General features: G+C 40.1%; 199 protein-coding genes and 4 pseudogenes (2 of these 203 running past the window's edge). 20 read left to right on the top strand and 183 right to left on the bottom strand.

Features of this window, described 5'->3' with window-relative positions; translation table 11 throughout:
* The 25 genes and pseudogenes from H8S17_RS02860 to H8S17_RS02735 form a co-directional block, all read right to left on the bottom strand.
* Positions 1 to 316 carry the beginning of an acyl-CoA thioester hydrolase/BAAT C-terminal domain-containing protein gene (locus H8S17_RS02860; RefSeq protein ID WP_186866136.1) on the bottom strand. Its footprint begins 620 nt before the window's first position, so the window shows 316 of its 936 coding nt (coding positions 1-316); its start codon is at positions 314 to 316; its stop codon lies off the left edge, out of view.
* A 13-nt stretch (positions 317 to 329) separates the two neighbouring features.
* Positions 330 to 1,136, bottom strand: a complete 807-nt coding sequence (locus H8S17_RS02855) for a class I SAM-dependent methyltransferase (protein ID WP_186866135.1) — start codon at positions 1,134 to 1,136, stop codon at positions 330 to 332.
* Positions 1,136 to 1,915 carry an alpha/beta fold hydrolase gene (locus H8S17_RS02850; protein WP_186866134.1) on the bottom strand — a complete coding sequence of 260 codons (780 nt, stop codon included), beginning with the start codon at positions 1,913 to 1,915 and terminating at the stop codon, positions 1,136 to 1,138. Before H8S17_RS02850 ends, H8S17_RS02855 begins: the two co-directional genes overlap by 1 nt.
* A gap of 484 nt (positions 1,916 to 2,399) precedes the next feature.
* Positions 2,400 to 2,597: a DUF6040 family protein gene (locus H8S17_RS02845; RefSeq protein WP_279287796.1), complete on the bottom strand. Its 198-nt coding sequence runs from the start codon at positions 2,595 to 2,597 to the stop codon at positions 2,400 to 2,402.
* A 71-nt stretch (positions 2,598 to 2,668) separates the two neighbouring features.
* Positions 2,669 to 2,807, bottom strand: a pseudogene (locus H8S17_RS02840) (helix-turn-helix domain-containing protein); the annotation flags it as partial.
* Between the two features lie 80 nt (positions 2,808 to 2,887).
* Entirely contained in the window at positions 2,888 to 3,844 is a 957-nt protein-coding gene (locus tag H8S17_RS02835) for an ORF6N domain-containing protein (protein WP_118338537.1), read from the bottom strand.
* A 176-nt stretch (positions 3,845 to 4,020) separates the two neighbouring features.
* Positions 4,021 to 4,368, bottom strand: coding sequence for a TnpV protein (locus tag H8S17_RS02830; RefSeq protein WP_026649314.1), 348 nt, complete (start codon positions 4,366 to 4,368; stop codon positions 4,021 to 4,023).
* Between the two features lie 52 nt (positions 4,369 to 4,420).
* Positions 4,421 to 4,693, bottom strand: a complete 273-nt coding sequence (locus tag H8S17_RS02825) for a hypothetical protein (protein WP_186866133.1) — start codon at positions 4,691 to 4,693, stop codon at positions 4,421 to 4,423.
* Positions 4,653 to 4,856 (bottom strand): annotated as a pseudogene (locus H8S17_RS17060) (cytidylate kinase-like family protein); the annotation flags it as partial. The gene H8S17_RS02825 and the pseudogene H8S17_RS17060, both read right to left, overlap by 41 nt.
* Positions 4,857 to 4,937: 81 nt before the next feature.
* Entirely contained in the window at positions 4,938 to 6,284 is a 1,347-nt protein-coding gene (locus tag H8S17_RS02815) for an MATE family efflux transporter (protein WP_186866132.1), read from the bottom strand.
* A complete protein-coding gene (locus H8S17_RS02810; RefSeq protein WP_022046904.1) occupies positions 6,274 to 6,729 on the bottom strand; it encodes a MarR family winged helix-turn-helix transcriptional regulator in 456 nt (151 codons plus the stop codon). The genes H8S17_RS02815 and H8S17_RS02810 overlap by 11 nt, the downstream gene beginning before the upstream one ends.
* Before the next feature lie 176 nt (positions 6,730 to 6,905).
* Positions 6,906 to 7,256 (bottom strand): annotated as a pseudogene (locus H8S17_RS02805) (MGMT family protein); the annotation flags it as partial.
* A pseudogene (locus tag H8S17_RS02800) lies at positions 7,255 to 7,536 on the bottom strand (TnpV protein); the annotation flags it as partial. The pseudogenes H8S17_RS02805 and H8S17_RS02800, both read right to left, overlap by 2 nt.
* 770 nt (positions 7,537 to 8,306) lie before the next feature.
* Complete coding sequence (locus H8S17_RS02795; RefSeq protein ID WP_186866131.1) at positions 8,307 to 10,397, bottom strand: heavy metal translocating P-type ATPase; 2,091 nt, start codon at positions 10,395 to 10,397, stop codon at positions 8,307 to 8,309.
* Positions 10,398 to 10,470: 73 nt separating this feature from the next.
* Positions 10,471 to 10,770, bottom strand: coding sequence for a DUF6110 family protein (locus H8S17_RS02790; RefSeq protein WP_186866130.1), 300 nt, complete (start codon positions 10,768 to 10,770; stop codon positions 10,471 to 10,473).
* Between the two features lie 90 nt (positions 10,771 to 10,860).
* Entirely contained in the window at positions 10,861 to 11,337 is a 477-nt protein-coding gene (locus tag H8S17_RS02785) for a transcriptional repressor (RefSeq protein ID WP_243237937.1), read from the bottom strand.
* Positions 11,338 to 11,784: 447 nt separating this feature from the next.
* Positions 11,785 to 12,171 (bottom strand): TraX family protein, encoded by a 387-nt coding sequence (locus tag H8S17_RS16445; protein ID WP_186866129.1) that lies wholly within the window; start codon positions 12,169 to 12,171, stop codon positions 11,785 to 11,787.
* The gene (locus H8S17_RS16710) at positions 12,162 to 12,437 is read right to left on the bottom strand and encodes a TraX family protein (protein WP_186866128.1); all 276 of its coding nucleotides are present in this window, start codon (positions 12,435 to 12,437) and stop codon (positions 12,162 to 12,164) included. The genes H8S17_RS16445 and H8S17_RS16710 overlap by 10 nt, the downstream gene beginning before the upstream one ends.
* An 86-nt stretch (positions 12,438 to 12,523) precedes the next feature.
* Positions 12,524 to 13,819: a leucine-rich repeat domain-containing protein gene (locus H8S17_RS02770; protein ID WP_186866127.1), complete on the bottom strand. Its 1,296-nt coding sequence runs from the start codon at positions 13,817 to 13,819 to the stop codon at positions 12,524 to 12,526.
* A 24-nt stretch (positions 13,820 to 13,843) separates the two neighbouring features.
* Positions 13,844 to 14,176 (bottom strand): hypothetical protein, encoded by a 333-nt coding sequence (locus tag H8S17_RS02765; protein ID WP_186866126.1) that lies wholly within the window; start codon positions 14,174 to 14,176, stop codon positions 13,844 to 13,846.
* A 312-nt stretch (positions 14,177 to 14,488) separates the two neighbouring features.
* Positions 14,489 to 15,133 (bottom strand): ATP-binding cassette domain-containing protein, encoded by a 645-nt coding sequence (locus H8S17_RS02755; RefSeq protein WP_186866124.1) that lies wholly within the window; start codon positions 15,131 to 15,133, stop codon positions 14,489 to 14,491.
* A gap of 14 nt (positions 15,134 to 15,147) precedes the next feature.
* On the bottom strand, positions 15,148 to 15,969 hold the full coding sequence (locus tag H8S17_RS02750; protein WP_186866123.1) for a hypothetical protein: 822 nt from the start codon (positions 15,967 to 15,969) through the stop codon (positions 15,148 to 15,150).
* Between the two features lie 2 nt (positions 15,970 to 15,971).
* Positions 15,972 to 16,760: a hypothetical protein gene (locus H8S17_RS02745; RefSeq protein ID WP_186866122.1), complete on the bottom strand. Its 789-nt coding sequence runs from the start codon at positions 16,758 to 16,760 to the stop codon at positions 15,972 to 15,974.
* Positions 16,757 to 17,893, bottom strand: a complete 1,137-nt coding sequence (locus H8S17_RS02740; RefSeq protein ID WP_186866121.1) for a hypothetical protein — start codon at positions 17,891 to 17,893, stop codon at positions 16,757 to 16,759. Before H8S17_RS02740 ends, H8S17_RS02745 begins: the two co-directional genes overlap by 4 nt.
* A 113-nt stretch (positions 17,894 to 18,006) precedes the next feature.
* Positions 18,007 to 18,342 carry a hypothetical protein gene (locus H8S17_RS02735; protein ID WP_186866120.1) on the bottom strand — a complete coding sequence of 112 codons (336 nt, stop codon included), beginning with the start codon at positions 18,340 to 18,342 and terminating at the stop codon, positions 18,007 to 18,009.
* Positions 18,343 to 18,721: 379 nt separating this feature from the next.
* Here H8S17_RS02735 and H8S17_RS02730 point away from each other — a divergent pair, with 379 nt between their 5' ends.
* Positions 18,722 to 19,186, top strand: a complete 465-nt coding sequence (locus H8S17_RS02730) for a hypothetical protein (RefSeq protein ID WP_186866119.1) — start codon at positions 18,722 to 18,724, stop codon at positions 19,184 to 19,186.
* A 310-nt stretch (positions 19,187 to 19,496) separates the two neighbouring features.
* Here the strand turns inward: H8S17_RS02730 and H8S17_RS02725 are convergent, their stop codons facing one another.
* Complete coding sequence (locus H8S17_RS02725; RefSeq protein ID WP_186866118.1) at positions 19,497 to 19,772, bottom strand: hypothetical protein; 276 nt, start codon at positions 19,770 to 19,772, stop codon at positions 19,497 to 19,499.
* 148 nt (positions 19,773 to 19,920) lie between these two features.
* Between H8S17_RS02725 and H8S17_RS02720 the strand changes: the two genes are divergently transcribed.
* The 4 genes from H8S17_RS02720 to H8S17_RS02705 are packed head-to-tail and all read left to right on the top strand — an operon-like array spanning position 19,921 to position 21,627.
* Positions 19,921 to 20,304 carry a PadR family transcriptional regulator gene (locus tag H8S17_RS02720; protein WP_186866117.1) on the top strand — a complete coding sequence of 128 codons (384 nt, stop codon included), beginning with the start codon at positions 19,921 to 19,923 and terminating at the stop codon, positions 20,302 to 20,304.
* A complete protein-coding gene (locus tag H8S17_RS02715; RefSeq protein ID WP_186866116.1) occupies positions 20,276 to 20,740 on the top strand; it encodes a hypothetical protein in 465 nt (154 codons plus the stop codon). Before H8S17_RS02720 ends, H8S17_RS02715 begins: the two co-directional genes overlap by 29 nt.
* On the top strand, positions 20,737 to 21,144 hold the full coding sequence (locus tag H8S17_RS02710; RefSeq protein ID WP_186866115.1) for a hypothetical protein: 408 nt from the start codon (positions 20,737 to 20,739) through the stop codon (positions 21,142 to 21,144). The genes H8S17_RS02715 and H8S17_RS02710 overlap by 4 nt, the downstream gene beginning before the upstream one ends.
* Positions 21,145 to 21,162: 18 nt before the next feature.
* A complete protein-coding gene (locus H8S17_RS02705; protein WP_186866114.1) occupies positions 21,163 to 21,627 on the top strand; it encodes a hypothetical protein in 465 nt (154 codons plus the stop codon).
* Between the two features lie 81 nt (positions 21,628 to 21,708).
* Here H8S17_RS02705 and H8S17_RS02700 read toward each other — a convergent pair whose 3' ends face one another.
* Genes H8S17_RS02700 through H8S17_RS02685 form a run of 4 tightly spaced genes read right to left on the bottom strand, consistent with a single transcriptional unit; the run spans position 21,709 to position 24,719 of the window.
* The gene (locus H8S17_RS02700) at positions 21,709 to 22,644 is read right to left on the bottom strand and encodes a thiamine pyrophosphate-dependent enzyme (protein ID WP_186866113.1); all 936 of its coding nucleotides are present in this window, start codon (positions 22,642 to 22,644) and stop codon (positions 21,709 to 21,711) included.
* Between the two features lie 14 nt (positions 22,645 to 22,658).
* A complete protein-coding gene (porA, locus tag H8S17_RS02695) occupies positions 22,659 to 23,843 on the bottom strand; it encodes a pyruvate ferredoxin oxidoreductase (protein ID WP_186866112.1) in 1,185 nt (394 codons plus the stop codon).
* Between the two features lies 1 nt (position 23,844).
* The gene (locus H8S17_RS02690; protein WP_178050434.1) at positions 23,845 to 24,147 is read right to left on the bottom strand and encodes a 4Fe-4S binding protein; all 303 of its coding nucleotides are present in this window, start codon (positions 24,145 to 24,147) and stop codon (positions 23,845 to 23,847) included.
* Positions 24,147 to 24,719, bottom strand: coding sequence for a 2-oxoacid:acceptor oxidoreductase family protein (locus H8S17_RS02685; protein ID WP_178050433.1), 573 nt, complete (start codon positions 24,717 to 24,719; stop codon positions 24,147 to 24,149). The genes H8S17_RS02690 and H8S17_RS02685 overlap by 1 nt, the downstream gene beginning before the upstream one ends.
* A gap of 215 nt (positions 24,720 to 24,934) precedes the next feature.
* On the opposite strand from H8S17_RS02685, the gene H8S17_RS02680 reads away from it, so the two are divergent.
* Positions 24,935 to 25,804 carry a LysR family transcriptional regulator gene (locus H8S17_RS02680; RefSeq protein WP_186866111.1) on the top strand — a complete coding sequence of 290 codons (870 nt, stop codon included), beginning with the start codon at positions 24,935 to 24,937 and terminating at the stop codon, positions 25,802 to 25,804.
* Here the strand turns inward: H8S17_RS02680 and H8S17_RS02675 are convergent, their stop codons facing one another.
* From H8S17_RS02675 to ftsH, 29 genes are all read right to left on the bottom strand, one after another.
* Complete coding sequence (locus tag H8S17_RS02675) at positions 25,805 to 27,175, bottom strand: RsmF rRNA methyltransferase first C-terminal domain-containing protein (RefSeq protein WP_186866110.1); 1,371 nt, start codon at positions 27,173 to 27,175, stop codon at positions 25,805 to 25,807.
* Between the two features lie 87 nt (positions 27,176 to 27,262).
* On the bottom strand, positions 27,263 to 27,799 hold the full coding sequence (locus tag H8S17_RS02670) for a hypothetical protein (RefSeq protein ID WP_186866109.1): 537 nt from the start codon (positions 27,797 to 27,799) through the stop codon (positions 27,263 to 27,265).
* Between the two features lie 3 nt (positions 27,800 to 27,802).
* A complete protein-coding gene (locus H8S17_RS02665) occupies positions 27,803 to 28,081 on the bottom strand; it encodes a resolvase (RefSeq protein WP_186866108.1) in 279 nt (92 codons plus the stop codon).
* A 117-nt stretch (positions 28,082 to 28,198) separates the two neighbouring features.
* Complete coding sequence (locus tag H8S17_RS02660; protein WP_186866199.1) at positions 28,199 to 29,755, bottom strand: ABC-F family ATP-binding cassette domain-containing protein; 1,557 nt, start codon at positions 29,753 to 29,755, stop codon at positions 28,199 to 28,201.
* A gap of 223 nt (positions 29,756 to 29,978) precedes the next feature.
* A complete protein-coding gene (locus H8S17_RS02655) occupies positions 29,979 to 31,658 on the bottom strand; it encodes a S8 family peptidase (protein ID WP_186866107.1) in 1,680 nt (559 codons plus the stop codon).
* Between the two features lie 105 nt (positions 31,659 to 31,763).
* Positions 31,764 to 32,327, bottom strand: coding sequence for a DUF3793 family protein (locus tag H8S17_RS02650; protein ID WP_186866106.1), 564 nt, complete (start codon positions 32,325 to 32,327; stop codon positions 31,764 to 31,766).
* An 83-nt stretch (positions 32,328 to 32,410) separates the two neighbouring features.
* On the bottom strand, positions 32,411 to 32,842 hold the full coding sequence (locus tag H8S17_RS02645) for a flavodoxin (RefSeq protein WP_186866105.1): 432 nt from the start codon (positions 32,840 to 32,842) through the stop codon (positions 32,411 to 32,413).
* 245 nt (positions 32,843 to 33,087) lie between these two features.
* A complete protein-coding gene (locus H8S17_RS02640) occupies positions 33,088 to 33,633 on the bottom strand; it encodes a DUF3877 family protein (protein WP_186866104.1) in 546 nt (181 codons plus the stop codon).
* A 161-nt stretch (positions 33,634 to 33,794) separates the two neighbouring features.
* Entirely contained in the window at positions 33,795 to 35,270 is a 1,476-nt protein-coding gene (clpX, locus tag H8S17_RS02635) for an ATP-dependent Clp protease ATP-binding subunit ClpX (RefSeq protein WP_186866103.1), read from the bottom strand.
* 582 nt (positions 35,271 to 35,852) lie between these two features.
* Entirely contained in the window at positions 35,853 to 36,494 is a 642-nt protein-coding gene (locus H8S17_RS02630) for a DNA-3-methyladenine glycosylase family protein (RefSeq protein WP_186866102.1), read from the bottom strand.
* Between the two features lie 5 nt (positions 36,495 to 36,499).
* Positions 36,500 to 37,939, bottom strand: a complete 1,440-nt coding sequence (gatB, locus tag H8S17_RS02625) for an Asp-tRNA(Asn)/Glu-tRNA(Gln) amidotransferase subunit GatB (RefSeq protein ID WP_186866101.1) — start codon at positions 37,937 to 37,939, stop codon at positions 36,500 to 36,502.
* A 21-nt stretch (positions 37,940 to 37,960) separates the two neighbouring features.
* Positions 37,961 to 39,436 (bottom strand): Asp-tRNA(Asn)/Glu-tRNA(Gln) amidotransferase subunit GatA, encoded by a 1,476-nt coding sequence (gatA, locus tag H8S17_RS02620; protein ID WP_186866100.1) that lies wholly within the window; start codon positions 39,434 to 39,436, stop codon positions 37,961 to 37,963.
* 9 nt (positions 39,437 to 39,445) lie between these two features.
* Complete coding sequence (gatC, locus tag H8S17_RS02615) at positions 39,446 to 39,739, bottom strand: Asp-tRNA(Asn)/Glu-tRNA(Gln) amidotransferase subunit GatC (protein ID WP_186866099.1); 294 nt, start codon at positions 39,737 to 39,739, stop codon at positions 39,446 to 39,448.
* A gap of 11 nt (positions 39,740 to 39,750) precedes the next feature.
* Positions 39,751 to 41,496, bottom strand: a complete 1,746-nt coding sequence (aspS, locus tag H8S17_RS02610) for an aspartate--tRNA ligase (protein WP_178050803.1) — start codon at positions 41,494 to 41,496, stop codon at positions 39,751 to 39,753.
* A gap of 478 nt (positions 41,497 to 41,974) precedes the next feature.
* Entirely contained in the window at positions 41,975 to 42,517 is a 543-nt protein-coding gene (locus H8S17_RS02605) for a histidine phosphatase family protein (RefSeq protein WP_186866098.1), read from the bottom strand.
* A gap of 30 nt (positions 42,518 to 42,547) precedes the next feature.
* Complete coding sequence (locus H8S17_RS02600) at positions 42,548 to 42,793, bottom strand: hypothetical protein (protein WP_186866097.1); 246 nt, start codon at positions 42,791 to 42,793, stop codon at positions 42,548 to 42,550.
* A 105-nt stretch (positions 42,794 to 42,898) separates the two neighbouring features.
* Positions 42,899 to 43,528 carry a GDSL-type esterase/lipase family protein gene (locus tag H8S17_RS02595; RefSeq protein ID WP_186866096.1) on the bottom strand — a complete coding sequence of 210 codons (630 nt, stop codon included), beginning with the start codon at positions 43,526 to 43,528 and terminating at the stop codon, positions 42,899 to 42,901.
* A gap of 241 nt (positions 43,529 to 43,769) precedes the next feature.
* Positions 43,770 to 44,966: an ammonium transporter gene (locus tag H8S17_RS02590; RefSeq protein ID WP_186866095.1), complete on the bottom strand. Its 1,197-nt coding sequence runs from the start codon at positions 44,964 to 44,966 to the stop codon at positions 43,770 to 43,772.
* Between the two features lie 138 nt (positions 44,967 to 45,104).
* Positions 45,105 to 45,443, bottom strand: coding sequence for a P-II family nitrogen regulator (locus tag H8S17_RS02585; protein ID WP_178050798.1), 339 nt, complete (start codon positions 45,441 to 45,443; stop codon positions 45,105 to 45,107).
* 103 nt (positions 45,444 to 45,546) lie between these two features.
* Entirely contained in the window at positions 45,547 to 47,670 is a 2,124-nt protein-coding gene (locus H8S17_RS02580; protein WP_186866094.1) for a glutamine synthetase III family protein, read from the bottom strand.
* A gap of 235 nt (positions 47,671 to 47,905) precedes the next feature.
* Complete coding sequence (gene fba / locus H8S17_RS02575; protein WP_178050796.1) at positions 47,906 to 48,769, bottom strand: class II fructose-1,6-bisphosphate aldolase; 864 nt, start codon at positions 48,767 to 48,769, stop codon at positions 47,906 to 47,908.
* Between the two features lie 111 nt (positions 48,770 to 48,880).
* Positions 48,881 to 49,768 (bottom strand): diacylglycerol/lipid kinase family protein, encoded by an 888-nt coding sequence (locus H8S17_RS02570; protein WP_186866093.1) that lies wholly within the window; start codon positions 49,766 to 49,768, stop codon positions 48,881 to 48,883.
* 44 nt (positions 49,769 to 49,812) lie between these two features.
* Positions 49,813 to 50,712 carry a DNA-binding protein WhiA gene (gene whiA / locus H8S17_RS02565; RefSeq protein WP_186866092.1) on the bottom strand — a complete coding sequence of 300 codons (900 nt, stop codon included), beginning with the start codon at positions 50,710 to 50,712 and terminating at the stop codon, positions 49,813 to 49,815.
* Position 50,713: 1 nt separating this feature from the next.
* The gene (gene rapZ, locus H8S17_RS02560; RefSeq protein WP_186866091.1) at positions 50,714 to 51,586 is read right to left on the bottom strand and encodes an RNase adapter RapZ; all 873 of its coding nucleotides are present in this window, start codon (positions 51,584 to 51,586) and stop codon (positions 50,714 to 50,716) included.
* 38 nt (positions 51,587 to 51,624) lie between these two features.
* Positions 51,625 to 52,530 carry a UDP-N-acetylmuramate dehydrogenase gene (gene murB / locus H8S17_RS02555; RefSeq protein WP_330595597.1) on the bottom strand — a complete coding sequence of 302 codons (906 nt, stop codon included), beginning with the start codon at positions 52,528 to 52,530 and terminating at the stop codon, positions 51,625 to 51,627.
* A gap of 5 nt (positions 52,531 to 52,535) precedes the next feature.
* Entirely contained in the window at positions 52,536 to 53,933 is a 1,398-nt protein-coding gene (locus H8S17_RS02550) for an aminopeptidase (protein ID WP_178050665.1), read from the bottom strand.
* 37 nt (positions 53,934 to 53,970) lie between these two features.
* Complete coding sequence (gene hprK / locus H8S17_RS02545; protein ID WP_178050664.1) at positions 53,971 to 54,915, bottom strand: HPr(Ser) kinase/phosphatase; 945 nt, start codon at positions 54,913 to 54,915, stop codon at positions 53,971 to 53,973.
* A gap of 206 nt (positions 54,916 to 55,121) precedes the next feature.
* Positions 55,122 to 57,032 carry an excinuclease ABC subunit UvrC gene (gene uvrC / locus H8S17_RS02540; RefSeq protein ID WP_186866089.1) on the bottom strand — a complete coding sequence of 637 codons (1,911 nt, stop codon included), beginning with the start codon at positions 57,030 to 57,032 and terminating at the stop codon, positions 55,122 to 55,124.
* 73 nt (positions 57,033 to 57,105) lie between these two features.
* Complete coding sequence (gene ftsH, locus H8S17_RS02535) at positions 57,106 to 59,133, bottom strand: ATP-dependent zinc metalloprotease FtsH (RefSeq protein WP_186866088.1); 2,028 nt, start codon at positions 59,131 to 59,133, stop codon at positions 57,106 to 57,108.
* Between the two features lie 335 nt (positions 59,134 to 59,468).
* On the opposite strand from ftsH, the gene H8S17_RS02530 reads away from it, so the two are divergent.
* Positions 59,469 to 60,056, top strand: coding sequence for an HD domain-containing protein (locus tag H8S17_RS02530; RefSeq protein ID WP_186866087.1), 588 nt, complete (start codon positions 59,469 to 59,471; stop codon positions 60,054 to 60,056).
* A gap of 27 nt (positions 60,057 to 60,083) precedes the next feature.
* On the opposite strand, the gene H8S17_RS02525 is transcribed toward H8S17_RS02530, so the two are convergent.
* Complete coding sequence (locus H8S17_RS02525) at positions 60,084 to 60,839, bottom strand: restriction endonuclease subunit S (RefSeq protein ID WP_186866086.1); 756 nt, start codon at positions 60,837 to 60,839, stop codon at positions 60,084 to 60,086.
* Between the two features lie 502 nt (positions 60,840 to 61,341).
* Positions 61,342 to 61,629 (bottom strand): hypothetical protein, encoded by a 288-nt coding sequence (locus tag H8S17_RS02520; RefSeq protein WP_186866085.1) that lies wholly within the window; start codon positions 61,627 to 61,629, stop codon positions 61,342 to 61,344.
* Between the two features lie 223 nt (positions 61,630 to 61,852).
* Here H8S17_RS02520 and H8S17_RS02515 point away from each other — a divergent pair, with 223 nt between their 5' ends.
* Positions 61,853 to 63,736, top strand: a complete 1,884-nt coding sequence (locus tag H8S17_RS02515) for a CDP-glycerol glycerophosphotransferase family protein (RefSeq protein ID WP_186866084.1) — start codon at positions 61,853 to 61,855, stop codon at positions 63,734 to 63,736.
* Between the two features lie 61 nt (positions 63,737 to 63,797).
* Here the strand turns inward: H8S17_RS02515 and H8S17_RS02510 are convergent, their stop codons facing one another.
* The 15 genes from H8S17_RS02510 to nadA all read right to left on the bottom strand — a co-directional run bounded on the left by H8S17_RS02510 (position 63,798) and on the right by nadA (position 78,751).
* The gene (locus H8S17_RS02510) at positions 63,798 to 65,501 is read right to left on the bottom strand and encodes an SAM-dependent methyltransferase (protein ID WP_186866083.1); all 1,704 of its coding nucleotides are present in this window, start codon (positions 65,499 to 65,501) and stop codon (positions 63,798 to 63,800) included.
* 357 nt (positions 65,502 to 65,858) lie between these two features.
* Positions 65,859 to 66,731, bottom strand: coding sequence for a site-specific tyrosine recombinase/integron integrase (gene xerA, locus H8S17_RS02505; protein ID WP_186866082.1), 873 nt, complete (start codon positions 66,729 to 66,731; stop codon positions 65,859 to 65,861).
* A 67-nt stretch (positions 66,732 to 66,798) separates the two neighbouring features.
* Entirely contained in the window at positions 66,799 to 67,365 is a 567-nt protein-coding gene (locus H8S17_RS02500; RefSeq protein ID WP_186866081.1) for a Fic family protein, read from the bottom strand.
* Positions 67,366 to 67,523: 158 nt separating this feature from the next.
* Positions 67,524 to 67,655 (bottom strand): FeoB-associated Cys-rich membrane protein, encoded by a 132-nt coding sequence (locus H8S17_RS02495; protein WP_178050762.1) that lies wholly within the window; start codon positions 67,653 to 67,655, stop codon positions 67,524 to 67,526.
* A 31-nt stretch (positions 67,656 to 67,686) separates the two neighbouring features.
* Complete coding sequence (gene feoB, locus H8S17_RS02490; protein WP_186866080.1) at positions 67,687 to 69,873, bottom strand: ferrous iron transport protein B; 2,187 nt, start codon at positions 69,871 to 69,873, stop codon at positions 67,687 to 67,689.
* A gap of 54 nt (positions 69,874 to 69,927) precedes the next feature.
* Positions 69,928 to 70,149: a FeoA family protein gene (locus H8S17_RS02485; protein WP_178050760.1), complete on the bottom strand. Its 222-nt coding sequence runs from the start codon at positions 70,147 to 70,149 to the stop codon at positions 69,928 to 69,930.
* A 10-nt stretch (positions 70,150 to 70,159) separates the two neighbouring features.
* Entirely contained in the window at positions 70,160 to 70,372 is a 213-nt protein-coding gene (locus H8S17_RS02480; RefSeq protein ID WP_178050759.1) for a FeoA family protein, read from the bottom strand.
* A gap of 224 nt (positions 70,373 to 70,596) precedes the next feature.
* Positions 70,597 to 71,727 carry an ATP-binding protein gene (locus tag H8S17_RS02475; RefSeq protein WP_186866079.1) on the bottom strand — a complete coding sequence of 377 codons (1,131 nt, stop codon included), beginning with the start codon at positions 71,725 to 71,727 and terminating at the stop codon, positions 70,597 to 70,599.
* Between the two features lie 15 nt (positions 71,728 to 71,742).
* On the bottom strand, positions 71,743 to 72,906 hold the full coding sequence (locus H8S17_RS02470; protein ID WP_186866078.1) for a pyridoxal phosphate-dependent aminotransferase: 1,164 nt from the start codon (positions 72,904 to 72,906) through the stop codon (positions 71,743 to 71,745).
* 31 nt (positions 72,907 to 72,937) lie between these two features.
* Complete coding sequence (locus tag H8S17_RS02465) at positions 72,938 to 73,699, bottom strand: aspartate/glutamate racemase family protein (protein ID WP_178050756.1); 762 nt, start codon at positions 73,697 to 73,699, stop codon at positions 72,938 to 72,940.
* 151 nt (positions 73,700 to 73,850) lie between these two features.
* Positions 73,851 to 75,080 carry an NAD/NADP-dependent octopine/nopaline dehydrogenase family protein gene (locus tag H8S17_RS02460; RefSeq protein WP_186866077.1) on the bottom strand — a complete coding sequence of 410 codons (1,230 nt, stop codon included), beginning with the start codon at positions 75,078 to 75,080 and terminating at the stop codon, positions 73,851 to 73,853.
* A gap of 81 nt (positions 75,081 to 75,161) precedes the next feature.
* Positions 75,162 to 75,965, bottom strand: coding sequence for a MetQ/NlpA family ABC transporter substrate-binding protein (locus tag H8S17_RS02455; protein ID WP_186866076.1), 804 nt, complete (start codon positions 75,963 to 75,965; stop codon positions 75,162 to 75,164).
* 25 nt (positions 75,966 to 75,990) lie between these two features.
* Positions 75,991 to 76,644 carry a methionine ABC transporter permease gene (locus tag H8S17_RS02450; RefSeq protein WP_178050753.1) on the bottom strand — a complete coding sequence of 218 codons (654 nt, stop codon included), beginning with the start codon at positions 76,642 to 76,644 and terminating at the stop codon, positions 75,991 to 75,993.
* Positions 76,641 to 77,639 carry a methionine ABC transporter ATP-binding protein gene (locus H8S17_RS02445; protein ID WP_186866075.1) on the bottom strand — a complete coding sequence of 333 codons (999 nt, stop codon included), beginning with the start codon at positions 77,637 to 77,639 and terminating at the stop codon, positions 76,641 to 76,643. The genes H8S17_RS02450 and H8S17_RS02445 overlap by 4 nt, the downstream gene beginning before the upstream one ends.
* A gap of 200 nt (positions 77,640 to 77,839) precedes the next feature.
* A complete protein-coding gene (nadA, locus tag H8S17_RS02440; protein WP_186866074.1) occupies positions 77,840 to 78,751 on the bottom strand; it encodes a quinolinate synthase NadA in 912 nt (303 codons plus the stop codon).
* A gap of 514 nt (positions 78,752 to 79,265) precedes the next feature.
* On the opposite strand from nadA, the gene H8S17_RS02435 reads away from it, so the two are divergent.
* Entirely contained in the window at positions 79,266 to 80,870 is a 1,605-nt protein-coding gene (locus H8S17_RS02435; RefSeq protein ID WP_186866073.1) for a CTP synthase, read from the top strand.
* Between the two features lie 64 nt (positions 80,871 to 80,934).
* Here H8S17_RS02435 and H8S17_RS02430 read toward each other — a convergent pair whose 3' ends face one another.
* The 5 genes from H8S17_RS02430 to H8S17_RS02410 form a co-directional block, all read right to left on the bottom strand.
* On the bottom strand, positions 80,935 to 82,092 hold the full coding sequence (locus H8S17_RS02430) for a class I SAM-dependent methyltransferase (protein WP_186866072.1): 1,158 nt from the start codon (positions 82,090 to 82,092) through the stop codon (positions 80,935 to 80,937).
* A 15-nt stretch (positions 82,093 to 82,107) separates the two neighbouring features.
* Positions 82,108 to 83,097: a CPBP family intramembrane glutamic endopeptidase gene (locus H8S17_RS02425; RefSeq protein ID WP_186866071.1), complete on the bottom strand. Its 990-nt coding sequence runs from the start codon at positions 83,095 to 83,097 to the stop codon at positions 82,108 to 82,110.
* A 244-nt stretch (positions 83,098 to 83,341) separates the two neighbouring features.
* Positions 83,342 to 83,512, bottom strand: coding sequence for a DUF6472 family protein (locus H8S17_RS02420; RefSeq protein ID WP_178051938.1), 171 nt, complete (start codon positions 83,510 to 83,512; stop codon positions 83,342 to 83,344).
* Between the two features lie 10 nt (positions 83,513 to 83,522).
* Positions 83,523 to 83,900, bottom strand: coding sequence for a hypothetical protein (locus tag H8S17_RS02415; RefSeq protein WP_178051939.1), 378 nt, complete (start codon positions 83,898 to 83,900; stop codon positions 83,523 to 83,525).
* A gap of 15 nt (positions 83,901 to 83,915) precedes the next feature.
* Positions 83,916 to 84,905, bottom strand: coding sequence for an NYN domain-containing protein (locus tag H8S17_RS02410; RefSeq protein WP_186866070.1), 990 nt, complete (start codon positions 84,903 to 84,905; stop codon positions 83,916 to 83,918).
* Between the two features lie 159 nt (positions 84,906 to 85,064).
* Here H8S17_RS02410 and H8S17_RS02405 point away from each other — a divergent pair, with 159 nt between their 5' ends.
* Positions 85,065 to 85,847, top strand: a complete 783-nt coding sequence (locus tag H8S17_RS02405; RefSeq protein ID WP_186866069.1) for a TraX family protein — start codon at positions 85,065 to 85,067, stop codon at positions 85,845 to 85,847.
* A gap of 60 nt (positions 85,848 to 85,907) precedes the next feature.
* On the opposite strand, the gene H8S17_RS02400 is transcribed toward H8S17_RS02405, so the two are convergent.
* From H8S17_RS02400 to murI, 3 genes are all read right to left on the bottom strand, one after another.
* Complete coding sequence (locus H8S17_RS02400) at positions 85,908 to 86,498, bottom strand: cytidylate kinase-like family protein (protein ID WP_186866068.1); 591 nt, start codon at positions 86,496 to 86,498, stop codon at positions 85,908 to 85,910.
* A gap of 15 nt (positions 86,499 to 86,513) precedes the next feature.
* Positions 86,514 to 87,872 carry an ArsB/NhaD family transporter gene (locus H8S17_RS02395; RefSeq protein WP_186866067.1) on the bottom strand — a complete coding sequence of 453 codons (1,359 nt, stop codon included), beginning with the start codon at positions 87,870 to 87,872 and terminating at the stop codon, positions 86,514 to 86,516.
* A gap of 168 nt (positions 87,873 to 88,040) precedes the next feature.
* A complete protein-coding gene (gene murI, locus H8S17_RS02390; RefSeq protein ID WP_178051944.1) occupies positions 88,041 to 88,838 on the bottom strand; it encodes a glutamate racemase in 798 nt (265 codons plus the stop codon).
* A gap of 140 nt (positions 88,839 to 88,978) precedes the next feature.
* On the opposite strand from murI, the gene H8S17_RS02385 reads away from it, so the two are divergent.
* Positions 88,979 to 89,383 (top strand): hypothetical protein, encoded by a 405-nt coding sequence (locus H8S17_RS02385; protein ID WP_178051945.1) that lies wholly within the window; start codon positions 88,979 to 88,981, stop codon positions 89,381 to 89,383.
* Between the two features lie 44 nt (positions 89,384 to 89,427).
* Here the strand turns inward: H8S17_RS02385 and H8S17_RS02380 are convergent, their stop codons facing one another.
* Both H8S17_RS02380 and H8S17_RS02375 read right to left on the bottom strand, forming a co-directional pair.
* Positions 89,428 to 90,345, bottom strand: a complete 918-nt coding sequence (locus H8S17_RS02380; RefSeq protein ID WP_178051946.1) for a SufB/SufD family protein — start codon at positions 90,343 to 90,345, stop codon at positions 89,428 to 89,430.
* Between the two features lie 12 nt (positions 90,346 to 90,357).
* The gene (locus H8S17_RS02375; RefSeq protein WP_178051947.1) at positions 90,358 to 91,089 is read right to left on the bottom strand and encodes an ABC transporter ATP-binding protein; all 732 of its coding nucleotides are present in this window, start codon (positions 91,087 to 91,089) and stop codon (positions 90,358 to 90,360) included.
* A 213-nt stretch (positions 91,090 to 91,302) separates the two neighbouring features.
* On the opposite strand from H8S17_RS02375, the gene H8S17_RS02370 reads away from it, so the two are divergent.
* Positions 91,303 to 92,460 (top strand): glycosyltransferase family protein, encoded by a 1,158-nt coding sequence (locus H8S17_RS02370; protein ID WP_186866066.1) that lies wholly within the window; start codon positions 91,303 to 91,305, stop codon positions 92,458 to 92,460.
* Positions 92,461 to 92,467: 7 nt separating this feature from the next.
* On the opposite strand, the gene H8S17_RS02365 is transcribed toward H8S17_RS02370, so the two are convergent.
* From H8S17_RS02365 to H8S17_RS02200, 34 genes are all read right to left on the bottom strand, one after another.
* Positions 92,468 to 92,971: a DUF6106 family protein gene (locus H8S17_RS02365; RefSeq protein WP_186866065.1), complete on the bottom strand. Its 504-nt coding sequence runs from the start codon at positions 92,969 to 92,971 to the stop codon at positions 92,468 to 92,470.
* A 103-nt stretch (positions 92,972 to 93,074) separates the two neighbouring features.
* Positions 93,075 to 95,084: an endo-1,4-beta-xylanase gene (locus H8S17_RS02360; RefSeq protein WP_186866064.1), complete on the bottom strand. Its 2,010-nt coding sequence runs from the start codon at positions 95,082 to 95,084 to the stop codon at positions 93,075 to 93,077.
* A 120-nt stretch (positions 95,085 to 95,204) separates the two neighbouring features.
* Positions 95,205 to 98,621: a family 43 glycosylhydrolase gene (locus tag H8S17_RS02355; RefSeq protein ID WP_186866063.1), complete on the bottom strand. Its 3,417-nt coding sequence runs from the start codon at positions 98,619 to 98,621 to the stop codon at positions 95,205 to 95,207.
* Positions 98,622 to 99,003: 382 nt separating this feature from the next.
* Positions 99,004 to 100,476 carry a response regulator transcription factor gene (locus tag H8S17_RS02350; RefSeq protein WP_186866062.1) on the bottom strand — a complete coding sequence of 491 codons (1,473 nt, stop codon included), beginning with the start codon at positions 100,474 to 100,476 and terminating at the stop codon, positions 99,004 to 99,006.
* 5 nt (positions 100,477 to 100,481) lie between these two features.
* Complete coding sequence (locus H8S17_RS02345; protein ID WP_330595596.1) at positions 100,482 to 101,540, bottom strand: ABC transporter substrate-binding protein; 1,059 nt, start codon at positions 101,538 to 101,540, stop codon at positions 100,482 to 100,484.
* 49 nt (positions 101,541 to 101,589) lie between these two features.
* Positions 101,590 to 103,299, bottom strand: a complete 1,710-nt coding sequence (locus H8S17_RS02340; RefSeq protein ID WP_186866061.1) for a methyl-accepting chemotaxis protein — start codon at positions 103,297 to 103,299, stop codon at positions 101,590 to 101,592.
* A gap of 114 nt (positions 103,300 to 103,413) precedes the next feature.
* Positions 103,414 to 104,433, bottom strand: coding sequence for an ABC transporter permease subunit (locus H8S17_RS02335; RefSeq protein ID WP_186866060.1), 1,020 nt, complete (start codon positions 104,431 to 104,433; stop codon positions 103,414 to 103,416).
* A gap of 2 nt (positions 104,434 to 104,435) precedes the next feature.
* Entirely contained in the window at positions 104,436 to 105,518 is a 1,083-nt protein-coding gene (locus H8S17_RS02330; protein ID WP_186866059.1) for an ABC transporter permease, read from the bottom strand.
* A gap of 2 nt (positions 105,519 to 105,520) precedes the next feature.
* Positions 105,521 to 107,011: a sugar ABC transporter ATP-binding protein gene (locus H8S17_RS02325; RefSeq protein ID WP_186866198.1), complete on the bottom strand. Its 1,491-nt coding sequence runs from the start codon at positions 107,009 to 107,011 to the stop codon at positions 105,521 to 105,523.
* Positions 107,012 to 107,162: 151 nt separating this feature from the next.
* Positions 107,163 to 108,230, bottom strand: coding sequence for an ABC transporter substrate-binding protein (locus H8S17_RS02320; RefSeq protein ID WP_186866058.1), 1,068 nt, complete (start codon positions 108,228 to 108,230; stop codon positions 107,163 to 107,165).
* A 169-nt stretch (positions 108,231 to 108,399) separates the two neighbouring features.
* Entirely contained in the window at positions 108,400 to 109,842 is a 1,443-nt protein-coding gene (locus tag H8S17_RS02315; RefSeq protein WP_186866057.1) for a sensor histidine kinase, read from the bottom strand.
* Complete coding sequence (locus H8S17_RS02310) at positions 109,843 to 114,522, bottom strand: leucine-rich repeat domain-containing protein (protein ID WP_186866056.1); 4,680 nt, start codon at positions 114,520 to 114,522, stop codon at positions 109,843 to 109,845. It lies immediately after the preceding gene.
* A 29-nt stretch (positions 114,523 to 114,551) separates the two neighbouring features.
* On the bottom strand, positions 114,552 to 116,174 hold the full coding sequence (locus tag H8S17_RS02305) for a response regulator transcription factor (RefSeq protein WP_186866055.1): 1,623 nt from the start codon (positions 116,172 to 116,174) through the stop codon (positions 114,552 to 114,554).
* 196 nt (positions 116,175 to 116,370) lie between these two features.
* Positions 116,371 to 117,066, bottom strand: coding sequence for an L-ribulose-5-phosphate 4-epimerase (locus H8S17_RS02300; RefSeq protein WP_178051959.1), 696 nt, complete (start codon positions 117,064 to 117,066; stop codon positions 116,371 to 116,373).
* Positions 117,067 to 117,080: 14 nt separating this feature from the next.
* A complete protein-coding gene (locus H8S17_RS02295; protein ID WP_186866054.1) occupies positions 117,081 to 118,679 on the bottom strand; it encodes a xylulokinase in 1,599 nt (532 codons plus the stop codon).
* 25 nt (positions 118,680 to 118,704) lie between these two features.
* A complete protein-coding gene (locus tag H8S17_RS02290) occupies positions 118,705 to 119,661 on the bottom strand; it encodes a transketolase family protein (protein ID WP_207723345.1) in 957 nt (318 codons plus the stop codon).
* The gene (locus H8S17_RS02285; protein ID WP_186866053.1) at positions 119,652 to 120,485 is read right to left on the bottom strand and encodes a transketolase; all 834 of its coding nucleotides are present in this window, start codon (positions 120,483 to 120,485) and stop codon (positions 119,652 to 119,654) included. Before H8S17_RS02285 ends, H8S17_RS02290 begins: the two co-directional genes overlap by 10 nt.
* Positions 120,486 to 120,503: 18 nt before the next feature.
* Positions 120,504 to 121,157, bottom strand: a complete 654-nt coding sequence (gene fsa, locus H8S17_RS02280) for a fructose-6-phosphate aldolase (RefSeq protein WP_178051232.1) — start codon at positions 121,155 to 121,157, stop codon at positions 120,504 to 120,506.
* 123 nt (positions 121,158 to 121,280) lie between these two features.
* Complete coding sequence (gene araA / locus H8S17_RS02275; protein WP_186866052.1) at positions 121,281 to 122,777, bottom strand: L-arabinose isomerase; 1,497 nt, start codon at positions 122,775 to 122,777, stop codon at positions 121,281 to 121,283.
* A 165-nt stretch (positions 122,778 to 122,942) separates the two neighbouring features.
* Positions 122,943 to 124,055: a GntR family transcriptional regulator gene (locus H8S17_RS02270; RefSeq protein WP_186866051.1), complete on the bottom strand. Its 1,113-nt coding sequence runs from the start codon at positions 124,053 to 124,055 to the stop codon at positions 122,943 to 122,945.
* 10 nt (positions 124,056 to 124,065) lie between these two features.
* Positions 124,066 to 125,715 (bottom strand): GGDEF and EAL domain-containing protein, encoded by a 1,650-nt coding sequence (locus tag H8S17_RS02265; protein ID WP_186866050.1) that lies wholly within the window; start codon positions 125,713 to 125,715, stop codon positions 124,066 to 124,068.
* A gap of 18 nt (positions 125,716 to 125,733) precedes the next feature.
* Positions 125,734 to 127,134, bottom strand: a complete 1,401-nt coding sequence (locus tag H8S17_RS02260; protein ID WP_243237936.1) for a methyl-accepting chemotaxis protein — start codon at positions 127,132 to 127,134, stop codon at positions 125,734 to 125,736.
* A gap of 148 nt (positions 127,135 to 127,282) precedes the next feature.
* Positions 127,283 to 129,391: a glycoside hydrolase family 36 protein gene (locus H8S17_RS02255; protein ID WP_186866049.1), complete on the bottom strand. Its 2,109-nt coding sequence runs from the start codon at positions 129,389 to 129,391 to the stop codon at positions 127,283 to 127,285.
* Between the two features lie 19 nt (positions 129,392 to 129,410).
* The gene (locus H8S17_RS02250) at positions 129,411 to 134,186 is read right to left on the bottom strand and encodes a LamG-like jellyroll fold domain-containing protein (RefSeq protein ID WP_186866048.1); all 4,776 of its coding nucleotides are present in this window, start codon (positions 134,184 to 134,186) and stop codon (positions 129,411 to 129,413) included.
* Between the two features lie 43 nt (positions 134,187 to 134,229).
* Complete coding sequence (locus H8S17_RS02245) at positions 134,230 to 135,102, bottom strand: carbohydrate ABC transporter permease (RefSeq protein ID WP_186866047.1); 873 nt, start codon at positions 135,100 to 135,102, stop codon at positions 134,230 to 134,232.
* Complete coding sequence (locus H8S17_RS02240; protein WP_186866046.1) at positions 135,102 to 135,992, bottom strand: carbohydrate ABC transporter permease; 891 nt, start codon at positions 135,990 to 135,992, stop codon at positions 135,102 to 135,104. Before H8S17_RS02240 ends, H8S17_RS02245 begins: the two co-directional genes overlap by 1 nt.
* A gap of 71 nt (positions 135,993 to 136,063) precedes the next feature.
* Complete coding sequence (locus tag H8S17_RS02235) at positions 136,064 to 137,389, bottom strand: ABC transporter substrate-binding protein (RefSeq protein WP_186866045.1); 1,326 nt, start codon at positions 137,387 to 137,389, stop codon at positions 136,064 to 136,066.
* A 111-nt stretch (positions 137,390 to 137,500) separates the two neighbouring features.
* Entirely contained in the window at positions 137,501 to 138,763 is a 1,263-nt protein-coding gene (locus H8S17_RS02230) for an ABC transporter substrate-binding protein (protein ID WP_186866044.1), read from the bottom strand.
* Positions 138,760 to 140,373, bottom strand: coding sequence for a response regulator transcription factor (locus H8S17_RS02225; protein ID WP_186866043.1), 1,614 nt, complete (start codon positions 140,371 to 140,373; stop codon positions 138,760 to 138,762). The genes H8S17_RS02230 and H8S17_RS02225 overlap by 4 nt, the downstream gene beginning before the upstream one ends.
* Before the next feature lie 3 nt (positions 140,374 to 140,376).
* Complete coding sequence (locus tag H8S17_RS02220) at positions 140,377 to 142,146, bottom strand: sensor histidine kinase (protein WP_186866042.1); 1,770 nt, start codon at positions 142,144 to 142,146, stop codon at positions 140,377 to 140,379.
* A 125-nt stretch (positions 142,147 to 142,271) separates the two neighbouring features.
* Positions 142,272 to 143,180, bottom strand: coding sequence for a cysteine ABC transporter substrate-binding protein (locus H8S17_RS02215; protein ID WP_186866041.1), 909 nt, complete (start codon positions 143,178 to 143,180; stop codon positions 142,272 to 142,274).
* 28 nt (positions 143,181 to 143,208) lie between these two features.
* Positions 143,209 to 143,967, bottom strand: coding sequence for an amino acid ABC transporter ATP-binding protein (locus H8S17_RS02210; protein WP_207723344.1), 759 nt, complete (start codon positions 143,965 to 143,967; stop codon positions 143,209 to 143,211).
* A gap of 12 nt (positions 143,968 to 143,979) precedes the next feature.
* On the bottom strand, positions 143,980 to 144,657 hold the full coding sequence (locus tag H8S17_RS02205; RefSeq protein ID WP_186866040.1) for an amino acid ABC transporter permease: 678 nt from the start codon (positions 144,655 to 144,657) through the stop codon (positions 143,980 to 143,982).
* Positions 144,638 to 145,297, bottom strand: coding sequence for an amino acid ABC transporter permease (locus H8S17_RS02200; RefSeq protein ID WP_186866039.1), 660 nt, complete (start codon positions 145,295 to 145,297; stop codon positions 144,638 to 144,640). Before H8S17_RS02200 ends, H8S17_RS02205 begins: the two co-directional genes overlap by 20 nt.
* Before the next feature lie 254 nt (positions 145,298 to 145,551).
* On the opposite strand from H8S17_RS02200, the gene H8S17_RS02195 reads away from it, so the two are divergent.
* The 3 genes from H8S17_RS02195 (at position 145,552) to H8S17_RS02185 (ending at position 148,863) form a co-directional block, all read left to right on the top strand.
* Positions 145,552 to 146,118, top strand: a complete 567-nt coding sequence (locus H8S17_RS02195; protein ID WP_186866038.1) for a TetR/AcrR family transcriptional regulator — start codon at positions 145,552 to 145,554, stop codon at positions 146,116 to 146,118.
* Between the two features lie 353 nt (positions 146,119 to 146,471).
* Positions 146,472 to 147,872 carry a radical SAM protein gene (locus H8S17_RS02190; protein ID WP_186866037.1) on the top strand — a complete coding sequence of 467 codons (1,401 nt, stop codon included), beginning with the start codon at positions 146,472 to 146,474 and terminating at the stop codon, positions 147,870 to 147,872.
* Complete coding sequence (locus tag H8S17_RS02185) at positions 147,802 to 148,863, top strand: lysylphosphatidylglycerol synthase transmembrane domain-containing protein (protein WP_186866036.1); 1,062 nt, start codon at positions 147,802 to 147,804, stop codon at positions 148,861 to 148,863. Before H8S17_RS02190 ends, H8S17_RS02185 begins: the two co-directional genes overlap by 71 nt.
* Positions 148,864 to 148,908: 45 nt before the next feature.
* On the opposite strand, the gene H8S17_RS02180 is transcribed toward H8S17_RS02185, so the two are convergent.
* The 50 genes from H8S17_RS02180 to H8S17_RS01935 all read right to left on the bottom strand — a co-directional run bounded on the left by H8S17_RS02180 (position 148,909) and on the right by H8S17_RS01935 (position 206,857).
* Positions 148,909 to 150,912, bottom strand: a complete 2,004-nt coding sequence (locus tag H8S17_RS02180; protein WP_186866035.1) for an ABC transporter permease — start codon at positions 150,910 to 150,912, stop codon at positions 148,909 to 148,911.
* Entirely contained in the window at positions 150,902 to 151,672 is a 771-nt protein-coding gene (locus H8S17_RS02175; RefSeq protein WP_186866034.1) for an ABC transporter ATP-binding protein, read from the bottom strand. The genes H8S17_RS02180 and H8S17_RS02175 overlap by 11 nt, the downstream gene beginning before the upstream one ends.
* Positions 151,673 to 151,783: 111 nt before the next feature.
* Positions 151,784 to 152,677, bottom strand: a complete 894-nt coding sequence (locus H8S17_RS02170; protein ID WP_243237935.1) for an ATP-binding protein — start codon at positions 152,675 to 152,677, stop codon at positions 151,784 to 151,786.
* A 7-nt stretch (positions 152,678 to 152,684) separates the two neighbouring features.
* Positions 152,685 to 153,359, bottom strand: a complete 675-nt coding sequence (locus tag H8S17_RS02165; RefSeq protein ID WP_186866033.1) for a response regulator transcription factor — start codon at positions 153,357 to 153,359, stop codon at positions 152,685 to 152,687.
* A gap of 32 nt (positions 153,360 to 153,391) precedes the next feature.
* Entirely contained in the window at positions 153,392 to 154,369 is a 978-nt protein-coding gene (locus tag H8S17_RS02160) for a substrate-binding domain-containing protein (RefSeq protein WP_186866032.1), read from the bottom strand.
* Positions 154,370 to 154,406: 37 nt separating this feature from the next.
* Positions 154,407 to 156,401 (bottom strand): methyl-accepting chemotaxis protein, encoded by a 1,995-nt coding sequence (locus H8S17_RS02155; RefSeq protein ID WP_186866031.1) that lies wholly within the window; start codon positions 156,399 to 156,401, stop codon positions 154,407 to 154,409.
* A gap of 236 nt (positions 156,402 to 156,637) precedes the next feature.
* Positions 156,638 to 158,464 carry a S8 family peptidase gene (locus H8S17_RS02150; RefSeq protein ID WP_186866030.1) on the bottom strand — a complete coding sequence of 609 codons (1,827 nt, stop codon included), beginning with the start codon at positions 158,462 to 158,464 and terminating at the stop codon, positions 156,638 to 156,640.
* 142 nt (positions 158,465 to 158,606) lie between these two features.
* Complete coding sequence (locus H8S17_RS02145; RefSeq protein ID WP_186866029.1) at positions 158,607 to 159,674, bottom strand: GGDEF domain-containing protein; 1,068 nt, start codon at positions 159,672 to 159,674, stop codon at positions 158,607 to 158,609.
* An 80-nt stretch (positions 159,675 to 159,754) separates the two neighbouring features.
* Positions 159,755 to 161,446 carry an EAL domain-containing protein gene (locus tag H8S17_RS02140; protein WP_186866028.1) on the bottom strand — a complete coding sequence of 564 codons (1,692 nt, stop codon included), beginning with the start codon at positions 161,444 to 161,446 and terminating at the stop codon, positions 159,755 to 159,757.
* Between the two features lie 46 nt (positions 161,447 to 161,492).
* A complete protein-coding gene (locus tag H8S17_RS02135; RefSeq protein WP_186866027.1) occupies positions 161,493 to 163,211 on the bottom strand; it encodes a HAMP domain-containing methyl-accepting chemotaxis protein in 1,719 nt (572 codons plus the stop codon).
* Between the two features lie 344 nt (positions 163,212 to 163,555).
* Positions 163,556 to 164,725, bottom strand: coding sequence for a CapA family protein (locus H8S17_RS02130; protein WP_186866026.1), 1,170 nt, complete (start codon positions 164,723 to 164,725; stop codon positions 163,556 to 163,558).
* The gene (locus H8S17_RS02125; protein WP_186866025.1) at positions 164,722 to 165,777 is read right to left on the bottom strand and encodes an aldose epimerase family protein; all 1,056 of its coding nucleotides are present in this window, start codon (positions 165,775 to 165,777) and stop codon (positions 164,722 to 164,724) included. The genes H8S17_RS02130 and H8S17_RS02125 overlap by 4 nt, the downstream gene beginning before the upstream one ends.
* Before the next feature lie 69 nt (positions 165,778 to 165,846).
* On the bottom strand, positions 165,847 to 166,497 hold the full coding sequence (locus H8S17_RS02120) for an HAD family hydrolase (RefSeq protein WP_330595594.1): 651 nt from the start codon (positions 166,495 to 166,497) through the stop codon (positions 165,847 to 165,849).
* A 62-nt stretch (positions 166,498 to 166,559) separates the two neighbouring features.
* Positions 166,560 to 167,831, bottom strand: coding sequence for a phosphoribosylamine--glycine ligase (gene purD, locus H8S17_RS02115; protein WP_186866024.1), 1,272 nt, complete (start codon positions 167,829 to 167,831; stop codon positions 166,560 to 166,562).
* A 95-nt stretch (positions 167,832 to 167,926) separates the two neighbouring features.
* Positions 167,927 to 168,550: a phosphoribosylglycinamide formyltransferase gene (gene purN / locus H8S17_RS02110; RefSeq protein ID WP_178050635.1), complete on the bottom strand. Its 624-nt coding sequence runs from the start codon at positions 168,548 to 168,550 to the stop codon at positions 167,927 to 167,929.
* Positions 168,544 to 169,569 carry a phosphoribosylformylglycinamidine cyclo-ligase gene (gene purM / locus H8S17_RS02105; protein ID WP_186866023.1) on the bottom strand — a complete coding sequence of 342 codons (1,026 nt, stop codon included), beginning with the start codon at positions 169,567 to 169,569 and terminating at the stop codon, positions 168,544 to 168,546. The genes purN and purM overlap by 7 nt, the downstream gene beginning before the upstream one ends.
* Positions 169,570 to 169,626: 57 nt before the next feature.
* Complete coding sequence (purE, locus tag H8S17_RS02100) at positions 169,627 to 170,133, bottom strand: 5-(carboxyamino)imidazole ribonucleotide mutase (protein ID WP_178050637.1); 507 nt, start codon at positions 170,131 to 170,133, stop codon at positions 169,627 to 169,629.
* Positions 170,134 to 170,240: 107 nt separating this feature from the next.
* A complete protein-coding gene (locus tag H8S17_RS02095) occupies positions 170,241 to 172,319 on the bottom strand; it encodes an aminopeptidase (RefSeq protein WP_186866022.1) in 2,079 nt (692 codons plus the stop codon).
* Between the two features lie 51 nt (positions 172,320 to 172,370).
* Complete coding sequence (locus H8S17_RS02090) at positions 172,371 to 172,691, bottom strand: DUF6142 family protein (protein WP_186866021.1); 321 nt, start codon at positions 172,689 to 172,691, stop codon at positions 172,371 to 172,373.
* Positions 172,669 to 173,178, bottom strand: a complete 510-nt coding sequence (locus tag H8S17_RS02085) for a VanZ family protein (protein ID WP_243237934.1) — start codon at positions 173,176 to 173,178, stop codon at positions 172,669 to 172,671. The genes H8S17_RS02090 and H8S17_RS02085 overlap by 23 nt, the downstream gene beginning before the upstream one ends.
* Positions 173,179 to 173,233: 55 nt before the next feature.
* Positions 173,234 to 173,914 carry an orotate phosphoribosyltransferase gene (pyrE, locus tag H8S17_RS02080; RefSeq protein WP_186866019.1) on the bottom strand — a complete coding sequence of 227 codons (681 nt, stop codon included), beginning with the start codon at positions 173,912 to 173,914 and terminating at the stop codon, positions 173,234 to 173,236.
* A 303-nt stretch (positions 173,915 to 174,217) separates the two neighbouring features.
* Complete coding sequence (locus H8S17_RS02075; protein ID WP_186866018.1) at positions 174,218 to 175,120, bottom strand: dihydroorotate dehydrogenase; 903 nt, start codon at positions 175,118 to 175,120, stop codon at positions 174,218 to 174,220.
* Positions 175,120 to 175,887: a dihydroorotate dehydrogenase electron transfer subunit gene (locus tag H8S17_RS02070; RefSeq protein WP_186866017.1), complete on the bottom strand. Its 768-nt coding sequence runs from the start codon at positions 175,885 to 175,887 to the stop codon at positions 175,120 to 175,122. The genes H8S17_RS02075 and H8S17_RS02070 overlap by 1 nt, the downstream gene beginning before the upstream one ends.
* A 59-nt stretch (positions 175,888 to 175,946) precedes the next feature.
* Entirely contained in the window at positions 175,947 to 176,876 is a 930-nt protein-coding gene (gene pyrF, locus H8S17_RS02065; protein ID WP_186866016.1) for an orotidine-5'-phosphate decarboxylase, read from the bottom strand.
* Positions 176,877 to 176,951: 75 nt separating this feature from the next.
* Positions 176,952 to 178,229 (bottom strand): dihydroorotase, encoded by a 1,278-nt coding sequence (locus H8S17_RS02060; RefSeq protein ID WP_186866015.1) that lies wholly within the window; start codon positions 178,227 to 178,229, stop codon positions 176,952 to 176,954.
* A 204-nt stretch (positions 178,230 to 178,433) separates the two neighbouring features.
* A complete protein-coding gene (locus H8S17_RS02055; RefSeq protein ID WP_186866014.1) occupies positions 178,434 to 179,753 on the bottom strand; it encodes an aspartate kinase in 1,320 nt (439 codons plus the stop codon).
* Positions 179,754 to 179,839: 86 nt separating this feature from the next.
* On the bottom strand, positions 179,840 to 181,042 hold the full coding sequence (locus H8S17_RS02050) for a cofactor-independent phosphoglycerate mutase (RefSeq protein WP_186866013.1): 1,203 nt from the start codon (positions 181,040 to 181,042) through the stop codon (positions 179,840 to 179,842).
* Between the two features lie 12 nt (positions 181,043 to 181,054).
* Positions 181,055 to 182,260 (bottom strand): homoserine dehydrogenase, encoded by a 1,206-nt coding sequence (locus H8S17_RS02045; RefSeq protein WP_186866012.1) that lies wholly within the window; start codon positions 182,258 to 182,260, stop codon positions 181,055 to 181,057.
* Positions 182,261 to 182,297: 37 nt separating this feature from the next.
* Entirely contained in the window at positions 182,298 to 182,741 is a 444-nt protein-coding gene (locus H8S17_RS02040; RefSeq protein WP_178050649.1) for an ACT domain-containing protein, read from the bottom strand.
* A 370-nt stretch (positions 182,742 to 183,111) separates the two neighbouring features.
* Positions 183,112 to 183,966, bottom strand: coding sequence for a TPM domain-containing protein (locus H8S17_RS02035; protein WP_178050650.1), 855 nt, complete (start codon positions 183,964 to 183,966; stop codon positions 183,112 to 183,114).
* Entirely contained in the window at positions 183,960 to 185,057 is a 1,098-nt protein-coding gene (locus H8S17_RS02030) for a TFIIB-type zinc ribbon-containing protein (RefSeq protein WP_186866011.1), read from the bottom strand. Before H8S17_RS02030 ends, H8S17_RS02035 begins: the two co-directional genes overlap by 7 nt.
* Positions 185,058 to 185,077: 20 nt before the next feature.
* Positions 185,078 to 186,367 (bottom strand): SPFH domain-containing protein, encoded by a 1,290-nt coding sequence (locus H8S17_RS02025; protein ID WP_186866010.1) that lies wholly within the window; start codon positions 186,365 to 186,367, stop codon positions 185,078 to 185,080.
* Between the two features lie 34 nt (positions 186,368 to 186,401).
* A complete protein-coding gene (locus H8S17_RS02020; protein WP_186866009.1) occupies positions 186,402 to 187,160 on the bottom strand; it encodes a TIM44-like domain-containing protein in 759 nt (252 codons plus the stop codon).
* Positions 187,153 to 188,290 (bottom strand): peptide chain release factor 2 gene (gene prfB, locus H8S17_RS02015; protein ID WP_186866008.1). Its coding sequence is split into 2 segments (ribosomal slippage): positions 187,153 to 188,214 and positions 188,216 to 188,290, totalling 1,137 coding nucleotides; the frame shifts between segments, so codons are not numbered across the junction. Before prfB ends, H8S17_RS02020 begins: the two co-directional genes overlap by 8 nt.
* 35 nt (positions 188,291 to 188,325) lie before the next feature.
* Positions 188,326 to 188,811 carry a VanZ family protein gene (locus H8S17_RS02010; RefSeq protein WP_186866007.1) on the bottom strand — a complete coding sequence of 162 codons (486 nt, stop codon included), beginning with the start codon at positions 188,809 to 188,811 and terminating at the stop codon, positions 188,326 to 188,328.
* 3 nt (positions 188,812 to 188,814) lie between these two features.
* On the bottom strand, positions 188,815 to 190,122 hold the full coding sequence (locus H8S17_RS02005) for a S41 family peptidase (RefSeq protein WP_243237933.1): 1,308 nt from the start codon (positions 190,120 to 190,122) through the stop codon (positions 188,815 to 188,817).
* A gap of 276 nt (positions 190,123 to 190,398) precedes the next feature.
* A complete protein-coding gene (locus H8S17_RS02000) occupies positions 190,399 to 191,700 on the bottom strand; it encodes a murein hydrolase activator EnvC family protein (RefSeq protein ID WP_186866006.1) in 1,302 nt (433 codons plus the stop codon).
* 34 nt (positions 191,701 to 191,734) lie between these two features.
* The gene (ftsX, locus tag H8S17_RS01995) at positions 191,735 to 192,643 is read right to left on the bottom strand and encodes a permease-like cell division protein FtsX (RefSeq protein ID WP_178050657.1); all 909 of its coding nucleotides are present in this window, start codon (positions 192,641 to 192,643) and stop codon (positions 191,735 to 191,737) included.
* Positions 192,633 to 193,313: a cell division ATP-binding protein FtsE gene (gene ftsE, locus H8S17_RS01990; RefSeq protein WP_178050658.1), complete on the bottom strand. Its 681-nt coding sequence runs from the start codon at positions 193,311 to 193,313 to the stop codon at positions 192,633 to 192,635. Before ftsE ends, ftsX begins: the two co-directional genes overlap by 11 nt.
* A gap of 52 nt (positions 193,314 to 193,365) precedes the next feature.
* Positions 193,366 to 194,451: a PucR family transcriptional regulator gene (locus H8S17_RS01985; protein WP_186866005.1), complete on the bottom strand. Its 1,086-nt coding sequence runs from the start codon at positions 194,449 to 194,451 to the stop codon at positions 193,366 to 193,368.
* Positions 194,452 to 194,700: 249 nt separating this feature from the next.
* Positions 194,701 to 195,570, bottom strand: coding sequence for a YitT family protein (locus tag H8S17_RS01980; RefSeq protein WP_186866004.1), 870 nt, complete (start codon positions 195,568 to 195,570; stop codon positions 194,701 to 194,703).
* Positions 195,571 to 195,572: 2 nt separating this feature from the next.
* Complete coding sequence (locus H8S17_RS01975) at positions 195,573 to 196,259, bottom strand: WecB/TagA/CpsF family glycosyltransferase (protein ID WP_186866003.1); 687 nt, start codon at positions 196,257 to 196,259, stop codon at positions 195,573 to 195,575.
* Positions 196,260 to 196,326: 67 nt separating this feature from the next.
* Entirely contained in the window at positions 196,327 to 197,532 is a 1,206-nt protein-coding gene (locus tag H8S17_RS01970; protein WP_186866002.1) for an alginate O-acetyltransferase AlgX-related protein, read from the bottom strand.
* A 23-nt stretch (positions 197,533 to 197,555) separates the two neighbouring features.
* Complete coding sequence (locus H8S17_RS01965) at positions 197,556 to 198,977, bottom strand: MBOAT family O-acyltransferase (RefSeq protein WP_186866001.1); 1,422 nt, start codon at positions 198,975 to 198,977, stop codon at positions 197,556 to 197,558.
* Positions 198,978 to 200,075, bottom strand: coding sequence for a hypothetical protein (locus tag H8S17_RS01960; RefSeq protein WP_186866000.1), 1,098 nt, complete (start codon positions 200,073 to 200,075; stop codon positions 198,978 to 198,980).
* Positions 200,076 to 200,171: 96 nt separating this feature from the next.
* Positions 200,172 to 202,493 (bottom strand): glycosyltransferase, encoded by a 2,322-nt coding sequence (locus H8S17_RS01955; protein ID WP_186865999.1) that lies wholly within the window; start codon positions 202,491 to 202,493, stop codon positions 200,172 to 200,174.
* Positions 202,490 to 203,584 (bottom strand): glycoside hydrolase family 5 protein, encoded by a 1,095-nt coding sequence (locus H8S17_RS01950; protein ID WP_186865998.1) that lies wholly within the window; start codon positions 203,582 to 203,584, stop codon positions 202,490 to 202,492. Before H8S17_RS01950 ends, H8S17_RS01955 begins: the two co-directional genes overlap by 4 nt.
* A gap of 131 nt (positions 203,585 to 203,715) precedes the next feature.
* The gene (locus tag H8S17_RS01945; RefSeq protein ID WP_186865997.1) at positions 203,716 to 205,734 is read right to left on the bottom strand and encodes a PTS transporter subunit IIABC; all 2,019 of its coding nucleotides are present in this window, start codon (positions 205,732 to 205,734) and stop codon (positions 203,716 to 203,718) included.
* A gap of 74 nt (positions 205,735 to 205,808) precedes the next feature.
* On the bottom strand, positions 205,809 to 206,501 hold the full coding sequence (locus H8S17_RS01940; protein ID WP_186865996.1) for an LrgB family protein: 693 nt from the start codon (positions 206,499 to 206,501) through the stop codon (positions 205,809 to 205,811).
* A complete protein-coding gene (locus H8S17_RS01935) occupies positions 206,498 to 206,857 on the bottom strand; it encodes a CidA/LrgA family protein (protein WP_178051883.1) in 360 nt (119 codons plus the stop codon). The genes H8S17_RS01940 and H8S17_RS01935 overlap by 4 nt, the downstream gene beginning before the upstream one ends.
* A gap of 199 nt (positions 206,858 to 207,056) precedes the next feature.
* Between H8S17_RS01935 and nagB the strand changes: the two genes are divergently transcribed.
* Both nagB and nagA read left to right on the top strand, forming a co-directional pair.
* A complete protein-coding gene (gene nagB, locus H8S17_RS01930) occupies positions 207,057 to 207,815 on the top strand; it encodes a glucosamine-6-phosphate deaminase (protein WP_186865995.1) in 759 nt (252 codons plus the stop codon).
* Positions 207,812 to 208,942, top strand: coding sequence for an N-acetylglucosamine-6-phosphate deacetylase (nagA, locus tag H8S17_RS01925; protein WP_186865994.1), 1,131 nt, complete (start codon positions 207,812 to 207,814; stop codon positions 208,940 to 208,942). Before nagB ends, nagA begins: the two co-directional genes overlap by 4 nt.
* On the opposite strand, the gene H8S17_RS01920 is transcribed toward nagA, so the two are convergent.
* Positions 208,939 to 209,691, bottom strand: coding sequence for a response regulator transcription factor (locus H8S17_RS01920; protein WP_186865993.1), 753 nt, complete (start codon positions 209,689 to 209,691; stop codon positions 208,939 to 208,941). The genes nagA and H8S17_RS01920 overlap by 4 nt on opposite strands.
* A gap of 116 nt (positions 209,692 to 209,807) precedes the next feature.
* Between H8S17_RS01920 and H8S17_RS01915 the strand changes: the two genes are divergently transcribed.
* Positions 209,808 to 211,550 (top strand): sensor histidine kinase, encoded by a 1,743-nt coding sequence (locus tag H8S17_RS01915; protein WP_186865992.1) that lies wholly within the window; start codon positions 209,808 to 209,810, stop codon positions 211,548 to 211,550.
* On the opposite strand, the gene H8S17_RS01910 is transcribed toward H8S17_RS01915, so the two are convergent.
* The 4 genes from H8S17_RS01910 to H8S17_RS01895 all read right to left on the bottom strand — a co-directional run bounded on the left by H8S17_RS01910 (position 211,547) and on the right by H8S17_RS01895 (position 222,457).
* Positions 211,547 to 213,091, bottom strand: coding sequence for an extracellular solute-binding protein (locus H8S17_RS01910; protein ID WP_186865991.1), 1,545 nt, complete (start codon positions 213,089 to 213,091; stop codon positions 211,547 to 211,549). The genes H8S17_RS01915 and H8S17_RS01910 overlap by 4 nt on opposite strands.
* 82 nt (positions 213,092 to 213,173) lie before the next feature.
* Positions 213,174 to 216,722, bottom strand: coding sequence for a glycosyl hydrolase 53 family protein (locus H8S17_RS01905; protein WP_186865990.1), 3,549 nt, complete (start codon positions 216,720 to 216,722; stop codon positions 213,174 to 213,176).
* Between the two features lie 211 nt (positions 216,723 to 216,933).
* Complete coding sequence (locus H8S17_RS01900) at positions 216,934 to 220,020, bottom strand: phosphatidylinositol-specific phospholipase C domain-containing protein (RefSeq protein ID WP_186865989.1); 3,087 nt, start codon at positions 220,018 to 220,020, stop codon at positions 216,934 to 216,936.
* 181 nt (positions 220,021 to 220,201) lie between these two features.
* Positions 220,202 to 222,457 carry a glycogen/starch/alpha-glucan phosphorylase gene (locus H8S17_RS01895; RefSeq protein WP_186865988.1) on the bottom strand — a complete coding sequence of 752 codons (2,256 nt, stop codon included), beginning with the start codon at positions 222,455 to 222,457 and terminating at the stop codon, positions 220,202 to 220,204.
* A 131-nt stretch (positions 222,458 to 222,588) separates the two neighbouring features.
* On the opposite strand from H8S17_RS01895, the gene H8S17_RS01890 reads away from it, so the two are divergent.
* Positions 222,589 to 223,464 carry an AraC family transcriptional regulator gene (locus H8S17_RS01890; RefSeq protein WP_186865987.1) on the top strand — a complete coding sequence of 292 codons (876 nt, stop codon included), beginning with the start codon at positions 222,589 to 222,591 and terminating at the stop codon, positions 223,462 to 223,464.
* Positions 223,465 to 223,470: 6 nt separating this feature from the next.
* Entirely contained in the window at positions 223,471 to 224,742 is a 1,272-nt protein-coding gene (locus H8S17_RS01885; RefSeq protein ID WP_186865986.1) for an HlyC/CorC family transporter, read from the top strand.
* Between the two features lie 85 nt (positions 224,743 to 224,827).
* Here H8S17_RS01885 and H8S17_RS01880 read toward each other — a convergent pair whose 3' ends face one another.
* The 8 genes from H8S17_RS01880 to H8S17_RS01845 form a co-directional block, all read right to left on the bottom strand.
* Complete coding sequence (locus H8S17_RS01880; protein ID WP_186865985.1) at positions 224,828 to 225,412, bottom strand: accessory gene regulator ArgB-like protein; 585 nt, start codon at positions 225,410 to 225,412, stop codon at positions 224,828 to 224,830.
* Between the two features lie 11 nt (positions 225,413 to 225,423).
* Positions 225,424 to 225,570, bottom strand: coding sequence for a cyclic lactone autoinducer peptide (locus H8S17_RS01875; protein WP_186865984.1), 147 nt, complete (start codon positions 225,568 to 225,570; stop codon positions 225,424 to 225,426).
* 296 nt (positions 225,571 to 225,866) lie between these two features.
* Positions 225,867 to 227,159: a sensor histidine kinase gene (locus H8S17_RS01870; protein WP_243237932.1), complete on the bottom strand. Its 1,293-nt coding sequence runs from the start codon at positions 227,157 to 227,159 to the stop codon at positions 225,867 to 225,869.
* On the bottom strand, positions 227,160 to 227,876 hold the full coding sequence (locus H8S17_RS01865) for a LytR/AlgR family response regulator transcription factor (RefSeq protein ID WP_186865983.1): 717 nt from the start codon (positions 227,874 to 227,876) through the stop codon (positions 227,160 to 227,162). It abuts the gene before it with no gap.
* 158 nt (positions 227,877 to 228,034) lie between these two features.
* Entirely contained in the window at positions 228,035 to 228,544 is a 510-nt protein-coding gene (locus H8S17_RS01860; RefSeq protein WP_186865982.1) for a hypothetical protein, read from the bottom strand.
* A 241-nt stretch (positions 228,545 to 228,785) separates the two neighbouring features.
* The gene (locus H8S17_RS01855) at positions 228,786 to 229,760 is read right to left on the bottom strand and encodes an alpha/beta fold hydrolase (protein WP_186865981.1); all 975 of its coding nucleotides are present in this window, start codon (positions 229,758 to 229,760) and stop codon (positions 228,786 to 228,788) included.
* Positions 229,750 to 230,418: a TetR/AcrR family transcriptional regulator gene (locus H8S17_RS01850; protein ID WP_186865980.1), complete on the bottom strand. Its 669-nt coding sequence runs from the start codon at positions 230,416 to 230,418 to the stop codon at positions 229,750 to 229,752. Before H8S17_RS01850 ends, H8S17_RS01855 begins: the two co-directional genes overlap by 11 nt.
* A 2-nt stretch (positions 230,419 to 230,420) precedes the next feature.
* Positions 230,421 to 230,686 carry the end of an MFS transporter gene (locus H8S17_RS01845; RefSeq protein ID WP_186865979.1) on the bottom strand. 1,090 nt of this gene lie beyond the right edge of the window, so only the last 266 of its 1,356 coding nucleotides appear in the window; the start codon falls outside the window, past its right edge — the gene reads right to left on this strand; its stop codon occupies positions 230,421 to 230,423.

Below are 230,686 nucleotides of genomic sequence, written 5' to 3'. Positions count from 1 at the left end.
CGGCAGTCAATGCAAGTGTTCCTGTAGTAGATGCCCCGACAATTCCTATCTTCTGATTACTATTCATTTTTAACCAATTGATTGCTTTCTCTATACGTTCCAATGGATAATTATGATGTCCATAATCTTTTTTTCCAGGTGACATTGTCATCACATTCACACCGAGTTTATGTAGCCATTTCACGGATGTACGCGCCAGATAATCCTCTGGATCATCTCCGATCATTGCTATCATTGCACAGTCTGAGCCTGTTTTACATTTCCAATATGCTCCATAAAATCCATCTGTTTCCACATCAAAATGTCTTTTCTTCATTTGTATCATCTCCTTAATATCGGCCACGTTTCTCCAAAACTATTATTTTATTTGAAATATTCCGAACAGCCGGAATCTTACCTATTACACAATAAACAGGCATAAGCTCTTTCATTCCTTCAACAAGACTGACTTCCTGCCGAACAGAAAATGCCGGTATGATTCTTTGCAACTCCTTTCTGTTCTTAACTCCCCATGTGAATTTTGCATTGCTTCCCTCTATGGATTTCTCTTTCATATGCTTTACAACAAAGGGTGACATGGTTTCGACCATTACTGTAACTTTCTGAAATGATTTATCAATAATAGAAAACATCTTCCTGATATCTTTCTCATACAAATACATTGTAAGTCCTTCGATTATTACCAGAATATTCTTACCGTGATAATCGATATCATCTATGTAGGAATCATCCATTGCAGACTTTGCAATCTGATACACCGGATCAGTTTCGGTAAGGAACTGGCTTCTTATTTTCATTGTTTCCGGAAGGTCTACATTATACCAGCGCAGATATTTTCCCTTCATCCGGTAGCATCTGGTATCCAGTCCGCATGCAATATTTACGACAACTGTATTTTCATGCTTCTTCAAATATTGCTCAACCATCCGGTCTAATACAATTGTTCTTGCAATCACACCATAGTTCATAGCCTTATCTTTATCTGCTATAGAAAAGTCATAGTCCAGCTTTTCCACAAGTTCTACTGCAATCTCATCTTTGATCTTTGCATTTTGTTTTTTTGTTTCTTTTGCTCTTGCATACAGGGTCTGTACCATCGTTTCCGGCACACCTGTCACATTCACTTTTTCTTTCATTATCTGTCGCCTTCCACTGCCTTTCTTACTTCTTCCACCCACTCTGCACTATGACAGCAAAACAGTTCTTCATGCTGCATGTTATGTCTCCGAATATCCGGATTTTTAAAATAAGTACAATATCTCTTTTCATATTTTCTGCCCATCTTTGTTGCGTAAAACACGTGTATCGTAGTTCCCGGCACATCAATTCCATGCTGGACTTTCGTAACAAGATCAGAATAAAACTGATTATAAACACTCTGTTTCGTAATCCATGGATTTCCTCCCTGCCCAATGCCGAACATATTTAAAAATCCATCAATCATTTCTTTCTTTGATTTATCTGCTTCATTTATTTTCTTTTGCATAAATTTAGGCAATTTACCAGTATGCACCATTTTATACATAATCGGCACAACTACAGATGACTGAATTTTCGCCATAAACTGACCAGTTTCATCCATATCACTGCTCCCAATGATGCCATGATCTATATGAATTCTTTTTCGCTGAATCAAAAGGGATACAAAACTTCCTCCAAGGGAACACCCATACGCTGCTTTAATTCTTCCATCATACTTTTTCTTGATTTCCTGCTCAATCTTTTCGCATTCATCTTCCATTGAATAAAATTCTGTTTTCTCATTTGGATCAAATCCATCATAAGAAACTGTTACCGTGTAAAAATAAGAATGTAATCTATCCAGTATATGATCAAAGCTACTATACAGGCAACAGGTACCAGGAAATAAAAATATCACTGGTTTACTACTGTCTCCACTTTCATAAAATTTCATATCTGGCCTCCTTTAGTTTTTTCATATAAGCATAAAACTGCTTATGCAGCTCCCTCATTTCATCTGGTGCCTTCCTGGCATGTTGATACATAAATTTATCTCCAAAGCTACTTTCGAATGTAACAGCAAGCATAATCGTCATAATTGGCAGTGGTAAAAAACGAAAAATATTCATTTTACAAGGATCCAATCACACCTGCACCATAAATCAATATTCTCATAGAAATCCGTCCTCTTTTTCATTTTCAAAAAAACTGCCAGTGCTCATGTTAGTAATATCTAACTCCCATTTTCTAAAAAACCGTGTGAAAACTAAACTGTAATTTCACACGGTTTCTTTTCTTATGCATTCAGTATATCACTTTTACCTGGTTAATCAACCAAATTTTGTCTTCATAATATTTAAAATTTCATGTTCATGCGCATTATATTCACTGCACTTGAAATGCAATTTATACCCTCATCTGGTCATTAAAATAATAATTTACATACTCTTCCGAAGATACATTCTAATCAGTATGATTCCCATATTGACAAACACAAATAACACAATTAAATTCACAAGCAGATATTCTCTGATTACATCTCCTAGCACTGCAATCCCCGAAAGACTTCCAAGTAAAAACATCTGAGAAATTTTATCCCACATTTTTTTGTATCGTTTTATTGCTTCTGCAATCATCTGTAGTTTAGAGTTCTGGTCCCGAACGTCTTTTATTTCTTCTTCGAGCTGCTCCTGCTCATTAATCCTATTGTAATTCCAGTCCTCTGGCAAACTTAACATCAGTGACAATAGGCCTTTCGCTTTCAATGTCAGATTCTTATTCTTGAAATGGTGATTACTCATTACCGTAAAATTCTTAGTTCTCTCTACACGAAAAATCTGTGCCATTCCATCTCACTTCCTTTCCAGACAGAAAAAGACGCAAGCCATATTCTTATGACTCACGCCTTTCTGCATAACTTACTTTTCTATTCTTCTGTTTCCAATTCCAATCTCTGTAAAATATCTCTTACAATACCTGCATCTTCAATCAGATTAATTCCAAAACATTTTTTACCTGCATCCTTCAAAGACGCACCCACATGATATGCTTTCGTTTTATCAAGAATTAAAAAACGATCATGAAATGCTCTTGTGTACTTCACATCCAGTTTAGGATACTGTGCATTAAAGTTATCTACATCTGTTTGAGATAATTTTGTCCGTTGCTGTGTATAAACTGTCACCGCCACATTTTCTTTCTTCTTTGACAAAATATTTAATGTTCCTACATCCACATATCCATCTACCAGAACAATTTCCATTTCTGCTTTCTGAATCAGTCCTATCAATAAGCTGAATGCATCATATATCTGACCATCAAAAAATATCTTTTGATTAGACTCCTCATGATCTGATATGTACTCAAAAATCTGCTCCAGTTTTTCATCTGTCTTTTTCTGATATTCCAGTTGTTTTAGCTCAACGTTACTAATCCTTTCAAACAAAAGTGCATTGTTGGCTATAAACCGTCGCATTTCTACAAATGCACGCATAATACCTATACTTACATTAATTGCCACCTCGCTATGCAATACACTTGCAAGCATGGATATTCCCTGCTCTGTAAATACATACGGTAATGTACGTCTGCCACCATAACCATTTTCTGTTCCACTGCCATTTGAGGTGCCAAATTGGCATTTCAAGTTTTCATATTCATCTTTTGTAAGCTGAAATCGAAAATCTTCTGGAAATCTGGCAATATTTCTTTTAACGGCTCTGTTTAACGCTCCCGTTTCTACCTGATAAAGCATTGCCAGATCACTATCCACCATGACTTGTTTGTTTCTTACTACATAAATCAGATTTTCAACGTCCGGTGGCATGATTTCAACTATTTGTGTTTCCACTGGTTCCATTTCTCTTACTTTCTGATCCGCCATTCCATCTCCTCTATAACTTGAAATGCCAAACTGGCATTTCAAGTTACTTTACCGCACAATCATTTCTTATGAGTTCCCAAAATCCATGTTCCCATTTTACCCTATTTTTCTCATTCTGCCTACTGCTATTTTTCATACAATAATGAGGTCGCAATCCACGACCTCATCACCTTCATTTAAACATAAATCAATTCCTTGAGAATAATCTCTTCTGCAATTGCCTTGTGTTGATTAGCAGCTCTTACCCAGGCAATCTGATCTTTCTCTTTATCCGGCAATGGTTCTTTTTCTTCTAACTGTTTCAGTATTACCTCTTCCCGTTCTCTGGCTGCCTTGTCCACTTCCAGAAGATGCTCTCCAATGGTATCCTGTAAAAGCATCACCTGATAGGTTGAATTTCGATAGTTTTTCAGATAATCTCTGCGAAGAAAACCATACTTGCCAAGTTGCTCCATCTGCTCACCGGATTTATAGGTGAGATTCGGGATCAGATATCCATTTACATTTGTATACGTTAATTCCATTTTATTAGCACTCTCCATTTCTCATCATTTTTTGACCACAAATTTACGACATTTACGACAAATCTGACACTGCTTTACAATACCAGACAAAATGGCTGATACCCCGGAAAGCCTGTAAAACAGGCACTTCCGGGATACACAAGACAGGACAAAAATCGACTTCCATTATCAAGAGGTGAGTGCTAATTTTTTGAGATTTTTTTTGCACACCTTGATTTTGCTTGGTATGCAGCCATTTTTTCTTTCCAACTGCCAAAGATGGGATTTTACTATAACCGGATTTTTTATTTCGCGCACTCCATAATAACCGCTTCACATCTGCCATATCCAAGCTGTGAACTGTTCAGACACAACGTGTAATTGCTGGCCTTTCCCCACTTCTGCCCGGTATAAAAGTTATAATTTGTCATACGCCTTTTATCTGTATCCTCTATCAGCTTTGCTGCTTCCTGGTCACTGACATTATATAACCGGCTGATACGCTGTATGCATCATCCAGAAGCATTCCCTTGGTCTCAAGCAATTACCTGCAGTGTCTCTCCCGCTCCCTTTTTTAAACATATAATGATTTATAAAGCGTTACTTTTTTTCTCTGCACGGTCAAGATAAATATAAAATCCAACATTTAGCACGATTCCCACCATTGTCGATACTGGTGCCGCAAGACCGATCTTCGTCAGGCTTGCATTCGGCTGGATACTCATCACATAGGCAAATGGAAGACGTACCAGCAATGTCTGGATTAATCCCTGTGTCATTACCCATACCGTCTTGTTATTACCATTGAAATATCCGACCATACTGAACAGAATTGCTGTCACGATTGTTTCCAGTGCGAATCCTTTCAGATATGCATACCCTTTCTGGATAACGGCTACATCCGTTGTGAAGAACCCTGCCAGTATATCGCCTCCAAACATCACCAATAAAAATACTATACATCCCACAACCAGGCCAACACCGATTCCGGTAAACATGGATTTCTTCGCACGCTTTGCCTTGCCTGCTCCGATGTTCTGAGATACAAAGGATGCCATCGACTGCATCAGCGCACTTGGAACCAGCATCGCAAAGTTGACAATCTTACATGCAACACCGTAACCCGAAGAAGCTTCCAGGCCAAGCCGGTTCACAAATGCACAAAGTGCCAGGAAGGACATCTGTGTCAGGAACTCCTGCAGTGCAAGCGGAAGTCCGATCTTTAGGAATTTCTTACACTGACTATTCAACCCGAAATCTTTTCTGGTAATCTTAAATGGAAGTTCCTTTTTGATCAGAATAACAATAGCAAATACTACGCTGAGTGCCTGCGCTGTAACAGTTGCAATCGCCGCACCTGCTGCGTCCATATGAAATCCTGCCACAAGTACTATATCTCCGATCACATTTACAATACATGCAACAAATACAAATAGCAACGGTGATTTACTGTCCCCCAGTCCACGGAAAATTGCTGATAAAAGATTGTATGCAACAATAAAGAAAATACCGCCTCCGCAGATACGCACATATACCGAGGTCAGCTCAACCGCCTCTTTCGGAGCCTGCATCAGAACTGAGATTGGATGTGCAAATCCAACCATAACGATAAATAATCCGACTGCAATCATCGTAAATACAACTGCTGATCCGCCAATGACCGATCCAATCTGCTCTGGTCTCTTTTCACCGAGATATCTCGCAATCAGTACCGTAATACCCATTGCAAACTGTGTCACTACAAAAGTTACAAGATTCAATACCTGACTTCCCGTAGAAACCGCTGAAAGCCCGGATGTAGAACCGAATCTTCCAACTACCAGAAGATCCACTGCACCGTATGCCGCCTGCAGGATCAATGCTCCCAGCACCGGTATCATAAATGCAATCAGTTTTTTAAGTATGCTTCCTTGTGTAAAATCTGTCTTATCGTTCATCGTAATGTTTTCTCCTTTCGCACATGATCTGATAAAATTTCTCTATCGTCCGTATCATACATTCTGCATCTTCGTCCGAGATTTCTTCCATGTAAGGGAGCAGACTTTTAAAATATTGTTCGTCATATTTCTGCGAAAGATTTGTTCCCTTTCTTGTAACAGCTATGTATGTGACACGTCCATCTGCTTCAGAAGCCATTTTCTTAAGGTATCCTTTTTCTTCCATCTCTTTGACAGTTCTTGTAACTCCCGGTCTTGGAAGCTCCATTGCATCACTGATATCCGACACCTTTACCTGTACGCCCTGTCCTTCCAAAGACTGTATCGTATCCAGATATTGAATAAAGGATGAACGAACACCTTCGGGCAACGGTGGGAGCATCTCCCGGGTCCGCTTTGCCTGATAACATGCATCGAACATCCTTTTTATTATTTCACTTGTCATATTCTGTCCTCCTTATATATTATCAGTAAAATCACCACTTATACTTTCTTTTGCATTCATGGCACTTCTAGTAATTATCACAGTTAATTACCTTTGATAATTATATAAAAATTTAGAAATTTGTCAAGCTTTTATTCCATTGTTAACAGCTGATCCGCTGAAAATTTATCATCTTCTTAATATCTTCCGGAATTTTTTCCCAGATTTCCGCAGACACATATTCCATATTTTTCCAAATCTACCCTTCCATTTATCACTTCAACTCCATCCGCTCGAAGAAGTTCTGCCTGTACATCCTCTCCACCAAACGCAAATGCCCCGGCCAGTTCACCTTTCGCATTGACCACTCTGAAGCACGGAATATGTTCCGGATCCGGATTCTTATGCAGTGCATTGCCCACGGCTCTTGCCATTCTGTGGTCTCCCGCCATCTCTGCGATCTTCCCATAAGTTGCCACATGTCCTTTCGGAATACGCTTCACTGCTTCATAGATTCTCTTTGTCGGACTGTCCGTAACCAGATCATACCCAGACAATCTGATCTTTCTCTTTATCCGGCAAAGGCTCTTTTTTCTCTAGCTGTTTCAGAATCACTTCTTCCCGTTCTCTGGCTGCCTTGTCTACTTCCAGAAGATGCTCTCCAATGGTGTCCTGCAGAAGCATCACCTGATAAGTTGAATTTCGATGGTTCTTCAGATAATCTCTGCGAAGAAAACCATACTTGCCAAGTTGCTCCATCTGCTCACCGGATTTATAGGTGAGATTCGGGATCAGATATCCATTTACATTTGTATACGTTATATAAATAGGACATTCGCAATCCGCTTTCGCTACTTGCTCATGAACGCAGTTGCTTCGCTGCCTGCGTTCATTTTATTAGCACTCTCCATTTCTCATCTTTTTTTGACCACAAATTTACGACATTTACGACAAATCTGACACTGCTTTACAATACCAGACAAAATGACTGATGCCCCGGAAAGCCTGTAAAACAGGCACTTCTAGTATACACAATACAGGACAAAAATCGACTTCCATTATCAAGAGGTGAGTGCTAATTTTTTTGTGAAGATTTTGTGAACGCTACGAGCCATGCAAAATAGCAAAAATAAACGCCATGCAAGTTTACTTGCAAAGGCGTCTATTTTTGCTATTTTATAGGGCGACAGCACGACAGCGAGGGAATTCTTTCCCGAGCTGTGCATGTCGTATATCACAGCTTCGCACTCGATTTTCTTGATTTGGCCGCATTTTTACGACAAATTCCTTATCTTCATTATACCAGAAATGATACGACGCTGATAAAACTCAGGCAGAGGTGCAGCAAACTTGCGGTTCAAGTTCTGTATTACTTTGTCTGTATCCATGCTGCATTATCTTCCTTCCGTATTTTTTACATAATTTCATCAATAATATCCGGCACTTTAATGGCGTTATTGAGGTCAACAGTGCCGTCAACCTGACCTCGATAAATATTGATATGCAAATCAACTTCGCCACCAATAAACTCCGGCTCCTGCAGACCGGCAGGTTCTCCTTGAACTCCAGATTCTTCGATTCTCCTAAAAGAATTTCTTCTATGCTTCTTCTAACTCTTTTTCATGTGCAACCATACTTCTCATACTGATCATCAGTGTCGAGAGGTTATGTAACAATGCAGAAACTGTCGGCTGCAAAATACCGGTAATGCCAAGCAGGATCAATGCTGAATTGATTCCTACGATCTGTACATAGTTTTTATGGATCTGTCTTTCCATGTTTTTACTGATATTCATAAGCTGTGCAAGTTCATACAGATTGTCTGCTTCTACCGTGATATCTGCTACTTCTCTGGCAATCTGTGCACCGTCACTGATTGCAATCCCTACATCTGCAGCGGAAAGTGCCGGTGAATCGTTGACACCATCTCCAACCATGATCACTGTTCTGCCTGCTTCATGTTCCCTGTCTACAAAAGATGCCTTATCTTCCGGCAATACTTCGGAATAGTACTCATCTACGCCTAATTTCTTTGCAACGACTGCCGCTGTCCGTTCGCTGTCTCCGGTCATCATAACGATCTTAGAAAGTCCGTTTTTTCTTAAGAGCCGGATAACTTCCGGTGCTTCATCACGGATCGGATCTGCAATACAGATGACTGCCGCTAAGACACCATCTACTGCAAGGTAAAGATAAGAATACTCACCAGTCAGTTTTTCAAAAGTATCTAACATATTTTCCGACACCTTACACTGTTCATCTTCAAATACAAAATGATAACTTCCGATAATGACTTTTCTGCCTTCCATCTGTGTTGAAATACCATGTGCGACAATATACTCCACCTTAGAATGATTTTCTTCATGGATCAGATTACGCTCTTTTGCTGCATTTACAACCGCTTTTGCCATGGAATGTGGGAAATGTTCTTCTAAGCAGGCTGCCATCCGCAGTAATTCATCGGTACTCTCACCGGAAAATGAAATGATCTTTTCCACAACAGGCTGTGCTTTTGTCAACGTTCCTGTCTTATCAAAGATGATCGTATCTGCCTGTTCTACTTTTTCTAAGAATTTTCCACCTTTTACGGTGATCCTTCGCTTACTTGCCTCTTTGATCGCTGTTAATACGGTGATCGGCATTGCAAGTTTTAATGCACATGAAAAATCTACCATCAATACAGAGAGTGCTTTTGTCGTATTTCGAGTCAGAAGATAGACAAGTCCTGTTCCACATAATGTATAAGGCACCAATCTGTCTGCTAAATGTTCTGCCTTGCTTTCCACAGATGATTTTAATTTTTCTGTTTCTTCGATCATCGTGACAATTTTTTCATACTTTGTCGTACCGGAAGTTTCTTTGACCTGTATCGTCAGTTCGCCTTCCTCTAATACGGTTCCTGCATAGACATATCCATCGGCTTTCTTTTCAACCGGTAAAGACTCTCCTGTTAAAGATGCCTGATTGACCATGCCTTCACCATCGGTAACGATTCCATCAAATGGGATCACATTGCCCATATGTACGACGATCTGATCTCCGGCAATGATTTTTGAAGCATCTGTCAAAACTTCTTTTCCATCAGCGACCATCCATACTTTGCTGATATTTAATGACATACTCCTTGCAAGATCGTCAACCGACTTTTTATGAGTCCACTCCTCTAAGATCTCACCAACATCTAACAGGAACATAACAGAACCTGCGGTATTGATATTTCCCTGAAATACGGATACTCCGACCGCAACGGCATCAAGCAATGCCACTTCCATCTTCCTATGTCCCAGGGAACGGATTCCTTTATAGATATATTTTGCAGATTTTGCAACTGTGATCACATAACGCAGCGGATATGGGAAAAATAACTTACTTCCAAAACGCATGATTGTTTTCATTGCTAATTTATCTGCATATTCCCGATTTGTTTTTCTTCCTGAAAGTGTTAAAGCTGAGTCATCTACTTCTGCCTTTTCATAGGAAAAAGTCTGTAACATATGGATCAGTTCTGCCCTGTCCCCACAAAAACTGATCACAGCATCCTGTGTCCGCTCGTGTACTTTTGCCTCTTTTACCATTTCGCAGTTTTGCAGATAATACTGTAAAATATCTGCCTGTTTATCTGTCATAGCTGTCTGTATGACATGGATTCTTACACGTCCTTTGATCTCATGTATAATCTGAAATTTCATCGTTTTCACAGCCTTTCTTTGTAAAGTGGAAAAACACCTGCAGATACCTGCAGGTGTCATCTTTTACGCTTTTTTATTCTTCCGTTTTTGTTTCTTCTGTGCTTTCATCTGCAAATTCTGCTTCTTCTGCAGCTGTTTCTTCAGCTTCATTGATCTGTTTTGCTTCTTCGTAGATATCCTCTGCGTTTTCCTGAATATTTGTGACTGTTTTCATTATGCATTCCTTTGCACGAAGCACTGTAGCTGTACATTTTGTATATACTTTTTTTGCATCTTTGCTGGATAATAACTTAATTCCGGCTGTTCCAAATAAAACGCCTGCTGCAAAAATTCCAGTTTTCTTTCCATCGATTTTTTTTAAAATATTTGACATTAAAAATACCTCCATAAATATGTATTTTTTATACTATACTATCACAGATATTTTCTTTCAAGACATTTCTTGTTTTGTTGAAATTTTTTCTCAATTATTTGCATCTGTTGGTATTGCCATGACTTTTTTTACAGTCTGTTTCTGTGCATAACCATAAGCACGTAGTCCTGCGGAAATCACTTTATACCAGTTCTTTGAAGAAAGCTGGCATACAGTATTATCATCTAATTCAATCATGCAGACGCCATCTTCCCCGCAATCCATATCGCATGAAACATGGTACAGGTTCTTTCTGCTGATTGCACCGATCTCTTCTAATACGTTCACCATACGATATACAGTAGCTGCTCCGATTCCCGGATCTATGGATGCTGCTTTATAATAGATTTCTTTACAGCTGGTACATTCTTCCTGCAGAATCACATTTAAAAGGATCTGCCTCTGTTTTGTTATCCGGCAGCCCTGCTCCCGCAGTTTCTGGATCACAAGCTCTTTCTGCATTTCTGTTCTATGTAATTTATCATTATTATCTGCACACCTGATTTTATTTTCAATCGTCTGTGTCATTCTGCTCTCCTTTCGTCAGGAGTGTTCTTCATACCTTCCGAAAGTTAGTATACTCTAACTCGTATTAGTTGTCAATTACTTTGTTGAGAAAAATTTTCATCAAGTCAGTTATCTGGTATCCCGTAACTATGAAGTACAGCGTAGTTGCAATATTTCTATATAAAATAAAGTATACATGAATATGTGTGATACACCAATGGATGAAACATATAGAGCGGGTCTACTTAGAGTAGATTTACTGCTGTTTACTGGGAAGTCAGTGAACTGTAAAATTTACGTCAGTGAGTGAAATTTAAAGATTGTATTATCAGGGTTTGTGGAACCTGTGTCGTCCACAGTATAGATCAAACTGCCCCACTGTCTGAGCTCTGCAACGCAGCTCATCTCACTATATAAAAGAGCGAGTTTGTGGGCAGTTTATCATAACACTACAACGACACAGGCTCACTACCTCCCAGTCAATCCAATCCAATAAAACAAAATATAATGCACCGGATAAAACAAATAAAAGAACCATTTACCACTTCTCCCCTTTGTTCCATTATACATCCAGATGACAGGCAATGCCCCAATCATCATCCACTGATAATTATCCGCAATACTCTCATAGTACAATACACCAACGCATAAAAACCAGTTTCCCAGTATTTCCTCAAAAAATTCATAAGCAGCTTCTCCGATTATCCCTAACATTTTTACCTTAGGAAGTAAACCATAGATCAGATAAGGATTACTCTGCAGTCCAAATATAAAACCAAACACTAAAATGACATATCCGATACTAAGTTTTTTCAGATCATCTCTTGCATAATAAAACCACAGTCCTACAAACACATAAAAAACTCCGCCTTCAAGGAAAAACAGATTTCCGCAAACCGTTGGTAAGACATACAAATGCCTGCTATGTACAGCCTCAGCAAATACCGCTTTTTATTTGTTGTATGCAGACAGCCTTGTACACAGCAAAATATAAAAATCGGAATCGCCAGCCTTCCAAGATAACGGCATACGATTGGAAGTCCTAAATATTCGCCTGCATGATCTAATACCATACAGAACGCTGCAATACATTTTAATTCAAAAATTGATAATTTTTTCATCCAGATATCTTCTGCAACCTTCCCTTATCCATTTCATACACTTCATCACAGAGCACCTCAATGTCCTCTCTGTTATGACTTCTCAATCAATATTTATACAAAATCGTGTATTTTCTATCTCTTTTTTTCACCCATTTATTTAACCATTTTTTATATGAAGCAAATGAATCTGATGATACATATACATGCGCTGGCAAAGAAACATTTTTGTATCCTTTTTTCTTTTTCACTTTTGGCGGCTTTGCCCCTGTAAAATATACTTTCTCAGACGCTCCAAGTCCGGCATCCAGACCTAGTGCATACGCATCTATCTTTTTTAGCTTCTTTGGCAATACGACTTTTTTCAAAGAACCACCGCTTATTCCCCATTTATCGAAATTGATCAGAGAATATCCCTCTTTTAGATATTCCACTTTATCTGAAATAACGATTTCTCCTTTATTATCCACTACAGCAGCTACCAATATTTTTTCTTTTTTGTTATAAACACACTGTCCATCACTTCCATATACTCTATTTTTCTTTGCCACAGTTATTTTCTTCATTGCACAATTTAATTGCTGTTCTATAAACTGAAATGCATAGTCTTCAATATGGGTAACAGATGCAGGAATGGTAACTTCCGATGATGTACAGGTACAAAATGCATACCGTTGTATGGTTTTTACTCCATTTGGAATTTTTAATTTTCCTTTTTGGGGCAAAACATACACCAAAGCATGATCTTTTTTTCTGATCACACATTTATCTTTGATTTCATATTGTGCGGATTGGTTTATTGTTTTTATTTTATAACATCCTTCAAATGCCATTGCATTGATTTCCGTCAGACTATCTGGAATAGTTACAGTTTTAAGATTTGAACAGTTTTTAAAAACTCCTTCATCAATAACAGTAACCTTCGATGGTATTGCAATACTCTTTATATTTCTCATGCCGGCAAATGCTGCAGTTTCAATAATTTCTACTGTTTCAGGAAGTGTAATTTTATCAATCCAGCCTGCAACTGAACCATTTCCATCAGGATAACACAGACATCCACCTAACAGAGTCCCGCAATAACATTCATCACACACTTCATAGCGGATCGGTTTTTTAAGCACAGAACCCAGACCAATTCGGGTTACTTTCTTTCCATCTAAAAATTCTGGAATATCTAATATCTTGTATTCAGGATTCGATCTGTCAACTTTCACGTTATAAATCCAGATTTCATTTTCATCTAGAGATGTAACAGTGCTGTATGTAAATGCACCTACTGTAAATTTTTCATCCTTTTCATAATTCCATTCATCATCTGCTTTTGCTGCTTTTACTTCTGTTGTACCCACGATAAACATAAGTGCCATAAACATACAACAGATCCATAATTTCTTTTTCACGACTTATCTCCTCGTATTATAATATTAACCATTTTTTCTACGGTTTATTATCACACTTCCTCCAAGATAGGTACACAGTAATATACTGTAAACTGGAATTTCATGTAATATATTCCATTCAACAATGCCTACAATGAAGCTGCACAAAAATAAAATCAAATCTCCCGAACTTTTTGCTCCGCTATGTTGATCCATACAAAATAATCCACCAAAAACTATAGCAGCAATAACTTTAACCAAATACAAATATGTAAACTGGTACTCGTGTACTGCATATTGATCTGCGATATAAATAACCGGAAGATATACAGAGGCAATAATACATAAGAACAAATGAATAACTATACTTTTTTTCATTAAATGTTTTCTCCTATCCAACGATTGAGTGATATAATTCAAATATCGATACTGTTTAAAATCATCAAATGCAACGGATAACCCCAATAACAAAGCATCTTTTCTGCTTTTCCCATTTTTCTACTTTTTCCATTATATAAAAGCAAAAATGGCAACGAAAAAATCATATGCAGCTTCTCCGATCATCCCTAACATTTTTACCTTAGGAAGTAAACCATAGATCAGATAAGGATTGCTCTGCAGTCCAAATACAAAACCAAGCACTAAAATGACATATCCGATACTAAGTTTTTTCAGATTATCTCTTGTTTTTCATCCAGATATCTTCTGCAACCTTCCCTTATTCATTTCATACACTTCATCACAGAGCACCTCAATGTCCTCTCTGTTATGGCTTGCAAAAAGAAGTGTCTTTCCTTCTTCTTTTAATTTCAAAAAAAGTTCCCTCATCTGTGCCACTCCATCTTTATCCAGTCCGTTCATCGGCTCATCTAAGATCAGGATATCCTGTCCTTCCATAACCGCTTGTGCAATCGCAAGCCGCTGCTTCATGCCAAGAGAATACTTGCCGACCGGTTTTTTGTTCATCGAATCCAATCCTACCTCCCGCATGACCTGCTGTAAATGCATCTTATCCATCTTATGATTTAATATCCACAATAGTTCTAAGTTCCACATTCCGCTGTATTGTTTTAAAAATGCCGGTTCTTCAATGATCACACCTGTATTTTCGATCATGCTGCCATCCTGTCCTATCTGTTTTTCACGCACATATATCTCCCCAGTATCCACTGGATAAAATCCGCAGATACATTTAAATAAAACAGATTTTCCAGAACCATTATAACCCACGATCCCATAAATCTTTCCACTTTCACATACCAGCGAAACATCCTCTAAAACAGTTGTCTTTTGAAACTGTTTTGAAATATGTTCCACACGAATTGTTTTTGCCATCTGTCTGCTCCCTTCTATTCTTCTGTTTCATTCCATTCTACACTATCCATTTTTTTCTGTGCTGCTAGTACCAGCAAAAACAGTAAAAATATGTATGCCGTCATAATATAGGTTAAATTCGGATATTCCAACATCGTTCCATACCGCCATTTTTGTGGATTGATCCATGAAAACGGAGAATAGTAAACGATCGACCATGGTATAAATGCCTCAATCGTTGGAAGAAAAATTAAAATGATCGTCAATAAGTAAGTTAAGATTCTATTGCTGTATAAACTGAGTGTATATAAAAACATTCCCATAAACGAAAATGCAAGGCTGTCAATCAGAATGATGCATCCCATCAACTGAACAGGTGTATACCGTATCATAGCTTCATCTACTATAGGAAATACAAGCGTTCCACTCTGCAATGCCAGCGTTTTATAAAGATTTCCCCAATGATTACTAAAATTCGCTGCTGGCAGGATCATCAGGGTACTGATCACAGCTAACAGCACTGCCAATACGATACTGCATACAAAAATATATCCTATATTCCTTCTGCCCCATCTTCGCCGCCCAGTTCTTAAGATCACATACATCTCATTGCGGTTCATAAATGGTGCATTTGAAAAAAAACAAAGTACACCGATCAGCATAACCTTAAGAAAATATCCATCTGCCTGCACAAAAGGAAGTATCGCAAATGCATCTCGTACACCATATGCTGCGGCTTGTACACAATATTCCTGCAAAAGAGTATCCAGCATGTAAACCCAGATAAGAATCAGTGTCAGACTGCGGATTGAACATGCTCTTTGTATATAACTTCTGACTGTATTTTTGATATTCACAACTACCTCCATATCCGGCAGACACGCCGATAGATCAACTGTCCCAATCCTATGCTTAAGATAACCGCCAGCAAAACTGCATACAAAAATGAGAAAAACGGCTTATCATCAAAAACGTAACTGGAGTACAGATAGATCCCATTAAAATTCAACCAGATCGCATCCTGTCCCAACAGATCTGCACTATAATTGACTATGAAGTAATACGCAATCACTGGAAAGCAGACTGCAAACATCTTATTCTTTGCAATCAATGAAAGCCACATGGATACCAATGACAGAATGCCTCCTAGCAACCCTATCACCAAACCTGAAGCTAGAAAATAAACCACAAAGCCTCCATCTTTTATACAACTTCCAAAAATATCATGTTCCCGAATAAGTTTTGTCATGGCATCATCTTCCAGTCCATAAAATGGCAGCCATGTCCTTAAAAGAACTGCATATAACAAAGTCCCTGCCATCACTGCAAGCATTGCTCCTACAAAGCAGCAGATCACTTTTGCACGCACATATGCCTTACAATTTCCCCGCAATACGGCTGCATAACAGAATCTGTGTTCCTCATCTTCGAGCAGACTGTTCGCAAATGCAAAACTGCTGCCTGCAAAGATACAGATGATCAGACTGTAAAATTTCACTACCCAGAACATTTCTGCAACATTTGTTCCATCAAAATTCTGCAAAGTACTGATCAGATAGATTACAAATATACTAACTGCTGCAATATAAAAATTCGGTGCACAAAACATCCGGTAGAAATCTGCTTTTAAATATTTTACTGTCATCATTCATACTCCAATTCTTCAACCTCTTGTCCTGTCACAGCATTAATCGGCAGATAGATCGGATTGCTCATATTCCCATCCTGTATCTTACAGATCCACACCGGCACCACTTCATAACTTCCTTCTGCCTGCGGAATCGGAGCTTCAAACAATCTGCATGTATTCAATGTCATCATCCTGTCATTGATAACATCTCCATATTTTTCTTCTACAGTCTTGATAATATCCTCAAATGAAAGTAAGGATAATGTTTCCTCTTCCTGTTTAAAATCCATCCAATAAGATACATTCAGATAATCTATCCCATCCTTTGAATAGCAACACTCAATCCCCCCTCTGATATTCTCTGGATCCATATCTTCTATATGCCCACAGGGATATACCGGAAGTTCCTGTTCTGTCTGCCAGATATAGTAATAATAGGCATCATCCTCACTACTCCAGTCAGTCCTTCTCTCATCTGCATCCAATTCGCCTCTCTCTGCCGCTAACTGTTCCTGTTCTGCCAGCGTCTGGTATGGTAGATTGTAACACCTCTCTATTTCAACATTTTTCATCGGAATCCCTAAACTTTCCAATTCTCCTGCAATTATCTGATAGGCATCATCTCTTTTTGCAAATGACAAATCGCCCTGTGTTGGATAAGCGTCCCGATTATAACCGTCTGAAACCGGATAATCCCATATCAGATAATTAATAATTTTATCCATCTTAGCTGCCCATAATGCTCCACATTGTTCAGATACTGCTAGCTGCCATCCATCTGCTTTATCATAAAGCATTCCCTTAATACGTTTTTCTTCCCGATTACTTTCTTCATATTCATGTTCCTGATATTCTGTTCCTGATTCTAAAAACCGCTTTTTCCATTCTTCCTGATCAATCTTGTGAATCTGTGCTGTAGTTTTATGCAGGTTGGATGGATCAAAGTTTTCCGGTACGATCACATCTGCCTGAATGGTAAAAGTATCACTCACCTGTTTCTCATATGTCTTCGGAAAAGAAGTTGCCTGTGCTGCATCTGCTTTCTGTGTGCCATTTAAAACATCCTTTTTATGATGGGATGATGTCCACAAGATACCGACTGCACATGCACAGATCAGGAGAACACCACCTGTCTTTAAATATTTGTTCATATTGTTCCTCTTTTCTTTTTTTGTAAATAATTCAAATATTACTACAGTTTAGCCTAGAGTATTAATGGCAAAGTCATCCATACTCTAGGCTAATGTTCATAATTTTCTTCATCTTAATCATTTTTTCTTCGGTTTACGATCATATTTCCTCCAAGATAGCTGCAAAGCAATATATTGTAAACAGGAATCTCATGTAATATATTCCATTCGATAATGCCGATCATGAAACTGCACAAAAACAGAATCAGATTTCCCCAACTTTTTGATCTGCTCTTCTGATCCATGCAGAATAATACACCAACAAAGATGGCGACAATTATTTTAACCAGATACAAATATGTAAACTGATACTCATGTACTGCATATTGATCTGCTATGTGCACAACCGGAAGATATACAGATGCAATGATACATAAGAACAAACGAATCACTATATTTTTTTTTATCATCCATTTTCTCCTATCCAATTATTGAGTTATATAATTCAAATGTCCATGTCTTATTTCCTCTTTTCAACTTAACTGTCTGATAACAATTTTTCATATCGCATGCAATCATGATAATTTCATTATACATATTCTATGTAATATGTCAACGACTATATTTTTATTCTAGGTATTGATTTAAAAATATCTAGTGTTAAAATTTTAATTGTATACTTATATCTTGGAGCAATCCCTATGGAAAAAGCTCAAATTTATTAACGAATTTTAAAAAATTATCATCTAGAGCCATCCGGCTACCAATATCTGGAAGAACTGAAGCACTCCTTTACGAACTATATTCGTATGATTGATTTTCTATCAGCTTCAGAAAAAGGGGACAGTTATGAATCAAAAGATGAAGAAAAAAATTAAGCATTATCTGCATGAAATATCAGCTTCTTTACCAGCTGGTTATCCGAATAAGAAACGCTTATTACGCACTTTACAACAGAATATTTATGACTTTTTAGAAGAATATCCTGATGCAGACTGGGAAGATGTTATCGAACATTTTGGTGCTTCCTGCGATATTGCTCAATCTTATATCGAAGAATTTTCTGATACAGAACTTGCCACATCTTATAAAACACATCACCGGAACATCTTTGTTTCTACTATTATCTGTTTTATTGTATTCATATTCCTAATCTTAGCGATCTATAGTTTTTACTTATGGAAACAAACACATGATTTTATTATTGAAGAAACACTGACTGTATACGATGGAACTGAAATATGGGATGAATGGGAATCAGAATGGGCAACTGAAGATGAAGATGCAGGTGTATATTATGAGGTAACAAAGTGACAAGTTTCTTCAGAAGAATTTTCCAGATTAACAGATTTCTAAAAAAGCTGCTCTCCCTTACGGGACAAGCAGCTTTTTAAATTTTATTCTATTATGGCTTGCAAAAAGCTTTCTTCATCTTAACCATTTTTTCTTCGGTTTACGATCACATTTCCTTCATCCTGACCGATGCTAATCTGGTTGATTATATTTTTAAATAGCTCAGAAATTGCGTGATTGTTGTGACTTAATATTAAACCAATACTTCAAAATTCACTTAATTAAAACTTATTTTCTTATCTATGTTTTTTATAATATAGCACAATATTTTTTACTCTATTTTATCACCACAATATGGACAGTACTCTGTTGACATAGATAAGCCCCACGGATAGGTACAGTGACACCATGGACAACGATATTTCCAAAACAAGTAAATTGCAGCTGCAATGAAGAATAGTACACCTGCAATAATTAAAATTGCCTGTAATGGCATATCAGGCTCACCTGCCACTCCTATTGCGGTACATATTATCCCACCATATAAAAGTACATATAAAATAATCTGTTTTTTAAATAAATTCATATTATCACCATTCATATCCATTTTATTTTCATATCGCATGCAATCATGATAATTTCATTATACATATTCTATGTGATATGTCAACAACTATATTTTTATTCTAGGTATTGATTTAAAAATATCTCGTGTTAAAATTAGTATGGTACATTTATATATTGGAGCAATCCCTATGGAAAAACAAAAATCAAACTTATTAACAAATTTAAAAAAAGCAACCATTGAGATGATGCTTTTAAAACTTCTCTCAGAAGAAGATATGTATGGTTACCAGTTATCACAGGAATTAAAAAAACGGAGTAATGGAAATTATACAATATTAGAAGGTTCCATGTATCCGATCCTTTACCGTTTAAGTGACCAGCAGCACATTTCTTTCTTTGAGAAAAAAGTGGGGAAACGACAGACTCGTGTATATTATCATTTAGAGCCATCCGGCTACCAATATTTGGAAGAACTGAAGCTGTCCTTTACAAATTACATTCATATGATCGATTTTCTATTAGCTTCAGATAAAGGGGATACTTATGAATCAAAAGATGAAGAAGAAAATTAAGCATTATCTGCATGAAATATCAGCTTCTTTACCGGCTGGTTATCCGAATAAGAAACGCTTATTACGCACTTTACAACAGAATATTTATGACTTTTTAGAAGAATATCCTGATGCAGACTGGGAAGATGTTATCAAACATTTTGGTGCTTCCTGCGATATTGCTCAATCTTATATTGAAGAATTTTCTGATACAGAACTTGCAGCATCTTATAAAACACACCACCGTCATCTTTTTCTTACAACTGTTATCTGTTGTTCTGCACTGATTGCTTTGATAATTAGTATTTATTTTTTTTTCTCATGGTGGAAAAATGATGCTCTCATTGTAACAGAAACACTGACTGTATACGATGGAACTGAAATGTGGGATGAATGGGAATCAGAATGGGCAACTGAAGATGAAGATGCAGGTGCATATTATGAGGTGACAAAATGACAAATACGATCAAGCAATATTTAAGAGAACTCTCTGCTCTCATTCCAAAATCTTATCCAGACAGATCTGTATTTTTAAAAGATATGGAAACAAACATGAGGCTTTACTGCAAAGAACATCCTAATGCCTCATGGCAGGATATACTAACAGAGTTTGGTTCTCCATCCGAAGTTGCCGGCTCTATCCCTGCAGATCATACGGATATTAAACACTCTGTGGTCGCCAGACCCCGATTACATTTACGCTTTCTAATTATTGCAATTTGTGTAACAGTTGTTTTATCCATATTTGCTTATGAATATTACTGGGTACACTATAGGATGTATCGTACAAACCCTGCACATTACATCTATCACGGTGAGGAAGTTTCTTCAGAAGAATTTTCCCGATTAACAGATTTCTAAAAAAGGAGTATAACGATTATGAAAAAGAAATGTTTTACACTAATTTTATTATTCACAGTATTATTAAGTATCTTTCCGAATAATACATTTGCATCTACTGTTACCGAAATTATTTATCAAGATGATGAACTTATTGTAACCTCCACCTTAACAACATATGATTCTCCTTCTGGTATTCAGCTTTTTTCCAATACTAAGACCAAAACATCTTCAAAAACTGTTACCATTACAGATTCCACTGGCAATACAGTTGCTACATACACTTTACATGCAACTTTTTCTTACAATAATAAATCTGCTGCTTGTACACAAACACATTATTCTTCCTCTATAAAAAACAATGCATGGGGATTTACTTCAAGAAAAGCAACCAAAAGCAGCAATACTGCAACTGGTTCGTATACTATCAAAAATTCAAAGAGCAAAAAAACACAATCGAGTTCCGTCCGCCTATCTTGTAGTAAAAACGGAACAATTTCCTAATTATATACATCCATTTAATGTCAAAAAGCTGCTCTCCCTTACGGGACAAGTAGCTTTTTCTCTATCATCCTATTATGAAATTTATGCTTCACACTTCTCTAAGAGTTCTTCCCATCTTCTGTCTACTTCCTGCTGGAATGCAGCAATCAGATGTTCATTTTCCGATTTAAAGAGATGTTTAAATCTTCCCTGTAATTTTAAGAACTCCTCTAATGGCTGTTTATTCTTTGGTTTATAGGATAACTGCCATTTTCCATCGATCACTTCAAACAGTGGCCAGTAGCAGGTTTCTACTGCCATCTTACAGATGTTGATGATCTCCGGCGCATCATAACGCCAGCCTCTTGGACATGGTGCCATGATATTTAAAAATGCAGGTCCCGGTGTATAGATCGCTTTTTCGGATTTCTGATACAGATCCATCATATTTCCGATAAAAGTAGTCTGTGCTACATAAGGGATATTATGTGCAGCTAAGATCGCCGCAAGATCTTTTCTGCTCTGTGGCTTTCCGTTAGAATTTTTTCCAACTGGTGTCGTTGTCGTATCTGCATACTGCGGTGTTGCAGAAGAACGCTGGATACCGGTGTTCATATATGCACCATTATCATAGCAGACATATACCATATCATGTCCACGTTCCATGGCTCCTGATAAAGACTGGAATCCGATATCATATGTACCACCATCACCGCCGAATGTAATGAACTTATAATCTTCTTTGATCTTTCCTTTTTTCTTTAAAGCATTGTATGCAGTTTCTACACCACTTAAGGTTGCCCCTGCATTTTCAAATGCATTGTGGATATAACTGTCTTCATATGCTGTATATGGGTAAGTAAAACTGGAGACTTCCAAACATCCTGTTGCATTTCCTACAACTGCTTTATCTCCCGGATGTAATGCTTTTAATACGTTTCTTACTGCGATCGTTCCACCACAGCCGGCACACATACGATGTCCCGGTGCCAGACGCTCCTGTCTTTCCTGTATCTCTTTATATTTTTTCTGACTCATCTTCTGACACCTCCCTAATCTCTTAAACCGATATAACGGTATTCTTCTGTTTCATGGTTTCCATGGGCTGCAATATCTGCAAGATCTTCATACAGCTTCTTTGCATCTTCTACAGTAAAATCTCTGCCGTTTAAGCCATAGACAATCTTTAATACTTCTGCTGTACTTTTTGCTTTAAATAATGCTGCGGATAATTCGGCTGCTAATGGGCCTCCATTTGCACTGTAGCTTTCGCATCTATCCATAATTGCGATCGCTTTACAGTTTTTCAGTGCTTCTGCCATCTCTGCTCCCGGAAATGGACGGAAAACGCGTACTTTTAATAAGCCGGCTTTGATTCCTTTTGCACGAAGTTCATCGATCGCATCTTTTGTTGTACCGCAGGCAGAACCGATCGCTACGATCGCATAATCTGCATCTTCTAAGCGGTATTCTTCAAAAAATCCGTATTTTCTGCCGGAGATTTTCTCATATTCGGCTGCCACATCTAATATAACCTGTCTGGCATTCATCATCGCCTGTGCCTGTGCACGTTTTGCTTCCATACCATAATTTGTAACTGCATATGGCCCTACTGCCATCGTTTCTTTTTCATTTAAAAGATAGTGCTCCGGCTCATATTCTCCGACAAATGCTTTTACTTTTTCATCTTCTAATAATTCGATATTCTGTACGCCATGGCTGATGATAAATCCGTCCTGACAGATCATGATCGGCAGCATAACATCTTTATGCTCTGCAATACGATATGCCTGTACAAAATTATCATAAGCCTCCTGATTATCTTCTGCATAGATCTGGATCCAGCCTGCATCTCTTGCTCCCATACTATCGGAATGTTCACAGTTGATATTTAAAGGGCCGGACAATGCACGGTTTACTAATGCAAGTGCGATCGGAAGTCTGTTCGATGCTGCTACATAAAGCATTTCCCACATCAATGCCATACCTGCGGAAGATGTTGCTGTCATGGTTCTTGCTCCTGCTGCCTCTGCACCGATCGCAGCACTCATTGCACTATGTTCACTTTCTACCGGAATAAATTCAGTATCCATCTCTCCATTTGCAATATAGGAAGATACGAACTGCGGAAGTTCTGTGGATGGTGTGATCGGAAATGCCGGCATAACATCCGGATTGATCTGTTTCATTGCATATGCTACGGCTTCATTGCCGGACATTCTTTCTTTGACTGCCATATTATTTGCCCTCCTTCATGCTGATTGCACCAAAAGGACAGGCTTTTACACAGATTCCGCATCCTTTACAGTGGTCATAATCAAAGTCTAAACGTTTTCCATTTTTTACCGGAATGGAACTGTCCGGGCAATATGGTACGCAAAGCAGACAATTTCTGCATTTTTCCTGATCTAATACAGGTGTGTTTGTTCTCCATTCTCCTGTCAGGAAATTCTTTGAGGTTGCAGGCTCATAAATCTGTAATCCATCTGTTAAATCCTGCCATCTTGTATTTTCATTGATATCTTTTGCTGACAATGCCATTAGTGTACCTCCTCAAATGCTAACTGTAATGCTCTCATATTGCCTTCTAATACTTCCGGCTTCTTCGCAAACTTATGTTTTAAAGATGATTCCATTTCTTTTAAAAATACCTCTTTTTCCATGACTTTTGAAATCTTAACGATGGCTGCTAACATCGGTGTATTCGGGAAATACTTTCCTAATGTTTCCATACAGACTTTACGTGCATTGATCACATGCACTTCCCCTTCATATCCTTTCAAAAGCGGAAGGATCTCTTCTTTGTCTTTTTCGGTATTGATCAGGATCGCTCCCTCTTTTTTGAGTCCCTTTGTCACATCGACACTATGCAGCAGAGTATCATCTACAACTACTACAAAATCCGGATCATAAATATTAGAATGAACACGTATATCGGTATCGCTGATCCTGTCATACGCTGTGATCGGTGCACCCATACGTTCTGGTCCATATTCTGGAAATCCCTGTACATGTTTTCCTATACTAAATGCCACATCTGCTAACAGAAGAGCGGCTGTTTTTGCACCCTGACCGCCTCTGCCATGCCACCTGATTTCGGTTAATCCGTTCATACTCATTTCTCCTGTTCTATGATTACTGCCCATAAAGATTCAGTACGTTTATTTTTATTCCGTGAGTATACGGGATTCTGATGGGACTTGTAAATAAAATCGCTGCAAAAACTGTAAAAACTTGAAGAAAATTCTCATTTATGCTAAAATTTTAATCAGTTTTTTTGATTATTTTTCTATCTTTTATCTGTTTTATTGATATTAAGGAGATATACATGAATTTAAGATACTTAGAAACATTTTTAACACTCTGCGAAGAACGGAGTTTTACGAATACCGCCACACGGCTAGGCTGTGCGCAGTCGAATGTAACTGCTCAGATCAAGCAGTTAGAAAATGAGCTGTCTGTCCGTTTATTTGAACGCATGGGAAAAACTGTGACTATAACAGCTGATGGAGCACGTCTGATCCCTTATGCAAAAAAAATGTTATCTTTATCTGATGAAATGTACACACTTTCCCAGACTGCCAGCCGGCTTACGATCGGTATTACAGAATCCATTGCCACCTATCTGTTCGGGGATATTTTAAAAGAATATACTGCTCACTATCCGGATACGGAAATCTTTCTGCGTCTGCTGACGGATGAAGATTACTGTGAAATGCTGCAGAATGGAGAAATTGACGCTGCGATCGTTCTTGATACTGCAATCCGGCATAAACAGATCAAGGTGATGGGAAAGCGCAAAGAAAATATTTTATTATTTGCATCTTCGACACATGATCTTTCCGGTAAAACTCATATTACAGCAGAAGATTTTACAAAGTATGCTACTCTCCTGCCTCCTTTATTCTGTTCTTACCGGAAACTGTTTGAACAGAAACTCCATGCGGAAGGCATCCGTCCGAAGATTGCCTTAGAAACGGCATCGGCTGCTGTCATTAAAGAAAGCTCCCTCTGCGGCATTGGCATCGGGCTGCTGCCTGAATTTGCCGTAAAAAAGGAGCTTATTTATCATCTTTTTGAAAAGATCAATTACAAAACGGATTTTCCGGTGTATACGCAGATCCTCATTCATCAGGATAAGTGGCATTCTAAATATTTAGAGCAGTTTCTTGAGATTGCGATGCGGCATCTTGGATAACTACATATTCTTCCTTAACCCTTTCGGATAATGATTTTTCATCATCCCTCCGGCTAACTTCCCCCAGCCGATACTATAGCCATCAGTCGTGATCAGATACCAGCCTTTTTCCCCTTCTGCGGTAAATGACTGCCCATTTAAGTATGCCCGGATCTCATGGCTATCTGAGGCAAGATCATAAACATGACGGACATCCTCTGGTTTTAAGGCAAGTGCCAATGCATGTGACGGTTCAAAACGGTTCTTCTTATTACTGCCTAAATGCAGTCCCGGACGCAATACTTTTAAGCCTTTTAATGCCGGTGTCTGTACCGGTGCAAGATAGATCTGATCTCCAAATGCGATATACACACCTTCCTGCTGCTTATTCAGGTTTTCTTCTGCAAATGCAAGATAAGGTTTTATCAGATCTTTTGTGATTTCTCTCTCCATACCGCCTTTTGCATATGCTCTGCCGATTCCATCTTCTTTCTTATGTAAAATGGCAAGATAATGTCCTTCCCCATCTAACTTATGTGGAAAAAGCCGTATCGTATGACGGATTTCCTCTGCGGCATCTAAAGCCCAGTCTGGATTGCCTTCTGACATCCCTTCTGCTTTTTCTACTGTCAGGATCTCAAATTCACTGTGACGGTTTAAAAAGCGGCTGATGCTTCCTTCATTTTCTTCCGGTGCAAATGTACAGGTCGAATAGACTAGCCTTCCTCCGGCTTTTAACATTCCTGCCGCATGATCTAAGATCTTATCCTGCCGCATTGCACAGTTTTGTACATTTTCCATGCTCCATTCCATGCAGGCAATCTCATTTTTACGGAACATTCCCTCACCGGAACAGGGTGCATCAACTAAGATCTTATCGAAGTATTCTACAAAATGTTCTGCTAAATGCTCTGGTGTTTCGTTTGTTACGATCGCATTTACAATTCCCATCCGCTCGATATTTTCAGATAAGATCTTTGCCCTTGCCGGATGGATCTCGTTACAGAGAAGCAGTCCTTCACCGTTCATTTTTCCGGCGATCTGTGTGCTTTTTCCGCCCGGTGCGGCGCAGAGATCCAGAATTTTTTCTCCCGGCATGGCTTCAAGGTACTCTGCCGGTGCCATGGCACTTGGTTCCTGAATATAATAAACTCCTGCATCATGGTAAGGATGCTTTCCCGGTGTATCGGTACTGCTGTAATAATAGCCTTCCTCTGCCCATGGAACTTTTCGCAGGGTAAATGGTGCCTGTTTTAAAAATTCTGCTGCGGTTGTCTTTAAGGGATTCAGTCGTAATGCCTGCTGTTTTTCCTTATCATAGCTTTGTATAAATGCTTCGTATTCTGCACCAAGCATCTGCTTCATTCTCGTTTCAAATTCCTGCGGTAACATACTACCTCCTAGCAAAAATGTATTGACTATTGCTTCTTTTCTTGCTATTCTACTTATAAAGAAACGGGTTTTTTGTCTGGTAGGCTTTTAGCCGAGAGGGTTGCTCGTTTCTTTTTTTATATCTATGATGTCATACAAATACATCTTTCCATCATTTGCATGTCTTATCAACATTGATGCGTGAAACACATTATATCTTTCCACCTCATTATTATCCCCATATACAGGAAGTGCAAATCTTGAATCATAACGATACCATCCAAACTTTGCATTTCTTATATGCTTATTTGTTTTATTTTCTCGAAAATATTTTCCCTTTGCTATATGAAGTAATTCTGGAATCCCTTGTGATGCATTTGCTTTCGCCTTTGCATTTGCGCCTCGCAAGCTTTCAGTATATTCAGAGCCTGTATATTCATCTGGTAAATCTGAACCTATATATACCATATCACTTGTATCAGCAATGATATAATTATCACCAACAAATTCTTCTATGTATGTTTTTACCTCATCCCAATTTACAGACCTTTTCCCTTTAAATCGAATATCATTGATCATAACAATACTATTGCCATTTACATCTTGAATTACTGACACATTTCTCGTACTCTGGGTTTCTGGCATAAACTAATTACCTTCCTGTCTTTTCTTTAGTTCGTCATAATAAGTCTTGTAACGATATGCGGTTCTCCTGCTAATCTTATTTGCAGCTACAATCTCCATGATCGTCATTCCACCCTCATACTTCACTGCAAAATCATTATAGGCTGCCATCCATGTTTCATTATGTTTTTTTCTGCCGCCATAATTTCTATTTCTATAATATTCCAGCTCAGTTAATAGCTGCTTATTCTCTTTCTCCAATTCTGTGATACGTTCTAGTGCTTCTTCATATGTATAACTCATACTTACTACCTCCAAATCATACACCTTGTTGTGCCATATTGCTATCTGACACTATCGTATCACCATACTTTTCATGTGTCAATCTGTGTTTCAGACATTATGAAATTTTTTTAGACATCAAAAAACCCTTGTCGTCCACTTCGTACAGTCCCAGACTGCCGTTGCCAGCCCGTCATAAAATTCCGGTTCATGGCAGACCATTAAGATACTTCCTTTATAAGCTTTTAGGGCTCGCTTTAATTCGTCTTTCGCATCGACATCTAAATGATTCGTCGGCTCGTCTAACAATAAAATATTCGTTTCCCGGTTGATCAGCTTGCATAACCGGACTTTTGCCTGTTCGCCACCACTTAATACACGTACCAGACTTTCAATATGCTTTGTCGTCAGTCCGCATTTTGCAAGGGCACTACGGACTTCATACTGTGAATAGCCCGGAAATTCACTCCAGATTTCTTCGATACAGGTCGTCTTGATACTCTGATCCATTTCCTGTTCAAAGTAACCGATGCTTAAATAATCTCCTAATTCCACACTTCCCTCTAATGGCGGAATCAACCCTAAAATACTTTTTAACAGTGTTGTTTTTCCGATTCCGTTTGCACCTGTTAAAACGATCTTCTCTCCTCTTTCCATCTCTACGGTAAGCGGTGAAGATAACGGTTCGTCATAACCGATCACAAGATCTTTTGTCTGGAAAATATATCTGCCCGGTGTTCTTGCTTCTTTAAATACAAATTCCGGCTTCGGTTTTTCTGCTGCAAGTTCGATCATATCCATTTTATCAAGTTTTTTCTGTCTTGACATTGCCATATTTCTTGTGGCAACTCTCGCTTTATTTCTTGCCACAAAATCTTTCAGGTCTGCGATCTCTTTCTGCTGTTTGTTATAGGCAGCTTCTAACTGCGCTTTTTTCATCTCATAGACTTCCATAAACTTATCATAATCACCGACATAACGGTTTAACTGACGGTTGTCCATGTGATAGATCAGATTGATCACACTGTTTAAAAATGGAATATCATGGGAGATTAAGATAAATGCATTTTCATATTCATTCAGATACCGTTTCAGCCATTCGATATGCTCTGCATCTAAGTAGTTTGTCGGCTCATCTAACAGCAGGATATCCGGCTTTTCTAACAGAAGTTTTCCAAGCAGTACTTTTGTCCTCTGCCCGCCGCTTAGATCAGTAACATCCTTATCTAACCCGATATCCAAAAGTCCTAAGGCTCTTGCAACTTCTTCTACTTTTGCATCAATCATATAAAAATCATGCATGGTTAAAAGATCCTGTATTGTTCCAAGTTCTTCCATATACAGTTCCATTGCCGCTTCGTCTGCATCTCCTAATTTCTCGCAGATTTCATTCATCTGTGCTTCCATTTCATATAAAAAATCAAAAGCTGATGCTAAGACACTTTTGATCGTCATTCCCTTTTCTAAGGCAGTATGCTGATCTAAATACCCGATGCGGACATTTTTTGCCCATTCGATCTTTCCTTCATCCGGCTGTAATTTTCCGGTGATGATATTCATAAAGGTAGATTTACCTTCCCCGTTTGCTCCGATCAGTCCGATATGTTCTCCCTTTAGCAGTCGGAAAGATACATCTTCAAAGATTGCCCGGTCGCCAAATCCATGGGTTAAATGTTCTACGTTTAAAATACTCATATGATTCCTTTCATCGATCTGGTCTAATGCCACTTTTACGGTTTCGTTCAGACTCTTTTCATCCTCTGCGTCCCGCACTTTAAATTTTAATATCATTTTCTTAAGAAAAATCCGCCATACACATTATCAATGATACTAGTATAGCGGATTTCTCCTGACTTAACAATTATTTTATACTATTTTCGCAACAACAGTTATGGGTTGTATGAAAAATTTTTACATGCTACAGATTCCTCATATTTAATATCGCCTGATACACATCTAATCTTCCGTAACCTTCTTCCCGATTCGGATAGAGCTGGTTTGCCATACGTCTTGTTCCGTTGATGAGCTGATTCCGAAGTTCAATGGAATTGACCGTACGGTTATCTAATGTGTCTATATTCCACTCCATAAGCAGTGCACAGGCACCCGCTGAAATGGCAGCCGCAGCACTGGTTCCGGTCATTCGTCCGTAATTGCCAAGCCGACCTGGTGTATACACATTGACTGCCGGTGCTACATAATCGGGTTTTACGATTCCATCAACAGAATATCCACGCCCCGATTCTATGTAGACACCATTTGTGAGTGCATCATATCCACCGACTGCCATCGGATATCTTGCCCCTGATGGGACGGTCAGTGTAGAATCCGGATTTGACCGCACGAAATAGACTTCTCTTTCTAGAAATCCGGATATCGGCAGATACATATTAAAATTGCCGTCTAATATACGGTTTGGAAAAACTTCTATGGTCCAGATGCCCATGATGGGACTCATAAACGTAATGTGGATCAGCTGCTCCCTGCTCCTGACATCTCCAAGCTGATAATCAATGAGCACTGTCGTATTTTCTAGCAAAAAGCGGTGTCTCTGCTGTTGTCCGGTAAATACCGGTACTCTCGGCAATATCTCTCCGGTCGGTGAAATGATCGATACTGAAAATATCTCAGATGACCTTCCCCACAACTCTACAGTAAATCCCTGCATATCCTCTGTCACATTGATCTCGACTCTTTCTGTTGTTCCTTCACTGACTCCACCATAAAAATGATGCCTCGCATTTGCTTCATTTCCGACTGCGATACAGACTGCCCTGCGGTAACGTTCACAGATCTCATCCAGATAGGTTGCCATTCTGCCGCCACTTCCATGGTTACCCTGATTACTTCCTATCGCAATACAAAGCACTAATGGCTGTCCTCTTTTTTCTGCCAGCCGGTTCAGATAATCGATTGCCGCAAAAATATCATTTTCCTGAAAAGCAACTGCCCCTTTTCGGATAAAGAAAAAATCCCGCAGATATTCTTTTGCCGGTTTTAATTTGACAACGGCAATATCTGCGTATGGTGCTGCACCGATAAAATCGTTTTCTATATCTTCGCTGCCCGCTGCGATTGCTGCTAACTTTGTTCCATGTCCGTTTTCATCCTGTACCGGTACATATGCCCTTGGATCTTCCTGCATCAGTGCATCATCTATTTCCGCTTTTGTATATTCCGTCCCATAGATAAATCCGTCCGGATTTCTCGCTGTATTTTCACTCTGATCCCAGATCGCAACGATCCGGCTGCTGCCATCTGTATTACGGAATGCCTGATTTTCATAAGCAATACCGGTATCTAAAAAACCAATCATTATCCCATTGCCGCCAAGTTCTAAATTTCTCTGTGTCTGTACCCTCGTGATTCCACTGATTTCTAATGCAAACTGATCTAAAATGGTAAAACACTTTGGTATATTGACATAATTATATTTTCCGATCGATAACGGCGGCACTTCCTGCTGGTTCAGGTAATAGACCATGTAACGGTCTGCGATTTCCTGTTTACATATACTTTCACTTCCTAAAATCGTATCTAAACTGCTGAGCATAATATCATAATAATCATTTGAATATACTGCGTTACGACAATCCATCTTATATTCCCAAAAAATTCTATTCAGACTACTATATGTCTGTTTACAGATCCGTATACAAAAAAAGCCTGTAGATCATCACGATTCACAGACTTTCTTTTTTATTTATGCGCAAACAGTCATCTGGACAAGATTTCTGCCTTCGGAGAATACCTGCTGGTAAATATCGGTACATCTTTGAAATTTATGAAAAAGCTGTACTTTTGCTTTTTCATCACAGTACACTTTCCACATACCGCAGCATTTACAATTCTTACCGCCATTTTCTATAAATCCTTTGACATCTTCTAATGGATATCCTAAGAAGATCCCGATCTCATGCGGAAAACAGTCAAAATCTTTTAACCGATCCCGCAGGTGGCTGATGCAGCTTTCCACATCAAACTGACCGTAACCATAAGTTATCAACAATTCTTTGGCTTTTGGATCTGATAATTCTCTTTGTAAATGGCTGGCACGATATGCATATATCAGAATGGAATTTTCTTTGTAATGCAATGCCTCTACATATACGCCTCTGCTGTTTAACAGGCGGTTGACCGCAGCAATTTCCCTCTCTGCGGTTTTCCTGTCCGTATAAAAATAGCGGAACAGATTTGCACTTTTCAATCCTGCAAGTGTCGGTGCACAATGTCCGATCAACTCATTTTCCAAGTTCTTACCATTCATATCTGCCTTCTCCGAAAATTTATTTATGATGAAACGATACGCAAATTGTTTTCACTGCTATGCAGTTTCCACAATTCTATGACTTACACTGATGCTAATGCTTTTCCGAGTGCCTCACACTCTGCAAGTGCTACATCATCCGGTGTTTCATTACAGATCAAACCTTCTCCGTTTAATACAGCAGCACCACAGCCATTCATACGGTCTGTCCAGTCACGCATCCACTGTCCGTCACCCCAGCCATAGGAACCAAATAATGCGATCGTTTTGCCTGCTGCAAAACCTTCTACTTCACTGACAAACGGTTCCATTTCGCCTTCTTCTAATACTTCTGCTCCCATTGCAGGGCATCCTAAGGCAAAACATTTTGCAGCTTTTAATTCATCGATAGATGCATCTGATACATATACTACTTCTGCTTCTTTTCCTGCATCTGTGATTCCTTTTCCGACAGCCTCTGCCATTGCCTGTGTATTTCCTGACTGTGACCAGTAAACAACATAAATTTTATCCATGATCTTCCTCCTTTATGCAGTTAGTCTTATTTATTTTTGATTAGTCTTGTCTAACTGTAAGGTAAGAATATCACTTTTTATTCTTGAATACAATACTCTTTGTAGAGAGTGTTTCTCAATAAAATTTGTGTTTCCTACATAGGATTCGGGTGTCAAAAGGTGGCTTCAAGTTTTTTGATTGGCAGATTGCACAAAGCCGAGTCTGTTTTGTGCAATTTGCTAACCACTAAGTTGTGAACCACCTTTTAACACCCGAATCCTAAATAGTCCTCTTTTGAAAAGCGGTGATAGATCGTATGCCCCATTTCCATCCGGATGCAGTAGTACCACGCATCCGGTGTTTCATCCGGGAAATATAAAACATAATCAAAATCCATTCCTTCTTCCATCTTCTTGCAGATATAATTTGGATTGAATTTTTCAAATGCTCTGCAGATTTCTTCGATCGTCAGGTGATGATTCTCTCCAAATAACTGTATGATGCTCACCAAAAACGGTGGATCTTTGACATACTGATGCACATATTCTGCACCCTGCGGCAGTATACAGACTTCCACCCGGTTTCCCTTGCAGGAAGAAAACTGCATTTCACCAAGCATTGTATCTTTTAAACTGCTTTCCTTTTGCAGCTGCTCTGCTAATACGTCTGCGGATTCTTCTGGTATCTGTAACAGCAGGGATAATGATGCCGCCGGAAAATATAACCGGATCACTTCTTTGACATATCCGAGTTTTATCTGTGCTTCTTTGATCTGTTCTATGATATTTTCTATCAATCTGTCTGTGTCCATACTTCTGTCATTACTTTACAGTAACTATGATCTGTGCTTTTTTACTGCCTGATTTCACAGTCACTTTTGTTTTTCCTTTCTTTAAGGCTTTCTCGTAATGAAGTTCCTGATTCTCATCATCTTTATTACCATCATTCTTCTGTTAAAGCGGTTTTCGATACCTAGATCACTGCCTCTTTATCTTCTAATTCCATACATCCACGCATCGTGATCAGCGGCCCGCCTTTTCCTTCTATATAGTCCTTTGTTATTGTTACCATACCGATATTATCATCTTTTGGTATTTCATACATGATATCTAACATGAAGTCTTCGATGATCGCCCGGAGTGCACGCGCTCCGACTTTCTTCTCTTTTGCTTTTGCTGCGATCGCATGAAGTGCATCGTCTTCAAATACCAGCTTTACTTCATCCATTGCAAGCAGCTTCTGGTACTGCTTTACGATCGCACTCTTTGGCTCTGTTAAGATCCGCACCAGCATGTCCTCTGTTAATGCTTCTAAGGAAAACAGGATCGGCAGTCGTCCTAAGAACTCCGGTATCATACCGTACTTACGGACATCTTCTACTAAAACTTTGGTCAAAAGATTTTCTTCTTTATCATATTTATCTTTTAAATCCGCCTTAAATCCTATGGACGCTTCTTTATTCAGACGTTCTTTGATGATCTCCTCTAAATCCGGAAATGCTCCGCCACAGATAAATAAGATATTTCTGGTATTGACTGTCATCATCGGCACCATGGCATTTTTACTGCTTGCACCAACCGGCACTTCTACTTCTGCACCCTCTAACATTTTTAACATTCCCTGCTGTACAGATTCTCCACTGACATCTCTCTGGTTCGTGTTCTTTTTCTTTGCGATCTTATCGATCTCATCAATAAAAATGATGCCATGCTCTGCACGTTCCACATCGTTATCTGCCGCTGCTAACAGTTTGCTGACAACGCTTTCGATATCATCGCCGATATAACCTGCCTCTGTCAAAGAGGTTGCATCTGTGATCGCAAGCGGCACATCTAATAATTTTGCCAATGTCTTTACCATGTAAGTCTTACCGGAACCTGTCGGCCCGATCATCAGCATATTTGATTTTTCGATCTCAATGCCATCATCTGTATCTGCTGCCACTCTTTTATAATGGTTATACACAGCTACAGACATAACTTTCTTCGCATGTTCCTGTCCAACGATATATTCATCTAAACTGGCTTTGATCTTATGTGGTGCCGGAATGGATTTGATGTCGAGCATCGGTTTTTTCTGCTCTGATTTCTTCTTTTTCTTGATCTTCTGCTGGTTTGGCATAAATCCCTGCAGATCGGACAGATTGATCATACTGATATTTGGCATCTTGCCGTTATTGTTTAAATTGTTCAGGTTACTCATATTCATCATATCGTCCATGGATATTCCTGAATAATTCATCGTATCAAATGTTTTCTGCATACAATCTGCACAGATACAGATTCCTCCCGGAATCTTGATCATTTTTCCTGCTACCCGCTCTGGTCTGTGGCAGATGTAACAGATCTGTTCATATTCGTCTTTATCGTCATGATCGGAAGTGTCTGCTGTTTCTGCTGTTGTTTCTTCCTGCGTTGGTTCTACTTCATAAAAATCCTGTTCAGACATATTGTATTCTGCTCCTTACTTATGTATCGTATTTTTTCTTTAGAGTATAAATCATCTGGGCGAGAATCTCAATGCTTGATTTTTTGTTGAGTGGTTTAAACGGATAGTAGTGAGCCTGTGTAGGGTGGGTTGTGAAAAACTGCCATACTGCCCCTAGCCTGCGGTTTCCTTGACCAGACTTTTGTGTGCGTCTTAGCTGGTGCATGACATAAGCGCGCAAAAGCTGTCCCACTGTCTGAGCTCACAAATGTAACACCCCCTCTACCTGTCAGGCGAGTTTGGGACAGCTTTTGAAATAAACGCTTATGCCATGCACCTGCTTAGATGCACTAAAAAGCTGGGCAGGAAACCGCAGGCTGGTAAGGGGACACTCGGACAGTTTGTCGCCCCATGATTAGCACAGGCTTCAATACCTTAACCCTACCATCAATTCCGCACTTCTACTCCTTCTCAAAGATCAATATCTTCTGCGTCACCTTACTGATATACGGCACCCACGCAAACAACTTCAAAAGCGAAAACAACTGCATCAAATAATTACAGCACCCAGACAATAGCTGTCCAGATGCTGTGTATACTTCATTATTTTTTTGCCTTCGGCGCATAGTCCTTCATTCCACTGACTGCACCACCCGATACAGCCCACAGATATAAACTTGCCACACTACAATACGGAGAAAAACGCCGGCGGTATTTTTCAAATAATTTTTTATTGATCTTTCTGTGATGATATACCATCCGAAGCCCTCTTTGGATGGCAAGATCATCATAACTGAAGATATCCGGCCGCTGCATACAAAACAGTAAGATCATTTCTGCTGTCCATACGCCGATACCTTTTAAGGAACTTAATTCCCGTATGGCTTCTTCATCTGATTTTTCCCAGATGCCACAGAGGTCAAACTGACCACCTTGCACTTTCGCTGCAAGATCTGTAATATAGCCTGCTTTCCGGTAAGATATTCCAAGGGACTGTAACTTATCCTCTCCTGCTTCTAAGATATGCTCTGCATCTACCACGCCCAATGCATCCCGCATCCTTTGCCATATCGTTGCCTGTGCCTTTGTGGAGATCTGCTGTCCGATGATATGGTGCACGATCGAGGAAAACAGATCACTGTCTGTTTCCCTGTCGATATGACCGATCTGATCGATGATCTCACCGAACACTTTATCCTTTTGTTTTAAATAATCCGTTTCTACACTGCCATATTGAAAATACATTTCTGTTACCTGCTTAACAATTCCCTTAAGATCTCATTGACCATTGCAGGATTTGCCTTGCCTTTCATGGCTTTCATCGTCTGTCCAACTAAAAATCCCATCGCTTTTTCTTTTCCGTTATGGAAATCTTCTACGGATTTCGGATTGTCATTGACGATCTTCTCAATCGTTTCTCTTAAGGCTCCGGCATCATTGACGGTCTTTAACCCTTTTTCTTCTACATACTGTTTTGGATCGATATCTTCATCGAAGATGATCTCAAATACTTCTTTTGCCACAGAGCTGTTGATCGTTCCTTCATCGACAAGTCCGATCAGATCTGCTAAATGCACCGGTGAAAAACGGATATCTTCCGGTTCCATATTTTTCTCTTTTAACAGACGCATGGTTTCACCCATCAGCCAGTTTGAAACCTTTTTCGGCTTGCCACAGATCTCTGTTGTTGCTTCAAAGATATCTGCTAATTTCTTTGTACCGGTTAAGATTTCTGCATCATATGCAGGCAGTTCAAACTCGCTCTGGTAACGTGCTAATTTCTCTGTCCGAAGTTCCGGCTGTGCTGCTTTTACACGCTCGATCCACTCATCACTGATATGTACCGGAACGAGGTCCGGATCTGGGAAATAACGGTAATCCTGTGCATCTTCTTTCGAACGCATCGCATAGGAATATTCTTTGGTATCGTCCCACCGTCTGGTTTCCTGAATGACTTTTTCGCCTGCTTCGATCAGATCGATCTGTCTGTTTTTCTCATTTTCAATCGCTCTTGCGATCGCTTTGAAGGAATTTAAGTTTTTCATTTCCGTACGTGTACCAAATGTTGTACTTCCTGCTTCACGCACGGACAAATTGACATCTGCACGCATCGAACCTTCCTGTAATTTACAGTCAGATGCTCCTAAATACTGTATGATCAGACGCAGCTTATCTAAGTATGCAATTACTTCTTCTGCGGAACGCATATCCGGTTCGGATACGATCTCTATTAACGGTACACCGGATCGGTTAAAATCTACGATAGAACAGTCTTCCCATTCATCGTGTACTAATTTTCCGGCATCTTCTTCCATATGGATCTCATGGATACCGATAAATTTCTTATTGCCATCTTCTGTTTCGATCTCTACTTTTCCATTCCGGCAGATCGGCAGATATAACTGTGATATCTGGTAATTCTGTGGATTGTCAGGGTAGAAATAATTCTTTCTGTCAAACTTGCAGTCCTTTGTAATATCACAGTTTGTTGCAAGTCCTACTGCCATTGCATATTCGACTACCTGCTTATTGAGTACCGGAAGGGAACCCGGCATTCCTGTGCAGACCGGACAGGTATGGCTGTTTGGTGCTCCTCCAAAAGCGGTAGAGCAGCCACAGAAAATCTTTGTCTTTGTTGCCAGTTCTACATGAACTTCCAAACCAATGACGGTTTCATATTCTTTACTCATCGTTACCTCCTGTCTGCTCCATTAAGCCTCTGTACATGCACTCAACGGACTGTGTTGATACGGTCTTGTCTGTTCAAATGCATATGCCATCTGTATGATCTTCTTTTCGTTAAAACAGTCACCGATCAACTGTAAACCGATCGGCAGTCCTTTTTTATCAATACCACATGGTAAAGAAATACCCGGAAGTCCTGCAAGATTGACAGAGATCGTATAAATATCTCCTAAATACATCTTCATCGGATCATCTAAACTACTGCCAAGAAGCGGTGCGGTCGACGGTGCTGCCGGCCCTAAGATCACATCATATTTTGCAAATGCCTTGTCAAATTCCTGCTTGATCATCGCTTTTGTACGAAGTGCCTTTAAATAATATGCATCATAATAACCGGAACTTAAAACGAAGGAACCTAACATGATACGGCGTTTTACTTCTGCACCAAATCCTTCGGAACGTGTCTTTTTATACATATTATGAAGTCCTTCATAGTCTGCGGTACGATAGCCATATTTGACACCATCAAAACGTGCAAGGTTTGAACTTGCCTCTGCACAGGCGATAACATAATATGCCGGAATCGCATAATCGACAAGTCCAAGATCAAACTCCTCGACAATGGCTCCTTTTTCTTCTAAGACTTTTGCTGCATGTAATACAGCTTCTTTGACTTCTTCATCTAAGCCTTCTTTAAAATAATCTTTTGGAATACCGATCTTCATGCCTTTGACATCATCTACTAATGCCGAAGTGAAATCTAAATCTTTCCGGTTGATCGATGTGGAATCCTTCTTATCATAAGAAGAAATCGCTTCAAGAATCGCTGCACAGTCTGTCACATCTTTTGCGACCGGTCCGATCTGGTCTAACGAAGAACCATATGCGATCAGACCATAACGGGAAACTGTACCATAAGTCGGCTTAATACCTGTTACTCCGCAAAAAGAACTCGGCTGGCGGATTGAACCACCGGTATCAGAACCTAATGCGTAAAAACATTCTTCTGCTGCAACTGCTGCACAGGAACCGCCGGAAGAGCCTCCCGGAACATGGTTTTCATTCCATGGATTTTTGGTTGCTCCATAATAAGAAGTTTCGGTTGTACTTCCCATTGCAAATTCATCCATGTTTGTCTTGCCGATGATGACTGCTCCGGCTTTCTCTAAATTTAAGACTGCTTCTGCAGTATAAGTCGGGATAAAATTCTCTAAGATCTTAGAACTGCAAGTCGTAAGCATTCCTTTTGTACACATATTGTCTTTGATTGCTACCGGAACGCCGGCTAATACATTGGTCAGTATTCCCTGCTCAATCTGCTTTTGCACTTCGCCTGCCCGTTTTAAAACAGCTTCTTCCTCTGCTACGGTCACAAACGCATGAACCTTATCTTCTTTTGCCCTGATGGCATCTAATGCTGCCTGCGCTGCTTCTACTGCTGTAATTTCTTTTGCCTGTATTTTTTTTCCTAATGCTACTGCGCTTTCACTTGTCAAACTCATGCCATCCTCCTATCCGATTGTCTTTGGAACGACAAATCCATTGTCTTTTCTGACCGGTGCATTCGCTAAGGTGTCTTCACTTTCATCACCATTTGTCACGACATCTTCACGAAATACATTGCCGACCGGAAAAATATGTGACATCGGCTCTACGGCAGAAGTGTCTAACTCATTTAACTTATCAATATAGTCTAACATCTCGCCCATATCTTTTTTTGCACGTTCCCTTTCCTCGCCGGAAAGCTCAAGCTTTGCTAAAATTCCTACATATTCAATGGTTTCATCTGAAATCACGTTTGCCATAAGAACCTCCTCTAATCTCTGACTTTGATATGAACTTCTCTTAACTGCTGTTCTGTTACGGTACTTGGTGCTCCACACATTAAATCTTCTGCATTTCCGTTCATTGGATATGCAATGACTTCACGGATATTGTCTTCTCCACGCAACAGCATGATCATACGGTCAACGCCCGGTGCCATACCTGCGTGTGGCGGTGCTCCATACTGGAATGCGTTATATAATGCTCCGAATTTTTCTTTTAATACCTCTTCATCATAACCTGCGATCTCAAATGCTTTTACCATGATCTGCATATCGTGGTTACGGACAGCACCGGAAGATAATTCCACACCGTTGCATACAATATCATACTGATATGCTAAGATATCCAGCGGATCTTTATTTTCTAATGCTTCTAAACCGCCCTGCGGCATCGAAAACGGGTTATGTGTAAATCCGATCTTTTTCGTATCAGGATCTTTTTCAAACATCGGGAAATCATTTACATAGCAGAAACGGTATGCATTTTTCTCGATCAGGTCTAATTTTTCTCCTAATTCGGTACGGATCATTCCTGCGTAATAAGCTGCCCGTTCTTCTTTGTCTGCCATAAAGAAGATCGTATCGCCAACTCCTGATCCGGTTAAAGTACGGAACTCCTCTTTTAACTCGTCCGGAATAAATTTATCGATCGGGCCCTTATAAGAACCATCTTCTAATACTTCTAAATAACCAAGTCCACCCATGCCGATCCCGGTTGCAAATTTTAAAAGTTTTTCATGGAATCCTTTCGACATGTCTGCATGGACGCGGATCGCACGGACAGTTCTTCCGATAAATGGTTTAAATGTACATTTCTGGAAAAACTCTGTCACATCCATGATCCGAAGCGGGTTTCTAAGATCCGGCTTGTCTGTACCAAATTCTAACATTGCCTGTTTGTAGCTGATGATCGGATATGGTGCTTTGGTAACTTCATATCCTTCCGGTGCAAACTTTTCAAATGCGGCTGTTAAAACTTCTTCACCGACTGCAAAAACTTCTTCCTGTGTTGCAAAACTCATTTCAAAATCTAACTGGTAAAATTCTCCCGGCGAACGGTCTGCTCTTGCATCCTCATCTCGAAAACATGGAGCGATCTGGAAATACTTATCAAATCCTGATACCATAAGTAACTGTTTGTACTGCTGCGGTGCCTGTGGCAATGCATAAAACTTACCTTTGAATTTTCTGGAAGGTACGATATAATCTCTTGCTCCTTCCGGTGATGATGCACAAAGGATCGGTGTCTGGATCTCTAAAAATCCCATCTCTGTCATCTTCTGCCTTAAGAATGAGATCACCTTGGAACGGAAGATAATATTGTCTTTGACTTTCTGGTTACGCAGATCTAAATAACGGTATTTCAAACGGACATCTTCTCTGACTTCCTTGCTCGTCTGGATCTCAAATGGAAGGTTCTTATATACTTCTCCTAAAATATCGATCTCATGTGCTTCTAATTCGATCGTTCCTGTCGGGATCTTTGGATTGTAGGTTTCTTCATCTCTTTTTTCTACAATACCTTTGATCGAAACTGCCTGCTCTTTACGGATTCCTTTTAACAGACTGCTATCTCTGATCACGACCTGCATCACCGCATACATATCTCTTAAATCAATAAAAGACACACCGCCATGGTCACGGATATTTTCTACCCAGCCTGCAATCCTTAATTCCTTGTCAATGTCTGCTTCTGTCACATGCTCTAATGTGACATCTCTGTAAATGTTGCTCATAGTCATTCTCCTTTCATGATCGATTCCGGGAAATGTATGTGCAACTGCATATAAAAAGCCCCGGAATACTTAAACTTGTATTCCGGGGCGAATAATCTGATATTATCCGCGGTACCACCCGCATTGAAAGATGTAAAACTTCTGACATCTTCCCACTCTTTGTACTTAACGCGCACAACGTACTGACCTACTGAAAAATATATCATTTATCACATTTCTCACATTCAACCAGTCTGCTCGAGAGTGTTCCCACTACCTTCTCTTCTAAATGACGCTCTCAGTCGGTGACGTCATATTCCTGTCAGCCTCTAAAGATAGGAGTCTCTTTCATCGCTTTACTTTTTTTGTTGATAAAGTTATAGCACAACTTTTTTTTCATTGCAAGATTATTTCTGTTTTTTTTCAAAAAATAATACTTTTGGGTTATTTCATGTACTCTCTACATACCGTTTCTACCTGGTCTCTGATATCCCGCACTTTATCGAAATTCATATCTGCATATTTCACAGTTTTTAATTCCGAAGTTTGCAAATTCTTCATTCTCCATATTGTGAAAATAAGAATGTACGATACGTGAAATGCCATTATGTGCTACTAACAGATATGTTTTATCCTCTGCTTCTTTCGCAAGTTCATCTAATAGATCATAGATCCTCTGTGCTAAATGAAGCATTGTTTCCCCGCCGTCAAAATCATAGATAAAATGTGCTTTCATCTCTGCAAATTCTGCCCCATCACGCGGTGTAGATTCGTATTTTCCAAAATTCTGTTCCTTTAGACGCAGTTCTTCCCTCATTGGAATACCAGTGACCTTTGAGATATATTCTGCGGTCTTTGCCGCCCTTATCAACGGGGAATATAAGATCTCATCGATCTTAATTTTTTCATCTAAAATCTTCTGTCCTAGCTCCTCTGCCTGTCTGTATCCAAGTTCGGTCAATGCAATATCGGTTGCCCCGCAGATCTTATTTTCCACATTCCAGATTGTCTGCCCATGCCTTGTAAAATAAAGATATCCCATCTTTCTCCTCTTTTCTGTTCTTAATGCTCATTACCTCAGCCAGACATGCAGCAGTTCATATAAAACAAATGCTGCCACACCAAAACTACAGATACCTACCACCTTATTACGATTCCATGACAGCAGTCCCTGCAGGATCATCTCGATACAAAGTAATGGCATGATCAGATAGACCGCCTGCTCAAAAAATCCTATCAACTGCAAAACAGCAAGCACCACGATGAGAACGTCACCGATAATGGCTGCTGTATGTAAGATTCTGCTATATTTTTCCATGTTATTATCCTCTTTTTACGGTCTTTTTATCTAAAATGGTACTGCACTTACTTATGTCTGCATTTTTAGTGTACCTGTTTATTTTACTTCACAAGGGCTATTGCGTCAACCTGCCAGTGCATCAACAAATTTCCGATAGATCACATCTGCTAAAACTTTGTGTGATTCTTTACTTAAATGCTCCCTGTCTGCTTCACTTGGACTGACATAATCGGACGCTGCAAGGAAATCACACTGATGTTTCTTTGCGATTTTTTCATAAACACTTTTTAACCGTTTAGATGTTTCCACGGATTGTTCGTTAAATTCCGGATCATATCCGTCTTCCCATACTTTATCCCCTAACCAGATCGGTGAGATCAGTAATACTTTGATCTTACGGTCTGCACTTTCGATCTGACAGAGCAGTTTTTCAATCCCTTTGCCGATCACTTCTGCTGATGCTCCGTATACTGTTTTACAATCGTTTGTTCCAAGCATCAGGATCACATGCTCTACCGGATTATGGCTTTCTAATAATACCGGAAGTAAATCCGCTCCACGCCTTCCGATGCGCAGTTCATCTTCAAATACGGTTGTTCTGCCGACTAAACCTTCTTCTATGATGCGGTAGCCCTCTTTTTCTAATTTCTTTGAAAGGATACCGCTCCAGCGTTCCTCAAACTCATATCTTCCTTTTGTTTCCGGTATATATCCATAGGTATTTGAATCTCCAAAGCATAATATCTGTTTCATCTGACTCCTCCAAAATTTGATGATCTGTTTCTTTTTGATGTCAAGGATATTATAGCTTGAAATCATGGGGAAGTGTTAATACTTAAAATTGTTGTTTGGTGATAGGTTTTAGCTATAACAGCATATTTCCACACCAACGAAAAACACCCCTAGCATTCTGCCGGGGGTGTTTTTCGTTGATGTATATACTACTAAGGGGATTAGATAATTACGAATCTAACCACGATTAGATCCGTACATGTTAATGAAGTTCTCTTGTCATAAAATCCGGATATCCTGACTCTAAACCATGTTCTGTAGAATCCAAACCTTCGATTTCTTCTTCTGCTGATACACGAAGTCCGATTGTTTTCTTTAAAATTGTAAATACGATAAACATTGTGATTGCAACCCATGCTATGATACATGCAAGTCCGAGTAACTGGATCAGTAAATGATGAACTCCTCCACCATAGAATAAACCATCGTTATAATCGAAAAATCCTACTGCGATCGTTCCAAAGATACCACAGGCACCATGTACAGATACCGCACCAACGGGATCGTCAACTTTTAATTTATCTTCTACAAAATATACAGATGCAGTACAAAGAACACCTGCGATTGCACCAATGATAAATGCACCGACTGCATCTACATTTGCACAGCCTGCTGTAATTGCTACAAGTCCTGCTAAGGAACCATTTAAGGACATGGAAACATCCGGTTTTCCATTACGGATCCATGTATAGATCATTGCACTACAGGTTGCTACTGCAGGAGCAATCGTTGTTGTTGCAAAGATCTGTGATAACTGTAATGTATCTGTTGCTGCTGCTCCGTTAAATCCATACCAGCCAAACCAGAGGATAAATACTCCTAATGCACCGATCAACAGGTTATGTCCAAGGATTGGTTTTGATTTTCCGTCTTTATCATATTTTCCAATACGAGGTCCTAACATTGCTGCTCCGATCAATGCGGTCACACCACCAACGGTATGGATACATGCGGAACCGGCAAAATCTGTAAATCCAATATCTGTCAGCCATGGAGTTGCTCCCCATACCCAGTGTGCTTCAACCGGATAAACGACAAGGCTGATCACAAAACTGTATACACAATAAGTAATGAATTTTGTACGCTCTGCCATGGCACCTGATACGATCGTTGCTGCTGTTGCACAGAATACTAAGTTAAATACAAAATTTGACCAGTCTGTTGTGGCGAAATTTGCAAATGGGTTTAATCCCCATCCTACAAATGTGCCTTCTCCACATAAAAGATTATATCCTAACAGATAAAAGGCAACTGTACCGATACAAAAATCCATTAAGTTTTTCATCGTAATATTACCGACGTTTTTTGATCTGGTAAAACCAGCCTCTACCATCGCAAATCCACATTGCATAAAAAATACTAACGCTGCGCCCATTAAGAACCATACACTCATATCCATAATCTTTTCCTCCTTATCAAACGCAGATCATCCACTGAAAAATAAAAAAGGAGATAATGCCTGCATTCCCTGCTGACTATTATCTCCTTTGATAATCTGCTGTTTCATATTCTTTTTTCATAAGTTCTCCTCAATGTATTACAAAGCTTCTTCTCCGTGTTCACCTGTACGGATACGAACTGCATCTTCTACATCATAAACGAAAATTTTTCCATCACCAAAATTACCTGTATTGATCTCATCTACGATCTTGTCGATCAGACCCGGTGCAATACTGTCAGTAACTACTGTTTCTACCTTGATCTTCGGTAAAAGTGTTACATTATAAGATGCACCACGATAGGTTTTTATAACACCCTTCTGGTTACCATAACCCATACTGTTTACGATATTTAAACCACTGACTTCACAAGTTGATAATACTTCTTTTAAATCTTCTAACTTTTCCGGTTTGATAATGATCTCTAATTTTTTCATAGGACTTCCTCCTCTTTTTTCTTTTCCAGCCGGTTTCCCCCGGAATGGGAAAACCAGCCAGATGGTAACTATTCCAGTACTTTCATAGTTACAATAAATCTATTTATACTTCAAATAACAGATCTCCATAAGATGGCATTGGCCATACATCTTTGTCGACAATCATCTCTAACTTGTCTACCGGAGCTCTTAATGCAGACATTGCTGTCATTACTTCATCTCTGTAGAACGCTGCCTGATCTCTGCCTTCTTCCATAGCTGCCCCCTTCTCTGTTACTTCCTCTAACTTAGAAAGGGCAACTTTTGTTTCAGAAAGTAAATCGGATACTTCTGTCAATAATTCTGTCTGTACACTGACATCTGCATCGCAGGCTGCTTTTACAGCAGAGATAGATGTTGCAAGTGTTGTTGTATATTTGATGATCGCAGGAATGATCTGTTTGCCTGCAATATCGATCATAGTCTTTGCTTCGATGTTGATCTCTTTTGCATAAGTTTCATACTCGATCTCTACACGGGAATCTAACTCTGCTTTTGTAAATACACCGAATTTTTCAAATAATTTCACAGCTTTTTCTGTATTTAATGCAGGGATTGCATCTACCATGGAGCGGATATTTGGCAATCCACGTCTGCCGGCTTCTTCTACCCATGCATCGGAATATCCGTTTCCATTGAATACGATCCTCTGATGCTCTGTTGCATATTTTTTGATCAGATCATGTACTGCAAGATCAAAGTCATCTGCTTTCTCTAAGATATCACATGCTTCTGAAAATGCTTCTGCAACGATCGTATTTAATACAACGTTTGGCTGTGCAATGGAATCCTGGGAACCAACCATACGGAACTCAAATTTGTTTCCTGTAAAAGCGAATGGTGATGTTCTGTTACGGTCTGTAGCATCTTTCATAAAGTCCGGAAGTGTCTTAACACCAGTTTCTAACATACTTCCCTTGATGCTGTGTGTTGCTTCACCAGTGCTGATAAGCTGCGTTAATACATCCTCTAACTGTTCTCCTAAGAATACGGAAATGATTGCCGGTGGTGCCTCATTTGCTCCTAATCTGTGATCGTTTCCGACATCTGCTGCGGATTCACGAAGCAGATCTGCATGGATATCTACTGCTTTTAAGATACAGGTCAGTACTAATAAGAACTGTACGTTCTCATGTGGTGTTACACCCGGATCTAATAAGTTGATGCCATCATCAGTTGTGATAGACCAGTTATTATGTTTACCGGAACCATTGACACCTGCGAATGGTTTTTCATGTAACAGACACTGTAAACCATGTCTTCCTGCTACTTTCTTTAAGGTTTCCATGATCAACTGGTTATGGTCAACTGCAACGTTTGCAGATGCATAGATCGGTGCCAACTCATGCTGTGCCGGAGCAACCTCATTATGCTGTGTCTTTGCAGATACGCCTAATTTCCAGAGTTCTTTATTGACAGCCTTCATGTATGCTGCAATTCTCTCGCGGATCGTTCCAAAATAATGGTCGTCCATCTCCTGGCCTTTTGGAGGCATTGCACCAAATAAAGTACGTCCTGTAAAGATCAGGTCTTTTCTCTTTAAATATTTATCTCTGTCTACGATAAAGTATTCCTGCTCTGGTCCAACAGATGCAGTTACTCGTCTGGATGTTGTATTGCCAAATAAACGGATCAGACGAAGTGCCTGATCATTGACAGCTTCCATAGAACGAAGAAGCGGTGTCTTCTGGTCTAATGCTTCTCCTGTGTAAGAACAAAAGGCTGTTGGAATACAAAGAGTAGCACCTGCTGCATCCTGTCTTACGAATGCCGGGGAAGTACAATCCCATGCTGTATATCCTCTTGCTTCAAATGTTGCTCTTAAACCACCTGATGGGAAAGAAGATGCATCCGGCTCACCTTTGATCAGTTCTTTTCCTGAAAAACTCATCAGAACTTTTCCGTTTTCCATTGGTGCTGTAATAAAGGAATCATGTTTCTCTGCTGTTACACCAGTCAATGGCTGAAACCAGTGTGTATAATGGGTAGCTCCTTTTTCGATTGCCCATTCTTTCATTTCATGTGCGATCACATCTGCTGTTGCAAGATCTAATTCCTTACCGTCACGAATGGTCTGTTTTAATTTCTGATAAACTTTCTTCGGTAATCTTTCCTGCATAACGGAGTCATTAAATACATTTTCTCCGAAAATATCAGCAACGTTAAAATATTCTGTACAATTCTCCATATCAATACTTCCTTTCTGTTCATTATGTAATCCCCTTGGATTAGTTAGCTACTTATAACGAAGTATGTCATTCTACTAAAAAAGGGTATTCCAGCTAGTGGAACACCCTTGTTCGTCTGTCACATTCGTTTTTACTTGCTATTAAGATACCTCAAATAAGTAGAAAATGCAATAGAAAAATTATACAACATTTCTATTATTTAAGTTTTCTTTTTCGTGAATTTTACAAAAAGCCTTATGCCTTATTTACAGAACCAAATAATTCCATCTTCTCTTTTACAGTTGCTTTGATTGCTTCTGCACCCGGAGCTAATAATTTACGCGGATCAAATCCTTTGCCCTCTAAATCTTTTCCAGCTTCGATATATTTACGTGTCGCATCTGCGAAAGATAACTGGCACTCTGTATTAACATTGATCTTAGCTACTCCAAGAGAGATTGCTTTTTTGATCATATCTTCAGGGATACCTGTACCACCATGAAGAACTAATGGCATGGTTCCTGTCAGCTGCTGAATGGCATCTAATGTTTCAAAGCTTAATCCAGCCCAGTTTGCAGGATATTTTCCATGGATATTACCGATACCTGCTGCAAGCATGTCCACTCCAAGGTCAGCAATTGCTTTACACTCCTGTGGGTCTGCACACTCGCCTGCACCAATGACACCGTCTTCTTCTCCACCGATAGAACCAACTTCTGCTTCGATAGACATATTGTTATCATGTGCTAATTTCACTAATTCTGTTGTCTTAGCAACGTTCTCATCGATTGGATAATGAGATCCGTCGAACATGATAGAAGAAAATCCTGCTTCTACGCATTTTAAGCATCCTTCATATGAACCGTGATCTAAGTGTAATGCAACCGGTACAGTAATGTTCATTTCTTCGATCATTGCTTTTACCATAGCTGCAACGGTTTTAAAACCTGTCATGTATTTTCCGGCACCTTCTGATACACCAAGGATAACCGGTGAATTTAATTCCTGTGCTGTTGCTAAAATGGATTTTGTCCACTCTAAGTTGTTGATATTGAACTGTCCTACTGCGTAGTGACCAGCTTTTGCTTTGTCAAGCATTTCTTTTGCAGATACTAACATAAGTTCATTCTCCTTTTCTTTTTTCCCAAAAATATTTTTCATAATTTATAGTATAGCTTACTTTATTTTAAAAATAAAGTATCAAATCTAACAAATTTCCCCTTCATCTCTCTACTTTTTGACCATGATCTCCAATGCCTGCTGCTGATTACTGATCTTTACTTCCTGTGGGTTGCCGCCATATTCACCATCTAACGTCCATGGCACTTTTTCCTCTGCATAAAAGGTAATGCAGTCACTCTTAAAAGAATAGATCGCGTCCGTATCATCGATCATATTCGAAAGAGACGCTAAGATTTCATTTAATTCCACGAGATTTTTCGGTTTGCGGATCAATGTCACTTCAAATTTACCGTCATCTAAAAGGACATTTTTTCCGGTCATATTTTTAAAACCGCCGACAGAATTTGAATTTGTGATCATTCCATAGATAAATTCATCCTCGATCACCTGATCTTCATATTCTACCCGCATATGATACGAAGTGATCTCATGCAGACTCTTTGCCCCTTCTAAGATATATGCGGCATGGCCTAAGATATTTTTCCATTCCTGACTTGTCTTATAGGAAACTGCCGTAAAAATACCAAATGCCGCTACATAGATAAAGAAACTGTCATTGAATTTTCCGACATCACAGGCAAATTTTTTGCCAGAAACAGCTGCTTTTGCTGCTTTTACCATATCTTTTGGAATCTTAAGCGAATTGGCAAAATCGTTCGTACTTCCTGCCGGTATGTATCCTAACGGCACTTTCTTTTCAGAAAGCATCATGCCGCTGACTGCTTCATCAAGCGTCCCATCGCCGCCGCTACATACTACTAAATCATATTTTTTTGCCCGCTTTTGTACCAAATTCAGTGCATCGGCTCTTGCCTGTGTCGGATATATGGTTACTTCATATCCTGCTTTCACCATAATATCTACAATCTCCAACAATTTATTCTTAATCTGTGCCTTCCCTGAATACGGATTAAAGATAAACAGAAGTTTTTTCATAGATATTCACACTCCCGATTCTGATAAATTTTTTCATATTCTTTTTATTGTCCTGCTCCCATTTCTGCCGCAATTTCTGTAATGCGGCGGAGCCTGTGGTTCACACCGGATTTTCCGACCGGAGGATCTAGATATGTACCAAGTTCTTTCAATGATACATCCGGATATTCTAACCGTAGCAATGCGATCTCTTTTAAATTGTCCGGAAGACTCTCAAGACCTTTCTTCGCCCTGATATATTCGATATCTTCTATCTGTCTGACTGCCGCATTTACTGTTTTGCTGATATTTGCTGTTTCGCAGTTGACCTGCCGGTTGACAGAATTACGCATCTCCTTCATGATCCTGACATTCTCAAGGTTCATCAGTGCCACATGTGCTTCCATCACATTCAAAAGGTCTACGATATGTGCACCTTCCTTGACATAGACGACATGATTCTTCTTACGCACGACGATCTTTGCATCTACTTCAAATCCATTCATCGTATTCTGCAGCTGCTCTGCCTGCTGCATACTGTGGCAGACCACTTCAAAATGATAAGCTTTGTTTGGATCACTCATAGAACCTGAGGCTAAAAATGCCCCGCGGATAAATGCCCTTCTGCAACAGGTCTGCATGATCAGCATACCATCTACTTCTTCCATATTGCAAAAGCATCCTCTCCGTTCATCCCACATTTTCACGCTTTCTAAAACCTTAAGGACATCTGCATCCATCAGTTCATTTTCAGATAATTCGATCTTGAATAAAAGTGCTAAGAGCTTTTCATATTTTTCTTTCAGCAGAGGATTGTCTGTTTCTATAGATAAAGCAATACTTCCTTTTTTCATTCGGATCTTTCCCGCATAGCTGATGATCGCTGCAAGTTCTGCTAAACGGCAGTGTCTGCCGGCATTGATCTGCCCTGCAAGTTCTTTTTTTACATCACTTGAAAACGACATCTTACTTCCTCAATGCATCTTTCTCAATATCTCTGTGCTCGATCTTTAGACCATATTCTTTATTACCTGACAATCTTTTATAGAGTTCATTTGCAAGTGTCACGGAACGGTGCTTGCCGCCGGTACAGCCGATACTGATCACAAGCTGGTTTTTTCCCTCGATGATATAGTTCGGGATCAGAAAATCGATCATATCTGTCAGCTTGTCCAAAAACTCGTGTGCTTCTCCAAACTGCAATACATAATCCTGTATCTCTTTATCGTTTCCGTTTTTCTCCCGCAGTCCTTCTACATAATAGGGATTTGGCAGGAAACGTACATCAAATACCAGATCGGAATCTGCCGGTATCCCATATTTAAAACCAAAGGACAATACAGTGATAAACAAATTCTTATAATCCTGCTGCTTTACAAAGATCTTATCTAATTCTGCACGGAGTTCTCTTGTCAGAAGTCTGCTCGTATCAATGATATAGTCTGCTCTCTGCTTTAAAAATTCCAGACGTTTCCGCTCCTCTGCGATTCCTGTTTCCACACGTTCTCCGCCTGAAAGCGGGTGATTTCGTCTGGTTTCCTTATACCGTTTGACAAGTGTCGCATCTTCTGCCTCTAAAAATAGAATTTCAGGTGCTTTTCCCTTCTGATCTAAGCGGTCTAAAACAGAATGCAATTCTTCAAATGACTCTCCGCTCCGGATATCAATTCCGATCGCAAATTTCTGTAATTCTTCCTTACTTGTTTCTGATAATTCTACAAATGTTTCTAACAGTGGTATCGGCAGATTATCAACACAATAAAATCCGATATCTTCCATCATTTTCAGTGCTGTACTTTTTCCGGCTCCTGACATTCCGGTCAATATTACTAATTTCACGTCTTATCTCTCCCTGTCTAATCCATCTGACCAACTATTTAAAATTCTCCGATCAGTTTTACTTCAGGCTCTAATTCTACGCCAGACTGCTCTTTTACCACCTGCTGTACACGCTTTATGAGTGCAAGAATATCTGCTGCCGTTGCACCACCTTTGTTGATCACAAATCCACAGTGTTTTTTTGATACGGCTGCGCCACCGATCGTATAATCTGCAAGCCCTGCATCCATGATCAGTTTTCCTGCAAAATATCCTTCCGGTCGTTTAAATGTACTGCCGGCACTCGGATATTCTAACGGCTGTTTACTGACTCTCTGCTCTCTTAACTGCTCCATCCGTGCTAAAATTTTCTCTGGTTCTTCCTGCTGCAATTTTAAAACTGCACTAAGTACCAGATACTCCTGCTCTGTGACACAGCTATGACGATAGGAAAAATCCATCTGTTCATTGGATAATTCCATGATCTTCCCATCTTTTGAAAGCACTTTTACCGATTCTACGATATCCTTCATCTCACCGCCGTATGCTCCGGCATTCATTACCAATGCACCGCCTACACTTCCGGGAATCCCTGCTGCAAATTCCATATCGGCCAGCCCTGCCTTGTATGCCTGCTGTGCAACTGCTGCCAAGGCTGCTCCTGCTTCTGCCATGATCTTAGATCCTTCCACATGGATCTGTGCGATCTGCTTTCCAAACTCGATCACTGCGCCACGAATTCCCTTGTCGCCTACCAGCAGATTACTGCCTTTTCCGATCACGGTCGCAGATACCTGATGTGCCTTTAAGATCTGCATCACATCACTGATCTGTGTACTATCCGGTGTTAAAAACAAGTCAGCCGGACCGCCTACACGAAAGGTTGTATGACGGCTTAATGGCTCCTGTTCTCTTATCTGATCTTCTCTTAATACTTTTTTTAATTCTCTAAGTACTGTTTCCACGTTTTCTATGCCTCTTTCAAAAATGCCTGATATCCAAGGAATGCTTCGTACAGATCGACTTTGCTGATGATCTCCCATGGAGCGTGCATATTCAATACTGCCACACCACTGTCGATAACCTGCATTCCAAAATTTGCTAAAATATATGCGATCGTTCCACCACCGCCCTGATCTACTTTTCCAAGTTCAGAAGTCTGGAATGTCACCTGTGCATCATCTAATATACGACGCAGTTTTGCCATATATTCCGCATTTGCATCATTTGATCCACTCTTGCCTCTTGAACCGGTATATTTGTTAAATACTAATCCTTTTCCAAAATATGCTGCATTGCGTTTTTCCATGACTTCCGGATAGTTCGGATCATAAGCTGCACTGACATCAGAAGAAAGGACTTTTGAATTACGCATTGCACGACGTACGGAAAGTTCGGAATATGCTCCGCTTAAATCTAAAAGTTCTGCAACAGAGTCCTCAAAAAATCTCGAATGCATTCCGGTCGCACCTACACTTCCGATCTCTTCTTTATCCACTAATAAGCAGACACTTGTGATCTTCGGCTGTGTCATCTTTAAGATCGCCTGAAAAGATGGATATGCACACACGCGGTCATCATGTCCATAACCCATGATCATACTGCGGTCAAATCCATAATCTCTTGCCATTCCTGCCGGAACTGCTTCGATCTCTGCAGAAAGGAAATCTTCCTCTGTAATGCCATATTCTGCTTCTAAAATACGAAGCATATTTGCTTTTACCGTATCTTTTACTTTCTCTGAATCTTCACTCTGCCCTGTCGGAATACTTCCGATCAGAATATCTAATTTTTCTCCGTCAATCACTTTTGCAGCTTTTTTCTCTAACTGATCTGCAGATAAATGGATCAAAAGATCACTGATCCCAAATACAGGATCTCCCGGTTTATCACCGACATTTACAGTTACAACGGTTCCATCTTTCTTTGCAAATACGCCATGCAGAGCCAATGGAAGTGTTACCCACTGGTATTTTTTCACACCACCGTAATAGTGGGTATCTAACAGTGCCATCTGTGTATCTTCATATAACGGCACCTGTTTTAAATCCAGACGCGGTGAGTCGATATGGGCACCAAGAATGTTCATTCCCTTTTCTAACGGTTCCTCGCCGATCACGAAAAGTGCCATTGCTTTCCCCATGTGATCTACATAGATCTTATCACCCGGTTTTATCTGTGTCTTAGAATCTATTAAGGTCTGTAATTCCTTAAATCCTGCTTTTTTTGCCTGTAGCACAAATTCACGGACACATTCCCGTTCTGTCTTGCAGTCTGAAATAAACTTTCTGTAATCCTCTGCAAAATCCATGACCTGCTGACGCTTTTCTCCTGTAGGATATTTCTCCCATGCATTCCTGCTTTCCATATTCTGTCACTCTTCTTTCTATATTTTGGTTATGATCTTATTCATCATCTTCATCATCATCTTTTTTGGTCAGATTTGCCTGTACACGACGGTATAATTCCTGTGCGGCATTATATCCCATCTTCTTCTGACGATGATTTACGGCTGCTGCTTCACAGATAACAGCCAGATTACGTCCCGGACGGATCGGCAGGGAATGACACACGACTTTATTACCTAAAAATTCAGTATATTCTTCCTCTAATCCTAAACGGTCATAATCATTTTCTTTTTTCCAGTCTTCTAATTTGATGACCAGATCGATATTCTGTTTTTCTTTTACACTTTCTACACCAAATAAGGTCTTCACATCGATGATACCGATACCACGCAGTTCGATAAAATATCTTGTGATATCCGGTGATGTTCCGACTAAAGTATGTTCATTGATCTTACGGATCTCTACCACATCATCGGTTACCAAACGGTGTCCTCTCTTGATCAGCTCTAACGCAGCTTCACTCTTACCGATACCGCTCTCTCCCATAATCAGAAGTCCTTCACCATAGACATCTACTAAAACACCATGGATCGTAATACAGGGTGCCAGCTGTTCTGTCAATGTATAGATCAGTTCTGCCATAAATTCAGATGTTCCACGTTCTGTTCCAAGCACCGGTATCTGGTTGCGGTCTGCTGCCTCTAAAAACATCTCATCCGGTTCAAATCCACGACAGAAAATAACACACGGAATATCAAAAGAAAGAAATGCATCGTATAATTCCTGTCTTTCTTCTTTTGACTTTTTCTGTAAATATGCATATTCTACCATACCGATGATCTCTACACGGGACTGTTCAAAATGTTCAAAATATCCGCTCAACTGTAATGCCGGACGATTAACATCTGATAAAATGATACGATGTTCCTTTAAATTTATATCATCTGTAAAATTCTTAAGATCCATCATTTTTGCTATTTTTGCTACGCTTACACCTTCCATGCCATCTCTCCTTTTCATGCCACTTGATTTTTCTCTAAGTATAGCACACTTCTATTGTACAGACAACAACCGACTATGGCTGTTTTGCACAGTAATCAGTCATTTTGTTACAGTTCACACAGCAGACAGACATTTACTGTCTGGCTGCGTAAGAAAGTGATTCAGGTGGTGATTTTTGCTTCGCAAAGCGAACTTTCATGCAAAAATCACGAGTTACTGCTCACGGAGTGAACAGTAACGTCATTGTATGAACCGCTGCCTTTGCGGAAATACTGATACACCGCTTCGGCCGCCTGCCGGTTCATCGAAGGTGTTTCGGCTAATTCTTCCACGCTTGCGGCTTTGATCGCATCTAAGGAAGCATAACGTACCATAAGCGCCTTTCTTCTGGAAGCGCCGATCCCCGGAATATCATCTAAGACAGAATGGACCTGTCCCTTGCTCCTTAATGACCTGTGGTATTCGATTGCAAAACGATGGGCTTCATCCTGTATTCTGGTGATCAGTTTAAATCCTTCGCTGTGCCTGTCTATCGGAATCTCTATATTGTTATAATATAGCCCCCGCGTTCTATGATTATCATCTTTGACCATACCACACACCGGAATGTCTAAATGGAGTTCTTCTAAAACAGCCAATGCAATATTTACCTGTCCTCTGCCACCGTCCATCATGATCAGATCCGGAAATTTTGTGAAGCTGCCATAAGAATCTTCTAAACCTTTTTCTTTTAATTCTTCCCGTTCCATCTTGCCATGTTCAAATCTTCTCGTCAAAACTTCATGCATGGACGCATAATCATCCGGTCCTGTGACTGTTTTTAAGCGGAATTTGCGATAATCACTGCGGCAGGGCTTTCCTTTTTCATAGACAACCATCGATCCGACAGACTGAAAACCACTGATATTCGAAATATCGTATGCTTCTACACGCATCACGGAAGGAAGTTCTAACAATCCTGCGATCTCTTTCATGGCTCCGATCGTCCTGCCTTCTTCCCTCTTTAATTTCTCTTTATCCTGTGAAAGTACCAGTTTTGCATTTTTATTTGCAAGCTCTACTAACTTTTCTTTCATGCCCTTTTGTGGAATTTTAACGTAGACTTTCTGACCACGTTTTCCACTAAGCCATTCTTCAATGACTTCTTTATCCTCAATTTCATAAGGCAGCATGATCAGTTTCGGGATAAATGGCGTTCCTGCATAATACTGTTTCAAAAAAACGGTAAGGACCTGCGCCCGGCTGTCTTCTGTTTCGATCCGAAGATAAAAATGTTCCCTGCCGATCAGCTTGCCTCCACGGATAAAAAACACCTGAACAACCGCATCTTCTCCGTCCTTTGAGATACCGATCACATCCCGGTCCTCTGCACTTGCATCTGTGATCTTCTGTTTCTGTGCGATCTGCTTCACACTGTTTAAAAGATCTCTGTATTCCATTGCCTTTTCAAAAGCAAGTTCACTTGATGCTTTCTGCATTTTTTCTTCGAGTTCCTGCATGATCGGCTGATACTCTCCATTTAAAAAACGGACTGCCTGTTCAATGCGTGTCGCATATTCTTCCTTGGAAATATATCCCTGACAAGGTGCATGACACTGTTTGATATGATAATTCAAACATGGTCTTTCCTTTCCTGTATCGCGTGGCAGTATGCGGTTACAGGTGCGGAGTCCGTATAACTTATTCAAAAGATCGATCGTATCTTTGACTGCACCTGCACTAGTATAAGGTCCAAAATATTTTGACTTGTCTTTTTTTAACCGGCGTGCAAAGAGTACCCTTGGAAATTCTTCCCCTAAAGTCACTTTAATATACGGATAAGTCTTATCATCCCTAAGCATCGTATTATATTTTGGTCTGTGCTCTTTGATCAGATTACATTCTAATACCAATGCCTCTAATTCCGAATCCGTCACAATATATTCAAAACGGGCGATCTGCTGTACCATCTGTGCTTTTTTAATGCCCTCGTTATGGCTTGCCTGAAAATACTGATGGACACGCTTTGTCAGTGAAACGGCTTTTCCTATATAAATGATCGTATCATTTTTATCATGCATAATATAAACTCCCGGCTGATCCGGGAGTTTTTTTAATTCTTCTTCTAATTGAAACATTTGTATATCCTTATTGTGTAAATTCTAATGGACTTATATTGCTTTCTGGCATAACGATTCCGTACCTTTATAGTTACTCTTTAGTATGATTATCGTCTGCAGTCATATCGATATGCTGACCCTTTTCTAATGTAACGCCTGACTGTTCGTCCTGCTGTTTTGTCTGCTGGTCTTCTGCCTGTGTATCCTCTTTTGCATCTGCCTTGGTATCGTTATTCTTCTGCTCTTTTTCATCCTCCTCAGGCAGTCCTTTTAATTCTCGGAAAATCTTCATAAATTCCTTACCTGTAATAGTTTCATGTTCATACAGATAGTCAGCGATCTTATCTAATACTTCTCTGTTTTCTGTCAGGAGTCTTACCGCTTCTGCATAACAGGAATTGATGACCTTAAGCACTTCCTTGTCTACTTCGGCTGCTGTCTCTTCTGCACAGTTCATAGAAGCTCTGCCGTCTAAGTACTGGCTTTCTACTGTGACAAGACTCATCATACCGAATTTTTCAGACATACCAAAACGTGTGATCATGGATTTTGCAATATTAGTTGCCTGTTCAATATCATTTGCTGCACCACTGGTAACAGAATGGAATACGATATCTTCAGCTGCACGACCACCCATAAAAGTTGTGATCTTCGCTAAGAGTTCTTCCTTGGTATCTAAGAACTTCTCCTCCTCCGGTGTCTGTAATGTATATCCTAATGCTCCCATGGTTCTTGGAACGATCGTGATCTTTTGTACCGGTTCGGTGTTTTTCTGCAAAGCTGTTACCATCGCATGACCTACTTCGTGATAAGAAACGATATGTTTCTCCTTTTCACTCATCGCACGGTCCTTCTTCTCTTTACCGCCGACTGCAACTAATTCAAATGCTTCAAACAGATCGGACTGGTTGACATATTTTCTGCCATGCTTTACTGCATTGATCGCAGCTTCATTGATCATATTGGCAAGATCAGAACCCACAAGACCCGCAGTTGCAAGTGCTAATGCATCTAAATCCACTGTTTCATCCATCAATACATCTTTTGCATGTACTTTTAATGTTTCTAAACGGCCCTTCTGATCCGGACGGTCTACAATGATCCTTCGGTCAAAACGTCCCGGACGAAGCAGTGCCTTGTCTAATACTTCCGGACGGTTCGTTGCCGCTAAGATCAGAAGACCTTTTGATGTATCAAAACCATCCATCTCTGCAAGCAGCTGGTTTAAGGTCTGTTCTCTTTCATCATTGCCGCTGCCAAATCTCGAATCACGGCTCTTACCAATCGCATCGATCTCATCAATAAAGATAATACATGGTGCCTGTTTCTGTGCTTCTTTGAACAGATCCCTGACACGGGAAGCACCTACACCTACAAACATTTCTACAAAATCAGATCCTGCAAGGGAGAAAAACGGAACTTTTGCTTCTCCTGCAACTGCTTTTGCAAGCAGCGTCTTTCCTGTTCCCGGAGGGCCTACTAACAACGCACCCTTCGGCAGTTTTGCACCGATATCCCGATATTTTTTCGGGTTATGCAGGAAATCTACTACTTCCTGTAAGGATTCCTTGGCTTCATCCTGTCCTGCTACATCTTTAAATGTCACTCCTGTTGACTTTTCTACATATACTTTGGCATTACTTTTGCCGACACCCATCATGCCGCCTCCGCCGCCCATACGCTTCATAATGAAGCCAAGCAGTACCCAGAGCAGTACCAATGGGAGAATGAAACTTAAGATATTATATACCCATGTAGACGTATTGTCCGGTATGTAGCCATAGATCTCTACATTATGTTCCTTCAACAATGGAATAAGTTCATCATCACTGACCATACCTGTATAATATGTCTGCTTATATACGGAAGTCCCTTTTGACTTTAACGTGATATCGATCTCACTTCCGGTATACTTGATGCTTTCTACTTCATCTGCCTCGACTTTTGCTAAAAAGTCTGTATAAGATATTTCCTGATTAAACTGCTGTGTCAGCTTATTTGAAACAAAGCTGATGATAAACAATGCAAACAGCGATATCAGAATAAAAGTCATAATGACCTGACCGTTTCGGTTATTCCGGTTATTGTTCTGATTATTATTTGGTTCCTGATTATCCATAATGTCCTCCGTATGACAGCCTTCGATTCTAGGATTCCCGTATCTTGGCTGCGTATTCGCAGCAATATGTTTCCAATAATTGCTACTGTTTATTATATGTGTTAAAAGATTTAAAAGCAATATAGAGTTTCTGAACTTTTCTTGTTTTTTCTAAAGTTTTTCTAAATTACAAAAAAATACAGACACCTAACTATCTGAATGTATGCTATACTTTGTATAGAATTGTAAAAGTTGCGTAACAATGGAGCAATTCATGCATTGAATGAAGTGAAAATGCCTGTTGGCCTTCATATCATCATAATCAAACATTTACAACCATTACGGAGGTACATACAATGGACAAACGATTACAGCAGCAGCTTGATTTTGCATTAGAAATTGATAAAGAAAAAAACATTTTCCGGCAGACGCATCTTTCCGGTCATGGCAGAAATGAAAATGATGCTGAACATGCATGGCACATGGCAATCATGGCATATCTGCTTCGGGAATATTCCAATGAAGCAGTTGATATCTCAAAAGTCATGCTGATGTGCCTGCTCCATGATATCGTAGAAATTGATGCAGGCGACACTTATGCCTACGATGAAGAAGGCAAAAAAACACAGAAAGCCAGAGAAGATGCCGCCAAAGAACGGATCTTTTCACTCCTGCCAGAAGATCAGAAAGAGGAACTGGCCGGGCTCTTTGATGAATTTGAAGCATTTGAAACACCGGAAGCAAAATTTGCACATGCAATGGACAATCTGCAGCCGTTACTTTTAAATAACAGCAATGGTGGAAGTGACTGGAGGGAACATCAGGTCACAGCTAAACAGGTGTATGGCAGACAGAGCCAGACAAGCCTTGGTTCTAAACGATTATATGAAGTTACCGACTGGTTGATCCGGGAGAATATGAAAAAGGGGAATATCAGGGAATAGAATGATTTCCCCTTTATTCCCTTGTTTTTAATCTTTGCACCTGTCAAAAATAGGTCTATATACTTCTTCTGGCACATAGGTAATATTTGAAAAATCAAACCCGGTCAGCTTAATATTTTTCGCTGTTACATATTTATAAGCGCCCGTTTCAAAGCTTTCAGGTGAAAAATGGGTTCCATCATTCAATTTTTTACATACCTCTTTCAATGTTCGCTTTTCCCAAGACATAGGGTTAGATACAGGACTACCGAACATCTCGACAAATCGGGCTTGCATCAACTTATCTAATTCATCTAATTCTTTCTTATGCATCTGAATTACGCTATGTATTTTTTCTAATATTCCTGCATATTTATATTGCATATCAAAATCAATATCAGGAACCATTATTTCTTCAAGAACTTTTCGACTTATAGCTTTAAATGTACTTCCTGTTCCCTTGCTATTTAATTCTACCTTTTTGCCTTTTAAAAACCAATAAATAAACTCTAATGACATCTTACTTCTATCTGGCATTAATGCAGCTAATCCCCGACCTATGCAGCATTCCTCTTTTGCAAAATTTAATGCACCAATAGGTGCTCTTACAGATATTCGTATATCTTCAGCTTTTGCAATCTTAGTTGGAGCATTACAGCAAACTCTTGTTATCGGGTATCTCTCTCCAAAATCTGCATTTCCCTGAAAAAAGGGAATTCCATCTTCATTATTGTTATAACTTGACGAATCTGGAGATTGTCCCATACTTATTTTACAAACATCTTTTAACGCAATATATTTCATCCATCTTCTCAACAAACCAGACTTTGTAAAACTCTTGTTTTTAGAACAAACGTTTGTTATTGTGTATTTGGTGCTACCATATACGGTAGGCGGTTATTCCTTCTTACAGAGGACTGTGGCCTCTGATTACATAGAAATCTGCCTGCAGAAATCTACCAAAGGAGGCGTTTCTTATGCTTACAACGGATCTTTTCATAGCCATCATCAGCTTATGTATTACCTGCTTTGCTCTTGGTTATACCGTTGGTTCTAAGAGCAATGATAAGACACAAAAATAACCGCCCTGTCCTGAGAAAACTTGGCGGTCATTTTTGACTAACATGATTTAGGGCTAACCGTTTATCGGCAGCACCCTTTGTTATTATATTAGCATCCAACCGCTTCTATGTCAAACATCTATTCTTTTATCCCTGTCCACTATCCACAGTGCCATGTACTACTCGTTACTACTTTTACAAATGCCAAACACTGCTCCTTACCACTTTTACAAATCCGAATTTGCTTATTTGTTTTTTGCTTTGGCTAATGCAACAAGATTGAGAATCATTGTAATGGAAACCAATGCGACAGAAGCAATCAAAACCGCACGAATAGTATCTTCAATAGCGGCATAATCACCAAGAAACACCCTGCGATTTATCTCAAATAATTGAAATACAAGAGAAATTGCACATAGTCCAAAGCTTACCAAGGTATTTCTATGGGATGTATATGCTTTCGGTGTTGCAATCGCCAAGCCTGCAAATAGCCAAGCACACGCACCTAAAATAAGGCTTCCAATGTTCAGCATACAGCCACTCCTTTGTCAAATTCCATATTTTTCCTCTTATTCTGTAATCAAACTATCTGATTTTATTTTAATGGAAATATTGCTATAAGGCAATTATCTAATTTTTGCTTAAATACCAATGCGCATTTTAGCTTGTCTATTGAAATCTCGCCCATTTTTTTTTATACTTAATTCATATCAAATTATGGAGGTAACAACCACGATTTTATCCTGGTAAAAAACTATGAACAATTTATCACCCAAAGATGAAATGATACAACTTATACAACAATGCATTCTAGCAAAAGATTTCATGTCTGCCGCTGAATGTCTTGAAATATATAAACAATCGTTTGGCGCTGACAATTTCTTTTCTTCCTGCCAAATTTCAATTACACCCGTTACCGCTATTTATATCCTAAGCGAAGATGAACTAAAACCTGATTTAACAGATATGATCAGTACAGATATCCATGTTAATTTATCTGTTATATATATGCATGAAAAAAACTTAATGGAAGAATTTTTAAATTGTCTGCCATCTATCGAGAGCGAATATCTCTGTTTCTATGATTCCAAACATCATTATGAGAAAAACCGTATCGCAATTCTTCTTTCTATGATGACCAAAATTACTTCAGTAAACGGCATTATGCACGCCCGTAATTTTATAGATAACAGTGATACCGTACTTGCACATCCTGATTATATGTATAAAGCAACATTAGACAATAAAATTTTTAATGGTGCAGAATTACTGCGCTACAGTGCTATGAACAATATAAACCTATATGGTGATTTGTCTACTGTTTTTCTTTCTACAGCCTATGTAAAGCAGCTTTCCTTTTCACACCCTGATGTAACTGCTTCTATGCAGTACTTAGTATTTCTTTATCAGTTACTATGGTCTGCCAAAATTGCTTACACTTATTTGCCGCTTTCATCTTCCATTGTAGTCGAGTATTCAGATTCTACACAATCTATTTCTGATTATGTAGATTTCCTAAAGCTGTATTATTCGGAAAATGATATTTCACGCATTTCAAAAACTTTGACAGATTTTACTGTAACAGAACATTTTGTATCCTGCAAAAAAGAAATCACCTTCTTTTACACTGATATGGGGGAATATTATAATTTAAAACCAATTGCTGATATGGCAGAATCCAGAGGTTACAAAATAAATTTTACAAAAGACATTCATCAAAATGCTGAAATTGGTGTCTATTGCCAGCATATTTGTTACCCTGAAAACTCAAAATTTTCTCTGATATTACTACATGACTTAGCTCAGGGACATAACCGTTGGCCAGCTTTCTGGGAATTGGAACGTTGGGATAAATTCGATATTGGAATCGTACCAGGACATTCCTGGGCAAACTTATGGTCTGCATGTGCTTTTCAATATTACACTAATCCAAGATGTGGAGCCTACGAACTTGGTTATCCCAAAAGCAGCCTGTTATCTTCCTGTGACCTATCAGAACGCATCCGTACATTAAAAGAACAGCTACATTTAAAATATGATTTTTCTATCTTATATGCTCCTTCGTGGGAGAATGATGGAAAAGAGGATGATTTTGTCAAAGCCCTCTCCTCTTTAAAAGTAAATTTGCTGATTAAGCAGTCACACTGGAATAGAAAATATTCGAATATTATTCAAAATATTAAAGAAATGCGGAATTTACATGAGGGAAAGTTTGATAATGTATATTATATTGAACCGGAAGAAAGTATTATGACAGCACTCGCAATGAGTGACCTCGTTGTATCCGATGAATCAAGTGTTATGGCAGAAGCTTTAATGTTTGATGTTCCGAGTATTGCCGTTACCGACTGGCTTATTCCAGATACAACTCCGAGCCGTCATGCATCGGTACCTATGGATTATGTTATCAAATGTAAAAAATTGGAATTACAGGACTGTGTACAACGTTTCCTTTCGTCACCAGAAAATTATGATTCCATAATTGAAAACAGAAAGCTTCTGTTCTCCAATGCTGAACATTGTTGTTCCGACATCTTAGACGCAATTGAGTATTATACCGCAGCTGATTCTGATGCTTCAAAAGTTTTTTTAGACAAACGTCTTTCCTCTAAATATTCTATTTGCAGTATGTGGAATTAGATTTATTTCAAAGAGCTGCTGCACGAAAATATTATCTGTTTTTTCATGCAACAGCTCTCTTTTATATAATCTTTTTAATATTTTCAATAATCCTTTCGGAATCCACCTGTGTAAAACCTGCCCCCTCTTTTATATGTAATTCATCTCTGATTGATGAAGAAAACAGCTTTTCAATCTCTTTAAATCCAGACCAGGAATCTTTTAGCCCGCATTTTTCAATGATTCTTTCTATCGGAACCGTATCGTTGATATCCCGATAAGAAAAATATACCGTTCCCAATGCCCTGAAAATAATGTAATCTGCCGGAACATTTTCCAACATCCATTCCTGATCGAACCATAGCAGGTTTTCATTTGAAACGAATGCATTCCGAAATGTCATATCCAGATATCCATTCTTCAAAATTGGTCCGTAGTTAATCTGTTCCTGTTTCAATTCCGGATGCAGCGCATATAGAATATTATCCTCGTCCGGTACAGTTTCCGAAGACGATAATATGTCCACATATAATCGTTCCAATAAATAAACTGCCTGTTCTTCATCTCCTGCTCTACATGCCCTAACAAACACCTTCTCAAACAGTTCTCCTTCATGGTATGGAGTTTCTAATTCCTCTCCCACGATTTTGCTTCCCAAAGTAAGCAATCCTCTGTCCTTTAATGTTTTTTCATTGGCTGCTGTCTGTCTTATATGTGAAACACCAGTTTGTGATAAACTAAATTTTTTTACAATTTTATCCCTGTAAATTTTGGTGCCCAACTGATACTCCGGCTGTCTTTCATCACATAAGCTTGCAAATAAAATATTTCCCAAATCTTCTACGCCAGCACATTCAACCAAAAAGGAATTTGCAAAAAATTCAAATACATGATTTTCAACTAAATCTTTATAAATGTCATTCTCATTCGCAACCAGCGTATGTGCATTTTTTGCATAATAACACCTGACATTCTGCATATTTTCATCTTCTGGCAGATAGTCTTCTGAATAAATGGTGGTCGGCAATTTATAATCTGGCATTGGATAATAAAAATAGCTATGCTCAAATCCACTTTCATGAATAAGTTTTTTCAACCCTTCCTTTGAAAAAGTCCGAATACCCTGATTTGTATATAAATACTGATTCATGCCATCAAACGGTACACCCGTATGATCTTCTCCTGCTCCGCACCAGTATTTCAAACCATATTGGTTTTCAATAGCGATCAGAAGTTTTCCCTCTGGCTTTAAAAGTTTTTTTATCTTCGCCAAAAAGTCCCTATATGGATGATCCGAGTCCGTAAATCTTCCCTGATACTCAAGTACACCGATCAATGTGATATAATCATATTTTGGGGTGAATTCAATATCATTCAGATTTCCTACAATAATCTCAAGATTTTCCTTCTCACGGCAACGTAGCAATGTGCCCATAGCTCGTCTTTGCGACAACTCTACAGCTGTAACGCTTTTACATTTATCGCATAAGAGTCCTGTTAATGCCCCAAATCCACAGCCAATCTCAAGAACTTCACTCTCTGGCTCAAAATCATACCAGTTTAAAAGATTTCTTCTTGTTCTAGTCAAATGATAGTACACCGGCCAGCTATAATTTTTAGCAATTGCCTTCGTGTAATCTTCTGGTTTATTCTCTGCTATGATTTGCAAAATTTGATTTTCTACATCTCCATCTGAATAATTATCATCATCTTTATAATAGTTTAGATTAAATATTGGTTTTGGTTTCAATTGTTCTGAATAATTGTTATATTGGTTGTATTTCATTTTCTTCCTAACTATATTGTACCAAGTCGCTAGCGCGACGGCTAGCCCTAAGTATATCAAACCACTACTTTTTTCAAATTAAAATAGCAGTTTTTGTTTTTATGTTGTATTGTTAAGTTACCACACTCAAACAACCAAAACTGCTATGCGTATTTTATCATATTTTTTTAGACTTAACAATTACATATTTTATTTTTTATCCAGACTACCACTTGCTTTTTGTGATGCCACTTTATCTTTCACATATTTCAGGAAGTTATTTCATGGATTATTTAAAACGTTACAAAAAAATGATTTGAACTCATCATACACCTGCTTTCATTATCACCTTACCTACTCAAATTGCAAATTCTTTCACTATGCAATGTACCTTCGATGTGATGTTTTTACATTGTTCTGATTAAGGATCGCATATTGCATCGTCGTGTCAATCTGCGAATGACCTAAATTTTTTTGTACCTGCTCTATTGGCATTCCTTTATCAATCGCTCTAGTTGCCATGGTTCTTCTGAATTTATGAGGGTGTATTTTATCCATATTTAACCGTCGCCCAAGTTCACGGATCCGTATTTCTACGCCACTGATTTTCAACCGCTCATATAGTGAATCTAATGTTACAAATAATGCCGGATTTTTATCAGTCCTGCCATTCAGATAATTCTGCAAATGCAGTTTTGCCTTTGCATCAAAATAAACCCGCCGTTCTTTATCACCTTTTCCATATACAATACATTCTCTTTCTTCAAAATCAATATCAGAAATATTTAACCCCACTAATTCACCGACTCTGATTCCTGTTGAATACAACAGATCAATCATCGCAAGATCTCTGGCACATTTACAGCTATCTCTTAATCTCTCAATCATTTCATCAGAAATAATCTCTTTTACCGGTTGTTTTGTCTTAATCTTATGTATCCGACGCATCGGACTTTTTAATATATAATCTTCTTCCTCTAACCATGAGAAAAAACTTGAAAGATTTCTTCTGACATTATCAACTGTCACCTTGCTACAGGAATTTAATTTCTGATAATCTACTAAATATCGTCGGATATCTTCCGTTGTCATTTTTCTTACTTCCAGAGAAATCTGACTAAATAAGTGTGCAACTGTCATCTTATAATATTTTATAGTTCGTTCTGAACATCCTTCAATCTGTTTCGCTGCCAAAAATATATCTAAATACTCTGCCATTTCATTTAATATGGTTACTATTTTTTCCTGCATGTTTGTATTTTCCTCCTGATATACCAACATCCTGCAACCATAATTAAAATCTGTTTTTTGAATTTTCCTATTCCATGAAATAACTGCACTGCTGATAATAATCAACAGTTTCCTGCTGCATCAAAGATACTAATTTATCTGTTTTCTGTTCTTCTCTATACTCTTTTAATCCCTCAATATAACTACTGCGGTTATCGTCTTGTATAATAAATGGATCGACATCTGCACTTTTTAAAGCTTCTCTAAAAAGTATCATTCTGCCTGTTCGACCATTTCCATCTTGAAATGGATGTATGATCTCATATCGTACATGAAATTCTGCTAATGTGGTCAAATTTTTTTCCTGTTTGCTATACCACTGCAATAACTCTCTCATTTTTTCTGCTACATCTTTTGGCAATGCAGTTTTATACATTCCTATCATATTTGGTCTTTCTTTATAATCACCTATACTCTGATATGGAATCCCTAACATGACGCTTTCTTTTGCCCTTACGTTATCTGTATCATCAAGATCACGTATAAACATCAGATATGTGATCTGTTCAATGACTTCTAGGGGATTTACCAGACCGCCTGCTGCAAACATATCCCACAGGGCATCAATTTTATTCTTAAGCTCTCCCGTAATCATCTGTTTTATCTCCAATCCTTATTTTGTTCATACAAATCATTTTTTTATTATACCACTGTCAAAGCCATTTTTCAGCATAACTTTCAAACAAATCAAAATCCCCCATCAAAGAAACAGCCGCCTGATATCTCAAAAGATACCAGACGGCTGTTTTTCATCTAGTGGCAGCCCCTGCAATGTGCACAGTCACCACCGCAGGAAGATTTTCCATTCTTTTTGTCTTTTCTTAAACTACGGATCGCAAGTGCAACACATGCAAGTACGATCGCACCAACTAATACTGTACCCATAAAAGCCACCTCTTATTCTATTACTGAATTATTATTTTGCTGATGCCGGCATTTTGATATTTACATCTAATGTTTCACTTTCTTTGTATGGTCTGAAAAGCAGATATACAAATCCGATAACAAACAGGAATGCAACTACTGTACCGATTCCAAAGCTGCCTGCTGTGATCAGCATACCGATCTGATAGATACACAGGGATACAACATATGCTAAGAAGCACTGATATCCGATTGCAAACCAGAACCATTTTGCGTTGTTCATTTCACGCTTGATCGCTCCCATTGCTGCGAAACAAGGTGCGCACAGAAGGTTGAATACTAAGAAGGAATATGCTGCAACCGGTGCAAGTGATGCGGAAAGGTTGCTCCAGATTTCTGCTCCGTCTTCTGCAACTTCTGCAAATCCGTATAACATACCGAATGTTCCTACTACGTTCTCTTTTGCGACAAGTCCTGTGATAGCTGCAACTGCCATCTTCCAGTCGCCCCAGCCAAGTGGGATAAAGATCCATGCGATCAGGTTACCGATAGAGGATAAGATACTAGAATCTAACTGCTCTGCCTCTAACATTGTAAAGGAACCATCTACCCATCCAAAGCTCATTAAGAACCATACAACGATTGTAGATAATAAGATGATCGTTCCTGCTTTTTTAATGAAGGACCATCCACGCTCCCACATACTTCTTAATACATTTCCTACTGTAGGCATATGATATGCCGGTAACTCCATAACGAATGGAGCCGGATCTCCGGCGAACATCTTTGTTTTCTTTAAAATGATACCGGAACAGATGATTGCTGCGATTCCTACGAAGTAGCAGCTTACGGATACCCATCCTGCATTATCAAAGATAGCACCTGCGATCAATGCGATGATCGGTAATTTTGCTCCACAAGGAATAAATGTTGTTGTCATAATAGTCATTTTACGATCTCTGTCATTTTCGATCGTACGGGATGCCATGATACCCGGAACACCACAACCACTTCCGATCAGCATTGGGATAAAGGATTTTCCGGAAAGTCCGAATTTACGGAAAATACGATCCATGATGAATGCAACTCGTGCCATATATCCACATGCCTCTAAGAAAGCAAGGAAGATAAATAATACTAACATCTGTGGTACGAAACCAAGTACTGCACCAACACCGGCTACAATACCGTCTAAGATCAATCCTTTTAACCAGTCAACACAGCCAACTGCATCTAATGCACTTTCGATCAGTACCGGGATACCGGGAACATCGATCACGCCGAATAATTTCCAGCCATCACCGAATACACCCTCATTTGCCCAGTCAGTTGCCCAGCTGCCGACAGTCGTTACGGATACATAATATACGATAAACATAACAACTGCAAATATCGGTAATGCTAAGATACGGTTTGTAACAACTTTATCAATTTTATCAGAAAGTGTCAATTTCTGTTTCTGGTTCTTTGTACAGCACTCACCAATGATAGATGAAATGTATACATATCTTTCATTTGTGATAATACTTTCTGTATCATCATCGAATTTTTTCTCTAATGCTTCGATTTCCTGTGAAACATCCGGTATACTTGATAACTGTTCTGCGATCTTATTATCACGCTCTAACAGTTTGATCGCAAAGAATCTTTTCTGCTCTGCCGGAATGTCTGCAAACAGTTTATCTTCTACAGTGCTGATCGTATCTTCAACATCTTTTGCAAATTCATGCACGATTCCTGCACTCTTTTTGCCCTGTGCCAATGCAACTGCTTTTTCTGCTGCTTTCTTGATCCCTGTTCCTTTTAATGCGGAAATCTCTACGACTTCACAGCCTAATCTCTTTCCGAGTTTGTCAATATGTATCTGGTCACCGCTCTTTTCAACTAAGTCCATCATGTTGACTGCCATGACTACCGGAATACCAAGTTCCATGATCTGTGTAGACAGATATAAGTTACGCTCGATATTTGTACCATCTACGATATTGATGATCGCATCCGGTTTTTCAGTCAAAAGATAATTTCTTGCAACGACTTCCTCTAATGTATATGGGGATAATGAATAAATACCCGGTAAGTCAATGATCGTTACATCTTTATGACCTTTTAACTTTCCTTCCTTTTTCTCAACAGTTACGCCCGGCCAGTTTCCAACAAACTGGTTAGAACCTGTCAACGCATTGAATAATGTGGTCTTTCCACTATTCGGATTACCTGCTAATGCAATTTTAATTGCCATTGTTCTGCTCCTCTCCTTATGTTTTAGCCATATAACAGGCTGGCTTTTTCACAGTTACTCTACTTCGATCATCTCTGCATCTGCTTTACGCAAAGATAACTCGTATCCACGTACAGTTACTTCGATCGGATCTCCAAGCGGTGCTACTTTTCTTACATAAATATCAACACCTTTGGTAATACCCATGTCCATGATACGACGCTTAACCGGACCTTCGCCGGAAAGTTTTTTCACTTTGACCGTCTTACCGCATTCAGCATTTCTCAATGTTTTCATAATAATCTCCTTATACCATAATCTTATTTGCCATATCTTTTCCAATGGCAACCCGCGAATCTTTGATGTTCACGATCATATTACCGCCAATTTCAGATACAACAGTTACAGGACTGCCAATGACAAAGCCAAGGTTCTCTAAAAACCGGCGGGTTTCTTCTTTTCCTCCCACTCTCTGAATAATGTTTTCTTCTCCTTCTTTTACCATAGATAACGGCATCATGTTCTCCTCCTCTGTTCGTACTCTTGTTGGTAATTTTTTTCACTTCTTTTTCAATGGTTAGTATATTCTAACGCCTATTAGTTGTCAAGAACCTTATTGAGAGTTTTTATCAACTAACTCAAGTAAGTTGATTCTTTTTTGGATATTTTAACTTTACAAAAAAAGAAGTGCGGACAAGGCGATAAATCCCTTTCCACACTTCTTTTGCGGTGTTCTGTGCTACACTATTTTTCTTTATACTCATCTAAAAAATGATGACGTTCTCCATTTTTCTTATATGCCACAATGGTATCGAGGTTGACATTTTCCACACTTTTAAAGATGTTTGCCTCTACAAATGGATTTTTCTTTTTCAATTCCCGGATCAGTTCTTTGATTTCTACACGTTTTGAACGGTTCTCCTCATTATTACATGTCGTACAGGTATCTGTGAACTTACAGGCACATTGGATAAAATGCAGTCCGTTATAATCTCTCCATGCCTTGATATCATCTTCGCGGATCAGATACAGTGGGCGGATCAGTTCCATTCCTTCAAAATTCGTACTATGCAGCTTTGGCATCATAGTCTGTACCTGTGCCCCATAGAGCATTCCCATTAAGATCGTTTCAATCACATCATCATAGTGATGGCCTAATGCGATCTTATTACAGCCTAACTCTTTTGCATAATGATACAGATGTCCACGGCGCATCCTTGCACACAGATAGCATGGTGACTTCTCGATATGATAGACGGACTCAAAAATATCTGATTCAAACACAGTGATCGGAACTTTTAGCTTTTTGGCATTTTCTTCGATGATCTTACGATTCATTTTATTATATCCAGGGTCCATAACGATAAATTTCACTTCAAATGCAAACTTATTATGCCGTTTTAATTCCTGAAACAGTTTTGCCATCAGCATGGAATCTTTTCCACCGGAGATACAGACAGCGATACAGTCGCCTTCTTCTACCAACCGGTACTGCTGTATGGCTTTTGCAAATCTGCTCCAGATATTTTTGTGGAATTTTTTGCGGATGCTCTGCTCTACATTCCGGTTAAATTCATTTTCTTCCTCCTGCTGCATATGATATAACAGCCATGCAGTATATCCACCGGTCAGGCTGTATGCATCATATCCAAGTTCCCGCAGGCGTTCTGCCGCATCTAAGCTGAATTTTCCCCTGCTGCAGCAGAGTATCACTTTTTTGTCTTTGCATAAGAGCGTACTCTCCTCCAGCCATTCGGCTGGTATACAGACAGCTCCGCTGATCGCACCATGTGCTGTTTCTACCTCGCTGCGAATGTCGATCAACTGATATTCTTCCTTATTTAATTGTTCTAATTCCTGTGCTGTAATTTCCATGTTTACCTCGACTAACTATTTTCTCAATTTTTTCAGATCACTCAGGCGGTCTAATGCCGCTGACAACGTTTCATCTTTTTTGGCAAAATGAAATCTTACCAAGTGATTGATATCCTCTTTAAAAAAGCTCGAACCCGGCACAGCAGCTACTCCGACTTTTTGTGCCATTGCCACACAGAAATCCTCATCATTGTCATAACCAAACTCACTGATATCCATTAATACATAATAGGCTCCCTGCGGTTTGGTAAAGGTCAGACCCAGATTTTCCATACCGCCTGTAAAAAGTTCCTTCATATGTGTATAATGTGCCTGCAGTTCCTTATAATATGCATCGCCAAAATTAAGTCCTGTGACTGCTGCCTCCATCAATGGTGCGGCTGCTCCGACGGTTAAGAAATCATGTACTTTTTTCACCCGTTCAATGATCTTTTCATCTGCAATGACATAGCCTAACCGCCAACCTGTGATGGAATAGGTTTTTGACAGGGAATTACAGATGATCGTACGCTCCTTCATTCCCGGCAATGCTGCCATATAAGTATGCTGGTATGGCTCATAGATGATATGCTCATATACTTCGTCTGTAATGACATAAATGTCGTATTTTTTTGCAAGATCTGCAATCAGCAATAATTCTTCTTTGGAAAATACTTTTCCGCATGGATTTGACGGATTGCATAAGATCAGTGCTTTTACACCGGGCTGCCGGATCGCTGCTTCTAACTCGTCTGCATCAAAATCAAATGCCGGAGGTTTTAACGGCACATAGATTGGATCTGCATTGCTTAAGATCGCATCTGCTCCGTAGTTTTCATAAAATGGGGAAAATACGACTACTTTATCTCCCGGATTACATACGGAAAGCATCGCTGCCATCATAGCTTCTGTACTGCCGCAGGTAACAACGATCTCTTTGTCCGGGTCGACCTTCATGCCGGAAAAATGCTCCTGTTTTCTTGCTAATGCCTCTCTGAAATTCGGTGCTCCAAATGTGATCGCATACTGATGCGGTCCCTCTGATGCTACCTGTGCTAACCGGTCTGTGATCTCCTTTGGCGGTTCAAAGTCCGGGAATCCCTGCGAGAGATTGATCGCTCCATACTCATTGGCAACTCTTGTCATGCGTCTGATCACAGAATCGGTAAATCCTGCTGTTCTTGTACTTAATTCTTTCATATTTAAACTCCGTTTCTTTAGAAATGCTCTCTTAGAAATATCCGTAATATGTTTTCTGCACAACGGCATGATAGACCATGTCGATCATGGTATTAAAATCAAATACCGGAAGTCCGGTAGCTGCCTGTATCTGCTTCGCATATGGCGGCAGATCGCTGCATTCTAATAAGATCGCTCCGATATCCGGATGTTCTTCTTTTAATTTTACTGCCACTTCACACAGATCTTTTGTCAGCCTTCCATTATCTAATGTCAGTCTGCCATAGCGTATTGCTGAAAAACTTTCTAAGCTGCCGATATTTTTAACGATCAGACGGCTTACATCTGTTCCTACTTTTTTTAAGAGTTCTTCTGTTATATTATCACCGCTTGCGGCTAAAACTGCAATCTTTTTTTTCTCAGAAATACCGGTTTTTATGATTGGAAGCTGGCATAAGCTTGATAAAAATACCGGAACATCAACTGCTTCTTTGACATCCTGCTGGAAATGTGCAAAATATCCACATGCCCCGATGATTGCACGAACGCCCTGTGCTTCTAATTCTTTTGCTGCCTGTATAATGTCTTCTTTGATCGTAAGATCGCCTGCAAATAACTGCTCTATCTCAAAATTCACTTCCCGGTACACAACCGGAAACGGATATGTCGTTGCATTTGCCACGTTCCCCGGCAGTTTCGGATAGACTAAATGTACGGCTATGATCCCGATTGCAAATCCTGCGGTAAAACGTGGCGGTGTTGTATGTATGCCGTTTATCTCCTCTGTCGTTTCTAAACAGCTTTTCCATTCCATGTGAAAGTTCCCTCCTTCTATAAATCATCTGTTTTAAAATGTCCTGTTGATAAAAAACTCCGAAAATACAAACTATGGGAAACCCGTAACATGGGTTTCCCTGATATTTATCTGCCTGCTGTCTGATGCATCACGATTTCATTTTTTACAACTATGCTTCTACATAATTTCCATGATTCAGATAATTTAATAACTGATCTTTATCTAAGTGACCAATACCAAGATCATCTAATGTCAGTCCGTTCTTATAGAAATCTTTTCCTGTCATGACAGAACCAAGTGTGATCATACTGTCAATGACTGGTGTTTCTACGCCATATTTCTTTCCTAATTCATGGTAAATATGGCAGCCAACCGGAACATCTTCTGTCACGTAACGATCCTGTATGGAAAATGGGCCTGTACGGTAACCGGTTTCCCACTGTTCGTCAAATGGTACGATGCAGTCATCTCCCATGTATTCCGGTCCTAAGATACTGGTTCTTGATAAGAAGTTTTTCTTTGGATATTTTGCAATGCCAACCCCCATTGCTTCTGCTAATTTTACTTCTTCCAAGAAGAATGCATACTGTACTTCTGCGATAGATTCGCAGTATGCATGGCTGTAAATGGAATAGGTATATTTGTCATTACCGCCATAGATCCTTCCCCAGTTTTCCATAACACCAACACCAAGGATTGTTCCCGGACAGTGCAGTACAGGGTTTACATTACTAAATCCGGTATCCATAACGGTATTTCCACCAACAGCACCATCGCCCTGTGTAATGGAATCAAAGCATCCTAAATACTTAGAGCTGTTTAAGAAGATTTCCTGATCGTCAGATGGAAGGGATGCTCCGCGAAGTGTCAGTGCACGATATACTAACCACATATCAGAAGTCTGTACACCGCCTTCTTTTTCTACTCGTGTTCCATATGGTGCACTTGACCAGCCACCGATGATAACTCTCTTTGTGCAGTTTAACTCACGCATCTTTTTACGGAGTTTTAAAGAACCGTAATTGTCCGGAATGATATGGATCACCATGCCATCTTCTAATACAGGTACTAATTTCTCAAAAAAGATGTCATGTGCAACAGATGGAATCGCTACGATGATCAGCTTCGCATCTTTTACGGCTTCCTTGATATCGGATGTCAGAAGGTTAAAGAATGCTTTTCCTGATCTTTTAAATCCATACTTGTTCTTCTGGATACCGCCAAGTGTGATACCTGTTTTCTCTACATTCTTTAAATTCTGCTCATAAAATTCCGGAAGTTCAAATAAACGGACATCTTTGTTACCACCTAATACACAATCTGCTGCGCAGGTTTTTCCTACGGCACCGGCACCTAATACGGCGACCGGTGAATTTTTTAATACTTCATCTTCAAACATATTTTTTTCTCCTTTTTTTAAGTCAGTTAATATAAGATACACGAATTGCTCCGTTGCTACGCAACTCCCGCAATTCTATCATTAGAATACAGGTACAACTGCTCCTTCATAGTTTTCATTGATATAATCTCTGACATCGTCAGATAATACCGCATCAACAAGTGCCTTTGTTTTTTCAGAATCTTCATTACCTTCTTTGACAGCGATCAGGTTTGCATAAGTTTCTGCTGCAAGGGAATCTGATGCTTCTACTGCAAGCGGGTCGGTAAGACCGGCTTCGATAGCATAGTTACCATTGATAACGGCAAAATCAACGTCCTGAATGGATTTTGCTACCTGTGCAGCTTCAAGTTCTTTGATCTCTAAGTTGTGTGGGTTATCTGTAATATCAAGTACCGTTGCCTGCACACCTGCATCCTCATTTAAGGAAATAAGTCCCTGTGCTTCTAATAATAACAATGCTCTTGCTTCGTTTGTGGTATCATTTGGTACAGCAACAGATGCACCATCTGCCACATCATCTAAAGATGCTGTTTTGCCTGCATAGATTGCCATTGGCTCAAAATGTACATTTGCAACGCCTACGATATGTGTGCCGTTTTCCTCATTAAAATCATCTAAGTATGGTTTGTGCTGGAAATAGTTTGCATCTAATTCGCCATCTTCAAGTGCTGTATTCGGAAGTACATAGTCATTATATTCTACAACTTCAAGATCCCAGCCTTCTTCTGCTAACTTGTCCTTGACACTGTTTAAAATCTCTGCATGTGGTGTTACGCAGGCTCCTACTTTTATCGTCTTGTCATCACTCTTTGATCCGCATCCGCTGAATACTCCTGCAATCAATGCTGCTGTTAATAAAATTCCAATCGCTTTCTTTTTCATGTTTCATGTCCTCCTCAAAATTTTATTATCTTTTATCTATATGGTTTACCAGTCGGATTCCTGCCTCCTGAAAAACCTGTACAACGATAACTAACAGTGCCACGGTTACAAACATAACATCTGTCTGATATCTATAGTACCCATAATTGACTGCGATCGCTCCTAAGCCACCGCCTCCTACAAATCCTGCCATTGCAGAATATCCAAGGATTGTTGCTAAAGTGATCGTTCCACCGACGAGCAGTGATGGTTTTGCTTCCGGCAGGATCACTTTGCAGATGATCTGCCATGGGGAAGATCCCATTGCTTTTGCTGCTTCTATCACACCCGGATCTACTTCTTTTAAAGAAGATTCCACCATACGGGCTACAAACGGAACTGCTGCCACAACTAACGGAACGATCGTTGCCGTGGAACCGATTGTCGTTCCTACCACTAATCTTGTAAATGGAAGGATTGCTACTAATAAGATCAGAAATGGAATGGATCTGACTACATTGATCACAAATCCTGCGACCATGTTGATGATACTGTTTTTACAGATCCCATTTTTATCGGTCACATATACTAATACTCCAAGTGGTATTCCAAACAGATAAGCAACTGCTGTGGAAACGATGACCATGTAAAATGTTTCTCCGATTCCCTGTAATAACAAATTTATAATACTGCTGCTCATGCTCTATCCACCTCCACTTCTTCATAGCTCATCTTTTTCTTATCTAAGTAATTTTTAACTCTCTCTAATGTTTCCTGATCCGGTTTTTCGATCAGCATCTGACCATATGCACTTCCGCCGATATCTTCTGTATTTGCTCCGAGAATATTCAGTTTTGCATTGCTCTCTAGGATCAGATCGGCAAGCACCGGTTCCGATGAAGATTGTCCATCAAATACGATCCGCAGATAGTTTTTCGTTGGACTGCTTACCGGCTCTTTTTCTTCTGGAAGAACTAATTTCTTACCGGTTTCAGACTGTGGGGATAAGAACACGCTTTGTACCGTTCCTTCTTCTTCCACACTTCCTTTGCTCATGATTGCTACTCTGTCACAGATCTGCTCGACAACTTTCATCTCATGTGTGATCACGATGATCGTAACTCCCATATTCTTATTGATATTCTTAAGCAGTTCTAAAATGGATCTTGTCGTGATCGGATCTAAGGCACTTGTTGCTTCATCACAAAGCAGTACTTCCGGATTTGTGGAAAGTGCTCTCGCGATCGCTACTCTCTGCTTCTGTCCACCGGATAACTGAGACGGATAAGCTTCTGCTTTATCTGCGATTCCGACTAACTCTAAAAGTTCTCCTGCCCGTTCTCTTGCTTCTTTCTTTTTCATTCCTGCGACTTCAAGTGGATAGCAGACATTATCTAAAACCGTTCTCTGGGCAAGCAGGTTAAACTGCTGAAAAATCATTCCGATCTTTTGTCTGTATGCCCGAAGTTCCTTTTTATCTGCTTTCATAAGATCCGTATCTTCAAAGTATACGGCTCCGCTTGTCGGAACTTCTAAGAGATTGATGCATCGTACCAAGGTGGATTTTCCTGCACCGGAAAAACCGATGATCCCGAAAATCTCGCCTTTATTGATATCAAGACTGACATCATTTACGGCTATGACTTCATTTCCTTTTGTTTTAAATTTCTTCGTTACGTGCTCTAAACGAATCATGGTAAATCCTCCAAGTTTTGTTTCCCTGTTTTGATTTCCTTGTTATCATATCGTTTTAATATGATTTTGTAAATTATAAAAAACAGATAGCTGGTTATAGATTTTACCTATAATGGATCACTACGACCAATCTATCTGTTTTTATGCTGTACTGCTATGTTTGATGGATTTTGATATGATTGCTATCCAGACACTAAGTGCTATGATAATTCTAACATCTTCTGCAATGGAAGAGCGGCTTTTTCCATGATCTCATCGGGCAGGGTAACTTCCGGTGCTAAACTTTCTAGTGCCGCTTTTGTTTTTTCTAACGTTACTTTTTTCATATTTGGGCAAAACTGTCTGTGTCCGACGGAATAGAAATGCTTATTCGGATTTTTCTCCTGTAATTCAAAAAATACGCCCATTTCCGTACAGATGATAAACCGTTCGCAGTCTGTTTTCGTTGCATAGTCAATGATCTCTGATGTACTTCCGATAAAGTCAGACAATGCGATCACTTCTCTTGTACATTCCGGATGTGTCAGTACCAGGGCATCCGGATAGACTTCTTTTGCCTTTATTACATTTTCTGCGGTAATGCTCTTATGTACGTGGCAGAACCCATCGTTAAAGATAAAATGCTTCTGCGGCAGTTTCTCTGCAACATATCTTCCTAAATTTTCATCCGGTACAAAAAAGATATTCTTCTGCGGCAATTTTTCCACAACACGCAAAGCATTCGAAGATGTTACGCACACATCGGAAACTGATTTGATCTCTGCGGTAGAGTTGACATAACAGACAACGGCAAGATCTTCATACTGTGCCCGTACTTCTGCAATCTTCTCCACGGTTACCATATGTGCCATCGGACAGTCTGCAAAATCATCTGCCATCACAACTGTTTTTGCCGGATTTAGCAGTTTTGCACTTTCCCCCATAAATTTTACTCCACAGAAAATAATATTTTTCTGCTCTAATTTTGTTGCTGCTTTGCTCAAATAAAAAGAATCTCCGACATAATCTGCAATCTTCTGTACTTCACCATCTACATAATAATGTGCTAATATGACTGCATCTTTTTCTTTTTTTAATGTGTTGATCTGCTCTTTTAATTCTTTGTTTTCCATGATCCTATGTCCCCTGCTGCCATTTTCCATGTACTGTAAAATACTTCTGTTCTGCTATGGCAGCTGCCTTTCTTACGATATAGTTCTATGCGTGTCATCACACTGTTTCATCAAATTATACTATTTCCATAGGAATTGTCAACGTTTAGATGTTTTTGTTTATCACTAATCGCCTCAGCAAGCCTTCTGTAACCAAACCCGGCAAGCCTTGCATATTCTTTATGGTCTGGATCATAAGACATCATCATCTTCCGCATAAGCTTCTGACCATAGTCCGTCTCAGAGCATCCTCTTGAACCAGCCCGAAGAAGCACTTTCCATGGATACATTCTATATATTTCTGTTTATACGGTACAAGAAAGAAAAAGCTTTTACAACGGTTAAACGTGTAACCATTACAATTTTCCCGCAAAATTCCATCTAGCTTTTTTCTTAAAGAAGTAGTATAATAAATTGGTTATTTATGAACTAAATATTGCATGGCAATTTTAAAATACAAAAGGAGGATAACCCTATGCCTGTAAAATACGTCTTTGTCACAGGTGGTGTTGTATCCGGTCTTGGAAAGGGAATCACAGCAGCTTCTCTTGGTCGTCTGTTGAAAGCCCGCGGATACAAAGTCACAATGCAGAAATTTGACCCTTATATCAATATCGATCCGGGAACGATGAACCCGATCCAGCATGGTGAAGTTTTCGTCACAGATGATGGTGCTGAAACAGATTTAGATTTAGGTCACTATGAACGTTTTATCGATGAGAGCCTGACAAAAAATTCCAATGTCACAACCGGAAAGATCTACTGGTCCGTTCTGCAAAAGGAACGCCGCGGAGATTTCGGCGGAGGAACGGTTCAGGTCATCCCTCATATCACAAATGAGATCAAAAACCGTTTTTACCGCAATTTCACAACAGATGAAACCCAGATTGCGATCATCGAAGTTGGTGGTACGGTCGGTGATATCGAAAGCCAGCCTTTCCTCGAAGCGATCCGTCAGTTCCAGCACGAAGTCGGACATGATAATGCGATTCTGATCCATGTAACTTTGATTCCTTATATCAAAGCATCCGGTGAATTAAAAACAAAACCGACACAGGCAAGTGTAAAAGATCTTCAGGGAATGGGTATCCAGCCGGATATTATTGTCTGCCGTTCTGAACATCCATTAGATCAGGGATTGAAAGATAAGATTGCTCTGTTCTGTAATGTTCCAAACAATCATGTATTACAGAACTTAGATGTGGAATATCTCTATGAAGCACCTCTTGCCATGGAAAAAGAGGATTTAGCAAAAGTTGCCTGTGACTGTCTGAAATTAGACTGTCCGGAACCGGATCTTGATGACTGGAAAGAAATGGTTGACAGCCTGCGTCATCCTGATAAAGAAGTCAACATTGCTCTGGTTGGAAAATATACCCAGCTTCACGACGCTTATATCTCTGTTGTAGAAGCCTTAAAACATGGTGGAATCGCCAGCCGTGCAACAGTTAATCTGCAATGGGTGGATTCTGAATTATTAAATGAAGAAAATGTTGATGAAGTTCTTGCCAACGCACAGGGAATCATTGTACCGGGTGGTTTTGGTGATCGTGGTGTCGAAGGTATGATCACTGCTGCAAAATATGCCAGGACCAGACAGATCCCTTACCTTGGTCTTTGTCTTGGTATGCAGGTTTCTATCATTGAATTTGCAAGAAATGTCTGCGGTATGCATGATGCACACAGTATCGAATTAGATCCAAATACCACGCATCCGGTCATTTCTTTAATGCCTGACCAGAATGGTGTTGAGGATATCGGTGGAACGCTTCGTCTTGGTTCTTACCCTTGTGTATTAGACAAAACTTCCAAAGCTTATACTCTATATGGTGATGAAATGATCGCTGAAAGGCACCGCCACCGTTATGAAGTCAACAATGACTACCGGAATGCATTAGTAGAAAAAGGAATGAAACTCTGTGGACTCTCCCCTGATGGAAGAATTGTAGAAATGATCGAGCTTTCCGATCATCCATGGTTTTTAGCTACACAGGCTCATCCTGAATTAAAATCCAGACCGAACCGTCCGCATCCGCTTTTCAAAGGTTTTGTAGAAGCGTCGATCCAGACCAAACGATAGAAGCAAAAAACATTTTTATATAAATAAGACAGCCGGATGCATATATCCGGCTGTCTTATTTTTACTACTTTTTGATATATCCTTTTTTTAAAAACAGTTCATACAGTGTCGGCTTCAACTGATATTCCTTCATCATCTGTTCTACTTCTTCTAACAATTTCCTGCGGTGTACTTCTGTGATCCCTTTTCTCTTAATTCCACGGATCAACAGATTTTTCGGTGTATGGGACAGATCGACAAATTCCATCACCTGTGTCTTATAACCACAGTATTCCAACAGATTGGCGCGTATCGCATCAGTTGCTAATGCCGCAAACCGTTCCTGTATGATCCCATAACGCATCATCAGGGAAAACTGTTCACTTTTCATCTGCCGGTTCAATTCATGCTGGCAGCACGGAACGGAAAAGATCAGTTTTGCATTCCAGCAGATAGCATTATATAATGCAAAATCAGTTGCCGTATCACATGTATGTAAAGTAATGACCATATCGACTTCAAATGGTGCCTGATAACCGTTGATATCTCCCATTTCAAAATGCAGTCCATCATAACCATATTTTTTCGCTGCCTGATTACACTTTTTTATCACATCTTCTTTCAGATCAAGTCCGATCATCTCCACAGACAGATTCCTCTTTTTCGTCAGATAATAATACAGGATAAATGTCAGGTAGGATTTTCCACAGCCAAAATCTATGATGTTTAACTTTTCCACAGACATTGTGCGGATATAGTCATCAATGATCTCGATAAAACGGTTGATCTGCCTGAATTTATCATACATGGAAGTTACGATCTTGCCTTCTGACGTAAAAATCCCCATATCGATAAGGGGAGGAATGATTTCTCCTTCTTCTAACAAATATTGTTTTTTCCGGTTGTGGTTATCTTCTGCTTTTGGTGTACTGTCAGTACGTTTTTGTTTAAATGTGACTTTTCCCTTTTTGGAGATCAGAAAAATGCTCTCTAATCCTGCACCAAATCCGTTAAGCTGACGGTATTCCTGCATCAGATATCCTTCTATACGTTCTATCAGTTCTTCCCTGCTGACATTTTCATGGAACGCCTGTTTTTCGGTAAATTTTTCTATCTGATAATTTGCCGCTTTCTGTGTGATCGTGATCTTACGGTATTCTGCCGTCTTTTCCGGCTTACTTAAGACCATCCGCCCGCATCCTGAATCTAACATCTTACTGATCTGTTCTTTGATCGTGTCCATATCATCTGTATCCTTTTACTGATCTTCTTTTATCCTGTTATCTTCCAAATCTGTTTCTGTATCCTGCCCATTTTTCTTTATCAGTAAAAAGCAGGCAATTCCGATCACCAAAACGATCGTGATCGCAAGTCCACCCTCTAAACCAAAATCTCCTCCATGCATCCATGCTTTTCCTTCTGCTGCTTCTGCCGAAAAAATACTGCATGCAGAATCCAGACCGCTGACTTTGATGCCATATACATTTCCCTGTACCAGATTCCACATAGAATGGATCGCACCTGCCATCCAGATGTTTCCGGTCTTGATAAAACAGACTGATGCAAAAATTCCAAACAATGTCAGATTTAATAATGCGAGTGCCGTCACTCCCGGATTAAAAAGATGCAGTGCTGCAAATGCCATCGAATTGACAAGTACTGCAACAGCCATCGGATAGCGTCTGCCTATAGATACCATAAAATATCCGCGGCATAATACTTCTTCCGCCATTCCCTGTATGCCATATCCTGCTGCATATAATAAAAATACCGGAAGTGCAAATTGTCCCATTTCTAATTTTAATGTGCCTGTAAAAATACAGATACAGACAGCTAAGGAAAAGATCACAAATCCGATCACTAACCCTCTGCCATAATGGATCAGTGCATTTTCTCCGGTAAATCCGAGTGTTGATAATTTTCTTTTCTGGATAAACCTACAGAATAAGAAAATAATAATGATCATCATGACTGTTGCAAATAAATTAGCAATTGTCAATGTATCTGTATTTGCAATCTGTGCAGACACTTCTGCCACCCGGTTTAAATCCCCTGACGCCACTGCATCTAAATAATCCTGGCTGTGCATCAGTACGATAATCTGTACCGGCATCACTACAAGCACTTCACCGATCGTACATACGAAAAAGACTGCAATAAAAACCAGTATTTCTAAGATAAGATGCATTCCTTTTTGTGCCTCTTTTGCCTCTCTCACTGCCCGTGGGGGCTTCAGCCATTGATTCATATACAAACCCTCCTGATCTTCTGCTGTTTTCTTCACTTTTTACACTATAGCATATGCACTGTTGTTATTCAACTTATTAACTATCTCGTCACAAATCCGTCCTGTAATGCCACGCTGTCGGTCATAATGCCGGTACCGATCGAATAGCCATCTATATTAGCCATGATCTCAAATGAGGTTGCCCTGTCATTTGACTTAATAATCTTATCAAACTCATAATTACCAAGTGCTTCCTGATTCTTTACTACATCTGGTGTCTTACGACACGATATTCATCTCCATTTTTAAAATACGGACATTTCTTATATTTATGGCTCATAAAACGTGCCATATCATCTTCATCTAAATTAACGGAACAATAATATTCTTCCTCATCTTCATCATAAGCATTGTATGCACAATAATCACATTCCATAAATACACTCCTAACACGCAAACTTTTCAGCATAAAGCTGTTTTAAAAACTGTTTTAACAGATCTTCTAATGTTTTCCAGTAAACTGCTGTGATCTCATCTTCACGCTCCATGCTCATGCTGATATCCATAACAGCATCTGTGATTTCAGGGTTTAACATTTCAAATGCATCTTCCACACAGCCCTCTAACTGGCAGTAGATGTCACTTCGCATATAAAGAATGAAATTCTTTTCCGTCAGTGGTTTATCTTCTAATTCTTCGGAAAATACTTCCTCTTTATCTGCTGTGATCTCATAAAATTCTTCCCGCACAGTAGCATAATCTACCGGCACGTAATTTTCACGGAAAAATGTATCAAATACTTCTTTGTCTATCTTTTGTTCCATGTCATTATCCTCTGCTTATGATTTTAACTTCTTTCGTTTTTTTACAGTTGTCTTCTGCGACTGTGCGATCATCGGCTCTGCATCTGATTCTTTTTTCTCGACTAACCGTTTTACCGTTTCGGACTCTGTGATCAGTTCTAAACCGGAAATATGTGATACAAATTTCTGCAAGGTCGAATATCCGTATTCTTTCACCTTAAAATCTGGATATTTCTTATGCAGTTTCTGCCCCATGGCAGCTAGATCCACACCTTCTCCATTGGACTTTTCTACACATTCCCTGATGTACGCTTCTAGCTGTTCCCTCTTTAAATTATCATCTCTTAATTTGACTAAGATCGTATTTTCTTTCTTATAAAGTATAAAAGTATCTTCCATTTCTTCGATGAATTTTGAAAGAGAACTGTAACCGTAATTACGCACATCAAAATCGGAATATTTCTTCAATAGGGAACTTCCTAATTCCCCAAGTCCGGTCTTTCTGCCGTTGTTTTCATTTTCTGTAATGATCTCTACGATTGCTTCTTCAATCGTCTTCTGGGAGATATTTTCTTTTGCTTTGTCTGTATCCTGTTCTAAGAGGATCTCAAGACTGGTAAATACGGAACAGGCAGCTTTAAAGGATTTCGGTGTCTTATTCTCTCCCATACCGATCACTTCCATACCGGATTCCCGCAGCCGGCTTGCTAATTTTGTAAAGTCGCTGTCACTCGATACGATACAGAAACCGTCTACCCTGCCTGTATATAAAATATCCATGGCATCTATGATCAATGCTGAATCTGTCGCATTTTTCCCTGCTGTATTACAGAACTGCTGTATCGGAGTGATCGAGTTCGCAAGCAGTTCTTCTCTCCATTTTGACGCCTGGTTATTCGTCCAATCCCCATAGATACGCTTATAAGTAATGACTCCATATTTTGTCATTTCATCTAAGATCGCTGTGATATATTTTGCGGAAACATTATCGGAATCGATCAGTACCGCATATCGTTTATCTTCCATTATATGATTCTCCTGTCATGTCAGGCATTTTTGCCTGATTATATATATTCTACATCATTCCTGAAAATAACACCATACCATATTTATAATAAACTATTTACATCTTTATCCTGGAACAATTATAATAATATAATGACAACAGACATGGAGGATTTTTACATGACAAATTCAAACCCTACGACTACCCCATGGGGCATTTCCGGCAGTACTTTAAAGATCATCGCTCTAGTCACCATGCTGACCGATCACATTGGTGCAGCGATCATAGAACCTGTTCTGATACAAAAAGCCGAAAGAATGCATATCCAGTGGGGATCTTATTCTGATCTTATACTCATTGATAAAACATTAGGCACTGCCTATATCGCTATGCGGTATATCGGACGCATTGCATTTCCTATTTTCTGTTTTCTTCTTGTAGAAGGATTCCTGCATACACGCAATGTCAGACGGTATGCTTTCCGCCTTTTCCTGTTTGCACTGATATCAGAAATCCCATTTGACCTTGCATTTCATCATCAATTATTCTGCATGGATTATCAGAATGTATTCTTCACACTATTTATCGGACTGCTTGTAATCACTGCCCTTCAGGCTGTTATGATACATATGACAGAACATATCTCCTTTCGCATACTGTTTTGTCTGATCAGCATTTTTTCCGGTATGTACTTTGCCAGCCTGTTAAATACGGATTATGGTGCAATGGGTGTGCTGACGATCCTCTTGATCTATATATTCCGAAATAATAGGCTTCATGCTGCTGCAGCCGCATGTCTGTGCCTGATCGCCATGAATACGATCGAAGCCACCTCTCTGCTTTGTATTCCATTGATAACACACTATAACGGAAAGCGGGGACTGCAGTTAAAATATGTCTTTTATGCTTTTTATCCGGTGCATCTTCTGATATTATACTGCATCTACCAGTTACTATTTTAAAGATTCAAAAAAAAGCTGTAACAGCACTGTTACATGCTATTACAGCTTTTTCTGATATGGTTACATACGCTCTTTAATGTACATTTCAAGCATTTCTGCTGTCTTTTCTACTCCAAGACGACTGCTGTTCACGCACAGATCATAACCTCTTGAATCACCCCATTTAAAATCGGAATGTCTGTTATGATACCGTTTTCTCTTTTTATCATGGCGTGCCATTTTTGCAGCAGCATCTGCCTCATTTAAGTTATATCTTTCTTTGATACGGTTCTTCTTACATTCTTCATCACCAAGAATAAATATAGAGATCAGTTCCTTTCTGCCACGTAAAACTGTTTCTGCACAACGTCCTACGATCACGAATGAAGTTCCCTTATCTGCTTTTTCCCGAATGTAATCGAACTGCATATCTGCTACGATTTCTTCTAAGGAATTAGAATATGCACCAACTCTCCTTGACATCAGAAGTTTTCTTGGTTTTTCATCTAATTTTTCTAAATACTCTACCTGAATATTTTTTTCTTCTGCAATCTCGTCAAGCATTTTTCTATCTACAAATTCAATTCCAAGATCTTTTGCGATCTTTTCACCGATTGCATGACCGCCGCTTCCAAATTCACGACCGATTGCGATGATAATCTGTTCTGCCATTAGATCCTCCCCTTTCTAACAATAACGTGCAAAGATAAATAACATCGATACACCTACGACAATAATAGTTGCCGGTGCTGCTGACTTACAGTATTTACCCCAGCCGATCATATAGCCGTTCTTTGCTGCAACAGAAGTACCTACAACGTTTGCAGATGCTCCGATCGGAGTTGCACTTCCACCGATATCTGTACCCATGGATAATGCCCATGCTAATGTTGAAAGATCTACACCCTGAGTTGCTGCAAGGCTCTTGATAACCGGTATCATCGTTGCTGCAAACGGGATATTATCAACAAATGCACTTGCAATAGCAGATATCCAGATAATGATCGCGATCATAAGTTTTAAGTTACCACCGCTGACTTTACCGATGAATCCTGCGATCAGCTCTAAGATTCCTGTCTGCTCTAATCCGCCAACGACAACGAATAAACCTACAAAGAATAATAAGGTCTTATAATCTACTTTTTTCAGTAATTCCAATGCATATTTGTGGAATGCGGCCAATGTAACGATTGCGATAACGCCTCCGATAAATGCAACAGTAAGTCCTGTCTGTGCATGTGTTACAAGCATAACAACTGCGCATCCAAAGATCACACAGCTGACTGCAAATTCTGTCTTATTTGTGATCGCATCTTTTGGATCCGGTACAGTTGATGGATCTACAGCTTCTGCTTCTTCCTGTAATAATTCTTTTCTATATACAAGGAAAAAGTAAATGATAACAATGACTAAACTGATTCCTGCCATAGCACCTGTATTCGTTAAGAAATCTGAGAAAGAATATCCTAAGGAAGTACCGATGATGATGTTTGGTGGATCTCCACACATGGTAGCCGATCCTCCAAGGTTTGCACAGAAAATCTCTGACAAGATCATTGGGATCGGATCAAATTTCAAAAGTTTGGCAAGTTCTACCGTAACTGCTGCAAGGAATAAAATTACAGTGATACTGTCAATAAACATTGCAAGTATGGATGACATGATCATGAATGCAACAAAAAGCGGGATTGGTTTGTAATGTACGAGCTTTGCTAATCTCATACAGAGCCAGCGGAAAAATCCTGCCTTTGCCATTCCTTCTACCATGATCATCATTCCTGCAATAAAGATGATCGTTGCCCAGTTAATACCAGAAGAAGATTCTTCTCCTGCTGCGCCTGCATACCAGAATCCTACCGTAAAGATACTACGCAGGTTCAAGGTTTCAATGATTGCACTCATGCTGCGCATAGCAGCTCCGAACACCAGAACTAATGTCAGAAGACCACAGCCTAATGTTACATACTGCCGCTCAATTTTGTCTAACACGATCATCACGAACATGATGACAAAAATAGCAAGTGCTAAAATTTGTGCGAGTGTCATTTTCTTATCCTCCTGTTATAGTATATCCCTTCACTTTAAATAAGTTGAAAGATGATATTTTTTCTTCGTATATCATAGCACCTCAACCCAAAGAAATATACCGTCACACTTCATAATTCTTTCATGTTTTTTTTATATATTTTGTGAAATTTTTATCATAATTTAACATTATTTTAACATATAGAGTAATGATCTGCACAATGCAATCTGCTCCTCTGACTGTAAACTGTTCTCTATGCGCACTTCTCCTAACCCTTTTTTGGTACTGCGAAGTCCCGCTGCTTCTATCCGTCTTTTTGTTTCCCTTGCTGTTCCCGGACCGCCTTCAAACAGCATCACATTTTCCCCTAAGATCTTTTGTATTTCTTCACTGATAAACGGATAATGTGTACAGCCTAAAACAACGGCATCGATCTTTTTCTTTTCAAACGGCTCAAACAGTTTTTCAAGGAACTGTTCTAACTCCCTGCTTTTGATATCTCCATGCTCAATATATTCCATCAGTCCCGGACAAGGCATCGGGATAATATTCGCCATGTCCATATACCGTTCCATCAGGTTATGGAACTTTTCTTCACGTATCGTCATCGGAGTTGCCATTACGATCACATTCGGATGGTTCTTAGAATAGACCGCCGGCTTTAATGCCGGTTCGATCCCGATAATTGGCACATTGGGATATTTCTGTCTTAAAATGCGGACTGCCGCACTGGTTGCTGTATTGCACGCTACCACGATTCCCTTTGCCCCTTCTGCTAAAAAATGGTCTACATGGGCGATCGTAAGACCACGCACTTCTTCTAAACTCTTTGTACCATATGGAGCATTTTTAGAATCTCCGTAATACCAGTAATTTTCATTTGGCATTTCTTTTAACAGTGCACGCAATACACTGATCCCGCCAACACCGGAGTCAAATACTGCAATCGGTGCTTCATTGTTATGTTCTATTGTCATTTCCTGCATATGATCTGTCCTCTCCCTTTTGCTGTTATTGTTCAGGTACGTATGAAAGTGATTCAACTAAAATTTTTCTTCACATCCCCTGCTGTAGTGTGTTATACTAAGTTTATAGTACTAATTTCACTAAAGGGGGCTTGTTACATATGGCAACACAAATCGTACATTCATTATTTGATAACGGTCCTAAAATCTGTAAAGACTGTCACCGAATGCTTCCTAAGGATTATACTGATGAAGTGTGTCCAGCCTGCAAAGAACGCGAATTATTTTCTAAAGTAAAAGACTTTATCCGTGAAAATGATGTGACGGAATTTGATGTCGCTGATCATTTTGAAATTCCACTTCATAAAGTAAAAAGCTGGATTCGTGAAGGAAGGATCCAATATAAAGAACTGCATACTCCAACGATCGAATCTTTACACTGTCAGCAGTGTGGTGAGCCGATCGCATTTGGTACACTTTGTCCGAAGTGCCAGCGTAAGCTGTCTTCTTCCGGAAGTGTGACGATCCCGAGCAGTTCTCACGATAACCGTTTCCGGTACTTATAAAAATGATACGAAAATCTCTGATTTTCGTATCATTTTTTTTACGATTATTTTAAGAAACCGCTGATGATCTGCTGTTCTGCTTCTGCTTCTGTCAGTCCTAATGTCATCAGTTTGATCAACTGTTCTCCTGCAATCTTACCGATCGCTGCCTCGTGGATCAGACTCGCATCTATATGATTTGCCGTAAGCTGTGGGCTGGCTGTCACACAGGAACGATCCATGATGATCGCATCACATTCGCTATGTCCTGCACATGCTGTGTTTCCATTGATCTTTGAAAAAAATTCCTGTTTAGAATCATCTCTTGCAACTGAACGGGAAATCACATTTGTACTACAGTTCTCACCATTTAAGTCTACTTCAAATTCTGTTCTTGCATACTGCTTTCCATGTGTCATGATCTTTTCATGCACTTCTAAGCTCGCACCGGCTTTCAGATCACCTTTTGTAATTCGGTTTGTGGAATCAATCCCTTTGATCTGAGTTGTTTCCATTTCCATATGTGCATTTTCTTCACAATGTACAACAGTCATCGGATTCATGATATTCGTACCGTTTCCATCACCTTCACCGTAATGTTTTTCAATATAGCGGACGTTGGAATTTTTTCCAATATAAAAGGTATGGATACCGTCATGTTTTGATGTATCTACTCCGCAGTTATGGATTCCACAGCCGGCAATGATCGTTACGTCACAGTCCTCTCCGATATAAAAATCATTATAGACCATCTCCTGATATCCACTCTCGCTTAAAATAACCGGAATATGCACGCTTTCTTTTTTCGTTCCCGGTTTGATAATGATATCAATTCCCTGCTTGTCCTCTTTTGTAACAATATCTATATGGGCAGTTGTATTTCTTCCTGCCATCTTCCCATTAGAACGGATATTATATGCTCCCGCCGGCACTTCATGCAGACCGGCAACCTGCTCTAATAAATTTTTTTCTATCTTATCCATGGTTTTTCCTTCCTACTCTGCCTTTTCGATCAATGTTTTACACGTTCCTTCTGTATTCGTACCTAAAAGTTTCGGCATGATCTCTTCTTTACTTCCGATCGCTGATACGGTTCCGTCTGCGATCAGTACGATCTTATCAGCTACATTTAAGATTCTCTCCTGATGTGATATGATAAGGATCGTCCCATTGATTTCTTTTCTCATTTTTTCAAAAACATGAATCAGACTGTTAAAACTCCAAAGATCGATGCCTGCTTCCGGCTCATCAAATATGGAAAGTTTTGTTCCTCTCGCAGTGATCATTGCGATCTCGATACGCTTCAGCTCTCCACCGGATAAACTGTTGTTGATCTCTCTGTCAATATATTCTTTGGCACATAAGCCTACTTCGGAAAGTACATCACAGATCTCTGATATGCTCATATCCCGATTTGCTGCAAGTGTGATCAGGTCTTTGACTGTCAGCCCCTTAAAATGCACCGGCTGCTGAAATGCGTAACTGATCCCCTTTCTTGCGCGCTCTGTAATGCTTAATCCTGTAATGTCTTCTCCATCTAAAAAAATCTGTCCTGATGTCGGTGTGATGATACCTGCAATGATCTTTGCCAATGTAGATTTACCGCCTCCATTAGGACCGGTGATCGCAACAAAATGATCGTCAATGGTAAGGTTTACATTTTTTAATATTTCTCTGCTTTCCTTATCATCTTCTACTTCATAACTGATATTTCTTAATTCGAGCATGTATGTCCTCCCTGTTTCTATCTGTACGGATAATTTTACCAAACTTCTTTTTATTATACTACCTGCTAATAAATCAATCAACTTTTTTCCATATTTTATTGACAGCCCCTCTATATCATGTTACGGTTCATTTACATACAAATAAACTGTAATATTACATATTACACATCTAAACAGCAGGTGTTTCAGTACTATGACATATGGAGGGATTCTATGAAACGTTTTCTGATATTTTCATTAAAATCAGTCTGTTATGATTCTTATACTTTCTTTGCACAGTCACTTGCAGATGCCCTGTGCAATGCCGGGCACAGTGTGGAATTATTTTCTGCGGCAAATGAGCCGTTAGAAGCTATGGAACAGTATACCGGCAAAACGTTTGATGCCGTATTTGATCTTAACTCTGAACTGCCACGCCTGAAAATGGACGATGACAGTTACTTTTTAGATCATATCAACGCACCATTTTATGATATCATTCTCGATCATCCGCTCTATCATCACGACACCTTAAAACAGACGATCGCAAATTTTCATGTGCTGTGCTTAGATCATAATCACTGCGATTATATCAAAATGTACTATCCACACATTGCTTCTGCGGATGTCTTTTATATGACCGGAGAGGATATCGCCCCTTCCGATGTATCTTATCCGGATAAGTCGATCGACCTTCTCTTTTCCGGCACTTATACCAGCTATCATGAAGTAGAAGATTCTTTTTCGGCCTGTCCCGGTTTTATGATCGCTTTGACAAAAAAACTCATCGGTCTGATGCTTGATGATCCGGCACTGACGCAGGAGGCTGCCTTACGTGCACTTCTCCCTTCTTTAGCGGAAGCTGAGATCATCGAAGAAATGTTTCCACTTCATATGCAGGCATGTTTTCTCTGCGACACATGGCTTCGTGCATACAAAAGAGAAATGCTCCTTCTTTATTTAGCCAAGCAGCATCTTCCACTTACAATCTGTGGAAACGGCTGGGAAAAGTCCCCGCTTGCCGCATTTGACAATGTCACTTTACTTCCGGATACGGATTTTCGTGATACCTTTTTGCTGTTCCGTCAGTCAAAAGTCACTTTAAATCTTCTGCCGGAATTTAAAAACGGAACCCACGACCGGATCTATTCTGCAATGTTAAACCACTGCCTTTGTTTCACTGATGCATCTCATCTGTTAGAAGATCAGTTTATCGATGGCAGACAGCTTTGTTTTTATGATATCCATAATTTAGAAAATTTATCCAGCCGGATTTCTTCTTTACTTTCTGATCCGGTAAAATTACAGGAAATCTCCCAAAATGGATATTTTTATGCAAAGAAAAACTGCTCATGGCAGGCACGAGCAGTTTACTTGTTATCTTTATTATAAATAATCGTTATCTTTTTACTTTTCGTCCATATTTAATGGAGATGCTGTCTAAAAACTTTTCATTCGGCTCAAACCGGATACAGATGGTATCTCCACTGTCTTTCCAGATGATCTCATAAAATTTGCGTCCCTGTTTACGGCTCGAATAATCCATAAACTTCACATTTGTATCCTGATGGGCACTTCTTAGTGAACCATCACCCACCGGTGCGATCTGCTCTACCTGATCCATATGGATACTGATCATATTTTTACGTTTTCTCTTATCCCTGATCCGGTCAAAATCAATCCCTCCATCAAAATAAGTATACTCATATTCGATATTGGTATGAAACCATGTCCACCACCATAATACGATCAATAAAACAGCCGGCAATGCAAAGATCAATGGATTCACCCATATACACCCTAACAGACCAGCAGCGGCTAACAGAAGGGTAAGATATCTTATTACAATCGTTGATTTTTCCGGTCTAGCAGTTAATAATACTGTATTCTGAAAATCATACATTTTTCTAACCTCTCATCTTATCGTAATCTTTTTCATAACTACTTCTCATCTTCATAGTTATCAATCTTTTTCCATTATAATACATTCCCGCTCAGATTACTAATTAAAAAATTCTAAATAATCTCTTGTATGATTTTTCTTTCTTATCAGGCACATCAATCTTTGCATTCTTTTTAATTCCCTTAAAAGCTTTTTTCCCCACACTCTTAAGTTTTGTAGAAATAATTTTTATATTATTTAATTTTTTACAAGCATAAAATGCTTTTTTTTCAATCTTTCTTAAATTCCTGCTGTTTATTGTCACTTTCTTCAAATTTGTACATCCATGAAATGCATTCGCACCGATCGTCTGCACATTTTTTCCGATCTTTACAGCTGTAACTTTTTTATTCCCTTTAAATGCATTCTTTTCAATCTTTACTATCTGAAAAGATACATTGTTGATCATTACTGTATCTTTAACCGTAATTGTTTTTGCCTTTTTAGCCGTACCAACAACTGCTGCTGTCTTATCTTTTAAACCGATCACACGGTATTTATATTTACCAACAGTATAAATACCGCCTTCTATTGGTATATGTGCTGTCATGTCTTCATCCGGCTGTACATCTGCAGTTCTATCCGGCTGAGTGTCTGTAGTTCTATCCGGCTGAGTGTCTGTGGTTCCACCTGATGGGCTTTCTTTGTTATCCGCCGGTTTTTTTGTATCTTCTGATTTTTTCTCTGCAAGTGCTTTATACTCTGCTTCTGCCTGTTCTAATACAGAAAGTTTTGTTACAAAGCCTTGTTCAATCTCATTTAGGGCATCATATGCCCCTCTTGCAGTATCAATCAGTTGTTTGGAAGCTTCTGTATCATGTACCGTTCCAATCTTATCAATCAGTGCATCTACTGCCGCTGCTTTCTTACGATATGTTTTCTCAGATGGCTGTACCTTTTTTGCTGCTAAAACTAATCCATCATACGCCGGCTTTTTACTTAAATCTTTACGAAACAGCAGACAGTTTTTTTCTTTTCTCCATGACAGATCATCAGATAATCCCCAAATTGTAACACTTGTAATATCTGCACCCCGATACTTTTCTGCTAACAGTGCCTCCATAAATTCCTGATAATATTCCCCCTGTGATGCTTCCGTATCATTTTCTGACATTCCGATATCTAACTCTGTTACCTGAATTTCTACACCAAGCTTTTCGGAAAATTTTCTTAATGCAGTCATATAACCATTGTTTCCATATAATTCCCAGCCCACATCAATATGGCTCTGCATACCGATGCCATCAAGATTGCCTGCTTTCCTGACCGGAGTCAACAACTGAATGATTCCTTCTGTCTTCTGTTCAAAGTATTCATTATAATCATTATAAAACAATTTTATCTTATGATCCGGTGCATACTCTTCTGTATATTTTCTGGCATATGAAAATGCTTTCTCAACAAAATCTTTACCGATCGTCTTATACCATAAACTGTCTTCCTGCCGCATCGGGGATGCTTCACCCGCTTCAAGCCCTATCCCCCATGGATCTGCTATTGCTTCATTGACAACATCCCATGCGTAGATCACTCCCGGATAGTTTGTTTCTGTATAAGCGATCACATCTTTTATATAATTTTCCATACGCTTTAACATCAGATCCCGGCCGGCCAATTGACCATTTGTATCATAATTTTCATAAAAAAACCAGTCCGGTGTCTGCGAATGCCATACAAGTACATGTCCTCTTACGGATATTCCGTTTTCTTTTGCAAAGTCTAAACCATTCTTACATGCATTAAAATTAACTGCTACATGCTCTTTGTAAGTATCTAACCGTGCAATACTTGCTGCTTTATCCATAATATAGTCCGGTTTCATCTCATTTTCCATTGTCATGCTGTTAAACTGCTCTCTGACAAGGCTTTTATAAGGTTCTGTCCTGATGACATAATCAGGTGCTGCAACTCCCATATAAAAAGCATCTTCATAAAGATCTTTCAAAGAAGTTTCTTCTGTTTCAGAAATTTCTTCCGCTTTTACCATCATTGGCATCGGATCGGTCACAAAGGCGATCATAGTCATTATGACTACCAGCAGCAGACACTGGATATTCCTGCTTATTCTTTTCATACCTGTTCCTCTTTCTTCTCTTATATATCTATCTTCTATCCTTCTCTTAATCTTATTTTCAATTATGAAAAAACACCCTCCAGATATTACCCCGAAGGATGTTTTTCTTTAACATTCTGATTATTTTACAATGGATTTTTTTGCTAAATTACCCTTTTTAAATAATCTCTTATATTCTTTTACTTTCTTATTTGGAACATCAATCTTTGCTTTCTTTGCTATTCCCTTAAATGCGTTCTTTCCTACAGTTTTCAATTTTAAGGAAGAAATCTTGATGTTCTTTAATTTCTTGCATTTATAAAATGCCTTGGCTTCCATCTTACTCAAATTCTTACTGTTAATGGTTACTTTCTGTAACTTTGTGCAGCCACTGAATGCATTTGCACCGATCGTCTGCACATTTTTTCCGATCTTGACAGTTGTCACTTTTTTCTTTCCCTTAAACGCATTTTTCTCTACCGCAGTAATTTTAAAGGAAACATTCTCAATTTTCACAGTATCTTTAACGGTAATTGTTTTTGTCTGTTTTGTTGTACCGGTAACAGCCGCTGTTTTTCCTGCTAAACTCGTAATACGGTAAGTATAACTGCCAACCGTATATACTTTTCCTTCTACAAGTGTATCTGTCTGTGCATCACCTGCCGGCTGCGTGGAAGTAACTGGATTGGATGGATTTCCCGGATTCGTTGTAGTATCTGACGGTTTCTGTCCATTATCTGCCGGATCTTTTTTGTCATCCGCCGGTTTCTTAGTTAATGTCTGATACGTTTCCTCTGCCTTTGTTAATACATCAGCGTTCTCAACGAGTGCTTTCTGTGCATCGGTCAGTTTGTCATACGCAGTTCTTGCTGCATCGATCTTCGCTTTACATTCTGTAGAATCCGTTACCGTTCCGATGGATGTAATAAGTTCTTTCACCTTATCAGCAGCTTTCTGATTCTCCTGATCTGTTTTTGCCTGTTCTTTTAATGCTGCGTAATCTGCTTCTGCTTTTTCTAATACTGCAAGTTTTTCAACAAATCCCTGCTGTAATTCACTTAAATTATCGTATGCATCTCTTGCTGCATCAATCAACGCCTTAGATGCATCTGTATTTTCCACGGTTCCGATCGCATCAATCAAAGCATCTACCGCTGCTGCTTTCTGACGATGATATCCTTCCTTATATGCTGCTTCTGCCGCTGTTAAAACATCATACTTTGTAACAGCTTCTCTTTCTGTTAATTCCAGCTCATTGTATGCCGTTCTTGCTGCATCAATCTTCGCTTTACACTCCTCTGTGTAACTTACTGTTCCAATCGCTTCAATCAGGGCATCAACTGCTGCTGCTTTCTGATTCTTTACTTCTTCACTCTCTGTCACAACAAAATATACATCATGTGTTCCTGTAGCACCTGTAACATTGCAGCTATATTCTTTCCATTCGGAAGCTGTTGTATCATCAGCGGTACCTGCTGCATCATCTTTTGCAAATTTCCAGTAATCCATTTCCATTAAATTCTTTTCTGCTGCATTATTTACCGGAATTGTAATGGAACCGATTTTCTTTCCACTATCTGCATTTGGAGCATCCAGATAGATATCCACGTTACAGCCACCGCTTAATGCTTTTGCTTTCATGGTAAAACTCTTTGCACCTTCATCGCCGAATGCTGTTTTAGATACTGCAATATAATCACCGTCTGTAATATCTGTTACTTTCTGGTTAATGCTATCTACCATTGAACCTGTTTCTTCGCAATCTGCTGTTGTAATTCCTTTCGCCCATCCGATTGTTTCCGCTTCTACCCTTGTATACGGATCTAAATTCTGCGTCTGGTCAACACCTTCATAGGTACCAATGATCGGTTTAATGGTTTTACCATCTGTATCATATTCTACTTCCTGAATATGTGTAGAACGGTATACCTGCACTTTACTTGGAATACCCAGTGCTTTTGTTACTGTCTGTGCATGATAGGTAAAATAATGTTTTCCATTAAAATCAAAGAAACAGTGATGGTTGTTTCCTCCGATTCCAAAGAATTTGTTCTGATTTTCAAATGCAATTCCCTGATAGGTAAACGGTCCCATCGGATTATCACTTGTCATAACACAGATATTGGCAATACCTGTTCCTGCTGTATTATTCCAGTTTGAACAATACGTATAATAATAAGTATCATTATATTTGTGGATACCGGAATCTTCAAACACTGCCGGTGCCTGAATTGTAGCTGCATCTCCGTCTAACTCCACCATATTATCTTTTAATTTTACAACTCTTGACGTACCCGGCATATTTTCTTTTCCGGCTGGAACTCCGCCGCCATAATACAGATAACCTGTACCATCATCATCTACTAATACTGCCGGATCAAATAACCATACAACACCTTCCGATGCCTGTGTACCCCATTTGATCAGACGGCTGCTTCCTTCTTCTCCCGGTTCATGGAATGGTCCGATCGGTGTGTCTGCCTCTAATACACCGATTCCGCCGCCGCCATCTGCGAAGTATAAGAAGAACTGTTCTTTGCCATCAATCTTCTTGTGACATACTGCCGGTGCCCAGGAGTTCTTTGCCCACTTTGCTGCTCCATTTGCTCCTGCAACCGGAATATTTCCGTGGTTTGTCCAGTTCACCATGTCGGATGAAGAAATCACTGTGATCGTATTGATATGATCGTAAGAATTTTCTTTTACCGGATAACCCTTATCATCTTTCTCTGTTGCATCAAACTGTTGGGAATCATTTGTCATATAGACATATACTCTGCCATTGTATTCCATTGCATATGGATCTGCGCCAAATCGATAATCGATCAATGGATTATTTCTTCCCGGTGTCTTTGTCGTACCGGCTTCTAATTTGATCTGTGTTGCCGGATCGATCACATCTTCCGGTTCATCTGCATCTGCTCCGGTTTTTCTGAAAGAGACATCATCCATATAATAAGTGATCAGATCCTCTTCCTTATATGAAGCTTTCCATCCTATCGTTTCAGGAAAAATACGGACTTTTGATACATCTGCATCTTCTGGTACTTTAAATTCTCCTTCGAGTGTACACCATTTTCCGCGTTCGACGTCTTTACTTAACATCTGTATGATGCTGTCTGCATGCGTCCAGCTTGCTCCAAAAAAGATACATAAGTTAAATCTTGTGGAATCATAGGATTTTGCGTTGTCTGCTTCATCATAATAAAAAGATGCTTTTACTGCGTAGGTCTGACCTGCTTGTACTTTTCCGGTAACATCAACACAGGCACCTGCCGCAGTATTTGCTTTCACTGATGCTGTACTGCTGACATCCTTGCTTCTGCTGATCTTCATACTTCCTCTTTTTGCATTTCCTTTGTCAGCAGAATAGGTGATTGTACCATTATCATAGCTTTCCCATCCGGAAAGATCCGAATCAAATGTACCATTTTTGATAATCTCCTTACCGGCTGCTAATGCTGTCAAATCCAAAACAGGCAGCGCTGTGATCGTAAGTGCAGCTGTCATGACGGCAGCACCGAATCTTTTCAGATTCTTTACATGTTTCCATTTCATAAATAATCCTCCATTTTCATTATATTTTTTATCACTTAGATACTTTTATAGTAACAAATCCCAGAATCAGATCACTATCTGTTTCTTTTGAGATAATAAATCCGGTGTCTGGCTATGTCTTTATAAAGGGACATAACAATTGGGAGGTTGTAACTGTTTTACTTAAGGAAATACATATAAAACCAGACACACATATTAATAATTTGTAGTCATATTCACTACATTACTATTATAAATATTTTTCCAAAGTGTTCATATGTACTCATTTCTTTATTTTTTGTCTTATTTTCTTCTTTTGATTACAAATTTCTTTTTCGCATCAAAAAAGAGCAGTTCTTTTTGACTGCCCTTTCATCCGTTCTGCATACAGGATCTTATACACCTATTGATTATTGTCTGTTGACATTTTACGATATTTACTAGGTGTAACACCTACATATTTTTTAAATAATTTGGTAAAGTAAAAATAATCATTATATCCGACTAACTCTGTTACTTGACCGACGGTAAGTTTTCCTTCTGTCAGTAATTTTTTTGCATGCTCTATGCGAATACTTGTCAGATATTCTGTAAACGTATGCCTTGTTTTCTTTTTGATCATTGTACTTAAATAAGAAATACTGATATGATATTTTTCGCACAGACTGCTTAATGTAAGTTCTGTCTGATAATTATCATCAATTTCCTGTATTACCTGATCAACAGTCATTTCTGTATTACAAAACTCTACATTTTTCTCTTTAATAAGATTCATAAAAAACAGATAAAACTCTGCTTTGGTATGTACCACTTCTCTTATATAGTTCACATCCATTTTTTCATATTGTTCATAATATGGATCTTTTTCTGATAATAATGTGACCAGTTCATTATAGATATCCATGATATGTGTGAGCATAAGCTCCTCTTTCTGCATCATGTCCCACAGATATCCTATCATTCCATGTACTTTTTCTATATCATTCTCAGAAATCCCATTCAAGATTCTTTTTTTGTAAAAGCCGGCATTTTCATTTAAAGGCTGATACATTACAATCTGCGTTTCTTCCATCAGTTCTTCCGTTGCAAATGCTGCCTCAGCCTCTTCCATCAATGCTGCCGCTTTTGATTTTCTTCCGGCAGATCTGCTGACACCGCCTTTTAAGTTTGTTCCAAGGATCAATTCTGCAGTCTTTAATGCATCTTCTTTCTGTAATGCCTGATCTACATTCAAAATAAGAAGCATTTTATTACTTCCGAGCATGATCCGGCAATAATAAATATCTCCAAAGGATCCATAAATCTGTTCTGTTATTATTTTCTGTCCGGATGATGTATTTTCAAGAACAAGAACCTGAAACTGATCTTTTGGGAACTCTATTGCCATATCCTCCTGAAACTCATCAAAGGAGATATTACTTCCACTCCATAAGAACTCACAGACAACTTCCATTCGTTCTCTTTTCCTTCCGATTTCTAAATGCTGCTCTTCTTCTGCATCAATCTCAGCCGCTGCATTATCTAAAACTTCATAAAGCTTATCCTGAATGATCGGTTTTAATAGGTAATCAAATGCACCAAGTCTGATTGCTTCTCTGGCATATTCAAACTCTGCATATCCACTATAATAGATCACTTTTGTTTTCAAACCGGTTTTTCTTATTTCCTGAAGCATCGTAAGCCCATCCATACCAGGCATTCTGATGTCTGATACAATAATATCCGGTGCAAATGAATAACATTTTTCCAATGCGACCTTTCCATTATGTGCTTCTTCAATGGCAGATGCATATCCCCATTCTTCAACATAAAACTTTAATCCGGCTAAAATCAAAGGTTCATCTTCTGCCACTAATACTTTATATTTATGTTCCATATCTATCATTTACTTAAAATTGTCACTAAATAGGTGATCCCATCCACCGTAATGGCTTTAACGGTTTCATTTGCACTGAAGAGTTCTTCATCTACATAGGATAATTTATCCGGTGTTTTTCCTTTTTCTAACAATTCGATTGCTGCTTTCACACGCGGTCCATGAAGTGGATTACATTCTGCAATACAGGCAATCTTATCCTCTATTACATAGTCCATCGCCTGCTGTTTGACACCATCAAACGAAATTACCATGATATCGCCGTCTGTAATATTTGAACCGACCTTCTTACCCGCTGCTTCAATCGCTTCAATTGCTCCACAGGCTTCATTGTCATTCTCACAATACACAACATTGATATTATCATATTTTTTTAACAGCGATTCCATGACTTCCCTGCCTTTTGCCTGCGTAAAGTCACCTGTTACTTCTGCCATAAGTTCCCAGCCATACTTATTAACAGCCTTTAACAGGCCTCTTGATCGTCCGATCTGTGCTGAAGAACCGATCGTACCCTGAATATTTACAATATGGATCTCTTCCGCTGCAATATTCTTCTGGCTTGCATACTGATTCAGCCATTCTGCAGCTTTTCTGCCTTCCAGTTCAAAATCTGAACCTACCCAGCAGGTAAATAAGTCTTCGTCAGACACTTCAACCATACGGTCTACAATGATTACCGGTATACCGGCATCTTTTGCTTCCTGTAAGACAGTATCCCAGCCGGTTTCTGTCACAGGCGCTAATACAATATAATCCACGTCCTGCTGGATAAAACTACGGATGGCAGCAATCTGGTTTACCTGTTTCTGCTGTCCATCCTCTAAGATTAATTTATAACCATTTTCTGTTGTAAATGTTTCCTTCATGGATTCCGTATTTGCACTTCTCCAGTCGGACTCTGCACCAAGCTGTGAAAAACCCACCACAATATACCGGTCTGATTTCAATGAGGCAGTTTCCGTAGCTTCTGCTTCCTGTTCAAAAGCTGCATCCCTGCCGCATGAAACCATAAGTATACAAAGCATCACAAGCATGATCATGGCAAAAGACTTTCTTCTCATCTTGCTCTCCTAAATACTATCATTCCTATGTTCTGTAATTCATTTATAACTAATTTTGGAAATAAGATACAGACTTCTCAAGTTCCTGTGCCATATTATTCATCTTTCCACAATTATCATTTACTGTCTGAACCTCAGATATGATCTCGTGAATATTTGAATTAACTTCTTCATTGCTTGCTGCATTCTGTTCACTGATCGCACTTAATCCCTGTACGTTTTCAATGACTTTTTCTTTATAAGCTGTCAGATTATCGGTCTTTTCTGCAATTGACTTAATCTCCGTTACTGACTGATCGATCTCCTCGCTCAATTCTTCATACTTGCTCTGTGCCCGGCTTAGATTCTCCTGTTCCATATCGATCAAAGAACGGACTTTCTCTGCTAAACTGACAGACTTCTCGGATTTATCTGTAATTGTCTTTGCTAAGTTCTTGATCATTTCGGCACCTTCCGCACTCTGCTCGGATAAGTGTCTGATCTCCTCAGCAACAACTGCAAACCCTCTGCCTGCTTCTCCTGCTCTTGCTGCTTCGATGGAAGCATTTAAACTCAACAGATTTGTCTGTTCTGAAATGGAAAGGATCAATTCTACTGCCTGATCGATCTCTGCGATAGAATCATTCGTCTGTTTGATCTGTGTTGTGATATCATTGACAGCTGTTACAGACTCCTCGCTGTTCTTCAAAATGATATCCATATTTTCCTTAGCTTCATCACTGGATTTTACGATTGTTTCTGAACTATCATATAACTGATTGACATTTCCGGAAATATCATTCACACAATTACCGATCTCAATCATCTGCATATTGATATCCTGTACATTATCTGCCATAGCCATTGTTGCAGAAGACAATTCATCGATAGAACTTGTGATCCTCTTTGCACGTTCACTGCTGCTCTCGCTTAGTCCCGTAACCTCAGAAATATTTCCAACCAGTCCCTGTGACACATCTTTCACTTTACCGATCGTTGTATTCAAGTTTTCCTGCATGATACCTGTTTCAGATAATAACGCATTCATTTCTTTGACGAGACTCGAGTGTGTGTTCTGTTTCTTTAAAATACCTTCTGATAAAGCATTGACATTTTTCCCTACGGTTGTAAATGACTTTGCAAGTCTCTTGCTGATGATCAATGCTATAACAGAAAATAAAATTGTTAAGATAATTGCGATCACAACAAAAATCCGTGCTGTAGCAACGATCGTAGCCTGTACATCATTTTTCAACTGTCCGGCAAATGCCATTCCAATCACTCCATCATCAGAAATGATCGGCATATAATAAGCATAATACGTCTGCCCTTCGATCACCACATTCTTATCATAATAACCCGTCTCTGATACTTCATACGGAATATCCCTTACTCTGAAATCGTTTTCATTTTTAATAGAAGTTGTACCCACTGCTCCCTCTATCAAAATTGCCATCTCAATCTTTTGTTCCTTCAAGCTGTCGAGATATTCAAAATAGTTAGAAGCATTGATCGCTGTAATTTCATTCTGATGACAATAGCTTGCCAGGTTATTTGAAGTTACATAAAGCGCATCTTTTGTCGCTTTCTCTAAATTGTTCCTTGTAACATATAAAGATGTGACGCTGATAACCGCCACTGATAGTATCAGTGGAATTAACGAGAGCGTTATGAGCATTGCAAACAAACTTAATTTAAAGCCCTTCTTTTCAGCCTTTTTATCAGCTTTATTCATAGGTTTTTTCTTTGTTTTTGTTCTTTCTTTTTTCACGCTCTTCACCTCAATTTCTCCTTTTATCAATGGGATTTTCTCTGTAAATACATATACAGGCAGGATATTTCTATGCCTGCCCGCACATTTTATAACTAGATGTAGGAAAAAGAGGTAGTACCTCTACCTCTTTTTCCGAGCGATAACAACACTCTGAACTACTAAGAATAAGCAAAGCATAGCTGCAATTGTGATTCCTGTCCACCATGCCTGATCAAGACCAACAGATGAAACGATGTTCTGGATCGTACTTAAGGATAATACACCGAAGAATGTTCCGATAATATTACCAACACCACCAGTTAACATTGTACCACCGATGATTGATGAAGCGATTGCGTTCATTTCCATACCCATCGCATGGGATGCAGATCCGGATCCTACATGTAAGAAGTATACGAATCCACCGATTCCTGCCATAAGGCTGCAAAGCAGATGTGAGATGAATTTTGTTCTTTTAACATTGATACCAAGCATCAATGCACTCTGCTGATTACCACCAACTGCGTAGAAAGAACGTCCTAGTTTTGTCCATCTGAGTAAACAGAAGAATAATACGACAATGATAAGTGCAACAACTACACCGATCTCAACGTATGCATCTACATATTTACCAAGTTTGTTCATAGTTCCTAATCCCGGAATGATCACACGGGTATTTTTAGCTGCGACGAACTGCTCATTAGATACGTTAAACGGATTTGTATTAACAATCGTTGTCATACCACGGGCAAAGAACATGCCTGCTAAACTGACGATGAATGGCTGGATATCTAAGTATGCTACTAAGAATCCCTGTACAATACCAAATCCAAGTCCGATTGCAAGTGCGATCAGTACAGCGCCAAATACACTTCCGTTATGGAAATCTAAGTATACTGCACAGCACATACTTACTAAAGCAACAACACCACCGACTGAAATATCGATTCCACCGGTAATCATTACAAGGCTCATTCCACAAGATACAATGATCAAAGATGCATTTGCATTTAAGATATTAAAGAATGTCTGTGGTTTTAAAAATCCGGCTTTTAAGAAAATCATCGCAGCAATATACATTACAAAGAATACTACGATTGTGATCATAAGCAACAGGTTTGTATCGGTAAGGTTCTTTAAACTAAATTTAGATTTCTGCATTTTTAGCCAACCTCCTTTACATTTTTCGCTGTAATGCCTGCCCATGTCTTAGTAAACCATGCTCTTACTGTAGGAGCACTAGATACTACAAGGAGGATAACGACAACTGCCTTATATGCTGGAAGAGCATCAGACTGTACGTTAAATTTGTAAAGTGTAGTAGTCAGACACTGGATTACATAAGCACCAATGATAGATGCTGTCATGTTGAACTTACCACCACCTAATGCATTTCCACCTAATGCAACTGCTAAGATTGCATCCATTTCGATATCTTTTGCAATTACAGAATAGTTAATTGTTGAAATACGGCTTACTTTGATCAAACCAACAACTGCTACACAAACACCTAAGATTACGAATGTAATGAATTTGATGAAAATAGGATTCAAACCATTCAGTTTAGATGAATGTTCATTGATACCAACAGCCTGTGTATATAAGCCTAAAGTTGTAAATTTCATAACCAATACTGTTACAATAATGCACAGTAATGCGATCAAGAACGGTGTCGGGATACAGATTCCAGGGATAAATCCTCCAAAGTAAGAGAATGATTCATCACTGATAACCGGAAGTTCGTTGTTGTTGATCCAAGCAGCAATCGAACGTCCTGCTGTATAAAGGATCAAGGTTGCGACCATCGGCTGGATCTTAAAGTATGCAACCAGAATACCGTTAAATGCACCACAAAGCATAGATGCAAGTACTGCTACAAGGAAAGCTACGATGATCGGAGCCTGCATATGTTCCGGTCTGGAATTTCCACCACAGAGTACACGTAAGATAACACTACCTGCGATAGCTGCTGTGGCGCCAACACTGATGTCCTGTCCACCTGTTGCAGCTGTAACTAATGTCATACCGATCGCAAGGATTGCAAGTTCGGAACCTGAATCTAAGATTGTAATCAGATAACCGGACAATACTGGATTGCCTGCACTGTTATAACCTAATGTAACCTTGAAGAATGAAGGATCTAAGATCAGGTTGAAGATCAACAGTAAAAGCATAGCTGCAATCGGAATAAAAATCTGATTTCTAAATATGTTTTTTACACTAAACTTTGTTTTCATGTCTTTCATGTTTATTTGTCACCTCCGGCAATCGTGCTCATGATCTTATTCTGAGTCAAGTCTTCGCCTGAAAGCTCGCCTACTACTTTACGGTCACGCATTACGACTAAACGTGAACATGTACGCAGCATTTCATCTGTTTCGGAAGAAATGAATGTTACACTCATACCTTCTGAAGCAAGCTTAAGCACTAATTTCTGAATATCAATCTTTGTACCAACATCGATACCACGGGTCGGCTCGTCTAAGATCAGATACTCAGGATGTGTAAGCAGCCAACGACCAATCAATACTTTCTGCTGGTTACCACCGGAAAGAGATTTGATCGGTGTATCTGCAGAAGCTGTCTTAATTGACAGGAGTTTAATATATTCATCTGCATATTTGTATGCCTGTGCTTTAGAGATTGGTTTGAAGAAGCCCTGCATTACCTGTAAAGCAAGGATAATATTGTCACGAACGGAAAGATCTCCGACGATACCATCTCTCTTACGGTCTTCAGGAAGATATGCAATACCATTCTTCATTGCGTCGATCGGTTTTGTAATCTTAACTGTTTTGCCGTTTTTCTTAACTGTTCCGCCTGTAATTCTGTCAGCTCCGAAGATTGCACGAACACATTCGCTTCGTCCGGAACCTAACAGACCTGTAAATCCGTTAACTTCACCTTTTTTAATATAGAAATCAAACAGTTTGATTCCTGCGTCACTGCAAAGTCCGGCTGCTTCAAATACCGGTGCATTATTATCACTGTCTTTATATGTGCTCTGTTCACTCTTGATATCAGACATGTCATCTAATTCTTTACCTAACATTTTTGATACAAGCTGAACACGAGGAAGATTTTCGATTTCGTATTCTCCGACTAACTGTCCGTCACGTAAAACCGTGATCTTATCACATACTTCATATACCTGATCTAAGAAGTGAGTAACAAAGATGATTCCTACTCCTTTTGCTTTCAGATCGCGCATAAGTTTGAACAGCTTTTCTACTTCTCCTTCATCAAGGGAAGAAGTCGGCTCATCTAAGATCAATACCTTACAGTCCATATCAACAGCACGGCCAATAGCAATCATCTGCTGTACTGCTAAAGAACAGCTTCCTAACTGCTGAGTTGCCTTTGCCGGGATATCTAATGATTTTAAGATTCTATCTGCTTCTGCATTCATCTTTTTCCAGTTCTGTCCGAAGCCCTTTGTACGACCAATAAACATATTTTCTGCAACGGAAAGATTTGGACAAAGTGTGATTTCCTGATATACAGTACTAATTCCTAAATTTTGTGCATCCTGCGGGGAATGGATAGCAACAGCTTTATCATGTCCCTTAAGGAAAATATCTCCACTATCTTTCGAGTAAACTCCGGTTAAAACCTTGATCAAGGTAGATTTTCCGGCACCATTCTCGCCCATCAGTGCGTGGATCTCGCCTTCGCAAAGTGTAAAGTCCACTGCCTGTAATGCGCGTACTCCCGGGAAGCTTTTGTGGATATTTTTCATTTCCAATACAGCTTTATCTCTCACGAGTATTCACTCCTCTTCTATATTTTTTCGGAAAGAAAGCGCAGAGAAGCGTACAATATTATCGCTTACGCTACACCCTGCGCCTTCCATCATGTCAGTAAACTATCCTTTTCAATAGTCCTACTGATTAGATACCATATGAATCAACATCATCCTGTGTGATTGTTGTAGCATCAAATCCTTTTTCATCCATGATGATTGTCTTCTCAGCAACTTCTCCGCCGCCTTCGATTGTTTTGATAACTTCATCAATGTATGTAGCCTGGAATGGGTTACACTGTCCATCGTAGTTCCAGTTCTGGTTTAATAATTCTTCTAATGCCCACTTATTGCAGTCAAATCCCATAACGACTACGTCTTTGCCTACACCATGGGAGATGTTAGCTTTATCAAGAGCTGCTACAGCACCTTTAGCCATATCATCGCTCTCAGCGTAAATTACGTTGAATTTCTCGCCAGAATCGATTACAGACTGTACGATCTGCTGTGCTTTCTCTGCGTTCCATTCAGCTGTCTGCTGTGTAACAAGTTTCCATCCGTCATTTTTTACAGCTTCATCAAGTGCTCCGGAACGTCCAACCTGAGCTGCAGATCCCATAACACCCTGAAGGTGAATGATATTGTATTCGTCAAGTCCCTGATCTTTTAACCAAGTAACTGCTGTTTCACCTTCTTTAGCCATATCAGATACGATAGATGCTTCGTAAAGGCTTTCGTCAGCGTCGATTGTACGGTCGAATAAGATTACTCTTACGCCTGCATCTGCTACATCCTGTAATACAGAATCCCAACCAGATACGTCTGCTGCGGAAAGAAGTAAGTAATCAACACCATCCTGGATGAACTTCTGAGCTGCTGTGATCTGCTCGTCGTTCTTAAGGCTGTATGCGAAAGAAGCTTCATATCCGTTCTCTGCTGTGAACATTTCTTTCATAGATTTGTCATTAGCTGTACGGTATCCAGACTCGTTAGGGTCGTTGTTGATGATACCAACTTTGATTAAATCTCCTGAGCTAGCGCTGTCATCTGCAGCTGCTGCATCATCTGTTGCTGTTGTGTCAGCTGTTGCAGCGTCATCTGTTGTTGCTGCATCGTTAGCTGTGTCTGTAGAAGCACTGTCAGAAGAGTTGCCACAAGCTGCTAAACCAAATACCATTGTTGTTGCTAAAAGAGTTGCTAAAACTTTCTTTTTCATTGTAAATCCTCCTATGATTTTTTTAAGGAAACTATCCTTTTGATAGTTTAGATATTACACCTTGTAAATGGATAAATCCATTCACATAATTCATATTATAGTTCATTTTTTTATTAAAGTCTACTAAAAGTTTGTTTTTTTATTTAGAAAGTTTGTTTTTTTATTGTATTTATTCCTCATATGGCAGCATAATCGTAACTACAGTACTTTCTCCGTAAACACTTTTTATGAAAATTCCGTATTTTTCGCCAAAATTCAAGCGGATTCGTTCATTCACATTATATAAACCATAGATTTCATCTCCTCCAGCCACTTTATGCTGGATTTTATCCTGTACCTGTGCTAAACGTTCTTTGCTGATACCGATTCCATCATCCCTAACTTCAATCAGACAACAATCATCCTCCCTTCTTCCTGTAATTACAATTTTTCCCTGTCCACGCTTATTTTTAATTCCATGATAAAGCGCATTTTCTACTAATGGCTGTATTGTAATCTTTGGTATCAGAGACCGGTATAGTTGTTCAGGTACTAAGATTTCATATTTCATGATATCCTGATAACATACCTGCTGGATCTCAAGGTAACTCCTGACATGCTGCAGTTCTTCTTTAACTGTGATGATATCCTTACCCTGATTTAAAGAAGTACGGAAAAACTCTGACAGACTGCTTACCATATTTACCACTTTCTTCTGTTCCCCACATTCTGCTAACCAGATGATCGCATCTAACGTGTTATATAGGAAATGCGGATTGATCTGTGCCTGTAACAGTTCAAACTCTGCCCGGCGCAGACGGACCTGTTCTTTGGTCACCTGTTCTAACAGTTCATTGATCTTATCGATCATCATATTTAAGGAGTCATTCAATACGGAAACTTCTGCACCCGACCGGACATTCGCCCGTACGGACAGATCACCCTTTGCCACCTGATCAGTCACTTCACACAACTTCCGTATCGGCCGCGTGATACTCCTTGGGATATAATAGGATAATATCACAATCAAGCACATAATCGCTCCAAAGGCAATGATCGATGTCTGGATCATCGTCATAAAGAACGCCTGATACTTCTCATGCGACTGCTGGATATCTCTTACTTCATAATAGATGTACTGAAAGATACTCTCCCGGAGCAGGGAGGTTACGATCTGTACGTCATTTTCCCATATTTCAATATTATCTTCATATTTATTACCTGTTTTTAAATTTTCTTCAATACGGGTGATATAGATCTCTAAATTTTCCAAGTACTTTTTAACACTCTCTAAACGGCTGCTGTTCTCCGGTGATTCCGTCAGTTCCTCTAATCCCCTTACGATCCGGTTTGCATCATTAAGCATGTCATTTAAACTCGACTCTGCAATTGTTTTATTCTCTACGATAACAAGATAGGTTTCATAATCAAATTCTTTCTTAAAATCTAAACTGAATTCACTTGCCACAACCGTCGAGTTGATCATATCTTCGTAATTTCTGTTTACATTCCACAAATTATAGAAGCAGAAGATCTGAAGCAGTATAAACGGTACACTGATCAGCATATAAGAATATCTGATCTTCGTTGCAAGACTTGAATCATGATAGACCTGAGTCACTTTTTCTCTCATTTACTTCACCTTAACCTTTTTTCCAAGTCCTGCCGCCTGAAAGAGTTTCCGGTATGCCTTTACTTTCTTCTTTGGCACTTTGATCGTTGTTTTCGATGTGATGCCCTTAAATGTGTTCTTCTTCAAGCTACTTTTCTTAAGTTTCGTCGATTTTACGATGACTGTCTTTAACTTCTTAGAACCCTTGAATACATTCTTGCCTATTTTCGTAGTATTTTTGCCTAAGGTAACTTTCTTTAACGTCTTTGCGTTTGCAAATGCCTGATCTTTAATCGTGGTCACATTTTTGCCAACAACGACTTCTGTGATCCGTTTGTTGTTCATAAATGCATTTTTTGCAATGGAAGTTACTTTATAAACTTTGCCATTGTATTCTATGCTATCTGAGATCACTACTTTTTTCTTATCCGTTGAAACAGGTCCTACATATTCTGCTGTAGCTGCTCCTGTGATCCGGTAGCGTTTATCTAACTCTACAGATGGTGTATCCGGCTGTGTCTGGTCTGGTGTCCTGGTATTATCTGCCGTATTGCTGTTATCTGATGTTTTGCTGTTATCTGATGTTTTGCTGTTATCTGATGTACTGCTGTTATTCGTTGTATCTTCTGTTTTTTTACCATTATCCTGTGGGATATGCTTTGCTGTCTTTTGCATATCACTTGCAAATACTTCGGATTTGTTATGTACCAACACTCCCCGAGCCTCTTTTGAGATGTCATAAATCTCATCCTGCACTACAACGTATACTTTATATGCCGTATCTGCTAAAAGTCCCGTTACCTGCTCTGTCACAAGTGCCGTTCCTTCTTCTGTCATATCTTCCTGTGCGACTGTTCCCATTCCACATGCGGCTGCCTTACTGTCTGCTGTACTGTTTTTTGTACTGCCAACGGCATTTCCCGCTGCCATTTCTAAAATGTGATCTGCATCCGGTGCATCTTCATCTGCTAAAAGTACTGCATAGAAATAACTTCCTGCTTCATCTGTTCGAAATGAGAATGTAAACTGCGTTTCTTTTAATGTATCCTGATCAGCAGAAATCGCAAGTTCCGTTACCTTTGGTGCTACTGTATCTACATAGATTCCTTCCGTTCCTGCATAATTTACATTTCCGGCATGATCTGTCGTTTTTACATAAACGATCTGGTTTGTATCATTTAATATAGAAGGTTTCCGTTCTTCGTCATATGGCTGCCATTCACATTTTTCACTGGCTAATTCCCCGGCTGTGAGTTTTTCCTGTGAGATCAGGTATTCTACAGAAGCTGTCTGGCTTGCCTGGTCTTCACACTGGATCAAAACTTCATTCTGATCTAATCTGTAATGTTGATAAACAAGTTCGTCGTGCAGTTCATCCTGGTAATCTTTGGCTCCGATACGGATATTTGCTGCCGGTCCTGTCTGATCGAGCTTGAATGTCACATTTTTCACATCTGTGACTGCACCGGATTTATTTTTAAACCGGATATTCTTTGTATAATTGCCATCTTCTGAGTAAGTTAATACATCTTTCCATTCTAATTTTCTGACTGCTGTATCCTCTGATGGTACTTCTGCAATCTGATATCCCTCACTGCTTAACATTACATCGGATATATAATACCCATTTTTGCCTTCTGTTGCCTGTAACATCAGTTCCGGCATTTCTAAATACCGGATAGAAAATGTGGTGGAAAATTCTCCCATACAGCTTGTCGTTCCCTTGACCGTCATGGTTGCAGTTCCAGGCTCTGTATTGTTTTCATAGGTCACCTGATAGTCCCATCCATTTTCAAAAACGGTTCCATCATAAGAAGTGATCACCGGAACAGGTTCGACTCCTTTTCCTGTAAAATAATAAGTATCTTCGATTCCGCTCATCATATCTTCAGTCAGTTCAAACCGTCCGATCGCAAAATCTTTCATGATCGTAATTTCCGTATAGGTATAAACAACGGTATAAGTACCTTCCTCTTTGACTTCGTTTACAACATTTCCACGCTTTTTGATCTCATAACTCCAGTCATCGGTGTTATTATCTTTCTCAAATGTCTGTCCTAATGCAGTAACACCTTCTGTCTGTTCAGGCTTTAGAGCGATCACTGCTTTGACTGCTTCTGTCTGGTCTTCTCCTGTATAAGTAAGTCCAGACGGCACTACGATCTCATTCGCGCTTAAATACTGACTGTACTGACCGGTGCCATTATCTGTGATGTCCTTACCGGATAGCTGTTCGGCAGATCCAATCCTGATCGTTCCATTGTTTATCCATGTTCCCTGATTATCAACTGATCCTAAAACTGTCAGTACACCATTATTTTTCAATGCCACTCCTTCCGGTATTGTAAGTACTGCTCCCTCCGGCACTGTCATCCTGCTACCTTCTGCGATCTCAACGTCCTTAGAAAGTTCCGCCGCTGCTGACACTTTATGATTTGTAACGTCTGTCCAGATACCTCCATTCTGTTCAACGCTTGCAGCGATTCCTTTGTTGTTTGTGGTGATCTCTCCACCATGGATCATCACCTTAGCTCCTTTTATATCATATCCATATCCGGAAGATGCATCAATCAGACCGCCATTGATCGTTATCTCCGCTCCTGTTGATCCGATTCCGGCATAAGAGCTCGAATAGGTACGGGCTTTGATGATTCCTCCATTGATCACGATCTTTCCGCAGCTAAACACATTACCGACCGCCGGATAATTTGCCCTGTCTGCATTTCTTGCATTTAACGTTCCTGTCTGGTTCTCCTGACCGTAGATGGTAAGTGATGATCCTATCGGAACATCGATGTTATCGGACACGCTAAGTGTCACACCATCTGCTAATATCAATCTGACATCACCCTTTACGGTGACATGCCACAAACCTGTATTCTGTGTCACATAATACCAGCCATCTGTCCATTCTGCTGTTGCCAGACGGTGAAACTCTTTACATTCCTTTAATTCTGAAACCACCTTTTTTGCAGCCGGATCGTACGTCCGGTCAATATAAAATGCTCCATATTCTATGACTGCCGGTATGATACCGGTGATCTGCGCTGTACCATCTTCCGGATTGATAATGGTCTGTGCATCTATGCCATTGATCTTTGCTGTGGTAAGAGCCGAAAATGCTGTACCTTCTGCCGGCTCTATGATCATTTTCACACCATATTCATAGCCATCGGAAGCAGCATCTGCGATTGCATTTCCATCTAAATAGTAGGTTATGCTTTGGAGCGTACCTGCATTTTCTGCTATCTGTACTGTATCAGGGAGTTTTTCTCCTGCCACTGCATCTACAGTGATGACAAGTTCTATTCCCTGTGCACTTAAACTCACCTTTGGAATTGTGATCTCTACATCTTCTGCTGCATCTGTTGCAAGATCTCCGGAAATCACAAGTGTTCTCAAATCCTTTTTTATCACTTTGATCCCACTATATTCCTGTGTTACATCTCCTTTTGCAAATTCGTATCCATCCTCAACTGTAAGGACTACTTTTTCCATTGCATCCCCCGGCATTACCCGCTGTACTAATTTACCGGAAGAAACTGATATATGTTCACTCTCCGGAATTATCACATTCTTTGCAACAAGTGCTTCTGTTCCGGTATAGATTCCTGTACCTGTGATTTTTTCATTGATCTGAAATGTACCATTATTTGTGATTGTTCCATGATTGATCAGTGTTCCATAAGAACGGATGATTCCATTGTTCACAAGCTGTACCCCTTGCGGTACTGTCAGTGTTTCATCTTCTGCCACCGTCATTACATAATTTTCCGGTACGGTCACATCTTCTTTCATATTTCTGACTGTGATAATCCGGTTATAAGCATTCTTCACAACACCACTGTTATATGTAAAGGATGGACTGATCAGGTTCACTTTTTTCGTTCCTGTTTCACTCCAGAATCTTGTCGTCAGTAAACCTCCATTCATTGTCACCTGATCGGTCAGCCTCCCAAATAAAGTATAGCCGCTATCTGCTACAGAAACATCTCCCTGTGTCGTAACATCTCCGCCATTCATCTCGATCTCAACTCCGCTTCCATCTGTACCGCTTCCGATATTTGCTCCATTCAATGGATTCGGTTCCGATACACAGGACAACGTTCCGGCATTGATCACAATATGTCCACCATTTCCATATTTTCCGGTTCCGATTGTTGTTCCACCAAATCCTCTTTTGATCGTCACTTTTCCACCATTGAATGTGATCATACCGCAGCTTTCACCATTTTCCACAGAGTCTGCCCCATCACCGCCGATACTTGCCTTTCCGTCATCATTATAATATTTTGTGACCACCAACTCTCCGGTCTGCCCTGCTCCTGCATATATTGTAAATCTGTTAGTTCCCGTAACATGGATATGGTGATCGTAAAGCGCCCACTGCATTCCATCTTCTATGATCACTCTGACATCTCCACGGATCTCGATATCTCCACTGCTTTCAACATTGCCATTTACCACGTACCAGCCGTTATTCAAAGTAGTCATACCTGCCGTCAGAACCTTATACTCTTCACATACTTCTGATTCGCTGATCACTTTTCCCTTTTCTTCATCATAATAACGGTTGATATATTCTACCGGTTCTAATGTCTTTTCTTCTGCTGCCTGTACCTGAAAACCTCCTGTGCGAAACAGCAATACGGTAAGTACAAATAAAAAAAATGTTCCTGTCTGCAATAATAACTTTTTCATTCTATCTCCCTTCTATATACCCTGAACTTTTATTTCTGCGAACGCGTCTGATTCCGGTATTCGCTTGGTGTACACCCCTGTGTCTTCTTAAATAAGAAACTGAAATAATGCGGATCTTTGTAACCGACTTCTAATGCGATCTCTCCTGACCGCATATCGGTACATCGAAGCTGCTCTTTGGCACGGTTCATACGAAGCTGTGTTAAATATTCGATAAATGTCTGTCCCATTTCCTGACTGAACAAGGCACTGAAATGGTTTGCACTGACATTCGCAACACCTGCCACGCGGTTTAGTGTCAGAGAATCATCTGTAAAATTCTCCTCCATATATTGTAATGCTGTACGGATCACACTCTGGTTTCGTCCCTTTGAGCGTTCCTCACGCAGCCTGATCCCTTTGCGCAAGATAGAACCGATGATCTTTTCTAAATCTTCTGTAGACTTGATCCTCTCATCTACGATGAACTTCAGGGAATCGTCGATCTCTGTTTTGTCATAACCTAATTTTTCTGCAAAACTTGTCAGACAGAAATGCAGATTCAACAGAATATACTGTTGGAACATCTTTGAACGCATTGCCTCGCCGCCGATCATCTGCAAATAATTCTTCACAAAACTATCTACTTCCTCATCTAGTGCATTGAACAGAAAATTATAGATGATCTCCTGCTTAACAGCATTCATATCAATATTCTGAAGGTTCATATCTTCATCTTTTTCAGTTTTTTCTATATTCTCATAAGAAAATACATAACGATAGCCTAAATAGCGGTAGGCAAAAGATTTCATCGCTTCTTTGTAACACTCACTCATCATGCTTAAACGCTCAACGCTCTTACCTGCACAGACAAACCATTCTAAGGTTCCATTCTGTTCAAATGTCGTCTTTAAAAATTCGATACATTCTGCGGTAATCTGTCCGATCTCATTTTCATCACCCTTGATCAGTACTGCATAATTGAACTGCTGGTTACGGAATAACTGGTAACTCCGGTTATTGATAAAAAACTCATCAATCTTATTCTGTACATCTGCAGCATCGTTTGAATATCTGTCCCCGACGTTCTGATAATCGGACTTTGCGCCAATATCAAATAACACTAAATTATAGCACTGTGCCATAATGTCGATCTGCAGTCTGTCTGCCTGCTCATAGATTCTCTGCAGATCTACATCTTCAGAAACTAACAGTTCAAAGAAATCTCTCTGGGCATTCTTTTCATATGCCTTGATCTCATTTTCAAATTTCTGGTAATACAGCTTCTGCTCGTTCTCTTTTTTATATTTGGAACGGATTCCCTCTAATACCTCTAAAAACTCATCTTTGCTGATCGGTTTTAAAAGGTATTGTTCGATACCTAATGTAATTGCCTGTCTGGCATAATCGAAATCATCATAACCGCTGATAATGATGATCTTAGTATTCGGCAGATCTTTTTTCACAAGTCTGCTTAAAGTCAGTCCATCCATAAATGGCATTTTAATGTCGGTGATCAGAACATCCGGCTTACTCTTTTTGATCAGCGGAAGTGCCATTTCTCCGTCTTTTGCCTCTCCGATGAGTTCAAAACCGTATTCTGCCCATGGAATCATCTTGTGAATCGCTTCACGTATAATAATCTCATCTTCTACTAAAAATACTTTTATCATATTGTTCTACCTGTTCATTTCTCTTTGTGAAAATGTTTTTTATTTTTCAGCTTTATATTTTATTATATCATCTTATAAGGGTTCAACGCAATGCCTGACTTTTTCCGGAATACAAAAAAACAGGACACCGTACCATGTGATACGATGTCCCATTTTATTTAAAACTTTAACTTATAGCCTGTTTCTGCATCAATGCCTAGTTCTGTCCGTAATATGCATTTGCACCATGTTTACGGTAGAAATGTTTGTCACGGATACGATCCGGAGCCGGCTGCACCTTCGGATTGATGAGTTCTGTTCTGGTTGCCATTTTAGCAACTTCTTCTAATACAACTGCATTATGTACAGCTTCTGCTGCATCTTTGCCCCATGTGAAAGGTCCATGGTTCTTGCAGAGAACACCCGGTGTATGCATCGGATTTAAGCCACGCTCTTCGAATGTTTCGATGATGACCATTCCGGTATTGGTTTCATATCCCTCATCAATTTCTTCCTGTGTCAGTACTCTTGCACATGGGATTTCTCCATAGAAATAATCTGCATGTGTAGTTCCGTATAATGGAATACTTCTTCCAGCCTGTGCCCATGAAGTTGCTTCCGGTGAATGTGTATGTACAACACCACCGATCTCTGGATATTTCTTATATAACTCTAAATGGGTCGGTGTATCAGATGACGGTTTATATCTTCCTTCGATCTTGTTGCCTTCTAAGTCCATAACAACCATATCGTCCGGTGTTAATTTATCATAATCCACACCACTTGGTTTGATTACAAAATAACCTGTTTCTCTGTCGATCCCGCTGACATTTCCCCATGTATAGGTGATCAGTCCACGACGCGGTAATTCCATATTTGCTTCATATACCTGTTTTTTTAATTCTTCAAGCATTGTTTTTTCCTTCCTTATTCCATCTTTAAGCACTCAACTGCTGCTCTTTCGATCGGCAGTCCTGCATTGTAAGTCTTTAAGAAATCATCAAATCCTTTGACATCAGATGCTACAGGATTCTCTGTGATACCTGCTTCACCGCCAAAGACTTTGTTGTTCAGATAATCTGCTAAAGATTCGCCATCTGCTTTATTATTCATGTAAGCTGCTAATACGGCAATACCCCATGCACCACCTTCACCTGCTGTTTCCATAACAGATACCGGTGTGTCCATAGCTGCTGCCATGATTCTCTGTCCTACAACCGGAGTCTTGAACAATCCACCATGTCCATAGATCTTGTCTACTTTTACATCTTCTTCTTTTAAGAGGATATCAAGACCATTCTTTAAAGCACCAAGTGCTGTAAATAAATGAACTCTCATAAAGTTAGCAAGATTGAAGTTGCTCTCTGAGCTTCTTGCAAATAACGGTCTTCCTTCTTCAAATCCTGTGATGCTCTCACCGGAGAAATAGTTGTATGCTAATAAACCGCCGCAGTCCGGATCGCCTTCTAATGCTTTGTTGTAAAGTACGGAGAAGAGTTTGTTCATATCTACTTCGATACCAAAGCTCTCTGCGAACTCACGGAACAGTCCAACCCATGCATTTAAGTCGGAAGTACAGTTGTTACAATGCACCATAGCAACTGCATCACCGGTTGGTGTTGTTACTAAGTCGATTGCCTGATGTACTTTCTTTAATGCGTTCTCTAATACGATCATTGCAAATACAGAAGTTCCGGCAGATACATTTCCTGTTCTTACTGCTACACTGTTCGTTGCTACCATACCTGTTCCTGCATCACCTTCCGGTGGGCATACCGGAATACCGGCTTTTAAGTTTCCTGTGGTATCTAAGAGTTTTGCTCCTTCTTCTGTAAGTGTTCCTGCATTGTCACCTGCTAATAATACTTTTGGTAAGATCTCCTCTAATTTCCATGAGAAGTTATATGGTGCAACTAATGCATCGAATTTTTTTAGCATCTTTACGTCGTAATCTCTGGTTGTACTGTCGATTGGGAACATACCGGATGCATCACCAACACCAAGGATCTTCTCTCCTGTCAATTTCCAGTGGATATAACCGGCTAATGTTGTAAAGAATGTTACGTCTTTTACGTGGTCTTCTTTATTTAGGATTGCCTGATATAAATGGGAGATACTCCATCTCTGTGGAATATTGAAGTTCAATTCTGCTGTCAGCTTGTCTGCTGCTTCTTCTGTAATGGTATTTCTCCATGTACGGAATGGAACTAACAGTTCATCATTCTTATCAAATGCCATATAACCATGCATCATTGCACTAAATCCGATAGATCCGATGCTTGTGATTGTTTCATCATATTTTGCTTTGACATCTGCTGCTAAATCTCTGTAGCAGTCCTGCAATCCATTCCAGATTGCGTCTAAGCTGTATGTCCATACACCATTTTCAAACTGATTTTCCCATTCATGGCTTCCTGATGCAAGTGGTACATGATCCTCTCCGATCAATACTGCCTTGATCCTGGTTGAACCAAACTCAATACCAAGGGCTGTCTTTCCTGCTGCGATTGCCTCTTTCTGACTCATTGTCCTTTTCCTCCATGTTACAGTTCTATACTGTTTCTTTTACTTTATTATAAATGCCTTCGGCATCTAAACCATATTTATGTAATAATTCTACTGCAGGACCGGATTCACCGAATACATCGTTGACACCGATTCTGGTTACTTTTGTCGGCTGTTTCTCTGAAAGCACTTCTGAAACTGCTGATCCGAGTCCACCGATAATTGAATGTTCTTCTACCGTAAATACCCTGCCTGTCTTTGCTGCAGATGCTGTGATCAGTTCTTCATCAATCGGTTTGATCGTATGGATGTTGATCACTTCTGCATCGATTCCGTCTGCTGCTAATTTTTCTGCTGCAAGCAGTGTTTCTACAACACACAGACCTGTCGCAAAGATCGTGATGTCTTTACCTTCACGTAAAACAACACCTTTTCCAAGTTCAAACTTGTAATCTTCTCTATCATTGATAACCGGAACTGCCAAACGTCCAAAACGCATATAAACAGGACCGTCATGTTCATAAGCGGCACGTACGGCTGCTTTTGCTTCAATATCATCACATGGATTGATCACAACCATGCCCGGGATCACACGCATAAGTGCAAGATCTTCATTACACTGATGGGTTGCTCCGTCTTCTCCTACAGAGATTCCTGCATGAGTTGCCCCGATCTTCACGTTTAAGTGCGGATACCCGATGGAATTACGCACCTGCTCATAGGAACGTCCTGCTGCAAACATTGCGAATGTGCTGATAAATGGCACTTTTCCACAAGTTGACATACCTGCTGCAATTCCTGTCATATTTGCTTCTGCGATACCACAGTCAATGTGTCTGTCCGGAAAAGCTTTTTTGAATATACCTGTTTTGGTAGCTGCTGCAAGGTCAGCATCTAATACTACTAAGTTGTCTTTTTCTTTGCCAAGTTCTACTAATGCGTTGCCGTAACTATCACGGGTTGCAATCTTTGGCAGATCTTTGATATTTTCGATTACTGACATAATGCTTCACCTGCTTTCTTCAAATCTTCCATTGCGATCTGGTATTCTTCATCATTTGGAGCTTTTCCATGCCATCCAGCCTGATTTTCCATATAAGAAACGCCTTTTCCTTTTACGGTATGTGCAATGATCGCTGTCGGCATTCCTTTGGTTTCCCTTGCTTCTTTGAACGCTGCTGCAATTTCATCAAAATCATTTCCGTCGATATTGATCACATGGAAATTGAATGCCTCAAATTTTTTATCGATTGGATATGGTGAACATACTTCATCGATCGGACCGTCGATCTGTAAATTGTTATTATCTACGATCACTACGAGATTATCTAACTTACGGTGTCCGGCAAACATAGCCGCCTCCCAGATCTGACCTTCCTGGATCTCTCCATCACCGCATAATGCATATACACGATAATCTTTTTTGTCCATTTTTCCTGCAAGTGCCATACCAACTGCTGCTGATAAGCCCTGTCCTAAAGAACCGGATGACATATCAACACCCGGAATATGCTTCATATCAGGATGTCCCTGTAAATAGCTGCCTGTATGACGAAGTGTCAAAAGATCATCTACCGGAAAATATCCGCGGTTTGCAAGTGCAGAATAAAGCCCCGGTGCTGTATGTCCTTTAGACAATACAAAACGGTCACGGTCTGCTTTTTTCGGATCTTTCGGATCAATGTTCATTTCTTCAAAATATAAATAGGTAAAAATATCTGCTGCTGACAGCGATCCACCCGGATGTCCTGCCTTTGCGCTGTGTACGGAAGTTACGATTCCTTTACGGACTTCTACTGCCGTTTTCTGAAGTTCTAATTTGTTCATGCTATCATCCCCCGCTGCTTATTCGCCAAATACTGCCTTATAATCTGCCTGGAATTTCTCAATTCCCTGATCTGTCAATGGATGTTTTGTCATCTGCTCGATTACTTTGTATGGAACAGTTGCGATATCTGCACCTGCTAATGCGCAGTCTGTTACATGGATCGGGTTACGAACAGATGCTGCGATGATCTCTGTTTCATATCCATAGATATCAAAGATCTCTGCGATCGTCTGGATCAGGTCAATACCCGGCTGGCTGATATCATCTAATCTTCCTAAGAATGGAGAAACATAAGTAGCTCCTGCCTCTGCTGCAAGCAATGCCTGATTTGCAGAGAAAATTAATGTTACATTTGTCTTAATGCCTTCTTTTGCTAATACTTTTACTGCTTTTAACCCTTCAACTGTCATTGGGATCTTAACAACCATATTCGGATGGATCTTTGCAATCTCACGTCCTTCTTTGATCATTCCCTCTGCATCTACTGTTGTAGCTTTTACTTCTCCGCTGATCGGGCCGTCTACGATCGATGTGATCTCTTTGATCACTTCATTAAAATCTCTGCCTTCTTTTGCGATCAGGGATGGGTTTGTTGTAACGCCACAGATAACCCCCATATCATTTGCCTTTCGAATATCATCTACATTTGCAGTATCAATAAAAAATTTCATGGTCTTATTTCTCCTTCTCTTTTTATTTTTTATATGCCAATGCAGCCGCCTGAATTTACAGCCCACATTTTTTTGTGAACTGTAACCCATCTGCTGCTGCATAAGGATCATTATGATTGTATGCTAACGATAGAATACTTCTCCTAACATCAGATCTCTCTTGAAATCACGGATCTTTGTATCTTTGTCAATATAAACTGCTTCGATTCCCATTGCATTTGCCCAGTCACCCATCTGCTCTGCAGTTAAGTCATAAGTAAATGCAGTATGATGTGCTCCACCTGCAAGAATCCAGGCTTCAGCTCCTGTATACATATCCGGTTCCGGTGTCCAGAAGTTTGTAGCTGTTGGAAGTTTTGGCATCGGTTTCTCTGTCTTCTTGCACTCAACATCGTTGATGATCAGACGGAAACGGTTGCCAAGGTCGATCAGGGATGTGGCAATACCATGTCCCTCTTTAGAGGTAAATACAAGTCTTGCCGGATCTTCTCTATCTCCCATGGATAACGGCTGGCACTTAATGCTGATCGGGCCGTCTGCGATAGATGGGCAGATTTCAAGCATATGAGCCTCTAAGATACCTTCTTTTCCTTTTACAAGGTTGTATGTATAATCTTCTAACATGGAAGTTCCTTTTGCATCTTTCATGCCGGCTGTCATGATCTTCATCAGACGTACCATTGCTGCAACTTTCCAGTCACCTTCTGCACCGAATCCGTAACCTTTTTCCATCAATCTCTGGATAGCAAGTCCCGGAAGCTGTTTTAATGCACCTAAGTCACCAAAGTGTGTAACGATTGCCTGATAGTTCTTCTCTTTTAAGAATCTCTCGAATCCGATCTCGATCTGTGCCTGGACTGCAACATGTTTCTTGAATTCTTCCGGATCTCTGCCTTCTAAGAGAATGTCATATTTATCATAATATTCATCTACTAAAGCATTTGTATCAGATGCAGATACGGCTGCAACTGCTTCTGCGATCTCATTTACCGGATAAGCATCTACTTCCCAGCCGAATTTAATCTGTGCTTCTACTTTATCGCCTTCGGTTACGGCTACGTTTCTCATGTTGTCTGCCACACGCATTACGCGGATATGGCTACTTTCCATGATACCTACTGCTGTACGCATCCAAGAAGCGATCTTGCCTACAACGACCGGATCACTCCAGTGTCCGACAACAACTTTACGCTCGATCCTCATTCTGCTTACGATATGACCGTATTCTCTGTCACCATGTGCAGACTGGTTCTCGTTCATAAAATCCATATCGATCGTATCATATGGAAGTTCTTCATTGAACTGTGTATGGAAATGCATCAATGGTTTGCGGTATTCCTGCAAACCTAAGATCCATGATTTTGCCGGCGAAAAAGTATGCATCCATGTGATCACACCTGCACAGGTTTCATCTGCGTTTGCTTCGTTAAAAGTCTTACGGATCAGCTCATTTGTGATAAGGGTTGGTTTCCATACAACTTCATATGGCAGAATGCCTGATCTGTTCAGTTCATCTACGATTCTTTTGGAATGTTCTGCTACTTTTGCAAGGCACTCATCACCGTAGAGATCCTGTGAACCTGTACAAAACCAAAACTTGTACTCTTTCTGTAATAACATTTTTATTATCCTCCTATACATTGATACTTATATTTAAACTCTCGCAATCCTACTTCCATCATATAACTTGTACGCACATATATACAAGTTGTTTTTTCTCTACATTTTTAACAATAAATATTCGAAAAATCTGGTAACTATTACTACACGTTTCTGTTTGACTTTTTACTCCTGATCTGCATGGATCTGTCTGCATGAATTGCCGATGATAAGTTCCGGTTCGATCAGTACACTCTGCGGCTTTTCCTGCTCCCCATTGTGCAATAGTTCAAGCAATAACTCTGCTGCCATTTCTCCTAATTTTTCCTGCGGGTGGGCGATCGTGGTAAGCTGTAATCCTTCCTGATTGGCAATATGGGAATTATCATATCCTGTGACGGAAACATCTTCCGGTATACGGAGCCCTTCTTCTTTTAATGCCCGGATCACTTGTACAGCAGTCTGGTCATTGTAGCAGACAACTGCGTCCATTTCCTGTTTCTGTCCTGCTAATTCCTTAATGCTTTCATATGGATGGATCTTTCTGTCTTCTGTATGATACCAGACAACCATTTCCGCATCGTACAGGATCCCTGCCTCCTGCAATGCCATGACATATCCCTTGTGGCGGTTCTGCCCCTGCATATCATCTGCTTTGAATACGCCTGCGATCTTACGGTGTCCTAATGAGATCAGGTAGTGTGTGATCATATAGCCGCCCTTGCAGTCATCCATTAAGATATGCGGTTTGTCACGCATCTGTGGAAAACACCCCTGTATAAATACATAGGGTATCTGAAATTCTTCTAATTTGCGGTACAGATGCATATGTCTGCAAAAAATCTGGCTCTTGCTCGGTTCTATGATGATGCCGTCGATATCTTTTTGTAATAATTCCTCTAAATACTGTGCTTCACGGCTTCTCGAATTTCTTGTATTCTTTAAGATGATGCTGTACCCCTCTGCAGTCAGCACACTGTCGATTCCCTGTATGACACGGGGAAAAATATAATCCGACAGATACGTCGTGATCACCGCAATATTTTTCGAGTTATGTGTATGCCGCAGCAGTTCGGAACAAAATGTCCCCCTCCCATGTTCTGCATAGATATATCCTGCATTCTGTAATATAGCCAGTGCTTTCCGAACAGTCTGTCTGCTGACCTGATAATTCTGTGAAAGTTCATTTTCCGAAGGCAGCTTCTCTCCTGCTTTTATTTTTCCCGAAATGATCTGCTCCTTTAAGTCTTCCATCAGTTGAAAGTACTTGAGCTGTTTTCCATTACTAGACTCTGCCATATGTATTCCTTTACTTCATATACTTTTCCTTTAGTTTTTCAATACTGATCGGTCTTGAAAAGTAATATCCCTGATAGCTTCCCGGTCCATATGGTTTTAAGAAATCCGCTAATTCCCGGTCCTCGATCCCTTCCACACAGACCTTGACACCCAATTCATTGGCGCACTGTGCGACAGACCGTACGATTACCTGATTTGCAATTTTTTCGCTTATGCCTGCGACAAACCCACGGTCGATCTTTAAGGTATCTACCGGAAGATAACTCAAAACATCTAATGAAGAGAATCCTGTTCCAAAATCATCCAATGCCACTTTGATCCCCATATCCTTAATCTGTTTAATCTGCTGTGTCAAAAAATTCTGCTCTAATGTCCGGCATCGCTCTGTTAATTCAATACAGAGATTTTCCGGTGGAAACTCTACTTTCTCCAATATGGAGGAAAGCGCTTCGATAAATCCAACACGTTCCATCTGTGGATAGGCAATATTGACATTGATCACAAAATCTTTCCACTTCGCAATGATCGGCTTTCCCTCGGTCAGCGCCCTCTCTAAGATCCAGTTACCCAGTTCGTAAAAACAGGCATCATTTTCTAACCAGCGGATAAAGACCCCCGGCGGCACTTCTCCGAATCTGTCATTTTTCCAGCGCAGCAACGCTTCCATTCCTATGATCGTTTCGTCCTCTACACTGACAATCGGCTGATAGTTCAGATAAAATCCCCTGCAGCCATTCAGTACGCTGTGCCTTAAGGTTTCTAATAATTCCAGATTACGTCTGCCATGATCCATTGTATCTGTATCAAAGAATACAAGCTCCCCATGTCTGTCATGCTTTGACAGGGAAAATGCATAGGAAAGTCCTGTCAGAACAGAATGTATCCCTGCATTATCATCGAGTATGACTGCTCCGGCTGAAAATGTGATTGCAATCGGTTTTTCTTTTAGTATCTGCTGTTTCTTAATATTCTGCTTCAATTCATCATAAAATTCCGTGATCCATTCTTTATCCTTATTTTCAAAATAAAAAGCAAAACGCACCCCATCCATACGGTATACACTGCCCTGATAATGGACTGCATCCAAAAAATCTGCTGCAATCGTCTTCAATATCACATTGCCGGTATCATATCCGTAAATATCATTGATATCTGAAAAATGATTGACCCCGACCATTAACAGACAGATATTCTTCCTGCATTGTATGCCAAACAAGATTTTGTTACTCAGTTCGTAAATATTATATAAATTTGTTGTTGCATCAATATTATCCATGATCCCATGGTTTTCGATGGTTCCGGCAAACAGATCCGGTCTGCTACCCTCTCCCTTTAAAACTCTCCCTATACAGGTACAGGTCACATATTCACCGGTCTTGTTCTTTGCCCTGTACTCAAAGTGATGTTTTTGCGATCTTCCTGAAAATATATCATCGATCTGCTCTCTGTAAACTGCAATATCATCAGGGTGTACATGCTGCTCCCAGATGCTGCCGGCATCATACATATATTCTCCCGGCAGTCCAAAGTAATCTACAGCATTTTTTGACCATCTCGAAACATTTGTCTGCATATTGCACATATAGACATAATTTCTATCGGATGTATCTGTAATAGCCGAAAATACCTGTGAATCCAGACCTGATATATCCAGTATCATAGTATAGCCCCCTCTTAACTAGGCAACAGTAAATTTCTTCGTGTCTGCCCTTAATTGTGCTGCAGCTTCCTGTGCACCTTTCATAATCTCCTGCATTTTAGCAGCCTCTGCATTGATATCTCCAATACGGTCTGCGATAGTCTCTGTATTTGCTGCCCCGTCACCGGCTGCCTTTGTCACTTCTCCGATTGAAGCTGTTACACCTGTTACAGATGCTAACAGCTGCTGGGATGCCGCACTAAAATCCGTGACCAGACCTTCCACATAATTTGCATCTTCATTATAGGAATCTGCAAGTTTTTCAAACCCATCAAAACTATCCGATACATCATTTCCGACAAATGCCAGCAGGCTCTCTGTATCTTTTACCAGCCTTGCAACTGCGGCACGCACTTTATCTGTGATCTCCTGAATATTTGCAACTGTACTTGCAGACTGTTCTGCCAGATTACGGATCTCATCTGCAACTACTGCAAATCCTTTTCCTGCTTCACCTGCTCTTGCTGCTTCAATGGATGCATTTAATGCCAGAAGATTCGTCTGTGATGTAATGCCCATGATCGCATCTGCTAATACTTCGATCTGTTCTACTACCTTTACGTTTTCAAGTGCCTCTGCCAAACTTGAAGCGATCTCGGAATGTACCTGATCTGTCTTCATCCTGCTTGCCGCCACACTTTCTTTAGAATCAGCTGCACGTCTGTGGATCTCATCGACTTTCGCATTGCCTTCCTGTGCATGTGATGCGATATCTCTTGCAGCACTTTCAATGTCTTCAGATAATGTATTAACAGCCTCTGCAGAAGATGCTGTTTCCTGTGTACCCGCTGCAAGTGCCTGTGTTGTGCCTGAAACATGCTCGATCCCGCCAACTAACTCACTCATATTCTCCTCTGCAACACGTACGGTTTCATCTAGCATATCTGCTTCTCTTTGTACATATCCGATCAGATGCCGCATATTATGTGAAATATTCTTCATACTGTCTGCAAGTTCTCCAAATTCATCCTTCCGCTGCAAAGTATTGCTGTCCACGCGTTCCGTAAAATCTCCAGCACCCATTTTTTTTGCAAATACAACGTTTTTCTTAAGATCCCTGTTAATATCGATCGTCAGATATAATACCCATGCATCGCATAACAGTGACAATACTAACAGCACAGAAAAAAAGCTGTTCTGCCTTGACTTCATCTCTTTTTGGATCTTATCTCCAACCTCTGTTTCTATCTTCTGTATCTCGTCCTCATTGATGTTTAACCGGTTCTGCTGCACATAAGCAGTCATCTGTTCTACAACGCTCTCTCCTACCGCATCCATATTATGCGTTCCGGCTACTAATCCATAACCGCTTATGATCAAAATCTCAATGACCAGTATCAGCATCTTTGCCTTCAGTGTAATCCTGCCTCTTAACTTCATAGCATCCTCTCCTTTGCATTTTTTCGCATAGTAAGATTGTACTATATTTCATATATTTTTACAATAGATTCCTCTGTCTTGTACAAAAAAATATATAAATTAGCCAAAAAAAGAAAGCATCAGATGATACTTTCTCTTCTTATCTTTCTTATATTTTATAGGATAACCGGACAGCAACTGCTTTAAAATTCTCCTTTGGTTCATACAGAAGCATTCCATCGGTAATGACTGCCTTCTCTTTTGTATCACTGAAAATTTCTTCTATCTGATAGGTTTTATCTTCCGGCAGGGGAATTTCGATTCTCTGTGGCAATGCGCCGGCAAACGTGTGGATCAATGCATATGCCTGATGTTCTTTTCCGATACGGACAACTGCCTGATAGCCTTTCGGATGTCTGGCGCTTTTGATTTTTGTTCCAAAACGGTACGACTGGCCATCTGCGATCACCTGAGCGATCGTCCGGTAAAATGCCATGCCGTCTTCGACCACGTTCCACTGCTCTTTGCTTAAATGCAATACATCCCCGGAAATGCACATCCGTCCTAAAAATGTATTGATCACAGAATATGCGATCCGTTTTAAGGAATCTGTTTCACGGATCACCGCCCAGATCTGGCTCTGTGCCGGATGGATCGCCCGATGCAGGTTTGCGGCTATGATCGGTATTTCCTGACATTCATGTGCATCAGAAAAAGAAGCCATGCTCATCTGTGCCATTAAGGAAGGCTCCAGGCGATGTCCGCCGGAGGCACAGTTTTCTAATATGATATCTGGTATCTCCCGCTTTACTTTCTCAATAAATGCCTGACTTTGTTCCATATTCTGACGTAAGCCTTCTCCTAATGATTCTGCTCCATCACAGCCGATTCCGATCGTTTCATTGTAATCGATCTTCATATAGCCAAATCCATAGGTCTTTAACGTTCCGATGACTTTTTTCGTCAGATAGTCCTCTACATACGGATCACGCATATCCCAGAATCTCCGGAAATAACTTGTAAGGACTGCTCCATCTTTATGCAGCAGATGTGATGTATCCTGATATGCCCTTGCTGCACTGCCGACGGTTTCGATCTCAAACCAGATTCCCGGCACCATGCCGGCATCTTTGATCAGATCTACTGTCTTTTGCAGTCCGTCCGGAAACAATTCTTTCGATACTTCATAATCTCCCATGCCAATATCCCATGGCACATCTTTTTCTTTATACCAGCCACAGTCTATGACAAAATAGCCGAAACCTTTTTCTTTGATCTGATCAACGATCGCCGCGATATTTTCATGGGACGGATTGCCCCATGTCGTACAGTATTCATTAAAAATGACCGGCAGATCTTTTTCAGAATCAGGAGTATGTTCCATTCTTTCTTTTGCTGCTTCTGTAAGTCTGCCCGTAAATACATCGATCGAATCTGTATGCGCAGTACTTACGATCGCCTCCGGTGTACGAAAACTTTCTCTAGCAGGGATCGTCTTTAGCCAGTGTCCGAAATCCCTGTCTGCTAAACCACCGCTCATACTAAGCCCTTCATCTTTTCTGTATAACTCGATCTGCCATGATGCCGGATGTGCGATCTGTGCACCCCAGAATACATGATGCTTTGTATCTTCGATCGCCGCAAATGGAAAGTAACCATTGACAGGCATTGATCCCGTCTGTCCAAACTTTTCGCAGCGTACGGCATGTGGTTCCCATGCCGGCTCTAACTGCAGATCCTCTACCGGAATGACTTCTAAGCGTCCTTCCTGACTCCAGACACTTCTAAGTCTGTAGATCTGTAAAGTTTCATAACCGTCCCCTTCCATATACGGGGAAAGTCCTCCTAAAGAGAAACTTTCAAACATTTCAAGGTCTGCATCTTTACTTCCCTGATTTTTAAATTCACAAAATATCCGGACATATGGTGTCTGTTCTTTCCAGATCAGATTGTGTGTAACTTCGTAACCTCTGTCATCTTCTAATATGGTAGCAATACAGATCCTGCCCTGTTCTTTTTCTACCTGCTGCCTGCAATAACGAAGCCTGCGGACAGTTTCACTGTTTCGCATGGAATTTCCCATTGCATATGCTTCGTTATAGATATCCCCTGTCAATTTCATCTGCACTAACGGCTCGATCTTTCCTTTATATTCTGCCGCCTTTGCAGAAAGGACAAAAGGGAGCAGTAAAAATCCGACCTTCCCGCTTTCATCCTCTAAAAGATATCTTGCAGTCATATCACCTAACCGGTATTCCTGTAATATCTTTTCTGCCATGCTCATTCCTCATTTTATGTTATTTTACTGTGACTTTTATTTTCTTATAAATACCATTCTGGGCATAGATATAAATGTTACAGCTGCCCTTTTTCTTTGCTTTGACCACACCTTTGCTATTTACTGTTGCGATCTTTGTATTACTTGATTCAAATGCAGCCGCACGGTGACGCATCATATTCTTTGTGGTTTTCTTTTCTGTGACACGTAATGTAAATTTACCACCTTTTTTCAGTTTCACATTTTTCTTATTCAGTGTTAAAGACTTGACATTTCCATACTTGCCGCCTGTTGTTGCAGAATGTATGGTTTTTGAAGTGGAAAGTATCTGTATCTTTCCGTCAGTCACTTTGTATGCCTGAACGATATATTTATAATACGTGCCCTTCTTTAAACTCTTATGTGTATAAGAAGTTGTGCTATTTCCTTTGATGATCGTTAAGACTTTAAACTTATTCTTCTGCTTACCGATGTTGCACTTACCGCCAAATACGACATAACCGTCTGCATCTTTGACTTTATTCCACTTGATCTTATTTGATGTTTTTGCTGCCTTTGTGACTCTTGCAGATAATGCTGCAAATACAGAATTTTTAGATTCCTCTTTATTGCCTGTCGGAAGTCCTGCATTGTCTGTTAAGAAGGCTGCTGCATTTAATGTAACTTCACTTGTGGTATCTTTTGCTGTATCTGTGGTATTTCCAGTTGTATTTCCTGTATTCTGGTTACCCTGTGACGTATCAGGCGGTGTCGGCTGTGGTATATCACCTTTTGTATCCGGTATATATGCCGGCAGTTTCATCTTTGTTGTTGTAGCAGGTGCGATCACGAACTTATCAAATCTTGGTGTAAAATCGTCCTGTAATGCACTGAATTTGTAAGAATTATCATTAGATACTACGATCGTATTGCTGCCTTTTTTCAGTGTCACATCAATAACTGTATTTTTGTAGCTATCCCAGCATAATGTATTTTTGAAATAAACCGTCTGTGGTGTTGTGCCGTTAACTGCGATCTGTGCATAACGCTCTACTAAATCCGTATTGTATGGGTGTACATAGCTGCCACCATCCTGTTTTTTCATCACCGGTGCCGGTTCATCATTTGCATAAGTGACGGAAAGTTTATAATCACCTGCTTCCGGAACTGTAACGGTAAAGGATAATGTATTGTTTTTACCACAGCGGAATCCCTCTACTGCTTTTTCATTCGATGCATAGGCATTTGTGATCACTTTTGGTACGGCTGCACTTCCCGGCAGATAGGTATATGTGTCCCCGGCATCCTGACCGGATAACTGACAATCCTCTGCCTCGATCGTGATCGAATTTCCTTCAGTTGCCTCTGTTACTTCAGTAAAGGTGATCTGATCTAATGTAAGGTCTTTACCTTCAACGCTCATTCCGTTGATACCTGCCGTTAAATATACCATGCCGGAATTCTCATTTCCGATCGTAAGATCTAATAATTTCATCTGATCGACCGTTACGGCTGATTCTGCTTTTGCATCATTTGCATAATGGATACGGTTCTTCTTTAATACGGCTGTTCCATTTCCTTTTGTGCCGACTGCATAATAGCCATCTCTTGGAACGCTTACATAAAATTCTAATGCACCACTTCCAACGGCTGCTCCTGCACCACTGTATGTTTCACTATAAGCAAGTTTATATCCGCTCTGTGATGCAGTGAATTCTTCCGGTTCTACGATAATGACTTTTGCTGTATCCGGTTCATAAACAAGATCGATCTTATCTAATAATGCACACAGCATGGAATTGACATTCTTGCCATTCTGGCTCTCGCCTTTATACATCAACTGCACCGTATGTGTGCCTGCTGTCAGATCCACATAAACGGTCTTGTAATTATAATAGCCCCATTTTACGGTAGAATCATAGACGATCTCCTGTGGTGTACCACCATCTATGGAAAGTGTATGGGTGGAAAGTGCACCAACTGCACGGTTCTGTCCACCTGTTGCAACGTAATCGAGTGTCAGGGCATCCACCTGTGGAGCCTGACTGCTGTAATAGATATTCATACGGTATCTGCCGTCCTGCGGCACATCAACAGTAAATTTCACACCATCGTTTTCCGTATTCATATTTCCTACCTCTGCACGATTTGAACGGGCAAGATCTCCACCGTTTGCTTTTGTATATGCAGTTGCATTTCCGATCAGTTCGGCATCTTCTGCCTCATAGGTCTGTTCATAGTTTTTCTCATAGGCACTGATAGCTGTCACTTTATCACTTGTTGCCGGAGTAATGATCGCAAAATAAGCATCCATCAATTCTGCATCTTTGATGGTAAAGATCAGATTATCGCCGGAAAGTGGCAGATTTCCTTCATATTCCATCGGAATCTCATCTGCAAACCCATGATGTCCGGTATATTTTGTGCTGTAGATCTTAACATGCACCATATCTGCACCTTCAAATGTCTTTGTTGAAGTCAGATTCTCTATGCTTACGGTCTGTTTTCCTGCCTGACCGCCAAACAAACTGTAAACCATCTGTGCATCATCATCGACGCTTGTCAGACCGTATAATCTGCCATATGCACTTGGATTTCCAATATTTTCAAGTGTCAGCGGTGTCTTATTTCCTGTCATCTGTGCATACCATTTGTATACCCACCATGCACCATTTGGTTTATTTGTATCTGCTGCAAGTTCATTCATGGAATTTGCAAGTCCCCAGTATGGCAGGGATGCATACACATCTTCTTCATCGAAGATAGAAAGCCAGTTTACAAGTGCTCCCGGATTTCCTACATCATCAAAGTTTACGGTTTCATTGACAAAGATGACCGGTTCGATCGTAGAGCCTGCATAATAAGTTGCAACCATCTCTTTTACTTCTTTACAGTGGGATGCAAAACTTGTCAGCTTATCTTTCTGTAATTCATGCCATGTGATATATTCCGGCAGACAGTTATTCGTCTTACAGAATGAAAAGAATTTACGGTAAGCACTGCTGTTATAAACAGAGAAATTCGGACCTGCTACTTTTGCATCCGGACAGATATCTTTGATCGTGGTATAGATCGTCAGCCAGTCATTGCACATCTGATCGACTTTGTTGTTATACCAGATACCATCCGGCTCATTGAAGATAACAAAACTGTATTTTGCGATTTCTTCATCACTTTTGCCATCTAACATCTTCGTTACGATCTGCCCTGCTTTTGTATTGTAATCGTCGATTCCGTTTGACTCGTATGGCCACTCTAAATAATAGTCCTGTAAATAGATCTGGATATTTTCCACACCACATTCTTCTAAGTATGGTGTCAGGCGGTAACCATCACCTGATGGATGCTGCTGTCCGTCTGCGGCTTTCTGCACTAAGATCTTAGGCTGGATTGCTTTTATCAGATCTGCAGACGGTACACCGACTTCACTGACTCCGTATAAGAATCCGGTTGAACCATGGAACACTTCACTCTTACTGTTTTTCGGATCTGCATCAAAATGTAAAGTGGAACCATATGATTTTTCCCCGACTGCCTTTCTGATCGCAATCAGAGCTTCATCCACTGCTTTCTGGTCATTTTCTGCTGCTAGTGCTGCATCTGCTGCTGTAATGGCTTGTTCTAATGCTGTTTCACTTTCTGCAGATAATCCGCCTCCGGCAAGCAGACCTTTTGCCTCTGCGGTTTCATTCGCAAGCTGTTCAAGTGAAAATGCAGTATCAGCAGTGATCCCTGTATAATAGACAAGACCTGCAAGTGCTGTATCAATATTTGAGATCAGACGGTTGACATTCGCTTCTGTTACCGGATTTTCAATACCTTCTTCTCCTTCTGCGATTGCATCACTCAATACTTCATAGCTTTCTTTTGTATAAAAACTGATACTCTTTTCTTTTGCTTCTGCCACTTTACTGCGCAGGGATTCTACTACACTGTCCCTGACTGCATAACTGTCATAAGCGGTTTTTGCCTGCTCTTTTGTCAGTGCCGTATTATAAAAACGGAACTCATCTAATTTTGCTTTTAAATCTTTATCTGTCTGATAAACAGAAGAACCGATCGCACAGTATTTGTACTGTTTTAATACCTTTGCACCATCTGCAAATAAAGTACCTAAGATCGCACTCTGATTGCTGTTTCGGTCATAAGTGATCGGAACAGATTCTCCGTCTAAATAAACATCATAGCTTGTCGGTGAAACGCTGATCGTTACATGCTGCCATGTATTTCTTGAAAACTGTTTACTCCAGACTAATTTTAACTGTGCACTCCGGTCCGGAAGATATACAGAGGTATGATAACCACCCTGTCCGCTTCCAAGGTCAGATGCACTTTCACTTCCGGCTACAAATGCAAATTCCGGTGCATTCCAGCTGCCACCACCTGCATCAGAATTCTGTCCATTGACTGTACCGGAAAAGATACGGCTGTACTGGCTTGCATTTCCATCAATATTGATCCAGAATGAAAATGCAAATCCTGCATCTGTTACATCAGAAAACATATCATCCGGCAGCACAAGTCTTCCTTCTTCTGCTCCGTTTGTTGAACCACCCGGCAGGTTTAATACATGGTTGCCACGCACTTCATCTTCCATGACACCAAGTCCTGCCGCACTTCCTTTGATCTCTGCTGTTACCCCTGTTTTTGTACCTTCATTTTCTACCTTATTATCCGTTACTCCCTCATCAAAGGTAAATTCATAATACGGATCAGGTACGGTTACTTCTGCTTTGACATTCTGCGGTATTGGTATCACCATAAGACTTGCCGCAAGTGTCAAAGACAACACTCTTTTGAATACTTTTGCTTTCATAAAAACCTCCTATTTGATTGCTGATCTTACCCCTGTCCTTATTTTACCCTTTCACAGCCCCTACTGTCATTCCTTTTATGAAATATTTCTGCAAAGATAAGAATAAAATAGCGATCGGCAGTACCGATATGACGATTGCTGCCATGGCTGTTGTATAATCACTTGTCTGTGCAGAAAAAAGTGACTGAATGGCTACCGTCAATGTCTTTAACTGCTTCTTGCTCACATACAGACTAGCCAAAAGATAGTCATTCCAGATCTGGAAAGACTGCATGATGATCAGTGTTGCCATTGCCGGTTTTAACAGTGGAAGTACCACGGAAAAATAGGTGCGGAATACGGAACAGCCATCGATTCTTGCAGATTCTTCTAATTCTAACGGAACCGTACTCATAAAACTGTTCATCAAAAATACCCCAAATGAGATTCCTGTTGCCACATACATAAAAATGATCCCATGTCTGGTATTTGTCAGGTTTAACTTATAGCCGATCGTATAGATCGGTAAAAATAATGCCTGATATGGAATCAGTATTCCAATGATAAAATAGATATAGGCAAACTTGAAAAATTTTCCTTTTCCTCTTGCGATCGCCCATGCAGTCGTTCCACATAAGAGTGCTAAGATCAGAACACTTGCTGCTGTGTAAAATAATGTATTTAGAAATGTTGTCTGCATATTTAACTTCTCGAACGCTTTGACATAATTTCCAAACTGTAATGCTTCCGGCAAAGATAACGGACTGTTTAAATACAACTCTCTTTTTGTTTTAAAAGAGTAATTTAAAATGATCGCCAACGGAGATAAGAACAAAATTGCAAGTATGGTCATAATGATCTGTGTCACAAACGTTGCCTTTGTATAAGGTGCTGCTGTGATGTCATCCTGTTTCTTTTTACGTTTTAAAACTGCCATTATGCCTGTACCTCCTTGTTCTTTAATCCTTTGACCTGAATCAGTGCAACTAAAAGCAGCATCAGTACAAGTGTTACTGTCATTGCAGAACCATATCCATACTGTCTGCCATTGATCGCTGTTGTATAGGTCTGATAGATGATAGATGTAGACGCTCTTCCCGGACCGCCCTTAGTTGATGAGATGAGCAGATCATAAACTTTTAAGGAACCTGTCGTAATTCCTACGACACAGATCGTAATTGCCGGTGCTAACATCGGGATTGTCACATGAAAGAAACGCTTGACTGGTCCTGCCCCATCCACGCGTGCAGCTTCATATAATTCTGCCGGAACAGACTGTAATCCCGCTAAATAAATCAGCATCCAGTAACCGATCCACTGCCAGTTATTTGCGATCAGAAGTCCTCCTAATACCGTCTTTGCATTTCCAAATAACATAAAGTTAAAATTTGTGCCAAGCCACTGATTGATCGCTGGCAGTACATTCGAATACATTTTCAGCCATACAAATCCGACGATGACCGCACTGATCAGACATGGGATAAAAAATGCTGCCCGATAAAATTTCTGTGCTTTGATCCCGCTGTCTAATGCGACTGCAAATAACAGCGCACAGATATTCTGTATGATCGTATTGCCGATCGTAAATTTCACCGTAAACCACCATGACTCGATAAATTCCTTATCATGGAATAAATCAATATAATTTTTCAGTCCTATAAACTTCATATTCGCAGACATACCATCCCAGTCTGTCAGTGAATACCGGAATGATAAAAACAATGGAATGATAAGCCCTACGGTAAAGATCAAAAATCCCGGTACTATCAGTATAAAATACTGTCGTGCCAATTTTTTCTCCATTCCAAGATACCGCTTTTCTTTCATCCTGAAGTCCTCCTATCAGCTAGTGATATGAGGCTGCCAGAAATTCAGGCAGCCTCCATGTTGTACAGATCTTAGTTTGCTTTACTTGCTCCTACACGATCATCAGATGCTTTTAATGCATCTTCAAAACTGATCTCACCCTGAAGCCATGATGCAATATATTTTGCATTTTCTTCCTGAAATCCACCCCATACTAACTGGTTATTTCCAAGTGTTACGTCTACGATATCTCCTGATGCTGCATATTTATCAATATCTTCCTGACTTGGGTTTTCAAATGTCGGTGATACATCTTTTAACATAGAAGCTGTCTTTGTATAATCATAGATCTCTGTTGCTAATTCTGTATCTGATGTCAATACGTCTAATACTTTATCGATCGCATCCTGATGTTTGGTTGCCGCACTTGTCATAACTGTGATATTCGGCTCAAAGATCAGTTTGGAATCTCCTGTCTGGTTCGGGAATGGGAAGATACCAAAGTCAAAATTCTCATCAATATCTAAGAAGTTCTGGATCGACCATGAACCGGATACTTTCATAGCTGCTTCTCCTAATACCATCTTTGCATCACAATCTGTCTGCTCTGTAGAGAAGGTTTCCGGGAATGTATTGTCAAAAATCAGTTTGTTATACTGATATGCAGTCTGCATATTTTTATCTTCTGAGAATGATACTTTTCCATCACGGAACTGATCGCCCCAGTCTGGTGTATGATTAAATACATCATTCATCATAAACTGCATCGTGACATTACCGATCGACCATGTATCTACCATATGGCTTGCAAATGGTGTGATTCCTTTTGCATTACAGTCATCAATGATCTTCTGCAGATCGTCCATGGTCTTTGGAATCTCCCAGCCATTTTCTTTAAACATGGTCTTGTTGTAATACACGCCCTGATATAATGCGTTATATACAAGTCCATAGGTACTTCCATCGATCGTAACGTTTTCTCTTGCCGCATCTAAACCTTTGTCAAGATATGTATCATCAATCGTGCCAAGTACGCCAAGCGGTGCATAAGTAGCAACGTCCTGTGCTTTTCCGATCATAATATCCGGCAGTCCTGACTGCATATACTGCTGCATCTTCGGCTGGAAATCATTTCCCCAGTCTACACATTCCCACTCTAAGGTTACTTCAGGATATTTCTCAGCTAATGCTTCATCGATCATATCTTCGATTCCTGCATCTGTTGTGGACTGTCCTGCTAATACGGTAAGTGTCACTTCATCTCCTGCATCATCTGAACTATCCGATGCTTCTGTGCCTTCCTCTTTTGCCGTACCGGTATTTCCACCTGTACTCTCACTTGTGCTGCTGCCACATCCTGCAAATAATCCTGCCATCATCGATAACAGTAACATTGCACTTACTACTTTCCTTCTCATTGTAAAACTTCCTCCTTTGATCATCTTTTTGATAGGCTTATTATAGTCTGTGCATACTTACTGCCATTAGGACTTTCTTGCAAAAAAAAGTTGGTCTTTTTTGACCAACTTTTACTCTGTCATACTCTCGCTGCGGTGCTCATCCGCATAGGTAAGTACATCTTCTAATGTCTGTTTTTTCTGTAACCACAATAATTCCTGCTCTGCAACATCATTCTGAAAAAACCAGATAAGCTGTGTATTTCCGACGGTTGCTTCGATCATCTGCCCGCTGTCCTCATAGGCTTTGATGTCTTTTAAAAGCGGGCTTTGAGAATCTGCGGTATATCCTTTTTTGACACTGAATGTCTGCGTATAATTTAAGATCTCTCCCATCAGTTCTTCATCGGATAAAAGCATCTGAAAAATCTGATCGATCTCATCCGGATATTGTGTATCCGCACTTTTCATAAATGTCATATTCGTTTCGCGTATTAATTTTGCATCTCCGGTCAGGTTCGGATATGGAAAGATTCCATAGGTATCCGATTTTTCATATTGATTGGCAAACTGTAATGACCATGTCCCGGTCACATACATCGCAGCTTCTCCATTGTCAAAACGGTTGTCGCAAACTGCCTGATCGACTGCGAGTGCATCTTCAAAACTGTTCTCTAACACATATCTGCTGCACTCCATACAGGACGCTGCCACTTCGTTTCCCAAAAAGTTCTCCCTGCCACTTCTAAATGCATCTCCCCATGTTGCATCTTTGGCAAAAATGTCATTGAGCATAAACTGCATCGTCATATTTCCGGCTGACCAATTTTCCTGAAAATGTGAAGCGAAAGGCACAACACCATTTGCTTTTAACACTTCTACAATGTTATCTAATTCTTCTCTTGTCTTTGGAACGCCTAGTCCATACTGCTTAAAGATTTCCTTATTATAAATGACTCCCTGATACCACAAATTGTAAGGAATCCCATAGGCAGTTCCATCGATCGTCACGGTATCTTTTGCCGTATCTTCAATATCTTCTAACAATTCCGGTGCGATCGGAGCAATGTTGCCGGTCAGATAATTATGCGTTACATCCTGTGCTTTTCCGATAATGATATCCGGTATATCGCCTGCTGCAAATCTGGCATTTAATTCCGCATCAAAATTATCTCCCCAGTCTACACATTCCCACTCTAAACGGACATTCGGTAAGATCTCTGCTACTTTTTCATCGATCATATCTTCTATCCCTGCATCCGGTGTGGACTGTCCTGCGAGTACGGATAAGCAGATATCTTCCGTTTCTTCGTTACTCTGACTGTATAAATTTCCGCAGGCTGACATCATACATATGATGCCTGCCATAAAAACGATACTCCCTGCTCTTTTCATACGCCATCCTCTTTCATATTCTGACGGTATTCCCTTGGCCCTACGCCCATCATTTTACGAAAAACTTTGTTGAAATAGGTATAGTCATCATATCCGACCATGAATGCGATCTCGGCAAGATTGGTACTGCCCTGCTGCATATATCCGATTGCTTTTTCTATTCTCGTCCTCGACAGATAATGGATCAGATTCTCTCCCATCTCTTTTCTAAATACTTTTGAAAAATAAGAATTTTCCACATGATACCGTTCGGAAAGTCCTGAAAGCGTCAGCGGTTCATAATAATAGGTATCGATATATGCGGCTGCCTGACGGACGATCTCTTTCGTATTCTCACTGCTGCCTTCAGTAGCTGCATCCGCTGCTAATTCGATCATATCTTCTAATACTTCACACAGATATGCCGTATCTAAGGTTTCTACTGCTTTATCGGCAGCTTCTACCATGCCCTCATATTCTACCGGCTGTTTTTTGTCTGCTTTTCCTGCCATACATTCTTCCCATGTACTGACGATCCGCCGCAAGGTCTGTTTCACTTCTAAATACTGCCAGTGCCCACTGTCACAGTGACTCATTCCCACCTGTTCAAATAACATCTTTTTGATGGCATCTTTATTGCCTGATTTTAACAGTGTCCGAAGTTCCTGCATCTGCGATTCGGATATGCGGCTCTTGACGTTTCCCATCTGGTTCTCTTTTGTTCCGGTCGATAATACGACACTCTCTTTCGTATACTCACGCGTCATAAGGAGTGCGACTGCCTGTACATATGCCTGATAGATATTATCCATCGAACAGGTATTTTCATTTAATACCATAGATACCGGTGAAGTTGTGATCTGCTTTAATTCTTCTGATAATGCCTTTGCTTTCGTGAGTAACAGCCTGCTCTCCGCTTCTGACATCAGGATAAACTCATTTGAGCGGTAAATATGGTTAAAGATCACAACGTCTTCTAAATGCATATATTCACGGATCACTTCTTTTAAATGCAAAGACAGACGGTTTCTGTCATAACCATAGGTTTCTGCGATACCGGACATATCATGGAACTTTATCAACAACAGTTTTGCCCCTGTAAAATCCACTTTGCTGTTCATTGTGATATCCGGTGTCAGTGCCATTTCCCGCTGTTCTAATAACTGGGAAAATTCTCGATCCTGTATCAGTGAAGATGCCCTTAACAGCATTTCTCTTTCATTTTCTTTTTCTCTCTGCTCCCTGTTACGCTGTGCGACGATATCAAGCGCTTTTACGATCGCATTGACAAGGTCGATGCGGCTGACTGGTTTTACCAGATAATTGATCGATCCGGCTAAAAAGGATTCTTTGACATACTCAAAATCATCATAGCCGCTGATCACAAATGGAATGGTATCGGGATATTCCTCCTGTATCTTACGCAGCAGGTCAACTCCGGTTAAAAATGGCATGTTAATGTCTGTGATCAGTATGTCGGGACGCTCTGTCTCCATTCTGCTTAGCACTTCTTCCCCGTCCTGTGCCGGTTCTAACAGTGTCAGTCCATAGCTTTCCCAGTCGATCATCGTTCTTAATTTTTCCCTTGTCCAGTATTCATCATCTGCAATCAGTATCTTAAACTTCTCCATAGCTTATTCCTCTTTTACATTCTGCGGAATCTTTAATGTCACGCAGGTTCCTTCTCCTTCTTTGCTGCTGATCTTAATACCATATTCTTCCCCATACAACATCTTCATACGCATATGTATATTATATATTCCGATCGATCTTACACTTTCTGTTTCTAAGAGGCTTTTGACTTTCTCCTCCGGCATACCCACACCATTGTCTTCTACCGTGATCTCCATCTCCTCCCCGATGGCTTTTGCCCTGATACAGATACATTTCTCCCTTCTGCTGTTTCTCAAACCATGATTTAATGCATTTTCCGCAAGCGGCTGGATCGAAAGCCTTGGAATCTCTGCTTTTAAAACCTCCTCTGCAATGTCAAATACATAATTGACATGATCCTGCATCCGTACGTCCATGACATAGATATAATTCTTTAAATGCGTCATTTCTTTTGCGATCGTAGATAGCGGATGCTTCATATCTAAACTGTAACGGAAAATATTCGATAAAGACTGACAGAGTGCTTCGACCTGCCTGCAGTTCTGCATCTGTGCAATACTTCCCATCGTATCTAGCGTATTATAGAGAAAATGCGGATTGATCTGTGCCTGTAGAGCATTATATTCTGCCTTATTTAACAGCAGTTTTGTCTTATATTCCCTGCCGATCAGTTCTTCGATCGTATCAAGCATCTCATTGAAGTTCTGCCCTAATATTCCGATCTCATCTTCTTTTAAGACCTTCATCCTGAGTCTGGTGTCGCCCTCTTTGATCTTCTTGGCCGTATCTGTCATTTCTTCTAACGGTCTGGTCAGTGTCTTTGTAACAAAATAGGCAACTGCCATTGCCGCTGCAAACATGGCAATTAAGATCAATGCTAAATTGCTCGCTAGGATCTTCTGGTTCTCATAGAACATCTCCTGTGGCATTAGGGAATATGCCCCAAAATTATATTTATCCTGCTCTACTTGAAAAAAGACGCGGCTGCCGGACTCGATCGTTTTTTTATCCCCCTGCCTGCCGGCACTGATGCTCTTTTGAAATTCTTCTAAGACAGCTTTTTCATTCGCATCGATCGTTCCATAACTGACTGCCGGACGATCTCCCATCGGCTGAAACCACAGATACATATCTTCGCTGCTGCAGTATTTTTTCATAATCTCAAGAAGTGTCTTGCTGTCTACATCACATACCACATAGCCAATCGTATTTCTTGAATTGCCATTGCTATAAAATTTGAGTACAAAACGCAGAATCTCTTTTTCCCTTGCTGTATTATAATAAGAAGATATCATCATATCGGTTCTCTCAGATGCCACATATTCTTTTACCACATCTGCATGGTAATCTTTATCCGTTTCATAAATATCTAACGGATAATTATGCTTTGGCGTGACTGCCCGTCTGTAGGTACTGATGATCTCATTTTCCATGTTATACAGATACAATGCGACTACACCATCTGTCGTTTCAAAATGGCTCGTTGCTAAATTATAGGCTTCTCTCGGATATTTTTCACGCAGGACTTCAATATCCGTTTTTTCTTTTAAGTCGTGCATAAATTCTCTTTCATTATAACTCTCGATCAGTACCTTTTCGATCCTTTTGATCAGATCAAAGACATCTTCCTGCATATTTTCTAAAGAGTGAAAGCTCTCATTTTTTGCCTGCTTATAGATCATCTTCGACGAACTTAATTCAAACAGTATCATCTGTAAGATCAGTGCTGAAAATGTAACCCCTAAACATAACAACAGTATCTTTGTATGCATCCTCCATGTACGTTTCATAAACTCCTCCATATAAAAAAGATAGGAACAGCAGTTTTCTTCTGTTATCCCTATCTTATCATCTTACTATATTTTTGTATATTGTACTTTTTTGCAATGGAAGTTGGACTTTTTTGTTACTTTTTTTACAACTCTCCACCTTCTACAACAAGGTTTTCTGCGTCTACACTTTCACCATAAACAGGTGCTAAAGTTTCTTCAAAGTCTTTGTGGAAAAATTCTTCGTCTGCAAGTCCTTTGATCTCGTCGTCGATCCAGTTTAATAAATCTGTATTGCCTTTCTGTACTGCCGGTGCGATGGAATCTGCACTACCTACAGATTCCACACCTACAGTAAATCCCGGATTCTGGAGTGCCCATGCTAATACTTCTGTATTGTCTGTAGAGAATGCATCTCCCCTGCCGTCTAAGAGTGCATCGTATGCTTCCTGATATTCGTCAAATTTTAACAGGTTAATGTCCGGATAATTTTCACCGAAGTATGTTTCTGCTGTTGTACCTTTTACAACGATCAGTGTCTTACCGTTTAACTGCTCTACATCTGTGATCTCATTAGCATCCGGTGATACGATACCAAGTGATACTTTCATGTACGGAAGCGCAAAGTCTACTTTTTCTGCCCTTTCATCTGTAACCGTGAAGTTTGCTAAAATGATATCTACTTTTGCGGACTCTAAGTATTCTACACGGTTTGCTGCTTCTACATAAACAAATTCCACAGCATCATCACTTCCTAACAGATCTTTTCCGATCCGTTTTGCAAAGTATACATCATACCCCTGCACTTCTCCATTTTCATCTACATAACCAAAAGGGTTTTTATCACTGAAGACACCGATCCTGATCTTACCGTCTTCTTTGATCTCATCTAAAGTTCTTGCCTGTGCCCTCTTACCTGCATCTTCTGCAACTGCTTCACTGCCTGCTGTTGTATTTGCTGCATCTGTGCTGTCTGCTGATGTGCTGCCGCAGCCTGCAAATACACCGGCTAATACTGTAACTGCTAAAATGACACCTAAAATTCTCTTTTTCATAATGTTTTTCCTCTTTTCTTTTTTATTCTTATTTATCTTCTAACGCCTCATAATGGAAGGTGTTTAGAAATCTCTTTGCACGCTCGGTCTTTGGTTCCCCAAAGAATATTTCCGGCGGTTCTTCTTCTATGATCTCTCCCTGATCTAAAAAAATCACACGGTCTGCAACTGCTTTTGCAAAATCCATTTCATGGGTGACGATCAACATGGTCATGCCTTCTTTTGCAAGTTCTAAAACAACCTGTAATACTTCCCGTACCATTTCAGGATCAAGGGCTGCTGTGATCTCATCTAACAGCAGGACTTCCGGATGCATGATCAATGATCTTACAATCGCTACACGCTGCTTCTGTCCACCGGAAAGCTGTCTTGGGTACATATCTTTCTTTTCTGCAACACCGACTCTTGCTAATAACTTTTCTGCTTCTGCCTTTACTTCTGCTTTGTTACGTTTCTGCACAAGAAGCGGTGCTAACATGACATTTTCTAATACAGTCTTGTGTGGGAACAGTTCATAACTCTGGAATACCATTCCTATTTTTTCCCTGTATTTTGGAAGTGCTTTTGCACTGATATCTATTTTTTTACCATCTAATAAGATCTCTCCACTATCAATCTGCTCTAAGAAATTCAAACATCTAAGAAATGTGCTCTTTCCACAGCCTGACGAACCTACGACAACGACTACTTCTCCTTTTTTTATGGAAAAATTAATCTCATTTAAAACTGCAGAACCTCCATCGAAGGATTTTGTCAGCTTCGATACTTCTAAAATTGTTTCTGCCATGATTTGATTCTCCTAACTTTGTAATTTTTTCTCTAATGCAGCAGATAATTTGGAGATTGGGAAACATACTGCAAAATACAGTAAGAAGATCACTCCGTAAATGGAAAGTGCTGCATTCGGATTCTGGTAACGTGAGGCATCAATGATCTGTTTGCCGACTTTTACCACTTCTACCACACCGATCAATACTACTAACGATGTTGTCTTTATCATACGTGTCAGAAGATTGACTGCGGAAGGTAAGAGCCTTCTGATCGTCTGTGGAAGAATGATCTGTAAATATACCTGTGTTTTGTTCAGTCCTAAGCTGTAAGCACTTTCATACTGATGCTTTGGAACTGCGATCAATGCGCTTCTGACTAAATCTCCCATCTCTGCGGTGCCCCAGAAGGTAAATACGATCACTCCTGCGATCTCACCGGAAATGTTGATTCCTAAATGTTTTGCTGCTCCAAAATAAACTAAAAATAACAATACCAGTTGCGGCATGATCCGCACGATCTCTAAATAGATCCTGCATATCAGACGGACGATGCGGTTTTTCGAGGTCATGATCATTCCAAGGAGAAAGCCTAATAATATGGAAAAGACCATTGCGATCAGTGCTAATCTGACGGAAACCCAAAGACCTGCTAAAAGTCTGATAAAGTTATTTCCTTTAAACAGAACTTCAATTCCCAAATCCTGCATACCGCACTCTCCTTTCCAACCATGATGTTACTAACGATATCGGCAGTAAAATGATCAGATAAGCAATGACTAACATCAGTAATGCTTCGTCTGTATTATAGTAAAGTCCGATCAGATCCTTTGTCACATACATCAGGTCTGCTAATGCAACTGCACTGAATACGGAAGTTTCTTTGATCAGAAAGATCATATTCGCACAGAATACCGGAACACTCGTTGCAACCGCCTGCGGAAGTATGATCCTGAAAAATGTCTGTTCTCTGGTGAGTCCTAAACTGTATGCACTTTCTCTTTGTATCTGTGGAACACTGTCAATTCCTGTACGGAATCCTTCTGCCATATAGCTGCCGCCTAAAAAGATCAGACCGGCGGTCGCACAGGCTTTTGAGCTTAATACAATGCCTAACTTCGGCAGTCCGAAATACAGGAAAAATAACTGTATCAGTAATGGTGTATTTCTCGATAGCTCAATATAGATCTGTACAATCTCTTTTAAGACCGGAAGTTTTAATTCTTTGATCAGGCTGCAGATCAATCCGACGATCAATGCACCGATGATCCCATATATGGCAATGCGAACAGTCAATCCTGCTGCCTCTACATACATGGGTATATGTGAGGATATAAATTCTAAATCCATGATTTCCTCCGAATATTTCTTATTCATAGTATTTCAATAGGAATACTATGATGTGTACTATACACCCTTTCTATTTTCTTGTCAATTCTACTTTCGATATTTGTTTATATGCCTTTTTTATACTTAGTTATAGTTTTTTGTTATAACGCTTTCATTGACGGTCTAGCATTTTTCAGATATAGTTATACAAGGTAACATCGTAACTGCAAAAACATCTGACAGTTATGGAAAACAAAAGAAAAGAGGAAAGAACCTTGGCACACTTTACCAAAAAAGCGATCATAGTAACTTTCTTAGAACTTTTAAACAAATATTCCCTTGATAAGATCACCGTCAAAGATATCGTAGATACCTGCGGTGTCAACCGGAATACTTTCTACTATTATTATAAGGATATCTATGATCTTATTGATGATGTATTTGCCATCGAGATCAACCGTGTGATCAATGATGAAACGCATTATGATACCTTTTATGATGAACTGCACCGGGTTGCACTTTTAGCAGTTGAAAATAAAACTGCGATCGCACATATCTACTATTCTAAAAGCCGTGACGTGTTAGATAACTATCTGTTTACGATCTCTAAGAATCTGGTGAAAAATTTTGCAAGATCAGAGATTGACCGTCAGCAGCTGATTGATACCGATATTGAATTTGTGTGCGATTTTTATGCACATTCGCTTGTCGGCATTATCTTAGACTGGATCAAAGGAAGTTCACAGACGGATTCCGTGGAATTTCTAAAAAAGATCGCAGTTGTATTAGAAAGCACCCTGCCGGTCGCATTAAGAGATACTTCTGTTTGTGATAAAGTCTGATCTTCAGACACTTTTGTAATAATGCTTAGTTTTTGGGCAAACTACGGACAATGTATGATTTTTCTGCATTGTTCTTTTTTTGTCCGTTTTAAAATGATGAAAAGGTTTATATACTATATAGAATGATACAAGGGGCAAAAATCATAACTTGTTCCTGCTTGCAGGATAAAAGTTATGCTTTACTGCCCCGAACACACATGAGGAAGTAGTCATTTTCCCTGGAAAATGAACGGATTCCGAATGGGTGTAGAATTGCGTGAGTTGCAAAGCAACGGAGCAATTCGTATATCATATAGTAATTTCATAGATTATATAGAATTATCTGTAAAAAACACATCAAAAAGGAGTTTATTATGAACACAATGACACATGCAGCAGGAAGGCTTGCATTTTCAACAGGAATTGATGCCATACTTCGCGATGTTAAGAAAAACAGAGAAGAAGGTATCATAAAATTAGTAGATTTAATGGAAAAATATATGAGCGGTGAGAAGTTAGATATCAACTACGACACCGTACGGGAAATGTTTTGCGATAAAGACTGTACCTTAAATAAATACACGAACCGGCTTTTAGATGAAATTGATCCTCATGTACTTAAGACTACTGCATTAAACCTTGGTTATGAAGCATTCTTTTACGGCACAAAAACGATCCGTAAAATGCGTACCATTCATCATTGCAACATTCCGTGGCTGATCTTAATGGACCCGACAAGTGCCTGTAACCTGCACTGTACCGGCTGTTGGGCAGCAGAATACGGCAACCGCTTAAACTTATCTTTGGAAGAAATGGATCATGTTGTTACGCAGGGAAAAGAACTCGGTACTTATCTGTATATGTTTACCGGCGGCGAACCGCTTGTCCGCAAAGCAGATCTGATAAAGCTCTGTGAAAAACATAAAGACTGTGCATTTTTAGCATTTACAAACGGTACATTAGTCGACGAAGAATTCTGTAAACAGATGCAGAAAGCAGGAAATCTCTATCTTGCGATCAGCTTAGAGGGATTTTCAGAAGTAAACGATCTTCGTCGTGGTGAAGGTGTCTTTGCAAAAGTGATGGATGCCATGACTTTATTAAAGCAGCATGGATTGATTTTCGGTACTTCTATCTGTTATACTTCTAAGAACATTGAAACAGTAACCAGTGATGAATTTATCGATCTTATTATTGAAAATGGATGCCGTTATGCATTATACTTTCATTATATGCCGGTGGGAAATGATGCTGATGTCAGCCTTCTCCCTTCCGTCAGCCAGCGGAAATATATCTATAAAAGAGTCCGTGAAATACGTGATATGAAACATGGCAAAGGTCTGTTTACGATGGATTTCCAGAACGACGGTGAATTTGTCGGCGGCTGTATCGCAGGTGGCAGGAACTATTTCCATATCAATGCCAATGGTGATGCAGAACCTTGTGTATTTATCCACTATTCGGGTGCAAATATCCGTACCAATACACTGTTAGAATGTTTAAAACAGCCATTATTTATGGAATATTACAACAACCAGCCATTCAATGAGAACCACTTAAGACCTTGCCCGATGTTAGAAAACCCTGAAATTCTTCAGAGAATGGTTGCAAAAACCGGTGCAAAGTCTACCGATCTACAATCACCGGAAAGTGCAGAACATTTATGTGAAAAATGCCATGCATATGCAAAGGAGTGGGCAGTTAGTGCAGATCAATTATGGAAAGAATCCAAACACATTAAGCACGCATACGAAAACTACAAACAAAAAGAATAGATCTTCCATCATCAAATGGCTGATCCTTCTTCTGATGCTTTTTGCCGCCCTCTATTTCTACAGGGATTCCCTGCATGATATCTTCGAGGGTGTCAAAGCTTTGTCCGCAAAAACGATTTGTGTTACTTTTTTATTTTCTTTTGTTTATTTTATTACAGAAGGGCTTATCATAACGATCATGGCTAAGCCCTTTTCTGCATCTTTTCATTTTTATAATGGAGTATCGACTGCTTATATCTGTGAATTTTACCGTCTTTTGACGCTTGGCAGCGGTGCCGGCATTGCTGAATTGTATTATCTGCAAAAAGGCGGAGTGTCTTATCCGAATGGAATCGGGATCTCCATGTTACAGTTTGTGATGAAAAAGATCGGTATTATGACTTTTGGCGTGATCGGATTTTTCTTTCTCTTACAGCGTCCGGTCACAAAAGAAGTGCTGCACAGCTATTACGGTGCGATGGCAGGCGGCTGTGTCGTTACGATCCTGATCGTTGCCGCACTTTTGATCGTCACATTATCAGATGCTGTCAAAAATCTGTTTTTACGCATCTTAGAGCGTATCGGAAATAAATTTGTAAAATATCAGGAGAAGTTAGAAAAACTCTCTGAAAACCTGATCCTTTTAAATGCTGCCGGCAAGGAAGTTCTGACACATAAACTGCGTTTTCTTGTGATCATATTATTAAACCTGTTTAAATTTTTTGCGATCTATGCGATCCCTGCCTATGTTCTGATCGGACAGTGTACGCTCTCTGTAACGGAGGGCATTATGTTAATGGCAATCTCCTATATGCTTGCCGGTGTCCTGCCTGCACCTTCGGGTATCGGCTCCTTAGAATTTGTCTTTTTACTGTTCTTTACCCGTTTTGCCAAGGAAAGTACGGCTGTTCCGGCTATCTTAGTATTCCGGCTGATGATATGGATCGTTCCGTTCGTGATCGGAGGAATTTTGTCGCTCTTTCATGCTTCGCCAGCTAAAAAATCCGTATAGGCCGTCTACAAAAACTCCGATCAATTTACGCATACTCTCTCTCCCTTATCTATCCCTCATTCTGCCATATACGATCTGGTAATACTGATGGGATGTCACCTTATACACAAGTGCATACACGATAAAGAAAATGATGCACACAACAAGCAGTGACATGCCAAATGTAAACATATCCATGATCAATACCATCTTTAAAAACAGACAGATGATCTTACTTGCCACTATGATATGCAGCATTGCTACAGCTACCGGCAGGAAAAACAATATCATGACCTGTCTTTTGATCGAACGTTTTGCCTCTTTTTCGGTCAATCCGACTTTTGCAAGAATCTCAAATCTCTTCTGGTCTTCATATCCTTCTGACATCTGTTTATAATAAATGATCATCACCGTTGCCATCAAAAACAGGACTGCTAAAAAGATACCTACAAAAAATGCACCGCCATACAGATTATAAAAGAACTTCTCGTCCATACTTTTAAAATGCAATTCTGCATCCGGCAACCTCTTTAAGATAACCGTTTCAAATTTATCCATCTCCTCCTGCGTCAATGTATCTTTTGTATTACACCCAAGATAAATACGATTACGCTGCTGGTTACTATTTTTTCCCATGATCTGATCGATCTGTGACTGTTCCGGAAATACAAGGATCACTCTGTCAAACAGTGTCATACTTGCATCAAGTATATAATACATGGTCTTATAATCTACTTCTCCTGCAATCTGGTAAGTGGTTCCAAATAATGCAAGTGATTTCCGGCTTTTTACGGAAGCATTAGAATCATATAACAATACTTCATTTTCCGATAAGTGGATGTCTTTATTTGTATAATGATTATAATTCTCTAAAGATACCAGATACATATCTGCACAATCTGAAATCTGCATCATGGCATTTGCATCTGTATAAGAGAATCCAGAATCTGTTTTCTTTGCAAATACTGTATCATATTTCCGGTATATAAGATCGGCACATGTCGTACCTACAGCGTCTGCTGCATCCCTGACTGTATTCTTATATGCAGTTTCATCTGCCTGTGCGGCATCCTCTGTAACGAGTTTAATATCCGTTGGATACAGATCACTGATATTTTTCTCTCCTAACATCATAAGAGAGGAACCACAAGCTAAGAGCAGCATAACACCTGTAGATAAAATACAGATTGACGCAAGACCTGCCGCATTATGTTTCATTCGAAACATCAGGTTGGATACGCTGATAAAGTTTTTTGTTTTAAGATAAAATTTCCGGTTCTTTTTTAATACTTTCAAAATGAATATACTTCCTGCAATAAACAGGCAGTAAGTTGCAATAATGACAAGCAGGATACTGACAAACAGGATATTGATCGCATCAAAAGTGCTGTTCGTTGTCAGAGCCAGATAATAACCTGCGGCTAATGTCACGATTCCGATCACAAATGATAATATCTTGATCTTCGGCTCTTTTTCACCAGTCTTATCACTCCGTAATAATTCCATCGGATTTCCAACACGGATAGAGCTGACATTATAGATCAGACAAACTGCATAGATAACAACAAAAACAAGCAGTGTCTTTTTAAAAGCGATCATGGAAAATAACATTCCATCTACTGACGGCTGATGAATGATCTTATATAATACTAACAGCATCAGTTTATTTAAAAATGTACCACATATCAGTCCCATTCCGATACAGACACATGCATGGATCACGCTTTCCATTACCATAATCGTTGTGATATTTCTTTTTGACATTCCAAGTACGCCATACAATGCCATCTCTTTTTTACGTCCACGGATCATAAACTGATTTGCATAAAAAATGAAAAGTGCTGCAAAAACAACTGTGATCTGGCTGCTTAAGTTTAACATGATCGCAATGGTCTGTGCCCCATAAAAAGCTTCTTTGCCATCCATATAGATATATGGGCAGTATGCTAATGATGTTAAGATATAAAAGATCATTACGGTAAACGTTCCTGCAACAAGAAACGGTACTAACGTTTTCTTATTTTTCTGCATACCTGAAAGGACGAATTTTGTGAGAAGCTTATGATTCACTCTCATCGCCCCCTCTCATCAGTACTGTAACGGAATCGCAGATCTTATCGAGCAGTTTTGCTCTTGTCATCGTACCTCTGTAAAGCTGATGGAATACTTCTCCGTCTTTGATAAACATGATCCGATCAGCATAACTTGCAGCTACATTACTATGGGTTACCATCAGGATCGTTTGTCCATTTTCATTGATCTTACGAAGCTGTTTTAACAGGTTTGTCGATGATTTGGAATCTAAGGCTCCGGTCGGTTCATCGGCAAATAACATCTTCGGATCAGAAATGATCGCCCTGGCTACTGCTGTTCTCTGTTTCTGTCCTCCCGATACTTCGTATGGATATTTTTTTAATAATTCTGCAATGCCTAGCTGTTCTGCTACGATTCTGACTTTTTTATCCATGTCATCCGGGGATTCGCCTGCTAATACGAGCGGCAGCTTGATATTATCTTCGATTGAAAAATTATCTAATAAGTTAAAGTCCTGAAAGATAAATCCTAAGTTCTCTCTCCTGAATACTGCACGTTCATTATCTTTTAGTGTTGTATAATCTTTTCCTTCGATCAGAACTTTTCCTACTGTCGGACGGTCTAAACATGCTAAAATATTTAACAATGTTGTCTTTCCACTTCCTGATTCTCCCATGATCGCAACAAACTCTCCCGGCTCTACGGTAAAGTGCACATCACGAAGTGCTGTGACTTCTTCTCCTCCCATTCTTGTTTTGTATATCTTCTTGACATGATTTACTTCTAAGATTGCCATTGTTCCATGTTCTCCTCTCTAAACCTCTTTGTTTTGTTCTTTCATGGTTACATCATAACAAAAAAGGAAATGTTCTGCCCTTTCATCAGCTTACATTTCCTCTTTCTTATCTTACATTTTTGTAAGGTCTGTATGATTTAATTTTTCATACTGCATCTGTATGATAACCTGTGTTCCTTTACCGACTTCGGATTCTATAAAAATCTGATGTCCTAACTTATTACAGATTCCTTTGCACAGATACAGTCCTAACCCACTGGCTTTCTTATCCATCCTGCCATTGTATCCTGTAAAACCACGTTCAAATAAACGTGGGAGGTCTTCACGCTTGATCCCGATACCCGTATCACTGATGACCACCTGCAATCCATTTTTGTCTTCCCTTGCATAGATATGGATTTCTCCCTGCATCGTATATTTTAATGCATTAGAAAGAAGCTGTTCTAGTACAAAAGAAAACCATTTATCATCTGTCAGTATCTTATAATCTAAATGATCTAACTGAATCGCAATATGCTTATAGATAAAACTGACCGCATATTTTTTTACAACGTTTCTGACGATTTCTTCTAAGTGATATGATTCTAATACAAGGTCATTGCTCATATTTTCAAAACGTGTATATCCTAGTGCCATTTCCACATAGCTTTCAATCTTAAAAAGCTCCTGTCTGCACCCGGCAGTATTCACTTCCGGTTCCTGAAGCAATACATTTAAAGCGGCAATCGGTGTCTTGATCTGATGTGCCCAGAGTGCGAAAAAATCTGCACTCTCCTGATACTTTTCCCAATCTTCTGACTTATCAATCGTCACTTCTGTTTCTTTTTCCTCTTGCTGCTTTTTATAAAACCGGTAAGCTGCTAAATATGCACCTGTCACACAGATCATATAAAAAGCAATCACATAAAAAGCACATTCCATACTGATATCATAAATTGTTGTAATTGCAAGTACAATTCCTGCAAAAAGCGGAAATGTGACCAGATATGCACCATGTTCTTTCAAAAAACTTCTATTCTCCGACAATATAGCCTAACCCTCTTTTCGTCACAATAAAATCTTTCACGCCTGCCGCCTCCATTTTTCTGCGGATTCGTGTCATATTGACAGTCAGTGTATTATCATCCACAAATTCATCATTGCCCCACAGACGTTCCATAATTGTTTCACGGCTGACAACACTTCCGGCATGTTCCATCAGTGTTTTTAGGATCAAAAATTCGTTTTTGGTAAGTTCCATCTGACTGCCATCGACACTGGCAGTCGTCGTATCTAAATTCAACTCTACTTTTCCACATTCTAACTTATGTATCGAAAGTGCAGTACCATAGCTTCTTCTAAGTACTGCCTGAATCTTTGCAGTCAGAACCTGCAAGTCAAAAGGTTTGGATATAAAATCATCTGCTCCGATATTCATTGCCATGACGATATTCATATTATCATCTGCTGAAGATATGAATATGATCGGTACTTTTGAAGTTTTTCTGATCTCCATGCACCAGTAAAACCCATTATAATATGGAAGTTTGATATCTAACAAGATGATATCCGGCTGGTATTCTTCCACTTCTTCTAAAATATGTTCAAAATCCTTTGCACACCTGCTCTGCATCTGCCATGTAGCAAGGTGGTCTGCGACTGCTCCTGCAATAACAGGATCGTCTTCAACAATATATACGTTTGACACGGTCATTCTCCATCTGCTGTATGTCTGGTCCTTTACTGATACTGTGAAACGTTGCTCTTGTCTACTTTTTCAAATGGCACCCAGACATATTTCTGATCTTCTGAAAGATATTCCATACCTTCTAGGGACTGTCCTTTCGCCAATCTGGCTGCTGCCTTGATCAGATATTCTCCCTGTCCTGCACCTGACTGATAGATCGTAAATGCCATCTTGCCGTCTGCAACGGACTGGCATCCTTTTTCTGTTGCATCTACACCGATGATCGGAAGGGAATCAAAGGAAATGTTATTTTCCTCACATGCTTCTACGATTCCTAATGCCATATCATCATTATTGCAGGCTACCGCATCTACTCTCTGGCCTGTCTTTAGCAGTAATTCAAAATACTGCTTTGCTGTATCGGTTGACCAGTTTGCATAATCTTCAAATACATAATTGATCTTTTTACCCGATGCATTTAATGCCTTTTTTAAGGAATTTGTTCTGCCTACTGTTGCAGAATGGGTTTTCTCACCTTTTAATATGGCTACATTGATCTCGTCCTGATCCTTATATTTATCTAAAATATATTCTGCCTGATATCCGCCTGCTTCTGCTTCATTAGAACCTACAAATACATATTTTCCAGCTTCTAACCGGTCATCTGACGGGCAGGAGTTGAAAAAGACGATCGGCAGGTCACCGGCTGCCAGCTGTAACTGTAATGCAGTATCTGTATCAACCGGATTGCATAAGATCACATCATAACCACCATCTACTGCTTCTTTAATATGTGCAAGCTGGCTCTCTAGTGAACCTTCTGCATCCTTAACGGTTAATTCAGCTCCTGCATCTTTTGCACATTTATCTGCTGCATCAATGATCGTCTGGCGGAATGTATCAGCAGACGATATCGTCAGATACATCTTCACTCCTGCTGCATCTTCACTGCTGCCGGCACTGTTTCCACAGCCGGTCAGCATTCCGATACAAAAAAGAAGAGAAACGATTCCTATTGCTATTTTTTTCATAGATCACACCTCATTCCTAAGCGATTTTCTCTTTATATCAAATCTTAAAACGTTCAATATGTTCTTTTAAGCTGTCTGCTTTCTCTGACAGATCTTCGGCATCATCCATTACACTGCTGCTGTTATCTGCGATCTTGCCTGCCTGTGTTACCATATTTTCTGCTGTTACCTGAATCTCCTGCGTACTTGCTGCCTGTTCTTCGGAGATTGCCGCAACATTCGTAGCAACAGAATCTACTTCATTGACTTTCTCCATCATATTGCCGATCAGATTCTCGGTCTTCTGGATGTCCGTAAAGATCTCATCGAATGTCTGTAATGCAGTATTGATCATATTGCTGCTCTCATCAATATTCTTCATGCTCTCGGCTGCCTGCTGTACAGTTTCCTGTACTAAATGTGTCACTTCATCGATCAGTTTTACGATATTTTCTACTGATTCTGTACTTGTCTGTGCCAGTTTACCGATTTCTAATGCAACAACTGCAAATCCTTTGCCTGCTTCACCTGCTCTTGCCGCTTCGATCGAAGCATTTAAGGAAAGAAGGTTCGTTTCGTCTGCGATATCTCCGATCACTGCTACGATCTTCTGGATCTCGTCTGATGCAGTACCTACTTTATCGATCGCTGTATCCAGCTTCTGGATGGAAGAACTGATATTCTGCATTGCCTCATCTACACGATGCATATCTTCTTTTCCTTTTTCAGAAACCTTGACTGTCTGCCGCATATGTTCTTCTACCTGCACACTGGTATCTTTGGTATCCGCTACGACCATTGCAAGAGTCGTCGCATTTTCTGCGATTTCTGTGATGGAATTCGACAGTTCTTCAACTGTATTATTCAGCTCATGCATGGATTCTGCCTGCACGGTTGCAGAATCATACATATTCACAGACAATTTATTCGTCACATCGGACTGACTCGATACTTTTTCAGAGATATCCTGTATATCATAGAGCATACCTCTGATCGACTCTAAGAAATGACTGACGCTTCGTCCCATCCGTCCGATCTCATCACTTCCATTTACTTTCACATCGACAGTAAAATCCCCATCTGCCATAGTTGTGATCGTCTTTGTCAGGCTGTGTACCGGTTTGACAACTAAATGTACGATTCTTTCAATGACTACCACAAGAAGTAATAATGCCACCAGTGCGATCACGATCATCTTCATACGCAGGCTGTTGACATCTGTATAAATGATTGCATCCGGTATGTAGGATACGAGTACCCAGCTTGTACCGGAAACAGTTTCAAATCCGGTCAGATTGCCATGCAGTTCGCATGTAGTATAATCTCCATCTGCTATTTTGGCTGCAACTGCTGCTAAATAAGCATCCTGATTGGACGTATCTAACTTTGTAGACACCAAAGAACTATCCCTGTGTGCCAAGATCGTTCCATCATTCGTATCTACCAAAAATGCTGCTGCATCATCCATTTTTACAAAGGAATTGACGATAACTGCGATACGCTGTAAGGATACATCGGCAGAGATCACACGGATCTTATCAGAACCATCATTTAAAATTGCTGACGCACTGACCTGGTTCGTACCATCCTCACTCTTATAGGCACTTCCGTATTTCATATTGACACGGGAAAGTCCCTCCTTGTACCATGTTGCATTTTTTACATCACCAAAGGACTGTTCGGATTCACTGGCTTTTATCACGTTTCCATTTTCATCTGCCACATATAGTCCGTTTGGATAATTCGCATTGTAATTATAATAGGCATCTAACAGTGTCTGCAGATCATCCCCCTGTGCATGTGTCTGTTCGATTGCCTGCTTTGCTGCGGAAAACGCTGCTAAATTCTCACTTAACCACCCTGCGATACTCTCTGACTGATAACTGATCGACGATTCTAGCAGGCTTGCTGCATTTGTTGATATGATTTTGCTGGAAATCGTATACGACAACAGGATCATAATCATGATCAAAACTGCAACGACCGGTACTGTTGCACCGATGATCTTCGCCTTGATAGAAAATGTCTTTTGCTTCTTTTTCTGATGCTCCATAAAAGATCACCCCTTTTTTCTTATTTTGTGTAAATTAACTAAACATATTGCTATTTTACCACATTATTGTGCAAAATCACAGTGTTTCATGTAAAAAAGAGCAGTACAAAAATATTTTATAAAATGGTCGAAAATTTGGTGGTTGGCAAATGCTTTCCTATATATCCAACAATCCCCACCCTATGTTCCGAGTCTGGTAAAAAATGTATTCTTTACTTACTTCCCCATTTGTTTTTTCACTCCTGAGGGATACTTTGTGCTATACACAGCACTCCCCACCCCACCTGCGGATTCGGATACTCCCTTAACGCCGGCAGTCTTTTCGCACCCTTGATCAGATACGCCTTTACTTTCTCCCCATACAAAAACAGATCATTCCTCTGCACGATCCCCCACTCCATCAAAAGCGCCGCACTCCCTGTCACAAACGGTGCTGCCATGGACGTTCCGCTTCTTACCGTATAGCCGCCATTTACAGAAGCTGACATAATACGGACTCCCGGTGCGGCAAGATCAGGCTTGACCTGATTCGTCCATGCTGTATAACCTCTGCCTGAAAATGCTGCCACACTGTCTGTATCTGAATCATAAGCCGCTACGCTGATCAGCTTTGCCGCAGTTGACGGGATCGTAAGCGTCCGTATCTCAGATGGATATAAAAATCCGGTTCCCTGATTCAGTACACCGCCGGACGGCAGCCACAGATCATAGATACCCTCTGCGATACTGCCGGCTGTCAGACGTATCGTATAGATACCGGAAGGCAGATAATCTTCCCCCGGTATAAAATCCATATAAATTTCCTGATACATACTATACGGCACCGGTTCCCCATAAAAAATGAGCAGCTCCATTTCTGCAAATTCGATCCGCACGGTTCCCTGTCCAAAGATTACTCCACTGCTCCTGCCATCGGGTAGAAACAATTCTATCTGTATTTCATCCTGATATTGTTTCCACAACTGTAGGTTCAGTTTCGTTTCATAACTGCTTACGGCAAATTCGATCTGCTGCACTTCCCCACTTTTAATCTGATCCTGATAATGGGAAATGCCTGCCCCCTCATTTCCGGTTCCTGTAATGATACTGCATTGGTGATGGTTCGCCATATCATTTAAAAATGTTTCGACCAGACTTGTACCGCTGTGCGAACCATAATTATTTCCAAAACTCAGATTGACCGCCACCGGTTTTTTCTGTGCTTCTGCAAAACGAATGCAAAAATCAACTGCTTTCATCAGTTCTGTTGTCTTTGGAAAAGACGTTTCTTCCGGTGTTCCTAATTTTACGATCAGAAGTTCAGCTTCATATGCCACCCCGCGGTATCTTCCCATGGATGCCCTGCCATTTCCTGCTGCGATCCCTGTGACATGGGTTCCATGACCGGAAGTATCGCGGCTTGGAACGATTTTCTCCTGCTGCATACGGCCAGATGCCGACAATGCCAGATCGATCATTTCTTCTGTAAATAAGACTCCATCAGAAAAACCTTCCGGTGGTGCATATGTGATCTGTTCATTCTGCTCTGTTTTTGCTTCATTTAAAACTGCCGCATCTAATGTCTGATCCCAGAGTGCAGCTATTCTCGTTGTGCCATCTTCCTTACAAAAATCAGGGTGTGTATAATCAATGCCGCTGTCAATGACTGCCACAATACACCCCCTCCCACTTAAATGAAGTCCAGCTCCCACCTGATCTGCCGTCTGTACCGCAGTAATACAAGAAGCTCTTTTTGCTGTATCTACAGCGAAAAAGAGCCTCTTTGGTTTTTCCATATAAATGATCTCATCTAAATCTGCAACTACTTTTATCATGCTTTCCGGCAGTCTTAAGATGGCATAGGAATTATCCAGTTCTGTGATCTTATGAATATATGCCGCATATCCCTGCATGACTAATAATCCTGCCACCTGTTGCAATCCATTTCCAACAAACCTTACGATCACTTCCCATGACTGTTCCAGTGGAAAATATCCTGTCCCTAAGTTTAATGACTGCTCCCTTTCTGCAGGAGTTGCATCAAGCGCAAGATTAAATAGATTCTCTATTTTTGCATTATGCATCTGACATCTCATATCTGTTTTTTATGAGTATATGCCATGGTCTTAATTCTTATATCTAAAACCCGGCATATTAAGCCAGCAATCCTTACAGTAAAGTGCGGCCGTCTTTTGGAAACGAAAAACATTCCGTCTTATAAGGTGGTCACAATTTATGATCCTTGCATAATTGTTTATTTTCATACATATTAGAATCTGCCTGATCCAATAACGTCTGCATGGTATGCGCACTATCTCCGACGGAAAATGCCCATCCGTATGCATAGTCGATCGGTATTTGCTCTTTCTTACTATTTAATCTGTCTTTTTCTCTGCGCAAGTTTTTTAATAATTCCTCAATTTCCGTTTTGCTTGTATGATAAATAACTGCCATAAACTCATCTCCACCATATCTTCCAACAAAATCTTTTTCCGGAATTACACTGTGTAAAAGCTTTGCAAAATCCATGATCAAACGGTCTCCTGCCGAATGTCCCATTGTATCATTCACAGTCTTTAGATTATTCAGATCAAACATTATGCAGGCTGTAGGTTCATTTATTGTTTCCTGCTCCTTAAGAAGCATCTCGCAGATACCTTTATTAGGCAATCCGGTATGAGCATCCGTATATGCCTTCTGTTCTAACTGCTTATTTTTTATTGACATCTTCATTGCCTCCAGCGTCTGCATAATGATCAAAATTATCAGACACAACATGTCAAATACTGACAGTATCTCTATTGTACGGATCTTTATAGCAATCTTTTCAGAGTAATTTTCCGCTGCAAATACAGTTTCATCTGCCATCTTAAAATAAATTTCACTCATATTTACAATATCTGTATTCTGGTAACCCTTACTTCTTACTTCTCCGATCTCTGATTTTATTTTTTCCCAATAATCACTCTGGATCTGTAATTTATCCTGATATTCCTTGTCATGTAGTTTTACCAGATCATAATGTCCATCCTGATATCTTAATCCGCTCAGAATATCATCCAGATATTTTATCAATTCTTCATTCTGTTCTCCTGTAATTTCTAATTTTACCTCACGCTGTGTAGCTCCACGCACCAGACCTGCATAATTTAGTACACGCGCTGTCCCCTGTAACCTGTTAATCTGTATCATCATACAAATAATAAGAACGATCAGTATCAATATGAGACAGCTTTGTATCATGCCTATTATATTTTTATTTTTCCTATCTGACTGTACTTCTCTGCTTATCATGTTCCTCCCAATAATGCTCTGTTCCTGATAACTGTAAACAATTAAGGCAGAACCACATAGCCGATCCTGCCTTACATGCTTTACTTAACATTGATACCTTTTGCATATTGCTGCAGAAAACGTTCTTTTCCACATGGTCTGCCCAAAAAATATCCTTGTAAATAATCAACTTTCAACTCTTTCATCTTCAGACACCATTCCTTTTCTTCGATGCCTTCTGTGCATATCCTGACGTTAATACCATGAACCATCGGAATGATATTTTTATATAATTCATAATCTCTGGCACTGTTCATCGCCTTAGCAGTAAAATCCCTATCCATTTTGACATAACTCGGATTCATATCACGAATACAATGAAGATTTGAATATCCTGTGCCAAAATCATCGATCACAAAAGAAATCCTGTTCTTATCTAATGTTTTCCGGAATTTACAGAACGATGGTGTCATATCCATATATCCGCTTTCTGTCATTTCAACGCATATACATTCCGGCTTTAAAGCGTACTTTTGGATCGCATCCATGATATCACGCTCAACATTTCCCTGCAGAATCTGAACATAGGAAACATTTATATTCATCCTGAAATCCTGAATATATTGCTGCATTTCACTGCACATTTCTGCCGCTTCGTTCAAAATATATCTTCCTGCAGGAATCATCAATCCGCTTTCTTCCAATAATGGAATAAATTCTACCGGTGAAATAACCTCCCGCCCTTCATCAGACATCATGGAAAAACGCATCAGTGCCTCTGCGCCAATAATTTGTTCTGACTGGCAATCCACGATCGGCTGATAGTTTACTTCAAAGCCGTTATAATTGTTTACAATGGCATTACGAAGTGCTGCTACAATTCTTCCTTTCCGCAAAAAGGCTTCATAGTCATCCTGGGCAAAAATATAGAATCCATTTTTACCCATACTTTTCGCCTGTTTCAAAACAAACTCAAATTTTTTGCGGCACTCCTCGACGCCTTCACAAAATGTTGTTGCATCTACAACACCGACAGAAATGGAAAATACGGCTTCATAATGTTCAGATACGATAAAATCATGGAGTCTATCGGTAATCTTACTTTTCAGTTTTGCAGCTTCTTCCTGTAAAGAAGCTTCTAAATCCACGATCACATATTGATCTGCTACCAAATGATAAATCCTCTGCTTATCGGAAAGGCATTCCTTCATGCAGTCAGCTACGCTTTTTAAAATATAATTACCATAATCTGCACCCTGGGAACCATTGATCACTCCGAAATCATCAATTCCTATATGCATAAAAAAACCTTTGGTAATGGGTTCTCTTTGCGATTGCAGATAAGCAAGAAATTCCGGGCCTCCAAGCAGTCCTGTGACATTATCCGCCCTTCTCTTGTTTCCGGTCTCATTCAGACATCCGATCAGATACTCCGCATTCCCTTCTGTATCCTCAATCACAATACCACGACAATTGATCCATACCGGCATACCCTCTTTATCAATCCATCGATAATGAAGATTATGTACTTTTTCTTTTCCTGCGCATACATCCGCAAGATGCTTTGTAAGCATCCTGCGGTCTTCTTCATATACTACTTTCATTACTTCATTTGTGGCATCTGTCAGGACATTACTCGATATATTAAACCGCTTCACCGCTGACTGTGAAATCTCAAAGGTATTATTCTGCAGATCAAATATATACAGATAATCATCCATGCATTCCGTAATGATCTCAAATAAGATTTCTGCTGTCCGATCTCCAAACACTTTTACTATTTCATTAATCACAACAAGAACCTTCTTTCTGACATCCTCACTTTATTCCTGCTATTTTCTAGAATAACTTAAATATATTTGTGCGGTCATGCATTTTGGCAGCCCCTTCTGCCAGATTAATACTGATTGCCGTATTCTCTTCTGAGGATGCTGCTGTTCCCTGTACTACACCGGACAGCTGTTCAATTCCCTGCCCGATCTGTTCTAATGACTCTGCCTGGGAATCGGCTTTCTCCATAGTGTTCTGTGCAAGTTCCGCAAAAGACTCCATATCTGCAATGATCTGATTGAATGAGTCTGCTGTTCTTCTTGTGATCGTATTCCCTTTTTCAATTTCCACTAATGTCTTATCGATCAGTTCTCTCGTATTTACAGCTGATCTTGCACTATCTGATGCAAGTTTTCCGATCTGGTCGGCAACCACCGCAAAGCCTCTTCCTGCTTCCCCTGCTCTGGCTGCTTCAATCGAAGCATTCAGGGATAAAAGGTTTGTCTGAGAAGCAATATCCTCAATATCTGTGATAATATTGCCGATTTCTTTGGAAATTTCTGTAATATGCTCCATCTCCTTCAATAATTCATTCATTTTCTGTTTTTCTTCGTTCGCTCTATTTGCAGAGGATTTTACGCGTTGGGATGCACTTTGTGTTTCTTTCGCTGTATCAGCAGCAAGATCCACAACGGTGTCTATTGTGGCATTCAATTCCTGAATGACTCCTGCCTGTTCTGTTGCACCATCTGCGAGGGATTTCGATGCATTTTCCACTTCCGATGCATTCGATGATACCTGTTCTGCAAGATTACTGATCTCTGTCAGTGTACTGTTAAAGCGCTTCAGGATATACAGCAGTGATGACTTCAATTCCGAGAAATCGCCCAGAAAATCTGTAATGTCATCACCATTTTTTGTCAGGTCACCCTGTGCTATTGCTTTTACCTCCGCTGAGATCTCACGGACATAATCTGCCAGAATAGTCATGGCTTCTTTCAGATTTTTGATAGTATCACCAAACTCATCCTCAGACTCATAAGTAAGCATTTCTACGTTAGACAGTTCCCCTTTTCGCAGACTGGCAACTGCTTTTTCTATTTGTTCTACCGGCTCTGTAATGGAATTTGTAATGATTTTTCCAATCATTGTTGTCACTACAACAATCGCAATGCCAACAGCCACGATCACTATAAAAATGATTATAGTGCACACCTTAGCCATCGTCTTTGCCTGATCAAGTTCCACCTGGAACTCATCACGCAATGCCGTTAATTTCTCAGCAAAAGACGTATAATTTTTATACGCCTCTCCAATCATCAGCTTCGCTGCTTCCTGCTGCTTGTTATCGCGGCTTAATTGCAATATTTCATCTGAAGCAGTCCTGTATCCTTCCCATGCAGAGTTTGCTATTTCATAATCATCTCTTCCTTTTTGTGCTTCCTTGTCTGCAGTGATTATTTTATTTAATTTCTCAACCGTATCCTTGATCTGGCTCTCGAGATCGTTAATTTCTTCTTCACAGGAAGCCATGGCTTCTGCATCTGATTCTACAAGATGCTGATACTGTTTGATCCTGTATTTCGCGGTCATTGTTTCTAATTCCTGGAGATATTCCAATGACGGAGACCAGACTTCTGTGATCTTCTCTATATTTGAACGGATCACTAATGTTGAGATCAGTGCCACCAACATTAAAAATAATGTCATAACAAGCACTGTCATTCGATATACTTTTAATTTTCCTGCAACTTTTAAGTTTGCTATCTGCTTTTTAATCTTTTCCATATCGCTTTCCTTTCTTATCCTTATGTATTTTTTGATCTTTACCACTGTCAATAGCAGCGAGCATCCCATAATCCATTATAAAATAGCATAATTTATTTAGAAAATCTAGTAGAAAAAAGTAATATTATCTTAATTATTGATATTAATTGTTACTGTTCAGACAGCACCTAAACACCTTGCTGTTTAGGTGCGTATGACCATGATTCGGGCGTGAGCAGCCCCCCTTTTGCGCAGCAAAATTTAAATGGGGCTGCGAAGTTGCAATTCGCAGGGATACCTGTGAACTGTAACTATTAATTTTTTCATACAAGTCTGTCTCCGGCATCACATCCCCTTCCATGCCCTTATTTTACACCCACAACCCCATCTGTTACAGATATCCCAAAAGAGATACTTTCTAAGTACCGGTAAAAACTCTCGGTATCTGTATATGGCTGTGTCTTTGCTCCTGCGGCAAATGCAGGAAGTATGGAATATCGGATCTGTCCGTTTTCTTTTGTCACCTTGACTAACATTGTCTTTTCTATGCTCTGGTTAAAAATAAAATTACCAAGGCTGTAAAAGATCATTTTTCCCTGATATTCTTCAATTCCCTGCAATACATGCGGATGTGCACCGATCACAAGGTCTGCACCTGCGTCAATATAGGCATGTGCCAATTCGATCTGGTAATCTTCCGGCATCGTGTTCCGCTCAATTCCCCAGTGCACATAGACGGTCAGAAAATCGCAGTTATCTTTAGCCCTTTCGATTGCATGGACAAGAGCTGTTTTATCATATGTCGTAAATACACCCGGCTGGGAATTTTCCACATTCCAGCTTGTTACCGGAATGACTCTCGATGCAGCAAGAAATCCATACGTTTCTCCATTGGCTTCTATGGTGCGGAGTGCACTTGCTTCTTCCACGCTCTCGCCTGCCCCTGCATAGAGAATCCCCTTTTCATCTAATGTCTGAAATGTCTGTCTTAACACTTCCTGTCCGTAATCTAATACATGATTATTAGCAAGTGTGACAATATCGATACCTATATCCGTAAAGATGCTGCTATACGAAGGATCTGTGCGGAATGTATACTGCTTATCCTCTGCCTGCGTTCCTCCGGTTCCAAACGGGAATTCCTCATTTACCATACAGATGTCTGCCTGCTGCATGGTTAAAAGCAGACCATCATCTAATACACCACTTATCCCCGCTTTGTCATAATTTGCTGTCACATATCCACTAAGACACACATCTCCGGCGAAAATAAGTTCGGTAATGTTTTTCGTTTCTTCTGTATCAGGATCACTCTGATCTGTGTCCTGTACCACATCATTTTGTGCCGTATCTTCCACTTCTGTTTCTGATCCCACAGACCCACGTGTAAAAGATTCCGTTTTATCCTGTGCAGACGGTTTTTTATCTGCAAAATCTGCTGTATCTTTATGTTCAAGATACAGCAGACCTGTAAGTAAAGCTGCTCCGGTCAATGCGGCCGCAAGCAGCGATATCCATATTTTTCTTCTTCTCATAGCCCTGAATCTAATGCAAGTCTGTATACAGTTGTTGTCTTATATACATCATTTGCTTTTAAAATCGGTGACTTAAATGCCGGTTCATTGACCGCATTTGGGAAATACTGTGTTTCTAAGCAGAATGCATGGCGTGAATGATAAACTGCACCACCTTTGCCTGTTCTCTCATCAATGTAATTACCGGTATAAAGAAGTACGCCCGGAGCATCTGTATATGCATACATATGAATCCCTGTATCATCACAAACTGCCTCTGCAAACAGTTCTACATTTCCATTATCCGGAAGTTTGTAGCAGTGGTCATATCCTTTTGCATTCTGTAACTGCTCATAATCTGCATCAATATCTTTGCCGATCTCTTTAAACTCTTTAAAGTCAAATGGTGTACCATCGACTGCCCAGAGTTCTCCTGTCGGAATGGAAGTTACCGGACGGATCGGTGCGAACTGATCTGCATAAATCTTTAATTTCTGGCTGCCTACATAACCACCGTCATGTCCTGCTAAATTAAAGTAACTGTGGTTTGTAAAATTAGCTACGGTATCTTTGTCAGAAACTGCTTCATAATCAATGTGGAGTGCATCATCTGCTGTCAATGTAAATATTATTTTCATTGTCATTGTGCCCGGAAAATCCTGTGCATCATCTGCACTGACATATTTCATCGTAACACTGTTCTTATCATCGTCCATCTGATCGATCGTAAAGATTTTATCACTGACACCACTTTTCCCGCTATGTAAATTGTTATTGCCATCATTCTTATCTAACGTATATTCCACACCGTCAATGATGATCCTTGCACCTTCAATACGTCCTGCAGAGCGTCCTACGGTTGCTCCGAAATAACCTTCATGTGATGCATATCCTTCGGCATTATCATAGCCTAATACAACATCTCTTTTTACCCCTGCTTTGTCTGTAAAAATAAATGATACGATCGTTGCACCAAAAGTACTGACTTTTACCTGTGTATCATTTGCATTTGTAAGTGTGACTGCTTCTACAGCATTTCCTTTGTTATCGGTTCCAAAGCTCTCTCTTAACATTTTCCCTATCTCCTTTTTATTTGATTGTATAACGATCCGGATTCCATCGAAAGCCGGATCATTTCCCACTCAGGAAAAATTCCCATCACCAAAGATCTTCGATACTGCATGTGGCAGTTCCGAAAATTCCCTGATATAAGGTACACTGCGGTTAATACTTCCAAAGCCATACGATGCATGGATAAACTCTACTCCTGCACGCATACTTGAATCATAATCGCCCTGGATATCCCCAACGTATACTGCATGTTCTAAATAATTGCGTCGGACGATAAGATCGATATTATATGCTTTATCCATCTGGTTATTTCCAAAACATTCGGTATCTAAGAAATATTTTCCAAACTTATAATAATCTAAAAATGCTTCTATATAACCCTTCTGACAGTTACTTACGATATAAAGTGGATACTGTTCAGATAAGATCTGAAGTGTATTTTCTAAGTTCGGATAAAGCACACCTCCATGGGTACGAAGATAATCATTTTCCTCTTTACAGCATTGATCCATCAGACCTGCCGCCTCTTTTTCAGAAAGCATCGGAAACAGCATTGCTGCGATCTCTGTCATCGTATGTCCCATGACCTGCTGGATATCAAGCGTCGTGATTCTCCGCAGTCCATTTGCTTCTCTTTGTACAACTGTATCCCAAGATTTAGCAACATTTTCTGCGGAATCCCACAGAGTACCGTCCATATCGAAAATAATTCCTCTTTTCACGCAAACTCCTCTTTACTTTTATGATTTTCGTAACTATCTGGCATCTTTTTACTTACGGATGCTTATGCCTCATCAATCGCTTTTCCGATATCGTGGCGCATATATTTATTGGCAAAAGAAATCCATTCGGTTGCTTTATAAGCGTTTGCCCTTGCTTCTTTTAGATCATTACCTTTTGCAGTAATGCCGAGTACACGACCACCATTTGTTACGACTTTTCCATCTTTTAATGCTGTTCCTGCATGGAAACAATAATAGCCGTCTTTTCCTTCAAAATTTTCTTCTCCGGTGATCTCAAATCCTTTTTCATAAGAAACCGGATATCCGTCAGAAGCTAATACTACGCAGACAGCCGCATTATCTTCAAACTCTAATGTCAGCTGGTCTAATGTCCCATCTACACAGGCCTCCATGACATCAATGATATCATTTTTCATACGGGGCAGTACAACCTGTGCTTCCGGATCACCGAATCTTGCATTATATTCTAAGACTTTCGGACCTTCTTCGGTAAGCATCAGTCCAAAGAAGATAACTCCTTTAAATTCTCTGCCTTCTGCAGCCATGGCATCCACAGTCTTCTGATAAATATGCTCTTTACAGAACGCATCGACTTCTTTTGTATAGAACGGACTTGGTGAAAATGTACCCATTCCACCGGTATTTAATCCCTGATCTCCATCTTTTGCACGCTTGTGATCCTGTGCAGAAGACATAATCTGGATGCTCTTTCCATCGACAAAAGAAAGTACCGATACTTCACGGCCTGTCATAAATTCTTCTACAACCATGTGGTTTCCGGCTGCACCAAATTTCTTATCTTCCATAATCTCTTTGACACCGGCTTTTGCTTCTTCTAAGGTATTGCAGATCAAAACACCTTTTCCTAATGCAAGACCATCGGCTTTTAATACGATCGGCATTTTTACTGTTTCTAAATATGCCAAAGCCTTCTTAGGATCATCAAATGTTTCATATCCTGCTGTCGGGATATTGTATTTTTTCATCAGATCTTTTGAAAATGCCTTAGATCCCTCTAAGATGGCTGCATTTTTTCTAGGTCCGAATACTTTTAAGCCTTCTTTTTCAAAGGCATCTACGATTCCGCCTACTAACGGATCGTCCATTCCTACGATTGTAAAATCAATATCATTTTCCTTTGCAAAAGCTGTCAGTTTATCAAATTCCATTGCACCGATCGGTACACATTCTGCGATCTTACCAATTCCTGCATTTCCCGGTGCACAATAAATCTTATCTACACGGTTGCTCTTTGCCACGCTTGCTGCGATGGCATGTTCTCTACCGCCACTTCCTACTATCAGAACTTTCATGCTGTTTTCCTTTCCTGATATCTGATATGATATCTCTATCTAATCAACCACTATTGCATACGTCATAGTTACCCTGACCTGCTGCAACTGTATCTTTATCTGATCCTTGTCTTATGATCTTCTACCACAACTCTGTCATTTGCAATCAGATCGATTGCCTGCGGTAAGATCTTCCACTCCGCTTCTTCCATGACTCTTCGCTGTAATATTTCCGGTGTATCGTCTGACTGCACCTCAACTGCCTTTTGTAAAATAATAGGACCTGTATCCGTTCCCTCATCTACAAAATGAACTGTTGCACCCGTCACCTTTACACCACGCTCTAAGACACCTTCATGTACTTTCAATCCATAATATCCTGTTCCGCAGAACGAAGGGATCAGTGACGGGTGGATATTGATGATCTTATTTTTGTATTCTGCAATCATTTCCGGTGGGATCACAACCAAAAATCCTGCCAATACGACTAAATCAACGTGATAGGAATTTAACTTTTCTAAAAATACCCTGTTAAATTCAGCCCTGTCTGCAAAGTCTTTTGGTGAAATGCAAAGATTTGGGATTCCCTTTTTGGCTGCACGCTCTAAGGCATAGGCATTTTTATTATTGCTGATCACAACTTCGATCTTCGTATTTGTGATCGTCTGATCGTCGATCGCATCCATGACCGCCTGAAGATTTGTTCCGCCACCAGATACTAAAACAGCTATTTTTAACATAAGGTAACTCCTTTTTCTCCATTCTCGACCTTGCCTACGACATATGGAGTATCTCCGGCTTTTTTGATTGCTTCCATGGCTGTATCTACATTTTCAGGAGAAACAGCAACGATCATACCAAGTCCCATATTATATGTATTGTACATCATCTGTTCTTCGATCTGACCTTCTCTTGCTAACATCTTAAAGATCGGTGGAACCGGATAACTGTTTTTCTCTACGATAGCACGTTTTCCTTCCGGTAACATTCTTGGAATATTCTCATAGAATCCACCGCCTGTGATATGGCTGCAGGCCTTTACCCTTACACCGGCTTCTTTGATATTCTTTAATGCCTTAACATAGATTCTTGTCGGTGCTAATAAAGCTTCCCCTAATGTTGTACCTAATTCCTCATGGTAAGTATCTAATACTTCTTTTTCCATCTTAAACACTTTTCTTACTAAGGAAAATCCGTTAGAATGTACGCCGGTACTTGCCATACCGATCAAAACATCTCCGTCTGCTAACTCTTTTCCTGTGATAATATCTTTTTTATCTACAACACCAACTGCAAATCCGGCAAGATCGTATTCATCTTCCGGCATCAGTCCCGGATGTTCTGCGGTTTCACCACCGATCAGGGCACATTCAGACTGGATACAGCCTTCTGCAACACCTTTTACGATCGTTGCGATCTTCTCAGGATAATTTTTACCGCAGGCAATATAATCTAAGAAAAATAATGGTTCTCCACCTGCACAGGCAATATCATTGACACACATTGCAACAGCATCGATACCGATCGTATCATGCTTGTCCATGATAAATGCAAGCTTTACTTTTGTACCGCAGCCGTCTGTACCGGAAACTAAAGTCGGTTCTTCCATATCCTTGATCTTCGCAAGGGAAAATGCACCAGAAAATCCTCCTAATCCTCCTAATACTTCAGGACGCATGGTCTTTTTCACATGTTCCTTCATCAATTCAACTGATTTGTATCCTGCTTCAATGTCCACACCGGAATTTTTGTAATCCATCTGTTTTCTCCTTTTTATCTATCGCAATTTTTATGTTACAATATACAGGTATCCGTCTTATTTTGAATACGCTTTATATCCTACTTCCTGTAATTTTGCATCTTTTGCCTGAACCTGTTCTTTTAACTCTTTGGAATAATCTTTTAATTTCTGTAAGAGTTCTGCATCGCTGACTGCTAAGATCTTAGCTGCTAACAATGCTGCATTTGCTCCACCATTGATTGCTACAGTTGCTACCGGAATACCGCTTGGCATCTGTACGATAGAATATAAAGAATCACGTCCGCCTAAAGATGTTGTATGCATCGGAATACCGATCACCGGCATTGGGAAGATTGCTGCACACATTCCCGGAAGATGTGCTGCCATTCCTGCACCTGCAATGATAACTTTAAAACCTTTTTCCTCTGCGCTCTTTGCATATTCAAAAAACACATCTGGTTCTCTGTGTGCAGAAATAATAGTCATTTCATATTCAATCCCTAACTTTTCTAAAATATCTGCTGCCTTTGCCATAACCGGCATATCAGAGTCACTACCCATTACAATTCCTACTTTTGCCATGATGATTCTCCTTTGCTTTTGATTCATTATTACTTTCATTTTACACAGATTTACTAAGAAATACAAGTCATAAATGCCCACTGTATTTATAAGTACAACTGATAAAGTTACTGTTCATCTAATGCCTTATTCAATTCCTCTGTCCCCGGCACGACGAACCTGCCATCCGAAATAATTTCTTTTGTTGTGCCGTCTGCCGTAACGATCTCAATTTTATCAAGTTCATCATATGGGATCGTGATATCTGTATGGCAGTTAAAATATGCCTTTGAAACATCTTCTTTTCGTAAAATTGAGATCTCATTATCCCTTGCAATGATCTCTTTTCCATCAGGATTATACACTTTCGTATCTTCTGCATGGGAATAACAGGTATCTCCGATCGCAAAATGCGGTCCCGTCTTTTCGGCGATCAGGATTGGCAGTTTATCTGCGATCTGATATTTTCTTGCCATGCGGTACGCAGTCGTATTCGTTCCGATCGCAAACTCGCCCATCGGAAGTGTGTCATGCTGCTGTAAAAGGTTTTCATAGATATAACGTTTATTTTCTTCTTCTGATGCAAAATTGCCACAACGGTACTCTGCAACTTTTCCATCGGCAAAATCAAGTTCCAAGTCTATATATTTCAGTTCATTTAAATATACCTGCGTCACATGCAGTTTTCCATTCGTTCCTTCTAATACCGGAGAAGTAAAGACTTCCCCGACCGGAATATTGACATCAGCAACACAGTTTTCAAATGCTGTTTCTTTTGCCGGATCTTTTAATGCATGGATATTTACCCAGAGATCTGTTTTATTTTTTCCTTTTCCGGTAATGTGTACCTTATCCGCAGTATCTAAAAGATCAATGATCTTCTGCTGCATCGTGCGGTAAGCCATATAATCTAACGTGTTGATCTTCACTGTTTCCCGAAAGATTTCTTCAAACTGCTCTCCGATCGCCGGTATCGGATAAGCAATGATCGTAAAACTCCGTTCGTCCCCCGGAATATATTCGTTGGTAAGCTGCCCTGACCGGCTCATCTGGTACACATTCAATTCATTCTGCTCGCTGCTGTATTTTGCAGCTTCTTCTTTGATCACCGGTTCAAACGGCACTTCGCCGAAAATCTCCATCACAGCCGGCCCTGCATGATGGTTCGCCTGCTTTTTATACATTTCAAAAGCTGCTTTCATTGCTTCTAAACGCCGTTCTACATATGCCTTATCTAAATAGAATGCCTTGTCAGCCCTGTGGTCAAATTCAAACTGCTTATTAAAAGAAGTTGCATATGCTCCGCGTTTTCCACCATTTCCTCTGCCAAAAGAGGAAATCGGATTCCGGTAGATCGTCGGCTTTAATCCTGCTTTTTCAAAATTTAAGATCGCAGCACGCACTACTCGCTCAAAACCGATCGGATACTCCATGCAGACAGTTGCTTTTTTTGAAAGATCTTTCCCGGTCAATTCAAATCCAATGCAGAATCCTTCTGTCATCGTATCTGCCATGGAATGGATTTCTTCTTCACTTAACGTATTTAAAAATTCTGCAACTTTGCGTTCATCTTCCCCGATATATTCCCCATACCGGTACAGATAACGCAGATCAGACAGATCACTTTTCATTATGATCTCTGTAAAAAAATCATAAGAAGGATCTACCATATCCCTTACCTTATCTTCTGCAAAGATCTCACTATAGTCATGGAAAAACCAGTAAATGATATGCCCGATCTCTTTTTTATCCGGTTCTTCCTCTGATTCAAAGCAGTTATAGATCTCTACAAAAAGTTCACAAAAGACCGTCATGTGCATCTTTCTTCCCTCAAATGCATATGCGATCAGTGCTTTTAATTCGGTATATAAAAAACATAGAAGCGGAGCAAATGTTTCTCCTAACAGCCGCTTTGCCGCTGTGGGATTTGCATAACTGTCCTCATAAAATTCCGGCAAGAGATCCTGATAGAGCCTCTGGTTTTCTTCTTCACAGGTACTCAAAGAACGGTCTTTTAACATGCCTGCATTTTCTTCCTGTAAAATCTGTGCTGTCAGACAGATAAAATCTGCTGTTTTTTTGAAATAATCCTGATATTTTTCTGCTGTTTGCTGCTCTTTTGCGATCTCTGTGATCCGCTCAAGTACCAGATCATATCTTTCTGCAGCTTCATCATTGGATTCTTGAAAAATCTCTTTATAGCCCATCTATTCTGATTCCTTTCCTGATATTATGACGATATTAGAGTTGAAAAATGGTTATATCAAAAAACCTGCTGTATACAATGCGATCCATGAGCCGGTCGCAACCACTGAAAGCACCATGGCTGCAATCGGAATCCCACGGAAAGTATCTTCTTCCCTAAGACTTTTGACCGCCTGCACGAACGATACCAGTGCTGCGACCAATGCTAAAATGCCCACACTTCCTAAGTAAATACTGCCGTTTCCGCTCTGTCTAAAGGAAATGCCGACTAAATAGATCAATGCAAAGAGAGATGCCACTGCAAAAGCACCCGCAAGCATCCCTCTTTTTGAATGTTTCTTTCCTGAAAATTTATAATGGTTTCTTCTTCTCATCCTTACCTCCAGACTGTCCGTCCTGACGGTTATGCTTTTTTACAGCCGCTGTATAGATGTGATAGCAAAGGTAGCCTGACATCCCCCCTAAAGTATTCAGCAGGATATCATCGACATCAAAACTGCCTACTTTCCATACAAGTTGGATCACTTCCACACAAAGACTGAACTCAAAGCAGAGCAATGTTGTAAGATAAAACTTCTTACATTTTTCAAACAGGATTGGCAAAAATGCTCCAAACGGAAGAAAAGCCGCCACATTGCCAATCAGATTTAACCCCACAGACCACATTCCCAACGAATGTCTGTATACCCAGAACCGCCTGATTTCCTTAAAGAGTTCTAAATTATAATGATACGTTCTCTCTAAATAGGTTCTTCCTAATCTCTCTGAAAAAAAGAGGAAATAACTTAGCATTGCTAAATATACTACAAACAAGAGAATTCCCAGCCTTCGAAATACCTTCTTTCTGTGATCTTCCTTCAAAATTCTCTCCTTCATTGATCCGTAACTATTTTTAATTACGGATCATCTCAAATACCTATTTTACTCCGTACTTTTTATAGTATTCATCAATCGCACTTTTTAATGTATCATCTATGATAATTTTTCCCTGACAAGGACGGTTATATAAATGTTCTACCACTTCGTCCATGCTTACGATCGCATTTGCTGCAAATCCGTATTTTTCACGAATCTCATCTAAGGCACTCATTTTTCCGCCAAGTCCTACTTCCATACGGTTTAATGAAACCATCAGTCCTATGATCTCTACGTTGGCTGCTCCTTTTACCTTTGGTACTGTTTCTTCCATGGATTTACCGGAAGTCGTTACATCTTCGATCATAATGACTTTGTCACCATCTTTTAAACTGCTGCCAAGGAAACTTCCCTTGTCTGCTCCATGATCTTTTTCTTCTTTACGGTCAGAGCAGTAACGGATCTCTTTTCCGTATAATTTGCTGTATGCAACTGCTGTCACAACACTGATCGGGATTCCTTTATATGCCGGTCCGAATAACACATCGAAATCATCTCCATATGTATCGTGGATCGCTTTTGCGTAATACTCTCCTAAACGCATCAGCTGTGAACCTGTCACATATGCTCCGGCATTCATAAAAAATGGAGATTTTCTTCCACTTTTTAATGTAAATTCTCCGAATTTTAATACGTCACTTTCTACCATAAATTCAATAAATTCCTGTTTATACTGTTCCATTTGATTATTTCTCCTGTTTTTATAGTTTATTAACGGTTATTGTTTGATATCATTCGATTGATCTGCCCGTGTGTATCATGTTTTCTGATCTGCCGGCAGGATCAACGTGATAAGCATAAATATACATTTTGAGTATACCATCTGTACTTTGATTTTTCAACTGACAAAAAACGCTATCTATCATACAAAGTAAAATAAGCCGCCACCAATCGCATTTCCACGACTGACAACGACTCATTTTAACATTCACACTCTTATTTTATTTTTTCAAACAATCTGTAAAACCATATTCCAGCATCAACCTTACTGCACAGCCCCGATCAGCTCTCTGATATCCGCAATCTGCTGTTCCTCTAAATATGTCTGCATTCCGGCTACGATTTCTTCCGTTACCTTCGGGTTATGGAAATTCGCAGTTCCGACAGATACTGCGGTTGCACCTGCAAGCATCATTTCTATCGCATCTTCGGCTGTTAAGATTCCACCCATGCCAATGATCGGCAATCTGACTGCCTGTGCGGTCTGGTATACCATGCGTACTGCGATCGGGTGGATCGCAGGACCAGACATACCGCCCGTTTTATTGGCTAAGGCAAACTTTCTTTTGTGGATATCGATTTTCATACCGGTTAATGTATTGATCAGAGAAAGAACATCTGCTCCACCTGCTTCTGCCGCTTTTGCCATTTCTGTAATATCTGTCACATTTGGACTTAATTTCATAATGACCGGCTGCTTTGCATATTTTTTTACTTCTTTTGTGATCGCTTCTACGCTCTTTGGATCCTGACCAAATGCAATCCCGCCTTCTTTGACATTCGGGCAGGAAATGTTGATCTCTAACATATCTACCGGCTGTTCGGCAAGCCGTTCCACCACTTCACAATAATCTGCAGTGCTCTTTCCACATACATTGACAATGATCTTTGTATCATATTTCTTAAGGAATGGAATATCCCTCTCAATAAAAAGATCGATTCCCGGATTCTGAAGTCCGATCGCATTTAACATACCACCATAAACTTCTGCTACTCTTGGTGTAGGATTGCCTTCCCATGGGATATTGGCAACTCCTTTGGTGACAACTGCTCCTAATTTATTCAAATCTACAAATTCGGAAAATTCTTCTCCAGAACCAAAAGTTCCTGATGCTGTCATAACAGGATTGTCAAGTGTAACTCCTGCTAAATCTACTTTCATATTCATTAGAAGTCCACCTCCTCTGCCAAAAAGACCGGTCCCTCTTTACAAATCCTCTTATTGTTGACGTTTGTATGTGCATCTTTATTCTTTGACTTACAGACACAACCTAAACATGCACCGATTCCACATGCCATACGTTCCTCTAAAGAAACCCAGCATTCGATCTGATTCTTTGCGGCATACTCTTTTAAGGCACGAAGCATCGGTAATGGTCCGCAGGCATAGATCACTTCCGCATCCAGACCGTTTTCGCGGATTGCATCTAAAACATTTCCTTCTGTTCCTGCACTTCCATCTTCGGTAGCAACATAAACGCTGCCATATTTTTTAAATTCTTCATATAAAAACAGATCATCACGATATCCTAAAACAATCTGTTTCTCGCAATCTAACTGCTTTGCAAGTTCTAACATCGGCGGGATTCCGATTCCTCCTCCGATCAGAAATGCTTTCTTTTTCTTCGTTGGGAATCCATTTCCTAATGGTCCGATGATATCTAACTGCATTCCTGTGGTCATTTTGGAAAATTCTTCTGTTCCCTTACCTGCAACACGATACACTAAACGGATTGCCTTATCATTTTTATCAATCTCACAAATACTGATCGGTCTTGGCAGCAGTCTGCTGCCATCTGCACAGTATAAAGATACAAACTGCCCCGGTTTTGCCAGTTCTGCAATCTGTTCTGTACGAAGCCACATATCATAAATTCCATACGAGATTTCTTCTTTCCGGATAATGATGGCTGTTTCTCTTTTTTTCTCTGACATAGTTTTCTCCCTGATTGACTACTGTTACCAGATCACTTTCTTATGATCCAGACAGTGTTTTATTTTACAGCATTTAGTGCTCCGTCAATATCTGCGATCATATCTTCTACGGCTGCCCTTGATGCATCTGCATAATTTTCACTGCCGAATTTTGCATATTTTTCCTGCTTATAAGCGGCAATGATACCTCTTGAAGAATTGACAACTGCACCTAAACCATCTTCATTGAAGAAATGTACAAGATCTGCACCTTTTCCTCCCTGTGCACCATAGCCCGGCACTAAAATGAAACTCTTTGGCATGACTTTCCGAAGTACTTTTCCCATTTCAGGATAAGTCGCTCCAACAACAGCACCCACGTAGCTGTACGTATCTCCCATGTGGTCTGCGCCCCATTCTGCTACTTTTTCACCAACCCATTCATATAATGGTCTGCCGTCGATCAGACGATCCTGAAATTCACCGCTGGACGGATTTGATGTTTTCACCAGAATAAAGATGCCTTTTTTTTCTTCTTTGCAGACATCAATAAATGGTTTAATGCCGTCTGTTCCAAGATATGGATTGACGGTTGCAAAATCTTCATCAAATGCTGCATAGGTCTTACTGCCGACTGTAACTTTGCCTAGATGTCCTGTTGCATAAGCCGCAGATGTAGAACCGATATCGCCTCTTTTTACATCACCGATCACGATCAGATCTTTTTCATGGCAGTAATCGACTGTCTTTTTAAATGCTTTCAATCCTTCAATCCCAAACTGCTCGTACATTGCGATCTGTGGCTTTACTGACGGGATCAGGTCATAAGTTGCATCGATAATCCCTTTGTTATACTGCCAGATTGCCTCTGCTGCACCTTCTAATGTTTCTCCATATTCTGCAAATGCCTTCTTTAAAATGTGCTCTGGAATATAATTTAACATCGGATCTAAGCCTACACAGATCGGAGCATGTGTTTTTTTAATCTTATCTGCTAATTTCTGAATCATTGTTGTTATCCTCTCCTGATTTCTTTTTATTCTGGTTATTTTAAATCAAACACCTTAAGCGTATTCTTACTCAGCTTATTCTGCACTGTATACAATTTCACCGGATACGATCGTTGCTTTGACTTCTCCGGTCACTTCCCTGCCATCAAATGGGGTATTTTTTGATTTTCCTGCAAATTTTTCTGCATCGATCACATACTGTTTTTCCGGATCAAAGATCACGATATCTGCAATGGCTCCTTCTTTTAGCGTTCCTTTGTCAGAATGTATGATCTGTGCAGGGTTATAGCTTAATTTTTCCGCCATCTGCATCGGTGTTAAATATCCTTTTAAGACAAGTTCTGAATAAGTCAGTGCCGCAGCCGTTTCAAGTCCGACGATACCAAACGGTGCTTTTCTCATGGAATCACCTTTTTCAATCGCCGTATGCGGTGCATGATCTGTAGCGATCACATCGATCACGTTATTTTTCAGTCCTTCACGAATCGCCTCTACATCTTCTACGGAACGAAGTGGTGGATTCATCTTATAATCCGGATCATCCTCTTTGATATCTTCTTCTGACAACGTAAAATGATGTGGGCACGCTTCTGCTGTCACATGGAGATGATCTTCCTTCGCATGTTTTACCATCCATACACTTTTCCTGGTAGAACAGTGGCATAAATGCAGATGTACGCCTGCACTGTCTGCTAATACAATATCTCTCGCTGTGATCACATCTTCTACGACATTTGCGATCCCCGGCAGTCCTAATTCTTCTGCACGCTTTCCGGCATTCATCACACCGCCCTGCACGAGATCTTTATCTTCGCAATGGGCAAAGACCGGAATATTTTCTTTTTTTGCTATCTGCATCGCTTTGTAATAAACGGCTGTATCCATCACAGACTTTCCATCTTCTGAAATGGCTGGTATTCCGGCTTCTACCATTCCATGGATATCGGATAATTCTTTTCCGTTTTGTCCTTTTGTAACTGCTCCGATCTGAAGTACGTTGACAGGTGCCAGATTTTTTGCTTTCTGATGCACGTAATTGACCACATCCACGTTATCTGCAGCCGGTTTTGTATTTGGCATGGCAAGGATTGTCGTAAATCCACCTCTTGCTGCCGCTTTTGCTCCGGTAGCTACTGTTTCCTTATGTTCAAATCCCGGATCACGTAAATGCACATGCAGGTCAATAAATCCCGGCATAACAAAACAGCCTTTTGCATCTATTGTCTTATCAGCTTTTTCCTGAATCGATTTGTCTACTTTTACAATTTTGCCATCTTCGACAAGTACATCGGATACTGCATCTGTCTTTGTTGCAGGATCGATGACTCTGCCGTTTTTTATCAGTAATTTCATGTCTGTTACCTCGCATATTCTCATAATTGGTGATATAGCATAGTAAACCAACTTTATTTTACCATAGATGGCACTAGAAAGTGAAGCAGATTTTGCCAGAAAATATGTCATATCCTATCGGGAAAAAAAGTCAGGGAAATGTCTGCTTTCCCTGACCTCTTTGATAACGATTCCTCATCTGCATCATTACAATGCCATCTGTAATTATAACTGTGTCTTTACAAAAATATCATAAATTGCTTCGATCGCTGTTTCAAAATCATTATTTGCTACACCAATGATGATATTTAACTCACTAGATCCCTGATCGATCATCTTGACGTTGACATTTGCGTGTGCAAGTGCAGAAAAAATTCTTCCCGCTGTTCCTCTTGTAGAACGCATTCCCCTTCCTACCACTGCGATCAGTGCAAGATCAGCTTCTAAGTCGATCGTATCCGGCTGTGCAAGACGATGGATCGCAGATAATACCTGCTGTTCCTTGCCTACAAATTCTTCCTGATGTACAAATACAGTCATTGTATCAATACCGGACGGTACATGTTCAAAAGAAATACCATTCTGCTCAAATGCCTGCAATACTTTTCTGCCAAATCCAACTTCGGAGTTCATCATATCTTTATCGATATTAACTGCGACAAAGCCTTTCTTTCCGGCAATACCGGTTACGGTATATTTTGACTGGTGACAGGTACTCTCTACGATCAGTGTACCTTCATCTTCCGGCGCATTGGTGTTACGGATATTGATCGGGATTCCTGCCTTACGGACTGGGAATACTGCATCTTCATGCAATACGGTTGCTCCCATATAGGAAAGCTCACGAAGTTCGCGGTAGGTGATTACTTTGATCACTTCCGGATTCTTAATGATCCTTGGATCTGCAATCAAAAATCCAGATACATCTGTCCAGTTCTCATACATATCTGCTTTTGCTGCTTTTGCTACAATAGAACCTGTAATATCGGAACCACCTCTTGAGAAGGTAACGACACTACCGTCTTCTTTTGCTCCGTAAAATCCCGGAATAACGGCTTTTTCACTCTTTTCTAAACGTGCAGATAATACTTTATCTGTCTTATCCGCATCAAATTCGCCATTTTCATCAAAAAATACAACTTCGGCTGCATCGATAAAATCATATCCTAAATATGCTGCCATAATGATACCGTTTAAATATTCTCCACGAGATGCCGCATAGTCACTGCCTGCTTTTTTTGCAAAATTTTCTGCAATGATACGGAATTCTTCCTCTAAAGACAGTTTCAGATTCAATCCGTTAATGATCGCATCATAGCGGTCTTTGATCTTTTTTAACTTTGGTTTAAACTCTTCTTCTGCCTCTGCTGCTGCATAGCAGTCATAGAGCATATCTGTTACTTTTGTATCTTTTGCATTTCTCTTACCCGGTGCACTCGGTACGACATATTTCCGGCTCTCATCTGAACGGATAATATCTCCGACTTTTGCAAACTGTCCTGCGCTTGCTAAAGAACTTCCACCGAATTTTACTACTTTTATCATTTCCTTACTCCTCGCATTATGATTATTATAAGTATCCTTGTCACTGATTCAGAATCTCTCTCATATATGTGATTCTGAATAGTTACCTATACTTCAAATAGATGATCGATCAAAGTATATCCCTCGGCAACAAAATTATCTGTTTTTTCTGCCTCAGCTTCATTATATTTCCATGTATTTGCCTGCTCTTTCGTGCTGTCATATAACAGATACGGAACGCTATCCGAACTATGTGTACGAATACAGATCGGTGTCGGATGATCCGGCAGGATCACCATACGGAAATCTTCTCCATTTGCTCTTAATCCTTCTACGATCGGGCGGATGATGCGGGCATCTAAATTCTCGATTGCCTGTACTTTTCGTTCCACACTTCCCTGATGTCCCATTTCATCCGGTGCTTCTAAATGCACATAGACAAAATCATATCCTTTATCTGTCAAAACGTCAACTGCTGCCTGGGCTTTTCCTTCATAATTGGTATGCAGTCCGCCATTTGCTCCGTCTACTGTAATGACTTTCATGGAAGAACCGACTGCGATTCCTTTTAATAAGTCAACTGCGGAGATCATAGCACCCTTTTTACCGGTCTTTTCTTCAAAAGAGGACAGACTCGGTTTTGTTCCTGCTCCCCAGAACCAGCAGGAATTTGCAGGATGAAGTCCCTGTTTTTTCCGCTCGATGTTAATCGGATGATTGACTAAGATATCATAGCTTTTTTTCATCATCTCATATAGTGCTTTATTTTCCGGCAGTTTATCTGTGATCTTCTGCTCTAAGATATCATGTGGCTGTGCTAAACTTACGACTTCTCCCTTGTCCCAGATCAGAAGGTGTCTGTAACTGGTTCCTACATAAAACTTAAATTCATCTGTTTCTAATTCTTTACGGACAGCTTCTAATAAAACGGCTGCGTCCTCTGTAGAGATCTCGCTGGAACTGTGGTCGATCATGGTACGGTCTTCGTAACGGTCTTCTTCCTCAGATAGAGTTACTAAGTTACAGCGGAGTGCAATATCGGTATCTTTCATTGGAACGCCGATGCTGAGTGCCTCTAGCGGGGAACGTCCTGAATAATATTTTCTTGGATTATAACCTAATACAGATAAATTTGCTGTATCACTTCCCGGACTCATGCCATCCGGAACTGTGTGTACCATTCCGATCTCGCCTTTTGCTGCTAATTCGTCCATCATCGGTGTCTTTGCATATGCAAGCGGGGTTTCATTTCCTAACGCTTCGATAGGGCGGTCTGCCATACCGTCCCCTAAGATTACAATGTATTTCATCTTGTTTCGCCTCTACTTTCCTACACGGATCACAGAAAGGACATTTCCTAATTCTGCTGCTTTTGTGGCAAATGTTTCTTCTTTCATGGAAGTTGTCACAAATCCGATTTCTCCTGTGATACCTTCTACTTCTACAAATTCAACGTTTCCAAATATGGACTCGATCTTTGCTTTGTCTGCAGTTGTTCTTACAAAGAATACATTCTCTGCTTTTTTATAATCAACAAGCTCTAATTTCTTTGAACTCCATTCGATCAGAATATTGCGGTTTAAGTGTTTTGCAATATCAACAATATCTGCTACAACGGCTGAAGCTGTCGGCAGTTTTCCTGCTCCGCTTCCATAGAACATGGCATCGCCTAATACGTTGCCATGTACAAAAATGGCATTGAATACATCATTGACATTGTATAATGGATGTTCCGGTGAAAGTAAAAATGGTGCTACCATTGCAGAATATCCGTTTTCTGTTTTTTTGCTGGATGCTAACAGCTTGATTACGCGTCCCATCTGTTTTGCATATTTGATATCGGTTGCAGATATTTTTGTGATTCCTTCTGTGTGGATATCATTGAAATCTACCTGCTGTCCACATACTAAAGATGTTAAGATCGCAATTTTACGACATGCATCATATCCTTCGATATCTGCGGACGGATCTTTTTCTGCATAGCCTTTTTCCTGTGCATCTTTTAATACATCTTCAAATTCAAGTCCTTCATTGGACATTTTTGTCATCATATAGTTCGTTGTTCCATTTAAAATACCTGTGATCTCCTCGATCTCATCTGCTGTCAGACAGGAATTTAACGGACGGATGATCGGAATACCACCACCTACGCTTGCTTCAAATAAGAAATTGACATTCTTTGCTTTTGCAAGTGCGATCAGTTCTGCTCCTTTGTCTGCAACTAATGCTTTGTTAGAAGTTGTCACATGTTTTCCTGCTTCTAACATTGCTTTTACGAATGTATATGCCGGTTCTACTCCTCCCATGGTTTCTACAACCACAGAAACTTCAGGATCATTTACGATCGTCTGGTAATCATGCACTACTTTATCTTCGATCGGATCTCCCGGAAAATCTCTTAAATCCAAAACATATTTAACTTCAATCTCATCTCCGGCTCTTTTTGCGATGCTGTCTTTGTTGGTCGCTAATACCTCGACTACACCGGAGCCGATGGTTCCGTATCCCATAACTGCAATTTTTATCATAATATCCTCCATTCTAGCCCTGCGGGCAGCCAGTTTTTTATTCTCTGGCAAGTATTTTCAAATAATGTACTCCATCTTTTCCTTCGATCTCCTCGATCATCTGGGAAATATCCTCTGTCTGGGGAAGGACTTCCACGCTGAGTGTCAGCGATGCCACTCCATTGACCGGTATACTCTGATGGATTGTCAAAATGTTCGCCTTATAATCTGCAACACATTTCAATACGGCTGCTAATAGACCCGGTTCATCATCCATCTGAATGATCATGGTGATCGTTGTCCCTTTTGCATTTTCGTGAAACTGGAATATATCATCCTGATATTTATAAAAAGAACTTCGGCTGATACCTGTAATCTCTGTAGCCTCCTGTATACTTGCTACTTTACCGGAATCAAGCAGGCGCTTTGCTTCAACCACTTTTAAGAGTACTTCGGGTACGGCCTTTTCTTTTAAGACATAATATTTTGTTTTTTCTGCCATAACTTATGCTTCATCCTCCAATGTGTTTGTCGCACAACTACATTTGTTCTCACGAGGAAGATAATATCACAAATATTTTGTGGTTGCAACCGCTTTTGTAGCAAAATGATGTATTTTCAGTAAATAAAGTGCTACAGTTCACAGGTATCCCTGCGAACTGCAACTTCGCAGCCCCATTTAAATTTTGCTGCGCAAAAGGGGGGCTGCTCACGCCCGAATCACGGTCATACGCACCTAAACAGCAAGGTGTTTAGGTGCTGTCTGAACAGTAACAAATAAACTGTCCGGATGTCCTCTAATGTTTCAGGACACCCGAACAGTTTATCAATCACATAACCCATCACAGGATCACATTTTTTATTCTTTTTATTTAGAACTTACGTCCACCACCGCCAAAGCTTCTGCCGCCGGAACCATTATGTACGGTTGTCTGGTTGCTGCCTCCGCCTGAGGAAGCCGGTGGTGGTGTCTCTTTTGGGATCTTCCGGTGCGTTACCACCTGATTAACAAAACGATCTTCCTTTGTCTTAAGGTCGATGCTTCCTGATTTATGGAAATCATATTCATATGTTCCCCATTTTAAATGGTATTTCGCTTTAATCACTCCATAAATCGTTCCACCAACGATCAACGCTAATAAAAAGGTCGTTAAAAACTCCCAGAACGTCAATTTTCTGTAGACTGTCGTTTCTCCGGTATCTACATTATAGATCGTAGCATTATCCGGTATTCCATCATCATAGGCTTCACTGCTCCGTAAAACCATCAGATACAGACACTGTGCATAATCTTCTTCCGATACAGCCTCATATGCCTCATCGAGGATATAATCAACTGTGTCATCATTCAGATAATACTGTGCCATGCCGGCTGTAGCAATGTAGATCTCCCGATTATCCATATCTACCAGACAGCTGATCCCATTATTACCTGCGGTATATTCATTAAAATAATCTTCACATACTGTCTGTGCACTTTTTCCGCCTGCATCATCACAGGTTGCAACGACAACATTCCAGCCGCTTTTTTGCGATAATTCTTCTGCGGTACTCTTTAACCAGTCTGCTTCTTCTTCCATCAGAAGACCTGCATCATCTGCAACAGTGACTGCGGCATCTTCTGAGGTTTCCTCTGCTGGTATATTTCCTGCTCCTGCTAAAAATACGAGCAGGAACACACCAATCTGGCATATGATCCTTTTTAAGCTGATACATTCTCTTACCATATGAAATACCCCCCTAACAATCCCACAAGCAATATGACCGCAACCGTTCCAAATGCTGTGAAACGCAGCTTGCGATAATCGATCGGAAGTTTTCCGCAGACTTTACCTGTCTGTGCATTCATGGAATAGTAATATGTCTTTCCGTCTTTTCCCGGATAGGTCAGTGTCCAAACCGGAAGTAATGTATAGGAAAATGTTTCCTTGCGGTTTGAAAAGCTGTTTTTCTGGTCTGTCACAGTTTCATATCCGCTTACACTTTCCCGGAGCATATTCGTGGCATACTCTTTTGCTTCACTTCGGAAAGTTTCTTCCACTTCGCTTTTGGCAATATCTCGCTTCTCTGCTAAAAAACCGGAAAGGAATCCCATATGGAATGGCTTGCTTTCTTCCATACGATATGGCAGTATACCTTCTGCAAGGACACGGTTTGCCTTTTTTAAGGCATTTTCTGTCATATCCTTAAATTCCATCTTTCCCTCACGTTCGATCTCATAGAATTTCGTTTCTGTAAATTCTGTATCGTGATCTCTCCAGATGCGTGTCTTTGTAGCTTTTGCCTTTAATTTTCCTCTTAAGGAAATATCATAGATCCAGTATGGGAAGTAGACACCAGATAAATGTTCCATCTGTTTTTTGTTAAAAAATGCCTTCGGAATAAATTTCTTTTTGCTTAGATAGTCATAAAACTGTTTCTGTGCCTCTTTCTTTTCGATTGAGAACGGTATGACTTTATCCGGCAGATATTCTCCGCTTAATCTTCCGCCTAATACGACCGGATTGTGGCAGTAATAACAGAATGTAGCGGCTGTTGTCGCATCGGTTACGATCTCTGCTCCACAGCTGGGGCAGGTATAGATAACACCTTCTGCCTCTTGTGCACCTGCTTTCCCTGCATCTGTATTCTGATCATTTGCGGACTGTTCTTCCCCTGTATTGTCTGCCTTCTGCTCGACTCCTTCTGCCGGTGTCATTGCTTCTAATTCTTCCTGTGAAAACAGGGAAAAACAATATTCACATTTATACTTCTGTGTCTTTGGATCAAATATGAGTTCTCCATCACAGTTCGGACACTTATAGCTGATAACTGACATGCTCTCCTCCTTATTTTCTGTTATGCTCTGGGACTTCCACACTCACTACAGAATCTTCCGGTGTTTTCTGCCCCACATTTACACACCCATTTGCCTGCCGGCTTTGGTTTTCCACATTCACTACAGAATTTTCCGGTATTGACTGCTCCACATTCGCAAGTCCATGTACTATCTTCCGGTTTGCTCTTTCCACATTCGCTGCAGAATTTTCCGGTATTGACTGCTCCACATTCACAAGTCCAGCCTCCCTGTGGTGCTGCCTGCTGCGTACCTGTATTTGCGGCTGCCTGTGCCTGTGCGTTCTGTGCTGCCTGCTGCTGCATCTGCATCTGTGCTAAATTCACCTGTGAAGCATTGCCCATCATGCCGCCTGCTGCCTGCATACCGACACCCATGCCCATAAATCCTGCCATGCTGCCATTTGCATTAGAACCGGCTGCTTCTAAACCTCTTGCCATTGCTCCCTGCACATAACCCTCACGTACGGTCGGATCTGATAACATTGCACCCTGATTACGCATCTGGATCATCTTCTGGGATTCTTCATCATAGGAAATACTTGCAATACCAACTGCCTGTATCTCCATACCACGCATGTTGTTCCAGTCCTCATCTAAGGTATCTGCCATATATTTGCTTAACTCACGTCCCTTAGAAGGTACATAAGAAATACGGATGCCATCTGCGGACATCTGGTTGATCGATGCCTGTAATGCCTCTAAGAACTCTGCCATATACTGCTCATTGACATCAGAGATCTCTACATGATCTGCATTTCTTGGAACGACTTCTTTATAGAATAACAACGGATCTGTAATACGGATCGAATATGTACCATGTGCACGTAAAAACAGTTCTGCATTATAGAAACTGTCGAAATAATTTACCGGATTTCTGGTTCCAAACTTGATACCCTTGATTTCCTGTAAATTGATATAAAAAACTTTCTGTAATGTCGGTGTTGCACCGCCGAACTTGATACGTGAAAAAGTTTCTTTTACGCTTTCTTTTAACTGTCCGTTAAATAATGACGGCAGTGATGAATTGTCGACTTTGTAATATCCCGGCTCTGCGGTATAGTCTACAACCTTTCCACCATCTACTAACAGCATCATCTGATTGTCATATACATGGATGATCGAACCATTTGATACGGTCTGGTCTGTCCCCTTTGTATTCTGTCCTTTACGGATCTTCACACCTGATGTAAAGACTGTCTGATCTCCCATATCATCCGGTTCATATACCTCTAACCACTGATCTGCTAACGATCCTCCGACTGCCTGTGCTGCCGCTCTGATAATACCCATAACACTTCCTCCTTTAATATATCTTCCTTATTTTTTAAATCCTTTGCTGCTTCACTTCATAAAACTGATGCAATTTCCAGACTTTTACATTGACTGCCGTAACTGCCAGTCCGCAATATTCACAGTACATTGCACCTAGATTTGTGATCGGTGCTCCGCAGTTCGGGCAGGTAGTTCCTGTTGCTGTCTGTTCTCCTGTCATCTGCACATCCTGTATATACATCAGTTCGATATTATACTTTGTCTGTGTCAGATGGTTTTTATCCCCTTCGGTCAGCGTACCGTCTTTCTCTTTATAAAAGAGATATTCTACGGCACTCTGAAATGTGATCATGCACGTACCCTGTTTTTTCTGATAGGCTGTGATCTCGGTCTGATGGATCTTGATCCTCTCATAGACTTCCCGTATCCCGGACTGCTTATTATCCGCAATCCGATTATCCACCTGCCATCTGATCTCCTCTGCACCGTCTTTTAACAGGGTATCCTGACCGGCTGAAATTGCCATCAATGCGGATATCAGCATATTTTCTGCCATATTCTTAAATTCTTCGATATTAAAATCCGGAAAATCCCGCTGTATCTTCGGTGCATAGATCTTTGTCATTCCTGAAACGGATTTTGGTGTTGCCGCTAACTCCTCGGTCTGTCTCTTCCAGCCCTCTGCAAAAGAATCCGTTCCAAATGCTGCTCTTGATAACTCTCTTAATTTTGCTTTTACAATGCGGTAAATGATATATGCTGCTGCGGCTATTGCAAAAAGCACGATCACCACAACGGTCAGTTTATTCATCACTGCCTCCCATATTCTCAGGACAGCCAAGGGAGAGCCATTTTAAATATCCATTGATAAAAATATCTAATTTACCATCTAAGACTCTGTCTACATTTCCTGTTTCCACTCCGGTACGGTGGTCTTTGACCATCGTATACGGCTGCATGACGTAGGAACGGATCTGGTTTCCCCAGCCGATCTCTGTCACTTCACCACGGATACCGGCTGCCTTCTTTGCATTTTCTTCCTGCTTTAACAGATACAGCTTTGCTTTTAACATCTGCATGGCTTTATCTTTGTTCATATGCTGGGAACGCTCATTCTGGCACTGTACGACGATTCCGGTCGGGAAATGTGTGATTCGGATCGCAGATGATGTTTTATTGATATGCTGTCCTCCAGCTCCGCTCGAACGGTAAGTATCGATCCTGATATCATCATCGTTGATCTCAATATCTAAATCTTCCTCGATATCCGGCATGACATCGCAGGATACAAAGGAAGTCTGTCGTTTTCCCGCTGCATTAAACGGAGAGATACGCACTAACCGGTGTACTCCTTTTTCGGATTTGAGATAACCATAGGCATTTTCTCCATTCACCTGAAAAGTGATGGATTTGATCCCCGCTTCATCTCCATCCAGGGAATCTAAGACTTCCACAGTAAATCCTTTATCCGATGCGAAGCGGGTAAACATACGATAGAGCATGGCTGCCCAGTCGCAGGATTCTGTTCCGCCTGCTCCTGCATGTAAGGACATGATCGCATTATCTTTATCGTATTCGCCTGATAATAATGTTTTCATGCGGATGCCTTCAAAGGTTTCTTCAAATTCTGCTAATTCTGATTCTACTTCCGGCACTAAGGAAGTATCATTTTCCTCATTTGCCATTTCGATCAGTGTTTCAATATCGTCAAACTGTTCTTGTAATTTTGAAAAAGTAGCCACATCATCCTTAAGGCTTTTTAATTCTTTCATCTTCTGCTGGGATACTTCTACCGAATCCCAGAAATCAGGAGCTTCCATTTCCCGTTCTAACTCCTGTATCCGCTGCTCTTTTGCAGCTAAGTCAAAGTGAATCCCTCACTTCCACTAATGGTTCTCTATAAGTATTCAAGGTATATTTGAATCCGTCTAACTCTACCACTAATTTCACCTCTTTCTGTTCTTTGTTCGTATATATTATACTCTATCATTCTTTCTTCTTTTTTTCCACCAAAATATGACAGCATATGCCAAAATCAGACCGATCAGTCCGCCAAGGCTGTCAATGCAGACATCTTTAAACTCACCGGAACGCCCTTCGATGAACAACTGATGAAATTCATCTGTCGCAGCATAGCCTGCCGTCCCTAAAAATGCCCACAAAAAACATTTTCGTTTCAGTGCTTCATACTGCATAAAATTTCCTGACAGCAGTACCGCTAAAATGGCATACTCCGTCATATGTGCCGCTTTACGGATCGGATGTTCTATCCATTGTGCATAAGTTTTTATCTCTGATTCCTGCCAGTGTAAGTGAAATACCTGATCAACTTCCCCAATCACGCGGCTGCTTAAAGAGCCGCTGATCTCGCTTGATGCGGCTGCTTTCTGGTTTGAAAAGGAAAATATGACTGCCATCCACAAAACTGCCGCTGCAAGCCATAGGATTCTTTTGAAATTCATAATTTACTCTGTGATCTCCTTGTTCAATACTTCGATTGCTTTCTCTATCTGATTGTCATGCATCTCATCATAGGTTTCATCTGCATCGCCTGTATATTCATATTCTAATTCAATATCAGGATCGATACCTGTTCCATGAATATTTTCCCCATTTGGCGTAAAATATTTCGCTGTGGTCAGTTTGATCGCATCTCCATCTTCTAAGGTGATGATCGTCTGTACGACACCTTTTCCGTAAGTCGTGGTACCGATCAGTGTTCCGTACTCAAAATCCCGGATCGCACCTGCTAAAATCTCAGAAGCACTTGCGCTGTTTCCATTGACTAAGACTGCAATCGGCAGATCCATCTGCTTTTCATCATCGGATGTATAATCCTGACGTTTTCCATATTTATCCTGTGTATATACGACCGTTCCTTCCGGAAGGATATCGTCTAGGATTCCGGTAACTGCTGTGATCATTCCACCCGGATTGTCGCGGACATCTAAGATCATCGCTTTCATGCCCTGTGCATTTAAGTCATCTACTGCCGCTTCAAACTGTTCTACTGTCGGTGCACCAAAATCTACGATATGGATATAGCCGATATTTCCTTCTAACATTTTATGTTCAATGGTCGGCAGATCGATATTTTCCCGTTTGACGTCCATTTCTACATAATCGCTTTCGCCTTCTCTGTATACTTTTAAATGTACGGTCGTTCCTTCTTCCCCGCGGATATGTGTGACTAATTCTGTCAGTTCTATACTAGATGCCTCAATCTCATCTACATAGGCAATCACATCACCGTCTTTTAAGCCTGCATCTTCTGCCGGAGAACCCTCATAGATATGTGTAGCTGTGACCTGCATGGAGTCTTTATCCTGTGAAAGCACTGCACCGATCCCGCAATAATTCTGTGTTGCAGAAATCTGTAAATTTTCAAATTCTTCCGGTGTATAATACTCTGTATATTTATCATCTAATCCTTCTAAGAGTCCTGCATACATTCCCTGCGCAAGTTTATCTTTATCGATATCATCATAAAAATACAGATTGATATAACCCATCAGCTCATTGAGTTTTTTCTGTACGTCTGCAGTTAAGATACTGCCGTTATCTTTGCTGTCAGCCTTTGTGCCTATCTGCAGTGTATTCCCGCCTACACTTACGATGATCACAAGTGCCACCATTCCTACTGCAGCTGTCGCAAGAATCCCGGTGAGCAGTCCTTTTACAAATCCGCTCCTTTTTTGTGGTTCTAAAGTTACTTTCTCTTCACTGTTCATTTCCTGATTTTCCATTTCTGTCTGATCCTTTCTGATTGCCATACTGTGCAGATCTCTTTTTCTATCTATGCAGAAATTCCCTGTCATTTTCTGACAGGGAGTTTTCTATGATACATTTATTTGGGTTACTATTCAGAACCCCACTCATATATTCGCAAAACCGCACGATAAATCGTGCTTTACCGCTGCGTTGCAGCTATTTTGCTCATATATGGGTGGTGGCTCTATTCGAGCCACCTTGCGAAGCATAAAAACTGCTACTTACATGCAAGCATGACGTATCCGTTTTTATGCTTCGCAAGGGTTCTGAATAGCTGCTTATTTACTTAAATAATTCCATGGGCTTACATAACTGCCATTTAAGGACACGCCAAAATGCAGGTGGTTTCCTGTAGAGATACCGGTACTTCCTACTTTTGCGATCACCTGGCCTCTTGTTACAGTGGCACCTTTCTCCACGCAAAGGGAAGATGCGTGCATATATACTGTATAAAGGCTGCCGCCATGATCGATCATCACATAATTGCCGCCGGTATTACTGTAACCGGAAAAAACGACTGTTCCATCTGCTGCTGCCACAATATCTGCTCCATAAGAAGCCCCGATATCAATGCCCTTATGGTTCGATGAAGCACCTGCTGTCGGAGAGATCCTCTGTCCATATTCACTCGTCACACGGGTACTTGACGGACACGGCCAGCTAAATGCACCTCCATTGTAAGTATCTTCCGGGAGTGGTTCTTCTGATGTACTCTCCGTTTCTTCTTCGCCTGGCATTTCTGTAGTATTTTCCTGCTCCGCTTTAGCTTTTGCCTCTGCCTCGGCTTTTGCCTTCGCTTCTGCTTCTGCTTTGGCTTTTTCCCTGGCAGCCTTTTTAGCCGCTTCTGCCTGCTGTATCTGTGCTATGATATCATTCTGTGCTTCGATCTCTGCTGCATAGGCATCTGCCTGACTGCTTGCTTCTTTTAAATCCTGATTGACCGATACGAGTTCTGATTCTTTTGCGCTAAGAAGTGTCTGGACTGCCTGTTTTTCTTCTTCTACCTGCTTTTGCATCTCCTCTAACTCGCTTTTTTCTTTTTCGAGTTCTTCTTTTGCAACAGTAACAGACTCCTGTGCCTTCTGGTATTTTTCTAACATTGCCCTGTCATAAGCTGACATTTCACGTATGTATTCTACAATACTGATAAACTCTGAAAAACTTCCTGCCGAGATCAGCTGTTCCACATACGAAGTCCTGCTGTTCTCATACATATACTGTATGCGGACTTTCATGTTCTTATACTGTGTACGTTCGTCTTCTTTTGCCTGTGCCAAAACTTCTTTTGTGTCGGAGATCTCTGTATTTTTTGTTTCTAACTGTGCTTCCAAATTCGTGATATCTGTCGATATCTTTGTCAGTTTCGCATCTAACTGTGTTACTTTTGACTTGATATCCGACTTTGAATCTTTAAGATCACTCACTAATTCTTTTGCTTCATTCAAAGCATTCTCTAAGTTTTCTTTTTCCTGCTTTGCATCCTTTAAGGAATCTGCCGACACCATAGCCGGAGAACTTATGAGCATACATGCGGTAAGAAAAAAAATCCCTGCTTTTTTTAAAAAATTTTCTCTGTGCATACAATTCTCCACGAAAGGTAACTATGCGTTACTGCTATACTTTTAAATGCTTACGGATCGTAATACGGCTGCCTAAGAATCCAATTCCCACACCAAGGATGAGCGCTGCCGGAATCAATGTATGGAATACCTCTTTCACCGGAACAAACGTGATCAATTTACTTAAGAAACTGAATTTTTCCCCGATATAAATAATGATTTTGCTATATAAGACATATAATAATGAAAGTGGAAGGATTGCACCGATCAGACCGATCATCACACCTTCTACAATAAATGGCGCCCTTACAAAATAGTCCGTTGCACCGATCAGTTTCATGATTGCAATCTCATCTTTACGGACTGCGATTCCTGTTGTAACGGTATTACTGATCAAAAAGATCGCAACTAAAAACAGGATCAGGATAATGCCAACGGAAATATATCCGATCAGGCTGTTAAAATCGGAAAGTGTATTTGCCACGGCTTCTGACTGCCGTACTTCACGCACACCGTCTAAGCCTTTTAAATAATCAACTAAGACCGGCTGCATGGAAATGTCATTCATATAGATCTCATAACTTGCAGAGTTTGCAAGCGGATTATCATCTGCAAATCCAGCGGCTGCTTCTTCACTTCCTTTTAAATATTCCTTTTTAAATTCTGCCCATGCTTCATCGGCTGATACAAACTTATAATCTGAAACTTCTGCTCTTGCATGGATCTCCTCTCCGATCTTATCGATCTGATCCTGTGAGATTCCTTCATTAAAGAATACAGTGATCGCCACACCGGATTCGGCTTCTTTTACCATTGCCTGAAAGTTCGTCACGATAGAAAAGAATAAGCCGAACAAAAAGATACAGGCTGACATTGTCGCAATAGATGCTAAGGAAAACATCTTATTTCTCCAGATATTCCGAAAGCCCTGCTTAACCGTATACCCAATCGAACTAATCCTCATCGTAATCTCCCTCCACATCTGAAACAACGACACCCTTTTTGATCGTGATCACACGTTTTTTCATCACTTTGACGATTTCCATGTTATGTGTAACAACTACTACAGTTGTGCCCCGTTCGTTAATTTCTTCTAATAGTTTCATAATCTCCCATGCATTGTTTGCATCGAGGTTTCCGGTCGGTTCGTCTGCAAGCAGTATCTTCGGACGGTTGACTAATGCCCTTGCGATCGCAACACGCTGCTGCTCCCCTCCCGATAACTGTTTCGGGAAAGATTTATATTTTGCAGCCAGTCCGACCATGGATAACATCTGTGGGACTTTCTTTCTCGATTCCCTGACAGATGCACCGATGACTCTCTGTGCAAATGCAACATTGTCATAGACATTTCTGTCTTTTAGCAATCTGAAATCCTGAAAGACCACGCCTATATTCCTGCGGAACTTCGGTATCTGTCTGTGCCGGATATTCGAAAGTTTCCTGCCATCGATCGTAATGGCACCTTCTGTCGGCTCTAATTCTTTTAATAATAATTTGATCAGCGTAGATTTACCGGAACCGCTGTCCCCAACGACAAATACAAATTCCCCTTCGTCAATCTCTAAATTTACATCGTTTAGTGCCGGAATACCGGCAGAATAAGATTTACTGACATGTTCTATCTTAATCATGTTTCCTCCTAAACCATAACTATCACTATAAATCTACAGTTATAATACCAGGTCAATAGTCTAAAGACTCCATATATTTCATGTATTTTACAACCATCAGTGCGATCTTAAATGTGATCGCATCTTCAAACACACGCAGATCTAAGCCTGTACTCTTTTGCAGCTTATCGAGGCGGTAGACTAACGTATTTCTGTGGATATAAAGCTGTCTGGATGTTTCTGACACATTCAGGTTATTTTCAAAGAATTTGTTGATCGTTGTCAATGTTTCTTCATCAAAATCATCCGGTGACTTACCATCGAAGATCTCTTTGATGAACATTTTACAAAGTGGGATCGGAAGCTGGTAGATCAGACGTCCGATGCCTAATGTCGAATATGCCACGATCTTTTTCTCCTCAAAGAAGATCTTGCCAACGTCAAGTGCCATTCTTGCTTCTTTGTAAGAACGTGATACTTCCTTGATCTCTCCAACGATCGTACCATAGGCAATATGCACTTCACGCCCGGAACCTCGGAACAGATCTAAGATCACTTCTGCAGTCTTATTCAGATCTGTATAGCTCTCATTTTCTGTCAGTTCCTTCACGACAATGATATTTTTTTCATCAACGGCTGTTACAAAATCCTTTGACTTGCCGCCATAGATGCTTCTGACTTTTTCAAGGTCATTGCCTTCTTTATCCCTGTTTGTTTCTATGATATATACCACTCTGCGGACTTCTGTATCAATATGCAGTTTTTTGGCACGATTGTAAATATCTACTAAAAGCAGATTATCAAGCAATAGATTCTTAATGAAATTATCTTTATCAAAACGTTCTTTATAGGCAACTAACAGATTCTGTATCTGGAAGCTTGCAATCTTGCCGACCATATAAACATCGTCACTGTCACCGTTTGCCAGCAGAATATATTCTAACTGGTGCTCATCAAATACTTTAAAAAACTGACATCCCTGTACTACCTGTGAATCTGCCGGAGAATCGACAAAATCTTCTGCTGCCTGCACATATCGCTCGGAATCCGGAAAGGTGGCAGCTAATACCTTGCCTTCTGTATCAATGATGCACAGATCGATTCGTGTAATCCCCTTTAGCCCATCTATTGTATTTTGCAGTATCTGGTTTGAAATCATATCCATTTCTCCTTCTCATTGCCCTGACCACAGTCAAATTTCTAATTCTTTTCTGCTTCCCCCGAAACATATACAATTTTCACAATAAAAAAATTGTCTTTTCTTTTACATGAAAATTCCTATTTGCTATTTTAAGCCAAAATCACAAAAAAAGAAAGAGGAAATGCAATACTTTTTATGCATTTCCTCAACTTTTTTGAAAATCCTTCGTTTTTTGTCCTAGACAAAGTATACAAAATATTCTGATTTCTAATGATTCTCTACAAATCCCTCTCCAAGTACTTCTCTTGCATCTGATACGATTACAAATGCATTCTTATCAATCGAAACGACAATCTCTTTTAAATCCACGATCTCTTTTTTAGAAACAACACAGTAGAGTACACATTTTTCATCACCGGAATACATACCGACTGCCCGCAGTCCGGTCACTCCACGGTCTAACTTCTCTAAGAGGGCATCTGCCACTTCTTTGTAGTGATCTGTCACGATGAATGCAGCCTTTGAAAATTTTAAACCTTCCATCAGTGCATCAGAAACTTTTGTCGCAATGTAAATAGAAATGATTGCATACAGTCCGATCTTTAACCCGAATGCATACAATCCGGCAATTACGATTGTGCCGTCTAACACCTGCATGATCTGCACAACCGAATAATGTCTTAACTTCCGCCGGATCAGTACGGCAACCATATCCGTACCACCAGTCGTTGCATGTGCTAAAAGTACAAGGCCCATGCCGACACCAAATAATACGCCACCGAAAACTGCGGCTAAGAGTGGATCGCCCTGTGCCATATCGATTGTCGGGATGACATACAGCCATGCGGAAAGCAATGCCGTTGCAGCTGCTGTCCGCGCAATAAAACGCCTGCCTTTTAATTTCAAGGCAAGCAGAAATACCGGAATATTTAATGCAAGGTTTGTAAGCCAGATTGGAATACCGCCCTCTGTCAATCCTATTGTTACCTGTTTTACGATAATACCGATACCGGTAAATCCTCCGGTAACAAATCCACTCGGATCATACATCCACTGAATGCCAAGTGCGATCAGTCCGGTTCCGGCTATGATCAACAGATAATCTAAATATATCGGCTTTTTATTGAACAAATTCATGTCTATTTCCTGTCCTTGTTTTCATTTTCATATTTTGAAACAGAATGACGCAGTTTCCCGCGGAAAGCAAGTTTTTGCAACAATTCCCCTACACCTCTGTGACCATGTACTGTTTTATAAGATGATCCGATCCCATACCAGACACCTGTCCCGATCTTATCTTTGTATTCTAAGATAAATTCTTCTTCCATAGGGGAATTTAACGCAGATATCACAATATCCGGTGTCGTTCCGTTTAATTCATTCACGACCGAATCCATATCGCCGACACAGTCTGTAACTGCATAGCTGCCTACGATAGAAAACTTCGGATTGACCTCTGTAAATACAGTCTGCATTTCTTCTAATTCCCCGCTTGTCATAGCGATTAAAAATACACGTTTCTGATTCCGTACGACACGCTTTAGCAGTTCTAACATAAAATCCTGATCCCTGACTTCACGCATACGCTGCACGGTTGCATTTCCGGTTTCCGCTAAAATCTCACGTTCACCGATGATACAAAGGTCTGCCTGCATCAGACACTCTTTGATCGCCGGATTCTCTGCTGCCTTGACTAACTGCTTCATCGTGACGGTTTCAATGATATTTAAAACGGTATTGCTCATATAGGTATCTAAACGCAGTATCGATTCCCTGACGGTATAATTATCGACCTGCATACCCAATATATCTATCTTCTTAATCATAGTGCCCCTAACCTATCATATTTATACTATACAAGTTTATCTAGTATATCAAAAAAAACAGGTTTTTTCAATCTTTCTCTACACCAAATGGGAAAAATTCTTCTACTAAATCCTGCGGTGAGATCATGACGATCACATAATCATAGTCATTTCCCATGACTGCATCGACATAATCACCCTCATAATATCTAGGATCGATCATGTCTATCGTATGGCAGCGTAGTGATGTAAATGCGGCAAATGGTACGGCAAATGAATCCTTGATCAGACAGATATTAAGACCATCTTCGTTATCTAAATTTTCAATGTGTGTAAATGCCGGATTTCCATACAGATAAGCCATATAGATATCGGTATCAAACGGTTTGTCACTGCTCCTTAAAACAGGAGTTGCAACTAAAGCTTCTTCAAATCTTCCGCCATATTCAAGGCTATCATCGATCGTATTCGTCATTTTATAATTTGTCGGGAATGCCGGATAGATCAACGTAAAATCATCTGCGCCGGCATAATAACGTCCGGTCTTTCTACCCATGGAACCAAGGAAGATGTTCTTATATGTGATCTGGTTATAATTGCTAAGGTCACTGTAATATCCGTCCTCATCGATATGTTCTCCATAGGTGTCATTCATCCAGCTGCAGAATTCAGACGCTGCCCAGAAAGCAGTTTCGATCTTCCAGTGATGGTCGGTCGTAAAAAATGCATTTGACAGATCGATACCGCTGTTTAAAAGTCCTTCCCGAAGATCTAAACATGGAATATCATACGCTTTTAACTGACTGACATAATTATCTGCCGTTTCATTTGTCATCGCATATGGGATTCCTGTCGGAAACTGCGTATGTCCCTTGATATATTTTTCCGGCGGCAGAACGACTAACAGTTTCGACTTGCCCTCGATCTGTTTTGCATAATTATGTACCCTGCCTGTCACTTCGGAAGTATCATCGGCTTTATCGGTAAAATAAGTATAATGCAGTTTTCCCTCTGTATCCTTTACAACTTCAAAGTTAGATTCCTCATGCTTGTCTAATACCTTCTGCATATATCCATACGCATCGATAAATCCGTATCTGCCTGCCACATTTTCATTGATCGTCGTATTGATCTGGCTGATCAGATCATTGATCCCAAACTCTTTAAAATCAAAAGTCTGTATTTTTTCCACTAGGATCGGCAGTTCTTTTCTTGCATTGATGATACTGAATATGAAAATAAATACTAAAAACAAAACTGTTGTGATTCTTTTTTTCCATAAAAGTTTTTTCATAGTCTTTCCTTTATACTTTGCAATTAAAAATTAAAGTAAATGAACGGGTTATAACTTCCTTTGACTAAATAGGTGATGCAGATGAGAAATACCCCCATCATCAACACCGGATAAAGGACATCCATCAGGCGGTGGGATACTTTATCTTTTACGATCAGATAATTCATCCGCCGTCCGATCGGCAGACAGAAGATCGCTCCTGCCAAAAAGAAAATGCCATATTCTTTCAGATACATCCATGTGTAATCACTCCAGATGCCTGCTCCGCCAAAACCAAACATACACTTGATAAAATTACCGGCATAAACTAAATTCTCTGCCCGAAAGATTACCCAGCCCAGGTTTACAAGAAACATCGTATATACCCATTTTAAAACGTTGTGTCCCTGCCGCTTTTCAAAATCGGTAAACCGTTCAAATACCAGTGCCGCATAGTTGAGCAGTCCCCATACAAGGAATGTCCATTCTGCACCATGCCAGATTCCGGTAAACAGCCATACAACTAACATATTGCGGAGTGTCTTATCCATGTTCCCACTTCTTGAACCTCCCAGCGGAAAATAGATATATTCTTTAAACCATGTACCTAGGGAGATATGCCATCTTCTCCAGAACTCTCCGATAGAACGGGAAATATATGGGTAGTTGAAGTTCTCTTCAAACTTAAAGCCAAACATCAGTCCAAGTCCGATCGCCATATCGGAATATCCTGAAAAATCATATAAGATCTGTAATGTGTATGCCACTGAACCTAACCACGCTAATGACAATGGACAGCTGCCTCCCTGATAAGAATCAAAGATATGGTCGGCAACGATCGCAAAGTTATTTGATAACAGCACTTTTTTGCCAAGTCCTGCTAAGAAACGGCAGGTTCCCACACAGAACATATCCCATGTTTCTTTCCGGTTACGGATCTGTTCATCAATTGTTTCATAACGGACAATCGGACCGGCAATGAGCTGTGGAAAAAATGCAATGTAAAGTGCAACATAAAATGGATTTTTCTGTACTTCTCCATCCCCGCGGTATACATCAATGACATATGATAATGCCTGAAAGGTAAAAAAAGAAATACCGATCGGCAATGCAAGATTCGTAAGCGGAAGATTCTTTCCTGTCACTTCATTGATATTGCGGAGCATAAAATCAAGATACTTAAATATAAATAAAAGACCGATATTCAAAATGACTGCAATGGTGATCACAAGCTTTCCGGATTTTCCCGTCTTTCTGCTGCGGTCTGCAAATAATGCAAGCACATAATTGATAAAGATAGAAAAGAGCATCACAAGTACGAATTTCGGTTCTCCCCACGCATAGAAGAAAAGGCTTGCTATCAGAAGCAGTCCATTTTTTGCCGGTGTGTTAAAACGCAGTAAATAATATAATATCAATACGACCGGAAGAAAATAAAACAAAAATATATTACTGGAAAATAACATCTACAGATTCCTCCTGTTTTTCTTTCGCGCATGCACATAATAGATAAAGAAGATCACAGTTCCTAAAAGAAGCAGTCCTCTGATGATCCATACTCCCTGCTCTTCTAAGTTCCATATATCTGTATCGATCACCGGTGCCACATCTTCCGGTTTTGCGACCGATGCATCATATCCGTTATCTGTCAGCACAAGCGTTGTCCATGAACGTTCTAATGTCAGCGGCATTTCTGCCCACAAATCCTGCTTTTTATCCTTTGCACAAAGCGTTACTGTTTCGCCTGCCTCCGGTAATACCTTCAGCAGTCCATCCTTTGTTACGGTAACACCGGCATCGGATTTTCCGCTCAAAGAAAACTCTGCATCTGTCTTTTGTTCTTCTCCTAACATGTTATAAGCGGATGCACTAAAAGATGCCTCACTGAAACCGGTTTCCGGTTTCCGCACCGTTGCATCTCCATTGATCTGTAAGATTGCTGCTTCATGTGCATTGACCGCCTCACTGCTGTCTAAGAAATTCATATCGTAGAATTTCAGATGATATCTGCTCTGCCCTGCCACTACACAGACAAAACCATATCCTGTGATCTTTTGGGATAATGCTTCTTTGGCTGCATCATTACTTAAAACCGGAAATGGGATCTCAAGTTCCCCGCTGAAACCTGCCGGAATCTCAAAACATCCTTTTTCTACCGGAACATACGTCGTCTGGTCATCCCGGAGTGCCACATAACAGCCTTCTTTTACCTGAAACGCACTTCCACTCTGATCGATGATGGAAAAATTCATACGTGCTGTCTGATTCTGCATATTCGCAATGCCAACCATAACACTTCCTTCTAGATCCATACTCCTGCTCTCACTCCGGTAAGCAGTCACTGTACTGTATGTATCTTCGGACAGTTCCATTGTCTGAAATGAGATATCCATGCTCCTTCCGGTTGTTGCACACTCTACAGAAGCCCCTAACTGTGCATTGTCTGCATCTGCTCCTGCAACAAAATCCTTAAATGTGGCTCTTTCATACGCATTTGCTGTTGCTGCACCAGAAAACAGCAGCAAAAAGAAAAAACACACACCTAACCATTTTCTTTTCTTCATTTTCTATCCCTCTTATTGATTCATAGCTGTCAATCACTCACTGTAACTATTCCATACTTCATAGTTATCACTTCTCTAATTATCTGACACCGTTTTCTACAGATAATCCATCTCGTAAAATTCATCCTCGCCGATCATACTCTTTTTCTTGCGGATGATGGTCTGTGTCTTTACCTGCCGCTCTGTTTCTTTATCAAACTCTGCTGCCATTTTATTTGTCCAGTTTTCCATCTTCTTATAGAGTTCTTCACTAAAATAGATATCCATATAATTTTCTACCCTGCATAAAATCTCACTTTCACTGATGATCCGTTTTTTCTTTAACTCGATCGTCAGTCCTTCTTCTAATTCAATCGAAAATTCTTCCGGCATAAACGGATTCAGTTCAAATAAAGCATACTGGTAATTAAAGTTGATCATCTTTACTTTATTCCATGAATCGGTATCAAATTCCTGCATAACCGGAATCCTTGCTTTCTTCCTGTTCTGGAAATCCGATCTTGCCACACGTTTTGTGATATTTAAACGTAAGTCATCAAAACTGCTTAAGGATTCATCTAAGTTTGTCGGAAGTGAAGGATCTCTGTCATAGATCAACTGCATAAAATCCTGTCTGCTCTCTTTTAAACTGGTGATCGCAAAGACATAACACCAGCCTTCCTTAGCCTTTGTGACGGATACGATCTTTCCTTCAACCTTTGCATGATAGCGGTCAGAATCTAACCGGATCTCACAGCACTCCTCCTCATCAATATCAAACGCATGAGGGATCACAACCGCTACACCGCCCTCGGAAATATCTCTTGTCATGCCTTTATAACTTCCATAACGTGTCGTAACTCCACATGGGATCTCTGCTTTCTGTCTTTCATTTTTACGCACAACATCACGTCCCATAACAAAGAATAAGGACATGACTAAGTTAAACAGATTTAAAAATAACCAGAAAAGGATCACAAAATAATCGATCCTTCCGGTTGTAAAAGTCCAACGGATGCAGTTTACAATACCGATCACCGATAAGATGATCAGCACCGTATGCGGGATCGCATATTTTATGTTCTGATTCTTATTCTGCTTTGCATCTTTTTTCGTAACCTTGAACTTCTTCATGCTTATACCGAATGTTTCTAACAATACCGGTATTAACATAAATGGGAAGATCGTTGTTTCATAGAGGTTTGTCCATTTCGTTGTACGGATATTCCGGCTCATCATCTTCAGTGAGATATTACTGCTGATATACATCGGCAGCCAGAAGATCAGCACCTCTATCAGGGAACAACGGACGACGATCACGCCAAATGTTGCAAATAAGATCGGTGACATAACATAGATCAGCCGTTTCCATGATGCATACCAATACCAGACGGACGCTAAATAATTGACTTTCTGTGCCAGGCTTAAATGTCTTGACAGACAGATATGTACTCTCCTTCCGGTCTGGATACAGCCCCTGCCCCAGCGGATTCTCTGTGTGATCAGACTCTTTAAGTCTGTCGGTGATAAACCGGATGCTAAAATCTTATTCACAGCATAACAGATATATCCCTTCTGCTGTATTTTGATACCGGTCGCAAAATCTTCCGTGATACTTTTTGTAAAAAATCCACCGACATCTTCTAATGCTTCTCTTGAAATGACGGTATTCGATCCACCATAGATCACACAGTTGCTCTTATTTCTTGCAACTTGTACGTCCTTGTAGAAATAATCCTGTTCGTTTGGAATACGGCTCTCAGAAAAGAGATTAAACTGAAACAGATCTGGATTATAAAAACTCTGCGGTGTCTGGATAAATCCTAGTTTTACCCGGTCTTTTTCATCTAAATCCCTGTTTTTGATCTCCTGATCGACAAAATATGCCACCGTATCTAATAAAAACTCATGCTGTGGGATCATATCAGCATCAAATGTAGCGATCAGTGGAGAACTTGTCATTGAAAGTGCATGGTTTAAGTTTCCTGCTTTTGCGCCTTCATTATCCTCCCTGTCGAGATAGTTCACATGAAGCTCTTCTGCAAGTTTTCTTACTTCTTCCCGCCTTCCATCATCACAGATGTAGATATGGACTTTTGATTTGTCCGGATAGTCCATATGTACACAGCCGTTGACAGTCTTATATAAAAGATCTGTCGGTTCGTTATAGGTTGCGATAAATACATCCACATCCGGATATTCTTCTAATGGCACTTGCGGGATCGGATGATTTTCGATCTTATGCATATTAAAGTAATGCACAAATGCTTCGAACATTCCGATGATCTCTACCACTAAAAGTGAGATACCTGCAACTGCGGAAATAATCCCATCATGTAACGGCACCGTACGAAATGTCCGCCAGAGCAGATACACGATCGTCCAGCCGATATTAAAGATCAGCCATGCGCGGTTTTTGAGTCCTTCAAATTTTTTCATGCTTTTCCCCCTGTATGATTTTTCGTTACTAAAATATCCTTTAAACTTTCAAACAGCCATACACCTGTTTCTCTGTCAAAAATGCGGTAACGTCCATATGTTTCCTGCGACGGTCCGCCTTCATCCCACCAGATATACATAACATCTGCCTCACCGGCAAGTGTGATATAATCTGTTAACCACTGTTCTCTGTCATTTAGATTGTTCTTATCGATCGATCCAAACTCTCCAATGATCACCGGTATGCCTTTACTGGTAAAACGTCTCTGCAGGTTATCCATAAACCCTTTGATCTCCTGTGTAAGACCTGGCTCCCATACAGCCGTTCCTGTTTCATCCATTGCAAACGTATACGGTTTATAAGCATGTACCGTAACGATCAGATGTGTTCCTTTTGGCATGGTAAATCTGTCTATGGATTCTATGGCATCTGCATACGATGTTACTAACAGATAACGCGCCCTGTTATTCCCACCGCTGTTTCTTACGGTATCTACAAACAGCTGGTTTAGCTCATCTACGATCTGGTCGTTTTCTTTGCTTTCGCCTGCCCATTCCACGTCCGTACCTATAAGCCTTGGTTCATTCATTCCTTCAAATAAAAGCTTTTCATCATACTCTGCAAACTGTTCTGCGATCTGTGACCAGACTTTTTCCATCATCTCTTTTGCATATGCTTCATTCTCTTTTGAAGGAATATACCATGTGTCATGGTGTGCATTGAGGATTACATACATCCCTGTATCTAAAGCTTCATCTACAACTTCCTGTACCCTGTCCATCCACGCTGCATCGATCTGACCGTTTTCATCCATATGCACATCCCATGTAACCGGAATCCGTATGGTCTGAAACCCTGCCTTTGCAATTTCTTCGATCATTGCTTTTGATATCTTCGGGTTCTGCCAGTAGGTTTCAAGATCAAGCCCACTCACAGAACCATCTGGACAGGTTGATTCTAAGGAATTTCCCAGATTAAACCCGCTTCCCATATCTGCAACAAAATCCATATCCCCATGCTGTGTACCGCAGCCCATCAGACAGCCTCCTATCATCAATACTGCACTGATCAGCAGTCCTTTTATATTCATATTGTATCTCCACACTGTAATGTATTATCCTTCTTGTCTGACCTATACTATTTTATTGTAATTTTTTTAGGTAACAATGTCAACTAAGCCTTAAGTCATAAAACCGGATTCCTATTGATTGCAGTTACTGTCTACACCTGCCTGATTTCAAAGAGTGGTTCTCCTGCCTTAATCTCACCTTCTTTTAAAAGATTTATCTTCTGGTTTTCTTCTAACCCACTGCATACGACAGGTGAAACGAGAGATTTTGCATGTTCCTTAAGGTATGCAAGATCAAGACGCATCAGAAGATCTTTACATTTGACTACTGCTCCTTCTTCTGTCAGTATCTCAAATCCTTTTCCTTCTAATGCAACTGTATCGATGCCTACATGAATAAGCAGTTCTATCCCATCTGCCGTCCGAAAACCGATCGCATGTTTCGTCGGGAAAACAAAGGTCACTTCCCCGTCTGCCGGTGCCGTCACATAACTGCCCTGCACCAAAACAGCTGCTCCATCTCCCATCATTTTTCCTGCAAAACCTTCATCCGGTGCGGTTGTGATATCATCCGCAATACCATCAAACGGACTGTAAATGATAACCGGATGATCTAAGAAATCCTCTAAATCCGACTTGATCACAGTCACTTTCGGTCCGTAGATGATCTGTACCCCAAGTCCCTTGCGGATGACTCCCGATGCTCCGGTTGCCCGCAGACGTGCATCATCTACAAGTGCAGCATCATAGACCGTACAGCGGAGCCTTGTTGCACAGCAGTCAATATCCGAAATATTTGCTTTTCCACCTAAACCGATACAGATCTCTTTTGAAAGCGAATCTTCTTTTTTCGCATCTACATCTTTTCTGGTATATAGTTTTACTTCTCCGTTTCCTTCTTCCCGTCCCGGTGTCTTATAATCATTTTTTCGTATCAGAAATGAAAACAGGAAATAATAGATGACAAAATAGACTAGTCCGACAACAACGATCCATAACCAGCCTGTCTTTTTATTTCCCTGTAAAATACCAAATAAGAACAGGTCAATGAGCCCGCCTGAAAATGTCATGCCCACACCGACATTACAGATATGCATAAACATATAGGCAAGACCTGCAAAAATACAATGGATCACATATAAAACAGGTGCCACAAATAAAAAGGTAAACTCTAACGGTTCTGTGATCCCTGTCAGCATGGAAGTAAGTGCCGCTGAGAGCAAAAGTCCCGCTGCCGCTTTTTGTTTTTCCGGTCTTGCTGTTTTATACATGGCAAGTGCGGCTCCCGGAAGTCCAAATATCATAAGTGGAAATTTACCGGACATAAATCTGGTTGCTGATACTGCAAAATGCCCAACCGACGGATCGGCAAGCTGTGCAAAAAAGATATTCTGTGCCCCTTCGATCAACTGACCGGACACTTCTAACGTTCCACCAACTCCGGTCTGCCAGAAAGGCAGATAAAATACATGGTGCAGACCAAATGGGATCAGTGCCCGTTCCATCAGACCATACAGAAATGTTCCTGCATATCCCGACTGTAATACGAGATTTCCGATTCCATAAATCCCTCTCTGGATCGGTGGCCAGATAAAGAACATAAGAATCCCGACAGCCGTATATACTAATGCAGAAATGATCGGTACAAAACGTGTACCGCCAAAAAATGACAAAACCTGTGGCAGTTCTATTTTATAAAAACGGTTATGCAGTGCTGCCACACCTAATCCTACGATGATTCCTCCAAATACACCCATCTGTAAGGATGTAATTCCCATCACAGACGCTGCTGCTCCGCTTAAGAGCATGTCTGCCCCGCCATTTATCGTGATCATTGCACTGATCGAAGCATGCATGATAAAAAATGCGATCACAGCAGATAAAGCCGCAACGTCTTTTTCTTTTTTTGCCATTCCGATCGCAACACCCATCGCAAATAATACCGGAAGGTTTGCAAATACCACATTTCCGGCTTCGCCCATCACTGTAAATATGATATAAAATACCGTACCGGGACCAAATATCCCCATCAGATGATAGGTATTTAACATAGTTTCATTTGTCAGGGAGCCACCGATCCCAAGTAACAATCCTGCTACCGGAAGAATGGCGATCGGAAGCATAAAGGATCTTCCTATCCGCTGTAAAATTCCGAAAATTTTGTCTTTCATGTTCTACACACTCCTTTTGCAATATCCTGCTTACAGTAGTATGTGTCGTATGAAAAGATTTTATGTATTTCCTTTTACAAAAACTGTGCAAACAGTATTGATAAGATCACGGTCAGCACACCGGAAACAGCGATCGACAGACCGCTCATTGCACCTTCTACTTCTCCTAGTTCAAGTGCTTTTGCTGTTCCGATCGCATGTGCAGCAGAACCTAATGCGATCCCTTTTGCAACAGAATCTGTAATATGGAAGATCTTACAGACAAATTCCCCGATGATATTGCCAAACACTCCGGTAATGATGATGACGGCTACTGTGATTGTCACAATCCCGCCTAATTCTTCGGATACACCCATGCCGATCGCTGTTGTGATCGATTTTGGCAGTAATGTCACATATTCTTCATGGCTTAAGTGGAATACCAAAGACATCACTAGCACACATCCCATACTCGTAATGGCTCCTGCTAAGATCCCTGCTAAAATGGCACTGACATTTTTCTTTAACAATTCTACCTGCTCATAGAGTGGTGCCGCCAAACAGACGGTTGCCGGTGTCAGAAGATAACTTAAATATTTCGCACCTTCTTCATAGATCTCATAATCAATATCAAATACCAAAAGAACGACCACAACGGCTGCGATTGCAACCAATAATGGGTTAAATAGTGCCATATGAAATTTTTTCTTTAAAAATACACCTGTTTCATATGCACCGACACTTAACAGTACACCTACAAAAACGGACTCTATAAATAAATCTTTCATGCTTCTTTTTCCCTCTTTTTCTTCATCATAAACTGTGTGACTGTACCGGAAACACCCATGACCGCAATTGTCGATACAACAGTGATCACTGCAATCGGTACAAATACCGGCTGTAAGATACCCCATGATTCTAAGATACCTACACCTGCCGGAATAAACATTAACGGCATGATCTCTATTAAAAATCCTGCTGTTTCTTTGATGGATGATAATTTTAATATTCCTGTCATCAATGCCGTAAATAAAAGCAGCAGTCCGTAAATACTTGCCGGTATCGGAAATGGCAACAGATATTTACATACTTCACCTAAAAATGAAATAAAAAGAATAATAAGTAATTGTCTGACATATTTCATATTTTTTCTCCTCGTCTTTCCTTTAAACTTCGGTTTCTTAGTCTAGTACCATTTTTATCAGTTTTCAATACATTTTAATATTTTTGTTGTTTTTTTCACTTTCATTGCGTTCTTTTCGTAAATTTCTTGCAGGCTGTTTTTCCACTTGTTATGATACAGATATAGGAAATTAATGTTTGATAAGTAAGGGGGCATTTCCATGAATGTTATTTGTGCAAAAAATTATGAAGATATGAGCCGGAAAGCAGCTAATATCATTTCCGCACAGATCATTATGAAACCAGACTGTGTGCTGGGACTTGCAACAGGTTCTTCACCACTGTCAGCTTATGCCACACTGATCGATTGGTATCAGAAAGGTGATCTTGATTTTTCAAAGGTATCTTCTGTTAATTTAGATGAATATCGGGGACTTTCTCCTGAAAATGAGCAGAGTTACCACTATTTTATGCAGAAACATCTATTCGACCATATCAATATCAGACCGGATCATACCTATATTCCAGATGGTATGGAACCCGATGCAAAAAAAGCCTGCAAAAAGCACAATGATATCATCAAAAAGCTAGGCGGTATCGACCTGCAGTTATTAGGGCTTGGGTTAAACGGACATATCGGATTTAATGAACCGGGTATTGCTTTTGAAAAAGAAACGCATTGTGTGGATCTGACCGAAAGCACAATCGCAGCAAACTCCCGCTTTTTTTCTTCGATGGAAGAAGTTCCGACGCAGGCATACACCATGGGGATCAAATCCATTATGATGGCTAAAAAGATCTTAATGATCGTCAGCGGGGAAAAGAAAGCAGATATTGTTGCAAAAGCATTTTTAGGGCCTGTAACACCTGCCGTTCCTGCTTCTATCCTCCAGATGCACCCGGATGTCACACTTGTTGCTGATGAAGCTGCTTTATCGGCCTATCTAAAGCAGGCTGCTAACATGGAGGATAACTTATGATCATAAAAAATGCTTCTGTTTTCACAAATGACTGTTGTTTTTTAGACAAGGATATTTTTATTGAAGGGCAAAAATTGTCAGATGCAACAACAGATCCTTCTGTTTTAGACGGAAGTGGCTGTTATCTGATCCCCGGACTTATGGATATCCATTTTCATGGCTGTGTAGGATATGATTTTTGTGATGCATCTATAGAATCTCTCTTACAAATGGCAGAGTATGAATTAAAAAACGGTATTACCTCGATCTGCCCTGCGTCCATGACATTAGATAAAGACACTCTTCTCTCAATCTGTGAAAATGCAGTAAACTATGCAGATGCTGCCTCTGTCACACAAGGAGCAAGGCTCTGTGGATTCAATTTAGAAGGTCCTTTTATCTCTCCTAATAAAAGAGGTGCACAAAATCCGGCATACATCACCACACCGGATATCGGCATGATGAACGAACTTTTATCTGCTTCTAAGGGACTTGCAAAACTGATCACGATCGCACCGGAAATGGAAGGGGCACTTCCCTTTATCAAAGAATTTGCAGATGTTATCCGTATCTCGATCGGTCATACAAGCTGTGACTATGAAACGGCAAAAGCTGCTTTTCTTGCCGGGGCAAAACATATGACACACCTTTACAATGCCATGCCGCCTCTCCACCACAGACATCCCGGTCCGATCGCAGCGGGTATGGAAAACACTTCTGTCACCGCAGAGATCATCTGTGACGGCATCCATGTCGCACCGGCAGCCGTACGTGCTGCATTTGCACTCTTTGGTAAAGATCGTATGATCTTTATCAGTGACAGCATGATGGCAGCCGGTATGCCCGACGGAGAATATACACTCGGTGGACTTCGTGTCCATGTCACAGGAAAACTTGCAACGCTAGACGACGGTACGATCGCAGGCTCTGCCACGAATCTGATGGACTGCATGAGAACTGCCATAAATACCATGCAGATCCCACTTGAAACTGCCGTCCGCTGCTGTACGATCAATCCTGCAAAAGCCATTGGCGAAGATAAAGAGTATGGCAGTATCAAAACAGGAAAATTTGCCGATCTTGTCTTATTAGAAAAAGATACGCTTGCGATCCGCCATGTGATCCTGCACGGAAAAGTGATATCTTAATTACGATTTTCTCTGTATTCTTTCGGAGAAACACCCACCTGCCTTGTAAAATCCCTGGAGAAATGCTGGGGATTTTCTTTATATCCGACTTTTGATGCCACCTGCTTGATCTTGATCGAAGAATCGCTTAAATATTCTTTTGCTAACTCCATGCGGTAATGCAGGACATAGTTTGAAAATGACATCTGTGTATGATCTTTAAATAATTTTCCAAAACTGTTATAACTGACTGCCATTTTCTTTGCGAGATCTGCGGCACTTAATTTTTCATCTGCATGTTGCCTGATATATTCCGTTACTTCTTCCATGCCAAACACCGCTGTTTTCTCTTTTTCCTCTGCCTGCCCATCCGTTATGCTATGCTCTGCTTCTGTGCTTTTTAATTTTGCAGCAATCTTTTCGACATGGCTTTTTAATTCCAAAAAGGCGATCGGTTTTAAGATATAATCATCAGCACCTAATGTAAATGCATTCCGTACATAGTTAAAATCATCATATGCACTGATGACAAGTATTCCACAGGACGGGTTCTTTTTGCGGACTTTTTCCACAAGCAGCAGTCCTGAACCGCCCGGCATGTTGATATCCGTCACTAACAGATCAATCTTTTCATTTTCTAAAATGATTTCTGCTTCTGCCACAGAAACAGCGGTCATGACATCGAATGTGATCCCACAGTCCATTCTGTTAAAATCTGCCTTGATACTTTCACAGATGATCTCCTCGTCATCTACTACCAATACATTCATATATGCTGCCTCTCTTTCCTTTTGTTTATGACCATACTATGATACAATGGAATATATAGCAACCGAACAATTCATATATCATAAAATCCACCTGATTTCACTCCATGGAGGTCATAATGAAACAGAAGTTAAAAACACTCTCCCTGTTTGATTCTATTTATACAAAATTTTTAGTCCAGCTTGTATTGCTGACATTTATCCCGATTGCCTTGATCAGTATTCTTTTTTCTTTCAATATGTACCAGGGTGAAAAAGACCGCCGGTACGAACTGAATAATCAGGTAAATACTTCCGTTGTCAATAATATCAATGTGAATTTAGAGTTTACCTCCCGCATCACACAGTCATTGCTTTCCTCTAATGAACTGAATACTTTTTTAAAAAATCCTTATTCAGTAGAAGCCGATTATGATAATTACATTGCATCGATCCAAAGTTATGTAAAAGCGGCGATACAGTCCGACTCCCGTTCCGATATCTTTATCTATATGGAAAATTCTTCGATCCCGATGAGCATGGATGTCTTTTATCATCTTGACGATATCAGACATGTTGCTGCTATTTCGGACTTTTTAGACTCGGATGCGATCGATCTCTGGCTCTGTGGTGATGATTTTTCTGACACCTCTGATCCATATTTATTCCCTGTCAGTGACCGTTTCATCTATCTTCGGAAAGCCTATGACTATAAGAAAAGTTTTCTTGGTATTCTTGTCTTTTCAATACCGGAAAAATATTTTCTATCCTTTGATGCACAGGAAGAAGGAACCCTGATCTCAAAAGGTCATTCCCGCATCATCAATCTATCCGGTGATACTTTAGATGGTGCTTTTCTTTCTGATATGCTTGCTAAAAATGAATCCTGTTTTCAGCTTGAATCTTATTTGGCTGCAAAGGAAACTCTGCCAAACTTTCCATTTACGATCATTACGGTCACAAAACGTACAAACTATGGTCAGCTTTTACTACTGTTCGTCTTTATCCTTGTCAGTTTCGCCTGCTTTTCACTGATCTTATGCCTGCGTAACTTAAAAAAATTAGTATCACAGATGGATGACTGTTTAACTGCGATGGATATTTCTATACATAATAATTATACCACACGTATTCCGGTCAAAGGCAATAATGAGATTTCACATATCTGTGAAAGGATCAATCTGTTATTAAATCAGGCTGCCTTGCTTTCTGAACAGAATATCCGCAAGGAAACTTCCAATAAGGAAACCCGCCTGATCGCATTGCAGCATCAGATCAATCCGCATTTTATCTATAATACCATGGAAGTATTTTCCTCAAAGATGAAGCTGTATGGTCATTATGAAGAATCCGATGCGATGGTCGCATTTGCCAATATCTTCCGGTACAATATCTCGACTAACGATGCTTTAGTCACCGTAGCCGAAGAACTCCGTCAGATGCATAATTATCTGAATATCCAGAAGCTGCGGTATACAAATATCTCGCTGATCGAAGATATCAATCCCGCCCTGCTGTTTGCACTGATCCCGAAATTTACATTCCAGCCGATCATTGAAAATGCTATTTCCCATGGACTGACCAGTAAGGAACAGCCTTTGACACTGACTGTTTCTGCATCGGTAACCGATGATTTTCTGTCAGTTTCCATTCTCGATAATGGTATCGGTATGCTCCCAAGGCAGTTAGCAAACCTGAAAAAAACACTTGCATCTACAGAAGAAATTTCTACAGATGGTCATTCTGTCGGACTTAAAAATATCAATACGAGGCTGATCCTATATTTTGGTGAATCCTCACATCTTACGATTGAAAGCCGCCATGAAAAATATACCAAAGTATCTTTCCGTATTCCATATACCCAAAAAGTGCTGTCCTCTTAGGGCAGTTTCTTTTTTGCCTGCTGATACTGTTCTTTCTCAAATCTTTCTAACTTCTCTAATCCAAGTTCGTCCATCTGACGGATCGTATCTTCATACTTCTTATCACATTCTTCTTTACTTTTCGCTGTCAGTATCTCCACTTCGGCTCTTGCATAATATTCATCGATCTGCTGTTTCATTGTAGACATTGCCCGGTTGCCATCAATGACGATTGCTGCATCAACTGCTTTGCTGTCATAGACCTGACAATCCTGATACTGTTCTAAAAATGTCTGCCGATCCTCTTTGGGCTGATATTTCTGCACGATCGTCCAGTCCACAAAAAATTCAAGATTCGGATAATACTTTGCTGCCGCTTTTGCATAATCTTCTTCAAATTCCTTTGCTACAGACTCTTTGGTAATGCGGATACCATCTACGATATCATAAGTATCTGCCCCGACTCCCGGTGCTGCAAGAAGTGTCCCTTCTTCTGAGGTCATATAATCAATAAAACCTATGATCTTATCCATATGCTTTGCACCTTTGCGGATCATCGTAGCTGTCCATCCACCGGAAGATACTGATTTTAAATTTGGCGGATTTCCTGCATCTCCACGGATATGTCCTGCAAATTCCATATACGCATTATGATCCCTGCTGTAAAGATAGTTACTTGCATCTTTGACATTAGAATATCCTGTACAGAAAAAAATCTTCCCTGTCTGCACCTGTTTTAACCGCTGGTTCATGCTCTCCGTAAATTCTTCTGCCGGCATCAGACCATTTTGGTATAATTCATTTCCAAATTCCAGTGCTTCTAACCACTCCGGCTGCCGGTACATCGACAAAAAATTGCCTTCTTTATCTTCTACCTTCATTCCAAACTGCTCTGCCATATTCAGTGTATTCCAGCCTGCATATGGAATGACTTTGACACCCTGATAGGTAAGTCCTTTTGCTTTTTTCAAGACTTCTAATAATGTATCTTTGTGTAAAAGTTCCTCATAAGATGCCCCTAACTCTTTCATCAGATCTGCTCTCACGTAATTGTTATTATGTACCCCGCCTAAATAACCACCGAACTTATTATTGACACGCTCCGGTCCATAGTAATAACTTGCGATCGAATACCAGTTTCCATCTTCATTCCGATACCACTCCTTCATGGAATCTGGTATGTTGACATCTTTTGCATACTGTGCAAATAAAGGTTCTAACGGCTCTACCATTCCTGTATTTTCAAGTACTGTCCGCTCCGGTGCATCCACTTCCACTGTGATCAGATCCGGCAGGGAATCTGTCGCCATCAGGGCATCTAACTGTGTCAGATCTCCTGAAGTGATCTCTAAATTTATGCCTGTATTCTTTAATATCTTAGCATCTGCTAAATTATCCTTCGGATCCCATTCTTTACTGTAGCCTTCCTTTGCCACATACCACGTAATCGTAACTGCTTCTTCCTTTTGTTCTGTCTGTTTACGCCTGCTGCATTGTACAGATAACAGGAGCAGAAGCAACATAACTGCCAGTACAGAACATCGTTTTTTTCTTCCCGTCATAGAGTTCCTCCTGCTTCTTACTATACACTTTTTTAGGCAAAGAAAAAAGAGGTTAAAAAACCTCTTTTTCCCAAATCATATTTTATTTTTTGATCTTGATCTTAACAGATACTTTTTTATTTGTACCATCTGTTGATCTTGCAGTGATCGTTACAGTCTTGCCCGCTCCGGCTTTTGCTGCTTTCACAACACCCTTCTGGCTTACAGTTGCATACTTCGTATTCGAAGATGTCCATTCAAGTGTCTTATTTGCTTTCTTACCGGTTGTTGTCACTTTTGCTTTGATCGTGGCTTTTTTACCTGCTTTTATTGACTTTGGTTTTGCAGTAAATTTAATCTTCTTTACTGCATGTTTCATGATCGTAACTTTGACATCTGTTTTTACACCGCTTCCGTCTGCTGCTGTTACTGTGATCGTTACGGTCTTTCCTGCTCCGGCTTTCTTTGTTGTAATCACACCTTTTTCATTGACTGTTGCATACTTCGTATTCGAAGATTCATAAGTAACTGCGGTATTTTCTGCGTTTGTCGGTGCAGCTTCCGGTGTGATCGTCACTTTTTTGCCTGCTGCGATCTTATAACTCTTAGAAGCAGTTGTAATACTGCTTACCTTCACTGTTTCCGGTGCCGGATCCGGCATTGGTGTTGGAGCCGGTGTCTGGTTATTACTCTCTCCTCCACCATTCTGTCCGTTATCCGGCTTAGAAGTTTCTGTTTTCTTTAAGCCTGCAATTGCTGCATCTAAAGCTGCTTTTGCTCCATCTACTTCTGTCTGTGATACGATATTGCTTGCTGCAGCTGCTTTTGCTGCTGCCAATGCATCACTGAATGCTTTAAAACTTTCTGCTGTATAATCTTTTGATGTTAACTTCTCCGCTGCTTCGATTACCGCATTTAATGCACTCTTATCCGTATCAGCCGGCTCGATATAAGAAGCTTCTTCGTCTGTCAGTGCATCTGCTGCCATTAAATTCACATCATCGATAACTACCCATGCACCATTGCTGTTTCCGGTACAAGCCATACGTGTACCAATACGGATATCTGCCACATGATCGTTTACTAAAATGTTGCTGATCTTTGCCTGATAGAACCGTTTCCATACATTTGGAATCTCAAAATCTGCATCGTATCTCTTTACAGCTCCGTTTTTATAAGTTACTTCTGCAAAAAGACCTGCTTCTTCTGCGATCTCTGCAACATTTGTTCCCTGATAATAAGCAAATAATGTGTATTTCCGGCTTGGCAGATTTTCTTTTGCGATTGTCTGCTCAATCGTAAAGTCGATCGGTGATTTTGACCATGCATCAAAATATCCGTTTCCACTCTTAGCATTTCCGCCTGCACCATCAGATTTTACTTTTGCTCCGATGCTTGATGTATCGGTCAATGTCCAGCCGTTGCTGCCATCTTCAAATCCTGCATTGACTGCATAATTGGTTCCTGTTACGGTAACTGCACAAGTTGTTGTATAAGATCCTGCTGCGATCGTAAGTGTTTCACCTTTTGAATCATAAGCAAACTCATTTAAACTACCTGTGATCGTATATTCTCCAAAATCTGCTGTCTTTAATGCTTCTAACTGCTCTGCATCCCATGTAACCCCTACATTTTCTACTGTTCTGCCATCGTTTAAGTTTACATTTACAGCAGCCGGAAGATCCGGTGTGTCTTTATAATTCATGGTATAAGAAGTTGTGTCTACAGTCGATACTCTGACCGGACCATCTGCTCCTGTGTATACCCATTTGTAAACATTGATGGATGGGAGTGCTTTTCCATTAAAGTCGAACATTGCCTGATTATCCCACTGGGAACCATGTGTGGATTCATCATCATCTACACCACCGTCATACGCATCTCCTGCTTTACCAGACCATTTAGATGCCCAGCCGGAACCATATTTTTCCCATTTATCAATGTTATTTGCTAATACGGTTTCTTTATCAGCTTCGTCTGCTCCTGCATAATTCTGTGCCGGAATCCATGCCGGCTCCCAGTAGAATGTACCGATACCGGCATCTCCAACTGCGGATACTGCCGCGATCGCATCACGTACTGCTGCTGCCTGACCTTCTGCATCGATAGAATAGTTCAGTGGAGAAGTACTGCTGTTTACTACGTTCGCTGCACCATCACCATCTTCTAAAGTGCTGCAGTAAGAAACTTCTGCTACCATGACTTTCTTGTCATAAGTATCTGCGATTGTCTTTAATACGCTTGTCAGATTATCAGTACTTCCATGCCAGAAAGAATAGTAAGAAGATGCAAATACATCATAATCAATTCCTGCATCATTTAATGCTTTTGCTTTTCCAACCTGATATCCTGACTTGTGTGGATCTGCATAATGGATAGCGATCAGAATATTCTCATCAAAATCACGAACTGCTTTGGTTCCTGCTTTTAAAAGTTTTGACATATTATCCCATTTGTTCTCGCCAGCCATTCCGCCGTTGATCTCATTACCAACCTGTACCATGCCGACATCTACTCCGGCATCTTTTAACTGCTGTAAACATGCTGTTGTATATTCAGCTAATGCTTCTGCTTTTACATCAATATCCATACCAGCCCATGCCTTTGGCACTTTATATTTTGCCGGATCAGCCCAGAAATCAGAATAATGGAAATCAATAAGCACTTTCATGCCATAGCTGGTTGCGATCTTACCGATTGCTTCTGCTGTATCAATATCACAGTTTCCTGCTCCGTAACCTTCACGATATACGGTTGTACCACCTTTGGTTAAAGTGTATACAGGGAATCCGTTTGCATCTTTTGTTGTGGTTACTTTATCTTCGTTATATTCATTTCCTTCATCATCTACATAGAGATATTTTCCATCATCGTCAATACGGAATGGGCAGTTCCAGACACGGATACGGACATAGTTGACACCACCGTCTTTGAAGATCTGGAACATGTTTTCTTCTTCTCCATCTTCATTGTAGTATTTTACGCCACTCTGGATCTCACTCATATAAGTAGATACATCAACACCTTGGATGAAATCTTTGGAAAGTCCAGATACTTTCTTGACATTGATCGGTGCTTCTACTGCTGTTGCTGCATCAAATGAAACATCTTTTAATCCGTACCAGTCACCTTTTAACATTGTACCTGCAAAAGAGATCGTAACAGAATCACCTTCTGCTACTTCAATACTGTCTGCTGTTACCACATTGTCCCATGTGTTCCAGTCATCGATCGTAACATCAGCAGAAACGGTTACATCCTGTGTATCATTCTTTACAGTCATTTTTAAGCTTTTATTTGCTTTTGAAGTTGCATTTCCTACTGCTGCAACCTTTGCTGTATACGTTCCTTCTTCCAGATTCTCGATCGTCTGGCTGATGGAGAACTGCTGCCCATCATCTCCACTATTCCAGATACTTAAATAGGATGTTCCGGATTCTGTCGTATTCCAATATCCTGCTGTTTCACTTCCGGTTTCTGCTAAGGACATATCACCTGCTACTGTCCATCCGGTCGTGTTCTCTGTGAGTGCACCATTCTGTAATGTCCCATATTCTGCTGCTGCCACATCTGTCAGGCTAAAACCTGTAAAGAGTGAAACTGCAAGACAGATACAGAGTGCTGCACTGACTGCTTTCTTCCATACTTTCATACCTATGTTCCTCCTTTTTATTGTGCTGCTTTTTATAAGATTTCCGATTATTGCAATCGGTTGCGCAATTTGTAAAAAAAATTGTCGCCGATATATATCAGCAGCAACTGTTTGATAGATATAGTATATTCCGGCCAGACTATATAAAAAATACCATTTTTCACAAAAAGATACCATTTTTCACATTTCTGACCGGAATATGCTGATAATATTATTTTGTCACTTTCTTCTTCACTGTCTTACTATAGGTTCCATATACCATCTTTCCATCTGATTTCGTATACGGACGGATTCTGATATAGTAAATTTTGCCTTTCTTTAACTTCCTGATCGTATAAGTAGTCTTTTTGACAGTTACCTTTTTAGCAGATTTAAATTTCTTATTCAAGGAGTAAGAAATCTCATATCCTTTTGCACCACTTGCTTTTCTGATCTTGATCTGTAACTTCTTTCCTGATTTTGCAGTCACTTTTGATATGGATGCTTTGCCTAACTTCACCTGTGTTTTCGGTATCTCTGTCTGACTATCATCTGCGGTCGATGCATCTGCGCTTCCTGCTGTCTGACCGTTGGATGCTCCGGTTCCATTTCCGGTTGTTCCTCCACTGGTTCCGTTGTCTGTACTTCCACTTCCTCCGCTGGTTCCGTTGTCCGTACTTCCACTTCCTCCGCCGGTTCCGTTGTCTGTACTTCCACTTCCTCCGCCGGTTCCGTTGTCTGTACTTCCACTTCCTCCGCCGGTTCCGTTATCCGTACTTCCACTTCCTCCGCCGGTTCCATTATCCGTACTTCCACTTCCTCCGCCGGTTCCGTTATCCGTACTTCCACTGTCTGTATCAGAACCGGCTTTCTTTGTCCACTTTGCTGTTAATGTCATATTCTGTGTGACTGCTATTGTAAAATCAAACGCCTCTGTGGCTCCATTGATATACCAGCCTTCAAAGGTATAGCCTTCCCTTACCGGATCAGCCGGTTTTTCTACCGTACTTCCTTCTTCTACTTCAACTGCACTGACCATTGTTCCGTCTGCTGCATCAAAAGATACTGTATACTTTTGTTTTTCCGGTTCTTTTGCATATACAGTACATACAAATAATATGGTAGAAGTTTTACCTGTAGCAGTTGTGATCGTTGCTGTAAGATCTACCGTTTCATCTTTTGCACCAGCCTCTGGCAATGTGATATTTCCTGTTGCCGGATCGATCACTGTCTTATCAGATGATGCCCATGTGATACCGCTGTTACCGTAACCGGTTGCCGGTAAAGTCATTTTGTCTTTTGTGATACCAAGAGAATAACTGCCATCTGCATTTGCTGTCAGTTTTGTTGCAAGTGTACTTTCCAATGCACTGACGATATCTTCTTTTGTATATTCTGCCGGCAGGGTATTGTCCATATACTGATAGATCTCCTCTACCTGCTCTGCTTCAAGGGATGCCTGATATATACGGAGATCTTTGACATTCCCGATATAATCGTTATCACTGCCACCCCAGATGGAATTACCGATATAAGCGATCCGGTTTGTTCCAAAATCACTGACTTTGACTCCGGTATTTTTCGTTCCGATCAGTTCTCCGTCTTTATATAATGTCAGATTTGTACCATTTAATACACAAGTGATCTGTGCCCATGTATTTTTCGGATAATTACATTCTGTTGTAAATCCGCTTTCACCCTTCCAGCTGTTTTTCGTCATTACAGTCTTTAAACTTGTCTTATTGCTCGTATTTATGAGCAGATATTTATAGACATTACTCGTATTCGGGTCAGCACTTGTTCCCGAGCCGAAACTGAAAACTGCCTGATTCCTGCTCGCATCCGTTCCTGTATCTTTTGCCCAGAAAGAGATCGTCAGATTATCCTGTCCGTCAAACATGGTTGTCGGCAGGGAAATATAACTCTGTAATTTTCCGCTGCCTGTGATCGTTACACCGTTATCTCTGCTAAATGTTACGCCCTGTGCAGTTCCATCATTACCATTTGCTGAACGGTCATTTGCATTTTCGCTCAATGGATACCAGCCTGAGAGATATTTTTCTAACTGTGCTGCCGTCTTTAACTCTAATGTACCCTCTGCAGCCGCTTTTAACTTTGCAACTTCTTCCTGTACTCTTGCAGCAGTGATCGTTGGATCTGCTACTAGCTGTGTCCGCAGAGTATCCGCACTTGCTACCGCATCTGTTAACAGTTTTAAAGAATCTTCTGTATAACATTTCTTTGCCTTTGCATCTTCGCAGGTCTGTTTTACCTCTGTCAAAGTGCCATCTAAAAGTTCAAGATTTGCTGCACTGGTGCAGATATTTGTCTTAATTACTTTTCTTGCTAATTCTTCTGTGACAAAATCCATAATAATATAACCATAGGATTTTCCCTGTGTCATTTCGTAATTTGTAAATTCTGCATTGACGCTTTCTGCGATTTTCTTTGGCGTAGATGCAGGTATTCCTAATATTTTATTTCCTGCTGAACTAAGGAAATTCAAAAAATATTCATTAGCACGGTTATCTGCTCCCGGTGGATTATCCAAACCGGTCTGAACTGCCGTCCATTTATTCGACGCACTGTATTCATAACGATCCTGTACCCATAACCCGGTAAGACCGGTAACTGCCCAACGGACATATGGCGTATCCACTACATCAGAGCCACCCTGATCGCCCCAGACAAAATGCATACCGCCTTTGCTGTCACTGTAGTTATTATCATTTTTATAACGTCTTGCCAGCACGATCTTACCGCGGACATCCTTTAACGGTGATTTTCCGTTCTGTGTTGACCAGTACTGTGCATTTGCATCAATATACTTATGAACAGCAGCCTGCACCTTTGCATCTGTCGCATCTCCATTATCTTTTTTGATACTCATAATGATCGCTTCTGTCGGATGTGCATCCAGAAATGCGTAACAGTCTGACAATACCGTATCTAGATATAATTTATTACCGGCACTGTCTTTACAGGCTGTTGAACCATGCACAAGCCGGAGGTTTCCATCTGAATCCATTTCCACACGGATATCTAAAAAACGGATACCTGCAGCTAACTGCTCTGCGATCGTTTTATCCTGACATTGTGAATAATTAGATGCCTCCACGTATTTTGTTCCACTATCATGTGTTCCCGGAATATTGATCTGTGTGATCTTCAGATCGCCGTCGATCTTCGCCATCCAGTCCGTACTTGCCACGCTGTCCCACGGATCTGTCGTGTCTGCTTTTACCGGATATGTCAGACTTGTCATAACTACTGCCACGGTCATTAAAAATGCCAGCAGTCTGTTCCATTGCTTATACATCTGAAATCCTCCCTTTATCTTTTTTTAGTATATTAGTACTATTTTTAGTATAGCAAGATATGCTTCAAAATGCTAGTGGATTTTGCATATTTCCGCATAGATTTTTACTAAAAAAACAGGGAATACCACACTTTTTTACTTCTGCAGTATTCCCTGTTTACTAAAATAAATAAATTCTATTTTATAATTTCCAGATGTCCTCATTGTACTGTGCGATCGTACGGTCTGATGAGAAAAATCCTGCCTTACTGATATTGACAAGCATCTTCTCTGCCCACGCCTTACGGTCTTCATAATCTTTTAATGCCTGCTCTTTTTCCGCTTTGTAAGATTTTAGATCGAGCAGTGTCATAAACCAGTCTTTATTTAACAATTCGTTGTATAAACGCTCTAAATTTTCCCGCTGTCCGATTGCAAGCAGTTCGTCGCTGACAATAAAATCGACTGCACGTTTGATCGTTTCATCTTCCTCATAAAACTTCTTTGATACATAATCTGCTTTTGCATAATGCTCAATGATCTGATCGCTGGATTCCCCGAAAATATAGATATTTTCTTTTCCGACAAGATCTGCGATCTCCACATTTGCCCCATCCATCGTTCCAAGGGCAACGGCTCCATTTAACATAAACTTCATGTTACTTGTACCGCTTGCTTCTTTAGAAGCTAAAGAGATCTGCTCATGGATATCTGCTGCCGGGATCAGTTTTTCTGCTAAAGTCACGTTATAATTTTCTACCATAACAACTTTTAAATATGGCGATACTTCCGGATCGTTATTTATCAACTGCTGTAAGCAGAGGATCAGATGGATGATGTCTTTTGCGATAATATATGCCGGTGCTGCCTTTGCCCCAAATAAAACAGTGATCGGTGTCTGCGGCTTTTTTCCTTCTTTGATCTCGAAATATTTCATAATGACATATAATGCATTCATCTGCTGTCGTTTGTACTCATGCAGACGTTTGATCTGAATATCGAAAATTGAATTTTCGTCAATATCGATGCCCTGCGTACGTTTTAAATAATTCTTCAGTTCTAATTTGCAATCTGCTTTCACACCAAGCAGACGGTTTAAAACAGCTTCATCTTTTGTGTAAGAAGCTAATTTTTCTAATTCCATCGCATCTTTTTTAAATCCTGCTCCGATCAGTTCTTCGATCAGTGCGGCAAGTTCTGGATTACAGTGTAACAGCCAGCGGCGGAACGTGATACCATTTGTCTTGTTATTGAATTTTTCCGGATAAATCTGATAAAAATTATGAAGTTCTGCATTTTTTAAGATCTCTGTATGCAGATAAGCCACACCATTGACACTGAATCCGTAATGGATATCAATATGTGCCATATGCACACGTTTTTCATCGTCGATGATATAGACGGATTTATCCTTATATTTATTCATCACACGGCTGTTTAATTCATAAATGATCGGCATTAACTGTGGTACTGCTTTTTCCAAATAATATACCGGCCATTTTTCCAATGCTTCTGCAAGGATCGTATGATTCGTATACGCACAGGTCTTTGTCACGATCTCGATTGCTTCATCGATCAGGATTCCACGTTCCATCAACAGACGGATCAGTTCCGGTATTACCATGGTCGGGTGTGTATCATTGATCTGGATAACTGCATAGTCGAAAAGATCATGCAGGTTACTTCCACGTTTCACTGCTTCATCTAAGATCAGTCTTGCACCACTGCTGACCATGAAATACTGCTGGTATACACGCAGCATACGTCCTTTCTCATCACTGTCATCAGGATATAAAAACAGTGTCAGGTTCTTTGCGATATCTTCTTTATCAAAGGAAATATTATCATTGCTTACAATGCTTTCATCGACTGTTTCCACGTCAAATAAATGCAGTTTTGTCGTTCTGTTATCGTAACCGGTCACATCGATATCATACATTCTGGAATTTAATGTAAATCCGCCGAAAGAAATCGGATATACCACATCGGTCTTTGTCAGCCAGCTTTCTTTTTCCATCCATGGATTTGGTGTTTCATGCTGTAAATTATTTACAAATACCTGTTTAAACAGTCCGTAATGATAATTTAATCCGACACCATCTCCATGCAGTCCGAGTGTTGCGATCGAATCTAAAAAGCAGGCTGCCAATCTTCCAAGTCCACCATTTCCTAACGATGGTTCCGGCTCTGCTTCTTCGATCTCACTTAAATTTTTGCCATTTTCTGCTAACAATGTTTTGACATCATCATAGATTCCAAGATTGATCAGATTGTTTGACAATAATTTTCCGATCAGAAATTCTGCGGAAATATAATAGAGTTTTTTCTTTCCCTGCTCACTTTCTTTTGCTTTTGCCAGTCCCTTTGTCATTTCAAGAAGCGCAAAATAAAGTTCTTTGTTGCTGCAATCTTTGATTTCTTTGTTACACCTGTTTTTTACGATTTCCTGTAAATCCATAATTTTCCCTCCAATAAAAAATTCATTTGATATTGTCATTATAATGCCAGGATTTTATTTTTTCTTGTAATATTCTGTAGAAAAGTAGTACAATACTATCATCTTAATCCTATACATGAAAGGCTGTTGCGATGAATATTTTAGAATATGAAAATTATCAGGAAAAAAAATCACATGAAAACAAAGGTTTTCCTTACATCACGTATCTATGCTCGATCCCGCTTGATTTTACGCTGGTTCCGCTGCACTGGCATGATGAGATCGAACTGATCTATATTAAAAAAGGCTGTGGCACGATCACTGTAGATCTTGAAAGTTATGTAGCAGATGCAGGTACGCTTGCACTGATCCTGCCGGGGCAGCTTCACTCGATCAGCCAGCATGAGAAGGATTCATTTGAATATGAAAATATCATTTTTCATCCGAATATCTTACTCTCAAAACAGACTGATGAATGTACCAAAGAATTTTTCCTGCCACTCCTTGCAAATGAGATCTCCCTGCCAGCGTTTATCACACCTTCCTTAAAAAACTATAAAGAAATCGTTTCCTGTATTGACGAAGCAGACGAAATCTGTAAAACTTATCCTAAAGCTTATCAATTTGCCTTAAAAAGCCAGCTTTTCCGTTTTTTTTATCTGCTCATCTCCACTTGCAGCACTACCGTATCCCACAAAAAAGATCGCAGAACACTTGACAAAATGAAGCAGATTATTAAATATATAGAATGTAACTATATGGAAAAAATCACAATTACCGATATTGCAAATGAAGCAGGTTTTAGTTCCTCACATTTTATGAAGTATTTTAAAAATACAATGGGGACTTCTTTTATTGAATATCTGAATGAGTACCGTCTGACAATGGCATCCCGCCTGTTACTTTCCTCAGACGCTTCGATCTTAGATATTGCCAATGAAGTAGGATTTGACAACCTTTCCTATTTTAACCGCCTGTTTAAAAAACGGTTTTTGACCACACCAAGTAATTACAGAAAGTTGAGGTAAATTTTCTTGAATCCAGCATCTATTACCCAGTTGATTTTTCTTGTTGTCCTGCTGTGTTTATCTGCATTTTTTTCTTCCGCAGAAACAGCCTTCACGACAGCTAACCGCATCCGTATGCGGACTTTAGCAGAGGCGGGCAGTAAACGTGCCGGCCGTGTACTTACGATCACCGATAATATGCACAAAATGCTCAGTGCCATCTTGATCGGTAACAACATCGTCAACCTCTCCGCATCTTCGATCGCCACAACACTTGCGATCAAGCTGTTTGGAAGTGTCGGTGCCGGTATCGCAACCGGTATTTTAACAGTATTGATCTTAATCTTCGGTGAGATTTCCCCGAAAACATTTGCTACGACCTATGCGGATAAGATCGCACTTGCCTATTCGCCCATTATCTATGGGTTCATGTACCTCTTAACGCCATTGATCTTTATTATTAACTGGCTTTCCATGGGTTTTTTAAAACTGCTTCATATAAATCCGGATCAGGAAAAAGCTGCCATGACTGAGGAAGAATTTAAAACGATCGTAGATGTCAGCCATGAGAGCGGTGTCTTAGAAAATTCAGAACACGAAATGATCAATAATATGTTTGATTTTAGCGATTCACAGGCAAAAGAGATCATGATCCCAAGAATTGATATGACGTTTGCCAGACTAGACTGTACTTATGATGAACTGATCGATATTTTCAGGGAAGATAAATTTACAAGACTTCCGGTCTATGAAGATTCGACGGACAACGTCATCGGTATTATCAATATGAAAGATCTCCTGCTCTGCGATGATAAAGTCCATTTTCATGTCTGTGACCTGATGCGTGAACCATATTTTACATATGAGCAGAAAAATACTTCTGAATTATTCTTAGAAATGCAGAAAAATTCCATCAACATTGCGATCGTCCTTGATGAATATGGTGTAACCGCCGGAATGATCACATTAGAAGACTTATTAGAGGAGATCGTTGGTGAGATCCGCGATGAATATGACGCCGATGAAGAAGACGATCTTGTAAAGATCAATGAAAGAGAATATTATATCAAAGGTTCCATGAATTTAGAGGACTTATGTGACGAATTAGATCTGCCTTTCCGTTCAGAAGATTATGATACGGTCGGCGGTTATCTGATCGGTCTGCTCGATCATCTTCCTGAAAAAAATGAGATTGTGATCACCGATGAAGATATTCTCCTGCGAGTGGATAAAATGGATAAAAACCGTATTGAACGCATCTATATGAAACTTCCGGCACCAAAAGACGCTGATCAATAAATGACAGCAGTACAAAAAACTTGTATGGAATTTATAAAAAAGCCATCTGCAATCTACGCAAATGGCTTTTTTCTGATCGGAAAAATCAATTTATATGTTTCCCTCTCATCCAATTCTGCAACAACCATAAAACACAACCCAGACCACACCATATGATCGCACTGCAGACAGCATATGCTGCCCGCACATCTACGAACAGAAGCAAGATCCCTGCGATCATTTCTACAGCTAACATCTGCCTTGCCTGAATCTTTATCTTTGCTTTCTGCTCTGATCCTAATACTTTATTCTCGGATTCTAATGGTGCGTTTACATAAATCACACCTGATGCTAAAAGCATCAGCCCCATTGTGATCCATGTCTGAAACGGTACTTTCAACTTAACCCATAACAAAGCAAGTACTAATACAATACAAGAAAATAAAAAGCATGTCTTATATCCGGGAGCATGATAACCGCCTGCCTCCTGCCGTAATAAGATGAATGCGATCAGAAATATGATACAATCTAAGGGCATCCCCATAAGTATACCGATCACGATACTGCATACAATATTAATCAGATAGATCATTGCCGTATGTAATGCAAAAAGATATACTTCCCTGTCTTCATTGCTGATATTTCCGTTTTTTTCGAGTATTACTACGATTTTTTGAAAAAGTTTTTCCATAATGCCTTTGTCTATTTAGAAAACTTTTTCAGATTTTCCGGTACTTCTGGCTGATAGAACATGAAATAGCAGCATTTTGAAGCCATTCCGGCTGCAACAAGTGTTAATGCAAATGTTGTAATACTGCACATATGTTTTTTAACAAACTCTCTTACCATTTTTATATACCTCCCTTTTTTGGTCAGTATAACATGTAAAAAAGCCCTGTGCCTGTCCATGTAACTTTTTACCGGTTTATCGGTAATATTTTATTATGTGTAACTATTCAGAACCCCTTAGAATCATAAAAATTGATACGTCATGCTTGCATGTAAGCAGCAGTTTTTATGATTCGCAAGGTGGTTCGAATAGAGCTGCCGCCCCATATATGAGCAAAATAGCTGCAAAGCAGCGGTAAAGCACGATTTATCGTGCGGTTTTGCAAATATATGGGTAGGGTTTTGAATAGTTACTATTATGTACAAATATCAAACAGCAGTACCTTGATCGTAAATCTCTGTGCCTCATCAGAGATGTCCATCTCGCCATGATAATTTTCCACAATACTCCTTATGATCTTAAGTCCGAAGCCATGTTGTTTCTTTTCCTGCTTTGTTGTGAGATATTTTCTGCCGGATCTTACACGTATTCCCTCATAAGGATTTGAAACTTCGATATAAAGATTTTTCCCATCTACACGTATCTGAAGATGTATCACTTTATCATCCGGCACACTTTTTACCGCTTCGATCGCATTATCAAGCAGATTTCCTAAACAGATATACATATCCTCGGTATGTATTTTTGTATCACTTGGAATCGCAAGTGCCGCCTCTATGGAAATCCCATCTCTTGCAGCAATCTCTGCCTTATAATTGATCAGACTGTCAAAATAGAAATTACCGGTATTCGCTGCCTTCTGCCTGCCCTGTAATTTCTCTAATACATTCTGATAACAAAGTTTCAATTCCTGATAATTTTCCTGTTCTAAATACATCTGCTCGATCAGGTAACGCTCTTTTAAGTTATGGCGGAACTCGCTTAATTCCTGCCACACTCCTCTGTTTTCTTCATACTGCCGCACATAATATCTGCTCTGCTCCTGCAGCATGGCTTCACGCGTCTTTTCTTCTGTCCTCATACGCACCTGATCGTACAGGTAATAGGTAAAAATATTGACCAGCATGACCATGCCGACAGCGATAAAATCCAAAACACTGTTGAGGGAATATTGTCTGTTAAATAATGCTATCAATATAAAAATACTGCCGCCCGGAATCATAAAGATCTCGATCCAGTCTTGTATATTCCACTCAATATCCCTGCGTTCTAAAATCAGCAGAATCAAAAGTTTGATAAATACAAATAATACCAGCCTTGAAATGATCGTCAGCAGATAATTCTGGTTCATACTGTCAATATGAAAACTGCTCTTATGGGTTACAAGTATCCAGCCATAATATGTCAAAAACTCAGATAAGACACCTCCGATCGCCATAAATGCGGTTACTGCTGCAATCGTCCTTCTCGAATCCGTATATAAAATACGCAGGGTCAGATAGAAAAGTGTCAGAAAAACGATCGTATTCTCCCACGCAGTTTTAGAAACAAAGTAGGTCATATAATTAGACAGAGCAAAAAATCCTCCCCATGCCAATACTTCGATATCCCATCGTGTATCTCGTCTATGCAGGACTTTCTGGGTGAAGATCCTCTGCATGACCAATGCAAAAAACTCAATGATAACAATCAAAATTTTCCACAACATCTAGCATTTCCTCATAATTTCCATATAGTATTCTTTGACTCCACTACGGTACTTTGGTCCGATATTCAATGCTGCCCCATCATTCATAATGATCTTGTCATACCGGAACTCTTTGATATAACGTGCATTTATCAGATAGGATTTACTAACCCGTATAAATTTTATATTTGATGTAGTAAGTTCCTGCTCGATCTCGTCTAACTTTCTGTAAAATGAACAGTTCTCCTCTGCTCCGTGAATGATGACCTCACGTTTTCTACTCTCAAAATAACGTATCTCCCTGATTGGAACTTTATGCATCACTTTTTTATAGGTATACTGAAATACTTCATCACGTACATTCTCGACTTCGATTGCCTTTTTCAATATATGCTCTAACTGATCTTCCTCAACCGGCTTATCTATAAATGCAAATGGCTGTACACTGATCATTTCTTTACAATACTGATCGTATAGGGAGATAAAGATCAGAATTACGCTGTAGTCCCTGTCACGTATCTTCCTTGCTGTTTCCACGCCATTCATGCCCTGCATTTCCATATCCATAAGAAGAATATCCATGCTGCCTTTCTGGTCGATCTCGCATAATAATTCTTCACCACTTAAAAAACATCTGATTTCCGCATTGATCCCAATCCTCTGCATGATGCGGGCTGTCATTTTCTTGTGTACCTGCAGTACTTCTCTGAAATCATCACATATGCCTATTCTTATCATATTATCTAAAAACCTCACATAATCTCCACTTTCAATTGCAATGATTATGTCATCTGACCCTCATTTCATTAGTATTATAGCAGATACATTTGCTTTTTCAATCCTAACCAAATGGATAGATTCCGCATTTTGCACATTGACAGCTGCCATTTGCAGGCTTATGCTGGGTCTAATATACTATGCTCTAAAAAAGCAATAAAATCCTCTTTTGCTTCTTCTAATGGTTTATCATTGTTATAGATATAATCATAGGTATAGTTTTCTACATTATCATCTGACGCATTTCCCCAGTTCTCTGCTTCACTGTTCCGACGGATCAATAACGCTGCACAAGGCAGTTCCACACATTTTCTGAACTTATCAATCTCTTCTCCTTCTCTGATATGTACAAACAGAATCTGCGCAGAACTTTCTTTAAATTTCTTATATTCATTTTCCAGATACTGACATGGCAGATCATTATACTCTACAAAGATCTGTTTTAGATCTGCTAAAAATTTTCTGGACTTTGCATCTTTTTCCCCATTCCAGCCATTTGCTTTTGCGATCTCCTTGATCGGCGTGATCGCTGAAATATTCATGGTATCATATACTTCACCGGCAAAATCACACAATGTATCTTTTCCTGCTCCACCGTTTCCATTTATAATGATCACTATTTTTTTCATACTGTATTTTCCTTTGTTTATTTTTTTATTTACGATAGATCAAACACGAATTGCTCCGCTGCCATGCAGCTCACGCAATTCTACACCCATTCAAAATCCGCTGATTTTCCAAGAAAAATCGCTACTTCCTCATGTGTGAGCGGGTCAACAAGCCAGAATTCTTATCCTGCAAGCAGGAACGATTTCTGACTTGCTGACCCTTGTATTATATCATATTATAACATGGGATAACAGTATACCGTTACCCTATCTGATCATAAAAAGCAAACACTTCCTTAAGATATGGTTCTAACTGTTCATTGATATTCCGGCTGATCTCATGTCTGGAATCCACGACCACCTTATGCCCATCTGCAATGTGGGACAAAAACTGATCCTGTTCTTTATTTCTGACAAAAGCATCCCGTTCTGCCTGAAATAAGAGCACCGGTATCCTGATCTTTGCAGCATTTTTAGGTGCAACTGCTTTCCTTGCAGCACGTACAGCCGCCCTTGCCCAGCTGTAACTTGCATAACTGTTCTGGTATTCTTCATGCGTTGCACGTATGGAACGATAATAGCTGTGTCGTGCCCTCGAATCACAGCCACAGGTTTCAAACGGCTCTATTGGGTCAAAATCCCCCATGGTAAAGAGTTTTTCTCTCCTTTTTCCAAACAAGATTGCAAGATCACAGAGCAGCAATGCTGCAAAATCCGGTATATTTCCATTGTTGATCCCAAGCATCGGTGCATTTAAAACGGCTTTTGCAATAACCCCCGGGTATTCTTCTAAATACAATGTGCTGATACAGCCACCCATGGAATGGGCATATAAATACAGCGGTTTTCCCTGACTTTTTGGTACTGCAATCTTCTGTATCATATGATGCATATCGGAAACATACTGTGAAAAATCTCCGATATGCACCATTTTAAGATCATCCGTTTCTCGAAGTGACTTTCCATGCCCCCTCACGTCCCAGATGATGACCTGATAACCCATCTGATGCATATAATAGATCAGTTCGTGATATTTCACACAAGATTCTGTATAACCATAACAGATCACGATCGTAGCCTTACACTCCTGCTGTCTGTAAAATTCATAATACAGACCATTTTCATATCCGGCTTCTACGATCTTGCCTAAATATGGTTCTACGGTCCTCTGCATCATTTCTTCGTATTTTTCTTCACTGATACAGCCGGCAAATCCGTTTTCTGTTTTATTTTCCATAAACATCCCTCACTCCTGCGATCAACAATTCCACAAATAATTCTATTTTCCGTTTCTCATTTACATTTAAATCTGTTGAGAGCAGACTTCCCGCTGCCTGTTTCTGCATCAGTCCAAAAATTCCATTCGTGATCGTATAATACAGTTCTAAGGTATCTGCTTTGTTAGCAATGCTCCCATCCTCTTTTCCTTTTTCGATCGCTTCGCACAGATACGGTCTTAACGCATCTACTGCTTCTTCATATTCTTTTAACTGCTCTTTTTGTACCTGATGTGACAGTAAAAATACATCAAGATCATGGATCAGCCGGAAAGCTGCCCGCTCATTTTCATAAAACCGGCAGGCTGCCCGCATCACCCATTCCACCTGCTGTATTCCAGATACTTTCCGGAAATCTTCTGTATTTGTTTCTGCTTCAAAAAAATCTGCTGCCATATGCCAGAATTTTTTCCCACATTCTAACACAAGCGTTTCTTTATTAGAAAAATAACGGTATACGGTCGCTTCTCCAAATGCTGCCTCTTTTGCTATATCCGAAATAGAAGCTGCCTCCATGCCCTTTTTTGAAAAACAGATAAATGCCACATCTATCATCTGCTCTTTTCGTCGTTCGTTTTCTGTCTGCCGTTCTTTTTTCCGAATTTCTTTTAACTCCATCGTTACTCCGTTTCTGCGATCACCTGATCGATCTTTTTCTCATTATAAAAGATCAAAATACAGCCACCGATCAATGCTAATGCACTTGAAGCTGCTGCCACGATCCGGTAACCCATGCCATTTGTGCCGATTGTTGCAAGTGCCGTAAATAAAAGCATGGATACACTCTGACCTAATTTAAAGGCAAATGTACGTGCCGCATAGAACATGCCTTCCCTGTTTTCTCCGGTTTTCTTTGCATCACTTTCAGAAATATCTGCTACCATTG

It is taken from the genome of Roseburia zhanii (assembly GCF_014287635.1).
In the GTDB taxonomy this organism is placed as follows: domain Bacteria; phylum Bacillota; class Clostridia; order Lachnospirales; family Lachnospiraceae; genus Roseburia_B; species Roseburia_B zhanii.
This window is presented reverse-complemented; position numbering and strand designations above follow the sequence as displayed.

What these genes read in the sequence shown, in the direction of transcription:
- H8S17_RS02855 (WP_186866135.1), bottom strand. Translation starts at nt 1,136, where the DNA reads ATGAAAGAAAAAGTGAATGTGACAGGTGTGCCGGAAACGATGGTACAG.
- H8S17_RS02850 (WP_186866134.1), bottom strand. Translation starts at nt 1,915, where the DNA reads ATGAAATTTTATGAAAGTGGAGACAGTAGTAAACCAGTGATATTTTTA.
- H8S17_RS02845 (WP_279287796.1), bottom strand. Translation starts at nt 2,597, where the DNA reads ATGATTGCAGAAGCAATAAAACGATACAAAAAAATGTGGGATAAAATT.
- H8S17_RS02835 (WP_118338537.1), bottom strand. Translation starts at nt 3,844, where the DNA reads ATGGCGGATCAGAAAGTAAGAGAAATGGAACCAGTGGAAACACAAATA.
- H8S17_RS02830 (WP_026649314.1), bottom strand. Translation starts at nt 4,368, where the DNA reads ATGGAATTAACGTATACAAATGTAAATGGATATCTGATCCCGAATCTC.
- H8S17_RS02825 (WP_186866133.1), bottom strand. Translation starts at nt 4,693, where the DNA reads ATGGCAGATGTGAAGCGGTTATTATGGAGTGCGCGAAATAAAAAATCC.
- H8S17_RS02815 (WP_186866132.1), bottom strand. Translation starts at nt 6,284, where the DNA reads ATGAACGATAAGACAGATTTTACACAAGGAAGCATACTTAAAAAACTG.
- H8S17_RS02810 (WP_022046904.1), bottom strand. Translation starts at nt 6,729, where the DNA reads ATGACAAGTGAAATAATAAAAAGGATGTTCGATGCATGTTATCAGGCA.
- H8S17_RS02795 (WP_186866131.1), bottom strand. Translation starts at nt 10,397, where the DNA reads ATGAAATTTCAGATTATACATGAGATCAAAGGACGTGTAAGAATCCAT.
- H8S17_RS02790 (WP_186866130.1), bottom strand. Translation starts at nt 10,770, where the DNA reads ATGTCAAATATTTTAAAAAAAATCGATGGAAAGAAAACTGGAATTTTT.
- H8S17_RS02785 (WP_243237937.1), bottom strand. Translation starts at nt 11,337, where the DNA reads ATGACACAGACGATTGAAAATAAAATCAGGTGTGCAGATAATAATGAT.
- H8S17_RS16710 (WP_186866128.1), bottom strand. Translation starts at nt 12,437, where the DNA reads ATGAAAAAATTATCAATTTTTGAATTAAAATGTATTGCAGCGTTCTGT.
- H8S17_RS02765 (WP_186866126.1), bottom strand. Translation starts at nt 14,176, where the DNA reads ATGAAAAAAAGTATAGTTATTCATTTGTTCTTATGTATTATTGCCTCT.
- H8S17_RS02755 (WP_186866124.1), bottom strand. Translation starts at nt 15,133, where the DNA reads ATGGCAAAAACAATTCGTGTGGAACATATTTCAAAACAGTTTCAAAAG.
- H8S17_RS02745 (WP_186866122.1), bottom strand. Translation starts at nt 16,760, where the DNA reads ATGATGACAGTAAAATATTTAAAAGCAGATTTCTACCGGATGTTTTGT.
- H8S17_RS02740 (WP_186866121.1), bottom strand. Translation starts at nt 17,893, where the DNA reads ATGAACAAATATTTAAAGACAGGTGGTGTTCTCCTGATCTGTGCATGT.
- H8S17_RS02735 (WP_186866120.1), bottom strand. Translation starts at nt 18,342, where the DNA reads ATGATAAAAAAAAATATAGTGATTCGTTTGTTCTTATGTATCATTGCA.
- H8S17_RS02730 (WP_186866119.1), top strand. Translation starts at nt 18,722, where the DNA reads ATGAATCAAAAGATGAAGAAAAAAATTAAGCATTATCTGCATGAAATA.
- H8S17_RS02725 (WP_186866118.1), bottom strand. Translation starts at nt 19,772, where the DNA reads ATGGATATGAATGGTGATAATATGAATTTATTTAAAAAACAGATTATT.
- H8S17_RS02720 (WP_186866117.1), top strand. Translation starts at nt 19,921, where the DNA reads ATGGAAAAACAAAAATCAAACTTATTAACAAATTTAAAAAAAGCAACC.
- H8S17_RS02715 (WP_186866116.1), top strand. Translation starts at nt 20,276, where the DNA reads ATGAATCAAAAGATGAAGAAGAAAATTAAGCATTATCTGCATGAAATA.
- H8S17_RS02710 (WP_186866115.1), top strand. Translation starts at nt 20,737, where the DNA reads ATGACAAATACGATCAAGCAATATTTAAGAGAACTCTCTGCTCTCATT.
- H8S17_RS02705 (WP_186866114.1), top strand. Translation starts at nt 21,163, where the DNA reads ATGAAAAAGAAATGTTTTACACTAATTTTATTATTCACAGTATTATTA.
- H8S17_RS02700 (WP_186866113.1), bottom strand. Translation starts at nt 22,644, where the DNA reads ATGAGTCAGAAAAAATATAAAGAGATACAGGAAAGACAGGAGCGTCTG.
- porA (WP_186866112.1), bottom strand. Translation starts at nt 23,843, where the DNA reads ATGGCAGTCAAAGAAAGAATGTCCGGCAATGAAGCCGTAGCATATGCA.
- H8S17_RS02690 (WP_178050434.1), bottom strand. Translation starts at nt 24,147, where the DNA reads ATGGCATTGTCAGCAAAAGATATCAATGAAAATACAAGATGGCAGGAT.
- H8S17_RS02685 (WP_178050433.1), bottom strand. Translation starts at nt 24,719, where the DNA reads ATGAACGGATTAACCGAAATCAGGTGGCATGGCAGAGGCGGTCAGGGT.
- H8S17_RS02680 (WP_186866111.1), top strand. Translation starts at nt 24,935, where the DNA reads ATGAATTTAAGATACTTAGAAACATTTTTAACACTCTGCGAAGAACGG.
- H8S17_RS02675 (WP_186866110.1), bottom strand. Translation starts at nt 27,175, where the DNA reads ATGTTACCGCAGGAATTTGAAACGAGAATGAAGCAGATGCTTGGTGCA.
- H8S17_RS02670 (WP_186866109.1), bottom strand. Translation starts at nt 27,799, where the DNA reads ATGCCAGAAACCCAGAGTACGAGAAATGTGTCAGTAATTCAAGATGTA.
- H8S17_RS02665 (WP_186866108.1), bottom strand. Translation starts at nt 28,081, where the DNA reads ATGAGTTATACATATGAAGAAGCACTAGAACGTATCACAGAATTGGAG.
- H8S17_RS02660 (WP_186866199.1), bottom strand. Translation starts at nt 29,755, where the DNA reads ATGAGTATTTTAAACGTAGAACATTTAACCCATGGATTTGGCGACCGG.
- H8S17_RS02655 (WP_186866107.1), bottom strand. Translation starts at nt 31,658, where the DNA reads ATGGATTGTCGTAACGCAGTATATTCAAATGATTATTATGATATTATG.
- H8S17_RS02650 (WP_186866106.1), bottom strand. Translation starts at nt 32,327, where the DNA reads ATGAATGGTAAGAACTTGGAAAATGAGTTGATCGGACATTGTGCACCG.
- H8S17_RS02645 (WP_186866105.1), bottom strand. Translation starts at nt 32,842, where the DNA reads ATGGATAAAATTTATGTTGTTTACTGGTCACAGTCAGGAAATACACAG.
- H8S17_RS02640 (WP_186866104.1), bottom strand. Translation starts at nt 33,633, where the DNA reads ATGGACACAGACAGATTGATAGAAAATATCATAGAACAGATCAAAGAA.
- clpX (WP_186866103.1), bottom strand. Translation starts at nt 35,270, where the DNA reads ATGTCTGAACAGGATTTTTATGAAGTAGAACCAACGCAGGAAGAAACA.
- H8S17_RS02630 (WP_186866102.1), bottom strand. Translation starts at nt 36,494, where the DNA reads ATGTATTTTCAATATGGCAGTGTAGAAACGGATTATTTAAAACAAAAG.
- gatB (WP_186866101.1), bottom strand. Translation starts at nt 37,939, where the DNA reads ATGAGTAAAGAATATGAAACCGTCATTGGTTTGGAAGTTCATGTAGAA.
- gatA (WP_186866100.1), bottom strand. Translation starts at nt 39,436, where the DNA reads ATGAGTTTGACAAGTGAAAGCGCAGTAGCATTAGGAAAAAAAATACAG.
- gatC (WP_186866099.1), bottom strand. Translation starts at nt 39,739, where the DNA reads ATGGCAAACGTGATTTCAGATGAAACCATTGAATATGTAGGAATTTTA.
- aspS (WP_178050803.1), bottom strand. Translation starts at nt 41,496, where the DNA reads ATGAGCAACATTTACAGAGATGTCACATTAGAGCATGTGACAGAAGCA.
- H8S17_RS02605 (WP_186866098.1), bottom strand. Translation starts at nt 42,517, where the DNA reads ATGGGATATCTTTATTTTACAAGGCATGGGCAGACAATCTGGAATGTG.
- H8S17_RS02600 (WP_186866097.1), bottom strand. Translation starts at nt 42,793, where the DNA reads ATGGAAAAATATAGCAGAATCTTACATACAGCAGCCATTATCGGTGAC.
- H8S17_RS02595 (WP_186866096.1), bottom strand. Translation starts at nt 43,528, where the DNA reads ATGAAACAGATATTATGCTTTGGAGATTCAAATACCTATGGATATATA.
- H8S17_RS02590 (WP_186866095.1), bottom strand. Translation starts at nt 44,966, where the DNA reads ATGGATATGAGTGTATGGTTCTTAATGGGCGCAGCGTTAGTATTTTTT.
- H8S17_RS02585 (WP_178050798.1), bottom strand. Translation starts at nt 45,443, where the DNA reads ATGAAAAAATTAGAGATCATTATCAAACCGGAAAAGTTAGAAGATTTA.
- H8S17_RS02580 (WP_186866094.1), bottom strand. Translation starts at nt 47,670, where the DNA reads ATGGAGAATTGTACAGAATATTTTAACGTTGCTGATATTTTCGGAGAA.
- fba (WP_178050796.1), bottom strand. Translation starts at nt 48,769, where the DNA reads ATGTTAGTATCTGCAAAAGAAATGCTTGACAAAGCAAAAGCTGGTCAC.
- H8S17_RS02570 (WP_186866093.1), bottom strand. Translation starts at nt 49,768, where the DNA reads ATGAAAAAACTTCTGTTTATCTTTAATCCGTATTCAGGGAAGGCACAG.
- whiA (WP_186866092.1), bottom strand. Translation starts at nt 50,712, where the DNA reads ATGTCGTTTTCAAGTGATGTAAAAAAAGAACTTGCAGGGCAGATCAAT.
- H8S17_RS02550 (WP_178050665.1), bottom strand. Translation starts at nt 53,933, where the DNA reads ATGGAAAGCAGGAATGCATGGGAGAAATATCCTACAGGAGAAAAGCGT.
- hprK (WP_178050664.1), bottom strand. Translation starts at nt 54,915, where the DNA reads ATGGAAGGTGTAAGCGTAGCAAAAATAGCAAAAATGATGGATCTTAAG.
- uvrC (WP_186866089.1), bottom strand. Translation starts at nt 57,032, where the DNA reads ATGTTTCAATTAGAAGAAGAATTAAAAAAACTCCCGGATCAGCCGGGA.
- ftsH (WP_186866088.1), bottom strand. Translation starts at nt 59,133, where the DNA reads ATGGATAATCAGGAACCAAATAATAATCAGAACAATAACCGGAATAAC.
- H8S17_RS02530 (WP_186866087.1), top strand. Translation starts at nt 59,469, where the DNA reads ATGGACAAACGATTACAGCAGCAGCTTGATTTTGCATTAGAAATTGAT.
- H8S17_RS02525 (WP_186866086.1), bottom strand. Translation starts at nt 60,839, where the DNA reads ATGAAATATATTGCGTTAAAAGATGTTTGTAAAATAAGTATGGGACAA.
- H8S17_RS02520 (WP_186866085.1), bottom strand. Translation starts at nt 61,629, where the DNA reads ATGCTGAACATTGGAAGCCTTATTTTAGGTGCGTGTGCTTGGCTATTT.
- H8S17_RS02515 (WP_186866084.1), top strand. Translation starts at nt 61,853, where the DNA reads ATGAACAATTTATCACCCAAAGATGAAATGATACAACTTATACAACAA.
- H8S17_RS02510 (WP_186866083.1), bottom strand. Translation starts at nt 65,501, where the DNA reads ATGAAATACAACCAATATAACAATTATTCAGAACAATTGAAACCAAAA.
- xerA (WP_186866082.1), bottom strand. Translation starts at nt 66,731, where the DNA reads ATGCAGGAAAAAATAGTAACCATATTAAATGAAATGGCAGAGTATTTA.
- H8S17_RS02500 (WP_186866081.1), bottom strand. Translation starts at nt 67,365, where the DNA reads ATGATTACGGGAGAGCTTAAGAATAAAATTGATGCCCTGTGGGATATG.
- H8S17_RS02495 (WP_178050762.1), bottom strand. Translation starts at nt 67,655, where the DNA reads ATGGGTACAGTATTAGTTGGTGCGATCGTACTTGCATGTGTTGCACTT.
- feoB (WP_186866080.1), bottom strand. Translation starts at nt 69,873, where the DNA reads ATGGCAATTAAAATTGCATTAGCAGGTAATCCGAATAGTGGAAAGACC.
- H8S17_RS02485 (WP_178050760.1), bottom strand. Translation starts at nt 70,149, where the DNA reads ATGAAAACATTGAGAAATGCTGAATGCGGTAAGACGGTCAAAGTGAAA.
- H8S17_RS02480 (WP_178050759.1), bottom strand. Translation starts at nt 70,372, where the DNA reads ATGATGCCGTTATCTATGGTAAAAGAAGGAGAAGAAAACATTATTCAG.
- H8S17_RS02475 (WP_186866079.1), bottom strand. Translation starts at nt 71,727, where the DNA reads ATGGAAATTACAGCACAGGAATTAGAACAATTAAATAAGGAAGAATAT.
- H8S17_RS02470 (WP_186866078.1), bottom strand. Translation starts at nt 72,906, where the DNA reads ATGAAAGAATTAAGTACAAGAACAGCAGGATTTACCGATTCTGTGATC.
- H8S17_RS02465 (WP_178050756.1), bottom strand. Translation starts at nt 73,699, where the DNA reads ATGGAATGGAAAAGCTGTTTAGAAACGACAGAGGAGATAAACGGCATA.
- H8S17_RS02460 (WP_186866077.1), bottom strand. Translation starts at nt 75,080, where the DNA reads ATGTTTGAAGATGAAGTATTAAAAAATTCACCGGTCGCCGTATTAGGT.
- H8S17_RS02455 (WP_186866076.1), bottom strand. Translation starts at nt 75,965, where the DNA reads ATGAAAAAGAAAGCGATTGGAATTTTATTAACAGCAGCATTGATTGCA.
- H8S17_RS02450 (WP_178050753.1), bottom strand. Translation starts at nt 76,644, where the DNA reads ATGAGCAGCAGTATTATAAATTTGTTATTACAGGGAATCGGAGAAACA.
- H8S17_RS02445 (WP_186866075.1), bottom strand. Translation starts at nt 77,639, where the DNA reads ATGATTCGTTTAGAGCACGTAACGAAGAAATTTAAAACAAAAGGAAAT.
- nadA (WP_186866074.1), bottom strand. Translation starts at nt 78,751, where the DNA reads ATGGAAAACAAAGAATTAAAAGAGCAGATCAACACATTAAAAAAAGAA.
- H8S17_RS02435 (WP_186866073.1), top strand. Translation starts at nt 79,266, where the DNA reads ATGCCTGTAAAATACGTCTTTGTCACAGGTGGTGTTGTATCCGGTCTT.
- H8S17_RS02430 (WP_186866072.1), bottom strand. Translation starts at nt 82,092, where the DNA reads ATGGACACGATCAAAGAACAGATCAGTAAGATGTTAGATTCAGGATGC.
- H8S17_RS02425 (WP_186866071.1), bottom strand. Translation starts at nt 83,097, where the DNA reads ATGAATCAATGGCTGAAGCCCCCACGGGCAGTGAGAGAGGCAAAAGAG.
- H8S17_RS02420 (WP_178051938.1), bottom strand. Translation starts at nt 83,512, where the DNA reads ATGGAATGTGATTATTGTGCATACAATGCTTATGATGAAGATGAGGAA.
- H8S17_RS02415 (WP_178051939.1), bottom strand. Translation starts at nt 83,900, where the DNA reads ATGGAACAAAAGATAGACAAAGAAGTATTTGATACATTTTTCCGTGAA.
- H8S17_RS02410 (WP_186866070.1), bottom strand. Translation starts at nt 84,905, where the DNA reads ATGGAAGATAAACGATATGCGGTACTGATCGATTCCGATAATGTTTCC.
- H8S17_RS02405 (WP_186866069.1), top strand. Translation starts at nt 85,065, where the DNA reads ATGACAAATTCAAACCCTACGACTACCCCATGGGGCATTTCCGGCAGT.
- H8S17_RS02400 (WP_186866068.1), bottom strand. Translation starts at nt 86,498, where the DNA reads ATGGCAGAACAGATTATCATCGCAATCGGTCGTGAATTTGGAAGCGGC.
- H8S17_RS02395 (WP_186866067.1), bottom strand. Translation starts at nt 87,872, where the DNA reads ATGACACTCGCACAAATTTTAGCACTTGCTATTTTTGTCATCATGTTC.
- murI (WP_178051944.1), bottom strand. Translation starts at nt 88,838, where the DNA reads ATGCAGGAAATGACAATAGAACATAACAATGAAGCACCGATTGCAGTA.
- H8S17_RS02385 (WP_178051945.1), top strand. Translation starts at nt 88,979, where the DNA reads ATGGCAACACAAATCGTACATTCATTATTTGATAACGGTCCTAAAATC.
- H8S17_RS02380 (WP_178051946.1), bottom strand. Translation starts at nt 90,345, where the DNA reads ATGGATAAGATAGAAAAAAATTTATTAGAGCAGGTTGCCGGTCTGCAT.
- H8S17_RS02375 (WP_178051947.1), bottom strand. Translation starts at nt 91,089, where the DNA reads ATGCTCGAATTAAGAAATATCAGTTATGAAGTAGAAGATGATAAGGAA.
- H8S17_RS02370 (WP_186866066.1), top strand. Translation starts at nt 91,303, where the DNA reads ATGAAACGTTTTCTGATATTTTCATTAAAATCAGTCTGTTATGATTCT.
- H8S17_RS02365 (WP_186866065.1), bottom strand. Translation starts at nt 92,971, where the DNA reads ATGTATGATTTTCAGAATACAGTATTATTAACTGCTAGACCGGAAAAA.
- H8S17_RS02360 (WP_186866064.1), bottom strand. Translation starts at nt 95,084, where the DNA reads ATGAAAAGAATAAGCAGGAATATCCAGTGTCTGCTGCTGGTAGTCATA.
- H8S17_RS02355 (WP_186866063.1), bottom strand. Translation starts at nt 98,621, where the DNA reads ATGAAATGGAAACATGTAAAGAATCTGAAAAGATTCGGTGCTGCCGTC.
- H8S17_RS02350 (WP_186866062.1), bottom strand. Translation starts at nt 100,476, where the DNA reads ATGGAACATAAATATAAAGTATTAGTGGCAGAAGATGAACCTTTGATT.
- H8S17_RS02345 (WP_330595596.1), bottom strand. Translation starts at nt 101,540, where the DNA reads ATGAGAAGAAAGTCTTTTGCCATGATCATGCTTGTGATGCTTTGTATA.
- H8S17_RS02335 (WP_186866060.1), bottom strand. Translation starts at nt 104,433, where the DNA reads ATGCAGAAATCTAAATTTAGTTTAAAGAACCTTACCGATACAAACCTG.
- H8S17_RS02330 (WP_186866059.1), bottom strand. Translation starts at nt 105,518, where the DNA reads ATGAAAGACATGAAAACAAAGTTTAGTGTAAAAAACATATTTAGAAAT.
- H8S17_RS02325 (WP_186866198.1), bottom strand. Translation starts at nt 107,011, where the DNA reads ATGAAAAATATCCACAAAAGCTTCCCGGGAGTACGCGCATTACAGGCA.
- H8S17_RS02320 (WP_186866058.1), bottom strand. Translation starts at nt 108,230, where the DNA reads ATGAAAAAGAAAGTTTTAGCAACTCTTTTAGCAACAACAATGGTATTT.
- H8S17_RS02315 (WP_186866057.1), bottom strand. Translation starts at nt 109,842, where the DNA reads ATGAGAGAAAAAGTGACTCAGGTCTATCATGATTCAAGTCTTGCAACG.
- H8S17_RS02310 (WP_186866056.1), bottom strand. Translation starts at nt 114,522, where the DNA reads ATGAAAAAGTTATTATTGCAGACAGGAACATTTTTTTTATTTGTACTT.
- H8S17_RS02305 (WP_186866055.1), bottom strand. Translation starts at nt 116,174, where the DNA reads ATGATAAAAGTATTTTTAGTAGAAGATGAGATTATTATACGTGAAGCG.
- H8S17_RS02300 (WP_178051959.1), bottom strand. Translation starts at nt 117,066, where the DNA reads ATGCTTGAAGAATTAAAAAAACAGGTATATGAAGCAAATATGGAATTA.
- H8S17_RS02295 (WP_186866054.1), bottom strand. Translation starts at nt 118,679, where the DNA reads ATGAGTCAGAAAGAGGCAATCGCAGCAGGAAAGACAGCCCTTGGTATT.
- H8S17_RS02290 (WP_207723345.1), bottom strand. Translation starts at nt 119,661, where the DNA reads ATGTCAGTAATCGAAAATATCAAAGATCTGCCAAAGATTGCAACCCGT.
- H8S17_RS02285 (WP_186866053.1), bottom strand. Translation starts at nt 120,485, where the DNA reads ATGAACAAATTAGAACTTCAGAAAACGGCAGTAGAAGTCCGTAAAGGA.
- fsa (WP_178051232.1), bottom strand. Translation starts at nt 121,157, where the DNA reads ATGAAATTTTTTATTGATACTGCAAATGTAGATGATATTCGAAAGGCA.
- araA (WP_186866052.1), bottom strand. Translation starts at nt 122,777, where the DNA reads ATGTTATTACAGAAAGAGTACAAGTTTTGGTTTTGTACAGGTTCACAG.
- H8S17_RS02270 (WP_186866051.1), bottom strand. Translation starts at nt 124,055, where the DNA reads ATGGCAGAGTCTAGTAATGGAAAACAGCTCAAGTACTTTCAACTGATG.
- H8S17_RS02265 (WP_186866050.1), bottom strand. Translation starts at nt 125,715, where the DNA reads ATGATACTGGATATATCAGGTCTGGATTCACAGGTATTTTCGGCTATT.
- H8S17_RS02260 (WP_243237936.1), bottom strand. Translation starts at nt 127,134, where the DNA reads ATGAAGTTAAGAGGCAGGATTACACTGAAGGCAAAGATGCTGATACTG.
- H8S17_RS02255 (WP_186866049.1), bottom strand. Translation starts at nt 129,391, where the DNA reads ATGGCAGAAAAGATATTACAGGAATACCGGTTAGGTGATATGACTGCA.
- H8S17_RS02250 (WP_186866048.1), bottom strand. Translation starts at nt 134,186, where the DNA reads ATGAAAGCAAAAGTATTCAAAAGAGTGTTGTCTTTGACACTTGCGGCA.
- H8S17_RS02245 (WP_186866047.1), bottom strand. Translation starts at nt 135,102, where the DNA reads ATGGCAGTTTTAAAACGTAAAAAGAAACAGGATGACATCACAGCAGCA.
- H8S17_RS02240 (WP_186866046.1), bottom strand. Translation starts at nt 135,992, where the DNA reads ATGAAAGAAAAGCGGTATCTTGGAATGGAGAAAAAATTGGCACGACAG.
- H8S17_RS02235 (WP_186866045.1), bottom strand. Translation starts at nt 137,389, where the DNA reads ATGAGAAGGAAAGTAGTAAGTGCAATGTTACTGTTATCGATGATGGCA.
- H8S17_RS02230 (WP_186866044.1), bottom strand. Translation starts at nt 138,763, where the DNA reads ATGAAAAGAGCAGGGAGTATCGTTTTTATGGCAGGCATCATATGTATG.
- H8S17_RS02225 (WP_186866043.1), bottom strand. Translation starts at nt 140,373, where the DNA reads ATGGAGAAGTTTAAGATACTGATTGCAGATGATGAATACTGGACAAGG.
- H8S17_RS02220 (WP_186866042.1), bottom strand. Translation starts at nt 142,146, where the DNA reads ATGAAACGTACATGGAGGATGCATACAAAGATACTGTTGTTATGTTTA.
- H8S17_RS02215 (WP_186866041.1), bottom strand. Translation starts at nt 143,180, where the DNA reads ATGAAAAAGAGAATTTTAGGTGTCATTTTAGCAGTTACAGTATTAGCC.
- H8S17_RS02210 (WP_207723344.1), bottom strand. Translation starts at nt 143,967, where the DNA reads ATGGCAGAAACAATTTTAGAAGTATCGAAGCTGACAAAATCCTTCGAT.
- H8S17_RS02205 (WP_186866040.1), bottom strand. Translation starts at nt 144,657, where the DNA reads ATGCAGGATTTGGGAATTGAAGTTCTGTTTAAAGGAAATAACTTTATC.
- H8S17_RS02200 (WP_186866039.1), bottom strand. Translation starts at nt 145,297, where the DNA reads ATGGATTTAGAATTTATATCCTCACATATACCCATGTATGTAGAGGCA.
- H8S17_RS02190 (WP_186866037.1), top strand. Translation starts at nt 146,472, where the DNA reads ATGAACACAATGACACATGCAGCAGGAAGGCTTGCATTTTCAACAGGA.
- H8S17_RS02175 (WP_186866034.1), bottom strand. Translation starts at nt 151,672, where the DNA reads ATGGCAATCTTAGAAGTAAATCATGTCAAGAAGATATACAAAACAAGA.
- H8S17_RS02160 (WP_186866032.1), bottom strand. Translation starts at nt 154,369, where the DNA reads ATGAAAAAAATAGCAATAGGAATCGTTTCTCTTCTTTTTTGTATCGGA.
- H8S17_RS02155 (WP_186866031.1), bottom strand. Translation starts at nt 156,401, where the DNA reads ATGGAGCATCAGAAAAAGAAGCAAAAGACATTTTCTATCAAGGCGAAG.
- H8S17_RS02150 (WP_186866030.1), bottom strand. Translation starts at nt 158,464, where the DNA reads ATGCATAATGCAAAAATAGAGAATCTATTTAATCTTGCGCTTGATGCA.
- H8S17_RS02145 (WP_186866029.1), bottom strand. Translation starts at nt 159,674, where the DNA reads ATGATAAGCAGAGAAGTACAGTCAGATAGGAAAAATAAAAATATAATA.
- H8S17_RS02135 (WP_186866027.1), bottom strand. Translation starts at nt 163,211, where the DNA reads ATGGAAAAGATTAAAAAGCAGATAGCAAACTTAAAAGTTGCAGGAAAA.
- H8S17_RS02130 (WP_186866026.1), bottom strand. Translation starts at nt 164,725, where the DNA reads ATGAGAAGAAGAAAAATATGGATATCGCTGCTTGCGGCCGCATTGACC.
- H8S17_RS02125 (WP_186866025.1), bottom strand. Translation starts at nt 165,777, where the DNA reads ATGTTAAGAGAGAGCTTTGGAACCGATAACAAAGGAAATGCTGTAGAA.
- purD (WP_186866024.1), bottom strand. Translation starts at nt 167,831, where the DNA reads ATGAAAGTTCTGATAGTAGGAAGTGGCGGTAGAGAACATGCCATCGCA.
- purN (WP_178050635.1), bottom strand. Translation starts at nt 168,550, where the DNA reads ATGTTAAAAATAGCTGTTTTAGTATCTGGTGGCGGAACAAATCTTCAG.
- purM (WP_186866023.1), bottom strand. Translation starts at nt 169,569, where the DNA reads ATGGATTACAAAAATTCCGGTGTGGACATTGAAGCAGGATACAAATCA.
- purE (WP_178050637.1), bottom strand. Translation starts at nt 170,133, where the DNA reads ATGGCAAAAGTAGGAATTGTAATGGGTAGTGACTCTGATATGCCGGTT.
- H8S17_RS02095 (WP_186866022.1), bottom strand. Translation starts at nt 172,319, where the DNA reads ATGGGCTATAAAGAGATTTTTCAAGAATCCAATGATGAAGCTGCAGAA.
- H8S17_RS02090 (WP_186866021.1), bottom strand. Translation starts at nt 172,691, where the DNA reads ATGAGAAGAAGAAACCATTATAAATTTTCAGGAAAGAAACATTCAAAA.
- pyrE (WP_186866019.1), bottom strand. Translation starts at nt 173,914, where the DNA reads ATGGAACAGTATAAACAGGAATTTATTGAATTTATGGTAGAAAGTGAC.
- H8S17_RS02075 (WP_186866018.1), bottom strand. Translation starts at nt 175,120, where the DNA reads ATGAATATGAAAGTAGATTTAGCAGGAGTTACACTTGACAATCCTGTT.
- H8S17_RS02070 (WP_186866017.1), bottom strand. Translation starts at nt 175,887, where the DNA reads ATGTCAGAGAAAAAAAGAGAAACAGCCATCATTATCCGGAAAGAAGAA.
- pyrF (WP_186866016.1), bottom strand. Translation starts at nt 176,876, where the DNA reads ATGATTCAGAAATTAGCAGATAAGATTAAAAAAACACATGCTCCGATC.
- H8S17_RS02060 (WP_186866015.1), bottom strand. Translation starts at nt 178,229, where the DNA reads ATGAAATTACTGATAAAAAACGGCAGAGTCATCGATCCTGCAACAAAG.
- H8S17_RS02055 (WP_186866014.1), bottom strand. Translation starts at nt 179,753, where the DNA reads ATGATAAAAGTAGTAAAATTCGGTGGAAGTTCTTTAGCAAGCGCAGGA.
- H8S17_RS02050 (WP_186866013.1), bottom strand. Translation starts at nt 181,042, where the DNA reads ATGAAATACATTGTAATCTTAGGGGACGGTATGGCAGACCGCCCTATC.
- H8S17_RS02045 (WP_186866012.1), bottom strand. Translation starts at nt 182,260, where the DNA reads ATGATAAAAATTGCAGTTATGGGATACGGAACCATCGGCTCCGGTGTA.
- H8S17_RS02040 (WP_178050649.1), bottom strand. Translation starts at nt 182,741, where the DNA reads ATGGCAGAAAAAACAAAATATTATGTCTTAAAAGAAAAGGCCGTACCC.
- H8S17_RS02035 (WP_178050650.1), bottom strand. Translation starts at nt 183,966, where the DNA reads ATGGTAAGAGAATGTATCAGCTTAAAAAGGATCATATGCCAGATTGGT.
- H8S17_RS02030 (WP_186866011.1), bottom strand. Translation starts at nt 185,057, where the DNA reads ATGTCAGTTATCAGCTATAAGTGTCCGAACTGTGATGGAGAACTCATA.
- H8S17_RS02025 (WP_186866010.1), bottom strand. Translation starts at nt 186,367, where the DNA reads ATGGGTATTATCAGAGCGGCAGCACAGGCAGTCGGAGGATCGTTAGCA.
- H8S17_RS02020 (WP_186866009.1), bottom strand. Translation starts at nt 187,160, where the DNA reads ATGAATAAACTGACCGTTGTGGTGATCGTGCTTTTTGCAATAGCCGCA.
- H8S17_RS02010 (WP_186866007.1), bottom strand. Translation starts at nt 188,811, where the DNA reads ATGAATTTCAAAAGAATCCTATGGCTTGCAGCGGCAGTTTTGTGGATG.
- H8S17_RS02005 (WP_243237933.1), bottom strand. Translation starts at nt 190,122, where the DNA reads ATGGCAATCAGAAAGGATCAGACAGAAATGGAAAATCAGGAAATGAAC.
- H8S17_RS02000 (WP_186866006.1), bottom strand. Translation starts at nt 191,700, where the DNA reads ATGCACAGAGAAAATTTTTTAAAAAAAGCAGGGATTTTTTTTCTTACC.
- ftsX (WP_178050657.1), bottom strand. Translation starts at nt 192,643, where the DNA reads ATGAGGATTAGTTCGATTGGGTATACGGTTAAGCAGGGCTTTCGGAAT.
- ftsE (WP_178050658.1), bottom strand. Translation starts at nt 193,313, where the DNA reads ATGATTAAGATAGAACATGTCAGTAAATCTTATTCTGCCGGTATTCCG.
- H8S17_RS01985 (WP_186866005.1), bottom strand. Translation starts at nt 194,451, where the DNA reads ATGATTTCAAACCAGATACTGCAAAATACAATAGATGGGCTAAAGGGG.
- H8S17_RS01980 (WP_186866004.1), bottom strand. Translation starts at nt 195,570, where the DNA reads ATGAATTTGTTCAATAAAAAGCCGATATATTTAGATTATCTGTTGATC.
- H8S17_RS01975 (WP_186866003.1), bottom strand. Translation starts at nt 196,259, where the DNA reads ATGATTAAGAAGATAGATATATTGGGTATGCAGGTCGATAATTATACC.
- H8S17_RS01970 (WP_186866002.1), bottom strand. Translation starts at nt 197,532, where the DNA reads ATGAAAAAACTTTTATGGAAAAAAAGAATCACAACAGTTTTGTTTTTA.
- H8S17_RS01965 (WP_186866001.1), bottom strand. Translation starts at nt 198,977, where the DNA reads ATGTTATTTTCCAGTAATATATTTTTGTTTTATTTTCTTCCGGTCGTA.
- H8S17_RS01960 (WP_186866000.1), bottom strand. Translation starts at nt 200,075, where the DNA reads ATGAAGAAAAGAAAATGGTTAGGTGTGTGTTTTTTCTTTTTGCTGCTG.
- H8S17_RS01955 (WP_186865999.1), bottom strand. Translation starts at nt 202,493, where the DNA reads ATGAAAAAATTTGAAGGACTCAAAAACCGCGCATGGCTGATCTTTAAT.
- H8S17_RS01950 (WP_186865998.1), bottom strand. Translation starts at nt 203,584, where the DNA reads ATGAATATAAAAGGACTGCTGATCAGTGCAGTATTGATGATAGGAGGC.
- H8S17_RS01945 (WP_186865997.1), bottom strand. Translation starts at nt 205,734, where the DNA reads ATGAAAGACAAAATTTTCGGAATTTTACAGCGGATAGGAAGATCCTTT.
- H8S17_RS01940 (WP_186865996.1), bottom strand. Translation starts at nt 206,501, where the DNA reads ATGAAAGATTTATTTATAGAGTCCGTTTTTGTAGGTGTACTGTTAAGT.
- H8S17_RS01935 (WP_178051883.1), bottom strand. Translation starts at nt 206,857, where the DNA reads ATGAAATATGTCAGACAATTACTTATTATTCTTTTTATTTCATTTTTA.
- nagB (WP_186865995.1), top strand. Translation starts at nt 207,057, where the DNA reads ATGAATGTTATTTGTGCAAAAAATTATGAAGATATGAGCCGGAAAGCA.
- nagA (WP_186865994.1), top strand. Translation starts at nt 207,812, where the DNA reads ATGATCATAAAAAATGCTTCTGTTTTCACAAATGACTGTTGTTTTTTA.
- H8S17_RS01920 (WP_186865993.1), bottom strand. Translation starts at nt 209,691, where the DNA reads ATGAATGTATTGGTAGTAGATGACGAGGAGATCATCTGTGAAAGTATC.
- H8S17_RS01915 (WP_186865992.1), top strand. Translation starts at nt 209,808, where the DNA reads ATGAAACAGAAGTTAAAAACACTCTCCCTGTTTGATTCTATTTATACA.
- H8S17_RS01910 (WP_186865991.1), bottom strand. Translation starts at nt 213,091, where the DNA reads ATGACGGGAAGAAAAAAACGATGTTCTGTACTGGCAGTTATGTTGCTT.
- H8S17_RS01905 (WP_186865990.1), bottom strand. Translation starts at nt 216,722, where the DNA reads ATGAAAGTATGGAAGAAAGCAGTCAGTGCAGCACTCTGTATCTGTCTT.
- H8S17_RS01900 (WP_186865989.1), bottom strand. Translation starts at nt 220,020, where the DNA reads ATGTATAAGCAATGGAACAGACTGCTGGCATTTTTAATGACCGTGGCA.
- H8S17_RS01895 (WP_186865988.1), bottom strand. Translation starts at nt 222,457, where the DNA reads ATGGATTTACAGGAAATCGTAAAAAACAGGTGTAACAAAGAAATCAAA.
- H8S17_RS01890 (WP_186865987.1), top strand. Translation starts at nt 222,589, where the DNA reads ATGAATATTTTAGAATATGAAAATTATCAGGAAAAAAAATCACATGAA.
- H8S17_RS01880 (WP_186865985.1), bottom strand. Translation starts at nt 225,412, where the DNA reads ATGGAAAAACTTTTTCAAAAAATCGTAGTAATACTCGAAAAAAACGGA.
- H8S17_RS01875 (WP_186865984.1), bottom strand. Translation starts at nt 225,570, where the DNA reads ATGGTAAGAGAGTTTGTTAAAAAACATATGTGCAGTATTACAACATTT.
- H8S17_RS01870 (WP_243237932.1), bottom strand. Translation starts at nt 227,159, where the DNA reads ATGTTGTGGAAAATTTTGATTGTTATCATTGAGTTTTTTGCATTGGTC.
- H8S17_RS01865 (WP_186865983.1), bottom strand. Translation starts at nt 227,876, where the DNA reads ATGATAAGAATAGGCATATGTGATGATTTCAGAGAAGTACTGCAGGTA.
- H8S17_RS01860 (WP_186865982.1), bottom strand. Translation starts at nt 228,544, where the DNA reads ATGAAAAAAATAGTGATCATTATAAATGGAAACGGTGGAGCAGGAAAA.
- H8S17_RS01855 (WP_186865981.1), bottom strand. Translation starts at nt 229,760, where the DNA reads ATGGAAAATAAAACAGAAAACGGATTTGCCGGCTGTATCAGTGAAGAA.
- H8S17_RS01850 (WP_186865980.1), bottom strand. Translation starts at nt 230,418, where the DNA reads ATGGAGTTAAAAGAAATTCGGAAAAAAGAACGGCAGACAGAAAACGAA.